We start from the raw sequence: 230686 nt of genomic DNA on the forward strand, positions 1-230686 counted from the left end.
GCGGCGCCAATGGCCAGCAATAACACGCTGGTCAACGCCAATCCGGTCGCCGCGACACCGCCGAGCACACCCTGACCGAGCAAGGCAATCGCCAGCGCCGCTACCGCGCAATAACCGAAAAACAGCAAGGGCCGATCGCCGTAAGCCAGCAATAATTTAACCGTCACCAGATCGGCGATAGCGATCGAGAAACGCTTGAGTCCAAAATTGGATCGGCCGTAACGGCGTTGATGCCACTGAGTAACCACTTCCTTAAAGCGGCAGCCGCGTTTCTGCGCCAGGATAGGCACCAAAAACCGGTGCCAATCGGAACGCAGCCGCAAATCGCTCAGCTTTTCGCGGCGAATCAACTTGATCCAGTTCATGTCGTGCAAGCGCACCCCAAACAAATACCAGTTGATCCAATTGTAAATTTTCGAAGCCAACAATTTGCCGTCGCCTCTGTCCTTCCGCCAGCCGACCACCACGTCGGTCTCGTCGTCCATCGCGCCGTACAGCACCGGGATGTCGTCTTCCGGCAAGGACTCCAGATCGGACGGCACCAGACACACGTAGCGGCCGGCGGTGTTGGGATAGGTATCGACAATCGTCGCGGTAATCCCCATCTTGTGCGGCCGGCTGACCAATTTGATCGGAACGTCGCCGGAGCGGCCGGCAAAGGCCGCCACCGCCGCGCCGGTACCGTCGGTGCTGCCGTCGTCGAAAAACACGATCTCGGCCGACACGCCCAGATTTTCGACAGCTTGCAACGCGCCGCTCAGAAAGCGTTCGACGTTACCGACCTCGTTATACGCCGAGGTGACAATGGATAATTCCGGAGCCGCCATGTCGCCGCCTTATGCCTGGAAAAAACGCTGTATCGTGGCCGCGACGTAATCGATCTGATCGCGGGTGATTTCCGGGAACATCGGCAACGACAAAATGTTGGCGGCGGCCTCCTCGGTACGCGGAAAATCGCCGGCCGAGTAGCCCAGGTAAGCCAGCGCCGGCTGCAAATGCAACGGCGTCGGATAATGCACGCCGCTGTCGATGCCGTTGGCTTTCAGAAAGGCGGACAATCCGTCCCTATCCTGGCAACGCACCACGTACAAGTGGTAAACCGGCTCGCAACCTTCCGCGACGGCCGGCAACGTTAACGGTAAACCGGCCAGCTTTTCTTGATAATGGGCGGCGGCGGCCTGCCGACTGGCGGTCCATTTCGGCAAATGCTTGAGTTTGACGTTGAGCAACGCTGCTTGCAAGGTATCCAAACGACTATTGCGGCCAACGATTTCATGCAAATATTTAGTCGAACGGCCGTGATCGCGCAGTTTGGCGATTCTGGCCGCCAATTCGGAATCGTTGGTGGTTACCGCGCCGGCATCGCCGTAGGCCCCCAAGTTTTTACCGGGATAGAACGAGAAACAACCGACATCGCCAATGCCGCCGACGGTCTGGCCGTTGATCGTCGCGCCGTGCGCCTGCGCCACGTCTTCTATAACCCGTAATCCGTGTTTTTTGGCAATCGCCAGAATTTCCGGCATCGGCGCCGGATGCCCATACAGATGCACCGGAATGATCGCCTTGGTCTTGGCGGTGATTTTGCTTTCCAACGCGGCCGGATCGATTTGATAAGTCAGCGGATCGATGTCGGCAAATACCGGGGTGGCACCGGACAAGGCGATCGCTTCGGCGGTCGCGATAAAGGTGTGCGGCGTCGTGATGACCTCGTCGCCTTGGCCTATGCCCAAGCCCATCAGGGCCAGTTCCAGCGCATCGGTACCGCTGCCGACGCCGATCGCGTAAGCGGTTTTGCAATAGCTGGCAAAACTTTGCTCGAATTCGGCGACTTCCTGACCGTTGATAAAGCGATTGTTCAAAATCACCCGATCCATCGCCAGACGGAATTCCTGTTTGTGGCGCTGATACTGGGCACCGAGATCGGCAAACGGCACGCGACGGGCGGGCGCATCGGTCGGCGCGGCTCCATCGGTTTTGTACGGACTTTGCGGCATCAACTCGTACTGGCATTTAACGCCCTCGACCTCGCCGATTTTCTTGGCCGGCACGCCGAACAAAATCGCGCCGTCCTCGGTCGATTTGGTGATCACACTGCCGGCCCCAACCAATACCCGTTCGCCGATTTCGAGATTCGGGCTGACCGTCACGGCCGCGCCCAAAATCGCGCCGCGGCGGATCACCGGTCCGTTCAGACATTCCTTGGCTTTGTCGCAAGTCGGATGCGGCACGTTAGTGGTGATGACTCTAGGCCCCAGCCAGACATCGTCCTCCAGCACGGTGTATTCGCACAAACCGGCTTGGGCCTGCAGACGCACGTTGTTGCCGATCTGGCAGTGGTGCTCGATGACGACGTTAACGCCGACCGAACAATGATCGCCGAGGTTGGTATTCTCGCGAATGAACACGTAATGACTGACATGGCAATGGCTACCCAGAGCAGCGCCGGCATAAATGATCGTGTTCGAACGAATATGGGTATCGTCGCCGATCACGGTCTCCAGTTCGCCGGGCTGATAGCCCTTGGGCGGATAACCGATGATGCAAAAATCCTCGATGACGACGTTCTTGCCGAGCTTGACGTTGGGGTGGACGATGGCAGTCGGCGCCACGCTGGCCGACGACTGCGAATTTTCTGAATTGGACATGAATTAAAAATCTCGTGGGTCGAAAAACTGAAGGGGTTACTTGCGCGGTTTACGAAGATCCTCGGCCGTGTCGCTCCGTCTGCGCATTTCCGCCCGGCCCAGTCGACTATGCGTCGGCTGAAAGCGCAACCAGACTTCGCGACTGGTCGCGGCGGACTCGTAAATCGCGCTGATCAAGCGCAACGACTTCAAGCCTTCGAGACCGTCCACCATCGCACCGCCGCCGTGATTGATCACGTGCACCACGTTGCGCAAATATTCCAAATGACCGAAGCCATAGACGTTGGGCGGATTCTGGTTGAACTCTTGCAACACCAGCTCGTCGTCGGGCGTCGGCTCTTCGAACAACCACGTCTTCATCTGGTTAACGGCGAAACCACCGATCTCGACAGTACCGTGTTCGCCAAGGATGTTGATCGACGCCTCCAAATCTTTCGGCCGGGCCGCCGTGGTGGCTTCGATGACGCCCAGCGCGCCGTTACGGAAGCGTAGCACCGCGACGCCGGTATCCTCGACTTCGATATCCACCAGACTACGCGCGGTGTATGCGAACACCGAATCGACGTCGCCGCAAAGCCAGGTCAGTAAATCCACGTGGTGACTGGCTTGATTGGAAAACACGCCGCCGTCCCACAACCAAGTGCCGCGCCAGCCGTCCTGATCGTAATAGGCCTGATTGCGCATCCAGCGCACTCGCGCGGTGGCCATCGCAATCTTGCCGAAACGCCCGGCCTTCATCGCTTGATGCAGCTTTTGCACCGGCACGTTGTATCGATTTTGCTTGACGACGAACAGTTTGACTTGGGCACGATCGCAAGCCTCGATCATTGCCTCGGCATCGTCCAACGTTAACGCCATCGGCTTTTCAACGACCACGTGCTTTTTGTATTCAACGACTTCCAACACGTGCTGAGCATGGCAACCGGTCGGCGTCAGCACGTTGATCACATCAATCTTGTCGCCCATCGCCGCCATCATTTCGTGCAGGTCGGTGAAGTGCGGCACGCCGTATTTGCTGCCGAACAATTCCGCCCGTTCCTCGGTGACGTCGCAAACCGCCACCAATCTAGCGCCTTCCACGGGTCCCGACAGTACCTCCGCATGCCGAGAGGCAATCCGACCGCAACCCAATAACGCAAAATTCAGTGTATTTTCCATTTTCTTCCCGAATAACTCATCCCCACAGAACATAAACGCGGAATCGCCGATTCCGCACCCTAAAACTTTAGATCAACCGTGCTTAAGCGCAAATGCCATCACGCTGTCGGCCAGACGGCCCGCCTCGGCATCGTCCGCGATCACCGACCAGTAGTAAAGGCAATAGGCGACTTCGCCATAATTGATTTCCTTGACCTTGCCGAAGAAACTTTCCTGGCCCAGGCCGGTACGCGTATTGCCTTCGGCCGACACTTCGCCGCTAGTCAGAATACGCGGTTTCAACCAAGCCATACCCAAGCGCACCGCGTCGAACAACTGCTGGCGCAAACGAGCATCGTCGGAATAGGACCAGGCAATTTGCAGATTCATCAATGTGACAGCCTGGTAGCTACTATCGTGACCGCCCTTTTCGACGAATACGCCATCGCCGCGTTGAGCCGCCACCACGTCGCGCAAAAATCCGTTACCGATCGCAACCAAACTAGGATCGTCCAACAATTTGCCGTTCAACTGAAATGCCAGCGCATCAAACACCAGTCGGTTGGCGGTGTGACCATCTTGGCGCAGCATTTCATCGGTATTTTGTCTAAGCCAAGCCATCGCCTGGCGGACCTTAGGCAACAAAGCTTCCAAGCGCGCTGTATAGGCCGGCTGGCTGTTATCCTCTTTAAGTATCCACAGCATTTGCCCGTAAGCTTGCAGAAAAAAAGTGTCGGCATTGATCGCCGTGCGCGGCGATGCACCCTGGCCATTATGAAAATATCCGCTCGGATCTTGCTTGCCGAACGCAAATTCCGCGGCCCGCGCCGCTTTTTCAAACAATTCGGGATTGGCTTCCACCAAAGCCAGCGCCAATACCCAGCCGGCATCGCGCTGAGCCGCGACATCGGAAAACTCGTCGATATTGCGCCCGGCCGCCCCGCTGGCATCGATACGGCGGGGATTGCCCTTATAGGCTAGAAGTTGGCGAAACGTGGCGTTCGACGCCAGCGTTCTGATGACGGCACGTTGCGCCTTGACGGGACTAGTGGATAACGGAGAGGTCGCTACCGGCGACTGGATTGCAGCGCTTGGCGCGCCTGCGTCGCTTTGGGTGGGCTTGGGTTGTTCGAGGGTTTGAAACGTCGCGTCCAGCTCGGAGAGAGCAGCGGCTAATCCGCGCAAATCGTTGTGTTGGCGAGCTTGCTCGATGGCTTGCACCTGAGCGTCGGTCACTCGCAAATCGAACCCCCGCCGTTTTAACCCTTCATAATGCTGCTTGAGTTCGTCATAGCGGTCGCGCAAAGCCCGCTTGTCCAACTCTTCGGCATGCCCGAGCGTTGCAATTCCAAGCAACGCCACAAGCGCCCAACGATACCAATGCATTTATCCATTCCTCCGGAAAAACTCCGGCGTCCAAGCAAAAAGCACAAGTATAAGTTAAAAATGTGACAATTCCGGTAAAACCAGTATTTTAACGAAATCTTAATAGAGCGACTCTTCTCGTCGAGAGCGGTTAATCTTCCGGCCCAAAGCACTGTGGGTAGTCGTGACAAACCTCGCAGGAGGGCGCCCGACAGACATACAATCCTTCGGCCTCGCAAAGCTGCTTATATAAAAACTTTTTCCACTTCATATCCTTGCTGTTGCGCGCCACCAATTCCGGAAAATTCCGCCGTAACATATCGGACAAGTCCTTGCGCGACCATAAGCCGAGATCTTGCCAAAGATGATCGCTGCCCAAGCAAGCCGAAACGATCAACGAGATCAAAATTTCCCGATCGTCGGCTTCGACGGCAAATTGCCGCAACAACACTTCCAAATCCTGTTTTTCCAGCATCCTACCGTAATCCAGCACGCTACCGGACACTGCCGTTTCCGCTAACGAATATCCGGAAAAATGCCGCGCCAGCAACTGCTTGAAATCGTCGGGCTCCAAGCCCATTCGGTCCGGCAACACGCCGTCTCCGACCGCCCAACTGGCGATAATTTGCGCCAGCCAGACGCGATTGGGCGTCGGGCTGGCACGGGCCAAAAGATCGTCGCGGATCGCCTGCCTGGACTGGTTTTTTGCCGCCAAATCGGCTTCCGCCGGCGACGCTAGGACGGGTATGCAACTCATCGACTTTCCTCCGGCCGGGGTTAACCGAGTTAGTATTCGACCCGGATGTCTTCGTCTCTGACTATCATCTGGCAGGCCAGACGCCACTCGCATGGCAAATCGTCGACGATCATTTTTTCCAACTCCTCGGCGGTTACCTTACCGACTTCTTTCAACACGGTTTTTTCCTTCTCGGTCAGCGGACCGCCCATGCGTTGATTTTTTTTGTCGATACTGGTTACCCGCACTAAACAAGTACCGCACTCTCCGTCTTCGCATTCGAAGTTAATCGGAATCTTGTTTTCCAAAGCCAGTTTCAGCACCGTCTGAGTGTGACTGCCGGCTACCGCGTAAACGGTTTTATCCCGATATTCGGGACTGGTAAAGGTCACTAAAGCCATGTCTGCCTCCTGTGAAGTGGGTTACACCGGTTTGACGGAGATTTGACCGCCCAACACTTGCGCCTGACAAGCCAGACGATTGTGTTTGCCGGCCATGTTTTCCCGCAGCACCTTATCTTCCAGCACCGATGGCTCGGTCAAATGATTCCAGCCCGAAGTCACCTTCATGATGCAGGTGCCGCAATCACCTTCTCGGCAGCCGTAGGTAATCCCAGACCCGACTTTTTCAGACACTTCGATGACTCGAGTGCCGGCCGGAACCGTGACAGTGACATTGATATCTTCGAACGTAATGGTCGCTTTGGCCATTGCTAAAACTCCTTAAGGTATTGAAAATAATCCCGAAAACCGCCTAATCTGACGAATCTTCGTTGTGGAGGCCCGATAAGGCCCCCCGATTTCCACCGCCTTTCGACGGTGGATCCACCGATGCGTCCTTGCATCGGCCCGGCCGAAACCCAGGGGCTCCGGCCGAATACTCGGTAAACCGCTTGTGCTGCTCAACAAGCGGGACAATCGGTGGCAAGACTCACACGGTCCTGTCCGCGCGGCGCGCGTCGATGTTGTTTCAGGCCAAATCGGCGAAATTCACGGTGCGGTTGGCTCGGGCGCCGGTCAACTCCTGCGCCAGTTCCAAGCCAAAGGCTTTGCATTCCAAAATTTCGTCGTCGGTTGGGATCAGTTTCACCCGCAGACCGGGAATCGGTACCCGCAATTTCAAGCCGCGCAGACGGTCCTCGACCAGACGCACGCCTTCGCCGGTCCAGCCGTAGGAGCCAAACACCCCGCCCAACTTGTTTTTTAGATTGACCACGGTCAGCGAGGACAACAAATCCCAAATCGGCTTGACCGCGTCGCCGTTGATCGTCGGCGTACCCAGCACCAAGCCGTCGGCTTCTTCGATCAAATCGACGAAAGGCGCCACTTCTCCGCCCTCCAGGTCGTACAGCGATACCCGCACGTCCTCGACCTGCATCGCGCCTTGGTAAATCGCTTCCGCCATGCGCCGGGTATTCCCATAGGAACTGATGTAGAAAATCAGCAGAGTCTTCTGATTGGGGCTGAGCTCGTTATGTAGGGCCGGGCTGGACAACTGCCGGTAGCGCTGGATGTAATGCTGCGGCCGGTCGCGCAAAATCGGGCCGTGCGTGGGAGCGATCAGCGTCAGCGGCAACGGCTCGATCAGCTCCAGCGCGCGTACCACGTATTCCTTGAACGGCCGCATGATGTGCGCGTAGTAATACTCGAACGAGAACCGAAAATCGCCGACGCAATCGTTGTACAAACGCTTGTCGCAAAAATGGCAACCGAATACGTCGCCGGAAAACAAGATAGCTTCCTCGGGCGCGTAGGTGCACTGAGTATCCGGCCAGTGCAGGTAAGGTGTGTGCAAAAACTCCAGACTACGGTCGCCGAGCGAGACCGAATCGCCGGTCAACACCGGCGTAAAGCTCAACTCGTTCTGTTTCAGCAACCCCTTCAACATCGATTGCGCTTTTTGCGAGATGAACAACTGCGCTTGCGGCGCCCGCCGCATCAATTCCGGCAGAGCGCCAGTGTGATCCGGTTCCAGATGATTCAGAACGATGACCTTGATTTCCGAATAATCGGCCACGCTTTCCAGTCGAGCGAAAAAATCGCCGGCAAAACCTTCCTTCACGGTATCGATGACCGCAACACCTTCGCTGCCGCGAATGATGTAGGCGTTGTAACTGGTACCGTTGGCCGTCTTCAGAATGATGTCGAAGGTACGCAGATTGGGATCGAAAGCGCCTATCCAATGCACCCGCTCCGACAACGACACCGCTACCGGAACGCCGTCATCGTTTTCCAGCTTTAGGGTGTTCATGGCTTGCACGCCTCGGCGTGGGTCTGCCTAGGACACGTCTCCAGATCCTTGCCGGACGGTATTTTCAAACCTAGCCAGCGATCGACCTGGGCTTCGTCGAAGCCGCAAACTCGAGTGCCGTCGACTTCCATCAGCGGCCGGCGGATCAGCAAAGGCTGCCCTACCATCAACGCGATCGCCTGTCCTTCATCCAAACTATCCGGATCGATCAAGCCTTGCTTGACGGCTGGCGCACTACGGTTAAACCATTCGGCAACCGGCATTTCGCCAAAAAACGCCCTCAACAGGTCGGGTTGTTTGGCCCATGGATGCTGCAACAAATCATGCACGACCAACACGTGGCCGGCCGCGTTAAGCAACTGCTTCTGCCGGGTGTTGTTCAAACAACCCGGTTTCTCGTAGAAATGGACGATGGCCATCGCCGTCAATGGGCTTGCAGTTCCGCCATCGCTTCCGCCATGCGCTCCGGCGGGATACCGGTCAGCGAACCGGGTGGGTTGATTGCGATGCCTTGCGCGTCGAGTATCGCGCCTTCGATCGGGCAAATGCTGGCGCACTGGGTATCTTTGTAATCGCCCTCGCACTCGGTGCATTTGCGCGGGTTGATTTTAAAATGCCCGGCCGATTCCGACATATAAATTGCCTTGCTGGGGCACAAAGGCTCGCAGGCGTAGCAGTTCACGCAGGTTTCAATAATTTTCAATGCCATGACGTCACCTCTTGGCGAATGTGTGCTGAATGGGCGGGTTACCCGCGTACGCAAGCCTTGCTTGCGTACGCGGCGTAAATCCGGTCCGTAGTTACGCGGTTGCGCGTTGGTCGTCTTTCACCTCGTCCAACTTGCCCGCGGCGGCCAATTCCTTGTACACCGCCATCACCGCATCCTCGATCGGCTCCATCGCGTGCTCGCCGTTAGGCACGATGCCGGCTTGCTCCAGCATGTCCCAAGGCTCGTAACCGATTTTCGAACACAGCACCACTTCGCAACCTTCCAGCGCCCGGATCGTGCGCTGCAATACGCTTTCGCCGTCGCCGCAAGTCTCGTCGCCGCTGCAATACAGATCGGTTTTGCGGTGGCTCATGAAACGCACCCCGTCAGGAGACGCTTCGTAGATCAAGAACTCTTTGGCATGGCCGAAGTGCTGGTTGATCACGCCTTGGCCGCTGGTGGCGATGGCCATCAATACCGGGCGGGTGTTCAGCTTGGGCTCGTCGGCATGGCTGGCGGCTTTTTCGGCTTTGGCGGCACGTTTGCTGTGCATTTCCTCGGCAATCGCTTCGTGGATGACCTTGCGTTTTTCCATCGCGGACTGGTAATCGATTTCCATCGCCTCGATTTTGTCCATCGTGAACTCGTCGCCGCGGTCTTCGCCCAACAGACCGACCGCGTCGGCCCGGCATTGCCGGCAGTGGCGCATCATGTTCATGTCGCCGGAGCAAGAATCCTGCAGGTCCATCAGTTCGTCTTGGGTCGGACCGCGTTGGCCCATCACGCCGTAGAAGGTGCCGTGCTCGGCTTCGGCGATCAGCGGCATCACGTTGTGCAGGAAAGCGCCCTTGGCTTTGACGATTTTGCTGACTTCAGCCAAATGCTTGTCGTTGACGCCGGGAATCATCACCGAGTTGACCTTGACCAGAATGCCTCTGGCGGTCAGCATTTCCAGGCCTTTTTGTTGCTGCTCGATCAAAATCTTCGCGCCTTTCACACCTTTGATCCGTTTGTTTTCCCAGAAAATCCACGGATAGATTTGCGCGCCGATTTCCGGATCCACGCAGTTGATCGTGATCGTGACGTGGTCGATATTGTGTTTGGACAATTCCTCGACCGATTCCGGCAAGGCCAGACCATTGGTCGAAACGCACAGCTTGATATCCGGCGCTTCGGCACTGAGGCGGCGGAAGGTTTCGAAAGTCCGTTCCGGATTGGCCAGCGGGTCGCCGGGGCCGGCGATGCCCAGCACGGTCATTTGCGGGATATTGGCCGCGACCGCCATGGTTTTCTTCACCGCCTGTTCCGGGGTCAGCAATTCCGAAACCACGCCGGGACGTGATTCGTTAGAGCAATCGTATTTGCGGTTGCAGTAATGGCACTGGATGTTACAGGCCGGCGCCACCGCCACGTGCATGCGGGCAAAGTAGTGGTGAGCGTCTTCCGAGTAACACGGATGGTTTTCCACCTTGGAGCGAATCTCGTCCGACAAATGCCCTAATTGGTCATCGGACGTACCGCAAGAGTGGGAAGAACAGCCGCCTGCGCTGGCTGCGGGAGTTTCGTTTAATACTGGCAATTCCATGATGAGTACCTCGCTTGGATGGGTTACGAAGTGAGGTAGCACAGGCTATGCCAGTTCTAAAATATCTATAAACCTATGACTTTAAATAACTTTTTTTCGACAATCCCGATTTGCCCTTGGAAAGGGTCGGCGCAATGTTTGCAACGACACAAACCCCGGAATCCATTTGTAAGAATTTTTACATTGATTTTCAAAGGGGATTTGTGGCTGGACCTTGATCGGTGTCCGCATAGCATTCGGCGATCTCCCGAATTTGGGCTTCTATCCGAAAAAACTCGGCCAGCATGTCCGGATCGAAATGACCGACATGCTGCTCGCGCATCGTCGCCAACGCCGATTCGTGGGACATCGGCGGTTTGTAGACGCGCCGGCTGATTAACGCGTCGTAAACATCGGCGATGGCCATCATCCGAGCCGGTATCGGAATGGCGTCGCCGGACAAGCCGTGGGGATAACCGGAACCGTCCCATTTTTCGTGATGACCGTAGGCGATCTGTTTGGCCGCGTCCAAAAAGCCGACCCGCATACCCAATTGTCGTTCGGCGCGTTCGATGGCCTCGCGACCGAGCGCCGGATGGGTTTTCATGATCTCGAACTCATCCGGGGTTAGCCGGCCGCGCTTCAGCAAAATCCGATCCGGAATGCCGACCTTGCCGATGTCGTGCAGCGGCGCCGATTTGCAAAAAATCGCCACATCGGCTTCGTTCAAGCGCCCGGCAAAACGCGGCTGGCTGAGCAGTGCCTCGGCCAGCGCCTTCACATAAAACTGGGTGCGCCGAATATGATTGCCGGTTTCCGGATCGCGGGTTTCCGCCAACGCGGTAACGACGTGTATCGTGGCATCCTGAATGGCCAGTACTTCCGCGATACGCCGCCGTATTTCGTTCTCCAGAAAGGCGTTTTGATCGCGCAGAAAATCGGCGGCCGCCTTCAGAGCCAAATGGTTCTTGACCCTGGCCAACACGATAGGCGGGCTGACCGGCTTGGCGATGTAATCGACCGCGCCCAGTTCCAAGCCGTATCGTTCGGCTTCTTGCTCGGTCTTCGCGGTAAGAAAGATCACCGGAATTTGGGCGGTGCGAACGTCGGCCTTCAACAGCCGGCACACTTCATATCCGTCCATTTCCGGCATCATTACGTCCAGCAAGATCAGGTCGGGCGGCCCGTCGCCGGCGGCGATCCTTAAACCGTGCGGACCGCTGCCCGCCACCTTGACCCGGTAATAAGGCTTTAACAAGCCACTGATCAACACCAGATTGTCCGGCGTATCGTCGACTACCAGCACGGTTGGGCGTATCAATCGTTCGTTGGATCGCATGGCGCTACTCCGTTTCCGCGTCGGTTTCGTTCAATAGTGCCAAGGCTTTGGCAAACTCGAAGTTGTCGACAGCTTTGCGCAGTTCGGCATACCGATGCGGAAACGCGCCGGCAAACAGCTGGGCATTTGCCGCCAGATAATCGCCGGACTCGGCATCGTCGTCGCCGAGCAGCGCCTTCAGCCGGTTTAACGCAGTCTGAAATTCGCCCGCGGCGGGCGGCGGCGGCGCCTCCACCGCCGCCTCTTCCGGCAACCAGGGTTGCAAACCCGCCGACAGCACCTGGAGTTGATCGCCGATAGCGGCCAACAGCGGAGCGAATGCGTCCAGCGCCTCGCCGCCGCGCAAACGGGATTCCAATTGCTCCGCCAGTTCCGCGACCGGCAATGCACCGATGTTGCCGGCCAAGCCTTTTAAGGTATGCGCCCGGCGCCGCGCGGTCTCGCGATCGCCGCCGGTCAAGGCCGCGCCGATCGCCTCGGCGGCGTCGGCCTGACCTTCGACGAATTTTTTCAGCATGGCCAAATAGAAGTCGGTTTCTCCCAACATGCGCCGCAAGCCGGCCGCGCTATCCAAGCCAGGCACGTTTTCCGGCACCGGCGAGCGCGCCGTCGGCTCAGGCGGCCTTCTCGGCGGCCGCACCAGCCAACGTTGTAACAAGGCCAGTAAATCGTCCGGCTCGATCGGTTTGGCAATGTGGTCGTTCATCCCCGCCGCCAGGCACTCGTCGCGGTCTTGCGACATCGCGTTGGCGGTCATCGCCAACACCGGCAAATCCACCAATTCCGGGATTTTGCGAATCTCGCGAGTGGCCTCGACGCCGTTCATGATCGGCATTTGCATGTCCATCAGCACCGCGTCGTAACTGTCGCCTTGCAATTTGGTCAGCGCTTCCGCGCCGTCGCCGGCCACATCCACCCGGTAGCCCCAGCTCTGCAACAACTCGCGGGCAATCTGCTGATTCATTTCGTTGTCTTCGACCAGCAACAGTCGCCCCGCGCAATCCGCAGTCGGCAACGGCATCGACTCAGAAACCAATTGCGGCGCGGGACCGCCAGCCAGCGCTCGAATCACGCTGTCGAACAGGGATGAAGCGTTGACCGGCTTGATCAGTACTTCGTCGATGCCGGCCACGCTCGCCCCCGCCAACACTTCCTGACGATCGTAGGCCGTCACCAGGATCAACTTGGGGCGCGGAGTCAGGCCCATGCCGAGAATGTTACCGGCTAACGCGATGCCGTCGGTCTTCGGCATCTGCCAATCCACGAAAATCAGTTCATACGGTCGGTCGACCTTGATCGCCTCGCGGATCGCGGCGACAGCGGTTTCCGCCGAATCGGCCTGATCCGCCGAAAATAACATGCCGGTCAGCAACGACACCAGCACCGAGCGGGCGTTTTCGTTGTCGTCCACGACCAGCAAACGCTTCCCGCGCAAATCCGGCCGGGCCAGCGGCTTGGATCGCTCCTTGCCCTTGCCCAACCACACCGTAAACCAGAATTCCGCGCCTCGGCCCGGCTCCGAGTCCACGCCGACTTCGCCGCCCATCAATTCGATCAGTTTTTTACAGATCGCCAATCCGAGGCCGGTACCGCCGTATTTGCGCGTCGTCGAACTATCGCCTTGCCGAAACGGTTGAAACAGCGCGTGAATTTGCTCACCTGATAGACCAATACCGGTATCCCGCACCGCGAAGCGCAGCTTGACTTCCCGCCCGCTATCCCGGTCCTTGCGTATCACGACGGAGACTTCGCCGTGTTCGGTAAATTTCACCGCATTGGAACCGAAATTGATCAACACCTGCCCCAAGCGTAGCGGATCGCCGATCAACACCATCGGCACATCTTCCGCCACGTCGCAGATCAGCTCCAAGCCTTTTTCGTCGGCCTTACCCCGCACCAGGCCGGTCACGGTGTCCAGCATCCTCTCCAGATCGAACTCGATATTTTCGACCGCTAATTTGCCGGCCTCGATCTTAGAGAAATCCAGGATGTCGTTGATGATGCCAAGCAAATGGTGGCTGGATGCCTGGATGCGCTGTAAGTAGTCGCGTTGTTGGCTGCTAAGTTCGGTTTTCAAGGCCAAATGACTCAAACCGATGATCGCATTCATCGGCGTGCGAATTTCGTGGCTCATATTCGCCAAGAAATCCGCCTTCATTTTGGCCCCGTCTTCAGCCAGCTCCTTGGCTTTGCGCAAGGCCTCCGCCGCTTCGCGTTCGATGCCGATGTCATCCACCAAAGCGACAACGCCGTTGGCGGGATCGACGCCGTCCAGCGCCCGCGCCGTCACCCGCGCCCAGAACAGACTGCCGTCGCGGCGCAGCAGTTGTTGCTCGCGCCTATAGCTGCCACCGTTCAGCATGTCTCGGTCGGCAGCCTCGCCGCCGATCCGGTCAGACTCGTCGTCGGCATACCACAAATGGGTCGAGCGGCCGTCCAATTCGCCCGGCGAGTAGCCGAAGATGCTTTCCAGTTGCCGATTGCAGCGCAAAACGATCTCGACGCGCAGCAGCGCAATGCCGGACGACGCCGAGTCGAAAATCGCCCGCTGTTCGGCGTTGGCAATTCGCAACGACTCTTCGATGTCGCGTTGCACTTGCAACTGCCGGGTCAACTGGCACTGTGCTTCGATGCGCTCGGTAATGTCGTAGAACCAGCCCAGCACGGCCTCTTCGTCCCGATACACGATCGGCATATAAGACGCCAACATCCACAAGGTGCGGCCATTGCGGGTACGGATTTCGACCTGCCTGTCCATCACGCACCGGCCTTCGGCCAATTCCGCCAAGATTTCCCGGTACTCCTCCGGGCGGGTGTAGTAGCGACCGGGATCGTCGCCGGTCGCGTCGACATTGTCGATAACCTCCCCGTAGCGCTGGTTGTAAAACACCACTTCCCGACCCTGTCGAGTCGCGATCCGCACTGCGATCGGGCTGAAATCCAGAATGTCCAGCAAGCGCTGCTGATTGGCGCGAATATCGGCTTCGTGCCGCTTACGCTCGGAAATATCGCTGAATAACACAAACCGGTACCACAAGCCGCCGCGTTCATCGATGACATCGTTGCCGTATGCCAGACAAGGCAATATTGAACCATCGGCGCGCCGCAAGCCGACCTCGCCCCGGTAACCGCCGCGTAGCACGTCGGCGTCGCCTGAAGCAATCCAATCCCGAAACGAACGACCCACGACCTCGGGGTCGGTGAGACCAAGCATGCTCAACATAGCCGGATTGGTGCCGGTGACGACCCCAGCCCGATCCAGCATCAACAAGCCCTGGCTGGTCGATGCCAAAATTGCCTGAATTCGACAGCGTTCCGAGGTAATTCGCCCGATCAGAAAAGTCACGGTCGCGCCGCCGACGATCAAGAGCGTGACAACGACCGCAACCCCAATCGCCATGCCGGCCGAGTCCACCGTCACAGCCGATTCCGCCAAGGTTTGCGCCGGCCGCCGGACAAAATTGGCCGCGGCCATCGCCACGTAATGCATACCGGAAATCGCGCCGCCCAGGCAGACTCCGCCTAGCAGGGACGGCAGCCAATTCGCGCGCGACCCCGCCCGGCGCTGCCGGCTCAGCCAGGGCTTTAACAACATCGCGGTAATCGCCAGCAACACGGCGACCAGCAACGAGGCCACGAACAAGCTACGGTCGTAGCGCAAGGCGCCATCCAATCGGACGGCCGCCATGCCGGTGAAGTGCATCACGCCGATCCCGGCCGCCAAAATCGCGCCGCCGAGGATTTTTCCCGTCGCCGAATCGCCGCTATCCGCCAACGTGCGCAACGCCGCCCCCGCCGCGACGATCCCAGGCACTAACGAAAGCAAGGTCAACCAGGGGTCGTAGCCGACCGGCACTTCCAAACGAAACGCCAACATCCCGATAAAGTGCATGGCCCAGACGCCACCACCCAACATCAACGCTCCGGCCAATAACCAAATTCGACGCCGACCGTGAGACTGGCGCGCCATGGTTTCCAATGCGCAAAACGACGCGAACACCGCGATCAGCACCGAACACGCGACCATCGCAAGATCTAAGTGCCCATGCATCAAGCCGTAAGATAAGTCGCTGGGTTCCAGGAAGAAATGTTCGAGCATCGCGTCTCCGGGCCAATGCCCTCCGCCGTTCAAAGTAGGCCGGCCGGCCACACCCCGTCAGTTTAGTCGATAACGCGCGGTTTCAGCGGATGGCTAGCGGTTCGCCCCCGCTTAAGACGGACCGAACAGATATCCCGACAACCAGCGGCCCAGCACCTCGCGAATATAAGCGCGTTCAAGCTCGGTCAAAACTCTGCCGCGCGGAATGCGATGCCATTTTTCCAGGCATGTTCGGCAACAACAGGCGGTGGCGTGCTGAGCGACGAAAACCGGGTGGCCCCGATACGGGGTTTGCTTGCCGTCGTTGACCGGTTCGGCGGCGGCCAGACGCTTGGCGACGAAATCGTCGGCATGCCGTAACACCGTGTCCAGGCCCTTGTCGCGCAGGTATTTCAAATCCTTGTCCGGCAAGCGAAATTGGGCGCGGAATCTGGCCCTCGACAAGGCCGCGAACAACTCGTCCAGGTCCCGCACGCAAAAACTAGCGCAGCACGCCGACGGCCGGCGTATAACTGTCCAGCACCTGCACATAGTTGGCGCGCTCGTAGGCACTTGGGTCTATGGCATGTTGTTGACTGACGCTACCCTTCATTTGCGCGACCGAGGTATATTCGTGCTCGCGTAGCCAGATCAGCAATTCGTCAAGCAAATCGGTCAGCCGGTCGGCACCGTGCTCCAGCAACACACTGCACAAATGCACGACGTCGGCGCCGGCCAGCAAGGCCTTGACCACATCCTCGCCGCGATGAAAGCCGCCCGTTACCGCCAGCGACAAATTGACTCGCCCGTACATTAACGCGGTCCAGCGTATCCGCAGCAAGGCTTCGGCCGGCGTGGACAATTCCAGTTTCGGCACGACTTGCAGTGTATCCAGATCGATATCCGACTGGTAAAACCGGTTGAACAGCGCAACGCCGTCCGCGCCGGCCGTCGCCAACCGCCGCACGAAATGCAGCGGCGAACTGAATTGCGGCGATAGCTTCAGCGTCAACGGAATGTCGATCTGGCTTTTCAGCTCCCGCAGTATATGCAGATAACGCTCCTCGACCGCTTCGCTGTCATCCTCGGCGTTGGCCGCCAGATGGTAGATATTCAGTTCCAGCGCGTCGGCCCCGGCCTGTTGCAACGCCACCCCGTATTCCAGCCAACCGCCCAGCGAAGTACCGTTCAGGCTGGCAATCACCGGGATGCTTAACTCGCCTTTCAACTTATGCAAGTGCTCGAGATAGCGCTCTTGATAGGTTTTGATCTGATCCGGCACCGGATGAAAGCTGTCGGCTTCGCCATATCCTAGGGCTTGGCCGTAGTAAAACCGTTCCATCTGCAATTGCTCGGCTTCGATTTTTTCCTCGAACAACGACGGCATCACGATGGCCGACGCGCCGGCATCCTGCAAGCGGCGGGCGCCGTCCAGATCCTTGGCCAGCGGCGATGCCGACGGCACCAGCGGGTGAGCCAACTTCAGGCCCAGATATTCAGTCGTCAAATCAACCATGTTGGCTCTCCGGGGCAATGTCGGCTTTGATCTGGGCCTTGGCGGCGGCCACACTGGCGGCCTGACTCCAATCCAGCGCCGCCAATTGTTGGTAATAGCGGTAGCGGTTTTTCACGTCCTGTTGTGCCTGTTGCAAGAAGGCTTCCGCATCGTCGGGATGGGTTTGCCAAAGCATGCTGAAGCGGGTTTCGCTCATCACGAAGTCGCGATACGGAATCGAAGGCTCGGCCGAATCCAGATGCATCGGATTCTTGCCTTGCTTGATCTTGGCCGGATCGAAGCGGAACAGCGGCCAATGCCCGCTCTTGACCGCCAGATTTTGCTGGCGGTGGTTGTTGGACATATCCACGCCGTGGGCGATACACGGCGCATAGGCGATGATGATGGACGGCCCGTCGTGGGCCTCGGCCTCCAGAAAAGCGCTGATGGTCTGGGTATCCTTGCCGGCGTAGGCCACATGAGCGACGTAGACGTTGCCGTAATCCATCGCCAACAGCGCCAGGTCTTTCTTCGCGGTAGCCTTGCCGCCGGCCGAAAACTTCGCGACCGCGCCAAGCGGCGTGGCCTTGGACGTCTGGCCGCCAGTGTTGGAATAGACTTCGGTATCCAGCACCAAAATATTGACGTCGCGCCCGCTGGCCAACACGTGATCCAAGCCGCCGTAACCGATGTCGTAGGCCCAGCCGTCGCCGCCGATGATCCACACGCTTTTTTTGCATAAATAGTCGGCCAGCGGCAGCAAGGCTCGGGCGGCCGGTTGGTTCAAGGACGGCAAATGCTGCTTCAATTCGCCGATGCGCTGGCGCTGCTCGTAGACACCGACTTCGTCGGACTGGTCGGCGTGCAGCAGTCCGTCCACCAATTCGCCGCCCAGCACTTCGCGCAGACTCAGCAACAACTCGGCGGCTTGTTCGGCCTGCTTGTCGATCGCCACCCGCATTCCCAGGCCGAACTCGGCGTTATCCTCGAACAGCGAGTTGCTCCAGGCCGGACCGCGGCCGTCTGCGTTTTTGGTCCAAGGCGTGGTCGGCAGATTGCCGCCGTAAATCGACGAACAACCGGTGGCATTGGCGACGATCATCCGATCGCCGAACAGTTGCGAGGCCAATTTGACATAAGGGGTTTCGCCGCAACCGACGCAAGCACCGGAAAATTCGAACAAGGGTTGCAGCACCATCGCTCCCTTGATCGTGCTGGTCTTGATCAAGCGCCGGTCGTATTCCGGCAGACCCAAAAAATAATCCCAGTTTTGGCTTTCCGGCTCGCGCAGCGGGGCCTGCGGCGCCATGTTCAGCGCCTTGCGGCTGGCGTTGGATTTGTCGCGTATCGGGCAAATATCCACGCACAAGCCGCAACCGGTGCAATCCTCAGGCGCCACTTGGTAGCTGATCGACAAGCCGGCCGGAAAGTCCTTGCCCAGCATCGCCGCATGCTTGAAGGTGGCCGGCGCGTCGGCCACCGCAGGGGTCGGAAAGATTTTGCTGCGGATTGCCGCGTGCGGGCAAACCATAGGGCACTTGCCGCACTGGGTACATAAATCGGTTTCCCAGACCGGGATCGCCAGCGCCAGATTGCGTTTTTCGTAGGCGGCGGTACCGGTCGGGAAGGTGCCGTCGGCCGGCATCGCGCTGACCGGCAACGCGTCACCGCGGCCGGCGATGATTTCGCCGGTGACCCGGCGCACGAAATCCGGCGCGTTGGCGGCGACCGGCGCCTGCAAGTCGAAGGTACTGTCGACCCGCCCCGGCAACATCACTTGGTGCAGGCCGGACAGGGTTTCGTCGATGGCCTTGAAGTTGAGTTCGACGATACGCTGACCTTTCTTGCCGTAGGTTTTTTCGACCGCATGCTTGACCGCCGCGATCGCCTGCTGTTGCGGCAAGACCCCGGAAATCGCAAAAAAGCAGGTTTGCATGATGGTATTGATGCGCTTGCCCATGCCGCATTGTTCGGCGACCGCATAGGCGTCGATCACATAAAAGCGGATGCGTTTTTCCAACATCTGCCGCTGCATCGTCGCCGGCAGGCTGTGCCAGATGCGATCGGCCGGCTCGGCGCTATTCAACAGAAACACCGCGTTGTCGGCGGCGTTAGCCAACATATCGTAACGTTCCAGGAAGATGGTTTGATGGCAACCGATGAAGCGAGCGTCGCCCCGGCCGATCAGATACGTCGAGCGAATTTGCTTGGGCCCGAAGCGCAAATGCGACACGGTGATCGCGCCGGATTTTTTCGAGTCGTACACGAAATAACCCTGGGCGTGCCAATCGGTTTCCTCGCCGATGATCTTGATCGTATTTTTGTTGGCGCTGACGGTGCCGTCGCTGCCCAGGCCGTAAAACATCGCCTGAAAGGTATCGGCATGGGCGTCGGTACGAAAATCGGCGTCCCAGTCCAAACTGGTATGGCCGACGTCGTCGAGTATGCCGATGGTAAATTGATGCTTGGGCCTTTCGCGCTTGAGTTCGTCGTAGACCGTCTTGACCATGCCCGGCGTGAATTCCTTGGAGGACAAGCCGTAACGACCGCCGACCACTCGCGGCAAAGCGGCGAATTTGCCGCTGGCGGCAAAATCCTGAACCAGCGCCGCCAGCACGTCTTTGTACAAGGGCTCGCCGTCGCTGCCCGGCTCCTTAGTCCGATCCAGCACCGCGATTCTGCGGCAACTGGCCGGTAAGGCTGCGATCAGCCTATCGGCGGCAAACGGCCGGTACAGGCGCACTTTCAGCAAGCCGACCTGTTCGCCTTGCCGGTTCAGAAAATCCAGGGTTTCCTCGGCCGCCTCGGCCCCGGAACCCAGCAGCACGATCACCCGCTCGGCTTGCGCCGAGCCGACGTAATCGAACAAGCGGTATTGGCGGCCAGTCAAACCGGCGAACCGATCCATCGCCCGCTGGGCGATCTCCGGTAGCGCCGCGTAAAACGGATTGACCGATTCGCGGCCTTGAAAATACACGTCGGGATTTTGCGCGGTGCCGCGCAGTACCGGCCGATCCGGCGTCAGCGCCCGGTTACGATGCGCGGCAACCCAGGCGTCGTCTATCATCGCCCGAATCACGTCGTCGCCGACTTCGACGATCTTCGCCACCTCGTGCGAAGTGCGGAAGCCGTCGAAGAAATGCATGAACGGAATTCGGCTTTCCAACGAGACCGCGTGAGCGATCAATGCCAAATCCTGGACTTCCTGGGGTGAGTTGGAGCACAGCATCGCGAAACCGGTCATCCGCGCCGACATCACGTCGCTATGGTCGCCGAAGATCGACAAGCCCTGGCAAGCCAACGAGCGGGCGGCGATGTGAAACACCGCCGGACTCAGTTCGCCGGCAATTTTGTACATGTTCGGCAGCATCAGCAACAGGCCTTGCGACGCGGTAAACGTCGTCGCCAGCGTACCGGCCTGCAAAGCGCCGTGTATCGCGCCGGCGGCGCCGGCCTCGCTCTGCATCTCGATGACGCGCGGCACCGTACCCCATAAATTGACCTGACCGCGCGCCGACCACTCGTCGGCCCATTCGCCCATCGCCGAGGACGGCGTAATCGGATATATGGCGATGACTTCGTTGAGTTTGTGGGCGATAGTCGCCGCGGCCTGATTTCCGTCTATCGTAAGCGTTCGAGGATTTTCCATGACACAACCTTGATGCTAAGGTGAATGGCGCCGCCCGGCGGCAGCCTCTGAATTCGCTGGCGTCCCTCTCCGATTCGCCGGCGGACTGGGTCGGGCGTAGCAAACTTTAGCGGCTGCGCGAGGCTCTCCGACCGGTAAAGTTTTCGACGCCGTGATTAACCCTACTAAGCATAGTCAAAAAATGCTTGCGCAAAATTTGGTCAATTTGATGACAGCCTAATGGCAACGGCGAATGGCGGCGATTGGCAACCGCTTAATCACAAACTTATCCACAGCTTTTGTGCATAACCGTACTTTAGGACAATAGCCTGAAAGTGGCGGCCATAAGGAATTCAATCGCGAATCGGTATCCGCCCCAATTTCTGCTCGATGCCGAGAACGGCACGGTTAAGTAGATAAAAATGCCGGTCCTCGACAAACTGCAAGCCCAACATGTAGAAAATCGGTCCCCAGAACGGGTTGACCAGCATGCCGCCGAGCACGCTTTTAGCGGTCCTCGACAGATTCCGTAACGGATTGAACGCCACCGCCAAGGTTTGCCTGGGGTGCTCGGCAAACACCTCGGCAATCGGCTGCAATTGACACAGTTCGCGTTGCTCCAGTCCGGCCGAGGACACCGCCAGTTTTTTAGCCATTTTGGCAAAATGCCATCGCGCAACCGTTGCCGACACCGCAAACACCAGGGCCATCAACGGTAACAGAATTTTCGGCGGTAGCAACGGCGCGAATATCGGCGCCAGCAGCACGAGACCATATCCCAACATCACCAGATCCTCGCCGCGTTCGACGTCGCGGTCCAGATGCTCGACTATACCGGCGACTCGATTGCCGGCCTGTAACGGATAACTGTCTGATTCAACCATGTCGCTCGCCTCCGCAATGAATTCGAGAGGATTCGATTTAATGCTTGTCGCGGGAAAAAGTCAATCTTCTGAAAGAGTAACGGCCGGCAACGGCCAACGCGCTTGCAACACCTCGGCCCGCCACTGGAAAATCCGCTGTAATCGCATTCCGATCAGGCAGTAATGCAACAATTCACCCATCCAGCCCCAGCGCATCGAGTAAAACACGATGTCCGCCACTTCTACTCCGCTTCGGCAAGGCGTCACGACTACTTCGTGGCTAAAGAAAGCGAAAGGACCGACGCGCTGCTGATAGACAAAACGTCGCGGCGGTTCGCAATAGCACACTTCGGACAACCAAGCCATCGGCCATCCGAAAACCGCGCGCATTCGGTATGCAATCAGTAAACCAGGATAAATTTCCTCGGGCACCGGCGAGGCAATATCGACGTGAAAAAAATCCGGGGTAATCGCGTTGAGATGCTGAGGCGACGAGAAAAAACGCCAAGCCTGTTCGGGAGCCACATTCAGATGCTGAGATCGGTGAAGGCGATGAATAACCATGACGTAGTGAGTTCTATATCCGGTTGGACTAAACGCCAATCTACCGCGAAAAAGGTCAAACGCCAGTATAAACCGGCGCAAGTATCGCTTTAACGGTCGCCGTCGCGGTCCGGATCGCGAATTTCGGCAATCAGATCGCCCAAATTCTCTTTTTGTCGCAAAATGAAATTTCTACTCTCCACGGCGGTGCGGCCACTGACGGTCAGTAATTCCTTGCGGTATTTGTGCGCGAAATAGCCGCTGGCAATGCCTGCCACGAACAAGCCCAGCGGGCGCCTGACAAAAGCTTTGGCGATACTCCGACTGGCATGGCTGATGCCGGAAATCACAATGCCCATCACCACACCTTTAACCAGTATTTCGCCGTTGGTCGGCGGCGCCATCCTCGCCGACTTAGGTTTACGGATTTTCTTTTGCGGCATTTCCGCGCCTGCTTCCAGTGGTTTTTTCTGTTTCATCCCGCGACTCCAGTACAAATTGATCGAAACCGTCCTAACGCCCCAACAGAAGGCATGCCTGAAAACGCAAATGCTGCTTGACCGACATATCGCTATTCTCTAATCTTCCGCGACTTTTGGCGGCCGGTCAAATTTCCTTAACCGGCGTTCGGTTCGGCTCGACCCGCGCTATCGTCGCGGCTCGAACTTTGCGCCCGCGGAAATAATCCGTCAATGAACAGTCCAAGCGAAATGCCGGCGGAAAACGCCGAACTTCCAGAATCCGAAACCGCCTTCCACCACGGAATACCGATGCCCATGCCCATGCCGCTTTCGCCTATCGCCACTATTCCCTTTCGCGCCGAACAATTGAACGGCTCCTGCCGCTGCGCTTCGTTAAACCGTAAGGCCTTGCGCAAATCACTAGCGGACTCGATGAACGGCGATGCACTGTACCGCATGCTGACCGAGGAGCGGCCGCATTTGTGCGCCGACGTACCGGTATTCGTCAGTCAATCGGATCTGGATCGGCAAGCGGAAATCATTGCCGCACTGGAACGGGTAATCGCATTACCGGCGTTTCGGGAACAGGTATTGAGCCGCGCGCCGCTGAGTGCCGCTCACCAAACCCAAGCTACCGGTGTATTTCTGGGTTACGACTTCCATCTAGGCACCGATGGCCCACGTTTGATCGAGATCAATAGCAACGCCGGCGGTGCGCTGATCAATGCCCTGCTGATCCGCGCCCAGGACACTTGCTGCGAAGTCGCCGACCATCGGCAACCGGGCCGCCCGCCCATAACTCCGCCCGCGCCGGAAGCGGCCTTCGTCGAGATGTTTCTCAGCGAGTGGCGCGCGGAACGCGGGATTCAAGCGCTGCGGACCATCGCCATCGTCGACGAGCAACCCGAACAACAATACTTGTATCCGGAGTTTTTGCTGTTCAAACAACTGTTCGAAGCGCACGGTTTGCAAGCCTGGATTCTCGACCCCAGTGCTCTGGAATATCGGGACGGCGGCGTCTGGCACCAGCAAACACGAATCGACCTGATCTACAACCGCTTGACCGATTTCGGCCTGGACGAACCCCAACATGCGGCATTACGCGCGACATACCTGGCCGGCGCCGCCGTGGTCACACCTCACCCGAGAAACCACGCCTTATACGCCGACAAGCGCAATCTGATCTTGCTGAGCGACGACGATTATTTACGAACCCTGGGCGTGGATAGTCAAACCCGGGCCGTATTGCGCGAAGGCGTCGCCAAAACCATAGCCGTCGCATCGGAAAACGCCGCTGCCTTGTGGGCGGAACGCAAACGGCTATTCTTCAAGCCCGCCCGCGGCTACGGTAGCAAAGCGGCATATCGGGGGGATAAACTGACCAAACGGGTGTTCGAGGACATTCTGCAAAACGATTACGTTGCCCAGTCGATCGTCCTACCCAGCGAACGCCGCCTGGACAGCGGCGATTTGAAACTGGATTTGCGCCACTACGTGTATCGGGGCGAAACTCAATTGGTCTGTGCCCGGCTCTATCAAGGCCAAACCACCAACTTCCGGACCCCCGGCGGCGGCTTCGCGCAAGTCGTGGCGATTGCCGAATGAGATCAAACCCGCTCCAGCAAATGCCGATATATCGCCAGTTCGGCCGCGCCGAAACAGCAAAAAATCACGTCGGCATCGTAATGCACTGCGTCGAAAAATTCGTTAACCGCCGCTACCGCTACTTCGGCGGCCGCTAGTATCGGAAAACCGTAAGCGCCGGTACTGATGCAGGGAAAGGCGATAGACGACAAAGCGTGCTCGCCGGCCAACGTCAACGAATTGTGGTAACACGCGGCCAGTAGTTCGGCTTCTCGATGCGAACCGCCTCGCCAGACCGGACCGACCGTATGAATGACGAATTTGGCCGGTAAGCCGAACCCTTCGGTAAGTTTCGCCTGCCCAACCTGACAGCCGTCCAAGCGGCGACAGGCGGCCAACAACGCCGGACCGGCGGCCCGGTGTACCGCACCGTCTACCCCTCCGCCACCCTGCAGCGAGGCGTTCGCGGCATTGACGACGGCATCCACCGCCAACGTGGTAATATCCGCTTGCACGGCCTGCATAGTCCGCATTAAAACTCCCGGCCGATTTGGGCCTGAAACGCAGTCCGCCTGAAAAGGCGGAGGATAATCTAATGGTAGGCAAAATTTTGACGATTGCCGGCGCCGGTCTGTTATTGCTCGGCTTGGCAATAAGCCATGCGCCTTGGCTGTTGAATTGGTTCGGCAAACTACCCGGCGATATTTCGATTCAAACCGAAAACAGTCGAGTCTTCATTCCGATCACGTCGATGCTGGTCGTCAGCCTGTTGCTGAGCTTGCTAAGCCATCTGATTTTGCGGAAATAACGTTACCCGTCTCTATGAAACACTTAGTCATCTACAACCACGGCATGGACAGTATTCCCTGGGGCGAGAAGGCCTTGGCACTGGCCGACGTCGCCGAGCGGCGCGGGTTTCGTTTCGAAAGCATCGATTATCGGCCCAATAACGATCCGGACTGGCGGGTTTCCCGACTGCTGGCCGAAAATTTGCCTACCTACGATAAGCTGGTCTTGGTCGGTTCGAGCATGGGTGCCTACGTCGCCACGGTCGCCGCCGAAACACTGAATCCGCACGGCTTGTTCCTGATCGCGCCCGCCTTCTATCTGCCGGGGTACGCCCGCGACCGTTTCGCACCGGGGACTACGAATATCGAAGTCTTTCACGGCTGGCGGGACGACGTGGTCCCGCCGGAACATGCCTGGCGATTTTGTCGGGAACACGGCGCCCGTTTGCATCTGTACGACGCCGATCATCGCTTGCTCAGCATTCTGCCGGCGATGGGCTTAGCTTTCGACCGTTTTCTCGCGGCCTTAAGCGTCGACTAATCCATAGCACATCGGAAACCGACCGGCTAGTAACGCCCGTTACCCAACCAAGCACCCGCCGCCGCGCCAACGCCGGCCGCCAACGGATCGCCGCCACCGAACTGATAACCCATCGCCCCGCCGACCACGCCACCCAATAGTCCTGTCGGTGAACGCTGTTCGTAACGGTAATAGACCGGCGGTGGCGGCGGTGCATAATAGCGAGGTACCGGTACGTACTCGACAACTCTAGGCGGCATGTAGATGATCCGCTCCCGAATTATCGGGCCGTGCCCATGGTGGTGGTGGCCGTGATGCCAACCGTGACCGTCGGCGCTAACCGCTGACGAAAATATCAAGCCAACAATCATGAATTTCAAAGTGTTCATCGCATAGCTCCTTTTCCTGGGTGCTTGGACCAGAGCATGCGCCGCGACACTTAATGTTGACTTAAAATCGAACCTCGGGCGACTAAACAGATAATAGAACTTACGCCATCTCGATTGCCGGGCCGGGCTGGGCAGCCACACGTCGAATGCCTTACTCCGCCAGCAAGGTAATCGCCAGTCGTTGTTAATCGTGCGCGTCACAGTTAGTTTGGACCACAAAACGTCCATTGCCGGCGTCCTTGAGTAGATGGTTGGTACGCGGCTTCCCCCTGACTAAACCGATCCTTCAATTCGCCGTCGGAACAGGCGACCTTATCGGCGACGCTGTAGTTTTCTCAACCGACATCCGCCGAACCAACCGCCGAGTCGGCTCTGATTTTGGCTAATTGCAAGCGCATCGCCAAGGCCGCCTCCAATCCCGGCTTGTTCGTCAACAAGTGATCGAGCATCAATTCAGCCGCTTCGTAAATACCCTGATCCAGATATAAACGCGCCAATTTCAACTGAGCGGCGCTATCGTCCGGAAACCTGCGAATGTAGGCATTGTAAGTGTCGATCGCCACCAGAATGTCGCCGTGTAAGCGCTGAATCTCGGCATACCAAGGCTGGTAAAGCGGATTCAACCGCGCCAGGCACTCCAACGCCAGATTGGCCTGATACACGTCATCGCATTCGACCGCGATCACGACGATGCGTGCCAGCGCTTCTTCCAACAACGAGTCCCCACCGTCGACAATCTGGCGATACGCATCCAGCGCCGCATCGTGATCGCGTGCCAACTCAGCCAAATAACCGGTTATCAGTGCTTGATACGGCGCGACATTTTCCGGTTCAGGGTGTTTTCGCAGACTATTTCGCAAGTCCGCCAATTCTTCGACTTTTTGGTGTTTGAATAGCATCCCCGCCCGTTGCCTCAGGTTTTGCAAGCTGCTTTGGCCTTTGGCTTGAACAAAATGCCGGGTTTCCCTATCGTGCAGTACCCGTAGATAGGCGCTATCCAATTCGGCCAGCTCGTGTTGCAGCGCCGCCGGGATTAATTCCGCCGCGAAACGCCGGCGCCATAAACGGACGCGACCGAAACTTCGATCCTTACGGGCTTGACCAATCAATACGCTAAAATCCGGATGCAAGGCCAGCTCCTGTTGCCTGGCCAATACTCTGTCGATCGAGGCTTCGATCAACTGCAGCAGCTTAGCCGCGCCGTCGCGATAGGCATCGTAAAATACGTTACCAAGCTGTTTTGCCTCTTCGGCGGTCCAATCCTGGTCGTTAAACGGTTTCGCCAGCTTGATAAAACGGCGTATGCCGAACTTCTTAACCAAGCGGCTGTAGTGGCGGTGTTCGCGTTTGAGCTTTTTCTCGATTTTATCGAGCTTCTGCTTGTCCTTGTACTCACCAATCACGCCGTGTTCGTTGTACATCGCGTCGTTGATACGTCGGGCGTCTTCCACCAGTTTGGCGATGGAGCGAATCTGAAATCGCGCTCTACGCAAATCCGTCAAGGCCTTGACGTAATACGCGGCTTCCTGGTCGGAACCCGCCAGGCGTGATTGAACAATGTCGGCTACATCAACCGCTGTTTGCGGCAAATCGAGTTCTGCAAGCGCTACATAGCCTATGCCGTCGACTTTGGCGGCGTGCTCGGACACGTTGACGATGTCGCAACCGGCGGCGGATAGATGACGGGCTTGCAACGCTAGCGAGTGTATCGCTTGGGCAAAGTCGCAACTGGTCGGCGCCATGCCGCCGGCGTTTGTCTGCACTTGCAGGGACGTCAAATTAAAGCGCGGCCCGGCCAGCGCTTCGTTGCTGCCTTTGGCATGGGTAAAGCCGTCGCGGGTAAAACATAAATCAACACCGGCCAGTACGATTCGCCGGAAGCCAAAACGATAAGCCACCTGCAGTGCTGTGTTCGTCACGGTCGGTCCAACGCTTTCCAGGTTGGGGCAATTCAGATCGCTGGTCCAAGGCACGCGATCGCCTAAGTACAAGGCCAGGCCTCGCCATTGATTTAACAGGGTAGGCACGGTGTGATGGGAACAGACGAAAACGGTACGCTCGTCGAATTCCAGCATTTCCTTGCTAATATCGAAGCTAAGTTCGGTCGGATCGACCGAAAAAATGAAGTCGGGAAATAGATCGGCTTGCAACAATTGTCGGGCGATCCTGGAAACGGCAAAAACGACCAAACGGTCGCGATGGGTCCTGACCCAAGGCAGCGCGCTATCCAAGGACGGGCCGCCGGCCAACAGAACCACAGTTTTACCGGCGAAGGCCCCCGCCAACAATTTGGCGGGCAATTTGTTGTCGGCAATGTTATGGATTTGCCGGGCAATGAATGCCTCCGCGCCTAATTCGACGCTGGTCTGCCAATGCAGTTGCGACAATAGTTCGGTAACATGCCAACTCAGCTCGGCATATTCCTCGATATAATCGTCCTGGGCGCAGATTGCATTGTATGACCGGACCGCATCGATATAGAAATAGTCGGTAATCTTAAAGCGACCGATAGCGTCCACCCAATCGCTCATCGCGATACAGGCCATACGCTCGTCCATATCCGTCAATAAACCGTTAGCGCCGAGCGCCGCTAGTACCGACTCCGGTTCGATAAACAGATAGCGGGTTCCGTTAGGTAGCGGCCTCGCTTGCAAATAACGAAGCAGTAAACCGGAATCGGTGCCGATTATGACGTTTAACGCGTCTTCTTCGAACAAAGCCTTGCCGAACTTCGTATCGAATAGCACCTCGGCGCTAACCTTATCGAAGCCGTGCCGATTCAGGTTGTAATAGTACCGCTCCCCGAAATCGTTAACGCACAATGGCCCCAAGCGTTGTTCTTCCGAACCCTGTTCGCACTGTGTCATGTTTGGAACCCCGGTTAGTCGGCATCTCGACCATTATCCCGTTTGCACGGCTAAACTCAAGCCGGCGTTATTGCAACAACTGCAACACGCCTTGCGTTACTTTGTTGGCCTGCGCCAGCATCGCGGTTCCAGCCTGTTGCAAGATTTGGCCGCGACTCAAGTTCGAAGTTTCCGAAGCAAAATCGGCATCCATAATCCGCGAACGCGCCGAACTTTGATTTTCAATAGACGATTGCAAGTTGGAGATCGTCGTCATAAACCGGTTCTGAATCGCACCCAAATTGGAACGGAACACGTCGACTTTTCGAATCGCGGTATCGATTGCGTTAATCGCCGACCGAACGTTGTTTGAGGTCGCGTCGGAACCGATCGACAATTTAGTGCCAAACAAGGCGCTTAAGCTATTAACGGTCGCCAAATCCGAGACTGTCACCGAAATTTGGTTGTCGGTCGCGGTGTTGGCACCGATCTGAAAATTGGCATTTTTTAACGAACCGTTCAAAATTTTCTTGCCGTTGAATTCGGTATTTTGAATGATACGCTTGACCTCGGCACCCAATTGCTTGAATTCCGTCTGCAATTTTTGTCGGTCTTCGGTACTCACCGCCGCCCGGTTGGCCGCTTGCACGGCAAGGTCGCGCATGCGCTGCAAAGTCTCTGTGATGGTTCCCATCCCCGCCTCAGCGGTTTGCGCCATCGAAATGCCGTCGTTGGCGTTGCGCATCGCGACCGTCATGCCGCGAATTTGCGACGTCATTCTATCGGCTATCGCCAAGCCGGCCGCATCGTCCTTGGCGCTGTTGACTCGCAAACCAGAGGACAGACGTTCCATCGACGTTTGCAAACTGTCGTTCGTCCTGCTTAAAAACTTTTGGCTGTTCAACGAAGCGATGTTCGTATTAATGACCATTGATGATGGCATGATCGTTCTCCCGGTTTATCCTGAATGAAGTAGGCATGTTTGCCGCCATCCAGAATCAATCACTTTCCATGCCAACAAATAAAATTACTTTATTTTCAATAAATTATAAAATTTTGCTTCGTGAAACATCGCCTATCTATCCGTAGCGGCAACGGGATTTTGCCGCTCCGCTTGCCGCCAACGCCGGCCGGCGACAATTTTTTGACGACACGCCGCCGTACAATTATCGGACGCGCCTAATAATCTTCCCTCGCCGCTAAAAGCAGACTGAGACAAGTCTCGACGGGATTTTGCCGAAGCTTTACTGCCGTAAAAGATTGGCCTCGCAAGTGGCCGGTGAACACTAAAACCGGCGACCTAACATTTCCGGCCTTGCCATTTGTACGACACGTTCAGATTGATAGCTATTTTCGAGATCCGAAGAATTCCGGAGGCGGGGATCAGCGAGGAAGCTGATTTGGCATTTCGATAGGATAAAGAATGAGTTTACTTCTACTTGGAGTTGACGCAAGAAAAGCTCAAGCAACACCCCCTTAGCACAGGATTGAACCAATCTCGCGGAAGCCGATCTTGGGCAGTTTTCTAAACTGGCGATTGAACTTAACCAGCGCGATAGGCGCGTAACGCACGCTTGCCTTTTTCGAAAGCCAATTGATTGGTCTTGGCTTGAGCTTGAAGTTGTTGGATCTGCGCCAGAAACGCGTTATCCAGTTCGGCCACGTTCCGCGCGAACTGCTTCGCCTGAGGTTTTTCCGATTCGGCTAGCGGCATCGTCGCTAACGCCTCCAGCCAAGCCTGCCTCTCGTTCAATAAAACCGACAAATTTTCCCAGTCCTCCTGGGTTATGTGGCCTTTTATGGCTGCGTTAAATTGCTCCAGACGCTCTTGCCAGGCCAGGAAATCAACGCGAGGACCGGTTGCCATCACGCAATCGCATCCCAAGCTTCCTTAATGTCGCGCATCAATGTCGCGACTTCGTTAAGCTTGTCTTCGCTGTTTTCGCGACTGGCTTCCAATAGCCGGATGTTCATATAGTCGTATAGTTGGCGCAGATTGGCCGCGATTTCGCCACCACGTTCCAAATCCACGGCTTCATTCAAGCCGCCAACGATGCCGATCGCCTTGGAGATGTAGATACTTTTGGCCTCCATGTCATGATGGGCTATCGCGCCCTTCGCGGAGTTGACTCTAGCCAAGAAACCCTCCATCAACATCTGAATCAAACGATGCGGAGAATCCTCTCCGAGACCGCTGGAAGTGTGCACATCGGCATATTGCCTAGCACCTCTCTTATGGGCATCTACATACATGGGAATCCCCCTTCCGGTTTATAAATTATTGATCCAACTTGTCAAAAATGAACCAGTCGAATTAAATTGCCCGACCAGCACATCCATCGCGGTAAATTGCTTTTGCAAGGATTTCTGAAAGTTATCCATCCTAACCTGCACGTCGGTCCGCCTATCTTCCAATGTGGTTAATTGCTTTTTCAACGAGCTTTGCTGAGTATCCAAGTTACCGCCGGACTGCAACAATCCCGTTAACGTCGAGTCCAGACGGGTGGCAACACCGTCGCTTGAAGAAAACACATCGCCGACCGAATCGAAATCGGCCGCCAAGGCGGTATCTAGCTGGGTACTGTCCAAGGACATCACGCCATCTTTATCGATTTTGACGCCAATTAACGCTAAGGAGTTGTAATTGCCTGTCGCCGACGAAACCACCGAGGTCGTATTTGTCCGCACTTGGCTGGTGACATAACGTAAGGTTGCATCGCCAATTAACGCGCCGTTACCGTCGCCGCTGCCATCGGTACTGCCGCCGTATTTGCCAAGGTCTTTGGTGGTGGTGTGCAGTTTGTTGTAAGCCGTAACGAAACTGTTGATAGACTTGGTAATCGCGGCCTTATCCACACCGATGTCTATGTTTACCGAAGTACCAGGCTCTTGGGACTGTAAATTGAGCGTCACTCCCGGTAAGACATCGGTGATAGTATTGCTGCTACGCGTTGCAGTCTGTCCGTCCACCTTAATAATCGCGTCTTGGGCAACCGATGGATTATCGAAATTCGTCGAAAACAACTGAGACAGCCCGGAAGTATCCGTATCGTTGCCGTCGCTATCGCTACCACTGACAGTAAACGCATTCGTCGTGCCGCTGTTTTTGGCTGTCAACACCAGTTTAGATACCGTGCCGGTTCCGGCGGCATTGTCGACATTAACGATGCTGGCGCTGACGAAACTATTGCCCGACGCGCTATTGATCGCATCACGCATTTTCTCCAGCGTATTGTTACTACTGTCCACGGTCAGGCTGAATGTCGAACCCGAAGTCGCGGTAAACGATAAAGTACCGGTACCGACCGTCGTAGTCGTAATATCGGAAAACTCGGCTTTGGCGATCGACTTTTGAGCCTTGGCCAGCTGGGTCACTTCCAGCGAATATGAACCGGCAACCGCCGAGGCTCCGGCGGTTGCCTTCAAAATAGATTCGTCGGAGGAGGAAGCGGTGTGGGTCTTAAAAACACTACCGTCTTTCAACGAAGCGAGCGCCGTCTGAAAGTCTGACAGTCCGCTCTTCAACGTACCCAAGCCGCTCAACCGGGCGTTGGCGGCGTCCTCCTGACGCTGAATCGCGTTGAAGGCCGGCTGGCCCTCAGCGGTTACCAATTGAGAGACCAGCGAATTAATGTCGATACCGCTACCGATACCTGTCGTGGAAACTATGCTCATGACACCCTCCTCAACGAACCGCCGCTATCCCACGCTAAGCCCGATCCTGAATAACCGAACCTTGATGCCCGTCTAACTCTTGCATTCGCCTGATAAACGCCAACATTTCCTCCGACGGAATTTGCCTTACCACATCGCCGGTTTCGCTATCGACAATCTTGACGACCAATTCTTGCGTTGAATCGTCCACTTTAAATTGCAGATTGCGGGTTACGGCCTGCAACAGCGAATTGCCTTGATCGGCCGCCTGCTTTACCGTATCCAATGTCACTTTAGCGTCGTTCTGCTTGTCCTCGTCCTGTTTCGAATTCAAAGAAGACGCCGTTGAATCGCTTTGCAACGCAGACACCGCCGAACTGGCTTGATTCGCCTCGGTTCTAGTGCTGGAAAACGACTTTTCATCCGTTTGCTTATCGGTTTTCACAACAGTCAAGGGGGCTAGCTTCAGCACATTTGAAATTTCACTATTCATGATGCTCACCCTATGTTGTCAGTGTTAAAGGAAAGATTGCGCCATGACGGCGCAATCTTCCTATCCAAACTACCGGAGCAAACTCAAGACGTTTTGCGTAGACTGATTCGCTTGCGCCAACATTGCGGTACCCGCTTGTTGCAGAATTTGCTGTCTACTCAAGTTCGATGTCTCTGTCGCGAAGTCCGCATCCAGGATCCGGGATCTTGCCGCGCTTTGATTCTCGATCGACGAGTTCAAGTTGGCAATTGTCGTTGTAAACCGGTTTTGAATCGCACCCAATGTAGATCTAAAAGTATCTATCTTTTTGATCGCGGTATCAATCGCTGTCATTGCCGATCTGACGTTTCCAGAGGTCGCCATCGACCCAATCGACAATTTGGTACCGAACAAGGCGCTCAAGCTGTTGACCGCGGTTAAATCGGAAATATTCACGGAAACCTGGTTATCCGTGGCGGTATTGGCACCCACTTGAAAGTTAGCGTTTTTCAACGAACCGTTCAAAATTTTCTTACCGTTGAATTCGGTATTCTGAATGATACGTTTCATCTCCAAACCCAATTGCTTGAATTCGGTTTGTAATTTCTCGCGGTCGGAAGAACCGACCGCCGCCCTGTTGGCCGCCTGTACGGACAAATCGCGCATCCGTTGCAAGGTATCGGTGAGAGCGCCCATGCCGGACTCGGCCGTTTGCGCCATCGAAATTCCGTCGTTCGCGTTACGCACCGCCACCGTCATACCCCGGATTTGCGATGTCATCTTGTCGCTAATCGCTAAACCGGCCGCGTCGTCTTTCGCGGAATTCACCCGCAAACCGGAAGATAAGCGCTCCATCGAAGTCTGCAAAGACATGTTGGTATTGCTCAAAAACCTTTGACTGTTCAACGAAGCTACGTTTGTGTTGATTACCATTGCCATGATGTTACCCTCCAAAATCCGAAAACTGAGCCGCCGCCGGAATTATTTGTTTTGGTTGATTTACGAAAAAAAGGTTTGTTTTCAAACTCGCTGGATGTATCGGCCCCGATTTGAAATCCTTTAACCCTCGTCATCAAAAATATTTGGCGAATTCGCCCTGCGCGCGCAGAAAATCGGCTTCCCGACCAATATCCAGCCAATAGTCGTTCACCGGAAACATAGACACCGTCTCGCCTAGCGCGATTTGCTGGTTAAACAGTGCCGGCATATCCAGGCTTTTCTGGCCGGCGATCCCTGCAATCAAACTGTGATCGAGCACATAGATTCCGGCGTTGGCCAAGCAGCTCTGCAACGGCTTTTCCTCGATACCGACGATCCGTTGCTGTTCCAACATCACGACGCCGTAAGGAATCTGATACTCGTACTGGCGGACGCACATCGTCGCGATCGCTTGCTGTTCGTTGTGGTAAGCCAACAATCGCGAAAAGTCGATCTGGGTCAAGATATCGCCATTCATGACGATCAATGGCACGTCCGGCAAGCTATCAGGCAGTAACCCGATCGCACCGGCCGTCCCCATCGGCTCGACCTCGTCGATATACCGAATGCTTATCCCCCAGCGATCGCCCTCTCCGAAGTAATCCTTGATCTGGTCGGCCCGGTAATGCACCGCGATAAAGAATTGGCGGAAACCTGATTTCACGAAATTTTCGATGATGGTTTCCAGAATCGGCTTTCCGCCGATTTCTAGTAATGGTTTCGGCCTATCGTCGGTATAAGGCCGCAGCCGTTTGCCGAATCCCCCCGCCATCAAAAACACCGGATTCGGAAAAGCCGGCTGCTTGTATAAAGCCTGCAGCGATTCCAAGCGCACCACTCGGCCACGCTCGTCCACCACCGGCAACTGATACAAATGATGCCCCTCCATCACCGCGATCAATTGGGTCTTACTGTCGGTCTCGCTGGCCACCTTAGGCCGCTTGTTCATCACTTCGCCGACCGGATGCTCCAGCGCCAGGCCCCGAATCAAGGCTCGGCGAATGTCGCCATCGGTAACCACCCCGACCAAGCGCCCGTCTTCATCCACTACCAACGCGATTTGCAGCGCGCCACGGTCGATCACCTCTATCGTGGTCCGTAACGTTGCTTCCGGACTTATCACTACCTGTTGCCAATGCTGTTTCATGATTCAATATCCTTGAGCTGCGATCGGGCCGGATAGACGATTTGCCGAACCGCAACGTCGCGCGTCACGACACTGCCGGCACCTATCACGCTACCCGCGCCCACGCGAATTCCTTGGATTACGACCGCGCCGGCACCGACATGTGTCCTATCGCCAATTTCGACACCTCCGCTTAACACCGCGCCCGGTGCGACATGCACATGGCGGCCGATTACGCAGTCGTGCTCGACGATGGCACCGCTGTTTACGATGGTGTTCTCAGCAATATGCGTGCCTGCCTGAATTATGGCGCCCGCCATGATTTGCACGCCAGCCGCCAATTCCACGCTCCCCGCCAAAAAACACGTCGGATCGACGACATGACCGAAGCGGTAACCGCGCTCGGCGAATGTCTCGAAAAGTCGAGACCGCGTGCCGGGGTCACGGGGCAGCGAGCCAAGCCCGTTTATCAGCGCAATGTCTTCTGAGCCGTAATCGGCAACGACCTCATCCCCGCCCAATACAGGTAGGTCGAGCCAACTATCACCTTGTCGCTTGGCCGGGTCGGCGACTCCCAGAATATCGACCTCCAGGCGCCGCAAAATGTCCAACAAAACCTTGGCGTGCCCCCCGCTACCGAGCAAAACCACCGGCAGCTTCATGAAATCAAATCGTCCATTTGATAAGCGCGCGGGCTGGTTTGTCCCAACAACCGCCAATATTCCATCGGGCTCAAGCCTGTGCCCGGCCGTTTGGCCGCCAAATTTTCGACGCTGAACGGCTCGCCAATCGCAATATCCGCGACCGCCACCAGACTTTTGCGTACCACATCGCGATTTTGCAACTCGATCGGTTGCGGGATTTTGCCTGCACCTCCCAAAGCCAACTCGACTGAGCGAATAGCCGCTACCATTTGCGTCAATTCCGCCGGTTCCAGCGAAACCCGATGATCCGGCCCCTGCAAGCCTCTATCCAACGTAAAATGTTTTTCGATCAACACCGCGCCGCGTGCCGCCGCGGCAATAGGCACCGCCAACCCCTCGGTATGATCGGAATATCCCACCCGCAAGCCGAACGCTTGCGCCAGCGTATCCATCGCCCGCAGTTGAACGTGTTCCAGCGGCGTCGGATACTCGCTGGTGCAATGCAGCAACGTGACTTTTTCTCGCAGTGCCGCCTGGCCGGCGTCGCAGCCGTAAGCTTGCCGAAACCGCGCCAAACTCGGCCGCTCCCAACCTAAGAAGCCGAAGGCCAACACCCCCAGCGCGGTCTCCACCTCACCCAAAGTCGCCATGCCGGTGGACAACACAAGCTCTTTTCCGGTCGCGGCGTGAGCCAGCAAAAACGGACCGTTAGTGATTTCACCGGAAGGTACTTTCAGTTGCCTAACGCCGATTTCGCCGGTCAAGAATGCCAAGCTGTCGAAATCGAACGCGGTCGATAAAAACTCGATACCGTGCTCGGCGCAGTAGTCGCGCAATCGCACGTGGAATTCGTATTTCAGCTCCAGTTTCCGCAGCATCGCCAGTTGGCTCTCGCCGGCATCGGTGGTTTCTCGCTGATAGGCCGCCTTGCCGGCCTTACCGGTCACCAGTTTGTCGGCTTTAAAGGTTTGAAATTTGACCGCATCGGCGCCCGCCGCCACCGCAGCGTCTATCAACGCGATTGCGGTGTCCAGGTCACCGTTATGATTCACGCCGGCTTCGGCGATGATATAGATACTCGTCATCCTGTCGTTCTCAAAAACTCAATCGAACACGTCGCCCCAATCCGGCGGCGGGTTGCCGACGGCGGACTTCTCTTTTTCGTCGGAAGGCTCGGTCTCTTGTCCGCTGTTGTCGTCCTGCGACTCTTCGCCGGCTACTTCGGCCGTCTCGGAACCCGGCATCGAACTGAGATAACTGTTCAGCAAGCGGCACAAACCGTCGTAAAAGCCGCTAACCGCTTGCTGTTGCATTTGCTGCTCGAAAAAACCGTGCAAAAACTGTTTTTCGGCCAAAATCAGACTTTCGGATAACTCCCGCGCCTTTTGCTCGTCCAGCCGGTATTTGCCGACGAGCATCTCAGCCATTTGATCGCTGCGCTGGCCCTGCCGGTCCTTAATATCGTCCAATAAATGCTCCAGCTCCGCCTGACTCTGTTTGCGCTTGCGCCAAGCGACCAGCATCAAGGCAACCAATGCGATCAACAGCACCAACAGCAGATTGACCAATACCACGACCAGCAGCGATTCGTCCATACTACTCCTCTGCCTCGCCAGCGACATTGATCCGGATGCTGTGTTCGGCTTCCGCGAACACTTGCAACATTTTCTTACTGCTGTTTTCCAATTCCAGCGCCGTCTGATTGCCGCTAAACACGCGGGTATATTCGGCGGAAATTTCGTCTATGGTTTTCATCGCGGTGTCCAGCTGTCGAACCAGTTGTTGGTTGATGCGCTCCATGGCCGCCAGCTTGTCGACCTGCCCAACGGCACCGCTTGTCGGCTCGGGGTGATCGACCAATAGATTCTGGTACGGCTCGGCCAATTCGTCGATTTTTCTCTCGATGTCGGCCAGTGTCGCCAAATCCCGCTGTAAAAACAGCCTAAATATTTGCTGGAACAGGGCCCTCTCGGCTTTGAGTACCGCCGTCAGCACCGATTCGACCGTTTCGACCGGCAAACCGCAGTCTTCGCCTAGAAATTGTTCCAACCGATGTTGTTTGACCAAACTTTGCTCGTCCATTTGATCGATAAAGCGGTCGACTTCCGCCATTTCCCGGCCACGCCGGTTCCGAGACAGGAAAAACAATACTGCCATTAACAATACCAATACGACTAGGGCTTCCGCCATCAGCACCACGACGACCGAGTCGAGCTGAATCATGCCAACCTCTCCAATAACGCTTGCTGTTTGCGAAATTGCGCTTGCTTAAAGGCCCGGTAACCGAAATAACCAGTTCCGGCGATCAGCAGGTTCAACCCCAGCACAATGCCGGCAACCTGCAACCAATTGGTCTCGCTCACGGGCTCTCCATGAGCGTCCTCGCTCTCTCGCGCGGCCGCATCGCCGTGCTCCGCATCGGCCGCGACATCCGGTTCGGCCGGATGTGTCTCGGAGGCGGTCGGCTCGGCGACAAACCAACTATCGTCTATCGTGACCGGCGGCACCAACGGTTCCAACGTGTTACCGTCCTTACCGCGGGCAGTAACACTAAAGCTGACTTGTGTCGTCCCGCCGATCGGAACATCGGCCAAAACCAAGTCCCAGCGCCCGTCGTGCGCGGTCAACGCTCTGGATTCGCCGGCTTGACCCGCTCGGCCGATGCTGACGTTGACGGACATCCCGGTCGTGTCCAGGAGAGCGGTATCGGGAACCAAGGTCAGCGTGACCCGACGCGCGGCAATATCGATCTGCTTTTCGACGGCAATCGGTGCCGCCACCACTTCAAACTCATGGACGATTTCACGCCGGAAAGTCTTGCCGTCGGCCACTACCCGTAACAGATGCTTACCGAGCCCCGGATTCAGCGCATTCCAACCAAAGTAGCCCGCTTCGCCAGTCGCCGCCATATTGGTCGGCGTCTGCTGGTCCACGGTAACCTGCAAGCTCAGCATCGCGAGAAAATCCGCCCTGTCAATCAATTGGCCGCCATCGGTAAAATGCGCTTTGACGGTCAAACCCTGCTTTTCGGTTAAGAAATTCGGCAATTCGCCCAGTTGCAATTTCAAGTCGGTCACGATCATGACCCGGTTATCCGGGTCCACCTCCGCTTCCAGGCGCCATTCACCGGCGCGCGGCTCTCTGACGGTTATCAGATCGTAATTGGCGCTCTCCAGCCAGGACACGTTGCCGGAGGCGCTTTGCTTGCCGAGCTTTACGCCATCCGGCGTCCACAACAAAGTCGGCGCCGCGCCGGGCTTCTTGAACACCAGCACCGAAAACTCCTTGATGCTGGCGTCCACCTCGAAGCGATTTCCCGCCAGCGGCAGACTGTCCTTGGGCGCGGCCTTTTGCGCCATCTTAACGAAAACCCGCTGTAACTGGTCGGCCGACTCGGCGACTTCGGCCCATCCGCCGGTCTCGCCCGCCAAGCGTTGCAACAACTCCTTATCGGCTTGAGCGGACAACGCGATGGTCTCGACCTTGACCCGCATTTGCTGCAAGCGCGGTATCCATTCGCTGAGGATACGCTCGCGCGAATCGGCACTCTCCATAATGTCCTTGGAAATATCGACGAAACCATCGGTCAGTAAAATCAGATGTTTATTTCCCGTTCCCGCAAACCCACCGTCCAAGACGCTTTTTATCGCGTCCTCGATATTGGTGTAGAGTCCGCGCGAGTGAATATTCGCGGTAGCCTTGCCGGCTTGCTGTTTCCAGGCGGGTGAAACCGCGTCGCTAGCGGAAAGGACCTCGGTTTTTTCAGCGAACAAACGTAAACCGGCCTTGGCATTATCCGGTAATAAGTTGACCAGCAAACGGCTGGCTTCAATGCGCAAATTATGCGGATCGTTTTGCTTCATACTGCCGGACACGTCGATCAGCACTTGAATCTCGTCGGTCGCCGGCACTTGCGCCTGGAGACATGCGCTCCAGGCGATCAACCAGCCGATCACCGCAAAAATTAACGCTTTGGCCATGAATCTATCCGCGAAAGAGGGCAATAGATTGCAAATATAGTTCAAGCCTCCCACGGGAAGACGACTTTTATTCGGCCGGCGCCGGTTACACTTTATAATGGCGACACTATTACACACAAAGGAGAGCTTATGTCTATCAAACGAATGGTCGATCTGGATCTGGCAGGCAAGCGCGTGTTGATCCGCCAGGATTTGAACGTGCCGGTGAAGGACGGCAAAGTCACCAGCGATTTGCGCATCCAAGCCAGCGTACCGACCGTGGAAAAGGCCTTGGCCGGAGGCGCGGCGGTCATTTTGATGTCGCATCTGGGCCGTCCCACCGAAGGCGAATACGACGAAGCTTCCAGCTTGAAACCGGTCGCCGAACGTTTTTCGCAATTGCTCGGCAAACCGGTGCGGTTGGTGAAAGATTGGCTGGATGGCGTGGATGTCGCGGCCGGCGAAGTCGTGCTGTGCGAGAACGTCCGCTTTAATAAAGGCGAGAAGAAAAACAATGCCGAGCTGGGCCAAAAGATGGCCAAATTGTGCGACATCTTCGTGATGGACGCCTTCGGCACCGCCCATCGCGCCGAAGCCTCCACCCACGCCGTCGCCGAATACGCGCCTGTCGCGTGTGCCGGCCCGTTGCTGGCGGCGGAGCTAGACGCGCTGGGCAAGGCGCTGGAAACCCCGGCTCATCCGCTGGTCGCCATCGTCGGCGGCTCCAAGGTGTCCACCAAGCTGACCGTGCTGGAATCCTTGTCCACCAAGGTCGATCAATTGATCGTCGGCGGCGGCATCGCCAATACCTTCATCGCGGCGGCTGGCTATAACGTCGGCAAATCGTTGTACGAAGCCGATTTAATCGCGGAAGCTCAAAAACTGATCGCGGCCGCCAAGCAACGCGGCGCCGACATCCCGGTACCGGTTGACGTGGTCTGCGCCAAGGAATTTTCGGAATCCGCCGCGGCAACGGTCAAAGCGGTTAGCGACGTGGCGGACGACGACCTGATTTTGGACATCGGGCCGGAAACCGCCCGGCAATATGCCGACATTCTGAAAACCGCCGGCACCATCGTTTGGAACGGCCCGGTCGGCGTGTTCGAAATCGATCAATTCGGCGAAGGCACCCAATCGCTGTCGCTGGCGATTGCCGAAAGCCCGGCGTTTTCGATTGCCGGCGGCGGCGACACCCTGGCAGCCATCGACAAATATGCGATCGCCGACAAAGTGTCTTATACATCGACCGGCGGCGGCGCTTTCCTGGAATTTCTGGAAGGCAAGGAATTGCCGGCCGTGGCGATTCTGAAAACCCGCGCCTAAGCGGAAATACAGCCCCCGGCGCGACGCAGTCCTCGCTCGCGCCGGGTTAACGGTTTAAAGCCCCGCCACCTTTTTTTCGTCGTCGTCCTGGAAATTGCGGTAGTTGATCGATATTTTTAGGCCGGCAAAGCGTCCGGACATTTTGACCAGTTCGGACGTGGCCTTATCGAATGTCAGCCGGACTTCGCTCAAAGCCCGATCTTCGTAACCTTCCTCGATCTCTCTGGCATCCAAGCGGAAGTGGTATTTGTAAATTTCCTGCTTGTCTTCATTCTCAACCTCGAGCGGCTCACCCAATTGTTTGACCACGACTGCCTTTTTCGGCAATTTGGCGGCGATTTTTTCCATCTGGTCGGCCTTGGCTTTCAATTGCTGCTTTTCCTCGTTGATCTCGGCACCGCCCAACGAACGGAACGACGCTTCCAAAAACTCCGGCGGCGCAATCTGTAAAAACAGATTGGAAAATGTCCAGTCGGTGATTTTGTCTTCTTTATTAAAGGCCAGATCCAGATAAAAACTGATTTCCGGATTGATCGGCTTGCCGTCCTTGTCGATCTTGCGAAACCAATAGCGCCATTTTTTGCCATCGCCGATTCTTTCCTCGCTGCTGGCGTGCAACTTGGCCAACGACACGAAATCTTGGCTTAGCAACCTCGGCTCCTTGAAATGCACGGTGAAATCGTCTTTAGACGTCACCGCGAAATAGCGGTCGAATTCGTCCATTTGCAGATAAGTCTGATAGGCGTGCAGCCAGTGCAGGCAGCCGGTCAACGTGGAGAGCAGGCCAAAGGCCAACACTAATCGAAAAATGCGGGTGACTTTTTTCATGCGCGTCCTCAATGTCTGGTCGGCGACGGCAGGCCGCTGTCGACCGCCGAATTGTTCAGTAAATGCTCGACATCGACTTTGTCGTAGCGGTATTGGGCTCCACAGAACTGGCAATCGACTTCGATGTCGTCGCGTTCGCGCAAAATAGCCTCCAACTCGGACCGTCCCAACGCCGATAAAGTGCCGGCAATTTTTTGCCGCGAGCAACTGCATTGAAATGCCACCGGCTCGGCTTCGTATAGCCTGACCTGTTCCTCGTGAAATAAGCGATGCAAGATGTCCTCGCAGTCCAGGCCCAGCAATTCGTCGGCGGTGACGGTGCCGGCCAGGATTTCCAAACGTTCCCAATCCGCTTTGTCGGCGGATTCCCCAGGCAAGGCTTGCAGAAGCAAGCCGGCGGCATGCGTGTTACTCGCAAACAACCACAAGCGGGTATCGAGCTGCTCCGACTGCCGAAAATAAGTCGTCAGTACCTCGGCCAAACTGTCTTCGGTGAACGCGACGATGCCTTGGTAGGGTTCGCCGCTGTCGGACTCCACGGTTAACACTAGTCGGCCGCCGTTGCCGACCATTTCCCGCAACGTTTCACCGTCCACCTCGGGTTGACTGCGCACCAGCCCGCGAATCCGCCGCTCGTTGCTGGATTGGGCGACCAGCGCGCGCAGATCGCCGCCACCCTGAACCTGCAAAATCATCGCGCCCTTAAACTTAATGGTCGCCGACAATAGCACCACCGCCGCCAGTGCCTGTCCAAACTGAGCGTCGACCGCGTCGTTCGGCAAAGACTGATGCTGCTTAGCATCTTGCAAGCTGTGTTGCAACCTGACCCATACGCCGCGCGCACCGGCTTCTTCAAATAGAAACCGCCTTAAACAATCTTGTTGTGTCATATCGTTCCGAAACCTATCCAAATCGAGACGGGATTATAATCCCCGCCATGCTTCGATTCGACCACGGGATGTCCACCATGTCTATTCTGTTTAAAAAATCCGCAATGCCCAGCCCTGAACAAGCCTTACCCGGCCGCCGCAATCCGATTGCCAGCGGCAGTAAGCATCACGTCAGCGGCAACGGCTACCACCCACCGTTTCCGGCATCCATGCAACAAGCCGTCTTTGGTCTGGGCTGTTTTTGGGGCGCCGAGCGAAAATTCTGGCAACAGGCCGGCGTGCATGTGACGGCGGTCGGCTATGCCGGCGGATTCACCCCCAACCCCACCTACCAGGAACTCTGTACCGGCATGACCGGTCACGCCGAAGTCGTTTTGGTGGTATTCGATCCGGCCCTACTCGATTACCGCCACTTGCTCCAGGTTTTCTGGGAATCGCATGACCCGACGCAAGGTATGCGCCAGGGCAACGACGTTGGCACCCAATATCGTTCGACCATTTACTGCTACACCGAACAGCAACTCGCCGAAGCGCTGGCCAGCCAACAACAATACCAACAACGCCTTAGCGCGGCCGGCCTCGGCTCGATCACGACGGAAATCGCCCCGGCACCGACCTTCTACTATGCCGAGGAAGAGCACCAGCAGTACTTGGCCAAAAACCCGGACGGTTATTGCGGTTTAGGGGGATGCGGAATTTCCTTCGCGGAACCGCTCGATGTACGAAAAAGCTAAGGCATTATCAGGCTTGATATTATTCCCGCCAACCGGGATTCCCAGAGTTTTTCCGGTTGACTTTTAGGAAAAAATCCTTCAATTTACGCGCTTGGCGTGGCTTAGCCTAGGCTGTGAGCGGCCGGTAGCGGGCGTTTCGGGCAGTCATCCAAACAGAGCTTTAAAACTAATATTAGTCTTAACAACACAAAATCGTACTCTGTGTACATCCGCAGATTACCAGGAGGAAACATATGAAGAAGCCTGTAACAAACTGGCTGCTTGCTTCGACTGTAGCTACTATTCTTGCTGCACCAACTGTCTCTACCGCTAACGACGACTTAGAAAAATTAACCCAAAACCCTGCCAACTGGGCTTCTTGGGGCGGCGACTACGCCGGCACTCGTTATAGCAAACTGTCGCAAATCAACGCTCAAAACGTTAAAAATCTGCAACCGGCTTGGTCTTTCTCCACCGGCGTTCTGCGCGGTCACGAAGGCGGTCCCCTGGTTGTTAACGGCGTTCTGTACATCCATACTCCGTTCCCTAACACCGTTTACGCGATCGACCAAAAAACCAAAGCGGTCATCTGGGAATTCACCCCAACCATGGATGCCGACGTGACCATCCCTGTCATGTGCTGCGATACCGTTAACCGCGGCTTGGCTTACGGCGACGGCAAAATCTTCCTGCAGCAATCGGACACCGTACTGACCGCGCTGGATGCTAAAACCGGCAAACGTATTTGGAGCGTGCAAAACGGCGATCCGAAACTGGGCATGACCAATACCAACGCCCCTATCGTTGTTAAAGACAAAGTTCTGACCGGTATTTCCGGCGGTGAATTCGGTGTTCGCGGCTTTCTGGCGGCCTACGACATCAAAACCGGCCAATTGGCGTGGAAAGGTTACAGCATGGGTCCTGACAAGGACACTCTGATCAAACCGGGCAAATCCACCACCTGGCAAGACGGCAAAGTCACCCCACTGGGACCTGAGTCCAGCTTGGCTACCTGGAAAGGCGACCAATGGAAAATCGGCGGCGGCACCACTTGGGGCTGGTACTCTTACGATCCTAAACTGAACTTGGTCTATTACGGTTCAGGCAACCCATCTACCTGGAACCCTGTACAACGTCCGGGCGACAACAAATGGTCGATGTCTTTGTGGGCGCGTGACGCCGACACCGGTGAAGTTAAATGGGTTTATCAAATGACCCCGCACGACGAATGGGACTACGACGGTATCAACGAAACCGTTCTGGTCGATCAAGAAGTCAAAGGCAAAATGCACAAAACCATCGTGCACTTCGACCGTAACGGCGTGGGATATACCCTGGACCGCGAAACCGGCGAATTGTTGGTTGCCGAAACCTTCGACAAATCCGTCAACTGGCTAACCCATGTCGACATGAAATCAGGCCGCCCACAAGTGGTACCTGAATTCTCTACCGAACATAACGGCGAAGACGTCAACACCGTGGGTACCTGCCCTGCTGCTCTGGGCGCGAAAAACCAACAACCGGTTTCTTACTCTCCACAAACCGGCCTGTTCTACATCTCAGGCAACCACTTGTGCATGGAGTACGAACCGTTCGAAGTTAGCTACACCGCCGGCCAACCTTACGTTGGCGCAACTCTGAACATGATGCCTGCTGGCGCTGACGTTCTGACCGGTAAAAAAGACGGCACCACCAACCTCGGCCAATTCACCGCATGGGATGCTAAAACCGGCAAAATCGCTTGGTCCAACAAAGAGCAATTCTCTGTTTGGTCAGGCTCTGTTGCTACCGCGGGCGGCGTCGTATTCTACGGCACCCTGGAAGGTTACCTGAAAGCGGTTGATGCCAAAACCGGTAAAGAATTGTACAAATTCAAAACCCCATCCGGCATCATCGGTAACGTTAATACCTGGGAATTCGAAGGCAAACAATACGTTGGCGTTCTGTCAGGTATCGGCGGCTGGGCAGGTATCGGTATCGCGGCCGGTCTGGACGACGGCTCGTCATCAACCAACTCGGAAGGTTTGGGCGCGGTGGGTGCGTACAGAAGCTTAGGCTCCTACACCAAATTGGGTGGTACACTCACTGTGTTCGCCCTGCCTAACTAAGATCTAACCTTAAGATCCGCGTTAAGCAAGCCTTGGCCGAGCAATCGGCCAAGGCTTTTTTGTGGCTTCATGAAAACGAAGGAAGAAGACTATGACTTACAATCGATGCGTAGCCGCGCTGGTACTGAGCTGCGCGGCCGTTACCGGCCAAGCCGACGAGAATAAATTTCGGGTTTGTGCCGACCCGCTGAATCCCCCTTATTCCACCAAGGAACTTAGCGGCTACGAAAATAAAATCGCGGCCCTGTTCGCCAAACAACTGGGTCAGGAACTGGAGTTCACCTGGTTTCCGGAACGGATGGGCTTTGTCCGCAACACCTTGAAAGCCGAAAACGACAACGGCCAGGGTTTTAAATGCGACGTGATCATGGGCGTGCCGGCGGGTTTCGATTTGACCGATACCACCAAACCCTATTTTCATTCGACTTATGTGTTGTTGATCGCCAAAGGCCGAGGCTGGGACGATATCCACGACCCGATGCAACTAACGCAACTGCCGTTGGAAAAGCAGGAAAAGCTGAAAATTGCGATGTTCGATCGTGGGCCCGGCACCGAATGGTTGCAACGCAACGGCTTGCTGGAATACGGCGTTCCTTATCAAAGCATGACCGGCGACGGCGAACACAATACGGCGATGCAAATTGAAGCCGATCTGAGCACCGGCAAGATCGATATGGTGATTTTGTGGGGACCGATGGCCGGCTACGTTCAATCGAAAAACCCGAAGAACCAGTATATCGCCATTCCGATGCAGTCCACGCCGGGCATGCGCTTCGATTTCTCAATCGCGATGGGCGTGCGACAAGGCGACAGCAAGCGCAAACAACTTTTGAACGACCTGATTGCCAAGAACTTCGATGAAATTCAGCAAATCATTGCCGGCTACCGGATTCCGTTATCGCCGATTCCCAGCACTCCCGCCAAGCAAGACGACGACTAATGCGGACCTCGGCCGAACAAGCGTATCAAGTGTTCGAAATGGCCGGCTTTGTCGCCGGTTAATTGCGACCAATCGAAACGCCAGCGCCAGTTACCCTCGGTGGTACCTGGCGTATTCATCCGGTCGGCGGAGCCAAGTTTCAAGATATCCTGCATCGGGATAATAGCCAAGTTGGCTACCGAGCCCAACGCGGCATGAATTAAGGCACTAGGCATCGGCAGACTGGACCAGCCCAAATAGTCGTATATGCGCTGCTTGTCGGTATCGTTAAGCGCGTCGAACCAGCCTTGGGTGGTGTCGTTGTCGTGCGTACCGGTGTACACCACGCAGTTACGCCGGTAATTGCAAGGCAAATAGGGATTGCGAGCGTCGTCGCCGAATGCGAACTGCAAAATTTTCATACCGGGCAAATTAAAATCGTCGCGCAAGGCTTCTACTTCGGGGGTGATGATACCCAAGTCCTCGGCGACCAAGGTTAAAGCCGGAAAATGCTGTTGAATCGCTGCCAACAGCTCGCCACCCGGCGCCGTCACCCAGCGACCGTTGACTGCGGTATCTTCGCTGGCCGGGATTTCCCAAGCCGCTTCCAAGCCCCGAAAATGATCGATCCGCAAAATATCGAACATTTCATACTGCGCTTCTATCCGATCCAGCCACCATTTGAAGCCGGTCTTTTTCAGGTAGACCCAGTTGTAATGCGGATTGCCCCAACGTTGCCCGAACTCGGAAAAATAATCCGGCGGCACGCCGGCCACGACATCCATTTCACCCAACGGGTTCAATTTGAAAGCTTCGCGGTTGGCCCAGACGTCGGCACTGTCGTAGGACACGAAAATCGGAATATCGCCGAACATCAACACGCCTTTACTGGAGGCATAAGCCTTTAGCTCGTCCCATTGCTTGAAAAACACATATTGCTCGAACTTGATGCCTTCGATGACCGCCTTCAACAACTGCCGGGACTCGCTCAAGGCATCCGGCTTACGTTGCTTAAGACCATCCGGCCATTCGTTCCAACTTTTGTGTCCGAACACGTTGCGTAGCGCTATGAACAGCGCAAAATCGTCCAGCCAACTCGACTTGTCCTGGCAAAACTGCTTGAAATCCTGCTGGGCCGATACATCCGCCAGCACTTGAAAGCCGTAAAACGCCTTAGTCACCAGACAGCTTTTGCTCAATTCACCATGACCGGAGCAATCGTTGCAGCGGTCCGCCAGTTGCAGCCAACCTCTATCCACCAACCAGTCAATACTGATCAAGGCCGGGTTTCCGGCATGAGCGGATAAACATTGATAAGGAGAACCGTCGCCATGCGGCATGCCTAACGGCAGGGTTTGCCAGATCGTGGCGCCGACATCGTGCAGAAAGTTGACGAAGTTGAACGCTTCCGATCCCAAGTCGCCGCACTCGCCATGCCCCGGTAACGAAGTGATATGCAGCAAAACACCCGCGCGACGTCTATCCAAGCCAACCCCCAAAAACCGTTTTTCGAATTCGTTCAAAGTTCATTACCGCGCCGCATTGCGCCGCCCATCGCCGGACTACCGCTGCCTTGAGTGAAGGATAAGGCTAAATAGCCGGGCGGTTCCTCGCCCAAGAGCCGATACAAATTGGTTAAATTCAATCGGTACTGCTTTTCGAAATCGCTGACCGCCTCGCCGGGATTGTAGTCACCGAACCACCAAAACCAATCGGACCCTTCGCACACCGCCAACTGTACTCGCGCCTTTTCCTGCTGTTGATCGGACAAGCGGCCATCCTGCACCGCGTTGTCGAACGCCTGCTTGACGTCCCCCAACATATCCCAGCCGCAGTTTTTATCGGCGTCGCCGATCCAGGTCGAGAACGTGCCGTAAACCCAACTGCCTGCAACCAGACGCGGCAATGGCTGTACTTGAGCTTCGGCACCTTGCAGGTATTCCGAAAACGTCGTCAACTCTATCCGTGGATGTTCGCCGAGCCGGCGATACAAAGCGCTCAAAAAATGATAGCCGTTATCCGGAAAATACTCCCAGGCATTTTCACCATCCATGATAATCGAAACCAACGGCGGCCGAGCCTCGTAATCCGCAATATTTTCCAGATGCTGAATCAGGTCGGCCACGGCATCGTCGGCATGCCATTTGGAATATTCGAAGCCAATCAGATCGGACAAACCGTCGTCCCGAAAAAAGCACACCGTGCTGGCCGACGCCAACCGGAACGCTTGATGCACGCTAGTTTTACCGGCCAGGTCGGAGGCCCGCAAGCTATTGTGCAAGACATTACCGCCGCTGGCGGCCCAGTGAAAACCGAACTCGCCGAGTATCGCCAGCGTACGCTCGCTGACGCCACCTTCGGATGGCCAACAACCGCGCGGTTCGAAACCGAAAAAGTGTCGAAAGGTGTTGATCCCCTTCCGCAAGTGCCAGCATACGCGCTCTTCACCGCCGGGGTAATTCGGCAATTTAGGCAAAGCCACTTCCGGCATCGCCTCTCGGGCGCTGGCGATATCCAACATCAACGGCATGATGGGATGCGCGTATGGCGTCACCGATAATTCGATACGGCCCTTACGGGCTAATGCCTTATAGCGATAAATCACTTTGGACAACAAGTCGCCGATCACCTCGACGATTTCTATCCGGTCGTGCAACGTGAACGCCGCGCCTTTTTCGATCAAACGTTTGATACGGTTGTCCGTCAACTTGACGGTTTCGCCCATCCAGATCAAGTGATACCAAACCAGGATATCGGAAACGAATTGGGCGTTGACATATTTGATGGCGTCCTGATGCCCGAGAATCCAATCGGCCATGTCGATCAATTTGCGGAAGGCCGGATAGCGGTCGATTTGGCGTTCGCGGTTAGCTTTTTTACAATCGCGCAGCAGCTTCAGACGTTTGTCCGGGTCGGCCGACGCCGTCGGCTCGACCAACGCGGCCAACAACGGATCCTTCATAGCGATCCGATCATGCAAATAGCCGGTCACCTGATTAGAATAATCTTCGATTTGCTCCAGCAAAATCGGCGCGAAATTGACAACCGCCTTAGCCGACGGAGCCGCCTCCAAATGGGCGACCATATCGACGTAATCCTTGATGACGTGCAGATAAGTCCACGGCAATTTGAATTCGCCGCTCTGCGTGTCGCGGTACTCCGGCTGGTGCATGTGCCAGCACAGCACCAGCTTGAGTTTTTTACCGGACATAATGCCGTCTTTGACCGAGCATCTCCGGCGTCACCAATACCACGCCGCCTTCGCTGACATAAAAGCGCTTTTCGTCGTCGGCGCGGTTCTCGCCGATCACGGTGCCTTCCGGCACTTGGCAGCCCTTCTCGATAATTGCCTTGTCGATCCGGCAATGCCGGCCGATGTTGACTTCCGGTAGCACCACCGAATCCTTGACGGTCGTATACGAGTTGACGCGCACCTGCGAAAACAACAGCGAATGACGCACCGTTGCCCCGGAAATCACGCAACCGCCGGACACCATCGAATCGATCGCCGCGCCCCGTCTATCGTCGTCGTCGAACACGAACTTGGCCGGCGGCGTTTGCGCCTGATAGGTCCAGATCGGCCAAGTGTTGTCGTACAGGTTCAAGTCCGGCTTGACGCCGATCAATTCCATATTGGCGGCCCAGTAGGCGTCTATGGTTCCGACGTCTCGCCAATAACTTTGCTGACCGCTTTGCAAATCCAGGAAGGGATAGGCATACACCCGATATTTATCGATGACGGCCGGAATAATGTCCTTACCGAAATCGCGGCTGGAGGCTTTGGTGTCGGCGTCCTTGATTAATTGCTCGAACAAAAAGCGGGCGTTGAAAATATAGATACCCATCGACGCCAATGCGGTATTGTCGCGACCCGGCATCGCCGGCGGGTTATCCGGTTTCTCGACAAAGGATTTCACCCGGCGCTCGTCGTCGACATGCATCACGCCGAAGGCCTTCGCATCTTCCAACGACACTTCGATGCAACCGATCGTCAAGTCGGCTTTGTTGGCGACGTGATCGGCCAGCATCACCGAATAATCCATTTTATAAATGTGGTCGCCGGCCAAGACCAACACGAACTCGGGATTTCGCGCCCGCAAAATATCAATGTTTTGATAGATGGCGTCGGCGGTTCCCTGGTACCAGGAATGTTCGTCATGGCGCTGCTGAGCGGGCATCAAATCGACGTACTCGCCGAATTCGCCGCGTAAAAAACCCCAGCCTTGTTGAATGTGCCGAATCAGCGAGTCGGCTTTGTATTGCGTCAAAATGCCAATCTTGCGGATATCCGAATTGATGCAATTGGACAGCGGAAAGTCGATGATCCGGAACTTGCCGCCGAACGGCACCGCCGGCTTCGCGCGCCAATCGGTCATGTCCTTAAGTCGCGATCCCCGGCCACCAGCCAAAATCAAGGCTATGGTGTTACGGGTCAAATCGTTGACCCGTCTTTCCTGTAGATTTGTATCGACGACTGACATGAGCATCCTCTAAGAAAAAATAAGCGACACCGATGGCCACCCGGGATGGGCATATCGGCGGATTTGTCGGCATGGCACTTGCCGCGTCCGAGCATTATCGTTACTCTTCGCGAAAAAGTAAAAGCCAAGCGATTTGTTACCGAGTAGTCTATCCTGCCTGGCATGGCTGTCCCTGCCAACCATCTAACAAAACTATAACCGAAGGCGTTGCATCATGAACAAGCCAAGCCCATCCCTGCCGCTCGATCCGGAAATCGTCAAAATCATCGAGGCCAGACATCACGACCCCTTTTCCGTGCTGGGTCGCCACGGCCAGGACCGCGATACCGTCGTCCGAGTGTTTCTACCCTACGCCGAAAGCGTGAGTCTGGCCGCCGACGGCGGCGATTTCGTAAGACTACCGGATACCGACGTATTCGAATACCGCCCCGGCACCGGCGACGTTCCGAAGCATTACCAATTGGCCTGGACCGACAAGGACGGCAACGACCACCTCCAATACGATCCCTATTGTTTCGGCCCGGTACTGCCTGAATTCGACCAACACTTGTTCGCGGAAGGCCGCCATTGGCACATCTATCAAAAACTCGGCGGTCACCGCCAAAGCGTGGCCGGGATAGACGGCGTGTCTTTCTCGGTCTGGGCGCCCAACGCGCAACGCGTCAGCGTCGTCGGCGACTTCAACCGCTGGGACGGCCGCTGCCATCCGATGCGCAGCTTGGGCGGCAGCGGGATCTGGGAAATCTTTATCTCCGGTTTAACCGTGGGCTGCTTGTACAAATTCGAAATCATCAATCGCAATTCCGGGGAATTGCTGGTTAAAACCGACCCCTACGGCCAGCAATTCGAATTCCGCCCGCAGACCGCCGCGATCGTGGTCGATGAAGATCGTTACGTCTGGCACGACGGCGAATGGATGGACCAGCGTGCCCAACATGACTGGCTGCACCAACCGATGTCGATCTATGAGGTGCATTTGGGCTCGTGGCGACGCGACCAGCGCGGCAATTTCCTGAACTATCGTGATTTGGCCGAGCAATTGGTCGATTACGTCAAAGCGTTGGGCTTTACCCATATCGAGTTACTGCCGATCACCGAACACCCTCTCGATGCGTCCTGGGGGTATCAAACCACCGGCTATTTCGCGCCCACCAGTCGCCACGGCACGCCGGACGACTTCCGCTATTTCATCGACCACTGCCACCAAAACGGCATAGGCGTAATCCTGGATTGGGTGCCGGCCCACTTTCCCAAGGACGCCTTCGCGCTGGCCCGCTTCGACGGCACGGCCCTGTATGAGCACGAGGACCCGCGCAAGGGCGAACACCGCGACTGGGGAACCTTGATCTACAACTACAGCCGCAACGAAGTGAAAAACTTCCTGCTGTCCAGCGCATTCTTCTGGCTGGAAGAATTTCACCTGGATGGCCTGCGCGTCGATGCGGTGGCCTCGATGCTGTATCTGGACTATTCGCGCGAAGCCAACGACTGGATTCCCAATATGTACGGCGGCAACGAGAACCTGGAAGCGATCGACTTCCTCCGCCACATGAATACCGTCACCCACGAGCAACACCCCGGCACCGTCGTGATGGCCGAGGAGTCCACGTCCTGGCCGCAAGTCACCCGGCCGACATGGACCGGCGGCTTGGGCTTCTCGATGAAATGGAACATGGGCTGGATGCACGACATCCTGTGCTACATGCAACAGCAACCCATCCACCGCGCCTACCACCACGACCAACTGACCTTCGGCTTGCTGTACGCGTTTACCGAAAACTTCATCCTGCCGTTTTCGCACGACGAAGTGGTACACGGCAAACAGTCGATGCTGAACAAAATGCCGGGCGACGAATGGCAGCGTTTCGCCAATCTGCGCCTGCTCTATACGATGATGTTCACCTATCCCGGCAAAAAACTGTTGTTCATGGGCAGCGAGTTCGGCCAAGGTACCGAATGGAGTTTCAATCGCACGCTGGACTGGTACGTACTGGACTACGCCCACCATGCCGGCCTGCAAACCCTGGTCAAGGACTTGAACCGCCTCTATACCAGCCATCCGGCCCTATACCGCTTCGATTTCGAGCACGCCGGCTTCGAATGGATAGACTGCCACGATTACCAGCAGTCCATTATCAGCTACCGGCGTAAATCTGCCCACGAAGAGCTGATCGTGATTCTGAACTTCACCCCGGTGCCGCGCGAACGTTACCGAATCGGCGTGCCGCAACCCGGTACCTACGTCGAAATCTTTAACTCGGATTCTCACTATTACGACGGCAGCAACACCGGTAACGGCAGCGTACTGTCCGAGCCGCAGCCCTGGATGGGGATGGAGCATTCGATCTCCGTCACTCTCCCGCCGTTAGCCGGCATCATATTAAAAATGTAAACCTGTTTAAGCGATGAAGAAAATTTTGTTCGCCACCAGCGAAACCCATCCACTGATCAAAACCGGCGGCCTGGCCGATGTCGCCGGCAGCCTGCCGCTGGCCCTCGGCGAGCTGGAGCAGGACGTGCGTATCATCATGCCCAACTACCAAGCGATCCGCAATTGCGAACCGGGCCGTTACCTGTGCACGGTCAAGGTCAACAATTGCGACGTCAATCTGCTGGAAACCTGGCTGCCGGGCAGCCAGATTCCGGTCTGGCTGGTTGATTACCCGCCGTTCTTTAAAGTACCGGGCAACCCTTACGTCGACGATAACGGCATGCCTTGGCCGAATATCGGCGACCGCTTCGCGCTGTTCTGCCGTATCGTCGCCGAAGTGGCAATGAACCGCGCCTACCTGGACTGGCAACCCGACATCGTGCATTGCAACGATTGGCAAACCGGTCTGGTGCCGGCTCTGCTATCGCTGGAACACCAACATCCGGCCAGCGTATTCACGATCCACAATATGGCCTATCAAGGCTTGTTTCCAGCCACCGCGTTTACGTTGCTGAACCTGCCCGGCCAGCTCTGGCACCCGGAGGGTCTGGAGTACCATGGGATGTTGTCGTTCATCAAGGGCGGCTTGGCCTACGCGGAGCGCATCACTACCGTCAGCCCAACCTATGCCCAGGAAATCCAAACGCCGGAATTCGGTTACGGTCTGGAGGGTCTGTTGGCGCATAAGCAATCGCAATTGAGCGGTATTCTAAACGGCATCGATACCGAAGTCTGGAATCCGGCGATCGATCCGCACATCGCCCAGACCTACGGCATGAAGACCCTGAACGACAAAGCCGCCAACAAAATCGCATTGCAGCAACAAATGAACTTGCCCGTCGACGCCGAACTCCCGGTATTCGGTTTGATCGGCCGGCTGGTCGAACAAAAAGGCATCGATCTGATTCTGGCCGGCTTGCCGGAATTGTTGGAACTACCGGCCCAATTCGTTTTCCTGGGCAGCGGCGACAAGAGCAACGAATACCGCCTGATGGAATTCGCCCGCCTGTATCCGGAAAAAGTCGCGGTGACGATAGGCTACAACGAGCCGCTAGCCCACCAGATCGAAGCGGGCGCCGACATTTTCCTGATGCCGTCGCGCTTCGAGCCTTGCGGCTTAAACCAAATGTACAGTCAACGCTATGGCACGATCCCTATCGTCCGCAAAACCGGCGGCTTGGCCGATACCGTCGTCGACACATTGCCGGAAAGCATCGCCAACGGCACCGCGACCGGTTTCGTGTTTAACGACACGTCGGCGGCGACACTGACCGAAGCGATCAAACGTTGCCTAGTGATGTTCCGACACAAGAAAGATTGGCGGCAGTTGCAGCGCAACGCGATGAGCCGGGATTTTTCTTGGCAAAGTAGCGCCCAACGCTATCTTGCGCTGTACGATGAAATTTAGCGGGCCGACGCTTGCAATCAGCCTTTGGGCCGCGGCCGTTTTGGCCGACGATACGGTGATGGAAATCATCGAGCTTGGCAACCGGCCGGCGGCGGAGATCCAAGCCCTGCTCCAACCGTTACTAAACGGTGACGACCGCATCGTCGCCGATGGCGCCAAATTGATCGTCAAAACCGCTCCGGCCAAGCTTGCGGAGATCCGCGCCCTGGTCAAGCAATTGGACGGCCCGGTCCGCAATTTGACGATCAGCGTCTTGCAAACCACCAGCCAGACAGCCGGGCAATTGAACGCCGAAGCGGCCGCGACACTGCACCCCGAGCGCGTCGAACTGCGCGGCTTGGCCGGGAATACCGAGGATTTGCGCGGCCAACGCCAACAACAGCAGGTGCGCGCCACCGAGGGACAAACCGCCTTTATCAAGACCGGCGAAATCAAACCGGTCCGTAACGTCACAGTATACGGCTCCAATTACGGAGGCGCGGTGCTGAGCAGCACCCAAATGCTGGAAGCCAGCAGCGGCTTTGCGGTGGTCCCGCGCTTGGCCGGCGACGACCAAGTGACGCTGGCGATATCGCCTTGGTCCAACCAATTTCAAAACGGCGAAATAGCCACTCAAGCCGTTCAAACCACCCTCCGCGCCAAACTGGGCGAATGGATTGAAATCGCCGGCAATGCCGATCAAACCCAATCGTCCGGCGCAGGCATGACGGGTTTCAACCAAAGCACCGAAACCCAGGCGACGCGTATCCTGATACGTGTCGACATTGCCAAATAACACCGGCAAATCTCGGCCGGCCTTACTCGCTAGCACAAAAACCGATTAATACAAGTTTTTCGAGCGATTCGCCAACAATTTACCTTTCTTTCCAACCGCCTTTGGGTATCATGGGCAACCATGAAATCCATCGTCTCTCTCCTAAGCTCCCACCAACGCTTCGCCAGGATGGTTTCGATCACGGCACTGTGGCTGTGCTCCGTTTCGCTGGTAAGCGCAAAACCCTCGTTAAAGGTTTTGGCCTGGCCGGGTTACGCCGACCCGGAGTTCGTCGCCGAATTCGCCAAACGCTACGACGCCGATGTGGAAGTCACCTACGTCGAATCGGACGACGACTTATGGTACAAGCTCAATCACGAGCATCACGACGTATTCGCGGTCAACACCGCCGAATTGCAACGTTACATCGCCGCCGGCATCAGCGTGCCGCTGGATGCGGCCAAGATTGCCAATCGCGCGCGCCAACTGCCGCGTTTTCGCGACCTCGCTACTTTTCCCGGCCTAATACACGCCGGCCGCGCCTATGCGATACCCTACACCTACGCCGAAATGGGGCTAATCTACGACCGCCGTAAAGTGACCTCCCCGCCTCGCTCGATGTCGGCACTTTGGGACCCGGCCTACCGCCAGCGGGTGCTGGCTTTCAATACCAGCAACCACAATTTTACGCTGGTCGGATTACTCAGCGGCGCGGCCCACCCTTTCAGCCTCGGCGACGCCGAGTTGAACGCCGCGGCCCGGCGACTGGCCGAACTGCGCCGCAATGTACTGACCTTTTACACGTCGGCAGAGGAAGCCGGCGAACTGTACGCTAAGCACGATATCGCGCTGATTTTCGGCAACTATGGCAATCAACAAATTCAGGAGCTAAGGCGGCGCGGCGCGGACGTCGGTTACGTCATCCCCGACGAAGGCGCGCTGGCGTGGTTGGATTGCTGGGCGCTTACCCGAAACGCCGGCAATACCGGGCTGGCCGAACGCTGGATAGACTTCATGCTGGAACCGCAAGTCGGCGCGCACTTGACCGAGCAACACGGTCTGGCCAACACCACCAGCCAGCCGGCCGATCTGGCGCCAGATGCCAAATTGATCTGGCTGGAGCCGATCGGCAATCCCGAGCGTCAAAAAACCCTGTGGGACCGGATTATTTCCGGCGATGCGCCGGAGGCCTTCTGATGCGTCTGAGCATAGGCCTAAAACTGGCATTCTGGCTGGGTCTGTTCGGCACGTTGTCGTCGGGCCTGACCGGCTATTACGTCTACCAGCGCAGTCGCGCGCTGCTGATCGATTCGGCCAAGGAAAAACTGCTGACCGCGACGCGAGACTCGGCGCAACGCTTCGACGCCGCGCTCAAGGCGACCGTTGCCGATGTCGATTTCCTGGCCGGCTTGGCGCTAAACCGCGCAATACTGGAAGCCGAGCCGGCCACCAAACCTACGATGGATAAAGACAGGCTCGCCGAGATATTTAGCGGCTTGCTGGTCTCCCACCCCGAGTACAGCCAAATCCGCCTGATCGATAGCCGCCATTTTGGCCTGGAAACGGTGCGGGCAGATCGCGACCAATCCGGCGTTAAAGTGATCGAAGCACCCCACTTGCAGGAAAAAAACCATTTCCCCTACGTCTTCGAAACCGCGGCCTTGCCGGCCGGTCAGGTTTACATTTCGGAGATCAACTTAAACCAGGAGCTTGGGACCCATCTGGGCTACGGCCAACCGACCATCCGCGTCGCCACCCCGGTCAAGTCCGCCGCCGGGACAACCTTGGGCGTGCTGGTCATTAACGTCGATCTCGCCGACCTATTCAAGCGGCTGCGCGACAGTTACAGCGGCGACAGCTACCCATTGCTGGTCAATCGACGCGGTGATTACCTGATCCATCCCGATCCCGCGAAAGCCTTTGGTTTCGAACGCGGCCGGCCGGTCAGAATCCAAAACGACATTCCGGACACCGCGCCGCTGCTGAACGGTTCCAGCCGGATCGCGGTACTCAGCGATACCGCCGATAGCGCGTTGGGCGTACCCTATCTGGCCGCTTTCGCCCGCCAGGATTACGGCGCGGCCAGCGAAGGCCGTTTCGTGGTACTCGGCTTATACACCCCGCTGGACGTGGTCTCGATCGGCAGCAAGACTCTGAGCCTCCAAGTCATCCGCATCGCCTTGTCCCTAAGCTTATTGGTCAGTTTGGTTTCACTGCTGCTTGCCAAGATGCTAGCCAAACCGCTGCAGGCGATGACCAAAGCCATTGGACAATTTCAGCTGGGCTTGCCACTCGCCGATATCCCCGTCGACCGCAACGACGAGATCGGCCATTTAGCCCGCCTGTTTCGGGCGCTGGCGGAACAGCTCAACGGTCAAATCGCCGAGATACATGCCTCCGAAGCCAAACTGCACGCGATCCTGAACAACGCGCCGGTCGGGATTTGGTTGGTGGACACCAACGGTCGCTACGCCTTCGTCAACCAGACCTTCTGCCAAGCGCTAGGCATTCCGGAAAGCCGGTTTTTGCACACCTCCGCGCTGGACGAACTGCTGGGCACCGACATGGCTGCCCGCTTCGAAGCAGCCGACCAACGCTGTCTTACCGGCGGCCTGGCACCGCACCTAAGTCAGGAACAACTCACGTTCGTGGACGGCGAGAGCCACAGTCTGGAAATCAGCCGCACCAAACTATTGGGCCTGAAGGGCGAGGTCTTGGGCATTATCGGGATCGCGACCGACATCAGCGACCGCAAACACGCCGCCGATCGCGAACGCGCTCACAACCGGGTGTTGGAACGCCTGGCCAAAAGCCTGCCGCTTGCCGACATTTTGGAAGCGGTCGTCGAGGGCATCGAAACCCAAAATCCGGCGCTATTGTGCTCCATTTTGTTGCTGGACGCAGAAGGCAGCCATTTGCTGGTCGGCGCGGCCCCGCATCTACCGGAATTTTACAATTGCGCGCTACACGGCCTGCGCATAGGCTTCGGCGTCGGCTCTTGCGGCACAGCGGCGGTGACCGGCGACCGAGTCATTATCGAAGACATTCAAAGCCATCCTTATTGGACGCCGTATCGGGAGTTGGCGGCCAAGGCCGGCTTGGCTTCTTGCTGGTCGGAGCCGGTACGCGATGCCGGCGGCAAGTTGCTCGGCACACTGACCATTTATCAGCGCCAGCCGGCGCTACCCACGCCGCGCGACTTGCAAATGACCGAACAGGCCGCCAATCTGACCGGAATCGCGATAGAACATTGCCGTGCCAACGAAGAATTACGGCTGGCTTCGCTGGTCTACCAAAACAGCAGCGAAGCGATGGCCGTCACCGACGCGCTCGGCTCTATCCTGGCCATCAACCCGGCATTTTCGGCGATCACCGGCTATACCCCGGCGGAAGTCATCGGTCAGAATTACAATATTCTGAACTCCGACCGCCAGGACTACCATTTTTATCAAACCATGTGGCATGCGATTAACGCCAGCGGCCACTGGAAGGGCGAAATCTGGAATCGCCGCAAGAACGGCGAAGTGTTCGTGCAATGGTTGACGGTCAACACGATTTTTAACGAAGACGGCAGTCCGCATCGGCGCGTGGCCTTGTTTTCCGACATCACCGAAAAAAAGCAAACCGAAGAGCTAATCTGGACTCAGGCCAATTTCGACCCGTTGACCGGACTGCCCAACCGCCGGATGTTTCACGACCGGCTGGATCAGGAACTGAAGAAGGCGCATCGCACCGGCCGCGCGCTGGCGCTGATTTTTCTGGATCTGGACCGCTTCAAGGAAATCAACGACACGCTCGGCCACGATATGGGCGATTTGTTGCTTAAGGATGCCGCGCAACGCTTGCTGCGTTGCGTGCGCGAATCCGATACTGTGGCGCGACTGGGCGGCGACGAATTCACGATTATCCTGGGCGAACTCGACGATACGGAACATGTCGAGCGCATCGTCGTCAATTTGCTGCAAAAACTGGCCGAACCGTTTCAGCTGAAAGCCAAGGTGGCCTATCTGTCGGCGAGTATCGGCATCACGCTGTTCCCGAAAGACGGCGACAAAATCCACGTACTGATCAAAAACGCCGACCAGGCCATGTATGCCGCCAAGCACCAAGGCCGCAATCGCTATTGTTATTTCACGCTCTCAATGCAGGAAGCGGCGCAAATCCGAATGGAAATCGCCGGCGATTTACGCGGCGCGCTCGGCGCCGATCAATTCCAACTGTATTATCAACCGATAGTCGATCTTGCCACCGGCGTCGTGTACAAGGCCGAAGCCCTGTTACGCTGGCGGCACCCGCTACGCGGCTGGGTGAGTCCGGCGGAGTTCGTGCCGATCGCCGAGGACATCGGCATTATCAACGAAATCGGCAATTGGGTGTTCAAGCAGGCCGCCGAGCGCGCCAAACTGTGGCGGCAACGGTTTCACGCCGATTTCCAAATCAGCATTAACAAATCGCCGGTCCAATTTCATGATACCAACCAAACTCAGCGCGATTGGCCTGAACACTTACGGCAACTGGGCTTGCCTGGGGCCGGCATCATCGTCGAAATCACCGAGGGGCTGCTGCTGGATGCCAGTAACGACGTCAAGGAGCAATTGCTAAGCTTTCGGGACAACGGTATCCAAGTGGCGCTGGACGATTTCGGCACCGGCTACTCGTCGCTGGCCTATCTGAAAAAATTCGACATCGATTATCTGAAAATCGACCGCTCCTTCGTCAGCAACCTGGGGCCGGAATCGAGCGACCGCGTGCTTTGCGAGGCGATTATCGCAATGGCCCATAAACTGGGGATGAAAGTGATCGCCGAAGGGATAGAAACCGAAGAGCAACACCGGATACTCGTGGAATCCGGCTGCGACTTCGGTCAGGGCTTTCTGTTCTCGCAGGCGCTGCCGGCCGAGGCGTTCGAAGCCCGCTTGGCCGGCGGCCAGGCCGAGTTTACTTCAATTTCAGTTTGATCAAATGCACGCGGCGGTTGTCGGCGCGCAAGACTTCGAAACAAAAGTCGTCGATTTCGACTTTTTCGCCCTTCTTCGGAAAATGCTCAAGGCGCTGGACGATCAAGCCACCGATGGTGTCGCATTCGTCGTCTTCCAGAACCGCCGAGAAGTAGTCGTTGAATTCCTCAATAGGCGTCAACGCGTTGAGTATGAACTCTTTCTCGCTACGCTGGGAAATGTACTCCTCGGATTCGTCATCGTCGTGTTCGTCCTCGATCTTACCGACGATTTGCTCCAGGACATCCTCAATGGTCACCAAGCCGGCGGCGTTGCCGTACTCGTCGACGACGATGGCCATATGATTGCGCTCGGTACGAAACTCTTTCAGCAAGACGTTCAAGCGCTTGCTCTCCGGAACGACGTTGGCCGGCCGCATCACGTTTTCGACTTTCAAGTTCTTGTCGCGCAAAACGCAGCCAAGCAAATCCTTGGCAAGCAGAATGCCGACCACCTTGCTGCGGTCTTCTTCGATGACCGGGAAACGGGAATGGGCGAATTCGACAACCAACGGAAAGATGGTTTCCAATTCCGCGTCCCTAGGAACCACCACCATCTGCGAGCGGGGGATCATGATGTCGCGGACCCGCATCTCGGCGACATGCATCACGCCTTCCATCATGGCCAGCGCGTCGGAGTCTAGCAAGTGCTTTTCCTGCGACTCACGGAGAATTTCCAGCAGATCTTCCTGATCTTGCGGCTCCCCACTCAGAAAATGGCCGATACGTTCGATCAGGCTTTTCTGGTGGGGCTGACTACTCGGGGGGTTACCATCGCTCATCGTTCGTGTTCCTCCATATAAGGATTGGCAATATCCAATTTTTCCAAAATTTCAATCTCCAGGGATTCCATTTGCTCGGCCTCCAACTCGTCGACGTGATCATACCCTAACAAATGCAATACGCCGTGTACAGTGATGTGCGCCCAATGATGCTCAACCGACTTGCCTTGCTCCGCGGCCTCGCGGGCTATCAGCGGCGCGCAAACCACCAAATCGCCCAGCAAATCCATTTCCACGCCGGGCGGCGCTTCGAACGGAAAACTCAGGATATTCGTCGGACCCGCCTTTTGCCGATATTGGCCGTTCAATTCGGCGCTTTCGGTTTCATCAACCAAACGGATCACTATTTCGCTGTCGGCCTCGCGCCCGGCCAATACCGCATCGACCCAAACCTGAAACCTCGCCGGCTCGGGATGCTCGGCTTCGGTCGCGACCTGCAACTCGATCAGATTCATCAGCCGACCTTACCTTGTTCTTGCTCGTAACGGTCGTAAGCCGCCACGATGCGCTGGACCAACGGATGGCGCACCACGTCGCGCACACCGAAGAAGGTAAAACTGATACCTTCGACATCTTTCAGGACTTTCAACACGTGTTTCAATCCGGACATTTTCTCGTTCGGCAAATCAATCTGAGTCACGTCGCCGGTGATCACCGCCGTCGACCCGAATCCAACCCGGGTCAGAAACATCTTGATCTGCTCGACCGTGGTATTTTGCGCCTCGTCCAGAATGATGAACGAGTCGTTCAGCGTTCGTCCGCGCATGAAAGCCAGTGGCGCGACTTCGATGACGTTTTTCTCCAATAACTTTTCGACCCGCTCGAAACCCAACATGTCGTAGAGCGCATCGTAAAGCGGCCGCAAGTAGGGATCGACCTTTTGCGCCATGTCGCCGGGTAGAAAGCCGAGTTTCTCGCCGGCCTCGACCGCCGGACGAACCAACACGATACGCCTTACCCGCTCGGTCTGCAGCGCCTCGACCGCGCAAGCCACCGCCAGATAGGTCTTGCCGGTACCGGCAGGACCGACGCCGAAGTTGATGTCAAAGCTGAGAATCTTGCGCAGATAATCCTGTTGGTTATGTCCCCGGCCTTTGATGACGCCGCGTTTGGTGCGAATCGCCACCGGTTCGAGCTGCGATGCCGGCAAGGCCTTCAACAATTGGTCGATACTGGCGTCCTGCAGACTTAGATGCACTTGTTCGGGGGTAATTTCTTCGCGCTCGGTCAATTCGAACAGCTTCAGCATGACCGCGCAAGCCGCCTTGACCGCCACATCGACACCGGTCACCCGAAAGAAATTGCCGCGATTGGCGATCTCGACCTGCAGACGTTGCTCGATTTGACGAATATGACTATCGAGTTGACCGCAAAAATTAGAGAGGCGCTGGGCATCCGCCGGCAGCAGCGTCAGTTCTTCGGAAAAATGAGAGCTGTTCAACACTAGGCAATCTGTTGGATTTTTTCGACGCTGGACTCGGCCAATCGGCCGCGCAGGGAATTGGGTAAGGCTTCGGTAATCAACACATCGACGAATTGACCGATCAGCCTTGGGTGAGCGGCGAAATTGACCACCCGGTTGTTTTCGGTCCGGCCGGTCAAATGCAGCGGATTTTTCTTGGAGACACCTTCCACCAACACACTCTGCACCGACCCCACCATGCTTTCGGAAAACGCCATGAACATGTCGTTCAAGCGTTCCTTCAGCCGTTGCAAGCGCGCCTCCTTGACCTCCATACCGACATCGTCGGCAAAGCCGGCCGCCGGCGTGCCCGGCCGCGCGCTGAAGATGAAACTATAAGAAAAATCGAATCCGACCTCATCGATCAAGGCCATCGTGTCTTCGAAATCCTGCTCGGTTTCGCCGGGAAACCCGACAATGAAATCGGACGATAAACTGATGCTGGGGCGGGCCGCCTTGATCTTGCGGATGATGTCCAGATAATCCTCGCGACGGTGTCCGCGCTTCATTTCGGCTAGTATTCGATTGCTACCGCTTTGCACCGGCAAATGCAGGTGATTGACCAGTTGCGGAATCTCGGCGAAAGCCTCGATGATGTCGTCGGTGAATTCCAACGGATGCGACGTGGTAAAGCGAATTCGCTCGATACCGTCTACCGCGGCCACGTAATGCAGCAGCAACGCAAAGCTGGCGATGTCGCCGTCTTCGGTTTCGCCGCGATAGGCGTTGACGTTTTGACCTAGCAGATTGACTTCGCGCACGCCCTGCCCAGCCAGCGCTTCGATTTCGGCGATCACGTCGCTGAGCGGGCGACTGACTTCCTCGCCGCGCGTATACGGCACCACGCAATAGGTGCAGTACTTGCTGCACCCCTCCATCACCGATACAAAGGCTTTCGGGCCTTCCGCCCTGGGTTCGGGCAAGTTGTCGAATTTCTCGATTTCCGGAAATGAAATATCGACGACGTGCCTGTCGCCGCTCCGGGCTTTGTTCAGCAATTCCGGCAGCCTATGCAGGGTTTGCGGTCCGAACACGATGTCAACGTAGGGCGCGCGCTTTTGCAATGCCGCGCCTTCCTGGCTGGCCACGCAACCGCCGACGCCGATAATCACGTCCGGACGTTTGTCCTTGATTTTTTTCCAGCGCCCAACCGCCGAAAACACTTTTTCCTGGGCTTTTTCGCGTATCGAACAAGTGTTCAATAACAACACGTCCGCCTGCTCGGGTATTTCGGTCAGTTCCATACCGTGCGAGGCCATCAGTACGTCCCGCATCTTGTCGGAATCGTACTCGTTCATTTGACAACCGTTAGTTTGTATATACAGTTTTTGCGCCATGCTCGATGAGATACTCCAGCCTTTCTCACTAACAAAAAACCCCAGTCTCTCGACAGGGGCTAGATTGGCGCGGATTATAAACCCAATTTTCGGCAAATGCTTGTTTTATACGGCAATCCCCACCGGCAAGGCTTCAAACCAGTCCAGAAAACGCTTGACATCGTCGCCCTTGAACATGCGCCCGTGCTGGGGCGCCAGGATCTGAATATCTAATTTGCGGACGCGCTCGATCCAGACCCGCTTGGCTTGATTGGACGGCATCCAGCGTTGATGGAAATAGCGCATTTTTTCAACATGAGTATCGAAATGCTCGACGAATACCGGCGTATCGCCCTCCTCCAGCGCCGCGCCGACGTCGCCGGACATCAGAATCTTCGCGACTGGATCGTAAATATGAAAGTTGGCCGACGAGTGTAGATAATGGGCCGGCACTATTTGCAATTGCACGCCACCCAGATCGATAGTCCCACCCTGATCGGGAATGGCGACGTACTCGATCGCGTCGCAACCGAAATGCCTCAAAAAACCCTCCCAAAGTAGCGGCGCGTGCAGTCGAGCGTGCGGTAAGGCCCGATCCCACAAGCCCAACGACGAAATGATGTCGGGATCTTGGTGCGAGGCGAACAATTCGGTGATTTCCTCGACGGGCGCGTGATGAACGGCTGCCGCCAGCATCGGCGCGAACAATTCGATCCCACCCGGCTCCATCAATAGACAACGGCTGGCGGTGCGCACCATGTACTGATTGGTATCAATGATGGTGGCCGGTTTGGTGTTGTCGCGGCCAAACATCAGCCACTGATGAGCGCCTTCGTAGATTTTCGTGATTTTCATAGCTGGCCTTGGTTGCCCTGAGCGTATCCGGCGCTGATCGCGACCAACGCTCCCCGGCACTTGCTAACTTTTTCGTTGATGATTTGCGCGGCACGATCGACACTCTCGGCGACGGCTTGCAAGCTTTGCAGGTATTCGCCGGCTTGCGACGCTTCGATGCGCGAGTTGGCGGCGATCACTCTGGCGGCTCTGGCGGGATAGAGGATGCCGCTTAACTGGTTTAATAAATCATCGACGTGAATCGAAAATTCGCCGTGACAGGCCTCCGCTTGCTGTCGAGCCGTTTCCCGTACCCGTAGCAACGAATCGGCGTGACGAGCACCTGCCGCGGCCGCGACCGCCAAATCAAAGTGCCGATTGGCCTCCCGCATTCGCTGCTCGGCAACCGTCAAACGGTATAAGTTCAGAGTATCGGCATTGATCCGGTTGACCACCGCCATCGTGTCCTTAGCCAACTCGTTGATGAAATCGGTGATCGGTTTGAAGCCCTTGGCCTTTTCGCCGGCCCGAAACGCAATCGCCTTGGCATTCGCCGCTGCCAACGAAATCTCCTTGGCGACCTGTAATACCGCGTTCAATTCGGCGGCAATCGAAGCAACCGCGACGAATTGTGAACTAGTTGAACTCCGCATGATGACGCCCCAAGTCCTTGATCCGATCAAGGCAAAGCATAGCCGAGGATCGCCGAAGCGCCATCTAACCGCGAACGTAACGGGTGGGATCGGCCACGCCGGCCGCCGCGAATCCGGCCGCCCGCAACCGGCAAGCATCGCACACGCCGCAAGCCCGGCCTTCAACATCGGCGGCATAGCAAGAGACCGTGTCGGCGTAATCAACGCCCAACGCCGAACCTTGCCGAATAATGTCGGCCTTGCTCATCGCCATCAAGGGCGTGTGTATCCGGATTTGCTGGCCTTCGACGCCGGCTTTGGTCGCCAAATTCGCCATGGTCTGAAAGGCTTGGATAAATTCCGGACGGCAATCCGGATAACCGGAGTAATCGACGGCGTTGACGCCGATGAATACGTCGCAGGCGTGCAAAACTTCGGCCCAGCCCAGCGCGTAAGCCAAGAAGATCGTATTCCGAGCTGGCACATAGGTGACGGGTATGCCGGTTTGCGGCGAGGTCGGCACGGCGATCGCGCTGTCGGTCAGCGCCGATCCGCCCATCGCATTCAAACCGAGATTGAAAATCTTATGGTCGGCGACTCGATACCGTTCGGCGATGCGCCGCGCGGCCGCCAATTCGGCATTGTGGCGTTGACCGTAATCAAAACTCAACGCGTGGCAAGCATAGCCCTGCCGAGTAGCCAACGCCAGAACCGTAATCGAGTCCAATCCGCCCGATAACAACACAATGGCGGCTTTGCCCGCCGAATCATTTTCCTCTCGCGTCATCCCAAAGAAATTTATGCAGTTGAATTTGAAAGCGTACCGGCAACTGGTCGGCTAGAATCCGATCAGCCAACTCGCTTGGAGCCATCTGCCCCATCACCGGCGAAAACAGCACTTGGCAGCGTTCGGCCAAACGATGTTCGTTTACTTGTTGCTTAGACCATTGATAGTCGGCCGAGTCGGCAATGACGAATTTGATTTGATCGCGCGGCGTCAGGCAATCGAGGTTCTCGTAGCGGTTGCGCGCCATTTCGCCGGAGGCCGGCGTTTTCAAGTCCATGACCTTGACGATTCGAGCATCGACACCCGAAACATCCAGTGCACCACTGGTTTCCAAGGAAACCTGATAGCCCGAGTCGGCCAACGCACTCAGTAAACTCAAGCAATCGGGCTGCGCCAGCGGCTCGCCGCCGGTCACGGTGACGTAACGGGTCGAATATTCGCGAACCCTTTGCAAAATCGCCGAAATCGGCATTTTCTCGCCGCCGCTGAACGCGTAAGCGGTATCGCAATAAGCGCACCGTAGCGGACAGCCGGTCAGGCGGATAAACACGGTCGGCCAACCGACGCTATCCGCCTCGCCCTGCAGCGAATAAAAGATTTCGGTAATGCGTAACGACGGTTCCGCTAGCTCGTCGGTCATTGCGGCATTTGCGCCAGCTTCTTAGCGGCCAGATGTGCGGCGGTGGTTCCGGGGTAGCTGGTCGTAACCCGGGTCAGATAGTCCTTGGCTTTCGCGGCGTTTTGCAGGTCGAACTCGATGTAACCGAGCTTCAGCAACGCGTCCGGCACCTTGGAGCTATTCGGATACTGACTGACCACTTTGTTGAACGCCGCCTTGGCGGCATCGAATTCGCGGTTGATCTTGTAAGCTTCCGCCAACCAGTACTGCGCGTTGTCGGAAAGTTCGCCGGCCGGATTGGCCGCCAACAGTTCCTGAAACATCTTGATGGCCTGGCTGTTATGGCCGTTCCGCAAAGTTTCGTAGGCTTGCTGATAGCGCTCCTGCTCGCTGCCGCTCGTGGCGGGAGTTGAACTGGCGCTCGCGGCCCCACTGATTGCAGGCTTGACTTCGACGGGCGGGACAGTCGCGGCAACCGGTGCCGGGGCGGCCTGACCCGCTGGCGTCGATACCGGCGATCCGGCAACCGAAGGCGGTGTAGCGCCGGTCTGCGCCGGCGGAACCGCGGATGCCGCCGCCGTACTCGCCGCCCCGGTTTGCGCCGCCGCTGCAGCCGGCGCGCCACCCGCTTGCCCGGCCGCCTGCAACGCCTGCATTCTGTCGTCCAGATCCGAATACATATTGCTTTGCTTGCGCTGCAAGTCGGCGATCGTTTGCGATTGCTCCTCGACCATGCCGCGCAGTTGTTGCACTTCCGATTGCAATTGTTCCAGCCGGCTCAACACTTCGAAGATTGCGTTGTCGGTCGGAGCCTGCACGGCATAGCCGCCCTGCTGCCCGACATCGCCGCCGTTCGCCGGAGCGGCTTGAGCCTGGGCGCCCAGGCCCAAGCCGATACTTGCAATCAGAAGCGCCCGCCGGCTCATTGATAGCCTACTTCAACGCGACGATTTTGTTGCCATGCGGATTCGTCGTGACCGGAAACCGCCGGTTTCTCTTCTCCGTAGCTGACAACTTCCAACTGGCCGGAACCGACCCCTTGGCTACGCATCATCCGTTCGACCGATTTGGCGCGTTGTTCGCCCAATGCGATGTTGTATTCGCTGGAACCGCGTTCGTCGGCATGACCGGCCAAAATTACGTGCTGGTTCGGGTGGGAGGCCAGATAACGAGCGTGAGCGGCGACCACCGGCACATAGTCTTGTTTGACTTGCGCGCTATCCAGTTCGAAATAGATCACTTGCTTGGACAACGGGTTGTTCGGATCGCTGAACTCCGGACCCAGATTCGAACCGGAGTTGAAGCCGTTCCCGGAGCCGAATTGGCTGCCGGACATCGAGCCATCGTTGTAGCCGCTGGTCGACGCGTCGCTACCTTGAGTCGCGTCGCCCAAACCGTTCTCGCTTTCGTCGGTCGAGCTACATCCGCTTGCCAAGACGGCGATCATCGCCAAAGCCAGAGTTTTTTTGCTAAGTGTCATGCTGTTCTCCAAATAAAAAATCAAAGTCGATTAGTGATAGTTTGCAGGCTATCGCTCGGGCGATCAAGGTGCCCAGGCCGGCTCGCGAACCCCGCCGTTCTCGAAGGCCAATTTCTGCTGCATCGCACCATCGGTGGATACGACGGACAGCGCCGACTTGCCGCCGCGCGTCGCCGCGAACAAGACCATGCTGCCGTTGGGCGCGAAGCTCGGCGACTCGTCCAAGCGGCCTTCGGTCAGCACGTTGACGGTCCGAGAGGCCATATCCATCACCGCGATCCGGTAATCGCCGCCGCTACCGGTCACCATCGCCAAACTGCGACCATCGGCCGAGAAGCGGCCGCGAGCGTTGTAATCACCCTGGAAGGTCAGGCGACTGGCTTTACCGCCGGACGCCGGCATGATGTAAAGCTGCGGTTTACCGCCTTGGTCGGACGTGAACACGATCGAACTACCATCCGGCGACCAAGTCGGTTCGGTATCGATCGACAATCCCGAGGTCATCCGGGTCAAACTCCGGCCGGACAGATTCAGCACGTAGATGTCGGGACTACCGTCCTTGGACAGCGTAATCGCCAAGCGGCTGCCGTCGGGTGAAAACGCCGGCGCGCCGTTGATACCCGGATAGGACGACACGCTCTCGCGCTGACCGGTAGCCAAAGTTTGTATAAAAATTTCCGAGCGCTTGGTGTGGAACGATACGTAAGCGATCTTGCTGCCGTCCGGCGACCAGGCCGGCGCCATGATCGGCTCCGGCGACTCGGCGATCGTGCGCGGATTGTAGCCGTCGGCGTCGGCCACTTGCAGCATGTATTGCTTGCCGTTGCCGCGCGCCACGCTGGTCACGTACGCGATTCGAGTATTGAACGCGCCCTTGCGCCCGGTCAACTTCTCGTAGATCAAGTCGCTGATATGGTGGGCGGCGCGGCGCAATTCGTTGGCGCCGGCGGTTAGCCGGTAACCCATCAACAATTGGCCGTTATGGACATTAAACAAATGGAACTGAATGTTAAAGCTGCCGCCGTTGCCGACGACCTGACCGATGACGACGTAGTCCTGGCCTAATACCTGCCAATCCTTGAAATTGACGCGTTCTGGCTCGGTCGGCTTGGTCAACATATCGTCTTCGGACAGCGTTTTGAAAAAACCGCTGCCGCCCAAGTCGGCGCTAACCACATCCGACAACTTTACATTGCCAACGGCGCCTTGCTGACCGAACGGCACGATGGCGATGGGCACCGCGGTTTGCGAGCCCTTGGTGATTTCTATTGTCAAACCGGCGGCCTGAGCGACGGAAAGTATCGAAGCCAACAGGCCGACGACTAATATTCGGGGGATTAACATCATTTTCTAGGGTTCCGTTACGGGTTATTCCGGCTTAAACACAAAGGTAAATACTCTAAATTCCTGATTGAACAGATTCCTGTCCTGCGGGACCGGCAATGGCGACGCTTTTCTAACGGCGTTTTCGGCTGAACGATCGAAAATCGGATCGCCGCTGCTGCTAACGACCACCGCATCCATGACATCGCCGCTAGCCAGCAATTTTACCTGAATTGTACATTTCAAGCCCTGCGTCGCGCTGATTGGCCGAGTCCAAGCGCCCTCGACCTTACGGGCGATCGCGTCCTTGGCGGCCGAGCTGGCTTGCTTATCCGACTCGGCTTTCGCGGCCGCCGCGGCAGCGGCTTCAGCCGCCTTGCGTTCCTGTTCGGCTTTTTCGGCGGCGGCAATCGCGGCTTGGCGCTCTTGTTCGGCCTTGGCCTTGGCTGCAGCCTCGGCGGCCAAGCGCTCTTTTTCAGCCTTTTCCGCTTTTTCGGCCGCCAACTTGGCCTGACGGTCTTTTTCGGCTTTGGCTTTAGCCTCGGCTTCCGCCGCCAAGCGCTCCTTCTCGGCTTTTTCGGCGGCGAGCTTTGCTTGGCGGTCTTTTTCGGCTTTCTCGGCAGCCAGTTGTTTTTCCCTTTCAACTTTGGCCCGCGCTTCGGCTTCGGCGGCTTGCTTGGCTTTTTCCGCGTTCAGCGCGGCCTGCCGGTCTTTCTCAACCTTGGCCCTTTCCGCCGCCAGTTGTTGCTCTCGTTCGGCCTTGGCTTTGGCTTCCGCCTGTTTTAACTGTTCCTGCCGCTTCGCTTCCTCGGCTTTTTGTTCCTGTAGCTTTTTTTGCTGCTCCAGTACTTTTTGCTCCTGCAGCTTCTTCTCTTGCTCCAGTTTCTTGCTTTCGGCTTCTTGTTGTTGCTTGAGCTTGGCCTCTTCCGCCAGTTTTTGTTCCTTGAGCTTGGCTTCGCGCTCCGCTTCCTGCTGCTTCTGCTTTTCCAGCTGTTTGAGTTTTTCGACTTCCCGTTGCTTTTCCAGCGCCGCTTGCTTTTCCAAGGCCGCTTGCTTTTCCGCGATTTCCCGTTGCTTCTCCAGTTCGGCCTGTTTCTGCTTCTCGGCGGCTTCCTTGGCTTTTTTCTCTTCCAGAGTTCGCCGTTCCTTGGCCTCCTCTAGCTTTTTTTCCTCTTCCTTGCGCTTGACTGCCAGTTGTTCCTGCCGCTTTTGCTCTTCCAAAGCCTCTTGCTTTCGGCGCTCCGCCGCTTCTTGAATTTTCTGTTCTTCCAGCACTCGCTGTTTTTTGGCTTGCTGTAAGGCCTGTTCTTCGGCTTTCCGGGCATTTTCCAGTTGTTGTTGGTGCTCGACCTCGGCTTGATGCTTATTGGCTTCGTTTTGTTTCAAGCGCTCGGCTTCGGCATCGATTTCGGCGCCGTCTAGGATCGTGGCTTCGATAACTTCAGCCGGCGGCGCGGTCCGAGCGGTATCGCTGTCGGTCAGGAAGCTGATACTGAACAGCAACACGATCAATATATGTAAAGCGACCGCCAGGACAAACGAGGGTTTGAAATTTCTCATGCGCTATCGTTATTTACTCTCGGGCGGGGGCGAGGTCATCAAACCAACCTTGGGGGCGCCGGTCTTTTTCAATTCCACCATCACTTTAACGATACTGCCGTAATCCACTTCGTGGTCGCCGCGCACGTAAAGCTGGGCTTTCGGATTGTTTTTGAACACGGCGGCAACCCGAGTCTTGACGGTATCGACATCGACCGGCGTATCGGCCTCTTCGTCGCCATTGCCGATATCGACGTAAAGACTGCCATCCTTCTTGATCGACACGATGACCGGGACTTGATCCTGTAGATCGACCGACTCGGCTTCCGCTTGTGGCAGCTCGACATCGACGCCGGTCTGGACCAGCGGCGCGGTAATCATGAAGATCATCAACAAAACGAAGGTGACGTCGATGTAAGGCACGACGTTGATTTCGGCCATGACGCCGCGTTTTTTCCGCGATCTGCGATTGCTGCCACCGACGTTCATTTGCTGTGCGCCTGTCTTTGCAAAAGGACCACGAATTCGTCAACGAACAACTCGTAGCGACCGGCCAAGCGATCCAATCGAGTCGAGAAACGGTTGTAGGCGATCACCGCCGGAATCGCCGCGAACAAGCCGATCGCCGTGGCAATCAAAGCCTCGGAAATACCCGGTGCGACGTTGGATAAAGTGGCATTCTTGATTTCGCCCAGTGCCCGAAACGAGTTCATGATGCCCCAAACCGTGCCGAACAGACCGATATACGGACTGGTCGAACCGACGGTAGCCAGAAACGGCAAGGTCTCATCCAGCCGATCCAGTTCGCGCGAAAGTTCGATGCGCATCGCCCGTTGCGCGCTTTCCACTTGTACCGACGGCTCGACGTCGCCTTTCTGGCGCATCCGCGCGAATTCGCGATAGCCCGCCAAAAAGATTTTTTCGATGCCTTCCGGCTCGAAACGGTCGCTGGACATTTTTTTATACAGTTCGGCCAGACCGACTCCGGACCAGAATTCGTCCTCGAAATCGTCGGTAATCTCGATCGCCTGCTTCAACTCCTTGCGTTTGGAGAAGATGAAAGTCCATGAAGCAACCGACGCCGACAGCAAAATGAACATGACGAACTGAACGACAAAACTGGCTTCTTTAACCAGCGTCAGGATGGATAAATCGGTATTCATCAGTTTAGGGTTTCCAAAATGGCAAGGGGAATCGGTTTAGGTTTCATCGTTTGCGCGTCGAGACAGGCAATGCGAATCTCGCCGCTGGCTAATTGGTCTTGGCCGCGCATCAGGGTTTGAGCAAAGGTCAGATTGGTTTTTTGATGCTCGACGACCGAGGCGGTGGCCTGCAGCAAATCGTTAAAGCGAGCCGGTTTCAGGTAATCGACCCTCACCGAACGGACCACGAAAATCAGATTTTGTTCGCGTAACAGTTGGTCTTGCTCGAAGCCGCGATCGCGCAACATTTCGGTGCGGGCGCGCTCGAAAAACTTCAGGTAATTGGCGTAAAACACGACGCCCCCGGCATCGGTATCCTCGTAGTAGACGCGGACCGGCCAACTGAATGCGCTATTTGACAAGGTCATAAACTAAAGATGTCGTCGCTGCCCGGTTCTTGGTTGGGCGCCGGCAAACCGAAGTGACTGTAAGCTTTATGCGTGACTACCCGCCCTCGGGGCGTCCGCATGATAAATCCCTGCTGTAACAAATAAGGTTCCAATACATCTTCGACGGTGCCGCGCTCCTCGCTGATGGCCGCCGCCAAGGTATCCAACCCGACCGGCCCGCCCTGAAAGTGTTCAATCATCGCTAAAAGCAATTTACGATCCAACATGTCGAAACCGTGTTGGTCGATTTTCAACATCGCCAAGGCCCGCTGGGCAATATCCCGATTGACGACCCCGTTTCCCATTACCTCGGCAAAATCGCGTACCCGTCTCAAGAGACGATTGGCGATTCTGGGCGTACCGCGCGAGCGGCACGCGATCTCGTCGGCACCCCCGCTGTCCATGCCGATGCCCAGCATTGCCGCGGAACGCGTCACGATACTGGCCAGTTCCTCGATGCTGTAAAACTCCAGGCGTTGCACGATCCCGAAACGGTCTCTGAGCGGCGAAGTCAGCAATCCGGCCCGCGTTGTCGCGCCGATCAGCGTGAACGGCGGCAAGTCCAGCTTTATCGACCGGGCGGCCGGACCTTCGCCTATTATAATATCAATTTGGTAGTCTTCCATAGCCGGATACAGCACCTCTTCGACCGCCGGACTCAAGCGATGGATCTCGTCTATGAACAATACGTCGTGCGCTTGCAGATTGGTCAGCAAGGCCGCCAAATCGCCGGCTTTGTCGAGCACCGGCCCGGATGTCTGCCGAATGCTGACATTCATTTCGGCGGCGACGATATTCGCCAGCGTGGTTTTTCCCAAACCCGGCGGCCCGAAAATCAGTACATGATCCAAAGCCTCGGCACGACTAACCGCCGCCTGGATGAAAATCTCCATTTGTTGGCGCAATTCGGTTTGCCCAACGTAATCCTTCAATCGGCGCGGTCGGATGGCCCGATCTTGACGCTCTTCGTCGCCGCTGCCGCTGGCGCTGATCAGCCGGTCGCTCTCTATCATTTAACGGCTCCGCGCAAGGCCTGGCGAATGATGTCCTCGCAGCTTTTATCGTCTTCGGCCACCGCTCGGACCATTTTTTCGGCTTCCGACGACTTATAGCCGAGCGCGCAGAGAGCGCTGACGGCCTCTTGCCTAGCTCCGGCCGGCATGCGTGCCGCCGCTTGCTGGGTCGTCCGCGACGCGGGCTCACCGATGTCCGGTAGCCGGCCGCGCATTTCGATAATCAGTCGCTCCGCCGTTTTCTGGCCGACGCCTGGCAAACGCACCAAACTCTTGGCGTCGTTATCGTCGACACAACGGTAGAACTCGTCGATGCTTTGGCCAGACAATATCGTCAATGCCAATTTAGGCCCTACGCCGTTGACTTTAATCAGGGTTTTGAACAGCAAACGCTCGTTTTCGGTCGCGAAGCCGAACAGAATATGCGCGTCCTCGCGCACCACTAGGTGGGTATGTAAACGCACCTCCTCGCCCAAAGCCGGCAAATCGTAAAACGTGGTCATCGGCGCCTCGACTTCGTAGCCGACGCCTTGCACGTCCAAAACCAATTGCGGCGGCGCCTTGTGGATTAATTTACCGCGCAGAAATCCGATCATGCGCCGGCCCTCGCCAAACGCAAAGCGGTTTCTCGATAATGGCTGTGGCACAACGCTATCGCCAACGCGTCGCTGGCGTCGATTTGCATCTCGCCTTGGATTCCCAGCAGTATTTTGACCATGTGCTGAACCTGAGTCTTGTCGGCATTGCCCTTGCCGACCAGAGCTTGTTTGACTTGGCGGGCGGCGTATTCGTGTACCGGCAAATCCAGGTTCATCGCCGCGCAAATTGCCGCTCCGCGCGCTTGCCCAAGCTTCAAGGCCGAATCGGCGTTCTTATGCATGAAAACTTGTTCGATGCCCATCTGCTGTGGCTGATAAAGCGCGACGATTTCACTGACTCCGTCGAAAATCTGCTTCAACCGGCTCGGAAAGTCGTTGGGAAGCACGCGGATGCAGCCACTGGCAATATAGCGAACACCGCGCGGTGTGGTCTCTATCACACCGTAACCGGTGATCCGGGAGCCGGGATCTATGCCGAGTATCCTGATCAATAGCGGGCCAGGGAACGGGTTAAAAAGAACTTAATCATTGCCGAGCGACATCATGATGTCGTCGCTGATATCGGCATTGGTATAAACGTCTTGTACGTCGTCCAGATCTTCAAGACGATCGATTAATTTAAGCATTTTCTCGGCCGCTTCACTGTCCAGATCGGTTTTGACATCGGCGTGCATGGTCACTTCGGAATTTTCCGCCACCAAGCCCACCGCCGCCAACGCTTCCTTGACGTTCAAGTAATCGTCGGGCGCGGTAAAGACGTCTATCGAACCATCGTCGTTGGTTACAACGTCTTCCGCGCCGGCTTCCATCGCGGCTTCCATCACCGCATCCTCGTCGACCTCGCTCGAAAAACCGATGATCCCCACTTTGCGGAACATATAAGCCACGGAGCCGTCGGTACCCAGATTGCCGCCGTGTTTGGAGAAGGCATGCCGCACATCGGCGACGGTACGGTTGCGGTTGTCGGTCAGACAGTTAACCATTACCGCCGTGCCGCCCGGACCGTAGCCTTCGTAGCGCACTTCTTCGTAAACCACGCCATCCAAAGCACCGGTGGCTTTTTTGATCGTATTGTCGATGGTGTCGCGCTTCATGTTGGCGCCCAAGGCCTTGTCGATCGCGGTACGCAAGCTAGGATTATTGGCCGGATCGCCACCACCGGAGCTTTTGGCCGCGACGGTGATTTCCCGAATGAGCTTGGTAAAAATCTTACCGCGCTTGGCGTCTTGAGCGCCTTTGCGGTGTTTGATGTTTGCCCACTTACTGTGCCCAGCCATGCTATCCCTCTGAAACCTATAAAAAACCGAGAATTCTACCACCCTAGCGCCCGCTAATCGACCCTAGCCTTACAGCAAATAAGGCAAAACGGCCATCAGCGACGGTTCGATAACATAACAATCCGCCTCGGCCTCGACCATAGGGCGCCGCACGACCCCGCCGAAACCCACCATATAAGCGCCGGCCTGTTTTGCTTCCAGATCGGTTTTTCCGTCACCGACCATCGCCAGCGCGGCGTGGCGCATTCGTAGCCTGCGACAAATTCTGGCTTTCCCGCCGCTAACCGCCAGCGGCGAATGCACCGCAAATCCGAGATACTGACCGACAGCGTCGAATTCGACGTCAACCGCATGTACATTGGCCTCGGGTATCCCCAAGTAGTCCGCCAACGGCAAAATCGCTTGGCGCAAACCGCCGCTGATGATGTGTATTTCCTTGCCATGCGCCAACAGCGAATCCACGGTTTCCTTGACGCCGTCGACGATTTCATCGAGATACAATTGTGCCAACCAAGCAATCGCCGCCCTGTCCGGCCGAATTAATTCCAAGCGCTTGGCATACACCTCTTCCAGGGGTAACTCGCCATTCATCGCCGCGTCGGTTAGCGCCGCCACTTGCTCGAACAAGCCGTTGCGCCTAGCCAACTCGTCGATTCCCTCGACTCTGCTCAAAGTACTATCGCAGTCGAAACAGATAACATCAAACTTCATAACACGATTTGCCTTGCCGTTTGTACCGCGGGCACGTCGCAAACGGCCTGCAGCAATTGTGGATTTAACGGATTGGATACGCTGATCGCCATCATCGCCGATTGCTGGCGATCGGCATTGCTGACCTGCATCCGAGTGATATTGATGCCGGCCCCGCCCAATATCGAGCTAATAGCGGCAATCACCCCCGGCCGGTCGTGATGACGAGTAATCAGCAGCACGCCTTCCGGGACCACTTCAATTTCGAAATGATTCATACTGACCAACCGCGGATGCTGATCTCCAAGCAATGTTCCCGCCAAAATCACTGAATGATCACCGCAATGACCGGTAATCCGAATCAACGATTGGTATCCTTCCGATAATTCACTTTGAGACTCGAGCAAAACAATGCCTTGCCGCTTGGCGATCCGTTCGACATTGACCCGGTTCACCGGTGACGACAATTGCCCGGCCAACAAGCCGATCAGTGCTTCGGCGGAAATCGGCCGAACCTTGGCATACGCGGCCTTACCAAACAACGCCACTTCCAAGCGCTCGATCGGCTGATCGAGCAACTCGGCCAGCACCTTCCCGAGTATATTAGCCAAGCGCATAAAGGGTTGAGCCAAATTCAACTCCTCACTGGACACTCTGTCCAGATTCAGCGCATTGATGGCTTCGCCGGTTTGTAAATATTGGGTCACTTGCCTAGCGATTTCAACACTGACCGCTGTTTGCGCTTCCTTAGTCGAGGCCCCGAGATGCGGGGTAAAAACGACGTTATCCAATTCAAACAAAGGATGTTGTTGCGGCGGTTCTTGCTCGAAAACATCCAACGCCGCGCCCGCCAATCTTCCGGAATGCAACGCTTGAAACAGCGCCTGTTCATCGACTAGCCCGCCCCGCGCGCAATTGATCAAACGCGCACTTTTTTTCATCGCCGCAAATTGATCGGGCCCGAGCACATGGCGCGTTTTTTCTAGCAAGGGACAATGCAGGGTCAAGTAGTCGGCTTGCCGAACCAAACTATCGAAATCCATCATCTCGACGCCGTACTTGCTGAAAATTTCAGGCGCCACGAACGGATCGTGGGCAATGACCCGCATCCCTAATCCATGCCCCCGTAGTGCGACTATGCGTCCTATCGTGCCAAAACCGAGAATGGCAAGCGTCTTATGTGCGATCTCGCTCCCCATTAACTTAGACCTTTCCCATTTCCCGGCACGCACCGATTGATTGGCGGCCGGCAAATTCCGACTGAGCGAAAGCATGTGCGCAATGGCAAGCTCCGCGGTTGTCGTGGCGTTGGCATCGGGGGTATTCATAACGATAATGCCGCGCTCGGTCGCGGCATTGAGGTCGACGTTATCGACGCCGATACCGGCGCGACCGATAATTTTTAAATTTTTCGCGGCGGCAAGTACTTTAGCGCTGACCTGGGTCTCGCTACGAATCAGTAGCGCATCGTAATCCGCAATCAATTCACAAAGCTCGTCCTCGGTCAATCCGGTTTGAATTCGAAGCTGCAAACCCGGTTGAGCCGTCAGAAAGTTAATACCTTCTTCGGCCAATCTGTCCGAAACCAAGACTTTTTTCATCGTTCCCACCGCAATGCCAAGCATAACGGGCATTCTAGCAGCTTTGCTATAATCGCCGGACCGCCCCGATTGAAAAAACCCATGACACTGAAGACCGCGCTGTTCGCTTTGCTGCTATTTGGCGGTGCCGCCGGAATTTTCCAGCTCGTCGACCAAACACCGCTCGCGCCCGACCACACTTTTACCTCGCTAAACGGCGAGCAAATTTCGTTGCGGCAATTGCGTGGCTCACCGGTATTGGTCACGTTTTGGGCGACGGACTGCGCCAGCTGCCTTTCTGAAATCCCCACCTTGATCAATTGGCATCATCGATTTGCCAACCGTGGCTTGAAAATTATCGCGGTAGCGATGTATTACGATCCCCCGAATCGGGTATTAGAACTAACGAGAGAGCGAAAGCTACCCTACGACGTTGTGTTGGATGTCGACGGCAGCGGCGCTGCTGATTTCGGTAACGTAAACTTAACCCCGACGACATTCCTAATCGACAGCACGGGGAAATTAATTCTGCATCAAGTTGGAATGGGTGACTTAGTCGAGTTGGAAGCTCGCATTTCAACGTTGTGAGTAAGCGCCCTTTAAACCACGCGATTGACTTTTCGGACAAAGCGATAGCGACATCGGCAGTCTCGCCGGTACCCGACGATTAATGGCCGGGATAATCGCCTATTGCGCTCCGTCATAGGTATCCACCTCGTTATCAGTGAACACTATCTCCGCTTGTTTCGATCTGCGGATATAGACGCGGTTAATAAACCGCTTACTTTAAAACCTACGAGTCAGCCGATAAACCGTTTATCTGCGGAGCAGCTCGCTTCCCCAGCCTTCGCAAACTAGGGTCGTGAAGGCTGAGGTAAGGGCGCGATTTTTCCTGAAATAGGCGACGGGATTAAATTACCCGTCCAATATTCGCCGAAATTACAGCTGGATTTGTCCTCGGCGGAAGACACTCCGCTGGGTGCCGAAGGCTACGTAATGGTCATTGCTTAGCAGGAGAAGACTCGGTTAAAGCCGATCGATCGGGGAAACCCTAGACCGGCTGTTATTGCCGAGAAGTCAGATCGCTTGGCCTTGTTTTTCGATGGTCACGACAATCGATTTTTGTTGGCCGCTCGGACTGGTTTGAGTAATGACGACTTGCAGCGGCAATTGCGCGGCACCAGCGTTGTCGGTACTAAAACTTAAAGAGTGGCTATTGAAATTCAGCCAAGCCGGTAGCGGTTCGCCGTTACCCATTTTGGCTGTAACGGTGCCTTCGCCGGCCGTTGTAGACAATGCGCCGGCGGGCAGCGCAAAGCTGAACCCGCTCGAGTAATCGCTCACCTCGACATGGGCGACGATCTGCACCTGACTTCCCGCTACCAGGGATTGAGACGCCAATAAATGCACAGTATTGCTTAACTGAGTCGGCGCTTCACCGCCCGTCGCCATGCCGCTTGCGGCGTTCCCGCCGCTATTGATCCCCGAGTCGGCGATACTGAATTGCACGCTGCGGTTGCTGTCGGTACCTCGCAGCGCGGACATGGCCAAGCCGGTAGTCCGTCCGCCGCCGCCGCCACTGCCGGTATTGTTACTATTCGAACTTCCGCCGTTATCCGGTACCACGGTGCCAGCGTTAACGGTCTCGGTCGGCGCTGGGGTATTGACCGTAGGCGGTTGCAGAATGGTGACCATTGGGTTGCCGCCGGCTAATGTGTAATTGCTGGCCAAGCCGCCATTACCACCGTCGGCCAAGGCCAAAGTCCCGAGATCGACCGGTTTATCGATACCCGCGCGATTATCCGACATTAAACCCGCGCCGCTCAGCAACAGGGTTTCGTTACCGACCAAGGTGCCTAAATTGAAAACGTCGGAATTCACCACGTTGCTGCCGTCGAACACTCTCGAACCGGTTAAATGGATGACGTAGGGCAGAACGGTGCTGGTGGTGTTGTCGCTATAACTGATTGAGTAATTGTTGCCTCCGTTGCCGTCAGAAACACTAATTCCGCTAACCGTCACGGTGCTGCTGCCGTTGGCGTTTTTATCGGTAAACGTGTACACGCCGCCGGATAAACTATCCGAGCCGAAGAGCTGACTACCGCTGCCGGCTTTGACGATCGGTGTTCCCGAGGCGGACGTGGTGCCGTCATATGTTTTGATGACGTCGCTGGTGGTCAAAACCAAATTGGCTTGGCTAATGTCGGCGCTAAGATCGCCGCCGATCAAGGTATAGTTGCTGGCCAGGCCGCCGTTGCTTCCGTCGGCCAACGCCAAGGAGCCCAAACTTACGGTTTTACCGGTACCAACGTTTTTATCACCTAAGGCGCCCGCCCCCGTGAGGATTAAAGTCTCGCCACCGACCAGACTTCCGGTGTGCAAATCCCCGGCGGCGACAGCTGTGGTACCGTCATAACTCCGGCCTCCACTCAGGCTCACGACAAACGGGTTGATCGTGCTGGTGGTGTTATTCAGGTAGGACACCGAGTAATTATCGCCGGAATTGCCATCGTTCACGGTGACGGCGGCAACCGTGACGGTTTTGGTGCCGATACCGACATTTTTATCGGTGAAGGCAAACGAGCCGCCGATCAGGCTGTCGCTACCGTAGAGTGTGCCGCTCGAGACGATCGCGGTGCCGATTGCCGACGTATTGCCATCGTAGGTTTTACTGACGTTTTCGGTGCCGACGGTCAAATTTGCCGCGGAGATGGTGGCGTTATGGGTGCCGCCCGCCAGGGTATAGTTGCTGGCCAAACCGCCGTTACTGCCGTCGGCCAGCGCCAGACTGCCCAGCGTCAAGGACTTACCGACCCCTACGTTTTTATCCGCCACCGTGCCGGTACCGGTTAGACTCAAGGTTTCGCTTCCGACCAGAGTGCTCATGGCAAAAATATTGGCCGCCGCGTTGGTACTGCCGTCGTAGCTGCGATTGCCTGTCAAACTGACTGCGTAGGCCGTCACATCGGCGCTACGCGTACCGCCGACCAACGTGTAATTGCTAGCCAAACCGCCGTTGTCGCCGTCGCCCAAGGCCAAGGAGCCAAGCGCGACCGTTTTACCGGTGCCGACATTTTGGTCCGCGACGCTTCCGGCGCCGGTCAGAGTCAATGTTTCACCGCCAACCAGAGTAGAGGTCGTCAAACTGGCTGCATTGATGACTGTGGTGCCGTCGTAGGTACGGCTACCGGTCAGATCGACCGTGTAGGCCCCGATGTCGGCAGTATGGGTGCCGCCGCTCAACGTGTAGTTGCTGGCCAAGCCGCCGTTCGTGCCGTCGGCCAGCGCCAAAGTGCCCAGCGTCACCGCTTTGCCGGTGCCGACGTTTTTGCTGGCAATGGTGCCGGTGCCGCTCAGGTTCAGGGTTTCGCTACCGACCAAACTCCCCGCCGAGAAGATGCCGGCCGCCACGTTGGTGCTGCCGTTATAGGTCCGGCTGCCGGTCAGGCTGACAACGAAGGGCGTGATGGTGCTGGTGGTGTTATTGGCATAGCTCACCGAATAGTTGGCGCCGCTGTTGCCGTCGCTGACAGTCACCCCGCTCACGGTCACCGTCTTGTTGCCTGCGCCGACGTTTTTGTCGCTAAAGGCAAAGGTGCCGCCGCTGAGGCTGTCGCTGCCGTACAGCGAGCCGCTCGTGATGGTTGCGGTGCCGGCCGCCGTGGTGCCGCCGTCGTAGGCCTTGCTGACGTCGCTGGTGCTGACGGTCAAGCTGGCCGCTGAAATATCTGCGGTATGGGTGCCGCCGCTCAACGTGTAGTTGCTGGCCAATCCGCCGTTCGTGCCGTCGGCCAGCGCCAAAGTCCCCAGCGTTACGGTTTTGCCGGTGCCGACGTTTTTGCTGGCAATGGTGCCGGTGCCGCTCAGGTTCAGGGTTTCGCTACCGACCAAACTCCCCGCCGAGAAGACGCCGGCCGCCACGTTGGTGCTGCCATTATAGGTCCGGCTGCCGGTCAGGCTGACGACGAAGGGCGTGATGGTGCTGGTGGTGTTATTGGCATAGCTCACCGAATAGTTGGCGCCGCTGTTGCCGTCGCTGACGGTCACCCCGCTAACAGTCACCGTCTTGTTGCCGCTGCCGACGTTTTTGTCGCTAAAGGCAAAGGTGCCGCCGCCGAGGCTGTCGCTGCCGTACAACGAGCCGCTCGTGATGGTTGCGGTGCCGGCCGCCGTGGTGCCGCCGTCGTAGGCCTTGCTGACGTCGCTGGTGCTGACGGTCAAGCTGGCCGCTGAAATATCTGCGGTATGGGTGCCGCCGCTCAGCGTGTAGTTGCTGGCCAAGCCGCCGTTCGTGCCGTCGGCCAGCGCCAAAGTGCCCAGCGTCACCGCTTTGCCGGTGCCGACGTTTTTGCTGGCAATGGTGCCGGTGCCGCTCAGGTTCAGGGTTTCGCTACCGACCAAACTCCCCGCCGAGAAGACGCCGGCCGCCACGTTGGTGCTGCCATTATAGGTCCGGCTGCCGGTCAGGCTGACGACGAAGGGCGTGATGGTGCTGGTGGTGTTATTGGCATAGCTCACCGAATAGTTGGCGCCGCTGTTGCCGTCGCTGACGGTCACCCCGCTAACAGTCACCGTCTTGTTGCCGCTGCCGACGTTTTTGTCGCTAAAGGCAAAGGTGCCGCCGCCGAGGCTGTCGCTGCCGTACAACGAGCCGCTCGTGATGGTTGCGGTGCCGGCCGCCGTGGTGCCGCCGTCGTAGGCCTTGCTGACGTCGCTGGTGCTGACGGTCAAGCTGGCCGCTGAAATATCCGCGGTATGGGTGCCGCCGCTCAATGTGTAGTTGCTGGCCAAGCCGCCGTTCGTGCCGTCGGCCAGCGCCAAAGTCCCCAGCGTCACCGCTTTGCCGGTGCCGACGTTTTTGCTGGCAATGGTGCCGGTGCCGCTCAGGCTCAGGGTTTCGCTACCGACCAAACTCCCCGCCGAGAAGATGCCGGCCGCCACGTTGGCGCTGCCGTTATAGGTCCGGTTGCCGGTCAGGCTGACGACGAAGGGCGTGATGGTGCTGGTGGTGTTATTGGCATAGCTCACTGAATAGTTGGCGCCGCTGTTGCCGTCGCTGACGGTCACCCCGCTCACAGTCACCGTCTTGTTGCCGCTGCCGACGTTTTTGTCGCTAAAGGCAAAGGTGCCGCCGCTGAGGCTGTCGCTGCCGTACAGCGAGCCGCTCGTGATGGTTGCGGTGCCGGCCGCCGTGGTGCCGCCGTCGTAGGCCTTGCTGACGTCGCTGGTGCTGACGGTCAAGCTGGCGGCTGAAATATCCGCGGTATGGGTGCCGCCGCTCAATGTGTAGTTGCTGGCCAAGCCGCCGTTCGTGCCGTCGGCCAGCGCCAAAGTCCCCAGCGTCACCGCTTTGCCGGTGCCGACGTTTTTGCTGGCAATGGTGCCGGTGCCGCTCAGGTTCAGGGTTTCGCTACCGACCAAACTCCCCGCCGAGAAGATGCCGGCCGCCACGTTGGCGCTGCCGTTATAGGTCCGGTTGCCGGTCAGGCTGACGACGAAGGGCGTGATGGTGCCGGTGGTGTTATTGGCATAGCTCACCGAATAGTTCGCGCCGCTGTTGCCGTCGCTGACGGTCACCCCGCTCACGGTCACCGTCTTGTTGCCAGCACCGACGTTTTTGTCGCTAAAGGCAAAGGTGCCGCCGCTGAGGCTGTCGCTGCCGTACAGCGAGCCGCTCATGATGGTTGCGGTGCCGGCCGCCGTGGTGCCGCCGTCGTAGGCCTTGCTGACGTCGCTGGTGCTGACGGTCAAGCTGGCGGCTGAAATATCCGCGGTATGGGTGCCGCCGCTCAGCGTGTAGTTGCTGGCCAATCCGCCGTTCGTGCCGTCGGCCAGCGCCAAAGTCCCCAGCGTCACCGCTTTGCCGGTGCCGACGTTTTTGCTGGCAATGGTGCCGGTGCCGCTCAGGCTCAGGGTTTCGCTACCGACCAAACTCCCCGCCGAGAAGATGCCGGCCGCCACGTTGGCGCTGCCGTTATAGGTCCGGTTGCCGGTCAGGCTGACAACGAAGGGCGTGATGGTGCTGGTGGTGTTATTGGCATAGCTCACTGAATAGTTGGCGCCGCTGTTGCCGTCGCTGACGGTCACCCCGCTCACGGTCACCGTCTTGTTGCCTGCGCCGACGTTTTTGTCGCTAAAGGCAAAGGTGCCGCCGCTGAGGCTGTCGCTGCCGTACAGCGAGCCGCTCGTGATGGTTGCGGTGCCGGCCGCCGTGGTGCCGCCGTCGTAGGCCTTGCTGACGTCGCCGGTGCTGACGGTCAAGCTGGCCGCTGAAATATCCGCGGTATGGGTGCCGCCGCTCAGCGTGTAGTTGCTGGCCAATCCGCCGTTCGTGCCGTCGGCCAGCGCCAAAGTCCCCAGCGTCACCGCTTTGCCGGTGCCGACGTTTTTGCTGGCAATGGTGCCGGTGCCACTCAGGTTCAGGGTTTCGCTACCAACCAAACTCCCCGCCGAGAAGATGCCGGCCGCCACGTTGGTGCTGCCGTTATAGGTCCGGCTGCCGGTCAGGCTGACAACGAAGGGTGTGATCGTTAAGGTGCCGTCGACATAGCTGAAATCGTAGTTGCTCGCGGTATAGCCGCTCGCGGTGATGGCGTAGCTACCCGCGTTGGTGGCACCTTGCGAGGTTCCGCCGTAACTGACGCTGCCGCCCAATACACTTGAGGTTTCGCTGTTGACTAAGCCGGTGATATTGACGCCGTGACCACCACTATAGCCCGAGCCGTTGTAAGCGCGGCTGTCGTTACTGGCGGTCACGGTTAGCGTTTTTTTGTTGACCGTCAAGGTTCCGCTGGCGCCGCCGGTGCCTATCGTCGTCGAATAACCGGCCCCACCACTGATCGCGGCTGAACCGACCGCGCCATTGACGGTATAGCTGCCGACCGCGCGGCCGGTGCCGGCCGTGCCGCCGACGATACTAAAACTGGGCGAGCCGCTTAAACCCGCGACGGTGCTCGAGTCCGTCACGCCGTCGTCGTTGACGTAGCCCGAAAAGGCGCTGCTAGCGCTAGGGTCGGCGTCGCCGTAGGTTTTGCTGATGTTGCCGACGTCGACGCTCAGGCTAGGCTGGTAGTCATAAATCAGGTGATTACCCGCGACGATCGTTCCCGGCGCATTGCCGTCGTAAGTTCTGTTGTATAGCCTGGGGAGCGCCGAACCGGCCGCCCCGGTCAGGCCTCCCTCGGTGGAGCCTGACGGGCTGTGCATGTACACCAACCAACGACCGTTGGCGGCGGATAGTACGTTGCTACCGACACTATTGAGGAACTCGCCGCCGCTGGCGGCCGCCAAAACCAGCGCATCCCCGCTACCGCTGGCGGTCAGGCTCGCGCCGCTGTTCAAAACGATATTCTTGCTGCCGCTCGCGCCGCCGGTGCCGCGATGGACGATACTGATCGTATCGGCGAGGATTTGTCCCGCCAACGTGATGTTGCCGCTGTCATCCTCGGTGTTGCCGGCACCGTCGCGTAGTTCCATCGTTACCGAGCCGGCGCCGGCGTCGATCGTGACGCCGTTGGCAACCTCGATGACGGCATTCCCGGCCGCGCGATCGGCGTCGATGACGCCGTTGGCGGCCAAATCGTTGGCGTGCAGCACTAAATTGCCGCCGTCGGTGCTGATGTCGGCATTGACGTAAATGCTGCGTCCCGCCTCCAAAGTCAGGGTCGCTGACGAACTGAAAAGCCCGGCGACATTGAGGGCGCTGTTAACGGTGATGTCGTTGCTGGCTTGTAGCGTGACGTTGGTGCCCCACCCGAGCAGATTGGTCAACACGCCCGGCGCTATGGTCATGTCCTTGCCGATTGCCATGCCGTAGGTGATGCGACTCGGATCGGTGGCGCCCGAGGTGACCCGGCCGGTATGCTCGTTGGCAAAGCTGACCACGAAGGTATCGCCGTGATCGTAGGCAAAGCCGGGCAGCAAGCTGAAATAGTTGGTGCCGGCATATTGATAATAGTCGACCCAGGGTCCGCCGGTATCGAAGCTGATGCCGCTATTGGCGGTGGTGCCGACAACGCTGTTCGCGACCGATACCTCGCCGAAGATGCCGTAAAAGGCGTCACCGTAGGTCACCGAACCCGCGTTCGCCAGCCCTCCATTACGCCAATCGGTATCGATGACCAGATAGTCGTAATAGTAGGTATTGTAGTTCACCGTTAATCGGACTTGGTTCAGGCCGACATCCTGATTGCTGTAGCTGCCGATCAAGCTATTGCCGGCAGACACCGCGCCGGCCCCGCCGATACTGGCCCGCGCCCAAGACAACGCGCCGGCGTCCGCGGCCGAACCGTTGTGCCAATGCCGGCTACCCACCAGATACGAGACGCCCAGATCAATGACGCCGTCACTGCCGACTTGGTCGCCGGCATGACTGCCTACTAAGCTATTACCGATCCCGACCACAGCACCTTGGCTGCTCTCGCCGTAAGCGAAGCCGGTTTTTTCGGCGACCCAGGTCACGGCACCGGCATCCGCATTCGCGCCGCTGTGCCAATGCGGACTTAAGACCAAGTAGTTATAGGTGTAGACACTGTTGACAGGATCGTAACCGTTGGTCAATACCGTGACGCCGCCGCTGCCGATTTGGTCACCCGCCGTGGCTCCGATCAAGCTGTTGCCGGCGCTGACGGCGCCAAGCAAACCCGTCAAACGGCTTCCCCAGGTCACCGCGCCCAATTGGCTGTCGGTGCCGTTTCCCCAATTAGGGCTGATGACGACGTAGCCTAGTCGCGTCGTGTTGTTATATTCCGCCGGGAGGGCAACGACACCGCCGCTACCAACACGATCGTTGGCGTGCGTGCCAACCAAACTGTTAGCCGCGCTGGCGTTACCTGTCAGCGGGGAAGCGGCGCCTGCCGTGGTTGTGACACTGCCCCAAGTAACCGCGCCGGCGTCGGCGGTAGCGCCGTTATCCCAATACGGGCTAGCGATCGCATAGTAATCCAGATGATATTGCTTTTGACCGTTGGCGTTGGCCGGTCCGGTTGTCCAGTCGTAAGGCAACAGCGTGATGCCGCCGCTGCCGATTTGATCGCCCGCGGTGCCGCCGATCAAGCTGTTTGCCGAGCTGATACTCCCGGTTATGCCGTTCGCGGCGGCGGTTTTGGTGACGGCTCCGACGTTCGCGGTGCCGCCGTCACTCCAATTCGGACTGGCGATCAAATAATACGCGGTGCGGGTGCCGGACCAGGAGCTCCCGTTGTAGGTCAGCGTCGTGTATTGGCCGGCCTTGACACCTCCACTGCCGACTTGGTCGCCGGCGGTATCGCCGACCAAGCTGTTGCCGGAACCGACAGTGCCTTGAATGCCGCTAGCTTCGGCGCCCATCGTGACCGCCCCGCGATCGGCGTTCCAGTGCGGACTGATCACGCTGTAGTAGTAGGTATAGGACCAGCTATCCGCGGTATCGACACCGTTATAAGTTGCCACGACGCCGCCACTACCGACCCGATCGTTGGCGTGACTACCAATCAAGCTGTTACTACTACTGATCGCGCCACTGACGCCGCTGCCGGAACTACCCCAAGAGGCAGCGCCGGCGTCGGCATTACCGCCGTTATCCCAGGTGGGCGTTAGGACCACGTAATCGGCCACGCCCACATCGACGATATTATTGACGTCGCTGCCTACGCCATCGTTGGCGGTGCTGCCGACTAGGCTGTTTCCCGCGCCGACCGCGCCGCTGACACCGCTGGACTTGCTGCCCCAGGTAATCGCGCCGGTGTCGGTCGCTCCACCGTTATCCCAATCCGGGCTCAACACTAAGTAATAACCGCTTTTCAGCAAAATACCGCCGCCGCCGACATGATCGTTGGCGGTCGAGCCGACCAGACTGTTAGCCGAACCTAGAGTTCCGGTCTTGGTGGCGGTAGCATCCCAGAAGGTAACCGCGCCAGCGCTGCTGTTCCACAGCGGGCTAAGGACCACATAGCCGGGGTCTTGTCCAAGGTCGGTGACGCCGCCACTGCCGACCTGGTCGCCAGCGTGACTGCCGACCAAACTATTGCCGCTGCCGATGACGCCGGACACGCCGCCGTTGTTAGTAGTAGTTTCGGTCGGAATATTGGTTAAGGTGTTGCCGAGGTAGTTCGTTGTGGTGATGGTGCCGTAGGTGATATTGCGACCGTCGCCCCAGGTAATCGCACCTGCATCGGCGGTCGATCCTCCGTTGTTGAAGTGCGGGCTTAGAATCAGATAATAAGGGTGCGTCGAGGTGTATCCTGTATCCTGATTACGGCTCGTGTAGTGGCTGAGGACTTGGATGCCGCCGCTACCGACCAAATCGCCTGCGGTCGCGCCAACCAAGCTATTAGCCGAAGAAACGGCGAAACCGGCAGTCGCGCCGCCGGACGCGTAACCGGTCGCGCCGTCGAGCCAAGTGACCGAACCTTTGTCGCCGTTCCAGTGCGGACTGGCGACCACGTAAGCGGCGTCGGTACGGTAAGTATTCACGTGGCCATGCGGCGGGGTGTCGCTAGGTTGACTGTTGTAGTTGGTGCTGCTGGTGTAATAAAGCACTTTGATGTCGCCGCTACCGATCTGGTCGTTGGCATTGCCCCCGACCAGACTGTTCGACGAAGAAACGGTACCTGTCAATGCGGCGGAACCGCTAGCCCAAGTGACCGCGCCGGCATCGGCGCTGGCACCGTTTTGCCAATGCGGACTGGCGATCGCGAAAAAATTTCGGTAATACTCGGTGGCGGTAATCAACGCGCCGCTACTGTTGTAATCGTGAAACTCGGTGACAAATTGCGTGACCCCGCTACTGCCGATTTGGTCCCCAGCGGCACCACCTACCAGACTGTTGGAAGATGAAATGACACCGGATATTCCGCTCAAAGCGCTACCCATCGTCACGGCGCCGGTATTGGCATTCCATTGCGGATTGAGTACCAGATATTTTAAATAGCCGTTTTCGTTGTTCCAGGCGTGGCTGGCGGTGCCGTAGTAGTTGTCGATCAACACAATGCTGCCGCTGCCCACCGCGTCGCTCGCCGAACTGCCGACCAAACTGTTGGACGACGTCACCGTTCCGCTCAGCCCCGTGGTTCCGCTGGACCAAGTCACCGCCCCCTTGCCGCCGTCCCAATGCGGACTGGAAATCAAAAAGTTGCCCTGCGAATTGAACGAGACGTTGACGTTAGTGTTGGTATTTTGGCTAACAAGCAGGGTGATACCGCCGCTGCCCAAGCGATCGTCGGCGTGGCTGCCGGTCAACGTCGCCAACAACGCGCCGGACCAACCGTTATATAAATAGACCGCGCCGGCATCCTGACCGCCGAAGTCGTCGTAGGGGTTGGTGACCACCACGTTCGTGCTCCACAGCACCGAGGTCCCGGTACCGAAACCGGAGGTAACGCCCAGTGTATTGGTGGGGTTGGGGTCTTCGAATTCGAATTGCGGGTATTTGCCGCTGTTATCTATCGTGATGTTGCGCGGGTCCAGCAACAGATTGCCGTTGCGGCCCTTGGGCGCGGCCGTCGCCACGCTACCGCCGAAGATCAGCGTATCGTGCGAAGACACCTCAACGGTACCGCCGTCGCCACCGTTCTGACCGCCCTTGGCGGATATATTGCCGTAAAAATCGGTATTCTGGTCCGACCAAACCACGATGTCGCCGCCGTCGCCTTTTGCGGTAGCATCGGCTTGCAACTGGGTAAAGGGGTTGATCCGGACCAACGTTGCGTTGCGAACCGCCGCGTCCTTGCCATGAAAACCGCCGCCGATACTGATTTTGCCGCCGCCCTTGGCGCCGTTGGCGGTGAGCGTCGCGGCAGCCAAAGTGACGTCTTTGCCGCCGGTGACGGTGATCTTGCCACCCTGTCCGGAAACGCCACTGGCATCCAGGGTGGCGGAGCTGAATACGCCACCCTGGCCGCCCGCGGTCACCGCGATGTCGCCGCCATTTTTGGTTCCCTTAGTCGACAGTTTCGCGGACGCGGTCTGGATGACTCGACTGTCGGCGGCAATCGTGATTCGGCCGCCGTGGGAGACGGTACCCTCGGCGCTAAGCGTTCCGGTTTGCAGCACCCGATCGCCTGTCAGGCGAATGTCGCCGCCGCTATTACCGTCGGCGCGGACCGTGCCGGTGTCGACAACCAACTGGCCATGCTCGACGACATTGCCGCCATGAGTATTCTCGGCGGCGGACACGTCCAGTGTACCGCTGTTACTGACTTCGTCGCCGATCAGTTCTATCGAACCGCCGCGATTGACTAGGGATTTGGCCTCGACCACGCCGCTGTTGTTAATCGCTGCGCCGCGCAATTGGTCGGCGGCGCTGGCGGTCATAATGACCCGACCGCCATCGGCGCGGATCAGCTGCTTATTCTCGATCAGCGTATTGACGGTGGCGGGATCGACCTGAACATTGACCAGTTTACCTTCGTCCAATTCCAGTGTTACGCCATCGCCGCCGGCCAACGCTACCGTGCCCAAACGGGCCTGGACCAGACCTTCGTTGCTGACGCTAGGGGCCAGCAAGGCCACGTATCCGCCGTCCTTGACACGGATTTCGCCCTGGTTGACAACGCCGGTATCGCCGCCGTCGCGCTTGAAATGGTAATTTCCGGCACGAAAATCGGCATCGCTGATGTTCATCGTCGACGCGGCCATCGCACCAACGTCGACTTGGGCGCCCTTGGCAAACAGCACGCCGTTAGGGTTCACCAGAAACACTTGGCCGTTGGCGGTCAATTGACCGGCAATGACCGACGCTTCGCCGGACGTCACCCGATTCAGCGCAATCGAGTGGGCGTTAGGTTGTTGATAATCCACGTGGGCATTGGCACCGATGTTGTAGCTCTGCCAGTTGATGATGGCTTTCTGACTGCCTTGTACGACATCCATCCGAGCGCCGTTTTGCTGGATTTTCACCTGTCCCGACGCCACTTGCCCTCCGCTCGGCAACGCGTTGCCGGCCAGTTCGGCCAAGGCGGGCTGCCAAGCGCCGGCCAAGGCGATCTGTATCGCCAGCACCAGCGGATGACGGTTGAAGTGCGGCGTGCGGCATTGGCTGGCATGTCTAGTCATGAGACTGTCCTCTCGAATCAGTGCGGTTTTTCGGTGCTTGCGGCGGCTTTGCGTTCCAACAGGCGGGCAAAATTGCTCAACGACGCCAAGTGCAGATAGATCAATCCCAGCGCTCCGGTTTGGAACAGGCTGTCCAACGCATCCCGGCTGATTTTTTGGAAGCGCGCCTCATCCACTATCCAAAGACCGGACAACGAGTAACGCTCGCCGCTCGGTGATACCGCATCGGCGCGACGCTCGGTTAAGAGGTCCAATTCGTGCAAGGTGGCGGCGAATTGCGCAGTCCGTTGCGATTCGGCGTGGAACTCCCGCAAAAAGGCGATGATTTGTTGCAGGTAAGCCGACGGTTCGCCGTCGACCAACAAAGGCTCGCCGGCCGTTTCGTTAAAACGTGGGCTAGTGTCGTCAAAACAAACGATCAATTGCTTGTCTTCGGCTTGCTCGGCGGGTACGAACGGGTATCGGCGGACGAAGGCGGGTATGTAATGACCTGCCCAGCGACCGGCACCATTGACGAACAGGTTTTCGCCATCGTTCAAGCCCAGCACCGCGACCGGGACAAAGTGCCCGTCGCCGGCTTTGGCGAAGGCGATCGGGTATTCCTTGCCGGCTTCGCCGAATTCCGGACCAATCAGCGGTACCGAGTTACTAACTCGCGCATATCCTACGTCGTCGGACGGCACGATATGCAACCGACCGTGAGCGGCGGGGTTCAGGCTGACGATGCGTTTATAAAATAGCAATTGGTTGTCCACGGTGGTATCGCAGGTTGAGTTGGTGGAAAAACGGAGCCCGAAGACGCTTAAAACGCTTTGCTCAGGCTGACCCAAAAATGAGGCGTTTTGTAAGTTCCGTCCGAGTCGTTGCCGTCCGTAGAGCGCGCTGGGTTGGCGCCTATGCGTTGAGCAACGCTGCCGCGGATGACGAAATTGCCGGGGACCGTCCAGTTGATACCGACACCGCCGCCGCTGAGCGTGTAGTGATTGGGAACGCCTTCGGTGGCATTCGGCCAAAGATCGTTATGCAACGTGATGCCGCCGTGGTCGATGAAACCGACCAACTCGACATGTTCGTAAACTTCGTAGCGCAATTCGAAATTCATCAGATAGCCCTCATCGCCGAGGGCTTCGTTGACCGGATAGGCTCTGATGCCGAAGGGACCGCCGAGGCTGAATTTTTCGGAGGAATCCAGGTTTTTGGTAGCCAACTGTCCGCTGAAACCGGCGTACAAGCGTAATTTGTCGGTCAGACCTTGCAGGCGGGATGCATTAAGCGAGAATTTTTGATAGGCGCCGCCGGCTCGAGCCGTGGCCCGATTTTGGGCTTGATCGACTGGACTGCCCGACAAATCCAGATTGCCGGCCACCATGGTCGCGCCGAACAAGGTCACCGCACCGCCGAGCCAATCGTCTTGATGGTCGCCGCTCAGGCCGACGTAACCGCTTTGCACTTCTTTGTCGCTGACCACGCTAGCAAGGCTGGTATTGTAGTAGTGGCGATCGTCGAAACCGCTGGCAACGTACAGATTCGTACTCACCCCGCGCAGGAGCGGATAGGTCGCGAAAGTGCCACCGGTCCAGGCCGAGCCTTGAGCGTCCAACGACTGAAAGGGTTCGCCCAAGGTATAGTCCAACGCGGACGCCGCCAAACCAACCCGTAGCCCGGAGTAACCCACCGGCAACGAATAAGCGACCCGCCCGTAAACGTTGCCGCTGCCGCCCTGAACGCGCAACGTCGCCAAGTCGCCCAAACGCAAGGGGTTATTGAGGTTCAGAGACCCACCGAATTGGTTCATGCCGACCGAACGCACGCCGGTATTGCTGTAATCCACGGAGCCGCTGATTAGGTTGCTGGGGTCGATTTTCAACAGCAGGTCGGATTCACCCGCTCTCGCGCCGGCTTTCAGGGTAGACGATACCGTGCCGCCGGTCAGGTCGTTCAACAGCAAAATACCGCGCTGCATATCGGCCAGCCGCAAGGCTTCTCCCGCCGGCTGAGCCGCCAACATCGTTTGTCGGGGAATGTCGTTTCGGTAAGTGTTAGCCGAGTCGTCGACTTCGACCTTGCCCAGGGTGGCTTCGCGGATCAGGATTTCGACGATACCGTCGCGAATTTGCTGAGCTGGCAATAGCGCGCGGGCGAAAAAACCACGTTGCTGGTAATACGCCGCGATATCGCGAGTGATTTTGCGCAGTTCAAGCAAGTTCAAGTCCTTGCCGATATAGTCTTTTAGAAACGACTGCAGATCGGCCTCGCTAATCAACACGGCGCCGCTGATCTTCCAACCCTTTACTTGAATGCGGATGTCGCTTTCACCGGCAGGCGCCGGTTGTTCCGATATTTCGAACGGGACTTGCGAGTTGCCCGGCAAAATCGATTCGGGTTTGATATTTCGCAAAATCGAGCCGGCCTCGGGAACCACCTCGACCGCGTGACCGACCGCTAAGTAACTGATTAATGAAGCTAAGGCGCCGGCACGAAGCGGAACGCGGCTGACGTTGCGATTTCGATGGTTCGGTTGCATACGATTCCACTTAACTGAAATGAATGAGAGTTGTGGCCTGCCCGTATTCTTATGGCAGCGAAGTCGGTTGCGACTATCGCCTATAAACTCATTTTACCCGTTACGAATTAGAGTGCCGCTTTCCGGTCGACGTTGTGTTTCGATCACATCAGCACAACCGCTCAACTCATGGGCCTAAAAGCATGCCCAGAGTAGACCACAAGAACTAGATGGAAATAATATAGTCGATTCAAAACTAACTGGCGGCAAAAAAAAGCCAAACTTTAATACGCCCGCGTCACAGTTCTGGCATTTTCCGAGCAAGGACGCTCCAGCGACAGTCGGTTTTTGTCAAATTTGTAGGGTACTTTGCATTGCATGCCCTTTAAACCACGCGATTGACTTTTCGGACAAAGCGGTAGCAGTTTATTCGGATAGCGGCCCGCCTTGCATCGCCCCTTCTTCGCTCCGTACCACCACCGATCAGGACGCCACTTCGCAGCATCAGGCCGATCAGGCGCAGTATGCGTTTGTCGGTGATCCGTTATCCCATGCGAGCAATCGACCGGTCACGATAGATTCGATCAAAGAATTTCGATAAATCAATATCCACCACGTACGGCTTGCCGCTATTGATGATGCTTTGCGCCGCTTGATGTGGAATCCGTCCCGGACGGAAGCAAACTGTGCGGCGAAAATTGCGGTTCAAATAGCGGCTCCAGCAGCAGCTTCAATATAGCCTTATCGAATGGCGTTAAACTGGAATTGCAAGAGATTAGCTTGACCGATCTATCCCCTTTATTGAATGTATTGAACGGTCTGGCCGCCTTGCTGTGTTCCCTTCGAGCCGGGATTAAAGATCTACTTGCACCGCGAACCGGTCAATGGCCGTAAGGCCATCAATGGTTTGGCATTGCTGGTCGAGCAGGCATTAGGCTTGAATCCGTTTGAACCGGCGATCTATGTGTTCAGCAATCGGCGGCGGGATCGGATCAAACTGTTGCATCGTCTGTATGCGGCCAAGTCCGAGGCCAGAGCGAATCTGGCTCAGCGCGATCTGTTTCTGAACGAAGCCGAAGCTCTGGCACCCAACGCTGCACCGGTGGCCGAGGAAACCACACCTGAAGCTGTCGAAGGGCAGGCCATAGTCGCAAGAAACGCGGCCGCAAACCGCTCGATCCCCTCCTGCCTCGCGAGATTGCGCGCCATGAACTAGCGGAAGCCGAGCGCATCTGCGCCCATGACGGCACACGCCTGGTGGAAATCGACGCTAACATCAGTGAGCAACTCGATATCGTGCCGCAGCAAATCCACATTATTCAATATCAGCGCATCAAATATGCCTGTCCGTGCTGCGACAACAGCATCCGGATCACGCCGCCACCGGCGCGCATCATCCCCAAAGGCTTACTCACCGAACCCGTGCTGGCTTGGGTGGTGAGGGCGGTGTTGTCTACTGACTTCGGTGCCGCCATTGACAGCACCGGTGCAAAGGCCGATCGTATGGCTGGGCTACTGGGCTGGGCTGGGCTGGGCTGGGCTGGGCTGGGCTGGGCTGGGCTGGGCTGGGCTGGGCTGGGCTGACATTTTCACAGTGCCGGTTAATCCATTTGTGCATCAGATTGGCATTGATGCCGTGTTCCAGTGCCATCAAGGCTGCCGAAACACCCGGCTGCAGATAGGCTTCACCGAGCTCCCGTTTTACTTCCGGATCATAGCGACAACGGCCATGACTCCGATGTCCCACCATTAGCGGTCGCGATAATCGTCTCTTGTTCTCCATCGTAGGTGTCCACCTTGTTATCCCCCTGCGTCAGAATAGTTGTCGCCTCAAATTTTTAGCCCCCTTTAAATTTGAGATAAAAAATGAATCCCTCCAAGAAGCAGTATTCTGCTGAGTTCAAAGAGCAAGCCTTGGCGAAAGTCTACAGTCGTGGCAAGCGGACGATTCAAACCATTGCCGACGAATCAAACCTCAGCATACATACCTTAAAAAACTGGATGAAAAGCACAACAACCACCGATACGCCTAACGCCAACCCGGCCAAGCGTCCCCATGATTGGCGTCCCGAAGAGCGCTTGCTGGCACTGCATGAAAGCCTTGGCTTGAGCGGCGAGGCGCTGAATGCCTGGTGTCGGCAACGCGGGCTCTTTGCGCATCAACTCGCCGTTATAAGTGGACGCTATCTTCAGCGCTTTTAATCAGGAGTGATAGACGTGGCTAAAAGGGCTATTACGATTTATTATGCGCAAAAAAAGCCCGCCTATTAGATTAATAAGCGGGCTTTTGGTATAGGCGCTTGGCGATGACCTACTTTCACATGGCAACCTGCCACACTATCATCGGCGCTAAGCGGTTTCACTTCCGAGTTCGGGATGGGATCGGGTGGTTCACGCTTGCTATGTTCACCAAGCAAACTGGTTAAGTCGGTTGTTGACCAACTGTCATGCAACAGGTCGGTTAAGCCGTTTGGCTTAGCCTTCAGGCATTATTTAATCTAACCACAGCTTGTGCGGACATTCGCGCTTACGTGGTTTTGCCTTTGACCTGCTTTTCATGGAAATCTGTATCGAGTTCGTTCTCTTGCGTTGTTTTCAGCGATTGTCTTAGACAACCCAAACGCATTGGGTGTTATATGGTCAAGCCTCACGGGCAATTAGTACACGTTAGCTACGCCCATTACTGGACTTCCACACCGTGCCTATCAACGTTGTCGTCTCCAACGGCCCTTCAGGGGACTTAAAGTCCCAGTGAGATCTCATCTTGGGAGGGGCTTCCCGCTTAGATGCTTTCAGCGGTTATCCTGTCCGAACGTGGCTACCCAGCAATGCCCTTGGCAGGACAACTGGAACACCAGAGGTTCGTCCACTTCGGTCCTCTCGTACTAGAAGCAGCTTCCCTCAAATCTCAAACGCCCACGGCAGATAGGGACCGAACTGTCTCACGACGTTCTGAACCCAGCTCGCGTACCACTTTAAATGGCGAACAGCCATACCCTTGGGACCTGCTTCAGCCCCAGGATGTGATGAGCCGACATCGAGGTGCCAAACACCGCCGTCGATATGAACTCTTGGGCGGTATCAGCCTGTTATCCCCGGCGTACCTTTTATCCGTTGAGCGATGGCCCTTCCATACAGAACCACCGGATCACTAAGACCTACTTTCGTACCTGCTCGACTTGTCCGTCTCGCAGTCAAGCACCCTTATGCCTTTGCACTCATTGCCTGATTTCCGACCAGGCTGAGGGTACCTTCGTGCTCCTCCGTTACTCTTTGGGAGGAGACCGCCCCAGTCAAACTACCCACCAGACACTGTCCCTAATCCAGATAATGGATCGAGGTTAGAACTCCAAACATACCAGGGTGGTATTTCAAGGTTGGCTCCACAAGAACTGGCGTTCCTGCTTCAAAGCCTCCCACCTATCCTACACAAGTAGGTTCAAAGTCCAGTGTCAAGCTATAGTAAAGGTGCACGGGGTCTTTCCGTCTAGCCGCGGGTACACTGCATCTTCACAGCGATTTCAATTTCACTGAGTCCCAGGTGGAGACAGTGTGGCCATCGTTACGCCATTCGTGCAGGTCGGAACTTACCCGACAAGGAATTTCGCTACCTTAGGACCGTTATAGTTACGGCCGCCGTTTACTGGGGCTTCGATCAAGAGCTTCGCTTACGCTAACCCCATCAATTAACCTTCCAGCACCGGGCAGGCGTCACACCCTATACGTCCACTTTCGTGTTTGCAGAGTGCTATGTTTTTGCTAAACAGTCGCAGCCACCGATTTTTTGCAACCGCCTTACGCTCCATCCGCGAGGGACTTCACTTATCAACGGCATACCTTCTCCCGAAGTTACGGTATCATTTTGCCTAGTTCCTTCACCTGGGTTCTCTCAAGCGCCTTAGAATTTTCATCCCACCCACCTGTGTCGGTTTAGGGTACGGCCACTTGTAACCTGAAGCTTAGAGGTTTTTCCTGGAAGCAGGGCATCTATCACTTCGCGTTTCTTTCGAGACACTCGTCATCACGCCTCAGCATATAGCATCCCGGATTTGCCTAAGATGCCTGCCTACACGCTTAAACGGCCACTTCCAACCGACCGCTGATATAGCCTTCTCCGTCACCCCATCGCAGTTACAACTGGTACAGGAATATTAACCTGTTTTCCATCGACTACGCCTTTCGGCCTCGCCTTAGGTGCCGACTAACCCTGCGTCGATTAACGTTGCGCAGGAAACCTTGGGTTTACGGCGAGGGGGTTTTTCACCCCCTTTATCGTTACTTATGTCAGCATTCGCACTTCCGATACCTCCAGCCGACTTCTCAATCGACCTTCGCAGGCGTACGGAACGCTCCTCTACCACTCACGCAAAGCGTGAATCCGTAGCTTCGGTACATAGCTTAGCCCCGGTAAATCTTCCGCGCAGACCGACTCGACCAGTGAGCTATTACGCTTTCTTTAAAGGATGGCTGCTTCTAAGCCAACCTCCTGGCTGTCTGTGCCTTTCCACATCGTTTCCCACTGAGCTATGATTTGGGGACCTTAGCTGACGGTCTGGGCTGTTTCCCTTTTCACGACGGACCTTATCACCCGCCGTGTGTCTCCCGTGCTGACACTTGCTGGTATTCGGAGTTTGCATCGGGTTGGTAAGTCGGGATGACCCCCTAGCCGAAACAGTGCTCTACCCCCAGCAGTGATACACGAGGCGCTACCTAAATAGCTTTCGAGGAGAACCAGCTATCTCCGAGCTTGATTAGCCTTTCACTCCGATCCACAACTCATCCCCTACCTTTTCAACGGGAGTGGGTTCGGTCCTCCAGTGTGTGTTACCACACCTTCAACCTGGTCATGGATAGATCGCCCGGTTTCGGGTCTACACCTTGCGACTCAACGCCCTATTAAGACTCGGTTTCCCTACGCCTCCCCTATTCGGTTAAGCTTGCCACAAAATGTAAGTCGCTGACCCATTATACAAAAGGTACGCAGTCACCCCACGAAGGGGCTCCCACTGCTTGTACGCATACGGTTTCAGGTTCTATTTCACTCCGCTCTCCGCGGTTCTTTTCGCCTTTCCCTCACGGTACTGGTTCACTATCGGTCAGTAAGGAGTATTTAGCCTTGGAGGATGGTCCCCCCATATTCAGTCAACGTTTCACGTGCGCCGACCTACTCGATTTCACTAAAAAAAGGTTTTCGTGTACGGGGCTATCACCCTGTATCGCCGGACTTTCCAGACCGTTCCACTAACCTTATCCTAGCTTAAGGGCTAGTCCCCGTTCGCTCGCCACTACTTAGGGAATCTCGGTTGATTTCTTTTCCTCCGGGTACTTAGATGTTTCAGTTCTCCGGGTTCGCTTCAGTGAGCTATGTATTCACTCAAAGATGACGAGGTTATCCTCGCCGGGTTTCCCCATTCAGACATCGCCGGATCACAGGTTGTTTGCCACCTCCCCGACGCTTTTCGCAGGCTACCACGTCTTTCATCGCCTCTTACTGCCTAGGCATCCACCGTATGCGCTTATTCACTTGACCATATAACCCGAATACGTCTGTATTAAGGTTTTTAGTCGCTGACATGTTCGCTGATGTTGCTTGAGAACGTTTTACGGAGGTTTTGGGCCGCTTTCTTTCGAAAGCCGCTGGCTACCGCCCGCAACTCGTTTTTAAGTATTGATCGTTAGCCGATCAAGACTTAGGTTACAGATTTCCATATTGTTAAAGAGCGTATTGATACGAATATCAATGCTATCGAGCCTTGGGTTATTAACCGAAAAGCTGTATAGCGTTGATGTTGATATCTTGGCTTAAGATCGACGTCACGTGATGGTGGAGCCAGGGAGGATCGAACTCCCGACCTCCTGCGTGCAAGGCAGGCGCTCTCCCAGCTGAGCTATGGCCCCGAATAGATTCAGACTTTCGCCTTTTCGTTAGTTGGTGGGTCTGGGAGGATTTGAACCTCCGACCTCACCCTTATCAGGGGTGCGCTCTAACCAACTGAGCTACAGACCCAGGTGCGTCTTTCAATCGAAATAATTTGTTGTGAGTACGTGTGACAGTGTTCTGTCTTTGTAAGGAGGTGATCCAGCCCCAGGTTCCCCTAGGGCTACCTTGTTACGACTTCACCCCAGTCATGAATCACAAAGTGGTAAGCGCCCTCCCGAAGGTTAAACTACCTACTTCTTTTGCAACCCACTCCCATGGTGTGACGGGCGGTGTGTACAAGGCCCGGGAACGTATTCACCGCGGCATTCTGATCCGCGATTACTAGCGATTCCGACTTCATGCAGTCGAGTTGCAGACTGCAATCCGGACTAGGATCGGCTTTTTGGGATTTGCTGGCTCTCGCGAGTTTGCTGCCCTCTGTACCGACCATTGTAGCACGTGTGTAGCCCTACCCATAAGGGCCATGATGACTTGACGTCGTCCCCACCTTCCTCCGGTTTATCACCGGCAGTCTCCCTAGAGTTCCCGACTTGACTCGCTGGCAACTAAGGATAAGGGTTGCGCTCGTTACGGGACTTAACCCAACATTTCACAACACGAGCTGACGACAGCCATGCAGCACCTGTCTCTCGGTTCCCGAAGGCACCAAGTCATCTCTGACAAGTTCCGAGGATGTCAAGGGTAGGTAAGGTTCTTCGCGTTGCATCGAATTAAACCACATGCTCCACCGCTTGTGCGGGCCCCCGTCAATTCATTTGAGTTTTAGCCTTGCGGCCGTACTCCCCAGGCGGTCAACTTAATACGTTAGCTCCACTACTAAGTTCTTTAAGAACCCAACAGTTAGTTGACATCGTTTACGGCGTGGACTACCAGGGTATCTAATCCTGTTTGCTACCCACGCTTTCGTACCTCAGCGTCAGTTTGAGTCCAGAGAGCCGCCTTCGCCACTGGTGTTCCTTCAGATCTCTACGCATTTCACCGCTACACCTGAAATTCCACTCTCCTCTACTCAACTCTAGTCTTCCAGTATCAAATGCAGTTCCCAGGTTAAGCCCAGGGCTTTCACATCTGACTTAAAAAACCGCCTACGCACGCTTTACGCCCAGTAATTCCGATTAACGCTTGCACCCTCCGTATTACCGCGGCTGCTGGCACGGAGTTAGCCGGTGCTTCTTGTATAGGTAATGTCAGTCTATCGGGTATTAACCGATAGGTATTCCTTCCTATTGAAAGTGCTTTACAACCCTCAGGCCTTCTTCACACACGCGGTATTGCTGGATCAGGCTTTCGCCCATTGTCCAATATTCCCCACTGCTGCCTCCCGTAGGAGTCTGGGCCGTGTCTCAGTCCCAGTGTGGCTGATCATCCTCTCAGACCAGCTACGGATCGTCGCCTTGGTAGGCCTTTACCCCACCAACTAGCTAATCCGACATAGGCTCATCTATTAGCGCCAGGCCCGAAGGTCCCCGGCTTTCATCCGTAGATCGTATGCGGTATTAGCGTGAGTTTCCCCACGTTATCCCCCACTAATAGGCAGATTCCTATGCATTACTCACCCGTCCGCCACTCATCCGGGTGCAAGCACCCTTCAGCGTTCGACTTGCATGTGTTAAGCATACCGCCAGCGTTCAATCTGAGCCATGATCAAACTCTTCAGTTTAATAATGCTTGATACTAAATAAGATTAGTATCCAATCTTGGCCCGACTACAGAACGTCGTTTCTTGCGAATTGACGTGGATTCTCTGCGCCGATAATTTCTAACAGAAACGTATCGCCACACATACCCACACAAATTATTTCGATTCATCTTGTTAAAGAGCCAGAGCATCTCGCCCTGTTGAGCCGACATATTCTACAGAACTTTCAGAAAGTGTCAACACTTTATTTTCGAAGCCAGAAACCAACAACTTCCGAAAAACCAGCCACCACAACACTACCGCAAGCCCGACAAATCCTGCCGCTCTTCGCTACCAACTCAGTCAGTAACGAAGAGCCGCTCATTATAGCGGTTTTCTAATTCGCGTCAAGCGTTATTTCGACGCGAGCAAATTTACGCTTACCAACTTGGTAGACATGGTTGGTGTCGACCGGGATAACGGCTTTAACGTCTTCTATTTTTTCTCCATCGATTTTCACGGCGCCTTGCTTGATCAGACGCATCGCTTCCGAAGTGCTATCGACCAACCCGGCGTTTTTCAACAAATTGGCAACTGGAATCCCAGCCGCATCGACCTTCAACCCCACGGACTGGATATCATCAGGCAGCGCGCCGCGTTGAAACCGGGCTTCGAAAGCTTCCAATGCGGAGACCGCCGCCGCCGCCCCATGAAACCTTTCGACGATTTCCTGGGCCAGCGCGACTTTGTGATTACGCGGATTCTCACCGACTGCGCAGGCTTGCCGTCGTGATTCGATTTCCGCCATCGGTCGAAAACTCAATAGCTTGAAATAACGCCACATCAAATCGTCGGAAATCGACATCAACTTACCAAACATATCGTCCGACGTATCCGCTATACCGATATAGTTATTGAGCGATTTGGACATTTTCTGAACGCCGTCCAAGCCCTCCAAAATAGGCATTGTCAACACTACCTGCGGCTTTTGACCATATATTTCCTGTAACTGGCGCCCTACCAACAGGTTAAATTTTTGGTCAGTTCCTCCCAGCTCGACATCCGCCTTCATGACGACTGAATCGTAACCTTGAATCAACGGGTAGAGAAATTCATGGATAGCAATCGCTTGACCACTTTTGTAGCGCTTACTGAAGTCGTCCCGCTCCAGCATTCGAGCTACGGTATGCTTGGCCGCCAACTGGATCAACTCGGCGCTGGTCATCGCACCCATCCAGGAAGAGTTGAACTTGATTTCGGTTTTTTCGGGATCGAGAATTTTGAAAACTTGGGCTTGGTAAGTCTTGGCGTTCTCCACCACTTCTTCCCGACTTAACGGCTTCCGCGTAACGTTCTTGCCGGTAGGATCGCCGATCATCGCGGTAAAGTCGCCGATCAAGAATTGCACCTTATGCCCGATATCCTGGAACTGTTTGAGCTTGTTGATCAGTACGGTGTGACCAAGATGTAAATCCGGTGCGGTGGGGTCGAATCCAGCCTTGATCGTCAACGGCCGACCCTCTTCCAATTTTTTCAGCAAATCCGCTTCCAGCAAAATTTCGTCAGCGCCGTAACGCAGTTGAGCCAAAGTTTCCTGCAACAATTTCCCCTCCCGGTAACCTTAAAGTTTGGGGGCGCATTATATGATGCAATTGTACGTGAGGATAAAAAATGCCCGTTTATGGCAGTTAACGACGAAATTGCCTACAATGAGACGCTCGACAAACAATGAAAAGTGATTACTGTGCAGAACAGAATACTCAAGTCGGCGCTACTCGGCGTCTACACCGTTGTTGCCGCCGGCGCAAGTTACGGACTAATACCGCATAGAACCTTCGAAGATAAAAGGACGCTTGAACAAGAAGCCCTGATCTCCGCAAAAATCAATCAGTATACGAATTACGTCGAGCCGGCTCCCGAGCAACCTTTGGACGTCACGGAAGAACTTGAACATACCGTTCGATCCGGCGAAAGCTTGTCGTCTATTTTCTCCGACTTGAACTTAAGCCGCGAAGACCTGCATAAAATCGTCCATGCCAACGCCACAGGCAAACAATTCGCCGATGTTGCCCCCGGTAACGACGTGGTGGCCACCCTAAACGCCGATGGCGAACTGGAACGACTCACCTATGCAAAAACCCCCTTCGAAACGCTGATTGCGACTCGACACGACGACGAGTTCGATGTCGAACTGCTCAGCAAAAAAGTCGATTACCAACTCGCCAGCGCCAAGGCGACTATCCACGCATCATTATTTGAAGACGGCACCCGCGCCGGGCTGCCTGAGAAACTGATTTTAAAACTGGCCGACATTTTCGCCTGGGATATCGATTTCGCGCTGAACTTACGGGAGGGCGATCAATTTACCGTGGTTTACGAAAAACTCTTCGTCGACGGCAAGGAATTCGACAGCGGCGACATTCTCTCGGTCGAATTCGTCAACCAGGGCAAGGTCTATACGGCGGTACGCTTCGAGGACAACCAAGGCAACACCGGTTACTACACCCCCGAAGGCAACAGTCTGCGTAAAGCCTTCCTGCAAACGCCGATGGATTTCGCCAAAATCAGCTCGCACTTCGATTTGCACCGCAAACATCCCATCCTGAACACGATACGCGCCCACAAGGGCGTCGATTATTCGGCGGCGACCGGCACGCCGATCAAAAGCACCGGGGACGGCAAAATCATTTTCAAAGGCGGCAAGAACGGCTACGGCAATGTGGTGGAAATCGAACACGGCCAAAAATATTCAACGCTATACGCCCATCTGTCCGGCTTTAAGTCCGGTTTAAAAACCGGCGGTTCCGTGAAACAGGGCGAAGTTATCGGCTATGTCGGCAGTACCGGTTTAGCGACCGGCCCACATTTGCACTACGAATTCAGGATCAACGGTGAACACGTCAATCCTCTAACCGTCAAACTACCTCATTCCCTTCCCATGGACGCTACGGTACTCGCCAAATTCAAGGCGCAAACCCAACCCTTGCTTGCCCAACTCAAACAAGCGAAAGGCGAAGCTCAGTTCGCCCAAAATTAAGCCCATGCCCGATCTATATATCGGCTTGATCTCCGGAACCAGCGTCGACGGCATCGACGCCGCGCTGGTCGATTTCAGCGACGGCGCCATCCGTCTGATCGCGTTTCACTATCACCCCTTCGGCGAAGAACTCCGCAACGCCATTTACCGGATTAGCCAGCCCAATCAGCCGGTATACTTAAAAGAATACGGCGAACTGGACTGCAGACTCGGCATATTATTTGGGGACGCGGCAACCGCCTTGCTGGCGAAAGCCAACATAGACGCCAGTAGCGTCAACGCAATCGGCAGCCACGGCCAGACGATTTACCATGCGCCGGAACCGCCTTTCCCATTTACACTGCAAATCGGTGATCCCAATGTGATCGCGGAATGCACCGGCATCACAACCGTAGCCGATTTACGCCGCCGCGACATCGCCGCCGGCGGTCAGGGCGCACCGTTAGTACCGGCATTTCATAGCGCGGTGTTTGGCGACTCGACGCAAACGCGAGTAATCGTTAATATCGGCGGCATCGCCAACATCACAGTTTTAAACGATCAGCCGGTAATCGGTTTCGACACCGGCCCCGGCAACGGCCTGATGGACTGGTGGTGTCAGCGACACCGCCAACAAGCCTACGACGCCGGTGGCGCGTGGGCCGCGGCAGGCAAGGTTCACGTCGGTTTACTCGCCACCTTGCTAGATGATCGATATTTCCGCTTGCCGCCCCCGAAAAGTACAGGGAAGGAATACTTCTCTAGCGCTTGGCTGACCGAAAAACTCCAACCATTCGGCGACTTACCGCCACAAGACGTGCAAGCCACGCTCTGTCAATTCACCGCCGACTCGATTGCCGCCGCGATCGCCTCATGGGCAGCCGAAACCGGACAAGTGCTGGTCTGCGGCGGCGGAGCGCACAACCACCACTTGCTAGTCTTGTTGGAAAAATCGTTGAAGATTCCGGTCGAATCGACCGCGAGATTCGGCATCGACCCGAATTGTGTCGAAGCGATGGCTTTCGCTTGGCTGGCGAAACGAACCTTACAAAACCAAGCAGGGAATTTAACCAGCGTTACCGGCGCGAAAACGCCGGTAACGCTGGGCGGAATTTATCCGGGCAATAAACGTTAAGCGGAAAACGACGATCCGCAACCGCAAGTGGTCGTAGCGTTGGGGTTCCGAATGACGAATTGCGCGCCGGATAAATCTTCCTTGTAATCGATCTCGGCACCTTGCAAGTACTGAATGCTCATCGAGTCGATCAACACAGTGACGCCGTCCTTCTCGATTTGAGTATCGTCTTCGTTGATGTCCTCGTCAAACGTGAAGCCGTATTGAAACCCCGAACAACCGCCACCGGAGATATAAACCCGCAACTTGAGGTTATCGTTACCCTCTTCCTGGATTAGGCCGGCAACCTTCCGCGCGGCATTATCGGTAAACACAATCGCATCAGCCATAATTTAGACTCTTCAGTGACTACAAAATAGGTAACGGATTATGGCTATACCCAGTAATTTAGTCAAGATTACCCAATATCGCACCGCTAGCCGTTGCGCCCCTAACCTCCGGATAACTAGAGCACTATGATCATCACCTTGCTTAGACACGCCGACGCCGAGCCGCAACGTATCGGCATCGCCGACGCCGACCGCCATCTGACCGAAAAGGGCGAGAAACAAGCCAAACGCCTGGCTAGATTCTGTCTCCGCAACCGCCTATTGCCCGGCAGACTTTACGCCAGCCCGCTGGCGAGGGCCCAACAAACCGCCAAACTGCTGCAGGCGAATCTGACCGGCTGTCCTATGCCGCATACAGCGCCATGGCTAGCAGGCGACAACGACACTCACACCTTGCTTCGAGAGCTGACCATTCTCGCCGAAGATACCGACGACGTGTGGCTGGTCGGACATGAGCCGAATTACTCCGACGTTGTAGGCCAATTGCTAAGCACCTCACCCGCAAGCGTAATCGTCAAAAAAGCCTCGCTAATACGTTTGGAGATCACGTTCGCCGAACCGGCCACCGCCACGCTATTGTGGAGCATTCCGTGTTCCTTGATGCACTGACGCAAAATGACCAACAAAGCCGGACTAGTCCGAGGTCCGAGACGGCCCGAAGTTTACGGCCGACAACCGCAAACAGCTTGGCGCCCCGAATCCAGAAGTCACCTTCACTTCATGGAAAGCGGCAATAATCGGTGCGGGAATTAGCCGAACACTTTTGCAAAACAGGATACTTTGCCATGCCTAAACCGAATCGCGGCTTCGTTCAACAACTATTCACGTTATATGCCCGTGAAATCGGCGGTTTTATCCGACGGCGGATCGGTGACGAGCAAGACGTCGATGATATCGTCCAAGAGACATTCGCCCGCTTGGCAAAATATCCGGCCTGGGAACAGGTGCAAAACCCGCGCGGCTTTTTGTACCGGACGGCCGCGAACATCTCGGTGGATTACTATCGCCGCCGCCAATTGCGCAGCGATCTGACCGAAGCGGACACCGACCCCGATGGCGTGAACGACACTATGCTCGCCCCTCACCGCCACTGGGAAACAACCCAATTGCTGGAACGATTGGAACTCTGGTTACAGGAATTACCGGAACTGCAGCGCCACGCCTTCGTGCTGCACAGTATCGAAGGCTGTTCCTACGCCGAGACGGCCGCCCGCCTAGGCTTGTCGCCAAGTTGCGCCGAACGTTACGCCAAAGCGGCCATGTTGCATGTGAGCTTACGCATGAGCGACACCGATGGCTGTTGACCCCATCCCGGAAAACGTAAGGCGGCAAGCCATCGATTGGCTATTTCGGCTGCATTCCGACGCCCACGGGGCGGACGAGCGTCAAGCACTGGCCGACTGGCTGGCCGAGAGTCCCGAACACCAAAGAGCTTTCACAGTGGTCCAAAGCCAATGGCAATCGTTAAGACATCTGCGGCACTTACCGTTTCCGTCCAAAGACGCCGCGTTGCGCTTTCGCCCCCCATCACGCCGGCATTGCTGGCGCCTGTCAACCGCGGCGATGGCGCTGTTTGCTTGCGGAGTCGCAACCTTCCACCCATCGGGTTGGCTAGGCTTTACCGCCAGCTACCACACCGCCAAGGGCGAAAGAAAAACAATCGTGCTTGCGGATGACAGTCGGATCGAATTGAACACCGACAGCGAACTGTCCGTGCATTTCAATCGTTGGCGCCGCCAAGTGTATCTGACGCGTGGCGAGGCATTTTTTAAAGTGGCACACGCCGCCGACCGACCTTTCGACGTGCGTGTCGGCAATTTACATGTGCTGGATGTAGGCACGGAATTTGACGTTTACAATCAGAGCGATCGCGTGCAAATCGCGGTGTTGGAAGGACGCGTCGAGATATTGGGACAAGAGCCCCTGACGCTAGCGGCCGATCAGGCGGTTGAGCTCACCCCGGACGGTACGCTGCTTGAGAAGTCCGGCACGGCTCATGGGGCTTCCATCGACTGGCGAAGCGGACAGTTTAAATTCCGCAATCGTCGGCTAGATCAGGTTTTGCATGAAATCAGCCGCTACCACGATGTACAGTTCAATATCCTGTCCCCGGAACTCGCCGAGTTAACAGTCAGCGGCGTTTTTAACACCGACAATTTGGCCGGGCTATTGGATGCGCTCGGTACGGTACTGCCGGTCCAGGTCCAACGCATTTCGCCGCGACAAATTCTGATTCAGAGAAAAAGCTAGTCCGCCGTTTGCGATTCCCCCACGCTTGATGATTTTTCCGCGCTGATGCGTCTAGTCAATGAACCTAATTCATCGAGAGATCATCATGGCTGAAATTACAAAATGGGCTGGACTGGCAATGTTATTGGCAATCGCCCCGGCGCGCGCCGAACCGGGCAAACAGCTCTTCGACATCGCCGCTCAGCCGCTGGCGGCCGGGTTGGAGCAATTCGCCGCGCAAAGCGGCGCGCAAATGCTCTATTCGGAACCAGCAATGGCGGGCAAGTACAGTCACGCCATCAAGGGTAACTTCACGATCGGCGACGCGGCTCAACTTTTGTTACAAGGCTCGGGATTGAACGCCAGCGTTTCCAAAACCGGCACCGTCACGGTGGCCGCGTCTACGACCGAAGCCCAATCCACGACGACCTTGCCGGCCTTGAATGTGGTGGGCAAGGCCGACTACGACGCCACGGCTCCTTACAACCAAGACTACGCACTGCCGAACGCCACTGCCGGCACCAAGCTAGACACGCCGATCATGGAAACCCCGCTGAACGTGCAAGTGGTATCCAAGCAGGTGTTGAAGGATCAGCAGGTGACCACGCTAGCCCAGGCTATTAAAAATGTGAGCGGCGTGACTGCCAGTGCGACACCCACTGATAATACGACTGCGGAGACCATCACTTTACGCGGATTTAGTTCGAACACCTATTTCCGCAATGGCTTTCGTCTGCAACAGGGCTCCGGACTTCGTGAAATGGCGAATGTGGAAAACGTCGAGATTTTGAAAGGCTCGGCGGCGATATTGTATGGTTTAGTCGAGCCCGGAGGCATGGTGAACGTGGTTACCAAACAACCCTTGGCAACCCCTTATTACGCTATACAACAGCAGTTTGGTTCTTATGATTTGTTCCGCAGCACGATTGATGCGACGGGGCCGATTAGCAAAGATCACGGCCTATTGTATCGCTTGAATATGTCCTACGAGGATAGCGGGTCCTTTCGTGACTTCGTCAAGAACCAAAAAGCCTATATTGCGCCGGTGTTTAAATGGGAGATCAGCCCCAGGACCCAAATCAGTCTGGAACTGGAATACAGCCACGACGACTTGGGCGTCGATTATCAAATGAACCCGGTCTATAACGGCCAATTGCTGCGAATTCCGCGTAGCCGGAATTACGGCGAACTCTCCACCGGTAAATACCAGCATTATTTCGGTGGCTTAAACTGGTCGCATAAATTCAACGACGATTGGTCGATCAAGCAACAAATTGCCGTTAGTCAGCAAAAAGACAATCAACCGGGCGTATTTCCCTTTACGCCTGCACTGGCGGATGACCAAATCAGTATCCCGCGCTTTCTGCTGGCGCCGATTTACGAGAACAATAGCTATTCTACGGCGTTGGATTTGACCGGGCATTTTTCAACGGCGGGCGTAAAACATACCTTGCTGATCGGTGGCGATTACTACCGGACTGACCGTCACGTTGACCAAAATCAATCGGGAAATTTTTCGCTGATTGACATCTTCAATCCCCAGCATTGCGGCAACCGCTGTGGTCTTTCGTTTGGCCCGACAGCTCATGTTACCTACCGGCAAAACACCGATCAATACGGCCTGTATCTGCAAGATCAGATGCAATTGCCATACAATCTGCACTTCACCGGCGGATTTCGCTATCAATATATCCACCAGCAAGGTGTCACTCAGAGCTTTGGTTCATCGCCCGTCGATGATCCTACGTTGCAAGCCGATGCGTTGACCCCGCGCGTCGGTTTGTTGTGGCAAGCGCGAGACTGGCTAAGCATTTACAGCAATTACACCGAAAGTTTTGGTGCCAATATCGGCAAGGTCTATCCCAACCAGCCAGTACCACCTTCGAGTGCGGAGCAATGGGAAGTGGGGGCGAAAACCGAGTTTTTTAGGGGCCGCTTACGCGCCACCCTGGCTTACTATGACCTAACCAAAACCAATGTGGCTACCGATGACAATCTGCGGCCCAATCAAGGTTTCTCCGTGGTGGCTGGCGCGGTGCGCAGCCGCGGCCCCGAGTTGGATATTCAAGGCGAAATCCTGCCGGGCTGGAACGTGATAGCGACTTATGCCAATACCGATGTGGTGACCACCAAAACCTTCAATGCCTACCCCGCCCAGGGTGATCGTTATTACGGCGTGCCAAGAAATACCGCCAGCTTTTGGAATACCTACGAATTCAAAAACGGTGAATGGCAAGGATTGAAAGTCGGTGGCGGCATCACCTTGCGCGACAATCAGGCGACTAACGACCCATCGGGTGCCAATATGGAAGTGCCTGGCTACGAAACCGTGGATTTGATGGCCGCCTACAGCCGCAACATCGGCAAATCCAAAATCTGCGTGCAATTCAACGTCAACAATCTCCTGGACAAATATTACTACACCTACATTCAACCTTATCGGATACCATCCAGCGTGGGTTACGACACCAGTTACGTCGCGTTCGGCACACCTCGAACTTTTATGGGGTCCATCAAAATCGAATATTGAACTCATTGGGCCACGGGCGGCTAACCGGGCATTACGGATGCGCGTCATTCGCCGGACCATGGCGCGACGATAATTTGCGGTGTACCATGCGCGAGAATTCACGCATTCACTCGACGCAATCACCCCAACGCATGAACGACTTGGCAAGGCACAGGGTTCAGTGCCTAATCGAAACCCACCAGAAGGATTTGCAGGCCATGTTGCGGCGACGCCTGGATTGTCCGCAGGACGCCGCCGATGTGGCCCAGGAAGCCTATCGGCGCCTGCTGAAGATCATCCCCGCTCAAGACATTCAAAGCCCCAAGGCCCTGCTGTTTCATATCGCCGGCCAATTAGCCGTCAACGTGCTGAACCGCCGGGCTTGGCACGACGCCAAACACGATGGCGACGCGGCGCTCGAAGAGCAAACCAGCCGGGACCACAATCCCGAACAACAATTAAGCCTGTCGCAAACTCAAGCCGTGATCCGCGCCGCGATCGACTCGATGCCGCCGCGCCGGCGTGAAGCCTTCGTTCTGCATCGCTTTCACAATCTCACCTACCCGCAAATCGCCGACACCCTCGGTATTTCGGTGGCGATGGTGGAAAAGCACGTCAGCGCCGGCCTGCTGACTTGCCGGCAGCACCTGCACGATGCCGGCTTGCTGGAGCCGTGACATGAATCGCCACCCCCTTTTAGCGACACGCGACGGCTCGACGGCGACCGGCGATGTCTGACCATCCCAACACGCCATCGCCGGCCGAAGCCGCCAGCGCTTGGTTTGCCCGGCTGCGTTCGCCGGACTGCGGCGCGGCGGACCGGCTCGAATTCGAGCGCTGGCTGGCCGCCGACCCGCGCCACCGCCACGAATATCAAACGTTGGAGTCGCTGTGGCAAGCGATGAGTCCGTTGCAGTCAGTCTATGCCGGTCCGTTAAGCGGTAAACCAACTCGCCGCGCGATCGCCAAGCGTTTTTATCCTGTCGGTATCGCCGCCGCGCTGCTGTTGGCGGTTGGCCTGCTGTGGCGGAACCCGTATTTCGGCGAACACTATCAACACTACCATACCGACATCGGCGAACGGCTCGGCGTGACCTTGGCCGACGGCAGTTTGCTGGAATTGAACACCGCGACCGACGTCACGGTTCGATACGACAAAGACCGGCGCGAGTTGGCACTCGAACGCGGCGAACTGTTCGCGCAAGTCGCCCACCAACCCTGGCGACCTTTCGTGGTCAAGGCCGCCGGCGGCGAAACCCGCGACATCGGCACCCAATTCGCGGTCTATCGCGGTCCGGCATCCACCACGGTCAGCGTGTTCGAAGGCGAAGTGGAAGTCCGCTCCGGCGCGGATGCCCAAGCTCTCGCCACCACCTCGCTGCGCGGCGGCGAGCAACTGGCCTACAACGCGTCCGGCCGTCAATCCGCGCCGATCGCCATCGACATCGAAGCCCGCCAAGCCTGGCGGCGCGGCGAAATCATCTGGCGCGACCAAAGCTTGGCCCAGGTCACCGCTGAAATCGAGCGCTACCATCCGGTCCGCATCCAACTGGCCTCGCCCGGACTGGCAAGCCAACGCATCAGCGGCGTGTTCAAGGCCGACGACCTGAACGGCATCGTCTCCGCCATCGCCGCATTGCTGGACGCCGAGGCGCGCCGGCCATCGCCGGACGTCGTGGTATTTGCCGAAAACCGGCAACGCTTGTAACCGCTTAACGCAAAGCGCAATTTTGCCTTTCGGCGAAATTCAATTTTCGCGATCGCAATTTCAGAGGCGGACGTCGAATCGGCAGTGGTGTTCGCGCTGCTTTATTTAAAGCAGAGTTGGATGGCAAAATAATGGCATGGCCTGGTTTCAGCGAAGGTTGGATAATGCGGTTTATCAGCGATAAGAAGGGCCGTTCGTCACCGACGAACATCCGGCGTTTTCAGACCTCGTGAATCCACTTTGGATATAATTGTCACGACAACGTCTGGCGGCTATACTGCTCTCCTCTGTGTATAGGAGGCATTATGGCTATTCAATCGACTCGCACCACCAAACTTGACCTGCGATTATCGCCCGAAGCCAAGCAGACCTTGAGCGCGGCAGCCCAGGCAGCCCATTGCTCGGTCAGTCAGTTTGTATTGGCGAGTGCCTTGGCACGCGCCGCCGAAACGCTTACCGAGCGACAACGCTTTGAACTCAATGCCGAGCAATGGGAAAAATTTATGTCCGCGCTCGATGCGCCGCCACAACTTGTACCCCAGATTCAACGCTTGTTTCGCGAGCCGAGCCCCTTTGATCTGCCGACGACCGAATGACGGGGTTTCGGATTGAGAAGCTACGGCGCGATCATCCCGTTGATCGCTTTACCTGTGGGCACGAGGAGCTTGACCGCTTTCTGATTCGCCATGCCCTCGGCAACCAGCAAGCCAACGCTTCGCAAACATATGTCGGTCTACATGACCAGGACGTCATTGGCTTCTACAGCCTGGTTGTGGGCGAAGTCGCTTTTAACGATGCGCCGGAGCGCTTGACCAAAGGCTTAGCCCGTCACCCTGTGCCGGTCATGTTGTTAGCGCGGCTGGCCGTGAGCACCGCCTGGCAAGGCCGCAAGATTGGTTCAGGCCTGTTAAAAGACGCGATGCTACGCACGTTGCAGGCTGCCGACATTGGCGGTATTCGTGCTTTTGCGGTTCACGCCAAGGACGCCCCCGCAAAACGGTTCTACGAGCGGTTTGGTTTTGCCCCATCACCGACAGATTCATTGCACCTCTACCGTCTCATCAAGGATTTGCGCCGTTCTCTCGAACAGTAACAACGCATTCCGATTAAAACCGCCCGTCGTTCCGATCGCAAAGCCGCCACGGGTTACAATTCAAACCCCGCCAGATTTTGAATGTCTGTGATCGGCCAATCAGAGACACTCAAGTATTTCAGTGCATGGCGGCTGTATTACAGAAAGCTGTCGTTCAACAAGCCAGGCTTGGCGGCGGAGGCCCCGAGACGCGTCGAATGCACTGCGATGGCCAGTCGACGTTCGCTGCCGCGAATGGTTAGGCGTCATACTCGCCATAATAAATGACTCTCTCAACAATCTGCTCAATGGTTAACTCTTGGTGTGGCTGACTCAATCGCATCCCCTCAACAACCTCAAGCGCGACGAAAACCTCTAAAAAATACTCCATGCCTGGCGCTCTCTCTGCCGCGACCTCACGCACCGGACGACTAAGTTCGCTCTCGGAAAGCTCAAGCACGACGGCTCCTGACTCTGGTCGAAACTCGCCACCAATTCGCTCGGCAAAAATCATGGCCATCTCTGGCCAGTCACTCAATCTAGCTATTGCTTCGCGGAGATGCATTTGTCGCCTAAGAGAGTCCATATAGTAACGCTAGCCGTGGGCCGAAGGCGCGTCCCTGCGACCGGAGAGAGCCAACTTGAACGTAAGGTTAGAAGTTTTTATGTAGTTCATTGTCTTTTGCGAATTGACTCATGCGCTTACCAAGTTTGTCAGGGTCTGCCCAAAATGCTCGATCAAGAACATCCAGTTCTTTATCTCGTTTGACTTGAGCTTCACTATCCGTAGCACGCAGAATACTACGCCGTTCGCAGGTATCGGAAGGAACCTCAGCGTCTCCAAAAAACATTTTCTTCGCTTCCGTCAGGAGGGCGAGACTTTTTGATGCACCTATTGCCATTAACCCCTCAACGGCAAACCTAAAGTAATCAGCCGAACTGTTGTGAAAGTATTGATCAAAGCCGCCGTTGTATACCTCGCCGCTCACCAAGTTTGTTGCGAAGTAAAGTTGGTTCCCATGAGATAAACCTGAAAAACCAGTTTCTGTGTTATGGACTTGATCGACAAGCCATTGCCAGTGTTTGTGTTCAGAACTTTCTCGGAATCTCTTGTCTTGCTCGTACCTGATTTTCGATGCATCAATACTTTTCCGATATCCACCTTTGCAGGGCATACAAAGGCCGCCGTTCTTTTCTGCGGTAGAAAGAAGAATGGGCGCTCCGCAGGCTGGGCAAGGAACACGGTCTGACATAGTGTGGACTTCTAACTAGTAATTAGACGATTTATGTATATCATCGGCGACTACAAATAATGGCCGGTAATGATCAATTAGCCGCCATTGGATCAAACTAAGCGATGGACCGCAATGGGTCGATCTCGCTCATTGCGCCGACGCCTTTGCTCCGTCGGAGCGCCAACGCTATCCACCAAAACTTCGACGAACCTTACCGGCACCGTAACTTGTCGATCGCGGCGCTTGGCAAGGAGAGCGTCGGCGCGACGGACCCGGAGCTACATTGTTGCCGAGACGGAAGATTGCCCGCCGATCTGGCGGGTTCTTGCTCGATCCTTCGCGGTTCGGGCGAATCGAAGCTGTCCAGGGTCTTTATCACTCGACGAGTTGCCATTACAACACCGAACAATCCATTGCGGACACGGACCGATGTTCGATAAACACCCACCATCCTCCGTTGAACATCGAGCGACGCCTGATCAACAGGCAAGCTTCTGATGCAAACACCGAGGGCAGCGTGTTTAACACCGGCGCCCCGCAACTCGACACCGGACATCCTCCGATGAACAGGCGACGATCTCGACTAAACACCGAGCCGCCGCTGATTGACAGGCAGCCGTCTCTGCCGAACAGCGACGCGTGTCCGATCAACAGCGGCGGTTGGCCGCTAATCGGCAACGCTTGCGTGGTAAACAAGCGGCGCTGGCTGTTCATATTAAAAGGCTGCGTGTTCAGCGTGAAGGTCTGCCTGTTCGGCAAGCAAGCCTGGATGTTTCTGTGGCGATACCGCGTGTTGAGGTAAGAACGCTGCCGGTATCAACGGCAACCTAGCCTGTCGCGACGACACCGCTGCCGGTCGAACGCGGACACCTGACTGTTCAAACCGCACCGCAACGGGTTTCGACGGGAACGATGCGATTTTTCGGCGGCACCGGCAATGAAGGTCATGCGAGCCCGGAATTATTTCCCCATCAAGACGGTGTCGTAAAAGTCGAAACAGAACCCTCGCGGGAGAGAGGCTTTTATGACACCCTCATCAAGCGGGTGTAAATGCGGCTGGCCCGGCTGCCGCTGGTTTTCGGCTTGCCGAAAACTCAAACCCAAAGTCCCGAATTTTTGCATCGATTGCTTCAGTGAATTAGCCAGCCCGCGTAGCTCCGATTCGCGGCAGCGTAATCGGAGGAATTGTTGGCTTCGAGATGTGCGATTGCGCAAGCTAATCGCACCTAAATTTTGAGTAAGTATTCAACGCGAAGTAAAAACGCCTTCTCCCAACGGAGCAGGGGAATGAACACCTCAACATCAGCTACGCCGCTCGCTGAGCGGAGTCGAAGCGAAATCGCTGGCTTCGGCTCCGCTCAGCCAACGCCTTATTTCTACTCCGGTTAGCCAAACCGTTACAATTTTGAATGACAGCGTATTGCCTTATCCCCGTCTCCGCAAATTTCATCTCATGTGATTGCAAAGGGTCGTCGGCATCCGATGCAATTTTTTTCACGCTTATAGGTAGGGTACACAGCCTCTTCGTTTGGCTTAGTGCGCATAGGGATCGAAAACAGTGTCCCGGTCTACAAGGAGAGCGTCCATGCCGAACCACCACCGCTTATCAAACCATCAGCCATCCGCTCGCGGCAAGTCCAAAATAATTCGCTGGGCGCTGGCGGCGGCGCTGGCCGGCTTGCAGTTGGCTAGCGCCCAGGCGGTGGAAGCCGATGTGGATTTGCACATGCCGGCGCAACCCTTGGCGGCGGCCTTGGAAGCTTATTCGCGCGCTACCGGCCTGCAACTGATCTTCCGCCCGGAAAGCGTGGCCGGCCTGAGCAGCCCGGCCATCGACGGCCGCTATAGCCGAGCGGACGCCCTCCGGCATTTGCTGACAGGCACCGCCTTGAACGTGCAAACGGTTGACGACCATACCTTGGCAATCAAGCCTAGCCAGCAAAATCCGGACAATATCGAGAAGCCCGACGCGGCGGCCACCTTGCCGGCCGTCAAGGTGGTCGGCCAAGCCGCCTACGATACCACCGATCCCTACAATCCGGATTACGCACTGCCGAACGCCAGTTCCGGCACCAAAACCGATACGCCGATCATGGAAACGCCACTGAACGTGCAGGTGATTTCCAAGCAAGTCTTGAAGGACCAGCAAGTGATACGCCTCGATCAGGCCTTGAAGAACATCAGCGGCGTCAGCGTCGCCAACGGCAACAACAATTCAGCCGGCCCCAGCAACGCCGAGCAATACACGCTGCGCGGCTTCGCGACCAGCACCTTATTCCGCAACGGTTTTCGGATGGATGCGGGCAGCACCTGGTACGGCAACGGTCAACAAATGGCCAACGTGGAAAGCGTGGAAGTCCTGAAAGGGCCGGCCGCAATTCTGTTCGGCAGGGTCGAGCCCGGCGGGATGATCAACGTCATCACCAAAAAACCCAGAGCCACGCCCTACTACGCGATCAACCAGCAGTTCGGCTCCTACGATTTGTTTCGCACCAGTGTCGATGCGACCGGCGCGATCAACCCCGACGCGAGTTTGCTGTACCGGGTCAATGCCTCGTTTCAAAGCAATCATTCCTACCGCGATCTGGTCGAAAGCGACGATAAATTCATCGCGCCGGTCATCCAGTGGCAAATCGGCGCCAAAACCCAAGCGACCCTGGAAATGGAGTATCAGCATAAGCGGGCCAGCGAGGATTTCATGATTTTGCCGACCGACGGCAACAACCGGTTTATCGACTTACCCCACCAGCGCAACCTCGGCGAAAAAAACCTGGCCACGACCGACGGCTACTTCGCCGGCTTCAACTGGACGCATCAGTTCAACGAAGATTGGAGCATCAAGCATCAAGTCAACTTCCGGCGCCGCGAGGTGCGGCAAGGCCCCAGCACCTTGCCGATTTTCTTGGCGGGCAACACCTTGAGCCGGGTGGTTTACGGAATCAATCCGGAAACCAACGACACCTTGGCCAATATTCTGGACCTGACCGGCCATTTCACGACCGGTGCGTTGAAACACACCTTGCTGGTTGGCGGCGACCACTACGCCACCGATTATTTTCAGGACCTGACCTTCGGCGGCATCGGTTTCACGCTGTCCGATATCGACATCAACCGGCCCGCCCACCCCGGTCCGGGCTTGGTATTAGACCCCAGCTTGCGCCAGCTTTTCGCCCAAAAAACCGACAATTTCGGTGCCTATCTTCAGGACCAAATCGAGCTTCCGCACAACATTCACCTGCTGGGCGGATTTCGCTACCAATATGTGCATTCGAAAATATTTCGCGGCGGCGCGGACGGCGTACTACTGCCGGACGCATTCGGCCTGCCGCAAACCGACGACGATGTGACCCCTCGCGTCGCGGTACTGTGGCAACCCGCCGCATCGCTCAGCGTCTACGGCAATTACGTCGAGAATTTCGGCGCCAATACCGGGCGATTTTCGTTTGTGGAAGGCGCAGCCTTCGGCAAGGCCTTGGCGCCGGAAACCGCCCAACAATGGGAGTTGGGCGCCAAATCCGAGCTGTTCGACGGCCGGCTGCTCCTGTCCTTGGCCTATTACGATTTGACCAAACAAAACGTCGCCACACTGGACGTCGCCCGCGGCGCGGCTTGCGGCAACAATTTTTGTTATTTGTCGGTCGGCGAAGTCAATAGCAGCGGACCGGAGCTGGACATACAAGGCGAAATTCTGCCCGGCTGGAACGCGATCCTGACCTACGCCCACCAAGACGTGCGCGTTACCAAAAGCTCGGACACCTCCGGCCAGATCAAAGTCGGCAACCGCTTGCAGTTTGTGCCGGAAAATACCGCCAGCGCCTGGACTACCTACGAAATCCAACAAGGGCCGGCCAAGGGCTTGAAATTCGGCGGCGGCGTAAGCTTGCGCGATTACGTCGTGAATGCCAATAACCAAACCCGCTCGGTCGGCAATACCTTGGTCGGCCTGATGACCGGCTACAGTTTCAAAGTCGGCAAATCGAAAGTGACGGCGCAACTGAACGTCGACAACTTGCTGGACCAACGCTATTTCACCGACGCATCGCCGGTGACAGACTCCGGTTACGGCTATGTCAGTTTCAGCAACCCGCGCAGTTTCATCGGCTCGCTCAACGTCGAGTATTGACGGCCCTCGTTGCCGATTCTCCCTGCCGTGTTGGCGGGTTTTCCGTTCGGCCGTGCCGGGAGAACGCTGCCGAGGATTAACGGAGCTTTCGAGGCGAAGTTTCTTTATCGAGCATGAAAAGTCGTAGCGCAAATTACGGACACACGCGTATTGGAAGGGCTTTCGATCGCGGCTGAAGCCGCTGCCGGGCCCATCTGTTCCTGCTTCGAGACAATGACCGTTAGGTCGCTAGATGCGATAAATCGCAAATTTCTGTCTGGATTTAACGCCGAGATTCGTCTTATGGATTAAACGACCTTTAACAAACTTTATATGACGCGACACTTCTGGGTTTTGGTACACCGTTACGCCGGCTTGTACATGGCGTTCTTTTTGACCGTGGCCGGGCTGACCGGTTGCGTGCTGGCCTTTTTCCACGAATTGGACGACTGGCTGAATTCCGACCTGCATCTAGTGGAAGTCCGCGACCAGGCGATGCTGGACGAGTTTGTACTGCGCGACCAAGCCTTGGCGCTGGAACCGCATGCGTACATCAACCAACTGATGTTAAGCCGGGAATCCAACCGGGTTTTCGAAGCGGGGTTGACGCCGCGCACCGATCCGGCGACCGGCAAACCCTACGAGCTGGCTTATCAAAACCTGCGGCTGGACCCTTATACCGGCGAGTTGCTCGGTTACGGTAAGGACGAAGGCTTGTGGCCGCTGACCCGCCGCAACATCCTCCGGGTGATCTACAGCTTGCACTATTCGTTAGCCTTGGACGAAGTCGGGGTCTGGTTGTTCGGCATCGCCGCGCTGATCTGGACCGTCGATTGCTTCGTCGCGTTTTACCTGACCTTTCCGGTGCGGCGTAAATCCCCTCACCCGAACCCTCTCCCTGAAGGAGAGGGAACAACTTCGCGCGGCTTTTGGTCGCGTTGGGCGATTGCGTGGAAAATCAAATGGCCGGCCTCGGCCTTTCGGTTGAATTTCGACTTGCACCGGGCCGGCGGTTTGTGGACCTGGCTGATGCTGTTCGTGTTCGCCTGGTCGTCGGTCGGCTTCAATTTGAGCGAAACCGTCTACCAACCGGTGATGGCCGCGCTGTTCGATATGCCGGACTTACGGCAATTTCCGGTCCCGAATCTGCCGGAACCGCGCCCGGAACCGCGCATAGCCTGGCGTGAGGCCCACACGATCGGCCGGCGTTTGATGGACGAACAAGCCCAAGCGGCGCACGTGCGGGTGTTGGCGGAAGAAACGCTGGCCTATCAACCGGAGAAGGGCATGTATTTGTACGTGGTAAAAAGCGACCGCGACATCAGCCCTGACCACGCCGGCACCGCGATCTGGTTCGACGGCGACAGCGGCCGGTTTGGCGGTCTACTGTTACCGACCGGCGAAAACCTCGGCTTGACCCTGAGCATGTGGTTGTTTGCGTTGCACATGGCAAAAGTCTGGGGACTGCCGTTCCAAATCTTCGTTTGCGCAATGGGCTTGGTGGTCGCGATGCTATCGGTCACCGGCGTCTATATCTGGCTGAAAAAGCGGAGCGCTCTGCGGTCGTCCAAAGCCAGACAAGCCAACATCGCCGGGCGTGTCGATGCTTAAGTGTTTCGCCGTCTCCATCGAAGAAACTACCGAGCGAATGCAGCCAGGGAGTTTAGAGCTTAAGCACGCGATGCCCTTCGAATACAGTCAATACCGATATGCCGTCGTCTTCGACGCGATAGACGATTCGATAGTGCTCGACAAACACTTCTCGAATATCGGCTTGGCCCAGCTCCGGCACAATCCGGCCAATCAATGCCGAGTGAGCGGCATCTCGGGCACGCTTTCGGAGTTTGTCCACCCACTGCTTGGCGTTTTGGGGATTGTTACGCGCGATATACCAGTAGATCTCGGCCAGATCGTCCGTGGATCGATCGCTCCAGCGCAACTTCACAAGTTGGCAATTTTATGTTCCAGAACTTCCGCCAGTTGCTCGTCCTCTATGACCCGTCCCGCCTGAATGTCATCCAAACCTTGCCTCACGGCGGAGACAAATCGGGCTTGGCTATTAAGCCGGTCGAATTCGCTAGGCGACAGTACCACGGCGGCCGGCTTGCCGTTCTGGGTAATGACGATGGAACGGTTACTGGAATTAATGCTTTTAATCAACGCGGAAGCCTGCGTCTTGAACTGCCCCAGCGGCAATATATCTTCGGAAACTTGTATGGTTGACATAACGATAAACGCTCGAAACGGATCGAAATTAAGCGTCGAATATAGGTTTTATATCTCCCGGAAGCAAGGCCTTTCGCGGCAGTCTTTTTTTCATTGCCGAGGTGCCACGTTCCGATGATAGAAGCCCGAGAACTGACCAAACACTATGGCGCGATCCGAGCCCTGGACGCGTTGAATCTGCAAGTCGCCCCCGGCGAAATTTTCTGTTTGCTCGGCGCCAACGGTGCCGGCAAAACCACGACGATTCATCTGTTTCTGGACTTTATCAAGCCCAGCACCGGCGTGGCCAGGATAGCCGGCCTGGACGTCAACCAAAACCCCGATCGGGTTCGGCAACGGGTCGCCTATTTGCCGGAGAACGTCGCGCTGTATCCCAGGCTCTCGGGCCTGGAAAATTTGGACTATTTCAGCCGCTTGTCGGGCCATCGCTATGACAAAACCCGCTTACGCGACTTTCTGTGCCGGGCCGGCTTGCCGGACGAAGCCGTCGACCGTCCGGTCGCCGCTTACTCGAAAGGCATGCGCCAGAAAGTCGGCATTGCAATGGCTTTCGCCAAGGAAGCCCAGGTTTTATTGTTGGACGAACCGACCTCGGGCCTGGACCCGCAAGCCGCCTACGAGTTTTCCAACTTGCTGGTCAAACTGGCGAACGCCGGCGTGGCCATCTTGATGGCGACCCACGACTTGTTTCGCGTCAAGGAAACCGGTCACCGGGCCGGTATCATGAAGGCCGGTCAACTGCTGACGGTACTTAAAACCGCCGACACCAACGCCGCCGAACTGGAGCGGATTTACCTGGACTATATGCGGGCCGGTTTGCGCGCCACGGAGCCGGCCTGATGATTGCCGCCATCGCCGAAAAAGAGTTCACCGAATGCCGTCGCGACGGCCGTTTCAAGCTAGCGGCTGCGTTGATACTGGCATTATTCATCGCTGCCAGTTGGTTTGGTTGGCGCAACTACCTGGATTTGCTAAATCAAGCCGACATCGCCGCCGAGCACGACTATCGGCGTTTCGGCCAACAAGACCCCAAACACCCGCACGACGCCGCCCATTACGGGGTGTACGCCTTCAAAACGCCGCGGCCGCTGACCATTGTCGATGGCGGGATCGAGCCGTACGTCGGCGCCTCGATACTGAATGGTGCCCACATCCAAGGCGAAGTGGAATATCCGCCGGCCCAGGACATGAGCGCGCTGCAGCGCTTCGGCGACTTGAACCCGGCCAATGCCGCCCAAACCCTGCTGCCGCTGTTGGTGATACTGCTCGGTTTTTCGGCGTTCGCCGGCGAACGCGAGCAAGGCACCTTGCGACAATTGCTGAGCCTCGGACTGCGGCCTTCGTTGCTGCTGTGGGGCAAGGCGGCCGGCATCGCGCGGGCGCTATTGCCAATACTGTTGCCGCTTGCCGGATTCGGTATCGCCACTGCCGGCTATCTAGCGCCGGCCGAATCGCGCGGCGACGAACTGGCCCGCGCCGGTTTACTGGTGGTGTTGTACGGACTGTATCTGACTCTGCTGTTGTTTCTGACACTCGGCGTGTCCGCCTGTTGCCGCTCGGCGCGCACCGCGCTGGCAGTGCTATTGGTGTTCTGGGGCGTCACGGTGTTCGCGCTTCCCCGCATGTTGCTGGATGTCGGCGGCTACGTTTATCCGATCCCGTCCACTCATCGGTTTTGGGTCAATTTCATGACCGATCTGAGCCAATCCTGGGAAAGCGCCGAACAGACCTTGCAAAAGCAGTTGCTCGCCGAGTACCGGGTCGAGCGCGTTGAGGAGCTGCCCTTCGATTACACGGGCCGGAGTATGCAAGTCGGCGAGGAAGCGGCCTGGGCGGTGTGCGAACGTGACGACCGCCAACGCTACGATATTTACGCCCGGCAAAACCGCTTGCTGGAATGGGGCACGCTGATCGCGCCGAGCGCCGGCGTCTCGCTGCTATCGATGGCCCTGGCCGGCAACGATCCGGCGCAGCATCAAGCTTTTACCCGGCAAGTCGAACACTATCGTCGCCACTTGAACCGCCTCCTCAACGATTACGTCTCCCGCCATCAAACTCGGAACGCCAACGGTTGGGACAGCACGTTAATCAAAGCCGACGCGAGCTTCTTCCAACGCGTTCCGGCGTTTCGTTATCGGCCGCCCGATTGGCGGGAAGCACTAAGCCCCTATCCCAGAGCCATCGCTTTATTACTAATTTGGACGGCCGCGGCGGTAACGTTTGCCCGCTACGCGGTTTCCCGGCTATCGGGGGCCTCGGTATGAAAAGCTTGAGCTTATGCCGCATCGAGTGCCGGCAACTGCGTCACGACCGGGTATTTTGGGCGACTAGCTTGCTGTGCGCGGCGGCCTTACTGTTCGGTTTCAACAACGGCAGGCAATGGCAAACCGGCCAGGATGCCTTGATCGCCGAATACGCCCAACAGAGCCGCCAAGATTTCGAGGAATTGTTGAACATGGCCAAGGAGCTGCGCGCTAAAAACCAGCCGCCGGCCAAAACCGTCGCGGAGCGGGAACGCGATCCGCGCTACGCGCTGACCCTGGGCGGCATGGCGCAACATATCTGCCGGCAAAACGGTGACTTGGCGGCGCTGACCGTCGGCCAAACCGATCTGTACAACGCCTGTATTCTGGTCAACGCGTGGGAAGTCGGCGGCGCTTACGACGAGCGTTTGCATCGCACGCTGGAAAACCCGTTGCGCTTGCTGTTCGGCCGCTTCGATGCCACGTTTGCGATCCTTACGCTATTGCCGATCGCGATTTTGCTGCTGACTTACAACCAATTGTCCGCCGAACGCGAGCTAGGCACGCTGGCCCTGCTCGGCTGCCAACCGGTTCCGCCGCGACGCGTCATGGCCGCCCGCTTCGCTGTCAGATCCGCATGCTTCGTCGTGTTGACGCTGCTCCCGTTGAGTCTGGCGCTGTGGCTGGCAGCACCGCCCGCCGACGCGCCAAGCTTTGTCGCGGCTTGGGGCGGTTGGTTGCTGGTCAGTACGGCGTATCTACTTTTTTGGTTTGCCTGCGCCTTTTGGGTCAATTCGCGCGGTCAGAGCAGCGCCGAGAACGGTTTGCTATTGGCGGGACTGTGGCTGTCCTTGGTGGTGGTGTTGCCGGGCTGCCTGAATCTAGGTTTGAAACAGTGGTATCCGCTACCCTCGCGGATGGCCTTCATCGACGCCAGCCGCGAAGCCACTATTGAAGTCGGCAAGCGTAAGAGCGCATTGCTGGGCAAATACTTGATCGATCATCCCGAGCGAGTGCCGCCATCCTCAAGTGTCAATGCCGACGACTTCATCCAGACCCGCGTCGCGTTGGACGAGGAAACCCAGCGGGTAATGGCACCCGGCCGGGCCGAGTTCGCGGCCCAGCAAGGCCATCAACGCGAACTGGTCGAACGACTAGGCTTTTTGTCGCCGGCCATCGTCTATCAGCACACGGTTCAGCAACTGACGGGGCAGGGCCAGGACTACCAGCAGGCCTTTCTGGAAGCGGTCGCCGACTATCACCAACGACTGCGGGCTTTTTATTTTCCGAAATTTGTTCGGGACGAGCCGGAATTTAACGATTACCAGGCCATTCCGCAATTCCGGCACCCGGCGCCGGCCGATGCGTTTCGACGCTCCAATCTGCCGCTGGCTTGCCTCGGTGTGAGCTTGCCTAGCTTGCTGTTGGTCGTTGCCGGCTGGCGGAACATGCGCCGAATCCGTTTTAAAGTCGATGCATGATGGGCATGACCGTTTTCCCGACTCCCAGCCAACCACCCCGCCGCGCGGCGCACGCTAAGGCAACGGCCCGCGCATCCAGGTTTACATTGGAAAAGCCGATTGCCGCCTGGTTGGCGGCGGCGTGGTTAACCCTATCGGCTGCCGCATGGGCGGACGATCCGGTTGCCGTGCGGGTCGCGCCGCTCGCCCAAGTCGCCATTTACCCCGAATCCGCCGCGCCGGCGCTGGTCGTCAGTTTGAATCACTCGCCGATCGCGGCAGAAATCGACGCCTCGGTCGTCGAGCTGCCGGTCAGGGTCGGCGACGCGGTCAAGCCCGGCACGGCCCTGGCGCAACTGGCCTGCCGAGACTTCGAATTGGAACGCGCGCGTTTGCAGGGCGAGCGGTTAGCCGCCCAAGCCAAGCTGGAACTGTCGCAATGGCAGCTCAAGCAAGCGGAAACCCTGGCCCAACAACAAACCCTGCCCGACGAGCAAGTCCAGGAAAAACGCGCGCAATTGGCGGTCTTGCGCGGCGACCTGGCCGCGAATAGCGCCCGTCTGGAAACCACCGACCAACAAATCAAGCACTGCACCGTGCGTGCGCCGTTTGCCGGGGTGGTGACCGAACGTTTGATCGCCATCGGCCAATTCGCCGCCCGCGGCACGCCGTTGGTACGCCTGCTAGACACCGGCCGGCCGGAAGTGTCGGCGCAAATCCCCGATCAGGAAACCCAGGCCTTGCGGCAGGCCAGCGACTTGAGTTTTGAACACAACGGCAACCGCTACCCGCTAAAGTTGCGCAGCGTTTTACCGGCCATCCGCACCGAAACCGGCACGCACGACACCCGGCTGGATTTCGCCGCCGCCACGGCCGAAGCCGGCAGTGCCGGCCGCGTGCTATGGCGGGATAAACGAATGCACGTCCCGGCCGAATTCGTCGTCAAGCGCGGCGAACAATTGGGCGTGTTTTTGAACCGGCAGAGTACTGCGCAGTTTCACGCCTTGCCGACCGCGCAAAGCGGCCGGCCGGCGGCCATCGCGTTACCGGGCGACAGCCAGCTCGTCGTCACCGGTCAATTTGCGCTGCGAGACGGCGCCGCGATCACGGTCGAAGCCGCTCCCACGGTCCGGGGCGGCCCTTGAGCATGTGGCTGCATTCGCTGTACCGCAACCACGTCCTCGCCAATCTCAGCTATTTGATGGTGCTGATTCTGGGGGGCTTGGCCTATCCGCAACTCCCCAAGGAAAAAGCGCCGGATACGCCGGTTCACGCCGCCAGCATCGCCGTGGCGCTGCCCGGCGCCGGCGCCGAGGACGTCGAGCGCTTGATCGTCGACCCGATCGAACGCACGCTGCGCGGCAAAATCCGCGACATCAAGCACGTCAGCAGCAATGCCCAAACCGGTATCGCAACGATCACGGTTAGCTTCGAGGAACTCGATAAACCGGTCTACGAACGCCGGATGATGGAGCTGCGGCGCGAATTGCAGACCTTGGCGCAGTCGGAATTGCCGAAGTCGGCGGCAGCGCCGGACATTTTCGAAGGCAATCTGGGCTCGGACTGGTTCAAGATTTTGGTGTACGGCCCCGGCGAAGACGAAAACTTTCGCCGCCAGGCCCGCCAAGTCAAACTCGATTTGCAGCGCATGCCCGGCGTGGCGACGGTGGAAACCAAGGGCCTGGAAGATCCGGAGCTGCAGGTGGTGTTTCATCCGGAACGCCTGGCCGGCCTGGGCATCAGCCCCACCGCCCTGGCCGATACGGTCGGCGCGTACTTCCGAGACATCGCCGCCGGCATCGTCAAGGTTGACGAACGCGAGTGGCTGCTGCGCCTGACCGGCACCGAGGACGCGGCAAGCCGGCTGGCGCAACTGCCGGTCTTGGGCGCCAAGGGCGAAGTGAAGTTGGGCGATTTGGCCGACATTAGCCGTACCAGCAAGGCGGTGAAGCTCGGCGCGCGGTTTCGCGGCCAACCGGCGGTGGCGGTGATGCCGATCAAGCAAGCCGGCGCCAACACGCTGACCTTGATCGATCAACTAAAGGCCTACATCGACGCCCGCAACCGGGTTAGCGCGCATACCGGCGTGCAACTGTTTTTACTGATAGACCAGTCCGATCAAATCAGGAGCGCCATCGCCACGATGGAGGAGCACGCCTGGTCCGGCATGTTGCTGGTGTTGGCGGTGACCTGGCTGCTGTTGGGTACCCGCTTGTCGCTGCTGACCACGTTGGCGGTGCCGTTCTCATTGGCCGGGGTCTTCATCGCACTGCAGATTACTCACCAATCGCTCAATCTCAGTGTGTTGCTGGGGGTCATCATCGTGCTGGGGATGCTGGTCGACGATGCGGTGGTGGTGATCGAGGCGGTCGGCCAACAGTTGCGGCGGGGTTTGCCGCCCTTGTCCGCGACGGTGGCGGCCTTGCGCGAAGTCTGGCTGCCGGTCGCCACCTCCTCGCTAACCACGATCGCCACTTTTGTGCCGCTGATGTTGATGAGCGGCTATCTGGGCATTTTGATGGGCGTGGTGCCGCAAGTAGTCTGCCTGGCCTTGCTGATCAGCATCGTCCAGGCCTTGTGGATTTTGCCGGCCCATGCTGCCGCTACCGTCAAGTCCGAAGCGCCAAATGCCGGCAAAGCCGCGACACATTGGCGAGAACGGATGCGTTTAAGCCTGCAACGCCGCTACGGCCATGCCTTGGTTTACGTGTTACGCCGCCCCATTCAGGCCTTGCTGGTGTTGCTGGCCTTCTTCGCGCTGGCCGGCTCGGCCGTGGCGTTTTCCTGGGTAAGATTTAATTGGTTGCCAACGCCACCCGATTACGGCTTTGTCGTCACGCTGGAAATGGCCAGCGGCACGCCGTCGGCGAAGACCCTGGCCACCTTGGAGGAAATCGAACGACGCATCATCCCGTTATTCGAGCCGGGAGAATTGCGGGCCAGCGCGGCCGAAAGCGGCGCTATCGCCAAGGAAGGCCAATATTTGTACGGCCACCAATACGGCGATTTGTGGTTCAGCTTGAACCATGGCAGTCGCGATGCCGCCAGCTTGATACCCTCGGTGAAACCCCTGCTGACGAATCTCGACGGAGCCGTCGAGGCTTGGGTCGAGGGCGAAGGCTCGGCATTGGGCGGCGGCGTCGGCAAGGCGATTAACCTCAACATCCAAGGCGGCGCCGGCGCCCAACTGGATGCTGCGGTCGCCGAATTGAAAAGCGTGCTCGCCGCGACGCCCGGCGTCAGCCAAATCCGGTTGGACCGGATCGCCGGACTCAGCGAATTGAAATTAAGGCTGGATAGCGCGGCGATTCAACGGGCCAGCCTAAGCCCGGACACCGTCTCCCGCACCCTGCAATTGCTGGCGGACGGCGAGAGCGTCGCCAGCTATACCGAGCAAGGCGAGCCGGTCGGCGTGCGGGTGCGCGCCTATCAAAACGACATACGCGACATCGGCGAGCTACTGCGTTACACGGTGGCCCGCGCCGACGGCTCGACCGTGCCGCTCGGCCAATTGGTCAGTGCCGAGCCGCGTATCGGCCCCGCCAGCATCAATCATATCGATTACCAACAGATGCTGACCCTGCAGGCCGATCTCGATAAAAGCCAAATGGATACGCTGGCCGCCAACCGCGAGATTCAGCGCCGTTGGGAATGGGTCAAGGATCGTTATCCGGACGTCAAGGTGAGCTTCGGCGGCGAAATGGAAACCGTGGAAGAAGGCCTAAAACAGCTCTGGCAGTTGTTGGCGCTGGGTTTGGGACTGATCTTCATCATCGTCGGCGCGCAATTTCAAAGCTACGGCTTGCCGCTGCTGGTGTTGCTGAAAATCCCGATGGCCTTCGCCGGCGTCATCCTGGGGCTGATGCTGTCCGGGGAAGCGGTCAGTTTGTACACCTTTTACGGCGCCGTGGCTCTAGCCGGCATCGCCGTCAACTCGGCGATCCTGATGTTCTCGGCGGCCCACGATCGCTTGCAATCCGGCATGGGCGTGGTACATGCCAGCATCTGGGCGGCGCGGCGGCGATTACTGCCGATTCTAATTACCTCGTTGACCACCACGGTCGGTCTGTTGCCGCTGGCGCTGAGCGCCGACCAGTCCGCGACCGCCTGGCGGCCGGTGGCGACCGCGATCGTCTGGGGAGTGGGCTTTTCGACGCTGTTTACCTTATTCCTGATGCCTTTGCTGTACCGCTTGGGGATGGCGTGGGCCTTGCGGGGTAAAACGCATGGCGCTTAACCGCGCGGCGCGGCCGGCGGCCGCCCCAAGCCCATCCGGCCAGCGCCATGCCAGGCCGGCTCCGCGCCGGGCTTGCTCGATCGGCTGGCTGCTGGCCGCCGCGCTAGCCGCTGTTCCGGCAAGCGCGCAAAATTTGCTGGCGGTGTATCGCGACGCTCTGCAAGACAATCCCAGTCTGGAAAAAGCCCGCGAAGGCGTGGAAGCCGTCGTCGAAAGCCAATCCCAGGCGCAAGCCGCGCTGTTTCTTCCGGAGGCCAGCTTTAGCGCCAACGTTGCGCGCGACTACCAAAATATTCGTTACGGCGGCGCGGCCGCGATCGGCTTGGGCAGTCGTAGCGAATTCATGACCGGCGCCTACAGCTTATCGATCAGCCAACCCTTGCTGCATATCGACCGCTGGGTCGCGCTGGAGCAGGCCGACAATCGGGTCGCCCAAGCCGAGGCCGACAGCAGCGCCGCCGAAATCGCGCTGATGCTGACGGTTTGCGAACGCTATTTCGACGTGCTGGCCGCCGAGGAAAACCTGAAGTTTGCCCAGGCCCAACATCAATCGCTGCAGCGTAAGCTCACCGAAGCCGAACAACGGCGGGCAGTCGGCTTTCTGGCGTTGACCGATGTCCAGGAAGCCCGTGCCGGCTACGACCGGGCCGTGGCCGACGCCATCGCCGCCGATCACCAACTGCGCGACGCCCGCGAGGGCCTGCGGGAAACGGCCGGCCAGCAATATCCACAATTGGACGCGCTCAGTACCGACATGCCGTTATTGGCCCCGGAACCGGCCGACGAGCAGCGCTGGGTGGAGTTGGCGCTCACCCAAAACTACGGTTTGCTAGCGCAACAAAAAGCTGTTCAGGTCGCCCACGATGAAATTCAGCGACAGCGCACCGGCCACCTGCCGACGCTGGATGCCAGCGGCAGCCACGGTTTTGCCACGTCCGGCGGCCGTTTCGGGTCGGCGGATGTCGAGGACGATATCATCGGCCTGAATCTGAACCTGCCGCTGTACCAGGGCGGCCGCACCGAATCCCGGACTCGCGAAGCCGAACATCGCTATCGTCAGGCGCTGGCCGATCTGGCCCAACAAAAGCGCGCGGTGCGGCGCGGCGCCAGCAATGCCTATCTGGGCGTGGTGGCCGGCATCAGCCGAGTCAAGGCATTGCAGCAAGCACTCAAATCCGCCGAAACCGGTCTCGCCGCCACCCAGGCCGGTTTCAACGCCGGCCGGCGTACCGCATTGGACGTCATCGTCGCCGAACGCGAATTGCTCGGCGCTCAACGCGACTACGCCCGCGCCCGTTACGACTACTTACTCGACAGTCTGCGCCTGAAACAGGCGGTGGGTAGTTTGTCGCCGGCCGATCTGGAACAAGTGAACCGCTGGCTGATACCGACTAAAACAAATGAGCGCGAGGATGTAGGCACGCCGCGGCCTTAGCATGTGTCGCGGGAAAAAAGGCTAGGGCCAAACCTTGGTTACGTTTTCAGGACGACTGACGGGGAATCAAGGGTTGATGGCGCTGAAAGGCAGCGGTCGCATAGGCGAGACACCGGTGTCGGAACGACATCGATCGCGGCTAAAGCCGCTCCTACACCAGTAATTTTTGATTTTCCGGGCTACCCGTTTGCCGATCGCCAGGTTAGGGGCATTGGTTGCTCCCGAAGTGCGGAGTGTTCCGCATCAGCCGTTTACGGCCGCTCTATTCAGCGGATTCGCTGGGTCGGCGATCTCCGCGTCGGTCAGATAGCAACCGGGATCCTCGGCCCAGCAATCGCCGGTCAATTGCTGGGCGCGGACGCGGGTGTTGCCGTTGCAGATGGCTTGGTAGTCACAGGTACCGCAACGGCCTTGTAGCGGCCGAGGCGAGGCTTTCAATCCGGCCATCAGCGGATCGGACAGATCTTGCCAGATCTCGGAAAACGGCCGCTGCCGGACGTTGCCGAGCCCGTAGTGCCACCAAAAGGTATCCGGATGGACATTACCTAAGTTGTCGATATTAGCCACGTTGACGCCGGAAGCGTTGCCGCCCCATTGCCGCAGTTTGGCCTGGATATGGCCGGCGCGCTCCGGGAAGCGGCGTGCGACCCAATGCAGAAAATACACCGCGTCGGCATCGTTGTTGCCGGTAACCACTTCGCGGTGCAGGCCTTGCGCCTCCCAGCTCAGCGACTTTTCGAACAGCGCATCCATGACGCGCCGCGTCAATTGAAACTCGGCGTCGTCCTTGCGATTTTTGTTACCGCGCCCGCCGTAGTTCAGATGCGACAGATAAAATTTGTCGATGTCTTCGTCATCCATTAATTGCAGCAGGGCTTCGAAATCGTGGGCATTGTCCTGGGTTAACGTAAACCGAATACCGGCCTTGATGCCGTGCTCACGGCACAGGCGAATGCCGGCCAACGAAGCGTCGAACGAGCCTTGCTTCCGGCGAAATTTATCGTGGGCCTCGCGCATGCCGTCCAGACTGACGCCGATATATTGGTAGTCGATCGCGGCAATCAGGGCAATGTTGGACTGGTCGATCAAGGTCCCGTTGCTGGACAAGGCGACGTAAAAGCCCATGTCGCGGGCCCGCCGCGAAATCGCGAAAATATCCGGGTGCAGCAGCGGCTCGCCGCCGGACAGGATCAATACCGGCACCTTGAACGCCTTCAAGTCGTCCATCACCGTGTAGATTTCCGGCGTGGATAACTCGCCGGGGAAATCGATGTCGGCCGACGTGGTGTAACAATGCTTGCAGGTCAGATTGCAGCGGCGGATCAGATTCCAGATCACCACCGGACCCGGCGGCTTGCGCGCAGGTGCTAATGGCGTCGGCGCCAACACTTCACGCATGAATTGACTCAGTCTGAACATGGTTTAGCCGCCAATCCGCAAACCGGTTTTTTTCAAAATTTTGGTGCTGTACAACACCTCGTGGGCGCGGGCATGTTCGCCCAGGCGTTCGGCGATCATCGCCACCTGCCGCTCGGCATCCTGCTCGGTTTTCGCGTGCACCATCGCGAACAGGTTATAAGGCCAATCCGGCAAATGCCGGGGGCGCCGATAACAATGGCTGACAAACGGCAGCTTCGCCACCTGCTGTCCAAGCGCATCGACTAGACGATCCTCGACATCCCACACCGTCATGCCGTTATAGCGGTAGCCCAGCTTGTAGTGATTGGGCACCGCCGCGATACGCCGAATCACGCCGGTCTGTTGCATTTCGGCCAGGCACAACATCACGGTGCGCGCGGACAATCCTAGTTGTTCGGCAACGGCTTGGTAAGGCTCGGCCACTAATGGCAAGCCGGATTGGGTAGCCTGGATGATTTGGCGATCGATAGGATCGAGCGAGCTAGGACGGGGCATGGTCATTTGCGGATCAGATAACCGATCAAGCCACCGGTGGCCGCGGAAAGAATCGACATCGCCCATTTCTTTTCCTCGGCACTGGCTGAAGCGGACAGCAACGTGGAGTAGCACAAGGTAGCAATCGTGATCACAAAGCCCAACGCCACCACGAACAGGGCCAAATCCTTGAATAATCTTACCCGCCGCTCGCCGTCGGTTTCTTCCCGATTGACCGAAACGCTGAAAGTATGGTTGGGCGGCGGCTGGTTAAGATCGATATGGTTCATAAACCAATGATTTCGGTTTCCAATTTTTGGGTGGTCGGCTCAACCAAGCCCAGCTTCAACCCACGCCGGCGACCATCCTGCGCGGCCAGATACAAGGTCATGGCCTTGCGCATGATCTCGCTTTTGTTGGTCTCATTTTCCTGGGCCACGCGATCCAGCTCGCGGTTGAGATCGTCCGACAACACGACATTAAAACGTACGGACATGGCAGACTCCTATTTAATAAATGATGTGTATTTTATACACTCATTCCACACACCAAACAACGTTACCCATGACTCGGATATTCGTATTTCGAGACTCGGCCACGCTAAGCCTCCAACTGCAAACCCACGAAATATTCGTTGATCTTCGGCATGTTGTAGACGACAAGACCGGTGCGGCGCTCGATTTCGGCGATCACGTCCGCCACTTGCTCGGGTTGTTCGGTGGCCAGCACGAACCACATGTTCAAGACATGGTTGCGGGCGTAATTGTGGGCGACTTCCGGGAAGGCGTTAACGATGTCGGCGACTTCGTCGAAACGCGCTTCCGGCACTTTCAGCGCCGCCAAGCTTAACGCGCCACCCATTTGCTCGGCGTGATACATCGGTCCGAACCGCGATAACACGCCGTCGGCCAACAAGGCTTGCAAACGGCTCAGTAAATCCGCTTCCGCGATGCCCAATTCGTCCGCGATCCGCCGGTACGGCGACGCGCAAATCGGAAAACCTTGCTGCAAACGGTTGACGATGGCTTTGTCGGTGGCGTCCATATTCAAGCCAATTGCAGGTCGAAGTTCAACGTGGCCGCGGCCGCTTCGGCTCGGCCCTCGCCAGCCAAAACCGGGCTTTCCCGATAAGCAGCGTGGCGGGCGTACAAGGCTCCGCGTTGCTTGAAGCACTGTCGGCTAAACAACACTTCGAAGGTGTACTCGTACAAGCCGCAGGCATCGCGCAACGCCGCCCACTGCGCCAACACCACGTCGCGGCTCTTGCCGTGAATCATGCAATACAGGTTATACGGCCAGACCTCGCCTTGCCGCGGCCGTTGATAGCAAAGATTGACGCAGGCCTGCCGGCTGACCAAGCCGCCAATCTCGGCAACCCGCTGGTCGGGCACGTTCATCACGATCATTGCATTGGCGCGATAGCCCAACTGCCGGTGTTTGACGACGACGCCCCAGCGCTTGATCAGACCCTGCTGTTTCAGCCTGGCCAAGCGGCTGAGCACTTCGTTTTCGCTCAAGCCCAAGCGCTCGGCAATCAACGCATACGGCCGGGCGGCAATCGGCAGACCGGCCTGTACGGCGGCAATCAAACGGTAATCGACGGCATCAATCATGCAAATTCAACTCGAAGCCCAGGTTGATGAAGTAATCGGCCAGCATCGGCAGCACCATGGCCGGATAGCCGGCTTGCGCTTCGATAGCGGCAATCACCGCGTTAAGATGGTTTTCGTCATCGGCGATCAGCACAAACCACAGATTGAAGCGATTCTCGCGCTCGTAGTTGTGATTGACCTCCGGATACGCACTGACCAATGCGGCGACGCGGGCCAGATCGGCGCCCGGAACAGCCATCGCCACCAACGCACTGCTGCCGATACTGTTTGGTGCGATCACCGGGCCGATACGGCTGATCATTTGCTGCCCGGCCAACTGTTCGAAGGCCTGCAACACTTGGTCCTCGCTGACGCCAAGCTGCGCGGCGATGTCGCGATAGGGTGTCGGGCTCAACGGAAAATCCTGTTGGTAATCGTTGAGCAGACGTTGCTGCAAGGGGGTCAACATGCGCTACCAGCCTATCCGATTCGCGCGGTCCGAGAAGAAAATGCCGCTGGGCTTTTGCGCCGGCAGACGGGCGGTTTCGGCGAAGGTTTCGGTGTCGTAGACCATCACCCGGTCCTCGTCGCGCACCGCCAGCCACACCGCTTCGCCGCGCGGGCTGAATTCCATGTGCAACACCGCCTTGCCCGGTTGCAGGGTTTTGACGATATTGAAATCCTTGACGTCGATGACTTGCACGGTCTGATTATCCGGAAAGGCAAAATTCACCCAAATCTGCCGGCCGTCGGGCCGGCCGCTGACGAACACCGGCTGGCCGGCCACCGGAATCCGCTTGACCAATTCCCAGTCCTTTTTATCAATAACCAAGACTTCATGCGCACCGATTGCCGGCACAAACAACCAATCGCCAGCCATGGTCCAGCCTTCCAGATGCGGCATTTTATAAACCGGCAATTGCTCGTCGTCCTTGCCGTAGTCTTCGAGGATATGCTCGACGCCCTTATCCGGCTGCCACAAGTCCAGCAAGGCCAAGCCTTTTTCGCCGAACAGGCCGGCGGCATAGAAATGGCCGTCCGGGCTCAACAAGGCGTCGTAAGGCGCTTTGCCGATGTCTTTGAATTTTTTGACTATCGGTTGACGCGGATTCTTGGCGTCGATCAGCCAAATTTCATTCGCTTCGAACAAACTGCAGACGAAACGTTGTCCGGGCGCATCGACCAGACCGACCACCTTGGACAACTTACCGTCGTCGCCGTAGACGGCCGGAATATCGGCCAGCGGCTCCAGCGTGTCGGCATCGAATAATTTCACGCCGCCCGGCGTGTAATTGGATGCGGCGATGACCTTGCCGTCCTGCGAAATCGCGCCGCCTATGCTGTTGCCGGCTTGCACGATGCGCTTGGCTATCTGGTCTTGCAGCAAATCCAGCTTGGTCAATCCACCGTCGCGACCGAACACGTAGGCGTAACGCTGGTCGCGCGAAAACACCACCGACGCGTGCGACAAATCGCCCAGGCCTTCGATGCGGCTCAGCATTGCCGGCTTGCTGGTGTTGACGATTTGCACCGTACCGGCCTCGCGCTCGATGACTACACCCAGATCGCCGGTGGCGCGCAAATCGGCGCTAGCGGACAGGGTGTAAAAAGCGAAAGCGCCAGCCAAAGCAATGAGTCGTTTCATGAAAAACCGTAAAAATTATTCGGCAAATACTTCCTGCAAATCGATCGTACAATCCGGAAATAGATGTGGTGTAGCACTGTCCTCCCCGGAGAACATGTTCAACAACCGGTATTGATCCTGCTCCTCGTCGAGCACGAATTGATGCACCGCTTGCTCGAACGGGTAAACGATCCAGTATTCCTTGACCCCACTTTCCCGGTACAGCTCGAATTTGGTCTGGATTTCCTTCTTGGAATTGCCTTTCGACAAAATCTCGATGATCCAGTCCGGCGCGCCGAGACAGCCGCGCGGGTCGAGTTTTTCGACATCGCAAATCACACACAAGTCGGGTTGAACGACGGTGTAAATGTCCTGGTTGGCGACTACCGATTTACGGCGATCGTATAGACGTACGTCGAACGGGGCGGCAAATGCCCGGCAAGGTTTCTTCCGAAAATACTCGAAAAGCAAACCATTCAACTGCCAGGAAACTCGTTGATGATCCAGACTCGGCGCCGGACTCATCAGGCTGATCTTGCCTTTAATCAGCTCTATGGTTTCGTTCAGGCTCCAGCTCAGGTAATCGGCATAGGAATAATGACCGTTCGGGTCCAGTTGCGAGAGTTCGGTAATCGTGGTCATGGCTGTTCTTCTGAAATCGAAAAGCAAGGTCCGATTGTAAATGGCGAGGTCTTATTGATAAACCCTGCCGCCATGCTTCAACCATCCAGCTGCGTGCCGCCCACCCGGATCGCGATGGGTCCAGTGCAAGGTGCCGCCTTTATCGCTCCACTCGTATTCGCCGGCAAAAGCCAGCTTGTCGCCAACCTTGAGGCCTTCGATTTTCGGCGCCAGGTCAATGTTATGCGCCACCAACAGGGTTTGTCCGGACTCCAGGCGAATGATGAAACGCTGATGACGGCTGCCTCGATTGTCGTCGGCCAGCAGCTTGATCACCATGCCTTCGCCTTCGATTTGCAGGTCGCTACGCTGTTGGCGGTAAGCCTGTTCGATTTGCGCGTTGTCCGCCCAAGCCAAGGGATGGACGGCGAGAAATAGCGCGCAGCCCAGAATCAGCGCATTGCGTGTCATGGCAGCCAACCTTGCCTCAATCGCGCGATCAACCAACGGCTTTCATTGATGCTCAAAAACGGCTGCCAAGGCGGCATAGCCGTACCGGCTCGACCTTTCTGGATCGCATCCAGCAATAATTCGTCGCTCTTGCCGGCCAATGCGTCCGGCATCAACGACGGTCCCAAGCCGCCTTTCGGCGGCAGGCCGTGGCAGGAACCGCAGTCGTGCTTGAGCATGTTTAACAATTCCTGCTGGCGAGCCGGATTGGGTTGGTCCGCCTGCGCGGCAACGCCGACGCCCCAAGCCAGACAGCAAGCCGCCGCACGCGCTATCAAGGCTTGACGCTACCGTAATACGCGGCGATGTCGTTGATCTCGCTATCGGTCAACGAGCCGGCGATCGCATTCATGATGTCCGATTTCCGGGTTTTGTCGCGGTATTGCTTAATCGCGGTTTTCAAATACTCGGGATCGCGGCCGCCTAGCGGCGGAAACGGTGCATCGGCGCTCGGCATCCGAATGCCGTGGCATTGCGCGCAAACCGCGCCGGCCTTGTTTTGGCCGACGTACAAACTGGTGGCCTGTCCGGGACCGGCCGCGATTAAGCCACCGAGCAGGATCAAGGAAATTTTCGCTCTCATTTGCCTTGCTCCATTTCGTCCGGCGACAAGCCGCGGGTCATGTATTTGACCCGGCCTCTGGAGAAAATGCCGGCCGGGCTTTCCATCGGAATGCTCGCGACTTTTTGCAGGCTGTTGGAGTCGTAAACCACGACTTCGTCGCCGTTATAACCGGCGCTGATGTAGAGGAATTTGCCGTCGGCACTGTATTCCGGGAAGTAGGCGTGACCGCCGACATCCAGGGTTTTGACGACTTCCAGCGACTTTTTGTCGATCAACTGCACGGTGCGGGCGCGTCTGTCCTTGCTGATGATGTCCACCGCCACGTAAGGCGCGTTGGCGTGCGCCGCCGGCGATTCGGTGCCGCCGGAAACCGGTACTTGCTTCACGACTTCCATTTTGTCCAAGTCCCAAACGCTGACCACCATCTTGTCGCAATCGCCGAAGTTGGTGCCGAAGCCCAAGGTACGGCCATCGACCTTGACCGCCGAGCCGCCGCCGACGTGCGGCACGCAACCGGCTTCGAGTTTTTTAATCAATTTGCGTTCTTCCAAATCGATCGCGGCGACGATACTGTCGTCATAGGACGCGACCATCAATTTCTTGCCGCCGTGGGTCAGGAAGGCATCGTGCAAGTGACGGCCGACGTTTTCGATGCGGGTCACCGGAAAACCGTCTTTCTTGTAGTCGACCACCCAAACCTGGCCGGCGTTTTCCAACGCAATCGCAAAGATATCGGCATAGGGAGTGCCGATGATCATGCCGGAGTCGGAAGATACGTGTTTGCCGTCGGGATCGGTGCCTTCCAGTTCGAAGGTTTTCAGCGGCTCTAGCGTGTCGGCGTCCAGGATCACGGCGTTATGCGGCACGAAGGAGCCGGCCATGATGTATTTGCCGTCGCGCGAGACGCCCATGCCGGGCCCGTTCCAACCGGTTTTGATGCTGCGCACCGCTTTCATTGAATACAGATCGACCTTGAAAATCTCGGCGGTATCGGTTTTCACGTAAGCCCAACGCGGATTGGCCGGGTTGAAATCGATGATGTGCGCGGCGGTACCGGTTGGTACTTCACCGACTTTTTGATGGGTCGCACTATTGATGAAGATGGCTTTGGAGCCTTCGCCGCGGCCGTATTTACCGCGCGCCGCGACGCCGATCAGGTTTTCGAATTTATCGTCGATTTGAAAGGTCGGCTTGGCCGGCAAGGTGCTTTCGTCCTTGACGTAGACTCTCAGCGAATTCTTCATGTCGTCGATGGTCCAGGCCGGATTCGCTTGCTTCGGCGTGGCTTGCAAATATTTGATGACACCGCGAATTTCGTCGTCACTGAGTTTGCCGTAGAACGGCGGCATCAAGGTATCGAAACTGCCGGCCATCACGATGGTGCGCAATGCGGTCGGACTGCGGCCCTTCAGCGTGGTAGCGTTGATCGCCGGAGCCAAGTAACCGCCCAAATCGGAGCCGTGGCAGCTGGCGCAGTTATCTTGAAAAATCTGGTGCATGTCGTCCGATTTTGCGTTCGCCAAACCGGATGACAACAGCGCGCCGACGGCGCCCGCCAATAGGGATAGGTTCAGTTGTCTTTTTCTAGTTGTTTTCATTGAAATTCCTGGTCATCCGCTGGTGAAAAAAAGAGTCAACGCGCGGCATTAAACCATAAAAGGTCAGGCCGGACAGCCTTGGGACCCGCATGGTAAAATAAGCGCTTGTTGACTCCAGGCCGAATGTTATACATTAATGTTTCGATTCGCTATCAATTTAACGCTCGATGCACGCTCTTGTCAACCTTCCGCATCCAAACCGAAAGCAACGTATGCAACAGACTGATATTTATGAACTTATCGAGTGCATGACCACGCTGATCCGTTCCGAGGAACGGAAGAAATGCACGGAGTTGGGCTTGCAACCGGTCCATTTTCAAGTTTTAAACTACCTGTCTCGCTGCAACAAATACAGCGACACCCCTGCGGCGGTCGCCAATTATCTGGGAATGACACGCGGCACCGTATCGCAATCGCTGATTATCCTCGAGAAGAAAGGCTATATCGGCAAGACTCAAGACACCCGCGACAAGCGAGTCGTGCATCTGCAATTGCTGGCCGACGGCGCGGACGTGCTGAAACAAGCCAGACCCTCCGACTTGTTTCAAAGCGCCACCCAAATCCTGATCGCCAGCGACGCCCCGCCGTCCGACGCCAACGTATTTCAGCAAGCGCTGACCGCGCTGCAGAAAGCCAACCAGTCGCAATCGTTCGGCGTCTGTAAAACCTGCCGCAATTTCAGCGAGAAAGACGGCGACTATTTCTGCCTGCTGACCCAGGAAAAACTCAGTAGCGCCGATAGCGAACAAATCTGCCAGGAACATGCGCCGCGCTAACCTTGGTGGCCGCAAACGGCGTTCCGCATGACTCCGGCAGTCCGCATCGCGCTGACGCCGGGCGAACCGGCCGGCATCGGTCCGGATTTGTGCGTGCGGCTCGCGCAGTCCGCCCATCCCTGCCAATTGGTAGCCGTCGCCGATCCCGAACTGTTACGACAACGCGCCGATACACTCGGTCAGCCGCTGACAATAGACTTGTTCGACCACCAAGCGGCTATCGAACCCAGCCAACCCGGCCGCCTCACCGTCTTGCCGGTCGCAATGAAAGCCCCGGCCGACTGCGGCCGACTCGATCGGTCCAACAGCGCTTATGTGCTGGAAACGATACGATTGGCAACGCTGGGCTGCCTGGACGGCCGGTTCGCGGCAATGGTCACCGCGCCGGTGCATAAGGGCATCATCAACGATGCCGGCATCGCGTTTAGCGGCCATACCGAATTCATCGCCGACATCACCGGCGGCACCCCTGTGATGATGCTGGCGACCCCCGGATTGCGCGTGGCGCTGGCCACCACACATTTGCCGCTGGCGCAGGTCAGCGCGGCAATCACGCCGTCAAGCTTGACCGAGGTTATCCGCTTGCTGGACCGCGACTTGCGCCAACGTTTCGGTATCGCCCAACCTAAAATTCTGGTCTGCGGCCTGAATCCGCATGCCGGGGAAGGCGGTCATCTGGGTCGAGAAGAGATCGAGACCATCGAACCGACCCTCGCCTCGCTACGCGCCGCCGGTTTGAACCTGGTCGGCCCGCTGCCGGCCGACACGCTGTTCACCCCCAAATACCTGGACGATGCCGACGCGGTGTTGGCGATGTACCACGATCAAGGCCTGCCGGTGCTGAAATTCAAAGGCTTTGGTCAGGCCGTCAACATCACGCTGGGATTGCCCATCGTCCGGACCTCGGTCGATCACGGCACCGCGCTGGAACTGGCCGGCACCGGGCTGGCCAATCTTGGCAGCCTACAATTCGCGTTGCAGACCGCTCTACAAATGACAGCTAACAAGCAGCCGGTCTAAATCTGCGTCTAGGGGGCTTTTTCACAAAGTTCCGGCAAATTTGCTTCCTAAAAAGAAATAAGCCATGTCAAGTTTCACCCATTGTTAATTAATTGCTCAAGCCCTATTGTGTCAGCGTGTTAGATTTTTAGGAGATCGACATGAGTAATTTACAACGCGACATTTTGACGGGCTTGATTTTCGTCACCGGTCTCGTCGGCTTTTTCTCCGGCGAATACATTATTTCCTCGGCGCTGTTCGCGGCCAGCACCTACGCCAGCAATCTCGGTGGGGACGATAGAAAAAACCACTCTAAGTAAACGCGACCGTGGTTCTGGCTTGGTGGCGACTGGATCAAAGCGGCGTCAACCCTGCACGTCAGCATCGGCACTGGAGTGCGATTAAGACGCCGGCGAGTAGCATTCCGTGCCCATGGAACGGCAAACGCGGCTGGCATGGACTGTCGATCGGAACGGCGATGCACTAAAATGCCGGCGCGGGTAGGTGCCCGCGCAGTCTTTAATTCGAAATGACCGACAGTAAACTCTATCTGAACGTGCCTTACGCGCAAAAGGATGCCGCCAAGGCGCTGGGCGCGCGCTGGGATGCCGCCGCCAAAAAATGGTACGTGCCGGCCGGCAAGGATCCCGCCACCTTCGCGCAGTGGACCAGCGCCGAGCTTGGCGCCTCCCCAGCCAAACCGGCTAAATCATCGCTGCCCAAGTCTTCGAGCGGCAACGCTACCGTCACGCTGCCGACAATAGCCGATTTCGTTCCCTACGACGGCGACGAACCGCCCTGGAATCCATGACCGAACTGGCCGCCCTGTGGGCGGGCATTCCGATTCAACACGGCTGGGCTTATTTGGCGGGCGGGATCGGCGTAATCGTGGAATGGCGGGCCTATCTGACCCAAAACGGGTTGAGATTCCGACGCTGGTCCGCCGCCGGGGCGCTGTTGTGGGCCTTGCAGTACGTTTTGCTGGCCGCCTGGACCGCCGCGCTGACCATGGCCTGTACCGCGTTGCGGACAGCACTGTCCGCCAAATGGGACCAAGCGCCGCACAAGCACTGGGCGGCAATCGGCTTCGTCGCATTATTCATCGGGTTGACCGCAATGTCCTGGCAAGGCGAAGTCTCGTTGCTGCCGGCGTTCGCCGTCGTCAACACCACGCTGGCCTTGTTTTATCTGGACAACCGGCGCATGCGCATCGGACTTTTGGCATCCAGTCTGGCCTGGATTGGTAACGACTGGTATTGGCAAGCCTGGCCAGCGCTAATCGCGGAAAGCGTGGCGATGTTGATCAACCTACGCACCCTGAGCCGGCTACCGGTACATCGTTGATCGCGAAAAGGGCTATTTCTACCTTGTCAGATTCTCGGTAGTGCCCGTCATTTCGGCGGGGATTGCCGAAATCCAGACTCCACGGACGGATCGAAGCTTGCCATCCATGGCACTGGATGCCCGCTTCCCGGCGGGCATGACGGCGTTGCTCAAATCTGACAAAGTAGAACTATCGCCTGAAACGCAAAAAACCCCAGCCGCGGCTTTCGCCAACGGCTGGGGTTTTGATGGGAGCAGCGGAACCAGCCGCCACGCCGGCCGAACTTAGGCGTAAGTCGGTTGAAACGCCTGCTCCGGATTGGCCACCGGGCAATTGTTGACGCTGTCCCAATACGGCGACAGTTTCCGCAAAGTTGCGACAATGTTAGGCATTACCTTCAACACTTCTTCCACATCGCTCATCGTGTTGTAGCGCGAGAACGAAAAGCGGATCGTGCCGTGAGCGGCGGTGTAAGGAATATCCATCGCCCGCATCACGTGAGAAGGCTCCAGCGAGCCCGAAGTACAGGCCGAACCGCTCGAAGCCGCGATGCCCGCCTTGTTCAGCAACATCAAAATCGCCTCGCCCTCGATGTATTCGAACGCGATGTCGGTGGTGTTCGGCAAACGGTTTTCCAGGTCGCCGGTCGCGAAACAATGCGGAACCGCCTCGACGATGCCTTTTTCCAAGCGGTCGCGCATCGCCTTGACCTGAACGTTTTCGAACTCCATGTGCTGCATCGCCAACTCGCAAGCCACGCCGAGACCGACAATCGATGCGGTGTTCTCGGTACCGGCCCGCCGACCGCGCTCCTGATGACCGCCGCGCAACAACGGACGGAAACGGGTGCCCCGGCGCAAATACAACACGCCGATACCTTTAGGCGCATGCAGCTTGTGGCCGGACAGGCTGAGCATGTCGATTTTGGTGTCCTGCAACATCATCGGAATCTTGCCGACCGCCTGCACCGCGTCGGTGTGAAACATCACACCGGCCGCGTTAGCCATTTCGGCCATTTTTTCGACAGGGAAAATCGTGCCGGTTTCGTTGTTGGCCCACATCACCGACACGATCGCGACTTGGTCGGACAACAGCTTTTGGTAGGCATCCAGATTCAGTCGGCCGCATTTGTCCACCGGCAAGCGGTGTACCGTGTAGCCTTCTTTTTCCAGATTTTCGACCAGATTCAAAATCGCCGGGTGCTCGACCGTGGTGGTAATGATTTCCTTACGATTCGGCTGGCACTTGATCGCCGACAGAATCGCGGTGGAATCCGACTCGGTACCGCACGAGGTAAAGATAATCTCGGAATCGTGCTCGGCGCCCAACAGTTCCTGAACCTGGCTACGGGCTTTTTTAATGCCCCGCGCCACGCCGTCGGCGAAGCGGTGAATCGACGACGGGTTACCGAATTGTTCGGTGAAATACGGGATCATCGCATCGACGACCACGCTATCCACCTTGGTGGTTGCGTTGTTATCCAGATATATATCAGGCATGACCCGCCTCCTGGATGCTCACCAGTTTAGGCATTTGCGAAGCCGGCACGACTTTAATGAATTCGCCCATGACTTCCATCAGCCTTTGCTGAATACCGGCGATGGTCATCGCCGACATTTGGCAACCGTTGCAAGCGCCGGTCATGTTGACGTAAGCGGTTTTGTCGACCACTTCCACCAACTCGACGTCGCCGCCGTCGGCCATCAATTGCGGACGGAAGGACATGATCACTTCCTCGATTTTCTTGATGCGTTGCAAATTGGTCATCGGACCTTTTTCGGCGACCACCGGTGCCGGTTTAGCGATTGGCGCGGCGTTCGGATCGAAGGTCTCGCCGCGTTCCTTCAGGACTTTTTCCAGAATCGCTTCGATGTCTTCGTGGCAAGCCGCGCAACCGCCGCCGGCTTTGGTGTAGTTGGTCACGTCCTCGACGGTACGCAATTTGTTGGCCCACACCATCTCTTCGATCATCACCGCATCGATAGCAAAGCATTTGCAGACCAGCGCGCCTTCTTCGTGATCGTCTTTCCACTCTTCGCCGCGATAGTTGGCGACCGCCGCTTGCAGGGCTTCGCGACCCATCACCGAGCAGTGCATTTTTTCCGGCGGCAGGCCGTCCAGCTCGGCGGCGATATCTTGGTTGGTCACTTTCAACGCTTCGTCCAGCGTCAAACCCTTGATGATTTCGGTCAACACCGAAGAAGAGGCAATCGCCGAACCGCAACCGAAGGTTTGGAAACCGGCATCTTCGATGACCTCGGTATCTTCATTGACTTTCAAGGTCAAACGCAACGCGTCGCCGCAACTGATCGAACCGACTTCGCCAATCGCGTTGGCATCGGCAACCGCGCCGGCGTTTTTCGGGTTGAAAAAATGATCTTTAACTTTATCTGAATAATCCCACATGACTTTAACCTCGCAAACTTAAGAACAGGATTTAGGAGCACCGCCGTTGTCGCCGGTAGTGAACGACGAACCGCAGGCGCAGCTCTTCACTGCGTTGGGATTGGTAAACTTGAACCCGGAGCCTTCCAGGCTATCGACGAAATCGATCGACATGCCGTCCAGTTTTGGAAAGCTGAGTGGATCGACAAACACTTTGACTTCGCCGCAATCGATAATACTGTCATCGGGATTTTCCTTGGCTTCCAATCGCAAGCCGTAAGACAAACCGGAACAACCGCCATCGGTAACTTCGATGCGCAGTCCGCCGGTCGGCTTGTCGGAACTGCTGATAAAACGACCCACGGCCTTAATTGCGCTTTCTGTTAATGTAATCATGTTCTTGAGTCTCCTGAGAACGGTTTGGCATTGATCTTGTAACTCGTTAATGCAACCAGCATGCCATGCCCGCCAATTTCGGCAAAAAGGCTGATTTTGCTGGATAGCAGGCCGCCGAAAACCTCGATTCCGCGAGCCGTTTCGCAACAATGCCGGCCTATTTGTCGGCTTTGCTACAAACAAGATTGGAGAAAAAAATGAACGTAGAAGATTTGGATTTGGGCGACGTGGTTTATGCGGCTCATAGCATCATAGACGACGGCAGCATGCCGGAAGGCGAGGAAGGCGCGGTCCTGGCCGAAGCCGGCGCTCGCGGCGTGATCGTCATGAAGGGCCACGTCGAGGAAGACCCGTCGCTGACCGTTTTTCTGGTGCGCTTCGAGGACCAGGAAATGAATTTGGGCCGCCCGATAGGCTGCTGGAGCGAAGACTTGGTCGTGCCGGAATCGGAGGCCGAAGCGGTCACCCATCACTGAACCGCAACCATTCCATATCGTACCGGCGAATGAAATACATCGGCGTAGCAGCGGCTCCGGCCGCGATTGACGGCGTTCCGACACCGGATTGGCGATTCCGCGCCGCATGACTTTCATCGCCACTCGTTAACCGAACCAAGCCCTTACCGCCCCATGCCCAACGCCACCGCCGTCATTGCGTACCACAACCGCACCAAACACCAACTCAACGCCTACGCCAAAGGCCCGGAGTCGCTGGACTGGGACGACCAGCCCAGCCCGTTTCGGCGTTTTGCCGATTGCGATATCGTCAAACTACCGTTACCCGGCGCTGAGTTGGCGTGCCGCTTTGCTGAGTTGGACCGCCCCGAAGCCATAGCCCCTCGGCCCGTCTCACTGGAAAATGTCGGACTATTGATGGAACTGGCCTTCGGCTTATCGGCCTGGAAACAATTCGGTCCGGACCGCTGGTCGTTGCGTTGCAATCCGTCCAGCGGCAACCTGCACCCGACCGAAGCCTATCTGGTCAGCACCGACCACAAGCTGCTTAGCCCCGGCGTCTACCACTACGTCAGCCACGACCACGCGCTGGAACGGCGGGCGGCGTTTAGCGCGGACGGTTGCGAGCCGGCGCTGTACCTGGGCTTGTCGTCCATCCATTGGCGGGAAGCCTGGAAATACGGCGAACGCGCCTTCCGCTACTGCCAGCACGACATCGGCCATGCGCTAGCGGCGCTGAGCTACGCGGCCGCCGGGCTGGGCTGGCGCGTGGAATTGCTGAGCGAGGCCGGCGACGCCGACATCGCCGCTTGGCTGGGCCTGGATCGGGCCGACGACTTCGTCGCCAACGAGCGCGAAGCGGCCGACCTGTTTTGTCGCATTCACACCGACGCGCCAAGCACGGCCGATTTCGATCCGGCCGCTTTGTCGGGTTGCCTGCAAACGGCGGAATGGTTCGGCAAAACCGGTCGGCTGAGCGGCCGGCATTTTTACCGCTGGCCGGTGGTCGACGAAGTCGCCGAACACGCGTTGAAACCGCCGACGCCGCCCGAGCGGCAAACTTGGCCGGCCGCCGACCTGCCCGCGCCCAGCCGTGACGATTCGGCCAGCCGGCTGATTCGGGGCCGCCGCAGCGCCCAACACTTTAACGGCAAATCGGCGCCGCTGCCGCTCGCCGATTTTTACCGCATCCTCGCCGCACTGCTGCCCGGCGCCAAACCGCCGTTCACGGCCTGGAACTGGCCGGCGCAAGTGCAATTGTTCTTCTTCGTACATCGGGTGGACGGCCTGGAACCCGGACTGTACTGTCTGCCGCGCGCCGGCGAACTCGACGCGCTGAAACAAGTCTGCTCCGCCGACTACGTTTGGCAGCGCGTCGAAGCGCCGTTCGAGTTTTACTTGCTGACCGCCGGCAACGTCCGCCAAGCCGCGAAAACCCTATCCTGCCACCAACCGATTGCCAGCGACAGCGCCTTCAGCCTGGGGATGTTGGCCCGCTTCGCCGCCAACGTCAACACCGAAGCCTGGCGCTACCGGCGGCTGTTTTGGGAATGCGGCCTGCTCGGCCAGATTTTATATCTGGAAGCCGAAGCCGCCGGCGTGCGCGGCACCGGCATCGGCTGCTTCTTCGACGACGCCGTGCACGGCGTCTTGGGCTTGCAAAACGACGTTTGGCAAAGCCTCTACCACTTCACCGTCGGCGAACCGCTGGACGACAACCGCCTGCAAACCTTTCCGGCGTATGCGCATTTGAGTGATCCGGGGGCGCCTTAGAACCAAAACCTAACGATTGGCGCGGTTCGCCTACCGGATTGAGCGCCGGCAAAATCGCGGCGTCGTTTGATGGAACCGTCCCAATCGAACACCGACAAAGTCGCGGCAATTACACCGTAATTGCCCACGTTTGGCTTAACGCTATTTAAAGTCCACCCAACCACAAACCCTTTTGCGGTAGGACAAATCGTGACGAACCTTTATCGCCGAGGCACGCGGGTCAACCCACTATTCTGGCGGCGGAGGGCGACGCGCATAGCACACCCAATATCCTGCAATTTCCGGGAATCGAGGCCGCACCATTCGGGCGACACACTACGCCGACGACAGAACCCGCGACGCTGCCCAGCCACAGGTAATATCCTTGGAATGTCTGCGGCTCGGCCTGACGCAACCAGTTCGGTAGGCTGAATTTACCTTGACTGATCTTACCCCTAGTATCTCAAAACAGGTAGCAACAGCGTGAGACATGTCCCGCGTCCGAGCGCGCTATCGATCTTAAATTCACCCCCTAAATATTCCGCACGCCGATTCTGGTTGCGTAATCCACGCCCCAATGGGACGGTATTTAAATCGAATCCACAGCCATTGTCTTCAATATGAATTTCGACATGATCTTCCGAAGCGCGGGTGGCCAATCGAACGTGATCGGCGCGAGCATGCTTAAGCACATTGGCTAACGCTTCTTGCACCAACCGCAGTACATGCAGCGCATCGGGCGGTTCCAGCCAGGGCAGTTCCGGTAAATCATGGATGTCCCAGTCCAACGTGAGGCCGGCATCTGTCAGGCGCGGCCCCAAGCGATAACGGACCGTCGCTAGCAAAGTAACCAGATCATGCTCCATCGGCTCCAGTGAATCGATCACCAAGCGCAGGTCATCCACACAGCCACGCAAGGCTTCAATGACGGATGATTGCGGCAGATTGTCACGTTCAATAGCGCAGAGGGTAGCCAGTAACGTCGAGCCTAAGCCATCGTGCATATCATACATCAAACGTTGCCGCTCCAACAACAAGGCGTTTTCACGCTCGACAGCCACCAATTGCTTCTGTTGTTGGGTCAATGCTTCGTTAAGATCCCTGGCAAGATGGCGCTCGGTCATGGTGGTGTGGATAGCCGCTTGCACCCGCAAACCATATAAAAGAACCAAGCTTATTACGACCAGGAAATAGCTGGAATAGATCAACTCGCTGCGGAAGGCTAGCGCCGAGGTGTTTAGCAACATAACCGGAAGCACTGCGCAAATCAGCATCTTTCGTGTGCAGGGCGAATTGACCACACAAAACACCAGCATCAAATTGAAAAGACTGACGTAAGCAAATACCGTCGGTATTGGAGGAGACAACAGCCAAGGCAGCGAACCCCAGACTACGCCGCTAACCGTGATCGAAAACAACAGCCACGGCATATAGCGAGGAATCGCCTTAACTAAGGATTCCTCGGTTTCCATCTTCCAAGACACAAACGATTGCGCTAAATAGTTGCCAAAGGCCGCCACACACCAAACCAATTTTAGATGCGGTGGCCAATACTCGCCCCAGACATACAGCACGGCCATGGTCAGCAGCGATACCGCCAGTAAAGACATGCGCCAGTGCGCCAAAAATAAGGCGACTGCATCGACACGGGTTCGTTCTCTAAGGCTTTCCTCTAAACCGACCGCATTCGATTCAATCACGCAACAGCCCCAACTTGCGGGCTTCATAAATCGCTTCGCTCTTGCTGTGGACCTGTAATTTCAGATAGATGCGTTTGACGTAAGTGCCGACTGTGTTGCCGGACAACTGCATCAAGCCGGCAATCTCTTCGTAGCTATAGCCCTTGCTGCTCATTTCCAATACTGTGCGCTCCTGAGCCGACAAGCGCTGCGCCTCCAAGGATTCACCATTGTTGTTCTGAAAGCGTTTGATCAACAACTGGCGGGCTATCGCCGGACTAATCGGGCTGCCGCCCTGATACAAGGCCCGAATCTGTTCGACAATATCCAAGCTACTCGCACCTTTCAGCAAATAGCCCGTGGCACCGGCCTCGATACATTGCAGCACATGGCGTTCATCGCCAAACACGGTGATCACCATCACATCGCAGCGTGGCAAAAACTGCCGGGCCCAGCGGATCAATTCGATGCCGCTACCGCTGGGCAGGCCAATATCAACCAACAGCACGTCGGGTTTAGTCTGCTCCAGCAGGCGACGTCCCTCCGACAAATCGTCGGCAACGCCCGCCAAACGCAAATCGGCGGCACTAGCAATGGCATCAGCAAACGTCGCGCGGAATTGCGGGTCGTCTTCGACGATAAGAACAGAATGACTCATGGTTTGAGTCTATCACCCAACAGCATCCCAGGTGATCGTTTCCCAGGTAAAACATTACGATTTGTCCCGTCTTCACGGGACAGGACTGGCTAGACAAAGAGGCTTGTAAGCAGAAGAATGTGTTCGTGTTCACAACGCAAAGGTTTTTCGTTGTGTGTATTGCAGAGAACCTCGTGATCTCGCGCCGGTAAGGCGAAAATCAGCGGGTCTTAAATTACCCATAAACCCCAGTTCGCCGATTGCGTTCAGCTGGGATATTTTTGTAAAAAACGCCCAAGGGGGCAATATGCAAAGCAAAGCCATACTCTTCAATTCAATGCTGCTCGCCGCGCTGAGCTGCTCCGCTATATCCGCGGCTCATGCCGGTTATGCTGCAATAGGTTTTGAGGCTTCAGCTGAAAATTATATCTATGAAGGTCCCACTCACACCTATATCACTAACAGTGTTCAGACGCCTGGCAATTGGGGCGATGTAGCCAATGGTTACTATGATACCGGTGACGTGGTGGGTGAAAGAGGCAACCACGCGGGGGTCAGTGGCTCCATCTACACGAATGTCGTGCCGACAATATCGCTGCAAGGCTATGCGGTTTCGGCTGCTAACGGACCTCATCATTGGGACTATGAGGAAAGATTAACCGCTAGCTTCTCGGGCTCAGGCACAATCGAGTATCTTGTCAACGTCACTGGTCCAGGTGGCTATGTTCCTTTTTTTGTCTCAGGTACGACATACGGCCATAAGACCAGTGGTGTTGGCTTTGGCGGAGAGATTAAGAGTTATCTCGACTTGCAAGATGTTAAGGCAAATGGGGTTTTCGATTCACAGGCCGATGCGGCGACTTCTACTTATACCCACTATCACGCATCAACCGGAGATTATAACTACCATGCCAATTTCGGGAATGAGTTTGGCAAAAACAATGACGATAGCTTCTCGACTTCGTTTGTTTACGAGATTTATGTCCAGGCGAATACGACTTTCAAGTCGTTGATGACGGCCAGCGTCCAAGGGTTTGCCGGAGAAGGTGAGGGTCAAGCGTCGGTTTATATGGATCCCTACTTCTACATCGACCCGGTCTGGCTGCAAGCCCATCCTGGGTACAGCTTGCAAACTGAAGCGGGATTCGGCAATTCAGCCGCATTACCCGTACCCGGTGCAATCTGGCTGTTCGGTTCCGGCTTGCTTGGGTTAATCAGTTTGAAGCGTCGGCAAAACATCAGTTGAAGTTGTTCTTTTCAGCGCTGAAGGTTATCCGTCTGACCATACTTGCCAGGCTGATAATCACAGTTCAGCTTTTTAAATTCCCATTTTGTTGCATTCGCCTTCGGCAATTGCCGCATTGCCTTCTATATCGCTGAGCCTTTTAAGAGACATATCGACCATGAAATTATCCCTAATTCTAGCGACGCTTGCGCTTACCACCGCAACGGCGGGCAGCTATGCCAGTTCCGTAACAGTAACGGCGAACTTTACCCAATTCACGATGGGCGGCTTCGCCAGTGCAGCCGCGACCTTCAACAATCAACTGTCGGTCAATGGCACACCGATTGATGTTTGCGGAGGCGATCCCACGTGTGCGAGTGCTATTAATAACCCCTCGAGCATAACCGTCGCCCTATCGGGAAATTCAGTCAGCTTCGGATACGACCCAAACCGGTTTCCGACAGCGCGCATGAATGAGTTTTCCTTCAGCGGTAGCCCGATGGAGGTGGCTGGCCTTGGTCCTGAAAACTCCTTCAAACTGGGCAGCATAACTTACACCAATGGCATGTTCTATTCATTGGCATTTCTAGACTTTACCCTGACCACCCATTCCAATGACGCTGCCTTGGACAATCACATGTTCAATGGTCGTATCCGCCTAGATACCAATCAATCTCTTACTTTTCCCGCCGATCCAATGGTGGAGGCCGATTACTTTACCGTGGGTCAACCAGGGGGAGGTACGTTTACCACCATGGGTAGCGTACGGGTATACGATTACGGCTACTGCCCCGACGGTATCGGGCCAAATTGCAATACGGGTTCCGTTGACTTAATCGGACACATCAATTCGCTTGACCTGGACAAGTTTGCCAATCCGGCCGGCGGCGCTTTTTTAAATGCCAGTACCACCTCGACGCTGACACCGGTGCCGATACCGCCGGCCGGAATACTCCTTGGCTCCAGCTTATTTGGCCTGTCGAGAATCAGAAAAAGCCGTACTCGGATTTAGTCCTGATTTCATAAACGACGGATTCTTTGGAATCGGAAGCCCCCCAGCTGAAGCGAATACGACTACCACTCGAAGAACTTTCACTCTTCGACGCAGACACGCTTTCATGATCGTTAGGCGATTGATTACGCCTCCCATTGCCGGCCCCGCATGTCGGCCGCCGTCGTAATTTCAATAGTGTAAAGCCCGCACCATCAAACCCGCTCGTCCAACCCACCCGGCAACGGCATGCCGTCGATGCGCTTCAGTTTGGTCAGTACCGATTCCAGAAAATCGGTATTGGTGCCTCGGCTTTTGTCGAAGGCGATGGCGCCTTCGATTTGGCCGAGATAATCGATCTTGACGTCAGCCTGGGCTTGGGGATCGGCGTTTGCGAACAGGTTGCCGTGCATCATCGGCGCGATGTCCAGCAAGCCGTCCACGCCGGCCTTGATCAGCGAGTTGATTTCGTTCAGCGACACGTTGCGTAGATCGACCGTACGCGTTGCGTTCGCAGCGACCGGCGTTGCGCCCGCTTCGCGGCTGGTTACGTTGGCCGGCCGGCTGTTGCCGGCTTGGGCGGTATAGGCGGCAAGGGTTTGCCCGATCGTGGCAATGTTCATAGTGAGCTCCGGTTAATGGACTTGCGGATCGTCCGGTCTGACGCGAATGTTGGCCGGACGGCAGCCGGCGCTTGGAAATCCGTCAGCCAATTGCATGCCACTTTCCCGGAGCAAGCTGCCCAACAACGGCAATTCCGCGCGGCACCAAGCCGCGAACCGGGAATAGCGGAGATCATGCCGTCAGCGCCAGCCCGGCAATATCCGTCGCCGTCGTCATCGCACTTCACCTTTGGGTTTATCCCCCTCACCCTGCCCTCTCCCGCGAGGAGGGTTCTGTTTCGACTTTTACGACGGCCTCCACCGGGGCTTTTACGACACGCTCCGTGGGCGAGGGAGCGGACGCGCCGAAATTTGAAATGCGAAAGGCTATTCGGCGTCTACCGCATCGGCCGCCGGCAGCCAGCGGCTCAACAAGGCGTACAGCGCCTCGGGATCGACCGGTTTATGCAACACGACATAACCTTCCAGGTCGGCTTGATGCAGCGCCGGGGAGTCGAATTCGCCGCTGATCATCGCCCCGACAGCGGCTGGGCAACGTTCCAGCAAGGCTTGCAGCAGTTCGAAACCGCTTTCGCCGGAGCGCAAGCGCTGGTCGCAAAAAATCACCCGCGGTTCGAAGCCGCCGGCCAGCGCGGCGAAGGCCTCGCCGCCGGACCCGACGCAGACGGTTTCCACGCCCCACGCCGCCAACATGGCTTGCCAGGCGCCGCGTACTTGCGGCTCGTCGTCCAACACCAGGCAGCGTCCGTTCAAGGCCCCGCCCCGCCCGGCCGGCGAAAAATCGCGGTCGCGGGTCGCCGCGCGCCGTTCGACGATGTCGGCGCTCGGCAATTGCAACCAAAACCGCGAGCCCTTGCCTTCCCGCGAACTCAAGCCTTGACTGGCCCCCATCAGATCGGCGCACCTTGCTACCACCGCCAACCCCAGGCCGTGGCCGGCGTTGTCGATGCGCCAAGCGTGCTCGGGCCGGAAGAACGGCGAAAAGATGCGTTGGCGGTCGTCCTCGGCAATGCCCACGCCGGTATCCCACACTTCCACTCGCCAGCCGCCGCCGCGTCGGCGCGCCGCCAGCAACACGCCGCCGTGTTGGGTGTAGCGCAGCGCGTTCTGCATCAGATTAATCATGGATTGGCGTAACAAAGTCGAGTCGGCCCGCACCAGCGCGTTACCGGCACCGACGCGCACCCGCAATTGGATGTCGCGGGCATGGGCTTCCTCGCGAAACAAGGTGGCAACGTCGTTCATCATCGGTTCCAGCGCCACGGTTTGCAGATTGACGGGCTGGGCGCCCAGTTCGATGCGCGACAGGTCCAGTAGCGAATTGAACATCTGCGTCACCGATTGCACGCTCTGCTTGAGGTCTTGCAAGGCCGGACTGAGCAGCAAATCCCGGTTGCGACGAGAGATGGATTCGATCAAGAACCCCATCGCATGTACCGGCTGGCGCAGATCGTGGCTGGCGGTGGTCAAAAACTGGTTTTTGGCCCGTAGCGCTTCCTCGGCCTGCTCCATGGCCAGACGGTAACTTTCCGCGAGTCTGGCGCTATCTTCCTCCAGTTTGATCTGTTGCAAGAAAAAGCCGTGGGCAATCGACGAATGGCGGTGTATCGACAATACGTAGCTGAGGCATAAGGGTAGCGTCAACGGCCAGTGCTCGGGAAAGGTCCACGGCGTCAGCAGCGTACAAACGCCCCAACTGGCGGCGAAGAAGCGTTTGAAGGCGCTGAATACCGGCGATTGATGGGTAGCGTTGGCCGCCATCACCGCCGCCAAGCTCATGTACAGCGTCAACGCGAATTCGAACGGCACCCGGCCGGCGACGACCAACACCAATGCGGTCAACCCGAAGCCGTGCAGCAGCGCCGTCCTCAGGACTACCGGCAACCATTCGGCCACCGCGAGCGCCGGATCGAGTTGCGCGCGATCGCGCAGATATTGGCGATGCAGCCGCCGAACCGCGACCACGGCAATCGAGTAGGATGCGGTCCACATCAACAAACCCCAGGGGTTCCGGTCCAGTTGGTATTTCCAGTAAGCGAAGGGCAAACCGACGAAAGGAATAATGGTAATGCTGTAGACCAAGCGGTTTAAGGTCATATCCAACAAGCGCGCCTGACCGTCGGGGCTGATGTCTGCAAAACGTAAAGGGTCGGCGGCAGTTGAATCAGAGAGTGCCGACTTCATTACGAACCTTCCAGTTTTCTGCCGCGCAGCATGGTAATCACCTCGATCCGATTGCGGGCACCCAGCCGTTCCAGAATACCGGTGACGTGCTCTTTGACGGTTTGTTCGGACAAAGACAGGTTCAAGGCGATGCGTTTGTTGGGCAAGCCCTTCAACATCATCGCCAGTACCTGGCCTTGACGGGCGGTCAGACCCAGCTCGGCGGCGGTGACCGGCAGCTCCTTGAGCGGCTGATTGATACCGGTCGCGGCAAATGGACCGGTGTGAAACCAAGTGTCGCCCCGCAGCAACGCGGCCACGGCGCGGCCGAAAATATCCGGCGCTTCCTGCTTGTGCAGAAAACCGTCGGCACCGGCTTCGCGCACCTTGCCCGACACGGCCGAATTGTCGTCCGCGCTGATGGCCAGCAAACGCGTCGCTGGGCATTGCCGTTTCATTTGCACGAGTAAGGGTAGCGACGCACCTTCCGGCAGCCAAAAATCCACCACGGCCAACGACGGCGGCTGGGCGGTATCGAGAACTTCCCAAAACTCGGCGATGCTGGACACCGGCCGCGCCTGGCCGAAGCCGCAATGCGATAGCAAAAAATCGGCGATGCCGCTCGCCAACAGCGGGTGGTCGTCGATAACCAACGCGCTTGCCGAATTTGTCACATTCAATTCTCCCCAATGGTCGACAGTCTCGTTCGGCATTCTCCGCCGAGCAAGGCTGTCGCTAAAACATGCAAAATGATTACATCTTAACAATAGCCGGCGTGTCCCAACACCCTACTCCGGTAGGGTTCCGCCGCCACGCCGCGCTTCCGATAATGTCGCCCACTCATGTAGCCAATAGCCTGGTTTTCGGGTATTCGCATCCGTTCAAAAACGGCTGTTTGGCGGAAGTTTTTTGGCCTTGCTGATTTATAAAACAATTAATTAGAGCAGCTAATGCCGAAGGTACGACAAGTTACGAATTTTATAAGACATTCGATGCCGTATGCATCACTAAGGCCTATCGATTAAAAGGAGGCGCGGTGAAACCTTGCTTTCTATCGTTATCGGTTGTTGTTTTAACGATTAGTTGGATGTGCTTTAGGTTTTCACGCCAATGACAAGGCTAATTCATGAAAAATGTTATGACAACAATTGCCGCGTCCATGCTCTGTTCATGTGGTTTTATGACGCCGGCCAAGCAATATGCGGGCGACAGTCTGGGACCAGACGAGATTGCGGTAATCCAAAGTGTTGTGGGCTCCCCGTTTGCCGATGCTTATCATACGACCATCATCGGCTATTCGAAGATTGAACCCATCGGCTCCGGCGAACGGAAGGAATTTGGCTGGCCGGGTTTTACGGACTACCCCAGCGAAATTCATCTCCTGCCTGGAGAGTATGAAATTCAAGTCTATTGCTTTAAAGGGTTTTCGAGTCGTAGACCCAAGAAAACGCTGGTCCTACAAGCAGGTCGAATCTACCGGCTCAAATGCGATGTCCGAAACGATCAGGCACTCGTCACTGTGAGCTTGCAAGTCAACTAACCCGCTAGGGTGGTCGGTGGTCACGCAACATTTAACGCAATCTACGATTCTTGCTCAGTCGAAACCCATTTTCCGAGACCAACGCGCTGTTCCGCTTGACGTTACAAGACCGACGATAGCCGGCTCCGATGGTTGAAACAGCGCGGCGCAGGTTTGCCTCATGCCTGATCGTGTCTCTGTTGATACATCTTGGGCTAGCGTCGGCGTTGACCGATATATTTCGACCGAGGAAACCGGCGGACCGGTTGCCGGATCGCTTGGCAGTGCTACCAGTGGAATTCAAAATCCTACATTTAGCGGAAAATGGCAGGGACAATCAGTCGCCGCCAAGCTTGCCTGCTAAGATGGCGGGAGGCAGATCAAGGGCGCAACCAAAGCCGACGCCGATTTTCACAGATCATGTCGGCTCCTCGCCACGACAAGCGATTAACGTCACATCGCAGACTGATAAGTCTGCGAATCCCGCACATCCGGAGCCTCCCAAACTCGACCTATCCAAGGTATTGAACGACGTGCGTCAAGTCGCCCGAGAATCGGCGGAGCATAATGGAGAACAGAAATTCGATCGCCGCAAATTGGCAGTTAACCCGGAAAATCTTCACGCTCCGGATAGCGGGCCTAAGGACGTAATAGAGACTTATACGCTTCCCAATGGTTACCAGCGCCGATGCGCCGTCACTGCGGACGGCAAAAAGCAATGTATGAGTAAAGAAGCGGATGACGACGGCATTTGGAACGCTAAGATTTATGTACCGGACTCGCTGCCGTCCGACGGCAAATCCGTCGAGTTTGCTCGACGTCTACAGCAGGCTGTCGGAAAACATTAGCGCTGTCGCTCGGCTTGATGAAAACTGATGACTTAGGGTCGCATCGTAATTTCGATTCGGCCGATGTAGGCTTCGGCCAATTGCACGGCGCTCGCTAACGCGAGCCAGCCGAACAACACGCCTTCGGCAACGCGTTGGATCAGTCCCCTGTAGTCCGCCAGACAGGGGATGGCAAGCGACACCAGAACCGTCAGTACCAGTGCGCCGGAAATCTTCAAAGGGATTGCGATGCGGGAGCCCGGAATGCGCCCAAACAGCAGCAAAGCCAAACCGCCTCCCAGGTATTCAAGCGCACCGAATAGGTTATGAATTTGCTGGCGCCAGGAGCCGATCAGCGGGGAGCCGGGATCGCACGGGAATAGCGCGCAGAATACATAAGCTGTTCCCACCCAGGAAAATGCCAGTAATCCTTCGCGTAGACTGGGGTACTGCTCGAGCATGCGGTACTGGCAGACCAGTGCTAGCCATTGCATCAAGCCCACCGGCAGGAAAAGTCCGTAATTGATTTGGTCCGCCAATGGCGTTCCGAACGCAGCCAATTCGCTGACTGTCTGGCGCGCGGCGTCGTAGTTGGGTAGCGTTTGGGCATAGTGCCAGTTTCCCCAAGCCAACAGGCCCGAGGATGCCAGTCCCAACCAGCCGGCATGGCTACTAAGTGGCAGTTTCATTTGTCTGGGCTACCCCTGTCGGCAGATCGGATGGCAATAGCCGGCTTAGCAGAGCATACGAAGCCACCGGGTCCAACCGTTTGTGCAACACCAGATAACCCTGCTGCTCGGCTTGGGCCAGGGTCGGCGAATCGAACTCGCCGCCGATCATGGCCCCGACGGCGCCCCGCCCGACCCAAACCGTGGCCGGCATTGTCTATCCGCCAGGCCGATTCGGGGCGGAAGAATGGCGAATAGAAGCGTTGCCGGTCGTCTTCTCCGACTCCGACTCCGCTGTCGGGCATTACTTCAGCATTTGCCGGCAGCTCGTAGTAATGCATTACAGTTTGCATTGTTGGTTTTTCCGATGTCGCTCGATCCGCGCGTAAAATCCGTACACATGGCGTCCGCCCCGCTTGCCATCCCCCACGTCGCGAATTTACCGAGCCCCGACGGCTCCAAAATTTCGCATTTAAAGGTGGCCCCATCGTTCGTTTTAACGGTGTACTGCATACCGTTATAACCAGTGGGCGCTTCCGTTGCCTGTGAATTAGTGATCGTGAAGTTGCCAATTTCACGGCCGATCGCCATTGATATTTTGCTCTCGGCTTTGTTGCCTCCTTGGGCGGGAGCGTTATTTGCCGTGGTTGCGCAGCCGGAAAGTACCGACAACAGCGTTACCGTCAGAAGTTTTTCTACCATTTTTGCTCTCCAACGCTCCGAGTTACAAAAAACGCAAGGCATCGGAGCGTGAAGATATGCCTAACGTCGAGTTGCGGTATCAAGCCGTCAAACTAAGCATCCGGTGGGTTATTGCCACATGAGTCGATTGCCGGCACTGGCTGATTTTCTGCAGTTGGCGGGACTCATTCAGACCGGTTCAAAACATGCAAAATAATTACATCTTAACAAACCGCCTGGTTGGCATGACACCCTACTCCGGTAGGGTTCCCAGCCTGTATCTGTCTTCCGATAATGCGCCCAGCCTTAGAGCCGTTAGTCCGGTTACCGAGTATCGGCATCTATTCGAGAACAACCTTTTGGAGAAAACGATGAAACGTATAATTTTACGCGCGGCCTTGTCTGCGCTCGGCACGCTGGCTGTCGGCAGCGCGCAAGCCCAGTTGTTCGACCGGGGCGGCGGCCTGATCTACGACAGCGAGCAAAACGTCACTTGGCTGGCGGACGCCAACTACGCCAAAACCAGCGGCTACGACGCCGAAGGCAAAATGAGCTGGCAAAACGCCGTGGCCTGGGTAGACGGCTTGACCTTCTTCGACGATGTGCGCGGCGCGAGTTACGACGATTGGCGCCTGCCGACCTTCAACGACCTGGGCGTGCCCGGTTGCGACTATGGATACAGCGGTAGCGATTGCGGATTCAACGTCTCCACGGCCAGCTCGGAACTCGCGCATCTGTTCTACGGCGATTTCGCTAACAAAGGCGCCCTCGATTCGCATGGCGGACCGCAGTCCGGCTACGGCCTCGTCGACGATCCGGCCACGGCCGACGACGAAAGCCTGTTCAGCCATCTGCAATCCTTTGGCTATTGGCTAGGCACCAGTTACGGCGGCGACGCCAGTAAAGCCTGGTATCTGAGCACCGCGACCGGCATGCAAAATTACATCAGCAAAGGCACCAATTATTACGTCTGGGCAGTCCGTGACGGCGACGTCGCCGCGCCGGTGCCATTGCCGGGCGCGGTCTGGCTGTTCGGTAGTGCGCTGATCGGCTTGATATACGCGAAACGTCGCGGCGTATAACTTGATTTTTAATCCGGCGGGCGGCTTTTGTAGGCCGCTTGTTACTTTCGAGGAAATCTTATGAAATTGAAACAAATGGCTGGGGTTTGGGTTATGGCCTTATTAAGCGTATCGCAGGCTTATGCCTCGCAAACCGTGCTCACCTTTGAAAACTTGAACGATTGGGATTTGGTTGACGGTTACGGCGGCATTTCCGGATGGCAAGCCGGCGGAAGCTTGCGAGATTATTCCATTTACCCGTCCCATCAGCCGGACATGGGGGATCATTATTTCGCGGTTTCTTACGGCGGCGCGGAGCTGAGTTTCGACTCGGCGCCGGTGGTATTCGAGGGCGTGCATTATAATTTTGTCGGCTTCGACAGTCATGTCAGCTACGACCTGTATTACCAAAACCAACTGGTTTATAGCGCACCGCTGGTTCCGGAAAATCAGCCGCCGGAAGTTTATTGGTTGGCATCTGGCTACGCTGGGCTAATCGATAAAATCTATTTTCACGGGACGTCGGACGGCGTCGTCGTCGACAACCTGACCTACTCGACCACGGCCCCGGTACCGCTACCCGGCGCGGCTTGGCTGTTCGCAAGCGCCTTGGCCGGCGTCGCGGTCCGCCAGCCGCGTCGGCAAACGCGGTGGAAATAAAATGCGTGCGGTCAAACCCGCGGCCTAGGCAGTCATTCCACCGGTCCCGCGCGATAAAGCCGTGCGCCGCCGGTTAGCTCTGAGTTAGACTCCGCATCTATCTCTAATTGCCGCGGCCGCCGCTGATGAAACTCCTTAAACTACTACTCGCGATAACCGTCGGCGCCGGTGCCTACAATCACTGGCTGCAGCACCGGCAAGATAGTCCCCCTGGGAGTTCCGAAACGCTCGCAAACGTATCCAGCGCGTTTGTGGAGTTACCCGCGATCAGCGGTCAGAGTCCGTCCTCGGTTATTGTGGTCGCGGCCGAACACTGCCCGCATGCGGATGCGCGGCGCGCCGATCGACTCGCGGAGGACTTGTCTCGAAATGGCGTGCCGGTGGTCCGAACGCACTCGGTAAACTTTGACATACCCAACGGCGGACAGGCCGATCTGGACAAAATCGACCAAGTGATGACCGGTCCGCTCCCAGTCGTCTTTGTCCACGGCCGAGCGAAGGCAAACCCAACGCTAGACGAGGTACTTTCAGAATTCAGAAGCTCGGAACAGTGACTGCCTCGGCATTAGAAAGATTCGACATCAAGCCAGCCGTCAACTATTTCTTGCGGCCAAATAATCAAGGTGAAATTCTCGCTTAATCGCGATCGGTGACCGCGTATTCAATGGGCATGTCTGCCTGTTCAGCGGAGAAGCTTGGCTGTTTACATGGCGATGCCGAGTGTTGGTATAAGAACGCCGCGCATGCAAACGGCAACGTTGCCTATCTCTATTAGACCGCCGCCGGTCTAACACTGACGCTCGACTGTTAAAACGACAACACTGCCTGTTCCAACAGCCCCTACCGCGACGTATTGCGGCGATGGCGAAAAAGTTCCCTAATAAGCACAAAATTTATGTGATTTTAATCATAAATTAATTTTAAGTTAATTATTAAATGCTAATGTTCAGCCGGGAACTTTTCCGGTTCCGCCGTTCGTCACGACTCGCGTTGCGATCTTAGAATCCAAGCCAGAAGACAGGAAGCCACTCGCGAGTACTCGATCACCGATTATTTGGACGTAATAGGTTGAATACCATGAGAAAAACCGGTTTTCTGATTCTGCTGACCAGCCTTTTGGGCTTGGTCAGCCACCAAAGCCAGGCCGCCAACGCGGTTTTGTTGGGCTGGAACAATCTTGGCATGCACTGCATGGATTCGCGCTACGCCGAATTCGCCATCCTGCCGCCTTACAACACCATCGAAGCGCAATTGATCGTCGGCGGCAAATTGATGAAGGCCAGCACAGTACCGAACGCCGCCGATTACACGCTGAGTTATCAAGCCATCGTCGATCCGATCAGCGGCGTGATGAACAGCACCTCCAGCGGCAAGAGCGATTGGGAAACCTACGCGCCCACGCTGTTTCCGGTTTTGAAAACGTTCAATCCGGCCTACACCGCCGATATGGGCTTGGCGGGCTGCAACATGCCGGGGATCGATAGTCCTTACGTGCTGAACACCGCGCAACCGATGAGCTTTCAACCGGCCAACTCGCCGGAAAATACCTACCAGGCCGAAGGCGTGCCGATCACGCCCACCGACGATCAGGGCAACAAAAACACCTATCCGTTGATGCGTTTGGTCGCCAGGGATTCCAGCAATGCCGTGGTCGCCCAGACCGACATCGTGTTGCCGGTCTCCGACGAAATGAGTTGTAAAACTTGCCATGCGGCCAATACCAACGACAAGGCCAAACCAACCGGCGGTTGGATCAGCGATGCCAACCTGGAGCGCGAATACCGCCTGAACATACTCAAACTGCACGACGACACCGAATTCGCCGAGCACGCCGCCTTGTACAACGAAGCGCTTGCCGCCAAAGGCCTGGACCCGGCCGGCTTGTACGCCGCCGCGACCACCGACCAGGACCCGGCGATGCCGGGCGTACAAGTCAAACCGATGCTGTGCGCGGCTTGCCACTCTTCCGAAGCGCTGGGCGCCCCCAGCTTCAGCGGCAACAACGGCACCGTGCCGGCGCTGACCCAATCGGTGCACGCCACCCATGCCACCGTCACCTCGCCAGGCAGTTCGCTGACCTTGGATAGCTCCGACAATCGCGCGGCCTGCTACGACTGCCATCCGGGTTCCAAAACCCGCTGCTTGCGCGGCGCGATGGGTAGCGCGGTCGCGGCCGACGGCAGCATGGAAATGCAATGCCAAAGCTGCCACGGCAACATGAGCAAGGTCGGCGACAGCCATCGCACCGGCTGGCTCGAAGAGCCCACTTGCCAAAGCTGCCATACCGGCACCGCCACCAACAACAACGGCAAAATCCGTTACAGCTCGGTGTTCAACAATCCGCTGACCTACGACAGCCAACGGGTCGCGGTCAATCAAACCTTCGCCACAAACGCCGACACGCCGGCCGCCGGATTGTCGTTGTACCGTTTTTCCAAAGGCCACGGCGGTCTGCAATGCTCGGCTTGCCACGGCTCGACCCACGCCGAATTCCCGTCGTCGCACCAAAACGACAATATCCGCAACGAGCAACTGCAAGGCCATGCCGGCGTAACGGTGGAATGCAAAACCTGCCACACCGCCGGCGTTCCGAACACCACTAACGGCGGTCCGCACGGTCTGCACCCGATCGACCAATCTTGGGTGGGCCGGCACGGCGACGCGGTCGAGCGCTCCGGTACCGCCGGCTGTAAAGGCTGCCACGGCAGCGACCTGCACGGCACCGAGTTGTCGCGCGTTCAGGGCGACCGCTCGTTCAACGTCGAAGATTTAGGCACAGTCAAATTCTATCGGGGCGGCACGGTCGGCTGTTATTCCTGCCACCGAGGTCCGAACAGCGAAAGCATGAACACGGCGGCCTATCCAATCACCGCCGACGTTTCGGCCAGCACCGCCGCCGGCACACCGGTCAATTTGACCTTGCCGGTCACCGGCACTGGCGTGACGATGCGCATCCTGAAGCAGCCGCAACACGGCACGGTCGGCTTGAACAATGCGGTCGCCACCTACTTCCCGGAAGAAGGCTTCAGCGGCACCGATAGCTTCTTGTTCGCCGGCTACGACGGCGCCAAAAACACCGTGACCAGCACCGGCAACAAGGGCGCGGTTCCGGCCACGGCGACCATTACCGTCAATGCCGCGTGTTCTTATAGTCTACAACCCGGCAGCCAAGCCGCCGCCAATAGCGCCGGCAGCTTTAGCGCCACGCTGACCACCGGGGCGAATTGCGCCTGGCAATTGCAAAGCGACGCGGCTTGGCTATACGTGACGTCACCGACCAGCGGCAGCGGTCCGGCGACGATTCAGTACAACGTCGCGGTCAACCCGGCGCTCAACACCCGTATCGGCAACCTGACGGTATTGGGCGGCAGCAATCAAAACGTCGCCCAGTTAGCGGTTACTCAAGCGGCCGGCACCGATGGCGACGGCGACGGCGTGGTCGATGCGGTGGACAACTGCACCGCGCTCGCCAACGCCACGCAACTGGATAGCAACGGCGATCACTTCGGCAACCTCTGCGATGCCGATTTGAACAACGATTGCAAAACCAACTCGCTGGACTTGGGCTTGTTCAAAAGCGTTTACGGTAACGCCGCCGGCAATGCCGACCTGAAGGCCGCGGCCGACATGAACGGCGACGGCAACGTTAACTCGCTGGATCTGGGCTTGTTCAAACGCATCTACGGCAAAGCGCCGGGACCTTCCGCGCAAGCGACTTGCCCGTAAGCACGCCAGACTGAAAATCAACTTTAAATGGGAGTTAAATCCATGAAAATAAAAACCTTGCCCGCCGCATTCACCCTGCTGGGCGCACTCTGTTTCGGCGAAGGCCAGGCCGCGTTAGCCAACCACGTGTTCTTCGATCCAAGCAGCCTGGATGTCAATCTGGGGGATACCTTCAGCTTGGTGTTGAAAGGCGAAGCCTTTAGCGGCGGGCTAGACGGCGGTTCGGTGGATTTGAGCTTCGACAGTGCCATCCTGCAAGCCGATTCGGTGGTGGTGAATGCCACGTTGTGGAGCTTCATCAATCAACCCGGCACGATCGACAACAACGCCGGGAAGATCGAGTTTACCGATTTCAGCCAATTCGGCGCCAATTTGAGCAGCGGCTCGTTCGACATCGCCACCTTCACCTTTGTGGCGATCGGTAGCGGCTCGAGCGCGATTAATCTGTCGGTGAACAATCAAGACCCCTTCGGCTCGGCCGGCAACGTCATCACCCCGGATTTCAGCAACGCGCTGATTAACGTCAGCGGAATTTCCAACGTACCGCTGCCCGCTTCGGCATGGTTGATGTTCAGCGCGATGGCGGGCTTTATGACGCTCAAGCGCCAACGAAAATAAGCGAACGCAAGCCCCCAATAAAGCCGGCGGACCGAGCTTCCAGCCACAGCATCCCGAACCACGCGAAGCGATTTCGGGATGTGATGAAGCCACGTTTTAAAATGTTTGAATCATCTGTACATGCCCTTCGCGGAGGTAGTCGCCCACGGATACCTCGCAGGGCTATAACCGCCTGTTCCTTTTTCCGAGTATGGACATTTGATCGAACTTAGTTCGCACGGGGTTTAATGCTCAACCAACTCCCGTTCTATTTGCTCAATGCTCGGCAAACTGGTTTGCAATTCGGCTGGCAAAGCTTCAACTAATTGATACTCCGCCACGCCGATCGGCTTGTTGGTATCGCGCAAAGCGTATTCGGCCACGACCCGGTTTTTGGTCTTACACAACAGTAAACCGATGGTTGGGCCGTCGTGCTCTGATTTAAGTTGCGCATCTACCGCCGTCAGGTAAAAACTCAATTGCCCGGTGTGTTCCGGTTTGAAGGCACCGGTCTTGAGTTCCACCACCACATAACAACGTAATTTCAGGTGATAAAACAGCAGGTCGATGAAGAAATCGTCACCGCCTACTTCCAGATGGTATTGCCGGCCGACAAAGGCAAAACCGGCGCCAAGTTCGATCAGAAAACGGGTGATGTGCTGAACCAGCGCGTTTTCGATCTCCCGCTCGTCGGCTTCCTGGCCGATGCCGAGGAAATCGAATAAATAGGGATCTTTCAAGGATTCACGGGCCAAATCCGAATGGGGCTTTGGCAAATTGGCTTCGAAATTGGTGACCGCTTTACCTTCTCGATCCAGTAAGCGGGTTTCGATGTGGATGTTTAACACATTGCGCGACCAAGCGTATTCGATAGCCCGCTCGGCGTAGCGCTTACGGTTTTCGGCGTCTTTTAGCTTGCTGAGTAACACCAAGTTGTGTCCCCAGGGCAATTGTCCAACAAGCTGTTGGACAATTTCGGCATCAGGCCAAGCTTCCGCGAAGGCGCGCATATACATCAAATTGGCGCGCGAAAAGCCTTTCATATCCGGAAACGAGGTGCGCAAATCGTGCGATAGCCGTTCGATTACCTTGGCTCCCCAACCTTGTTGGGCTTGCCGCTCCAGTATGTCGCGGCCGATTTGCCAATACAGCAGAATCAATTCACGGTTGACGGATAATGCCGCGCGTTGCTGCGCGGAATGAATGCGGGTTTTGAGTTCGGTCAGCCAGTCGGCGTAGCCGGTGGGGGTGTCAATAAGCGTGACGGGGTTGTGATTGTCGCTCATGACACCAATCCTAATTCAGTTTGCCAAGCCGCCAGCCTCGATTTCTCAAGCATCGCAGAACAAAGGACACTGTGGACCTCAAAATGGGGCTCGTTCTGTAATAGGTCATCTTGCACGTTTTGTAAATGTGCCAGGACTTCAGCCTGCGTATGCCTTGCCTGACTATTATTTATTCTGCGTCTTTCACGTTTCAACAGTACTTCTTGTTGCCTTGAATATTCAGCCTTGAACTCACGGGTCCATCGTTCGCTAAGATTAAACAATTTGTCTAAATTATTGACTTTCACCATTTCGCTTGGGCTTGTTGCTGTGGCCGTAATTGAGTGCGTCTGCAAATCGTAGACCAAGCGAATACTATCGTTCGGATGGCAGAAATAGGGGTGAAACCAGTCAGTAAAAGTGCCGTCACTATGTACTGGTTTAGGTCCTTTATTGCTTGTCGAGTTACAGTCACCGCAACTGGGTAATAAATTGTCGGCACAAACGCTCAATAGAGGATAAGCGCTCTCGGCAATCCAATGATCAACTTCCGGCGTTTGCCCCAACGGCCCGCCGCATACCACACAAACTTCTCTAGCGTTTGGGTCCGGCTTTAATCGATGCGCATTCCGAAAGGCATCCACAAATTGAGCATAGTTCACCCCTCCAGTGGCTACTGGTGTGCCATCTGCAAGGTAAGGCAATCCGCTACGGAAAGCTTTTTTGTAGAATGCCAGCATTAATTCTTTGAATGCTTCCCAAGCCCTATCGGGAATAGCCGGACGCGTTATCGGCCATATCGGAGGAGGCAGTTGTTGAAACTGGCTGGCAAGATTGCTGACTGAAATTATCCAGTTGCTTAGTTGCTGCTTATCCGTCACCGGCATGTCCGCAATCGTTTGTGCTCGTTCCAGCAGTGTTTTACCAGCATCGATTTTTTGCAGAAAATCCCACAACCAGTTCGCTTCAATTTGCGAAGGCACATGAGGAGAAGTCAAATTATTCACGTTAATGTCTCCTGCGCCGATAGCTGGATCACACAACCAGTGCGTCAGCTTTACCTGTAAGTTCCGGCAAGCATTTAGAGCGCCGCAACACAAAGGCTGGTTAATCGGCTTAAGCATCTCCGGCTCCCTTCCATTTGTTAAGCAACGTGCGCAACTCGCTACGGTAAAAACCCGAGCCCATCCTGGCAATCAATTGTTCCAGTTGCTGAATATCAGCCGCAGTGCCGGTAGCTTTGCGCAATCTGTCTTCAATAAACTCTTGCGCTCGTTTGCCTATACTGTCATCGGCTTCGAAGACCGTCATCATCAAAGCGCTTGGATCGGTCGCAAACGTTTGTTCCGTTACTGTCCGTATGACTGAACCGTCATCGGACTTTTCCACCATGATAATTTCATCGTTGAACACGTCGCTTAGAACTATGGAGGAATGGGTCGAGATTAGGACATCATTGGCGGTTCGGCCTATCGAGGTGTCGATAATATCTACGACTTCCCGTTTCCATTTATCGTTAAAATGCGTCTCGGGCTCGTCCAATAACAACAAAGAATCGTGTTGGCCTTCCAGCAAATGAAACAAGGCCATCCGGCCCAAAACCATTTGCTCGCCGTCGGACAGTTCCTCGTAACGTAATACGCCGACATCGTTTTCAACGGCGTCACGATCCGCCGATTCATCCGGCTTGGGGGAGCGGCGCAAGCGTAATTCGACATCGTCGAACAAGCCGGCCTGATATAAATCCACGAATTTGGTAAATAACTCAAAAGCGGTGGATTCGTGGCCGCCTAACAATGCCCAAAGCGCTTCGCCTTGGGTGCCGCTGATTTGCAGATTATCGTTGATTGATAGAGTTTCACTATAACTGCTGAAACCGCCTTTCAGATCGAAGTACAGCGTTCTTTTAGCTTCGGTCGGAGTCGGATGCGGCTCGGTAATCACCTCGCCGGCACACATCAGCCAATCGTGGGCAATCTCCAGCTTACGATTAAGCCGCCAAACTTCGGGTTGTATGTGACAACGGAAAGCCACCGAAACCAAATGATGCCAACCGCCACGTTGCAGCATTTCTTGTAATGGCGAACGATATTCGCCATCCCGGCCATCGATCCCGGCCAGCAAGCCATTAAGCACAGGCAAGTTAGGATTATCATCGGTATCGACAAACGCTTGAGGCAAGGCAACGACCAATAAAGCACACTTCAATAATGCCGGCGTCAACAGAATCGGCCGGCGGAATAGATCGCTTGTTGGCGAGATGTCGCCGAGACCACTATCGATTGCACTGGTCGGTCCAGTCAGATTTTGGCTAGCCAGCTCCAAAGCCGTATTCCAACCCGGCGGCCGTTCCATGTCGTTCGGTTCGTCATTCAAACTGAAGGATTCTTCGCTATCTTGGCCGACTGAACTTCGGTTCCAAATCGCTTGCCAGGGCGCTATCGCGCCGGTGGTATAGGCCAAAACGGCATTAGGCAGAGCCATCGTTGGCGGCGTAGTGGCAACGGTCGGCCATGAACCGGGGTCGATTAACGGCCGCATTTCCAAACCCGATGGCGTACCTATATCGCTAAGCTGCTGAATAGCCGTCTCGAAGGTTTCGACCGAGCCTTGATCGGAGAAAGCCGCTCGTTCAGCCACCCACAAACTCGATGCCGTGCGCTTGCCCGGACAATGCAGCAACAACGTGCGGTGATTGGCCGAGCCTTTTTGGCCCAATTCGTAAACCAAGCTAACCGGAAACGGCGGCACCCGCTGTTCGGACAAAGCCAGAAACACCTCGGCCAAGGCCCGCAGCAAATTGGATTTGCCGCTGCCGTTGACGCCAACTACAAAACGAATCGCGCACTCGCGTTGTAGCGGCGAACCGCTGGCGAATAACACCTTGATGTCCTTGATCGGCGGGTAGTCTTGCAGATGCAGATAACGCAATTTCATGAAAGCCGCCTCATTCCGCTGAATCGCCGAACGCTGGCCCATCGCCGTTTAGCGCGTTTTTCAACATTGCCGCGTCGCGCAAGCGGCTGTTTTCGTCGTCGCGGAGCGGGCGGAAGGCAGTTAAATATTCGATTTGCAGTGTCGCCGCATTCTGGCGCCGCACGCTGACTTTGGCGATCAAGCCCAAGGCCGCCAGTTGTTCCAGGGTGCGGCGGATGCGGTTGGGCGAGGCGTTGAAATGCTCGATCGGCCAAATGGTTTGCGGGTTGGTGCAGAAGTCGTTAAACGCCTCGGGATCGTCGACGATGACCAGGTTGCGCCATTCGTCGCGCAGCATAGTCCAGATGGCGTGTTGAAATTCACTGAGTTCGTTAATCAGCCAATGCCGAGCAGGTCGCCCATGGTCGATTTGCTTTAGGCGTTGAGGCGAAGCGGAGTCACGGGTTTTTGCCCGGACTGATTTTGATGTTACCGGTTGGGTTTGGTTATTGAGTTCGTCTGCCTTGAATGGCTTGGTAGATTTTTTATGCAGCAACTCATCCCTTTCCGCTACGGCTGCGGCGATTTCCTTGCTATTTATTTCTCGCCAGCCAGCGGTCAATTCACCGGAAAATGCAGCAATTTTAAGTTCATTGAGCAATTCATTATGTTTTTCCAATTGCTCAGTCGTTGCTTGACTCAGTAAACGGACCTGTTTAACAAAATCGGCGAACTCAAGTTGCAGCGATTCGGGCGGATTGGGGATTCGCAACGTTCTTAGCGTTTCCAGGTTGATATTCATCTGCGCAGCTTTCGGCGCCTTATGTTCGAAATATTCTTGATAAAACCGGATGCAATACAACACGTATTCGCTTGAGATACCCTCAAACGGCGTAAAGCCAACAACACTGTCCGGGAAACAAGCATCGAAGTCCAAAATCGCTGCTTTGGCAATATTGGCAGCAATAGTGATGCACAACGTGCCTTTTGGCCAAAGCTTGCTTTGAGCTAAACCAGCCTCTGAATAAGTCGATTTATGAGTCGTGATCCAGTCACCTGCATTGGCGACTTCGCCGGTTTGAATAAAAGGATATGGGCCACCAAATAAATGGTTGGCATCTCTCGGGCGATGTTTGGAGATACCACGATCTAAACTTCCAAACTGATCTAATGTAAAGCAATCAAAACCTTTCGGATTTTCAGCTGGGTGACCAAACAGCTCTGTAAAGCGTTGTTTTGCTAAATGGTTGATTATCTCTTGAGCCTCATCCCTGAAGCAGCTAACGGCATTCGCCTGTTTTAATATTTCGACAATACGTTTTTGCTCCACTAGCGTAGGAAGTGGGAGCTTTAGACGTGCAAGAAAATCTGGAGGCACTCTTTGCAGCCCTCCCGTACCTACGAACGACGAAGCCGCATATTTCCTAAATAACGGCTGGCGGATAAAGTGAAACAGATACTCTGGTAACACCCCATCAATCGGACGTAATACATGAAACTCAGTAGAGCCAAAGCCAATTGCATTCAGCAATGGTCCAACAATTGCCGCTTTGCCGTTCTCCATACAAGGCGTGACCTTAGCAAAAAGAACATCACCTTCCTTGAAACTGGTGTAGCCCTTGGCAACTTCACTGTAATTCCGAATCTCCGGCCTTGCAATTACCCCCGCGACTTCATCCACAGCCGACATAGGAATAAAAGTTATCTCAATGTCTTTGTGCGGGCGTTCATTTGGTGCGAGTTTAGGATTCAGCAAGCAGACATCATTCAAACGGGCTTCAACCCATGAGTCAGCTAAGCTCATTCCTGCCCCTCAACCATCGCCAGCAACTTGTCCAAACCGCCAATAATCTTCTGCTCGGCTTTACGGAGCTCGCTAATCAAATCGACGACGCTCTTATCGCTCGTGAGCTGGCTGAAATCGAAGGGTTTGTATTTCCCAGCCGACAGGTTCCAGTCGCGAGCTTCGATGCAATCCGGATCTAGCAAATCGTCTTTCAAATTGCCTTTGTCGTCGTACAGCCCTTGGTCCAGCATGGCTCGGATATATTCCGGCCTGACCAAGCCGTTGGCATCGTGCGAACCTAGCAGTTTACCGTCCGCCGATTGCCAGTCGTCGTTTGTCAGCCATTGCCGTACCGGAATCACCCAATGCTTGGCGGTGGCTATAGTCGTCTGTTGATCGACGGCAAGACTGCGTAGCACCACGTCAAAGCCGTCCAGCTTGGCAACTTCGCGTGCTAGAGTTTCAATCTCTAACTTTAAATTATTAACCGCTTGAAATTGGACAAAACTAGTGCTGCTAATAATTCCCGAGCCCAAAGTTTCAAATTCTGACTCTGCAGAACTCAATGCGTTTTTGACCCAATCTTTCCATAGGGATAAGACCGTGGAATCCTCGCTCTCGAAAAAAAAATGCGCATCGGCAGCTGCGCGGCGGAATTCCTGCAGTGAGCTTTTGATAGCTTTTTGCCAGTCATCAAATTCCTTTTGCGAAAACTCAAAACTTTCAACTCCAATTAGGTTTGATTGCGTAAATCTGCGATTCAGTTGTAAAGCTGAACCCAAATAGCTTTTGGCCAACGTCAGCAAAGCTGCCTGTACCTGGGATTTAATTTGTTCCTCGGCGGCTTTGGGATCGCTGGGCATTTCCGCAAACAATTCGTGTATGCCCCAAACCTGGCCGTCCCACATGCCGCTATCGGATTGGTTGGCAAAGGCATGACCGGCCGCCGTCAGTTGGTCGGCGCTATCGCGGAGCTGGGCTTGCCGCCAGCGTTCTTTGTGGAATGTCGGTTGCCAATAGGTTTTTTCGAGTCGCTCCGCACCGGCGCGGCCTTCGTTCAGCCAGGCTTTAAACTTGACCAACGCGTCCCACAGATCGTTAGCTTGACCGGGACGAGCGTTGCGTTTGGCATCCAGCGTAAAACCGTCGTTTTCGATTTCGTAAAACCAGACATATTCGCTGCGCGGTGCTTGTCCGGTCAGGGTTTGCTTGTCGTCGCGGCGGGTTTCCTTGCGGAAGATCAGGATCGAGGTTTTGACGCCGGTATAGGGTTGAAACACGCCGCCGGGCAGGGAAATAACGCCCTCAACCACATGCTCGGTCAGCAGTTCGCGGCGCAGGCGTTTGTGGGCGTCGGTATTACCGAATAGCACGCCTTCGGGAATGATCGCCGCGCAACGGCCGCCGATTTCCAGCAAATCCAGCATCAGCCACAAAAACAGCAATTCGCTTTTGTTGGTGATGGCGTCGTCTTTTTTCTTGCCGCCGCCACCGATGCGCGGAAACAACACGCTGTCTTTTTCCAGGTCGGCGGTATCGACGGTGCCGGTGAACGGCGGATTGGCGAGCACGAAGCGGTAGCTTTCCGGCGTCAGCAATTCGGCCAGTTTGGCTTTGCCTTCGCGCTTGCTCAAAGAGTCGCCTTGCACCAGTTGCGGATCGGCGATGTCGTGCAGGATCAGGTTCATCCAGCCGATGCGGGTCATGGTGCGGTCGTTATCCAAGCCGACGAAATTGGCGCCGTTATGGATTTCGGCATATTCGCGCGTGGTGGTGCCGGCGCCGTCCAAACGGTGCGGCGTGCCGTCCCATTCCAAGCGGATATTGTCGGGTATCGTGAATTTGCGCATCAGGTATTGCTGGGCGCTGAACAGGAAACCGCCGGTTCCCGCCGCCGGGTCGATGATTTTGTCGCCGGGTTCGGGATCGAGCAGTTCCACCATGAAGCGGATCAAGTGCCTCGGGGTACGGAACTGGCCATTTTTGCCGGCAGTCGCCATTTCGCTGAGCAGGTATTCGAAGGTGTCGCCCATGATGTCCTGGGCGGCGGAGCCGTCACCGGCGCGGGCAAACAGTTGGTCGATTTTATCGATGGCGTCGCCGAGTACCTGGCCTTTGTTGGGGTCGAGCTGGAAATAGGCATCCGCCATGCGTTTGTCCAAACCGCCCAGCTCGGAATCGGTTTCCTGATCGGTCAAACGGCTATCTATGGTTCTCAGCCAGGGAAACACCACCTCGGCGAGATGGCGCGGATTGGTTTTTTCCGACTGGCGGATGTAGCTCCAGCGGCAGGTTTCCGGATTCATGCCCTCAGGATCGCTATCCCGGCGCTGATAGATGGACGGCAGATTACGTTCGACGCGCTTGCGGTCGATGTCTTCCAAACGTTTTAAAAACAATAGATAGGTGATCTGTTCGACGGCGACCAAGGGATTGGTCAGGCCGGCCGCCCAAAAGCGGTTCCAAAGTTCATCGACTTTTTTCTTGATATGCGGGGCTAGCATTAACGGTTTATTCCTGGTGGGTTAAGCCGCATCGTCAACCCATTGGTTGGCGAAAGCGACGAGTTCTTCGATGTCTTGCGGCGGAAACAGGGCTTCCACCCGGCCGACGCGGGATAACGGCGGTTCGCTCAATGCGGATCGGCTGATCCGGCCGTGGCGTAATACGGCGGCTTTGACCGCGCGCAAATAGTTAAGCTGGTTGGCGCGTAAGTAGCCGTGCTGGGCAATATAGGCGTCGAAAGCTTGATTGATGCGCTGTTCCCGGTCCGGCAAGCGGGCATCTTCGCACAGAATGTGGCGCAGGAAATCCGGCAACGCGGCGCTTTGGTTTTCAAAGGCTTTGCGCAGGGTGTCTTCGGTGACGAATAGATCGGCTTGATTCAGGGTGGCGGCGATGCTGTCGAGTTCGTCGTCGCTGAGGTTTTCGCCGCTTTTTAGTTTGTCCAAAGCCGGGAGTTCGTCAGCCAGACGTTTGACCCAGGCTTCGACTTGCTCGCGGTAGCTTTCGGCGAAGGCACCTTCGCCGCTGGGGCCGTAAATGATCCAGCTGCGTTGGCTGATGGCATCCGGCAGGTTGATTTCCACGGTGTTTTTGGGCGCGGCCGTGCGGTAACGCATCAATGGTGCGAAAGTCGCTTGCAAACTATCCAGGCGCGCCAAATCCAAATGATCCCAAAAGCCGGCGGTCGCAGCCCAAGCCCGTTGTTCCTGCACTTTGCGGACTTCCGGAATATTGTCGGCCAAGCTGGCAATGGCTTCTTGAATACGCTGCTTTACAGTGAGCTGTTCGGCTTCATCCGATTTTAACCAGGCCACGGTTAGCCGCTCGCACCAACCGCGAAATTGCAGTTCGTCGAGCCCGGATAGCGGTGCCAAGCGCAGCAGTGGAGCGATGGTTTTGCTCAGATGCTCGATGGCTGTATGAACGGGTTGCGGCCACTGCGCGAGTAGTTGGTCCAATTCGTCCCAATGCGGCCGCACGTTGATGCTTTGCCGGGGTAATGCAGCCAGCATGGCTTGCAGTTCATCAATGGCAGACTGGGTATCGAACTGTTGGGCGTGCAAGGTACTCCATTTTTCCAAACGCAGGCGGAATAAACGTACCGGCAACGGTTCGCTGGGATGGTCCAATTCACCGTCCGGCTTGAGTTTGAAATAGGCGAAATTTTTCCAATGGTCGATGATCAGAAAGTCTTTTTTAGCCTGGCCGGTGGCTTTGTCGATGTAGAGCCGGGTACCGCGTCCGATCATCTGCCAAAATTTGACCCGGCTGAATACCGGTTTGGCGAACACCAGATTTTGGATGGCCGGCACGTCGACGCCGGTATCGAGCATGTCCACCGAGATGGCAACACGTGGCATGGTTTTGTATTTGAAATCGTCCAGCGTGGCATCGGCGCGTTCCATGTGGCTGTCGATGATCTCCGCCATACCCTGGCGTTGTAGCTCCGGATAGAGGCGGTTGAAGCTCTCGTACAGGCGTTTGGCGTGGGCATGGCTGACGGCGAAGACGATGGTTTTATGCGGCAAGCCGCGCGCATCTTTTCGGCATTTGTCCATGAATTCGCGGACGATGGCGTCGTTGGTGCCTTGGTTGATGACGCCTTTTTCAATGTCGCTGCCGTCGAAGTTGAGTTCGTCGAGCTCAACGCCTTGGTCGCGGGCCATTTGTTGCAGCGGCTCGGGCAGCGCATCGCCCTGAATACCCTGGAGCTGAAAATTGGTCTGCGCATCCAATACCCGGTAATTGACCAGATTTTTATCGGCAACCGCTTGTTCGTAGCTGTAGTAATAGGACGGCAGGCCGTCACCGCAGTCGAACAGTTCGAAGGTGTTGTGGTCGATGTAATCGGTCGGCGTGGCGGTCAGCCCCAGCTGGATAGCATCAAAATGATCGAAAATGGCCTTATAGCGTTGATAGATGGATCGATGGCTTTCGTCGGCGACGATAAGATCGTAACAACCCACCGACAGGCGATGGTAAACCTGCATCATGCTGGGATAAGTGGCGAATTGAATACGCGCGCCGGATGTCGCACCGCCTTCAATTCGGCTCAAACTTTCGTTGGGCAGATGGGTTTTGAATTCGGACATGGCCTGACGGACCAATTCTCGACGATCCGCCAGAAACAGCACTTTTTGCACACGCTTGGCCCGTAGCAGGGTATCGACCAAGGCAATGGTGGAGCGGGTTTTACCGGTACCGGTTGCCATCACCAACAAAAATTTACGTTTGGCGGCATCGATGCCTTCGGTCACTCGGCGGATCGCTTCGTTTTGATAATCGCGGCCGGCAATCTCGGCATTGATAGTCACTTCACTCACCGGCAGCGCGTATTGCTTTTGGTGCCTTAGACGTTCCAGATCATCGCGGGTGTAAAAGCCGGCGATCTTACGTGGCGGGTAGCGGTCTCGATCCCAAAACTGGATTTCCTTACCGTTGGTCAAGAACACAAACGGATCAACACCAGTTTTGGCTTTAATGGCTTCGGCATAGTCCGCCGCTTGACGTTTCCCGGCCAGTTCGTCACGTGATGAGCGCTTGGCTTCGACAACTGCTAACGGCTTACCGTCGGAGCCAAGCAAGACGTAATCGGCGAATTGGTCTTTGCCATAGGGCTGGTCTGGCGTGGCGACTTGCATTAAGAATTCTTCAACCAGCATTTTTCGCTGCTTGGACCAACCGGCAAGGGCGAGCTGGGTATCAATCAAGTCGTTTCGCGTTGCTCTCTCGCTAGGCATCCGAATTACCAAATATATTCCAAATATACGATACAGCTTGGCTTTATAGCCGAATAACACTCGATAGGTAATGACATTTTCCCTTCGCAGAGCCAATACTATCTACAAAAAGAACGAAGCAAAGCCTCCCAGATCGTAACCGATCGACCGCGAAGTTTGCAAAAGCAGTAACAGGGGGCGAACCCCAAAATATCCAAGCCTTCCGGCTAGCGTGCGGTAACCACTAACAAAACCCCAATCGGCTCGGATAACACTCCGCGCTTCTCCATCGCAGGGTCAATGCTTCATGCCGGACACGCAGGCATCGCCGCTAAACAGCCGGCATTCCAACGCGAACAGCGAGCGATGCTTGGTTAACAGGCAAGCGTCTGATTCGAAAACCGGCCAACCAGTGTTTAACACACGCGTTCCGCGAATAATCACCGGGCGCCCGCCGATGAACACGCGGCGATTTTATGCGAACACCGAGATGTCGCCGATGGACAGTCGGCCGTTTCCGTCGAACAGCGGCGCGTGTCCGATGAACAGCGGCCCGCGCGTCTTGATCGGCGACGCTTGCGTGGTGAACATGAAAGCTTGCGTGTTAAACCATCGACGTTGCTTGTGCATCAGGCATGACTGCGTGTTCAACAGGCAGGTCTGCCTGTTCGGCGGAGAAGCGTGGGTGTTTAGATGGCAACGCCGACGGTTCGGATAAGAACCTTGCACATGCAAACGACGGCGTTGCCTGTCGCGAGCAGATCGTTGCGGTTCAAACACGGCCGCGCGACTGTTCAAACGGCAACGTCCCCCGTTTTTTTATCCCGTCGTCTGTTTACCGGTATGTTGTTGGGCTTGTGCCTGACTGAGTTTAAATTTCCGGCAAGGCCCACGTGATCGGCGCGACAAGGCTGCGCTATTCGGTTTGAGTCAGCCGCCGCTGCTTTTCGGCTTGCCGAAAGCTCAAACCCAAAATGCCGGATTTTTGCATCGATTGCTTCAACGAATACGCCAACGCCGAGGCCAGCCCCCTGGCGTAATACGACAGCGTTTCGACGTAGACCGGCAAAGCGTCTTCGATTTTTTCGGCCTGTTGCAGTGCCTGTTCCAGTTGCCGGCGGCGTTCGGCTATTGTTTGCAGGAAGGCTCGGTCGTTGGCGCAATCGGCGGACAGTTCCAGGGTCCAGGTCAAATCGGCTTGCAGCTCGCAGGCGCCAATGAAGCGGCCGGATCGATCCGGCGGCCATTGCGCCGGCGCGATCAACGACAGCCGATATTCGCCGTCTTTCAGATACAGCCAATAGGTTTGCTTGGCGGTCGGTTTGAAACGAATGTGGCTGTTTAACACGAACAACGAGGTAAACAAGTCGCTGCTGATTTGCCGCAGGCTTTTGGCCGGGGCGACCAATTGGTTCCGGGCCTGCTGCAAGCTGTCCAGCACGGCGACGCTCCCCTTCCCCTGCGGATTGGCCGGTTTCGCGATCGAGCGGGTCATTCGAGTTTTCCTTTGGCTGGTCAAAAATCCAAGTCGATGCCGGTTGGTTTGGCGTGGGAGGCATTGTATCGATTCGGCGTTTGGATGGGAGACGTTCCCTTCGACTCCGCTCAGGGACCGGGTGGTTCTACTCTTGGCTCCGCCAAGGAACCTTGTGGCTCGATTTTGGGACCGGGTCGCTCCGCTCGGGGGCAATGTCGTTAAGTTAAGGATTGACCGTTCGTCCTGAGCCTGTCGAAGGGCGAATAGTTAAGCCGTTCATGGCCCGATGGTTCGACAAGCTCTCGGCAACTGCTCCTGCGTTGCTCTACTTCTCGCATCCATGCAGTCAACCACGTACGGCTTAACTTAACAGCATTGTCAGGGATCGGACGGCGCCTGTTACTCTGAAAGTCGTTGGACAAAGTGCGGACATAACGGCGACGGAACGCTCTCAATCGCGACTGAAGCCGCTCCCACGCCCATCTTTTTTCATTATCCGGGGTGACAAATTGTGTCATGAGCGTTAGGAAACGGTCACATAACAACCAATTCCGCGCGGCTTAAAACAGGCCCGTTCCCTGAGCGGAGTCGAAGGGAGCGGAGCCGAAGGGGCGGACCGATTGGCTTGGTCGGAAAACCTCGCCACCTCATTCATCGACGGCCCCTCAATGCCAGCCCTGCCGCCACGTGTCCGTATCCAGCAAAGCCCGCCACGGCAGCCGTTGCCTGCGCCGGCTATGCACGGCTTCCAATTCAATGAATTCCAATGGCGCCGCCGGGTCGTCCGGCCACAGCACTTCGCTGACGATGAAGTGTTTTTCTTTACGCCGAGGCGCCACGGCGGTCCATTTGCTGAGCAGCAGTTTGCGCGGATTGAGTCTGGGCGATTTGCTTGCGGTCATGGTTGGTCACACGAGTGGTTCGTCTTGTCAGCTTACCAGCCGGTCGCCAAATGGCGAGCTAGCTGGCAACCGGGCACGGGGGCCTCGCGCGCCTGGTTGGGGGGTAGGCATCAGTTCCCCGGTTGCAAGGTCACTTCGACTTCGCGCGTCCGGCCGTTGTTGACCAGCCGCACTTTGACGACGTCGCCGACTTGCCGATCGTCCAAACGGGCGAACAATTTGGACAGGGAATCGACGTCCTTGCCGTCGATCGCGACGATGACGTCGCCGGGCACGACTCCGTCCGGCGTGACTTCTATACCCTGCAAACCGGCTTTAGCGGCCGCCGAGCCGGGTTGCACCCGTAACACCGCGACGCCGGCGATACCGGTCAATTCGGCCAGGCGCTCGTTCATTTGCTGGTCGATCTCGATACCCAGCGCCGGACGAATGTATTTGCCCTGTTTGATCAATTCCGGCACTACCCGCATCACGGTATCGACCGGCACCGCGAAACCGATGCCGGCCGAGGCGCCGCTGGGGCTGTAGATGGCGGTATTGATGCCGATCAGCCGGCCGGCCGAATCCAGCAGCGGACCGCCGGAGTTGCCGGGATTGATCGCCGCATCGGTCTGGATCAAGTGCTCGACCGCCGGGCCGTCTTGGCCGCCGAGGGAGCGGTCCAGCGCCGAGACGATGCCGCTGGTCAAGGTCCAGTCCAAACCGAACGGGTTGCCGATCGCGAACACTTTTTGCCCGACCTTGAGGTCGTTGCTGGTGCCGACCGGTACCGGCGGCGGCCGTTTGAAGCCGACACCGATTTTCAACACCGCGATGTCGTGCACCTGGCTGGCGCCAACCAGCGCCGCTTTATAGTCGCGGCCGTCGGCCAGTTTGACCGTGGCTTCGTTGGCGCCGGCGATCACGTGGAAATTGGTGACCACGTGGCCGGCCTCGTCCCAGATAAAACCGGAACCGGAGCCCTTGGGCACCGAGAATACGTTGCGGGTCCAGGCGTCGCGCACCAGCGAAGCGGTGGTGATGTAAACCACCGAGTCGCGGGATTTTTCGAATAGTTCTATCGTGCTTTTTTCGTCGGCGGCCAAATCGCCGCGCGCCGCGACGGTTCTGACCGGCGCCGGCTCGGTCGGTGTTTCCGGCCGCCAATGCCACAGCAGGATCAACCCGGCCGCCACCGCGCCAACGGCGATCAGGCGTTTGATGAATACATCGGCTGAATGGGGATTGGGAGAATGTTGCATGGTGACCTCCGGCTTGGGGAGGCTCCCGCGACGGACCGCGGGAACCTCAATCTACGCTTTGCACGCTGGGCGACTGACTAGAATCTCGCCAGCAAGCGGCGCTACATCCACAGCATGGTGAGCGATGGCATAAATTTCAAGCGGAAGCTTCATTTTGATTGGCGAAACTGAGCCGGCCAACGCTCACAAACCACGACGGCCTCATCCAAATCGGCCAACCGCTGTACTGCTCCAAAGCTAGCCGATGGCGAAATCGGCCCCGCCGGTTTGGGATCACGCCGCCGGCGGGGTTTTAGCGCTTAGTAGAACAACACCGACGCGGTGCAGTTGAGGTCGATGTACTTCGAAGCATTCACAACGCCAACAGGGGGTTCGGTGGTGAATGGTGTCTGTACGTGGGTCAAAATCAGCTTGCTCGCGAAGCGGTAAGGCGCATTGCCGAGATTGATTTGCGGAATGACCAACGAAGCGTGATCCACGCTGACATCCGGGATAAAGCCCAAAGTTACCTCCCACAGGTCGCCAATTAAGGTCGATTCCACGGAAATATCGGTATCCTGGTAAGAATAACTCTTCTTACCCAGCTCCAGATTGAGCACGGTGGTCGCCGGCAGGATGCCGACTTCCGATTTACTGCCGACACTGAGGCTTAGGCTGGCCCCGCGACCAACGCATTCGTAATAATTCGGTTGTTGCGCGGCGTCAGCGGCACTCAGCCCCGCGCCTAACAGCACGGCCGTCATAAATGAGGTACGTAATAGTTTCATGATAACTCCTGTTTGTCTTGGAAATGCTCGGACAATCGATTGATCGAATCCGACTACGCTGACCAGCCGCTCTAGCAACATTCATCAGCGGGTACACAATAACCGCAAATCCGTGTCCCGGAAACCCTCCCTAAGTAGGGTATTTGCGCGTTAGGCCCATTGAGTCGTCAAGTAAAAACTCGATAGGGCCGCGCCCGCCAAAGCTCTAACGACCAAACGACGGTTTTCGCGCCGGAAGAAGCCTCTGCTGAATCGTTACAAGTCTCTTAGAGAGGTTTCGGCCGGAACCGAGGCCTTTCCAACTTAAGGTATCTCCGTACGTTATCGAAACACTTTCCAAGGACTCAAGCCCCATTGCAGAGCCGCTAAATTAAGCCGCCGAACCAAACCGGCGCGGCGTCCGGCTGCCAGGCGCTGTAACCGTGCATAATGCCCGCGAAACGTGTCGACGCCAAAAACTCGCTCAACCAGCGCCGCAACGCCGGATAAGCGGCGGCCTCGAACCAGGCATGGTCGACCGCCGCGAATTGGCGGACGAACGGCGCAATCGCGGCGTCGGCCAAACCGAACCGGTCGCCGCGCAAGTAGGCCGAGCCCCTTAGACGATCGTCCAATGCCGTCAAAAACGCCTCGCCGTGTCGGCGATAATCGGTCTGGCTGTGTTCGGGATAGCGATCGGCATACTTATAGCGGTCCAGCCAGTGCTTGAACTCGCCGTCGTTGCGCGCGATCAAGGCGCGCGCCGAGTCGGTGCCGGCCAGCCAACCTTCGGGATCGGACCGCCGCAAGGCCCAGAACATGATGTCCAGGCTTTCGTCGACGACCTCGCCGGTTTCGGTCAGCAGCACCGGCACTGTGGCCTTAGGCGAAATCGCCAACAATGCCGCCGGTTTTTGACGCAATTGGACTTCGCGCAGCTCGACAACGACGCCGGCGGCCGCCAGTGCCAATCGAGCCCGCATCGCGTAAGGACAACGGCGGAAGCTATACAGGATAGGGAAAGCGGACATCGACATAGCTAAACCGTATCGGAAAAACGCGGGGGTTTTATCACAGGCGCCGGATCGGGAGCGGATTTTTATCCTCGCTAAAAACATCGGTGTCGGCGCCGCGTGCCGGAGCGACTTGGATTTAAGCGGATCGCCAACGCCTAGCACTGCTTGCAAAGACCGGCAAAGCCTAAAAATAGCCCTGGCCTTTCTACCCGTCGCTGAACGCTTGAGTCTTTTATGACCGTACCGCTGCCGCAACCGGTCCTACTCAGCGCAGAGGATTACCGGCGGCTTCGCGAACAACCTCGCGGGACACTCCTCCGGCGCTTAATGTCCGACCTGAAACTGAAAGTCGAACCGGCCGCCGCCAGCTCGAAGGACGCTTACCTGCCAGGTATTGGCTGGCTGGCGGCCAGCACCGCCCCGGCGGGTTCGCCGCCACCCAAAACTTGCGGCTGGCCGGCGGTAGAAGTAGCGGCAGTGACCGTGACAGGGTCGTGCCCTCCGAAAATCCAGGCGAACATCGCGTGGATGGCCGCGCCGCCGACGATCAAGTGCGCGAGCACAACCACCAGCAAGCCGGCTTTTATCGGATGTTTCATGTTGATGCTCCTATCGGCCCCGGATTTCGAATTGCCCGAAGCGCTACAAAGTGCGAAATCTAACAAACCTCGTGATTTTTCGATATGCGTTGAATTGCCGCACCGCCGAGCCGCCAACGCGAGACCGTCGCGACAACGCTTGGCGGCCGTGGGCGCGAGACATCCTCGGTCCGGTTCCAAGACAGCGCTGTCTCGTGCGGACCGCGAGTATTGAGGCAAGAACCGATCAATCCGGCCCGCCGCTACAACCCGTATTTGCGCCGCTTGCGCCAGAAGGTGGCTCGGCTCATGCCGGCGTAGCGGGCGGCTTGCTCCAAGTTGCCGCCACCCTGAGCCAAAGCTTCGCGGATCAACCCGGCTTCGTCGCCGCTACGCGCCCCGGTCTGACCTGCAAGCGGGAGCTTGGCCGCCGTGCCGAACGGTTCGCGGAACTCCGGCGGCAATTCTTCCAAGCGCATTTCGCTGCCCCGCCCCACAGCAAAGGCGTATTCGACCACGTTCTGCAATTCCCGGACGTTGCCGGGCCAAGGGTAATCCAACAGCAAGCGCATTGCTTCCGGCGCGATCGCATCGATCCGGCGCCGACCTTGCAAGTTGTGGCGTTCGATCAAATGCCATAGCAACAGACCAATATCCTGGCGGCGATCGCGTAACGGCGGCAGATAAATCGGCACCACCCGCAAGCGGTACATCAAATCTTCGCGAAAGCGGCCGGCCTTGACTTCCTCCCGTAGCGAGCGGTGGGTGGCGGCAATGATGCGCACGTCCACGCTGACCGCCGCGTCGCCGCCAACCGGAATGAAATTGCGCTCCTGCAACACCCTTAGTAGCTTGGCTTGCAATTCGAGCGGCAATTCCGCGACTTCGTCCAAAAACAGCGTGCCGCCGTTGGCGCGCTGGAACAGGCCGATGTGATGCCGCACCGCGCCGGTAAACGCGCCCTTGACGTGGCCGAACAGTTCGCTCTCCAGCAAGCTGGGCGTCAGCGCCGCGCAGTTAATCGCCAAAAACGGCTGGAAATGGCGAGGGCTTTCCAAATGCAGCGCGTGAGCAACGATTTCCTTGCCGGTTCCCGATTCGCCGCGTATCAGTACCGTCACTTCGGTTTCGGCAACGTTGCGGATGATGGCGATCGCTTCCCGCATCAAGGGATCGCGGGTCAGGATGCCGTGGAAACTGTCGTGGTCGCCGGCACTGGCCGGCTGGGCTTCGGTTTGCGGTCGAACGATTTCCAGCGCCCCGACGAACACCCCGTTGCCGTCGAAAAACGCCCGCGCGGTTCGATAACACGGCAGCGTGACGCCGTTGGGCAAGTGGACGTTCAATCCCTGCGACTTGATGATGCGCAGTTCCGCCAAATTGCAAGGGTCGCCTTCGCCGTCGCAATGCAACACCGTGTGACAGGGTTGGCCCAGCGCGGTTTCGGCGCCGATGCCGAACAGCTTTTCGGCGCTCTTGCTCCAGAACAGTATCTGGCTGTCGGCATCGACGATGAATACCGCACCGCTGTCGGCCAGATCGCTGAGCGCCTCGACCAGCGGCTCGGCGCCGGCCCGGTAAAGCCAAGTTTTAAACAATGCGGATGAAAACGACATAGGCCTTTCGAGCGGTTGTTTCAAAAATGTTTCAAGCGTATCAGTATTGTTTCAATGTTTCATCATGAAACAACCGTTTCCGCCTTGCTCCCTACCGACAGCCTGTGAAATCAATTACTTAGCCTATGAAAATTCAGTGCAAGCTATTGGCACGGCTCTTGATTACGTATTGACAACGTCTACCCGATTCAACCAACCTGGAGAACGACGATGCTTTTCCGCCAACTCTTCGAACCCGAAACTTCCACCTATACCTATTTGCTCGGTTGCGAACGTACCCGCCGCGCCTGTCTGATCGACCCGGTCGCCTCGGAAGTGCCGGCCTACATCGACTTGCTCGCCAGTCTGAACCTGAAACTGGTGTACACGATGGAAACCCACGTCCACGCCGACCACATTACCGGCGCCGGCCGCTTGCGGGAAGCCTTGGGCAGCAAAAGCGTCGTGCATCGCGACGCCGGCGCGATGTGCGCCGATTTGCTGGTCACCCACGGCGTGCCGCTGCAAATCGGCGACCTGGACTTCGAAGTCCGCCATACGCCGGGCCATACCGCCGGCTGCGTATCCTACGTGATGAGCGACCGGGTGTTCACCGGCGATGCGTTGTTGATCGGCGGCAGCGGCCGGAGCGACTTTCAACAAGGCAACGCCGGCCAACTCTACGACAGCATCACCGGCCAACTATTCACGTTGCCCCCGGACACGCTGGTGTATCCGGGGCATGACTACCAAGGCAACACCGTCTCGACCATCAAGCAGGAGATGGCCAAAAACCCGCGCATCGGCCAAGGCCGTAGCCGCGAGGAATTCATCGCGATCATGGCGGAACTGAAACTGGCCTATCCGCGCTTCATCGACCAAGCTTTACCGGCCAACCAATCCTGCGGCATGACCGAAGCCGGAGCCTAAGCCATGATCACGGCCTTCGCGTTGGCGATTGCGATCGGGTTGCTGCTGGGCCTGTTGGGCGGCGGCGGTTCGATTCTGACCGTGCCGGTATTGGTTTACTTGCTGCACGTCGCGCCGAAAACCGCCATCGCCACCTCGTTCGTCGTGGTCGGCATCTCCAGTCTGATGGCCTTGATTCCGCACGCCCAGCGCGGCCATGTTTGCTGGAAGAGCGCGCTGGCCTTCGGTACCGCCGGCATGCTGGGCGCCTTCGGCGGCGGCCGGCTGGCCGGCCAATTCTCCGGCGACCTGCTGATGGCCTTGTTCGGGCTGGTGACATTGGTAACGGCCTTGGCGATGATCGCCAACAAGCGGCCGCCTCGGCCCGACGAAGTCGTTTCAGGCGGTCTGTGCCCGCTAAATACGCCCTACCCGCGCCTGTTGTTCGACGGCTTGCTGGTCGGCGGCCTGACCGGTTTGGTCGGTGTCGGCGGCGGCTTTTTGATCGTGCCCGCGCTGGTGTTGCTGGTGGATTTGCCGATGACCGCGGCCATCGGCACCTCGCTGCTGATCATCGTCATCAACGCGGTAGCCGGCTTGGCCGGTTACAGCAATCATGCCGAGCTGGATTTGACGTTGACCTTGACCTTTACCGGCGGCGCGGTGGTCGGCAGTTTGCTTGGCGGTTGGTTGTCCAACTACTTAAGTCCGGCGGCCTTGCGGCGCGGTTTCGGCTGGTTCGTACTGCTGGTGGCCGGGTACGTTCTGTCCAACGCCGTGACCGCCGAACTGTGGAGCGAATTGCAGGACTTGATAGCCGATCGCGCGCATGTCAACCGCTTGTTGGCCGGCATCGCCATTTTGCTGACCTTGTTGCTGATTGGCGGACGAATTCATCGCCGGCCGCCCGGCGCGCCGGCTAAACGGCCACTGACGCATTAATCGCGAAGCGCGGAGACGCTAAGCGCTCGACCGCGAACGCCACGGCGTTTCGCGCCGACCCAGGGACGGCCGCCGTGCCGGAATCGCCGGGCGGATAATAACGATAACCGAGGTTCGAGGGGGGGAATATGTCTCAAACGTTCAGCCGTGCGCGTCGGCATTTTTTCGCGCAAGCAGGTGCGGGTCTGATGGCTTGGGCAGCGATGCCCGGCTTGGCGCGGGCGATGGAAGGCATGGGCGACATGCCGAAAACGCCGCCGCGTCAGGCTTCGGCCAACTTTCACCCGGACGTCGAACTCGACTTGATCTGCCAGCAAGCGACTCAAACGATATTGCCCGGCCAGCCGACGCGGGTATTAAAGTACACGGGAAAACTGCTGAGGGGCCCCGCCGGCACGTTGACCGAATTGCCGGATTCTTATCTGGGGCCGCTGTTGCGTTTCGAAACCGGCCAAAAAATTCGCATCAATCTGCGCAACCGGCTGCATGGCCCCACCATCACCCATTGGCACGGCCTGCACGTGCCGGCCGAGATGGACGGCCATCCGCTCTACGAGATTGCCGCCGGCGAGACCTACGTTTACGAATTCGAGATGCGCAACCGGGCGGGCATGAACCTGTATCATCCGCACACCCACAATTTGACCGGCAAGCATGTCTACCAAGGCTTGGCCGGCGCCATTCTGGTGAATGACTCCGAAGAACGCCGTCTGGGACTGCCGGACGGCGAATACGAAATTCCGATCGTGATCCAAGACCGCCGCTTCGACGGGCAAAACCAACTGGTATACGCCAGCCACATGCACGACCGAATGATGGGATTCTACGGCGACCGAATTCTGGTCAACGGTTGCCCCGATTTTCAGCTCGACGCCGACGCTCGGGCTTACCGTTTCCGCGTCCTCAACGGCTCAACGGCGCGCATCTACAAACTGGCTTGGGACGACGCTAGCCCCGTCACCGTCATCGGTTGCGACGGTGGTTTGCTGGAAACCCCGATCGACAAACCTTACGTGATGCTGGCACCCGGCGAACGTATCGACGTCTGGGCGGATTTCAGCGGGCGTAAAGTCGGAACGCGGTTAACGATGCGCAGCCGTTCTTTTTCCGGCGTATTGCCCGGAATGGGCGAGCGAATGATGGGCGGCATGCACGGCTCGGCGCTGCCGGTTGGCGGCGATTACCCGATTTTTCAAGTGCGGATAGCACGACCGGCCGGCGACAGTCCGGCATTACCTCACAAATTGTCTACTATTAAACGCTATCGGCCGACCGATACCGCCAATCCGCGACAACCCGTCCCGATCGGTATCTCGGAGGGCCCGATGCGCATGGTGCTGAACGATAGGCCTTACGCGTTCAACGACATCCAGCCCGGCGAACGCATCCAGGTCGACACTTTGCAAACCCTGGAAATTTTTCATACGCACGGCGGAATGGGTCGCGGCGGGATGATGGGCATGGGGCGGCACGGCATGGGCGGCAATATGGGCATGATGATGGCGATGGCCCACCCCATCCATTTGCACGGTCAGCAATTCCAGATTCTCGAGCGCGACACGGCCGGCGTAAGCGCGGATTACGCATCGGTCAAGGACGGCTTTATCGATAGCGGCTGGAAAGACACCGTGTTGGTCATGCCGGGCGAACGGATAAAAATGATCAAACCGTTCCAGGATTTCAAGGGCTTGTTCATGTATCACTGCCACAACCTGGAACACGAAGACATGGGGATGATGCGCGACTTCCTGGTGGAATAGCGCTTCGCCCAAGATAGCGGAGGATCGAATCATGTCGGTGGAAACAGTACAACTCGACATTGGCGGCATGCATTGCGGCGGTTGCGAAGCGGCCATCGCGGATATTTTGCAAGCCCTGCCCGGCGTTCAGGTCGATGCGGTCAGCTATGCGGAGCACCAAGCCAAATTTAGCTACGACAACCGCTTGATCGATCTAAACCGCGTGCAAGCCGCGTTGGCGGCGCGCGGCTACCAAGCCAATCCGCGGCCGGCCGCCCGAGCCGGTCGCGTTTGGAGCGTGTTGGCGTTTGTGCTGCTCTTGATCGGCGTCGGCGGCGTGACGTTTTGGGGCAAAAGTCTGATGCCGGACGTGATGCGGCAAATCGGACCGCACATGGACCGCGGTCTGTTGTTGGGTCTGGGCTTTTTGACCGGCTTTCACTGTATCGGCATGTGCGGCGGCTTCGTGGTCGGCTACACCGACCCGACAAGCGGTAAATTTCGGCAAGCACTGTCTCACTTGGTGTACGGCTTGAGTAAAACCGCTTCCTATGCCGTGATCGGCGCCGGATTCGGCTTGCTGGGCGCCTTGATCGCGATTACGCCGACGATGCGCGCCGTTGCCGCGTTGGCGGCCAGTCTGTTCTTGGTGCTGTACGGGCTGAAAATGCTGAATGTCTTCGGTTGGTTGCGGCATTTTGGTTTACGCGGACCGGCCGGGTTGAACCGGCAAGTCCGCGAGGGGCTACGCCGGCGGCCGCGCAGCCCGTTGGCGACCGGCCTGTTGACGGGATTGTTGCTGGGCTGCGGACCGTTGCAAGCCATGTACGTGATGGCGGCAGGTAGCGGCGATCCGCTGCAAGGCGCGACGATTTTGAGCTTGTTCGGTCTCGGCACCCTGCCGCCCTTGTTGGGCTTCGGCCTGTTCGCCACGCTGTTGCCGGCCGGCGTGATGCGGCAATTGCTGAAAGTGTCGGCGCTGTTGCTGATCACGATGGGGGTGATGATGGGCATGCGCGGCATGAAAATGTTGAAAGCGGCTCCGGCCGACCCGGCGGCGGCCATGCACGGCCAAATGCACTGAGGAAAGCCGCATGCAACCGCAACGTTTCGACCTTTGGTACGAACGCAACAAGGTCAGGGCCGACCAAATCGGCAACCTGCTGATCGAAGCCTTCCATTACCTGGCCCTGTTCGTGATTGGCGCCAGCATCGTCTGGTCGGCGGTCGTGGCCTATGGCGGCATGATGATGCAGGGCCACGCCACGATAGGCGACATCTTGCTGTTGTTTATTTATCTGGAACTGGGCGCGATGGTCGGCATTTATTTTAAAACCAATCTGATGCCGGTACGTTGCTTGATTTACATCGCGATCACCGCGCTTGCCCGACTGCTAATCGGCGATATTCAAGCCCACCACCAGGCGGGACCCGGCATTTTGATGATTGCCGGCGCCATCCTGATGCTGGCGATCGCCACCCGGATCATCCGCAAACCCACCGACGACAACTAAGCACACGGACCCACGGAGTCAAACTCATGCAAAACGTCAAACCCATACCGCCCGACTTGCCCCGCGCCGGATTACTGCGTTGGGAGATTGGCTTCGCCCTGCTGATTAAGTTGCTGTTCTTGATCGGCCTTTGGTTTTTACTGTTCCGCTGGCTCGACCGTCCGGCCGGGCCGCCGGACATCGCCGCCCGACTGGCCCTACCCGCCGCGACGCCGGCAACGCTTTCCACCACAACCGTAAAGGAGTCCAACCATGTTCGGTGACGATATAGTCATGCTGTCCCGCATGCAGTTCGGTCTAACCGCGCTGTACCATTTTTTATTCGTGCCGCTAACGCTGGGCATGACCTTTATTCTCGGCATCATGGAATCGGTGTACGTGATGACCGGCAAGGAAGTTTATAAAGACATGACCCGCTATTGGGGCAAGCTGTTCGGCATCAACTTCGCGATGGGGGTGACGACCGGTCTGACGCTGGAGTTTCAATTCGGCACCAACTGGTCGTATTACTCGCACTATGTCGGCGACATCTTCGGACCGCTGCTGGCTAGCGAAGGCTGGATGGCGTTCTTTCTGGAATCGACCTTCGTCGGCCTGTTCTTCTTTGGCTGGGATAAACTGTCCAAGGTGCAACATTTGAGCGTGACTTGGCTGCTGGCGATCGGAACCAACGTGTCGGCACTGTGGATTTTGATTGCCAACGGCTGGATGCAATTTCCGGTCGGCGCCGAATTCAACTACGAAACGCTGCGCATGGAAATGACCAGCTTCGCCGACGTGTTCTTCAACCCGGTCGCCCAAGTCAAGTTCGTGCATACCGTCGCGGCCGGCTACGTGACCGCCTCGATGTTCGTGCTAGGCATCAGCTCCTGGTATTTGCTGAACAAGCGCGACATCGGCTTTGCCAGACGCTCGTTTTCGATCGCCTCGGCCTTCGGCTTGGCGTCCATCCTGTCGGTGATCGTACTCGGCGACGAGAGCGGTTATACCTCGGGCGAAACCCAAAAAATCAAGCTGGCGGCCATCGAAGCCGAATGGGACACCCACCCCGCCCCGGCCAGCTTTACCGTATTCGGTTTCCCGGATCAGGAAAACCAACATACCGACTATGCGATCAAGATACCGTTCGTACTGGGCTTGATCGCCACCCGCTCGATCGACGAGGACGTCAAGGGGCTGAAAGACTTGCGCGGCGAAAGTGCCGAGCGCATCAAGAGCGGCATGATCGCCTACGCCGAATTGCAGAAACTGCGGGGCGGCGACCTGAGCGCCAAAACGGCATTCGACGCACATAAGGCAGACCTCGGTTACGGCCTGCTGTTGAAAAAGTACACCGAAAAGGTCGCGGACGCCACGCCGGCGATGATAGAAAAGGCCGCCGACGATACCATCCCCCGCGTCGCGCCGCTGTTCTGGACCTTCCGGATCATGGTCGCCTGCGGCTTTACGATGCTGTTCATCTTCGCGATGGCGTTCTATTACTGTGCAACCCGCGTCGCCGATCAAAAACGCTGGCTGATGCGGATGGCGGTTTGGTGCATACCGCTGCCGTGGATCGCCGCGGAAACCGGCTGGTTTGTCGCCGAAGTCGGCCGCCAACCCTGGACCATTTCCGGCGTGTTGCCTACCCATCTGAGCGTGTCCAACCTGGAAGCCGGCCAGCTCTGGTTCAGCTTGGCCGGTTTCGCGCTGTTCTATACGGTACTGCTGATTATCGAGATGTACCTAATGCTGAAGTATGTCCGGCTCGGGCCTAGCAGTCTGCACACCGGCCGGTACTGTTTAGAGCGCGGCGCGGCCGTGGCCGGTGCCCACTGAGTGAGCCATCGTCGATAAATAGGAGAATCGAATGAAGCATATCCATCCATCTCTGCTAGCCCTGGCGATCGTCGTCTCGGCCGGCACCAGCCAGGCACAACCGCCGGCCAGTCCGGCCCGTTTGGACCAGGTCGCAGAACGCGGCGGCCACGTCATGCCGTTCGCGTTGGACAAAACCCTGCATGTGTTCGAAAAGACCGAACACGGCGGTCTGCAGCAAGTGATTGCCAAGGACGCCAACGACGCCGAGCAAATCAGTCTGATTCGTCAACATTTGGCCGACATCAGCGCCGGCTTCCGCAACGGCGACTTTTCCAGACAGCGGCGAATACACGGCGACGACATGCCGGGCCTGGCGGAATTAGCGGCCGCGGCAGGCGCGGTGCGATTCGATTACCGCGAGTTGCCCAATGGCGCCGAAATCGAATATTCGGCGGAGCAGCCGGCCCTGGTCGACGCGATCCACCGCTTTTTCGGCGCTCAGCTCAGCGATCACGCCCGCCACGCCGTCGGCGGACAAGCCATGAAATGCGAGCATGACGGACACGCCGGCGATGCCGGTCGCATGCGCGACACGCGCCACGGCCATCGCGGCCGCAACGCGCAATCTACACACCCACAGGAGTAAGTCATGTTCGATTACGAAACCATACGAGTCATCTGGTGGCTGTTCATCGGCGTCGTCGGCATCGCCTTCGCGCTGACCGAAGGCTTCGATTTCGGCGTCAGCACGCTGTTACCCTTTATCGGCCGCAACGACATCGAGCGCCGCGTCATCATCAACACGGTCGGCGCCACCTGGGAAGGCAATCAGGTTTGGCTGATTCTGCTGGGCGGAGCGGTGTTCGCGATCTGGCCGGCGGTCTACGCCACGCTGTTCTCCGGCCTTTACGCGGCCATGTTGCTGGTGTTGTTCTCGTTGTTTTTCCGGCCGGCCGGCTTCGACTACCGCAGCAAGATCGAAGACCCAACCTGGCGTAACACTTGGGATTGGTGTTTGTTCCTGGGTGGCACCTTGCCGCCGGTCTTGCTGGGCGTACTGGTCGGCAATCTGATCCTGGGGCTGCCGTTCCATCTGGACCAAGACCTGCGCACCTTTTACGACGGCACCTTCCTGGGCCTGCTGAGCCCGTTCGCGCTACTGTGCGGCGTTACCGGCTTGTTGTTGACCACCTTCCACGGCGCGCTGTTCTTGAAATGGCGTAGCGAGGGCACGATACATCATCGTTCGATACTCGCGGTCGAACTGCTCGGACCACTGCTGCTGACCGCGCTGCTGGCGGCGACGCTGTGGGTGTTCTTCGGCCTGGAGCGCCCGGAAATCACGCAAATGGCGGCCGGCGACGCGCCGTCCAACCCCTTGCGCAAAACCGTGGTGGCGGCCGGGGCCGGCTGGTTCCAACACTTCATGGCCTACCCTTGGATGTGGCTGGCGCCGGTGGCCGGTTTCATCGGTCTATTCGCCGCTTGGCTATTGGGCAAGGGCGAATCGCGTGGCGCGGCATTCTGGTTCAGTAGCTTGGGTATCGCCGGCATCGCGCTGACGGTCGGCTTCGGCCTATTTCCGTTCTTGCTGATTTCGTCCACCGATCCGGGCTCCAGTTTGACGCTATGGGACGCCAGTTCCAGTCACACCACCTTGTTGTGGGCGTTCTGGATCACCGTGGTATTCCTGCCGATCGTATTGCTGTACACCCGATTCGTTTACAAAGTGATCTGGGGCAGCGTGACCGAGGAAACCGTCCTGAACGACAGCCATACTCTTTACTAATTCGGAGACACACTATGTGGTACTTTGCCTGGATACTCGGCGTCGGCTTCGCCGCCGCTTTTGCGATCATCAACGCGATGTGGCTGGAATCGGTCTGCGATATCGACCGCCACGGCGTGGACGAATCCTGCGATCATCTACGCCAACGCAACGACTGACGGCAGACCCGGCCGCGCCCGCGCGGCCGGGTTTCTTATGTTTGGGAGATCGGCAACACGACTCGAAACGTCGATCCCCGCCCGAGTTCGCTACTGACTTCCAGCCGTCCGCCGTGTTTTTTGATGATGTTTTGCGATACCGACAGCCCCAAGCCCGTCCCCTTTCCGACCGGCTTGGTGGTAAAGAACGGCTCGAACAGACGGTTGAGATGTTCGGGAGCTATGCCTTCGCCGGTATCTGCGATCTCCACCCACGCTTCGGCGCCGGCCGTACCGGTGCGAATCGCGATCTCGCCCGTGGTCTTGATGGCTTGGCCGGCGTTGATCAGCAGATTCATGAATACTTGGTTCAGCTGTGACGGCAGACAATGGACGGGCGGCACTTCGCCGTATTGTTTGCTGACGGTGCAATGGTATTTCAGCTCGTTCCAAATGATGTTGAGCGTCGAATCCAGACCCTTATGCAAATCGGCCGTTTCCCACAGGTTTTCGTCCGCGTGGGAGAAGTCCTTCAAATCCTGGATGATGCGCCTAACCCGCGCCAAACCTTCCCGCGATTCGGCGATCAACTCGGGTATGTCGTTGCGTAGAAAAGCCAAATTCTTGGCCTGTTTTAGCGCGCGAGCCCGCGCCAATGCGTCGCTATCGGTTTGACCGCCCGCCACCGCCGCGTCGCAGGCGTCGAGCACGGCAAACAGATCGGCGATATAGTCGTTTAACGCATTCAGATTGGACGTGACGAAGCCGATCGGGTTATTGATTTCGTGAGCCACGCCGGCCGCCAATTGACCGATCGCCGCCATTTTTTCCGATTGCAGCAATTGCAGATGCACGTGTTGATTTTCCTGTTGCCGGCGTTGTACTTCGGCCTCCAGAAACGCGTTTTGATTTTGCAACCAATCCCGGGATTTCTTCAGTTCCAGATGAGTGCGCACCCTGGCCAACAAGATCGACAAATGACAGGGTTTATTGATGTAATCCACCGCGCCCAATTGCAGGCCGCGTTCTTCGTCGCTGCCCGAGGTGAGCGCCGTGACGAAGATCACCGGTATCGCGGCGGTGGCCGGATCGGCCTTCAAGCGTTCGATGACTTGATAGCCGTCCATGTCCGGCATCATCACGTCGAGCAGAATCAAGTCCGGACATCCGCCGGCCCGTATCAGTTGCAAGGCCCGTTCGCCCGAATTGGCCACCAGCACGTCGTAATACGGTGCCAGCGCCTGTCCGAATACCGTCAGATTGGTCGGATCGTCGTCGACCAACAGGACAGTCGCGTTAGAATCGGTATCGGAAGTTGCAATGTCCATCGGATCGCTTACAGTTATGAGGGGTATGAGCTAAAGGCTGAGGCTCCTCGGCCGACAACCCTGTTTGATAAATCATTCTCCGGGTATTATCCGGCCTTCAAATCCAGAGAACCAATGTTAATACATCCATGGCTATATTAACCTGGAGCAATCAGCTCAATGTCGGCATTCCTTCCGTCGATGCCCAACACCGGCGGTTGGTGGAAATCCTCAACCGGCTGGACGAGGCGGTCGCGGTCGGCGACGAGCCTCGCGCTATCTTGGATCTGGTCGCGGCATTGATCGATTACACCGATTACCATTTCAAGCACGAAGAAGAGCTGATGCGGGCCGGCAATTACGCCGCCGCCGACTTCGAGCTGCATTGCCAGCAACACCGAGACTTCGTCGCTACCGTAGTGGCCGAGCAACAAAAAGCCATCGCCGAACCCGATCGGGTGTCCAATGCGTTGTTGGAATTTCTGGTCGGCTGGCTATCGTCGCACATTCTCTACGCCGACAAGAAGATGGCTCAGGCCATCAACGACACGCATCCGGACAATCCGGAAGCGCTGAAGCAACAGCAGACCGACATCATGCAAAGCAACTTATATTCGGCGTTACGAGAGAGCGAAACTCGCTTTCGAGCGCTAGCCGACCTGTTGCCGGCGCTGATCTGGATCACCAATGCCCAGCACGTTCCGATTTTCTGCAATCGCTATTGGCTGGAGACCTTGGGCTTGGCGAAAACCGAACTGAACCTGGAAAATTGGATGCAATTGATCGACGCGCAAGACCGGGCCAGGGTCAGACAAAGCTATTTGCAGGCGGCGGTGGATTTACAGGCGGTACAGCTCGAATACCGGCTGCTGCCCGCCGGCAAGCCGCCAATTTGGGTGCTGGAAACCGCGGTTCCCAGACTACGCGGCAACGGCCGGTTTGCCGGCCTGATGGGCTGCGGCATGGACATCAGCGTGCAAAAACAAGCCGAAACGGCGTTGGAAGGATTAGTCGAACAACGCACTCAGGAATTGCGGATCGCCAACGAAACGCTGCTGATCGAGAAAAACCAGGAAAGCTTGCTGAACCAACAACTCAAGGAAGCGCAAAACCACCTGCTGCAATCGGAAAAAATGGCGTCGATAGGCCAACTGGCAGCCGGCGTGGCCCATGAAATCAACAATCCGCTCGGCTATATTTACTCGAATCTGAACACGCTCCGCCAATATCTGCAAGACCTGTTGAAACTGAGCGAAGCCGGCGAACGCTTGGCGGGCCAATTGCCGGCCGATCACGCCGAAGCTCAAACCTTTCGTAACCTGCAAAAATCGCTGGACCTTGCCTTTATCAAAAGCGATCTGCCGGATCTGGTAAACGAGGCAATGGAAGGTGCGGTGCGCGCCAAAAAAATCGTTCAGGACCTGCGCGATTTCTCGCGGATCGATACCCAGGAGCTGGCGCCGTTCGATTTGGAAGCCGGCTTGAACGCCACGCTGAACATTATCAACAACGAGCTAAAATATAAGGCCGAAGTCGTCAAGGAATACGCCGGACTCAAACCCTTCGCCTGCGTCGGCGCCCAACTGAACCAAGTATTCATGAATCTATTGGTCAACGCCGCGCAAGCTATCGACGACTTCGGCAAAATCACGATACGGACCGGTTACCAAGACAACGATTGGCTGTGGGTAGAGATCGAGGACAGCGGCCGCGGCATTCCGGCCGACATCCGCAATAAAATCTTCGATCCGTTTTTCACGACCAAACCGGTCGGCAAGGGAACGGGCTTGGGGCTGTCGCTCTCTTACAAAATCGTTCAGGATCACCGAGGCCGCATCGAACTGGAATCGACGCCCGGACAGGGCAGCCGGTTTCGGGTGTGCCTACCCATCCGCTAATCCGCCGCAGGCAAGGTAACGACCATGACCGACCCGACCGCCACCGAATCCGCCGCCGCGCCGATCAATCTGCTGTTCGTCGACGATGAAGCCAACATTCTGAAGGCCCTGCGACGGCTGTTTCGCGGCGGCGATTATCGGGTGGAAACCGCCGAAAGCGGCGCCGAAGCACTGGAAATTTTGGCCCATCAACCTATCGACTTGATCATTTCGGACATGCGCATGCCGCAAATGGACGGCGCCGAATTCCTGACCCGCGTCGCCGAGCGCTGGCCGGACACGGTCCGTATTCTATTAACCGGCTACGCCGATCTGGAATCGACCGTGGCGGCGGTCAACAAGGGACGGATTTATTGCTATTGCAGCAAGCCATGGGAAGACAACGAACTGAAAATTCTGGTCAACAACGCCGTCGAGCAAAAGCGTCTGCGCGACGAACGCCAGCGTCTGTTCGGGATCATCAACCGCCAAAACGAGGAGCTTAAGGAACTCAACGTCCATCTCGAGGAAAAAGTCGAGCATCGTACCGAACAGCTGCGGCTGTCGTTGCAAAAGCTGGATCAAGCTCACAATGCCTTGAAGCGGCAGTATGTGGATTCGGTAAAAGTCTTCGCCAAAATCGTCGAAATGCGACCCGGCATCAAGAGCGGCCATTCGTTGTTCATCGCCGAAAACGCCCGCAATGTCGCACAGCGGCTGGGCTTGAGCGCCGACGAAGCGCGCGACGTACTCTATGCGGGCCTGTTGGCGCAGATCGGCAAAATGAGCCTGCCGGACGAATTGCTGCGGCAACCGCTGCACCTGATGTCCAGCCACGACAAGAAGCGCTATTTGCAAAACGGCCGGGAAGGTTTCAATCTGCTGCAAGGCATCGACGCCCTGCAAAATGCCGCCAATATCATCCACCACCAATACGAACATTTCGATGGTTCCGGCGAACCCAACTCGCTGCACGGTTCGGAAATTCCGCTGGGCTCCCGCATCCTGGCGGTGGTCCGCGACTATATCTGCTTTCTGGACGGTTTCATCACCGGCTCGGCGATGACGGTAGACCAGGCCAAAAGCCGCTTGCTGTTGCGCAAACACAGCGATTACGATCCGGATGTCGTCGAGTCCTTCTTGCGATTGTTGTCGGAAACCAGTGTTGAAGACACGCGCCCGGTCATCGAAATTTCCTGGACCCAATTGCAAGCCGGCATGGAAGCCGCCGAAATCATCTGCAACGACGTGCTATACCTAAAGAACACGATCCTGACCGCCGCTCAGGTGGATAGTATCCTGGACATGCGCAAGCGCAGCAAAAACCTGGTGCTGCGCATCCGGGTCTAGCGGGCAACGCCGCTCATTTCACGCCGTAACGTTTGAACAAATAACGCAGGTCTTCCAGGCCGTCCTCGATGGACCAGGTCACCGATTGCGATAGCAGATCGAGCACGATGATCGCATTGACGGTGGCGTCCTGACTGCTCGCCGCCTTGAAGCGCCGCGTCAGGGCTCGATTGACGATCTGCAACTGTTCGTAAATGTCGCTCAGTCTGTCCAGCTCCAACCTCGCCTCGCGGCCGTCCTTGTGCAAGAAATATTGCGCGAGCAAAAACATCGACGTCGTCCGGTAAACCGTTTCCTCGGCACTGGCCAGCGGCAAATGAAAATGCGCCATCGGTTTCAGAAATTCAGTATGCGGACAAGGACTGGTTGCCATGATCAAACCGAGGATGGAACTCAACGCGCGCTGCAACGTGGTATCGCCGCTGACGCTACGCTCGGTGGTGACGACTTCCACCTTGACATTGGTATAGGAAACCAAGGTCCCGCTCCACTCGATCAACGAAATCAAATTGATCGCCACTGGGCAAAACGGCGAACGCTCGACCGACAACGGGCAGTTTTCGCACTGCTGATAATCCAGCTTGCTCCAGAACGGCGGGGCCTCCGGCGGCGGCGCGACCAACGTTTCCGAACCCGCGTCGATCTCCAGCAGCAAATCCCGAGAACTGCCGTCCTCGAAGGTCAAGGTATATCGAAAAAAGTTGTTTTGCTTGTACACGTCCGCGAAAACCCTAACTATGATTATGTTATTGACGCAACGAGCCAACGACCCGCCTCCCTACGCCGATGAACGCCCAACCCGCCCGCATCCTGATCGTCGACGACGAACCCAACATCCTAAAAGCCCTGAACCGGCTGCTGCGCCCCTACCAGGTCGTATCCGCCGACAGCGGCGAGCAGGCGCTGGTGCTCGCCGGCAAGCAACCGTTCGATCTGGTGATCAGCGATTACCGGATGCCAGGCATGGATGGTATCAGTTTTTTAATGAAATTCATGGTTCTACAGCCGGACGCCGTTAGACTGATCCTGACCGGTTACGCCGACTTGGAAGCCACGCAACAGGCTATTAACGAGATTGGGGTATTCCGATTCTTGAACAAACCCTGGAACAACCACGAAATCGTCAACGCCGTCGAAAAAGGTCTCGAATTGAAACGGGTGTTGTTGGAAAACCGGCGACTGGCCGATCAGGTCCGCGACCAACAAACCCGCCTCGACCAGCAAGAGGCGATTCTACGCGCCCTGGAAGCCGAAGAACCCGGCATCACCAAGGTCAACTGGGGGCCCGACGGTTCGATTATTCTCGATCCCGCCGACCTGGACGACAACGAGCCGCTCAACGACTGGAAACGCTGAGCTTGGCCGCGCCAAGATTTCGCGTTCATTCCTGGTCCGAGGCCAAACCATTCCCCAAATCCAGCCACTGGGGATTCGGCTGCCAATTGGCGATCCAATCGGCCAATCGCGCGGCCGGAATCGGTCTGGCAATACAAAAGCCCTGCGCCTGTTCGCAACGCAGTTTCAACAATTGTAAACCCTGCTCGACGCTCTCCACGCCCTCGGCCACCACCTGGCGGCGAAAGCTGCCGGACAGGTTGATGATGCCTTCGACGATCGCCAAGTCTTCGGGATCGCGCAAGATATCGCGGATAAAGGATTGATCGATCTTCAGCACTTCGGCCGGCAAGGCTTTCAAATAGGTCAACGACGAGTAACCGGTACCGAAATCGTCGAGCGCGAACGTGACGCCCATCTTCTGGCATTCGCGCATGACCTGGTAAACCCGGCCGATGTCGGCGAGCGCGGCGGTCTCCAGAATCTCCAATTCCAGACAAGAGGCCGGCAAGTCGGGGTGGTCGTTCAGATGCGCCGCCAAGCGCCTAGTGAAATCCTCGCGCAGCAAATGCCGCGGCGCGATATTGATCCCGATCTTGATCGTCAAGCCGTTTCGCCGCCATTCTTCCAGATGATCCAGCACGCTGCGCAAAACCCAATCGCCAATCTCGACGATCAAATCGCTGTTTTCGGCGACCGGTAAAAACTCTTGAGGCAATAACAGCCCGCGTTGCGGATGGCGCCAACGGATTAAGGCCTCGGCGCCGAGCACCTTGCCGGTGCGCATATTGACCTTGGGCTGAAAAAATAACTCGAACTCTTGGTTACGCAAGGCTCGTTCGACGTCGGCCAACGCCCTGCCTCGCTCGTGTGCGGCTTTATCCGACGCCGGATCGAACAAATTGTGACGATTCTTGCCGGCGTGTTTCGCGCCGTACATAGCTTGATCGGCATGCCGCAGCAAGGTATCGGCATCGGCGTCGTCATCCGGAAACAAGGTAAAACCGATGCTGGCCGACACCCGTAAGGCCAGATTGTCGATCAAAAACGGCCTGGCCACCGCGGCCAAAACCCGCTGCAAAATCGATTCGCATTCGTCGCGATCGGGCAAGTCCAGCAACAGCAAGACAAACTCGTCGCCGCCGATCCGCGCCACGGTGTCGCCCGCCCGCAAGCATTCGGTTATGCGCCGGGCAATCGCAATCAACAGCTGATCGCCCAATTCGTGACCGTAACTGTCGTTGATCGGCTTGAAACCGTCCAGGTCCAAATAGCAAACCGCCATCTGCCGTCCCGAACGCCGGGTCTGGGCAATCCCCTGAGTCAGCCTGTCGACCAGCAGCAAGCGATTGGGAATCCCGGTCAACGGATCGAAATGAGCGATTTGCTCCAGATCGTGCTCGTGGTTTTTCAACTGAGTGATGTCGGCAAACAGACCGATGAAGTGGTGAATCGCGCCGTTCTGATCGCGCACCACCGAAATCGAACTGAGTACCGCGTAATGCCGGCCGCTCTTGTGCCGATTCCACAGCTCGCCATGCCAATAGTTTTGCTCCAACAACGTGTGCCACATCGTCTGGTAAAACTCGGCCGGCTGGCGGCCGGATTTCAGGACCCGCGGATTCAGTCCCAACACCTCGTCGCGCTGATAACCGGTGATTCGGGTAAACGACGCATTCACATCGATAATCAGATTGTCGGCATCGCTAATCACGATGCCGTCATGGGTGTGGGCGAACACGCTGGCCGCCAAGCGCTGCTCGGCCTCCCGCGCCAGCAGCGCCATCCGCAAGCGCTCCCGTTCCAGCAAATTATGAATCCGTAATCTGGCGACATTGATGTCGATGGGCTTGGTCAAATAGTCGGTGGCCCCCAAGGCCAGCCCGGCCATTTCGGTATTTTTCTCGTTGAGAGCCGTCACGAAAATGATGGGTATGTCCTTCAAGCCGGCATCCGCCTTAAAGCGCCGGCAGGTCTCGAAACCGTCCATGTCGGGCATCATAATGTCCAGCAATACCAAATCGGGTGGGTCGTCCTGAGCCAGCGCCAGACCTTTCGCGCCGGACGTGGCGATTTGAACCGAATATTCGTCCTGCAACGCCATGCCCAACAAGGCCAAATTGGCTGGCGTATCGTCGATCGCGAGGATTTTTAGTTGACGTTCGCTCATAGCGGACCGCTCCCGGTCGAGGTTTCGGCGCGCAAAGCCCGTAACCGGACCAGCGCCCGGTCGAAACTCATGTCGTTGATCGCTTGCCCCACCGCCAGAAACCGGTTTTGCAGCGGACTGCCTTGCAGCAACTGTTGTAAGGCCTGGTATTTGCCGACCGCGTTGAACAGATTTTTTTCCAATAGCCCATCCAGCTCATCCAACATAACCGCGATCCGCTCCGAGTCCAGTTGCACGGCGGATTCAGGCACGGTTGCCGCCGCTTCGACAGTGTGCCATCCGGGCAAAAACCGGGCGAGTTGGCCCTTCAAGGCGCTCAGCTCCAAGGGCTTGACCAATACGGCATCCATCCCGGCATCCAGACAACGCTGCCGATCTTCGGCAAAGGCATGACCGGTCAGCGCCACGACCGGCACGCGCCGGCCGCCTTCCCCAGCTTCCCGTTGCCGCAGACACCGGGTTGCTTCGTAGCCGTCCATGTCCGGCATGCGGCAATCCATCAACACCAGATCGACGGCCTGTTCGGCCAGCACCGCGAGCGCGCGCCGGCCATCCTCGGCACTGATCAGCCTGACCCGCTGGTCGGACAACATCGCTTCGACGACCGCCCGATTGGTTTTATCGTCGTCGACGATCAAGATATTCGGTATCCGCCCATCGGTCGGCGCGACGAGTTGCCGGCGAGGTTCGCCGACCGACGGCATTGGATCGGCTGCCGGCTCGACCTCCGTCGGCTCGCCGCGCACCCGAAACCAAAACCGGGCGCCCGAGCCCGCCGCGCTGTCGACGCCGGCGCATCCGTGCATCAGTTCGGCGAAACGCCGTACGATGGATAGGCCCAAGCCGGTGCCGCCGAATCGGCGGGCGGCACCGGTATCGATCTGGGTGAACGGCTTGAACAGCAGTGCTTGTTGCTCCGCCGGGATACCGATGCCGGTATCGCTGACCGAAAACTCCAATTCGGTAGCGCCGGTTTCGCCGACCCATTCCCGACCTTCGATCCGAATTTCGCCGCGCTCGGTAAATTTGATCGCGTTACTCAGCAAATTCGACAGCATTTGCCGCAAGCGCACCGGATCGAGCAAATAATGCCGGTCGGGCTCCGCCAGCCAATCGGCGTGTAGCGACAAACCTTTTTGGCGGGCGCTCTCGGCATAAAGCTGACGCGTTTCTTCGATGATCACGGCCGGCGCGACGGCGACTTGCACCAATTCCAGCTTGCTGGCCTCGATTTTGGAAAGATCGAGGATATCGTTCAACAAGGCCAACAGGGTTTGCCCGGAGGTCAGTATGGTTTGGGCGTACTCGCGATGCTTCTCCGGATTGCCGCCCGGAAGGCTCAATAATTGGGCCATGCCCAGAATACCGTTCAGCGGCGTGCGGATTTCGTGCGACATCGTCGCCAGAAAGTTACTTTTGGCCCGGTTGGCGGTTTCGGCGACACGCGTCTTGATTTCGTTATTCAAGATCAAGGCCATATGCGAAAGAAAGGGTTGTAGATAGTCGCGCATTTGTGCCGAACCCAATAAATCGGTCATTTTGACGACGCCGATCAATTCCTTGCCGACCAGTAACGGCATCACCCAAGTGCAGGCCACCGGCACCTCGGTACCGCGCAACAAAGTGTGCCGGGCGTCGCTGGCGGATTCGATAAAGCGCTGGCTGCTAAAGGCTTCGGCGACCAGCGGGTCTCCGATCTCGGTCAACACGCAACGCTCGCCGAACAAATTGGCGTAATGGAGTTTGCCTTCGTCGAGATAGTAAATTTCCACATTGCTGCCGCCCAAGGTGCCGCAAAGCGCCGCCATCCAGCTTTCCAGCAAACTCTCGACGCCGGCGACGGTATTCAGCAATTCGACCATGTGCAACACCAAGTATAAATTGGCTTTTTCTTCGGATAACTTGCGGACCCGCGCCTCCAGGTGCTCGATGCGCTGTTGCAGATGGCGAGGATCGGCCGCCGCTGTCATGATTCCTCGGCCAAACGGCGTTGAATGGCATCGGCCAATACTCCTTCCAGATGTTCCAGGCCAACGTCCCGCCATAGCAACGGCAAATCGACGAAACGGGCGGCCGCCTCGGCGGCCGACGTGAAGTCGCCGTTGCAAGGCGTGCGCAAGGCCAGAATATATTTGTGGCTGCTATGAAAGATTTCCCGGACTACGTCCAGTTTGGTGCCGAAGCAGGCGGTAATCATCGGCTCCCAGGTCAACGCCCAATCTTCGACCAGAAAATACGCGCCCTTCTCCAGTTCTTGCATGAACGCCTCGTAGCCGAGCAGCATGACGATGCAATTTTGGCCGTGGGTCCGGCAGGTGTGGTGCTCATCCAGGAAATGTTCCATCAAGGGATGGCAACCGCCGTAAAACACCACGGTTTTTTCGCCGGCCTGTTCGCGCTCGGTCAAGGCCTGATTCAATTCGTCCGAAAGCCGATTGAGATAGTTGTGCAACGCGGAATCCAAAAAATAGGTGTGCACGTTCCAGCGGTTCTTTTCGATCAGCAGATCCACTTCCTTGCGTAGGATGCCGCAGCCGACCATGGTCAGCGGCGGGTCTTGCTTGAGTTCGAAGCTTTTCATTCCAGCCTCCCGTATTCGAAAGCGGCATCGACCATCGCGCGGATGTTGGCTTCCGGCACCGCCAACGGCATCACACCGTTGCCGAACAGAAAATGGCCGCCGGGTTTGCCGATGTCGAGAATGCGCTTGACCTCGGCGCGGGTCTGTTCGGGCGACCAATGAATCATTTTAATGTCGTCGATGACGCCGCAAGTCAACCCGCGCGCGCCGATCAGCCGCTTGGCTTCCGCCAGATCGGCCAACGGACTGATATAGTGAGTGCGGATGTCCAACTCGTCGAACACCCAATCGATGACGTCGTTAAACGGCGCCATGCCGCAGTAATAGACCACGTTTTCCACACCGTCGGCCAGATCACTGCGCATCCAGGGCAGCACCAGGTTTTCGATCTGCTTGCGGCTAACGAAGGCCGGCGAGCCGAACGGCGTCGAATACACCAATACATCGGCCCCGGCGGCACGGAGAGCGGCGATTTCCTGGCGGAAGAATGCCGAGCACTTACTCAGCAATTCATCGCGCAGATCGAAGGGGCCCAGCAAAAACAACTCCAGCCACTTGTCCATCCCCATCAAGATGGCCGGCAAGGTGGTCGAGGCGGTGATGTACGCGCAAATCGGATGAGTGCCGCCCACTTCGGCGCGCAAAATCCGCAAGCAATCCGCCATGGACTGCCAGGCCGGTAACAAGGTGATGTCGGCCGGCACCTCGAATTTAGCGATGTCGTCCAAATTCTTAATCACGAAATCGGCGACATTGGGCACGCCGTCGTCGGCGAACAATATTTCCCGGCAACCCAACAACTCGGCTTCCTTGCCAACGTAATGCAAACTCCACACGTTGTCGTGGCCGTACAATTTCAACAGCCGCAATTGCGCCTCGGCCACCGCCGCGCCGTCGGCGAAATAATCCTTGGCCCGCATGCCCAGCAGACCCGCGCCGTGGTCTAACAGATTACAGAACACCGGGATACGCGGCGCCGGTTCGCCGGCGATCGCGGCGGCGAGAATTTGCGACGGGGTCATGGCTTCACCTCCCGAATCAAATCGACGATGACCTTCGCGGCGGTCACCCCGTCGGGCGCCCAGGCATCGGCGCCGACCTTGATGTACAACGCCGGGTCGAAGCGGTAAGGCGCTCCGCCCACCGCCAATTTAATCCGGCCTTCCAAGCCGCGTTCCTTCAGCAAGGCCCGCACCCGCGTGCTGCCTTTCTCGCCGGTCGCGGTGTGGACCATCATCGCGGAAATCGCAATCACCTGCGCGTCTTCCTCGACCGCGGTATCGACGAATTTTTCGGCGCTGACGTTAGTGCCCAAATCGACGACATCGACCATCAGCGACTTCAAGCAACCGCTGACGATGCGTTTGCCCAAGGAATGCAGATCGCCGTAAGCCGCGCCGATGACGACCCGGCCTATCATTTCCGGCGGTTTCCGGAATTTTTCCAGCATGCGCTCGGTCACGTCGGCGGCGATCTGCGCGGTCATGAAATGCTGAGCCAGATTGGCGTCCGGATCTTTTTCGATGATTTCCATCATCTGTTCGACGGCCGGAATCACCAGTTTGAAGACCACGTCCTCGGCACTGAGTCCTTGTTCCAACGCTTGATTGACGACAGCGAAAGCCCCTTGTTTGTCGGTTTCGAAAACCGCCTCGTTGTAAGACTTGATGTAGGACTCCAAATCCATGATCGCTCCTAATTGGGCATCGGGCATAAACGCAGATGGTCGATAAAACGCGCTTCGTAAGCCGGGGAGTCGCCCAGATTGACGACACCGGCCCGCGCCAAAATGGCCTGCAGCCGCGACTCGCCCCGAGTATCCAGCAGCAATTGCTCGCATCCGGCCAATCCGGCATTCGCCATAATTTTAGTGCGTTCCGCCGACAATGCCGGCAACAAACCGACCCGGACCGCGTGACGCAAATCCAGATGCCGGCCGAAGCTGCCGCAAATCCACAGCGCGGCCAGATCGGCGAGCTCCAATCCGGCATCGGCCAGCAGTTGCGCCATCGCGGCGGCGGCCGATGCCTTGGCGCGCTGAAAGGCGTCGATATCGCCAGGGAAAATCGCAGTGCGCGGCACGGCCGGATCGAGGCGAAAGCCTTCGACCGGCGGCGCTTCGGCAAACCGCCCGGAGGGCTTGAGCAACCCGGCGTCCAACAACAATGCGATCGCGTCGATAAAACCGCTGGCGCAGAAACCGCGCGCCGGCCGGTCGCCCAGAGTATGCCATTGCCAGCCTTGTTCATCCTTGGCCACGCGAGCGATCGCGCCGGGCTCCGCCGACACGCCGTTACGCAAACCGACGCCTTCGAAGGCCGGCCCGCCCGGCACCGACGTGACGGTCAAGCGGTCACCGTCCCACAAGGCAATTTCGGTATTGGTCCCGAAGTCGGCCAACATCATCGGCTCGGCCTGCTCGATGATGCCGGTGGCCAGCACGTCTGCCAACAAATCCGAACCGATAAAGCCGGCCAGCGGCTGCACGATACGAATATCCGCCGCCGGCGTGCGCCAGTCGCGACGCCAGACATCAAGATCGTTCGGCTGGCAGGCAATCGGACGCTGCCAGTTTTCCGGTCGATACAGGTTATCGCCGTCGCCGCCGCAAATTAGCGTCAGCATCGCGGTGTTGCCGACGATGACCGCTTTCCCGAGTTGGGCCAGAATCGGCGTGATTTCGCCCAAGTCCCGGCTCAGAATATCGCGGATACCGTCCATCACCGCGTCTCGGGCCAGCCGGCCTATCGGCCGATCCGCGCCGTCGCGGCTTTCCGCATCCAGCCGGGTCAACACGTCCGCGCCGACGGCGATTTGCGGATTGACGCCGATGCGGGTGCCGATGCGCCGGCCGGATTGGCGGTCCCAAAACGACAAGCGGATATGGGTGGTCCCCAAATCGACCGCGACACCGTAAATACCGCCGCTAAGCTCGGGATCGCCCGGCCAGCGGTCGCCCCCGTCTTCGTCCAGCGCCAGCCAAACCGATGCCGGCGCCGGGTTGTCCAGATACAGTTCGCCCGGTCCGCGCGGCCACAACTGGCAGGCCAAGCGCACACCGGCTTCCCGTTCCTCGGGGGGAATTTTTTGATATTCAGCCAGCGTCGGCGGATTGAACTCGCCGCTCACGATCCGTATCAAGCACGCACCGCAGGTTCCCAAGCCGCCGCAAGCCGCGCGCACTCTCAAACCGGTGGCGTCCAGCGCTTTTCGCACCGAAATATCGCCGGTCAACGCTAACGTCAGTCGCTGGTCGGCGCTGGCGATCGTCACAGGCCAAACCGGCGGGGTTTCCATGGATTGATCCGCCAAAACCGCTCTCCAGTAAATTGCCATCCCTGAAAAAGCCTTCCACCAGCCGGCCGGGGACTCTCTCGGCCAGGCCTCAACCACTAACCCGAAAGTCCTGTGTTTGACCGAGACCTTGAACTGCCGCCGATCGGCTAACCAATCTACTATAGTCCGAAAACCGGCCGCCGACCGCCGAAACGCTCGCCCCCACCCACCAGCGGACGACTCGTTCTCCGGAAAATATGTGGATTGCGTGGCGCCGATTCGTTTGATCCAATAGGACACCTGAAACTTGACCGGCATGGCCGATCGGGCCGGCCAACGCTAAACCAGTCGCGGCGCATTTTGGGCAATCCAGCAAGAGCGCGACTTGGCCTATACCGCTCGGCTCGCTCGCCGCTGCGGCCCCTCCGGAAACGAACCGCCGTCCCTACGGAATTTGAACACTGTTGCCCCACATGGCCTTATCGATAGACGACATTAGCGGGATCTACTTCTGCGCGCGACCGCAACTCCAGCAATTTCTGGTTCGGCGCGTGCAGTGCCCGGACACCGCCGCCGAGCTGCTGCAAGAAGTGTATTTGCGCCTGCCGCACCTGAAACCGCCGCCGCAAACCGAAGGCGAGGTCCGTGCCTGGCTGTATCGAGTGGCCGGCAATCTGTCGATAGACCACATCCGCGCCCAAAGCCGCCACGCCGAGTTATTGGAACGGTTTTGCGGCGACGCCGGCGAAGAAGACGTGACGGCCGCGCCGGACCACGTCGCGATGTTCTGCGAGGAAATTCAACGGGTCCAGGCGCTATTGGCGCAACTACCGCCGCGTTGCGCGCAAATCCTGCGGCTGAATCGGCTGGAAGGCTTGACCTACGCCGAAGTCGGCGCCCACCTGGGTATTTCCCGCAGTCTGGTCGAGAAAGAGATGGTGAAAATCCTGGACCATTTGCGCGCGGGGCTGGACGACGAGGACGAGGCGTGATGAATCGGCCGCCAAAATATGTGCCGCAACGTTGGTTGGTTCGTTATTGGGGTATCCACTTCGCTCAAGGTAAGGCCTATGTCTAGCTCAGATACCCACCACCCAAACCGCGAGACCATCGAACAAGAAGCGGTGGTTTGGCTGGCTCGGCAACTGTCCGGCGAAATGACCGACCAAGAACTGGCCGAGTATCGAATATGGCTGGCCCGCGACCCGCTGCACGCCGCCGCCGACCGTAAAATGCAACGCCTGGCGCGCCTGCTGCCGCAAGCTATTGGCGCCGTGGACGCCCAGCCAAGCGCCACCGCCATCGCGCCGTGCTCGCGCACACCGGACACCAAAATGCCGCAGCGTCGGCGGATGTTCCGGCGGGCGCGATCTCTCGGCGGCGGGCTGGCCGTCGCGGCCACTCTGGTTTGGGCGGTGTGCGGCGGCTATTGCGCCAATTGGCTGTTCCATCCTTGGGCCGACTATCGAACGCTGGTGGGCGAACAGCGCACCGTTCAATTGAGCGACGGCAGCACCGTCCATCTGAACACCGATACGGCGCTAGACGTCAACATGAGCGCCGGCGAGCGCCGCGTCCAGCTACTGCGAGGCGAAGCGGAATTCGAGGTCGCGCACGGCAGCCAACGCCCCTTCCGCGTAACCAGCGGCCAAGCCACGACCGAAGCGCTCGGCACGCGTTTTGTGGTGCGTTACGCCAACGCGGCGGGCGATGTTACCTTGCTGGAAGGCAAAGTACGCACCACCCGAACCAATCATCAAGGCCAACTATTGGGCAATGTCATCCTTGAGCCGGGGGAGCATATCGCGTTCAACGAAGATCAACTCGGCGCGGTGCAAACCACCGACTTGTCGATAGCAGATGCTTGGCGCAGAGGCCGGATAGTGATGAATTTTGTCCCGTTGCAAGATGTCGTCGACGAAATTAACCGCTACCGTCCCGGCCATGTGTTTTTACTGAATTCCGAACTGGCGCAACGCAAAATCCATGTCGCCATGGACATCAAACGTATCGATGATTGGCTGAATGCACTGGGTAACACGCTACCGGTTCAAGTACTGCATGCCGGGCATATTGTGGTGTTGCAAGGGCGACAGATTACAACTGACGATCATGAAACAGCTGCATCGCCCCGGTAAACGAAAGTCAGTGGCACAGGAACGGCTTTAGCCGCTATTGACGGCGTTCCGACACCGGATTGAGTGACGGCGTCCGGTGACTTTCATAGTAAGCCAAATAAGACTGGCTGCAGAAATCCCGCCCATCATGCAATTTCCAGTTCATCGGCAACGTCGGCGAACGCTTGTCGTAGCTTCCTTAAACCGCATCTCACACCACCTGTAGACCCAAGAATTGTTGAAAAGCTTGAAAATCCTTATCTGAATGCAACAACGGCATCTGGTTTTCGATACAGTAAGTTGCAATGATGGTATCGATGGTTTTTCGAATGGTAATGCCTTGTTTACGCAGATGTCTGAAATTATCGGCGGCTTTTAAACTCATTGCCGTTCCTAACAGGGCATGTACCGGCAAGGCACACAGTAATTTTTTTGCCGCTTGATAATCCTCATCTTGCCGAAACCCTTGCAACACTTCCGCCAGAATCAAATCGCCAGTGCAGACAGGCTGCACACCCAGCAAACCATCCAGCTTTAGGGTTGCCAGCGTTTCTGTGCCGTTGAAATAATCGATCCAGACGCTGGAATCGACCAAAATCATCGGTCAGCGCGCATTTGTTCTAAATCGCCTTCCCATTTTAATTGACCTTTGAAGGCTTTGATGGCTTCTTGCTGCTTTAACATCAGCAAGGTTTTTAAACCCAGCTCAACGGCCTCGCGTTTGGTTTTTAAGCCCGTCAGGCTTAAAACATCGGCCATCAATGTTTCATCGATCATGATATTGGTACGCATCGCAATCTCCATGTGTATGACTTTTGAAAACAATACACCAAAACAAGAATATGTAGCCAATTAAATGCAAGACAATGGCTGTATTTTTCTCAGCCACTCTATCCGGCAGTGCCGCGACAATTTGCCACAGCAGAATTTTTGAGTCTTTGCATGGGCAGGGGCGTTATCTAAACGGACATTACAAAAACAAGGAACCCTACCGATGAAAAACGCCAAAACCCTTTCCAAACGCCCAGCGGCATTGACGCCGCAAATAGCCTTTAAATCAGGCAAAATCCCTTTGTACCTTGGCCTGGCGGCATTGATCGCACCGACGATGTTGCTAGCGACCGAGGTTGGCAATAGCGCCACCGGCAGTCGCGCAAGTACCGCCACCCACAGCTTCAATATCGCCAAACAACCGCTGTACGCCGCGCTAAACGCGTTGGCCGAACAAGGCGGCGTGCAATTTGTGTTTACAGAGGAAATGGTTGAAGGCTTGGTTTCTCCCGGTGTTAGCGGCGACATGTCGTTGGATCAGGCTCTGACCCAGGCGTTGCAAGGCACCGGGCTCCGATACCGGATCAGCGGCGGCACCGTCACCCTGGAGGCCAAACCGGCCGCCGCCGCGAGCAGCCAACTCAGTCCATCGACGATGCCGGCAGTGACGGTGCTCGGACAGACGACTTACGACTCGACCGATCCGTACAACCCCGCCTACAGCCTGCCTAACGCATCCACAGCCACCAAAACCGATACGCCGATCATGGAAACGCTGTTTTCGGTTCAGGTGGTTCCTAAACAGGTTTTAGAGGATATCCAAGCTGTTAGGTCAACCGACGCACTCGATTATGTCAGCGGAGTTTTCAAGGCAAGCGGCTCTGGCGACTATCTAGATTGGACGACACGACGTGGATTTAGCAATTATCCGGTAGGAGATTACCGGGACGGTATGCCATTGCCTCTCGGAGACTTTATTGTGGGCGGGCGGGATCTGGCGAATACAGAGAAAGTTGAAGTGCTAAAAGGTCCGGCGTCTCTACTTTATGGGATGGCTGTTCCGGGCGGTGTCGTGAATTACGTAATAAAAAAACCGTTGGCCACACCCTATTACTCGTTGCAACAACAATTTGGCTCCTACGATTTTTACCGAACTACCTTGGATGCTACCGGGCCGATCACTAATGACAAATCGTTACTGTACCGTTTCAACTTAGCTTATAAGAGTGCGAATTCATTTCGCGATATGGTGAATAGCGAACGGGTGTTTGTTGCGCCGACCATTACCTGGAATATAAGTCCAAAAACTCAAGTAAATTTCGAAATGGAGTACGACACTGGACACGTGGTATTCGATCGCGGCATTCCTGCCATTGGTCGCCACCCAGCGGAATTGCCTCGTAGCCGATTTCTCGGGGAAGCGAATCCTCCAACCGAGTATGAAACCATCATTCTTGGAATGAACTGGACGCATGCATTAAACGACAACTGGACTTTTAGCCACCGGTTCAACGCGGTATATGCCGGCGTTGACCAAGTGGCAACCTTTCCATCGTTGGTTGACTCCAACACGGTCAATCGATTTGGCGCCCACTCAGCCAACTCGCCAGAAGATCAGGCTCTCTATTTTAATAGTATCAATCTGACCGGACGCTTCGATACATGGGGTTTCAAACACACGTTGCTACTTGGAGGCGATTATTACCGAAAAAGCCTAGATAACTTTAGGGCGAGCTTTTTTGGTTCAGATGTCAACATTTACGATCCAGCTTACCTTGGCCCTAGTATCGCGCAAGCTAACCCTTCTCTTAAGCTTGACTCCAAGAATGACTGGTTTGGCTTGTACCTGCAGGATCAAATCAAACTCCCTCTTAACATCAGCATGTTGGCTGGATTTAGATACGATAGTGCAGAGAGCAGCGTGACGATAAATAACGGCAATCCAACCATAAATCCTCGTCAGGACAGCCTTACTCCTCGTGGCGGCATCGTTTGGCAGGCAATTCCAGAATTGAGTTTGTACGGAAGTTACTCGGAAAATTTCACAGGCATTAATAGCTCTGGATTTGGTGGATCAGTATTACCACCGGAAACGGCACAGCAATGGGAATTGGGTGCCAAAGCCGAACTTTTTGACAAAAGGCTGCTTACAACTCTGGCGTGGTTCGACTTGACGAAACAAAATGTCGGGGTTTTTAACGGACTTTTAGGGGTTAACGAAGCCATCGGCGAGGCGCGTAGTGCCGGTCTGGAGGCGGATGCAAAAGGTGAAATCCTGTCCGGTTGGAATATGATCGCTTCCTATGCATATACACCAGATGCCTATGTCACGAAGGGAAATGTCGACGAAATCGATCAGCGCCTACGTGGGGTGCCTAAGCATGGCGGTAGTCTGTATACAACTTACGAATTCCAGGCCGGGACGCTACAAGGTCTAAAGCTCGGCGGCGGGGTGATCATCCGCGGCTCACAACACACTGACCCAAATGCCAATACCGCAGTGTTACCCGGCTATACGACACTAAACTTGTTGGCCGCTTACGCTTGGCAAGTTGGGGAAAGCAAATTGACGACGCAAATCAACGTCAATAACTTGCTGGATAAAGAATACTTCCCGGCTTCATTCGGTCGAAATGGTATCGAAGTCGGCTCGCCGAGGGCATTCATGGGTTCGGTCAGAATTGAGTATTGATTTACCTTAGTGTCTCTAATACGCGACGGTGAAACATCTACAGTGTTCGATCTAGAGTGAGGACCGCAAGTTGGGGTGAGGCACGAACCCCAACATTAACGGCCTTTGAAAGTTCGGTAACGTTGATGTTTCGTTGCTGATGGCTTACGGGTTGGGTTTGGCGCATCGTGTTGGGTTCGTGCCTCACCCCAACGCACCGCACCCAAACCGCCTGAATTCGCGAAGCATGCGGCGTTCTCCCCCTGATCCCCATGCCGAATTGATTCCTCGAAAAGAGCGCCTTTACGGGCCGTCGCCTATCCCAACCCAATCAATCCAGGTGCGCGACATCGGCTGAATGAGTTATGCTGAATTAACCGTCGCCGGAATGTCGGATTTAAGCCTTCGGGTGCTAACTACCGCGCAAACATTGCCGGCACCGGATCATCGAAATCGAATTGACCGCAACCCTTGCCTATGACGATTAATCACCTGCTGGACAAACTGTTTCGCCGCCACCGCGAGGAATTGCTGGCGTTTGCCGAGCGCAAAACTCGGTAAGTTGGGGTAAGGTAACGAATCCCAACATTTTGACCGGTTTGGCCTTTGTTGGTTGCCGATGGCTTTATTGGTCGAAATGACTCGCTTTCATATATGGCTGGCGGCTCAAAGGTTGTCGTGTTGGGGTTCGTGCATCACCCCAAATATGGGCTCCTCCCCAATTGCAAGGCAAGATTGCCCAAAATAATGTTTCCGACTTAATGACACCTCTAGTTGGGGAGAGGAGTCCATGTCATCAACTTACGCGCTGAATGCCTTGCCCAGCCATACTTGCTCGCGTTAACCGCAAGCCGGTAGCGGCTAGAAGCTAAGGCTTTTCGCCTCACAGCCTTGGCTTTTAGCGGCTCGCGCAAGCATAAAAGCCTTAAGCGAGAGCGGATTTGCCCAATTCGCAAACCGGTACAGCTTCGAAACCGCGCCTATTTGCCAAGAGATTGTGGCTTTTAGCTGCGACCGTCAGGCGCTTCAGCTCGCGCTTAACCCAAACAGCTTCAAGCTCCGGGCATTTTGGTGCTGGTTTAAGGCTGAACAGGTTCAACCGCAAGGCTATTTGCGTTGCGCGATCGGCAAAAAGCCTTACCAGACCGGCTTTTTGCCGTAAGCATCCCGCTCGCAGGCTAGCGGCAGAGCCGTTTTAATCGATGGCCTCGTCCAGTCTGAAAATAGATGACATTCGGAGAAGCGGGGATCAGCGAATGAATAACTTGGTACGCGTAACGTAGCTTATTGCTGCGACTGGATATGTTTGCGTTGGGAAATGGTATGCAATGCATACCTTTGACTGAATTTTTATAAATGCGCTGTGTAATTCATTCTGTCATGAAGTACCCGTACAATGTGAATTTTGGTTGCTGTAATACGGTAAAAAACCAAATGGCGATTGATGTGAAATTGCCTATATCCTTCACGTATGTAATCACAGGCAATACCCAATTCCGGATTTTTAGCGATTAAAACGAATGAAGCATTTAATTCATCAAAATAGCAATCCGCCTGCTCCTCTCCCCAGTTATTAAATGAGTATAGCCAAATACATTTTAGGTCCTGTTTCGCGAGGACCTGAAGATGGATTTTTCGCATTTCAGGTTAAACCGGCTTCTTTTTTTGCTTCCAGTTTAATTGTTTCCATATGTAATTCGCCAGCATCGCCACTCTCTTCGCCTTCAATTAGGGCTGTGCGTAAAGATTGCAGTTTTGAGTTAGCTTCTCGCTCTTCAAGCAAACGTAAGGAATCGCACATAATTTCACTTACGCTTGCATAACGTCCACTCTCTAGCAACGACTCAATCAGGCTATTCCAGTGCTCGCCGAGGCTAACAGTTTGGGTTCGTGCTTGCGCCATGTTGTTCTCCTAGCCGGTTTACGAAAGGCTATTGTAAGATATAGCCTTACACTTCGGAAAGCCTTAATTTCCGGTATGTATTAGCGCACGCACCAGCCAATTGAGCCTTTACTACTGACGGGAATATACAGCTGTGTAAATCATCTACTAATGAGGTGTGTTCAATGAAACAAATGAGTTATTAATTTTTTTATTTTACTATTACACTTCGACTCTGTTTTTGCTGTTGGAACATCTGAAAATGGCTGTTTTGAGCGACAAGGCCGTAAGGTGCAAAATTGTAGGGCAATGGGATGGAGGTGCCAGCGTCCCAACTCCATGAAAAGCGAAAGCGTCCAAGCGTTGTGCTCCCAAGCCGGAGCTTGGGAACCAGGATAAATCGCGCCACAAACCCCGATGCGCCGCTCGGCAAACCCCGACAATATTATCTGGCTAGGTAATAAATAGCCATTTCGTAAAATCGGAATATTGTCGCCTTCGGAGTGTAATCTTTAGAATACTTCTTAGTTTAAGCCATCATCCGTTAATACAGCTTTGGAGGATTCCCTTTATTTTCGACAACGCTAGCAACATAACCCGTCCATTTTTTGAATATTTGTTTCCATTCGTCAGTGAGAAGATAATCCTTCGCCGGCAAATCCAAATTAAACTCAGGCATGTAGGACCCCAATATGCCTTTTTCTAGAATTCCGTCGGCAAAAACCCCATGTTCTCTAAGAATTAAAACCGGCAAACCTATCTGAAAAGCCATCGCCGGTTCGATATGTGAATACGGGCTGGTTAACCAAGTCTCACCCAATGATTTTTCCGCCTCCGACCCAGGTTTAAATACACCTGTCAAGATTTTACTACGCCGAAAAGCAATGGTGATGATGCCATTCGACTCCATCATAATTCTACGAATCGCTCTCAGCGGGGACTCCATATCGTAGTCGGTAACGCCCAACGTTCTCGGTTCCAATTCGTTGTTGTGCAAATAGTTTACTAGCCTCTCAATGAAATCTTGTTGTGCTTGATTAAAAGGATTTGGATAACTTAGAAATATAGGCGTTTTCATTGTTTTTAATATAAGAGTGAGGCGAATAATGGTTTCCGTATTAGCGGCTTAAAAACCACATATTGATCCTGAGGTTTTATTCGAACTCATTATGCCGCTATTTATAACTCGCAGACAGATCAATTGAACCGACATGCGCAAAACCCTGGCGCTCCCCCGGTTTCTATCGAGGCTTCCCCTAGGGCCGCAAGGCGGATAAGCGAAGCGTCATCCGCCGATAAAACCGTCGATTACCCGAGACTGCCCCGCCCTGTTTGACAGGGTTGTAATAGACGTACGCCTTAGTCGGCATCATCGCGAGCGAGCCCCGGCCGATATTGTCGCCAGTCCGCCGGCCGTGGTCTAATGAAAAAGGACTTCCACTCAATCGGACGATGTATCGCTTCTCACCGGATTTTGCCAACGACCTGATTCAGCGTCACCGCGACGAGTTGCTGGGATTTCTGGCGCCTCGGATTCGTTGTCCGGAGACCGCGGCCGACATCTTGCAGGATGCTTTTTTTCGTTTGACGCAGTTCGAATCGGAAAGCCAGATCGCCAATCCGCGAGCTTTTTTGTACAAAGTGGTCGGCAATTTGGCGATCGATCATTTGCGTAAACATCAGCGCGAGGCGGAGCGGCACGCCGCCGAGGAAGAACTGGCGGAACACGCCGACGCGACGCCCGACCTGGAACGCCAAGTCTACAGCCGGCAGAAACTACTGCATTTGCAGCAAGCGGTCTCCGAATTGCCCCCCAAATGCCGGGAGGTGTTTGTGCTGCATAAGTTTCACCATTATCCCTACTCGCAAATCATGCGCGAATTGAACATTGCAGAAAGTACGGTGTTGAAACATATCAACAAAGCGCTGGAACATTGCCGCCGACGCATGCGCGAACTGGAACTGTCCGAGCGGGAGCGTCACGATGCGTAACGCCGCTGACCGCTCGGCTTGCCCGATTATTTCCCGGCGGATGTCGCCGGTGGCCGGCCGATGAACAAAGCCGCGTCCGAAACCTTTTCCGCGCGTGCCGAACGCGAGGCGATGGCCTGGCAAGCCACTCTAAGCTCCGATTTGCTGAGCAACCAGCAACGCCGAGCATTCGAAACTTGGCTGGCCGCCAGCGAGCAGCACCGGGCCGCGTGGCGCGACGTCAACGCGTTCTGGCTCGGACTGGACACAGTGAGCGCCGCCGACCTGGGGCTGGCCGCGCCACCGGCGCCGGCAGCCACCCAAGAACGGTCGCGCGCGACCGCGCTGCGGCGCGGGCCGCCAGTCCGCCGCCATCGCGCGAGTCTGGCGCTGGCGGCATCGCTATTGTTGGCGGTGGCGGCGATCCAATTACACGCATCCGGCTATTGGGCCGATTACCGATCGCCGGTCGGCGGCCAGCGCCAAATTCAGTTGGCCGACGGCTCCAACGTGATGTTGAACACCGGCAGCGCGCTGTCGGTCGATTTTTCGGCTAAACAACGCCGGGTCAGCCTGCATCGCGGCGAAGCGTTTTTTCAGGTTGCCGCCGATCCCGCGCGACCGTTCGTGGTCGACGCCGGCGCCGGTACGGTGCAGGCGCTGGGTACCGCTTTCGATGTCCTGCGCGACGACGACCGGGTGAGAGTCACCGTGGTCGAGCACGCGGCCAAAGTCAGCAACGCGGACGGCAAGACCTTGGAACGATTGAACGAAGCCGAGCAAATTCAATTCGACAGCCGCGTTTTAGGTCGCGCCGAGACCGTCAACCCGTCACGCATCGCCACCTGGCGCCAGCAGCGGATCGTGTTTCAGGAACAACCGCTGGCGACGGTGGTCGCCGAGCTGGAGCGCTATCGGCCCGGCAAAATCCTGATTACCGATTCGGCCATCGAGAACCTACCGATCACCGGCGTATTCGGGATCGGCGATACCGATCTGGCCCTGCAAGCCATCGAACAAAGCCTGCCGGTACGCGTCCGCACCGTGGGTTCCCACCTGGTTTTGCTGTCCGCCCGTTAGTCCGCCGCGACTCGCGAAAAAAAGTTTACCCGGCGAGTAGATACTCCCCCGCCGTCGTTTCGTCTTATCTCCAAGTTCGCCGCACGGCAGCGCGCGGCGGGCGTTTCCAATTCGGATAATCAGGAGATCAGATGAAACATGCTCGTAAGGACTCAAACATCGGCAACCCGTGTCGCGTCGAACTTTCGCCGTTGCTTGCGGCAATCGCGGCACTGTGCGGCAGTTTGTTAGTGGCCGTGCCGGCTGTCGGCACGGCCGCCCCGGACAGCGGCATCAGCCAACAGACGATGAATTTCGATATTGGCGCCGGCTCATTGTCCGATGCGCTGCTACGATTTTCCGAAATCAGCGGCCAGCGCGTCCTGTTCGGTGCCGAACTGGTACGCGGTCTTGGTAGCGATGGCTTGAATGGCCGGTACACGCCATCCGCCGCACTGCAACGCTTGCTCAGCGGTAGCGGCCTCAATGCCCGACAAACCGACAGCGGCAGCATCACGCTGGAAAAAGCCGCCGAAAAACCGCTGCCGTCCGGCGCCGCGACGATGCCGGCGGTGACGGTGCTCGGACAGGCGACTTACGACTCGACCGACCCTTACAACCCCGCCTACAGCCTGCCTAACGCATCCACGGCCACCAAAACCGACACGCCTATCATGCACACGCCGATGTCGGTCAAGGTAGTCCCGCAGCAAGTGTTGAAGGATCAACAAGTGGTCACGCTGGATCAAGCGTTGAGGAACGTCAGCGGCGTCGTCAGCGGCGACGGCAACGATCGCGAGTTTTACGTACGCGGCTTTAGCTCCACTTCCTCCAGCGGCTCCAACGGCGGCGGCGGCTCCACCTACTATCGGGACGGTTTTCCATTTATCAACGGCTGGCATCATACGGTCGATTTAGCCAATATCGACCGCGTCGAAGTATTAAAAGGTCCAGGCTCGATACTGTTCGGTCGCTCCGAACCCGGCGGCATCATCAACTTCGTCACCAAGCAGCCGTTGGATACCCCGTACCACAGCGTCCGTCAACAATTCGGTTCTTACGGCCATTTTCGCACCGATATTGACGCCACCGGTCCGTTAAGCACTCACAAGGATCTGGCTTATCGGGTCAATTTCGCCTACCAGGCTAACGACTCGATAACGGAATGGGGCGGCGGCGAACGGATCTTTGCCGCACCGATGTTGCGCTGGCGCATCTCGGACAAAACCACTTCGACGTTTAAATTGGAATACAGCGATATCAAAACCAATGCGGACAATCCGGTTCCATACAACTTGCTGGGAAAAGTGCCTAGAAGCCGCAATTTTAACGATCCCTGGGCTTACAGCGAAGATCAGTATGTGATGTTCTCGGCGAATACCGAACACGTTTTCAACGAGAACTGGACCCTCCGCCACCGCTTTAACGCCAGTTTCGCGGAAGTCACTTCGCGCAATGTCGCCGCGGCCGGTTCAGCCGACGCCAGCGGCAATTTTGGCCGCTGGGGATTCGAACAAAATTTCGATGGCGGAGACTACTACAACAATTACTTCAACTCGCTGGAGTTGACCGGCAAGTTCGAAACCGGCTTCGCCAAACACACGTTGCTGATCGGTAGCGATTATTTGAAGACCGACGCCAGAGCCACCATGGGACCGGTGTTTGCGTGGATGCCGGGATTCGAGAGCAGTAATGCCTACCAGCCCATCCACCGTTACCAAATGCCGGGCATGACGGTGTCCAACTTTCCGCCGCAAAGAACGGCCTTCAACACCTTCGAATACGACAACCCCTGGTTCGGCTTTTACGCTCAAGACCAAGTGGAACTGCCCTACCACGTGCATCTGCTGGGCGGTCTACGCTACGACAATGCCGACACCGACACTTACGCCGACTACGGCGCGATCCCGCAATTTTTCCCCAGCGTTCAGACTCCGTTCGTCGAAAAACAAAGCAACGACCGCGTATCGCCGCGCGGCGGCGTGCTTTGGCAGCCAATACCGGAGTTGTCGCTGTTCGGTAGTTACACCGAAAACTTTGGCGCACCCAACGGCCTGAACGCACAAGGCCGAGTGTTAGCGCCGCAAACCGCCGCGCAATGGGAAGCCGGGGTGAAAACCGAGTTATTCGACGGCCGCTTGATCACTACCCTGACCTATTTCGATTTGAAGAAGTACAACTTGTCTTTCCAAGATTTTCCGCCCGGTTCGCCGTCGCAATTGATAGGGAAAGCGGAAAGTCGCGGTTTGGAACTGGACATCAGCGGCGAGATTCTGCCGGGCTGGAAGATCATGGCGGCCTATGCTTATATGCCGTTCGCGCAAACGGTGGAAGATCCGATCCATACTCAATATGTCGGCAAACGCTTGCACAACGCCCCGGAAAACAGCGGCAATCTTTGGACGACCTACGAATTCCAAAATGTCGGCTTGCGGGGCTTGAAGCTCGGCGCGGGCGTACAAGCGGTTGGTCAGCGGTTTCTCGGATATGACGAAACCCAGAAAACGCCGGGGTACGCCACGCTCAATCTGATGGCCAGCCAGGCCTGGAAGGTCGGACAAACGCGGGTGACAGCGCAGATCAACGCGGACAATTTGTTGGATAAAACCTATCTGCAAGGTCTCAATACTTACGGCGTGGGCACCTATGGCGCGCCTAGAACGTTTATGGGCTCCGTGCGGATCGAATATTAGGCAACTCGGCTTACATGGAGCAATCGGCGCGGTCGGGCTTGCCCGTCCGCGCCGACTTGCACGCCAATCCCGCACAGCGTCTTCCAATCTAAATCAACCCTCTGCCGGCTCAGCCACTTTAAGCCGTCACGCCCCGGACCATTTGGTCTCCTCAAACTGAACCGCAACCGATCGAATTCACCAAGAGGTGATATCCCCATTCGCCGCATCACCCTCGATACGCAGCGAGGCGCCTTCCTGACACAGGCACAACCACCAATCCAAACCAGATGCGCTTCGACGGCCGAATGCGTTATGCTGAATTAACCGTCGCCGGAATGTCGGATTTAAGCCTTCGGGTGCTAACCACTTAAAAAACGTTGCCGACCCCGGATCATCGAAATCGAATTGACCGCGAACCCTTGCCTATGACGATCAATCACCTGCTGGACAAACTGTTTCGCCGCCACCGCGAGGAATTGCTGGCGTTCGCCGAGCGCAAAGGGAATTACGACAATGCCGAAGACTTGGTGCAGGATGCTTTTTTGCGCTTGCTGCAACATGCCGATTTGCCGGCGGTGAACAACCCTCGCGCCTATTTGTTCAAGATCACGTCGAATCTCAGCGCCGATCAATTCCGCCGGCCGTCGCTGGAATTGATCGACCACGAAAACGCTGAGTACGACAATTATGCGTGTCCGCTACCGTTACCGGAAACGGTGGCCGAAAGCCAGCAAAGCTACCAATTCAGTCTACAAGCGCTGCAGGATTTACCGGAAATTGTCCGAACCTGCTTTTTACTGCACCGCATCGACGGCATTCCCCAGGCCGATATCGCCAAGGCCTTCAATCTGCCGCGCCGCACCGTCGAACGTTACTGCGCCAAGGCCTTGGCGCATTGCTGCGCCCGCTTGGATCAGCCGCGAGAATGACTGGCGGCTGGTTTTACAAGTCGCCACCGTAGTCCTCAGTCGCGTTTCACCGCCGCCATGATCAAACCAACCGATCCCAATATTGCCGAACAAGCCAGCCACTGGGTGTTAAAACGCCTGGACGGCGCCGGTTCAAGCACGGAACAGCGCGCTTTCCAGGCTTGGCTGGACGCCGATCCCCGTCATCTTCCGGCTTATCGCCATGCCGCCGCCGTTTGGCGGAACTTCGCGCCATCCGAAGGCCAGCCCGCCGATGTGAACTTGACGAACGCCCGCGCCCAATTTCGCGAAGCGCAATACCAAATCCGGCGCGCGCGAAACCGGCGTTTGCGCGGCCTGGCGTTGGCGGCGTTGCTGGTCGCCACGCCACCACTAACCTGGAACTGGCTGAATTCGGCCGAATACCGCACCGGCAAGGGTCAACGCCTATCGGTCGCGTTAGCCGACGGTTCGCGGGTCGAATTGAATACCGATAGCCGTCTACGAGTGAATTATGCTTGGCAGACTCGGCAAGTCACCCTGGAGCGCGGCGAGGCTGTATTCGACGTCAAACACGATCCGGCCAAGCCCTTCGAAGTGCTCGCTCCCTCGGGCCGCATTCGCGATATCGGCACCCGTTTTAACGTCTACCAAGGCCGCGACGGCACCACCGTCAGCGTGATGGAAGGCGAAGTCGAAGTCGCCACCGTCAGCAGCACGCTGAACGAGCGCCTACCGGCCGGCAGCCAAATTCATTTCGACGCGCGCGGCAGTTTGGGCGCGCGAACCTCATTCGATGCCGACGCGGTGATGGCCTGGCAAAAGAATTTACTGGTGTTTCGCAATGCGCCGCTGACCGAGGTCTTGGAGCAATTGAGCCGCTACCACGCGGTGGACTTGCAACTCGCCGATCCGGCCTTGCGCGACCTGAAGGTCAGCGGCGATTTTCCCAGCACCGATTTGACCGGAGCCTTGAAGGTTATCGCGGCGGCCTTGCCGATCAAGATCCGGCAAGCAGCGTCCGGCGTGATCGTGTTGGATCGCTAGGCGGTTTTCTCGCGCGAGCGATAGGCAGAACCGACAACTTGACGCGCCCCGCCGGCGGCATCCTTATCCGCACACCTTCCGATCGTTAAGCCAGCCGGCAGATTCCGTTCGCGTTCGCGCGGGAAACCGTCTAGCCGTTCCCTGAGCGGAGTCGTTGGGCGGCTCCCTGAGTAGAGTCGAAGGGCCGCACCCTGAGCGGAGTCGAAGGGCCGCACCCTGAGCGGAGTCGAAGGGCCGCACCCTGAGCGGAGTCGAAGGGCCGCACCCTGAGCGGAGTCGAAGGGCCGCACCCTGAGCGGAGTCGAAGGGCCGCACCCTGAGCGGAGTCGAAGGGCCGCACCCTGAGCGGAGTCGAAGGGCATACAACCTTAAATTGCCCAAACATTCCGGACAGCCCGCGTTCTTATCGACCGCGAGATTTTTTTTCGAAAAGTGGCGGTTGTCGGCGGCAAATCCCCTCTTAACGGATAGTGAAGCAAAAATAACCAAAGGAGGGATTATGCACTCACTATCCAAAGCCCTGATGATCTGCGCGTTGGCCGGAAGCGCGTGGGCAGCGTCCGCGCAAGAGAAAAGTTTTAGCTTCGATATTCCCGCGCAACCGCTGGCAGCGGCGCTGGAAAGCCTGCGGAGCCGGACCGGCATACACGTGTTCTATGCCGAGGACGCGGTAAAAGGTAAAACCAGTGCCGCGTTGTCGGGCGACTTGACGGTTCAGCAAGCGGTGAGCAGACTATTGGCGGGTAGCGGTCTGACTCACACCTTCACGTCGAGCGACACGGTCGCGATCAAGCGCATCGACACCGGCAGCGATGCCAATACCACGATGCCGGCGATCACGGTGGTCGGTAATACCGAATACGATACCAACGACCCTTACAACACCGCCTACCAAACCCGCAGCGCGACGACCGCGACCAAAACCGATACGCCGGTGATGGAATTGCCGATGTCGGTGAAAGTGGTGCCGAAATCGGTGATCAACGACCAGCAAATCACCCGCCTGGACGACGCGCTGAAAAACGTCAGCGGTGTGTTTGCCAGCCCCGGCAACGGCGGCACCACCGACTCGTTTATCGTACGCGGCTTCGTCGATTTCAACCCGTATTACAACGGCGTGCGGCTGGAGACCGGCTGGACTCAGGGCGGTCTGCGCGATGCCGCCGGCTTGGAACGGGTGGAAGTCTTGAAAGGCCCGGCCTCGATACTATACGGCCGTATCGAGCCGGGCGGCATGGTCAACATGGTGCCGAAAACGCCGTTGGCGACACCCTATTATTCGTTGCAACAGCAATTTGGCTCCTACCGCTTTTACCGTACCACGATAGACGCCACCGGACCGGTGAACGCCGACAAATCGGTGCAGTATCGCGCCAACCTGGCCTACGAAAACAAAGGCTCGTTTCGCGACTTTATCGAAGGCGAGCGGGTTTACTTCGCGCCGACCGTGCATTGGGACATCAGCGACCGCACCCAGGCGACTTTCTATGTCGATTATTTGCACAACGACACCGCGCCGGACGTCGGCGGCCCGCCACGTATCGGCAATCGCCCGGCCGATCTGCCGCGCAATCGCAATTTAAGCGAACCCAATATCCGCGCGGTCAGCGACGACATTCTGTTCGGCGTGGACTGGAGCCATGCCTTCAACAACCAATGGACCTTCCGCCACCGCTTCTTCGCCGATTTCACCGAAGATAATGAAAATCTGCCCGGCGCGCCGGCCGGGTTGGCGGACGACAACCGCACGCTGCACCGGACGAACTTCGGCAACCGCGACAATTTGGGCAGTACTTACAACACCAACGTCGATCTGACCGGCAAGTTCAAGACCGGTATGTTGGCGCACACGTTCATGATCGGCGGCGATTATTTTACGTTCGAAAATACCTTCGCTTGGCCGTCGCCGCAAGCAGTACCGGACATCGACATCTATAACCCGGTCTATTCGGGCAATCTCGGCTTGCTTTCGCGGCTGGACGCGGTCGGCAATTTGGGCTTCGAATGGTTCGGCCTGTATTTGCAGGACCAGATCAAGCTACCGTACGACGTACATTTACTGCTAGGGATGCGCTACGACAATGCCAACTCGTGGCAAGACTTCGGCGCTTTCGGCAGCGGCATCAAGGACACCAATCACGAGGATAAAGTCACGCCGCGGGTCGGCTTGCTCTGGCAGCCCATCCCGTCGCTCAGCGTCTACGGCAACTACGTGCAAGGCTTCGGCGCGCCGAACATTGGGGTTTATGCCAGCGGTGGAGCCAAAATCAAACCGCAAACCTCGGAGCAATGGGAGGCCGGCTTCAAGAAGGAATGGCTGGACGGCAAACTCAATCTGACCGCCGCCTATTTCGAAATCACCAAACAAAACATCGCCACGCCGATCGCCAATTCCCTTTTTTTCGAAGCGGTCGGCAAGGCTCGCAATCGCGGCTACGAATTGGATTTGACCGGCGAAGTACTGCCGGGCTGGAAGGTGATCGGGGTTTATTCCTACATAGACTCGGAAATCGTCAGCAACGGCGGTACCGACGAAGGTCATCGCCTCGCGAACGTGCCCGCGCATGGCGGCAGTCTGTGGAATACCTATACCTTGCAAGATGGCGCGTTGAAAGGGCTGAAGTTCGGCGCCGGCGTCGTCGCCCGCTCGCAGCGACAAGGCTCGAACGAAAACAACTTCCAGCTGCCGGGTTACGCGATCTTCAATGCGCTGATCGGCTACGAAACCCACATCGGCAAAACCAAGCTGACCACCCAAATCAACGCGGACAATCTGCTGGACAAGGAATATTTCGAAACCGGCCGGGCCGACCGCAACTTTTGGGGCACGCCACGCACCTTCATGGGCTCGGTGCGCGTGGAGTATTGATAGTCCTTTCAAATACGGACGTTTTCGAGCGGCCTAGCCGCTCGATCGCAACGCCACCATCGGTTCCGATTCAAACCCTACCAGATTTTGAATGCTTGGGATCGGCCAAAACCAGACTGATGAGTTGAATTATTGAATGGCAGGTTTTGCTTTAAAAATATACTGAGAAAGAAAATATTTTTCTAGAAAAATTCAAAACGCACAATATTAGACGAGCCTTATTTCAATTGAAGAACTTACCCTTCTATTAATGTTGAATAACATGGTGCTTGTTGCTTATCAGAGATAAAGCTATTATGATTTCATCATTATAAGTCGTTTGTTTATTTCGTTATTGTCACGTTTTAGGTCTTCAACAGATTTTGAAATAAGAAATAGCTTCTCACTGATATCATCAGCCTTTTTTAAGAGAGAGAGCTGATGGTTATTCGTGCCTTTTAATTGGTCTTTATCTTTGGCTAGACGACCTAAACTTATATCTATTTTACTTAGTTTTAATACAACCTCTTGCACAAGCTCTTTATATTCTTCAGCATTTTTTATAGTTGCCAATCTTTTATTTTGGTGGTCGTTAATTAAATCCAATTCAAATTGATCTAAACGACCTTGCTCAAGTCGATTTACATATTGAAGCATCTCATCCCTGGAACACTGAGACATCCGCTGAAACTTGTTTAAATCTGATCTACAGTCTTGATAAACGAATTCCAGCCCTCTAATGGAATTATTATCCACCTTTTCATTTATAAAATTATAATATGTTAATGCCCCTGCTGAAACGCCTCCAACTACCCCACCGATAGCAATAAACAATCCTGCATGATTATGCGTTGCAAATGCAATTACACCACCCAAAACGGCTCCTGCAATTACACCGGCAACAACATTGGGAAACATGCTTTCATAAAGACAATCCATTTGATCTTGACTAGAAATCATTAAACATTCTTTTGTTGTTTTGGTAGCGCACCCAGATAATACAACAACTGAATTAAGAATAAATATCCGTCGCGACTTATTGATACTTGGATCGATATTTGCCTCGCATCTTGAATGCGATAAACCAACGCTTGTTTTAATATTCATGATCAAGCTCTCGCTGAACCTTATCCGAATTCTCAATCAAACTCTTTCGCCAAATCTCGCATGATGACGCATCAGATCGCTGATATATGAACAAAAGACTATCTTTAATATATTTAAAATAAATGGTTTGATCATTAATGGTTTTTTTTAACTTTTCATTTTCTTTTTCTAGAGTCTCAATTTTTTTATCTAGGTCTTCAAATCTTGGATAATAAATTGCTGTTATTGTTGCAATGGTACCAATTAAGGATGCCATTAAAGTAGCAGCAGCCCCCCACATAGCCGGTGATGCATAAAAAGGTACGTTATTTTTCAATCCAGGCATATCCCAAATACCTCATCATTTTTTAATATTTACTGGTACGCAATTATAAGCCACAATTACTTCTTCTTCTCTAACTTGTATAAACTGTCCATTTATACTAAGTGGCACTGCAATATTATTTCCACATCTAAATGAAAACCCAACATATACAGCATTTTTACTATCCCTTGAAATGCAATAGTCTTGAGCAGCTTGATCGGCTCGATACACCTCAGCAACTGCGTCGTCTTTGAACCAAAAATCTATCGAATTGTCTGTCCTATCTATTACACTTATGACTGGATGTACAGAATTGGTAAAGGAAAAATGATGCATAATCTCGTCTTTAACCAACGTTTCATCAGGCTTCCCCATTAGATTTCTTACCGGATCAAATAATTTCCCCAAACTTTCTTTTAACGCTTTGTCGACTCCATATCCAATATTCTCATTGCAATTAGACGTGCCTTTTTCTATTTTAGCGCCATTCAATCCACCAAAACTGAATCTTGTTAATCCTGAGCTTGGTTGCTTCTTTAAACCTGAACAGGAAATAAGGACCAAAATAAATGCAATTAAAAAAAATCTTGTGGGCATGGCTTTGTGGCTCCCTGATGATTTTTAGCTATCTATGTTTCTCTAATAAATGTAATTAGGGCCATGGCTGGGTGAAGCGGCAGCTATACCCGGCTTTAATGGCTTCTAGCTGGGTTCATTATCATTCAACCCACCCTACTTCCACAAACTCAGCTTCAGCCTATGATCCATTGGCGGTCATTTGGAAGTGAAACCGATTGTCTCTTTTGGGTCGATTGCGCTAATTCATCACTTCCAAAAGCTGTCATTCAACACTGGCGTAATCATATTGGAATCGATGGCCTGGTTTGTATCGGAACGGGTGGCGGTTTTCAATTATTTAGCTTATTCGGACGGAAACCCATACTCCCGCGTTTCCGGTTGACAGCCCCTGCCACTGCAATGATAGTCGGGAGCGGCTTTGATTTGTCTGGGCTATACCGCGACGCCTTCACCACTAGGCTTACGTATCCGCCAGGATGTTTTGTAATTTCTCGCTAATTAACCGATCCAATTCCTGCTCGGATAAGTTTTCCACCGCCGTCCGGCCGGTATCGGCGTTAACGTCCTCGACTGGGCTCAGTAGCGGTTTTGCGTGGCGCTCCAACAAATACGCGCAGACATCGGCCACATTGGCGTAGTCAAACAATAACGTCGTCGGCAAATCGCAACCTAGGCGACGCTGCAAATTTACCCTCAACTCGACGATGGTGATCGAATCAAGCCCCATGTCGAAAAAACCTTGATAACTATCGATGGTTTTAGCTTCGTCCAGATACAGCACTTGCTTGATCGCTTGCTCGAGTTGGGTTTTGGCCAATTGGTAAGCTTCGTCCCGGCTTAACTCGGCTATTTGTTGCTCGAAATTAAGCACTGCTGGACTATCCGCGATAGCGTCGGCCTCTTCTACCAGCCCGCCGGTCACCTGCCATAAAGGTTTAGTCGCCGCCTCGGCCAAGGCCTTGCCAAATAACGGCCAATCGACGTCCATCAACACTTGCTGGCTCGCGCCGGCATTCAAGGCTTTCGCCAATAAACTCACAGCGAACGGCGCTGGCATCGCCACGACGCCGCTAGCTTGCATACGCTGTTGATCGACCCGGTCCAAGCCGGCGGCCATGCCGACATCGGCCCAAGCACCCCAGTTGACGGTTAATGCCGGCAAACCCAAGCGATTGCGGTATTGCGCTAAACCGTCCATCGCGGCATTGGCGGCGGCATAAGCCGCTTGCCCTCTGGAACCCAGCACCGAAGCCGCCGACGAACACAGCACGAAAAAATCCAATGCCGCATCTTTGGTGGCTTGATGCAACAACCAAGCCCCCGTCACCTTAGCCGACCCTACCGCCTTAAAATCGTCCGCTTGCAGATTTTCCAACAGGCCGTCTTTTAAGATGCCGGCCGCATGTATGACGCCTTTCAAGCGTCCGCCCTGTTGCTGAATATGCGCCATTAACGCGGCGACTGCCTCGCCATCGGCGATGTCGGCTTGAACGCAGCGCACATCGCCGCCTTGCCGCCGTAAATCTTCAATCTTCTGCTGCGCCTCGCCCGCAGCCGGACGGCGGGCAATCAGCCATACCCGGCCGGCCTTGTTCGCCACCAACCAGCCGGCAATAGCCAAACCCAAGCCGCCCAAGCCACCGGTAATCAGGTAATCGCCGCGCGGATCGATGACGACAGCGGCGGCGGGTAAGGCGCTCGGTGTCAATCTGGCCGCATAGCAACCTTCCGGCCGAATCGCAATTTGTTCGCCGCGAGGTGCTATCGCCATGATCGCCATCAACTTAGTCAACTGCTCCGGGCTGCTGTCGGCCAAATCCAGCAAACCGCCGAACAGTGCCGGTTGTTCCAAGCCGATCACCCGGCCGAGCCCCCACGCGGCGGCGCTTACCCAGCCGGTTGCCGCGTCGCCGTCAGCGGCGACCTGGGCGTTTTCGGTTAACCACCAAATCGGTAGCGGTTTATCCGCTTGTTTCAAGGCCCGGTAACAAGCAATAAACCGAGTCATCACCGCGCCGAGGGCTTCCGGCCCGCCATCGGCCAAATCGCAGGCTTGAAAATTCATCACCGCCAGTTCCGTCGAGGATGTCGAGGTAATATCGTCCAAACAACGTTGCCAGTCCTGCTCGCTATCGAAACACAGGCGATAATGTTGCGCGCTTATTTTTTGATATTCGCGGCTCGACTCAAGCAAGACCATCGGCATCTTGGCGCCCGAACCGGCATCAAACAGCGTTTTGGCTCGCCCTTGCCGGTCGGCAATCAACAACCAGGTTTTGGCGGCCCCGGCTGGCGGCAATTCGTAGCGCCGCCAGCTAATTTGATAAGCGCATTGCGCCTGCCGATCTTGCGAAATCGCCTGCTGATGCAATGCGGTCAGATTGTGCAGAATTTGCAGGGTTAATTTTCGTTCGTCCTCGTTCGGGGTTTTATCCTGCCATAAGGCGGCCAACAAACTTTCGGTTTGGCCTTCGGCCAAGGCCTGTAAAACGATAGACGCCGGCTGAGCCTCGGTAATCGCTTGTTTAGCCGTTGGCGCAGCCAGCCAATAAAACTGGCGTTGCCAGGGATAGTTCGGCAATTTGATTTTTTCGCCGCCGGTGACGGCCCGCCAATCGGGCGTCAAACCCGTTTGATATAACCGAGCCAACGCCCGGTAAGTTTCCGCCCGGCTATCGCCTTTACCGGTTTGGCCGTGCAGACAGATTTTTTCCGCGGCGGCCTCGATCTGCTTGACTAAGCCAAATAAGACCGGCTTCGGTCCTATTTCCAGGAAAATATCCGCCCCTTGCGCGACGAGCTGCTGCACGGCCGGATAAAACTGTACCGTTTGGCGGATATGCTTAACCCAATAATCCGCGCCGGCGATGTCCTCGCCGACGACTTGGCCTGTCAAGGTCGAGACCAGGGTCTTATCCGGCGCACGAAATGCAATGGTCTCGGCAATCTCGGCAAAAACCGGTAAAGCCGCTTGCATGGCCGGCGAATGAAATCCGTGGGCGACATTCAACGGGGTAACGGAAAGCCCAGCCTGCTCTAACGCGACGCTAATTTCTTGCAAAGCTTCCTTCAAGCCTGAAATCACCAGACTCTTGGCGGTATTCACCACCGCGATGCCGGCGCTATCGACGAACGGCGCAAGCCAGGGCTGAACGGTTTTTTCGTCGGCGGCAACGGCGATCATCGCGCCAGGTACGGCATGCTCGTTGATACTGCTGCTACGCGCGGCAATCAATTTCAAGGCATCGGACAACGCAAACACCCCGGCATGGCAAGCCGCCGCGTATTCGCCGATGCTATGCCCCAACACGAAATCGGCCTTGATCCCCCAACTTTGCCACAAGGCCAGCATCGCATACTGAAACACGAAAATCGCCGGTTGAGCATGGGTTCTCAACCGTTGTTCGTCTGCTTCGTCGCACAACAAGGCCTTGACCGAATAACCAACCCGAGGCGCCAGAATGGCGTCGCATTGGTCCACCGCCGCCCGGAATACCGCTTCACTGCGGTATAAATCCAAGCCCATGCGCGGATATTGACTACCTTGTCCGGTAAATAAAAAGGCCAGTTTCGGCTTTTTCCATTCCGAGCACGGTCTGACGTCGTTCAACAAGCCCGGATCGCGCAATTGTTGGATCAGCTCCTCGCCACCGCTCGCAAATAGCGCTTTGCGGAAGGAAAAATGGCTGCGGCAGGTATTGGCGGTAAAGCAAAAATTCTGAACTTGGCCGGCGGGCAATGCCTGTAAAGCGTCGGCATAGCGACTGGCGACCGCTGGCAAAGCCGCTTGGGTTTTTGCGGACAACGTCAACAGATTCAATCCGGTCGGCGTTTGGCAGCTCCTGGTTTTCGGTGGCGGCGTTTGCAAAATGGCATGCGCGTTGGTACCGCTCATGCCGAATGAACTGACGGCCACCAAACCCGGTTCAGCCTTATCCGGCCAAGCGGTCAACTGGGTCGGCACTTTCAGATTGAACGTTTCCCAGGGAATATGCGGGTTGGGCTCGGAAAAGCCCAAACTGGCCGGAATCTCGCGATGTTTTAACATCAAAGCGGCTTTAATCATGCTGGCAATACCGGCCGCCGCTTCCAGATGACCGATATTGGTTTTCACCGAACCGATATACAAAGGATTATCCGGCGCCCGGTCTTGGCAATAGACCGTGCCCAAGGCTTCCGCTTCGATCGGATCGCCCAATACCGTGCCGGTCCCGTGGGCTTCGACGTAAACCACTTGTTCGGCGTTAATTTTGGCTTGCGCCAAGACTTGCCGTATCAGTTTTTGTTGCGCCAACCCGTTAGGCACCGTCAAGCCGCTACCGGGGCCGTCGTGATTCACGCCGCTGGCTCTGATCACTGCGATGATGTCGTCGCCGTCGGCCTCGGCATCGGACAGCCGCTTTAATACCAGGGCGCCGCAGCCTTCCCCTCGACCATAACCGTCGGCCGAAGCATCGAAGGCTTTGCTATGCCCGTCTTCGGCCAGTGCCCCGACCCTGGATAGAAACATCGCCACGTTGGGGGTCAGCATCAATTGCACGCCGGCCGCCACCGCCACCCTGGACTCGGCCTTGCGCAAACTTTGGCAGGCCAAATGCACCGCTACCAAGGCCGACGAACATGCGGTATCGATAGCAAGACATGGGCCTTGCCATCCCATCACATAAGAAATCCGACCGGCGGCGAAACAAAATCCGTTGCCGCTACCGTCGTAGGTATTGATGCGCGAATAATCGTCGGAATAGAGCTGCAACAGGCCATAGTCGTTTTGGCCTATGCCCAGAAACAAACCGGTATCGCTATCGCGTAGCGAATCGGGAACGATGTTGGCATGCTCCAATGCCTGCCAACAAACCTCGAGCAGCAAGCGTTGTTGCGGGTCCATGCTTTTGGCTTCGCGCGGCGAAATACCGAAAAACTCGGGATCGAAATCCCCCGGCCGCTCGATAAACCCGGCTTTGCGGGTATACATTTTCCCCGGCACGCCGCGCTCGGCGCTGTACAGGCTAGCCATATCCCAACGGTCGCCAGGCACGTCGACGATGCCGTGTTCGCCGCGGCTCAATAACTGCCAGAACGCTTCCGGCGTATCAATGCCGCCCGGTAAGCGGCAACCGATGCCGACGATCGCAATCGGCTCGTTCGCCTTGGCTTCCTGGTCGAGCAAACGCTGTTTCATTTTTGCCAATGCCAGCGAAGCGCGTTTTAATTGATCTTCATTCTCCGACACGTCTCTCCCCGTACTTTGTCTGCCGACATGATTCAGAAGTGTTCCAAAAACCGGTCTATATCGGCTAATTGTTCGTCCAAGGATAATATCGGCTCCTCGCTGTTTATCGCGTTTTTTGCGTCGGCAACAGGCTCGGCGCTCGGCTCTTCCTGCTTGGGCCTAGTATCCACCAGCAAGCTCAACAGATAATCCGCCAACGCCGACAAGGTCGGATATTTAAAGGTCAAGGTCGCATCCAACGGCGGTTCGAACTCGCGTTGCAAGCGGTTGCGCAGTTCCATCGCCGTCAACGAATCCATGCCCAGCTCGAAAAATCCGC

General features: G+C 56.7%; 197 protein-coding genes, 2 tRNA genes, 3 rRNA genes and 1 pseudogene (2 of these 203 only partly in view). 71 read left to right on the forward strand and 132 right to left on the reverse strand.

The window, feature by feature from the left end; translation table 11 throughout:
- From ACQE3E_RS18620 to ACQE3E_RS18710, 19 genes are all read right to left on the reverse strand, one after another.
- Positions 1-827: the 5' portion of a glycosyltransferase family 2 protein gene (locus ACQE3E_RS18620; RefSeq protein WP_064030665.1), read on the reverse strand. 34 nt of this gene lie to the left of the window's left edge; the window shows 827 of its 861 coding nt (coding positions 1-827); it begins with the start codon at positions 825-827; its stop codon lies beyond the left edge, outside the window.
- A gap of 9 nt (positions 828-836) precedes the next feature.
- Positions 837-2645 (reverse strand): aminotransferase class I/II-fold pyridoxal phosphate-dependent enzyme, encoded by a 1809-nt coding sequence (locus ACQE3E_RS18625; RefSeq protein ID WP_313730751.1) that lies wholly within the window; start codon positions 2643-2645, stop codon positions 837-839.
- A 36-nt stretch (positions 2646-2681) separates the two neighbouring features.
- Complete coding sequence (locus tag ACQE3E_RS18630) at positions 2682-3803, reverse strand: Gfo/Idh/MocA family protein (RefSeq protein ID WP_064030666.1); 1122 nt, start codon at positions 3801-3803, stop codon at positions 2682-2684.
- Between the two features lie 72 nt (positions 3804-3875).
- A complete protein-coding gene (locus tag ACQE3E_RS18635; RefSeq protein ID WP_064030667.1) occupies positions 3876-5168 on the reverse strand; it encodes a hypothetical protein in 1293 nt (430 codons plus the stop codon).
- Between the two features lie 130 nt (positions 5169-5298).
- Positions 5299-5904, reverse strand: coding sequence for a nitrogen fixation protein NifQ (locus tag ACQE3E_RS18640; RefSeq protein WP_071160530.1), 606 nt, complete (start codon positions 5902-5904; stop codon positions 5299-5301).
- A 29-nt stretch (positions 5905-5933) separates the two neighbouring features.
- Positions 5934-6284 carry a 2Fe-2S iron-sulfur cluster-binding protein gene (locus tag ACQE3E_RS18645; RefSeq protein ID WP_064030669.1) on the reverse strand — a complete coding sequence of 117 codons (351 nt, stop codon included), beginning with the start codon at positions 6282-6284 and terminating at the stop codon, positions 5934-5936.
- Between the two features lie 21 nt (positions 6285-6305).
- A complete protein-coding gene (locus tag ACQE3E_RS18650) occupies positions 6306-6593 on the reverse strand; it encodes a 2Fe-2S iron-sulfur cluster-binding protein (RefSeq protein ID WP_064030670.1) in 288 nt (95 codons plus the stop codon).
- Positions 6594-6852: 259 nt separating this feature from the next.
- Entirely contained in the window at positions 6853-8133 is a 1281-nt protein-coding gene (locus tag ACQE3E_RS18655; RefSeq protein ID WP_064030735.1) for an FprA family A-type flavoprotein, read from the reverse strand.
- Positions 8130-8552: an ArsC/Spx/MgsR family protein gene (locus ACQE3E_RS18660; RefSeq protein ID WP_427500941.1), complete on the reverse strand. Its 423-nt coding sequence runs from the start codon at positions 8550-8552 to the stop codon at positions 8130-8132. The genes ACQE3E_RS18655 and ACQE3E_RS18660 overlap by 4 nt, the downstream gene beginning before the upstream one ends.
- Positions 8553-8557: 5 nt before the next feature.
- Positions 8558-8842: a 4Fe-4S dicluster domain-containing protein gene (locus tag ACQE3E_RS18665; RefSeq protein ID WP_064030672.1), complete on the reverse strand. Its 285-nt coding sequence runs from the start codon at positions 8840-8842 to the stop codon at positions 8558-8560.
- A 91-nt stretch (positions 8843-8933) separates the two neighbouring features.
- Positions 8934-10427, reverse strand: a complete 1494-nt coding sequence (gene nifB / locus ACQE3E_RS18670) for a nitrogenase cofactor biosynthesis protein NifB (RefSeq protein ID WP_064030673.1) — start codon at positions 10425-10427, stop codon at positions 8934-8936.
- A 190-nt stretch (positions 10428-10617) separates the two neighbouring features.
- Positions 10618-11745: a response regulator gene (locus tag ACQE3E_RS18675; RefSeq protein ID WP_313730745.1), complete on the reverse strand. Its 1128-nt coding sequence runs from the start codon at positions 11743-11745 to the stop codon at positions 10618-10620.
- 4 nt (positions 11746-11749) lie between these two features.
- Positions 11750-15844 (reverse strand): response regulator, encoded by a 4095-nt coding sequence (locus ACQE3E_RS18680; RefSeq protein ID WP_313730744.1) that lies wholly within the window; start codon positions 15842-15844, stop codon positions 11750-11752.
- A gap of 111 nt (positions 15845-15955) precedes the next feature.
- Positions 15956-16318 carry a DUF4186 domain-containing protein gene (locus tag ACQE3E_RS18685; RefSeq protein WP_168032641.1) on the reverse strand — a complete coding sequence of 121 codons (363 nt, stop codon included), beginning with the start codon at positions 16316-16318 and terminating at the stop codon, positions 15956-15958.
- A gap of 7 nt (positions 16319-16325) precedes the next feature.
- Positions 16326-17339, reverse strand: a complete 1014-nt coding sequence (locus ACQE3E_RS18690; protein WP_064030677.1) for a dihydroorotate dehydrogenase-like protein — start codon at positions 17337-17339, stop codon at positions 16326-16328.
- On the reverse strand, positions 17332-20967 hold the full coding sequence (gene nifJ, locus ACQE3E_RS18695; protein ID WP_427500942.1) for a pyruvate:ferredoxin (flavodoxin) oxidoreductase: 3636 nt from the start codon (positions 20965-20967) through the stop codon (positions 17332-17334). The genes ACQE3E_RS18690 and nifJ overlap by 8 nt, the downstream gene beginning before the upstream one ends.
- 332 nt (positions 20968-21299) lie before the next feature.
- Complete coding sequence (locus ACQE3E_RS18700; RefSeq protein ID WP_064030679.1) at positions 21300-21830, reverse strand: hypothetical protein; 531 nt, start codon at positions 21828-21830, stop codon at positions 21300-21302.
- Positions 21831-21890: 60 nt separating this feature from the next.
- Entirely contained in the window at positions 21891-22334 is a 444-nt protein-coding gene (locus tag ACQE3E_RS18705; protein ID WP_313730741.1) for an SRPBCC family protein, read from the reverse strand.
- Between the two features lie 128 nt (positions 22335-22462).
- The gene (locus tag ACQE3E_RS18710) at positions 22463-22831 is read right to left on the reverse strand and encodes a hypothetical protein (RefSeq protein WP_082885634.1); all 369 of its coding nucleotides are present in this window, start codon (positions 22829-22831) and stop codon (positions 22463-22465) included.
- 213 nt (positions 22832-23044) lie between these two features.
- Here ACQE3E_RS18710 and ACQE3E_RS18715 point away from each other — a divergent pair, with 213 nt between their 5' ends.
- The gene (locus ACQE3E_RS18715) at positions 23045-24418 is read left to right on the forward strand and encodes a hypothetical protein (RefSeq protein ID WP_313730739.1); all 1374 of its coding nucleotides are present in this window, start codon (positions 23045-23047) and stop codon (positions 24416-24418) included.
- Between the two features lie 2 nt (positions 24419-24420).
- Here ACQE3E_RS18715 and ACQE3E_RS18720 read toward each other — a convergent pair whose 3' ends face one another.
- A complete protein-coding gene (locus ACQE3E_RS18720; RefSeq protein ID WP_313730738.1) occupies positions 24421-24930 on the reverse strand; it encodes an O-acetyl-ADP-ribose deacetylase in 510 nt (169 codons plus the stop codon).
- Positions 24931-24992: 62 nt separating this feature from the next.
- Here ACQE3E_RS18720 and ACQE3E_RS18725 point away from each other — a divergent pair, with 62 nt between their 5' ends.
- Together ACQE3E_RS18725 and ACQE3E_RS18730 are read left to right on the forward strand one after the other, a co-directional pair.
- Entirely contained in the window at positions 24993-25205 is a 213-nt protein-coding gene (locus ACQE3E_RS18725; protein ID WP_064030738.1) for a DUF2905 family protein, read from the forward strand.
- 14 nt (positions 25206-25219) lie between these two features.
- The gene (locus ACQE3E_RS18730) at positions 25220-25726 is read left to right on the forward strand and encodes an alpha/beta hydrolase (RefSeq protein ID WP_313730737.1); all 507 of its coding nucleotides are present in this window, start codon (positions 25220-25222) and stop codon (positions 25724-25726) included.
- 26 nt (positions 25727-25752) lie between these two features.
- On the opposite strand, the gene ACQE3E_RS18735 is transcribed toward ACQE3E_RS18730, so the two are convergent.
- The 14 genes from ACQE3E_RS18735 to ACQE3E_RS18800 form a co-directional block, all read right to left on the reverse strand.
- A complete protein-coding gene (locus ACQE3E_RS18735) occupies positions 25753-26094 on the reverse strand; it encodes a hypothetical protein (RefSeq protein WP_064030683.1) in 342 nt (113 codons plus the stop codon).
- 335 nt (positions 26095-26429) lie between these two features.
- Complete coding sequence (locus ACQE3E_RS18740; RefSeq protein ID WP_313730736.1) at positions 26430-28961, reverse strand: 6-hydroxymethylpterin diphosphokinase MptE-like protein; 2532 nt, start codon at positions 28959-28961, stop codon at positions 26430-26432.
- A 67-nt stretch (positions 28962-29028) separates the two neighbouring features.
- Complete coding sequence (locus ACQE3E_RS18745) at positions 29029-29883, reverse strand: flagellin (RefSeq protein WP_064030685.1); 855 nt, start codon at positions 29881-29883, stop codon at positions 29029-29031.
- A 600-nt stretch (positions 29884-30483) separates the two neighbouring features.
- Positions 30484-30807, reverse strand: coding sequence for a flagellar protein FliT (gene fliT / locus ACQE3E_RS18750; RefSeq protein ID WP_168032653.1), 324 nt, complete (start codon positions 30805-30807; stop codon positions 30484-30486).
- On the reverse strand, positions 30807-31193 hold the full coding sequence (gene fliS / locus ACQE3E_RS18755) for a flagellar export chaperone FliS (RefSeq protein WP_064030687.1): 387 nt from the start codon (positions 31191-31193) through the stop codon (positions 30807-30809). Before fliS ends, fliT begins: the two co-directional genes overlap by 1 nt.
- 18 nt (positions 31194-31211) lie before the next feature.
- Positions 31212-32615: a flagellar filament capping protein FliD gene (gene fliD / locus ACQE3E_RS18760; protein ID WP_071160542.1), complete on the reverse strand. Its 1404-nt coding sequence runs from the start codon at positions 32613-32615 to the stop codon at positions 31212-31214.
- Between the two features lie 34 nt (positions 32616-32649).
- Positions 32650-33087: a flagellar protein FlaG gene (locus ACQE3E_RS18765; RefSeq protein WP_064030689.1), complete on the reverse strand. Its 438-nt coding sequence runs from the start codon at positions 33085-33087 to the stop codon at positions 32650-32652.
- Positions 33088-33156: 69 nt separating this feature from the next.
- Positions 33157-34005, reverse strand: coding sequence for a flagellin (locus ACQE3E_RS18770; RefSeq protein WP_064030690.1), 849 nt, complete (start codon positions 34003-34005; stop codon positions 33157-33159).
- A gap of 133 nt (positions 34006-34138) precedes the next feature.
- A complete protein-coding gene (locus ACQE3E_RS18775; RefSeq protein WP_313730734.1) occupies positions 34139-35191 on the reverse strand; it encodes a nucleotidyltransferase family protein in 1053 nt (350 codons plus the stop codon).
- Positions 35188-35832 carry an acetyltransferase gene (locus ACQE3E_RS18780; protein ID WP_313730733.1) on the reverse strand — a complete coding sequence of 215 codons (645 nt, stop codon included), beginning with the start codon at positions 35830-35832 and terminating at the stop codon, positions 35188-35190. The genes ACQE3E_RS18775 and ACQE3E_RS18780 overlap by 4 nt, the downstream gene beginning before the upstream one ends.
- The gene (gene neuB, locus ACQE3E_RS18785) at positions 35829-36899 is read right to left on the reverse strand and encodes an N-acetylneuraminate synthase (protein WP_313730732.1); all 1071 of its coding nucleotides are present in this window, start codon (positions 36897-36899) and stop codon (positions 35829-35831) included. The genes ACQE3E_RS18780 and neuB overlap by 4 nt, the downstream gene beginning before the upstream one ends.
- Before the next feature lie 18 nt (positions 36900-36917).
- Positions 36918-37409 (reverse strand): hypothetical protein, encoded by a 492-nt coding sequence (locus ACQE3E_RS18790; protein ID WP_313730731.1) that lies wholly within the window; start codon positions 37407-37409, stop codon positions 36918-36920.
- Position 37410: 1 nt separating this feature from the next.
- Positions 37411-38037, reverse strand: coding sequence for a hypothetical protein (locus ACQE3E_RS18795; RefSeq protein ID WP_313730729.1), 627 nt, complete (start codon positions 38035-38037; stop codon positions 37411-37413).
- A complete protein-coding gene (locus tag ACQE3E_RS18800; RefSeq protein ID WP_313730728.1) occupies positions 38034-39794 on the reverse strand; it encodes a VWA domain-containing protein in 1761 nt (586 codons plus the stop codon). The genes ACQE3E_RS18795 and ACQE3E_RS18800 overlap by 4 nt, the downstream gene beginning before the upstream one ends.
- Before the next feature lie 129 nt (positions 39795-39923).
- Here ACQE3E_RS18800 and ACQE3E_RS18805 point away from each other — a divergent pair, with 129 nt between their 5' ends.
- The gene (locus ACQE3E_RS18805) at positions 39924-41096 is read left to right on the forward strand and encodes a phosphoglycerate kinase (protein WP_071160548.1); all 1173 of its coding nucleotides are present in this window, start codon (positions 39924-39926) and stop codon (positions 41094-41096) included.
- Between the two features lie 54 nt (positions 41097-41150).
- On the opposite strand, the gene ACQE3E_RS18810 is transcribed toward ACQE3E_RS18805, so the two are convergent.
- Both ACQE3E_RS18810 and hslO read right to left on the reverse strand, forming a co-directional pair.
- Positions 41151-41924: a hypothetical protein gene (locus ACQE3E_RS18810; protein ID WP_313730726.1), complete on the reverse strand. Its 774-nt coding sequence runs from the start codon at positions 41922-41924 to the stop codon at positions 41151-41153.
- Positions 41925-41932: 8 nt separating this feature from the next.
- The gene (hslO, locus tag ACQE3E_RS18815) at positions 41933-42814 is read right to left on the reverse strand and encodes an Hsp33 family molecular chaperone HslO (RefSeq protein ID WP_313730725.1); all 882 of its coding nucleotides are present in this window, start codon (positions 42812-42814) and stop codon (positions 41933-41935) included.
- 77 nt (positions 42815-42891) lie between these two features.
- Between hslO and msrA the strand changes: the two genes are divergently transcribed.
- The 3 genes from msrA to ACQE3E_RS18830 all read left to right on the forward strand — a co-directional run bounded on the left by msrA (position 42892) and on the right by ACQE3E_RS18830 (position 46575).
- Positions 42892-43548 carry a peptide-methionine (S)-S-oxide reductase MsrA gene (msrA, locus tag ACQE3E_RS18820; RefSeq protein ID WP_313730724.1) on the forward strand — a complete coding sequence of 219 codons (657 nt, stop codon included), beginning with the start codon at positions 42892-42894 and terminating at the stop codon, positions 43546-43548.
- A 233-nt stretch (positions 43549-43781) separates the two neighbouring features.
- Entirely contained in the window at positions 43782-45635 is a 1854-nt protein-coding gene (locus ACQE3E_RS18825; RefSeq protein WP_064030701.1) for a methanol/ethanol family PQQ-dependent dehydrogenase, read from the forward strand.
- Between the two features lie 91 nt (positions 45636-45726).
- Complete coding sequence (locus tag ACQE3E_RS18830; RefSeq protein ID WP_281021302.1) at positions 45727-46575, forward strand: quinoprotein dehydrogenase-associated putative ABC transporter substrate-binding protein; 849 nt, start codon at positions 45727-45729, stop codon at positions 46573-46575.
- On the opposite strand, the gene malQ is transcribed toward ACQE3E_RS18830, so the two are convergent.
- Genes malQ through glgC form a run of 3 tightly spaced genes read right to left on the reverse strand, consistent with a single transcriptional unit; the run spans position 46572 to position 51035 of the window.
- A complete protein-coding gene (gene malQ, locus ACQE3E_RS18835; RefSeq protein ID WP_426992553.1) occupies positions 46572-48077 on the reverse strand; it encodes a 4-alpha-glucanotransferase in 1506 nt (501 codons plus the stop codon). The genes ACQE3E_RS18830 and malQ overlap by 4 nt on opposite strands.
- On the reverse strand, positions 48074-49765 hold the full coding sequence (locus ACQE3E_RS18840; RefSeq protein ID WP_168032675.1) for a glycoside hydrolase family 57 protein: 1692 nt from the start codon (positions 49763-49765) through the stop codon (positions 48074-48076). The genes malQ and ACQE3E_RS18840 overlap by 4 nt, the downstream gene beginning before the upstream one ends.
- Complete coding sequence (glgC, locus tag ACQE3E_RS18845) at positions 49755-51035, reverse strand: glucose-1-phosphate adenylyltransferase (RefSeq protein WP_064030704.1); 1281 nt, start codon at positions 51033-51035, stop codon at positions 49755-49757. Before glgC ends, ACQE3E_RS18840 begins: the two co-directional genes overlap by 11 nt.
- Positions 51036-51249: 214 nt before the next feature.
- Between glgC and glgB the strand changes: the two genes are divergently transcribed.
- From glgB to ACQE3E_RS18870, 5 genes are all read left to right on the forward strand, one after another.
- Positions 51250-53427 carry a 1,4-alpha-glucan branching protein GlgB gene (gene glgB / locus ACQE3E_RS18850; protein ID WP_427500943.1) on the forward strand — a complete coding sequence of 726 codons (2178 nt, stop codon included), beginning with the start codon at positions 51250-51252 and terminating at the stop codon, positions 53425-53427.
- Between the two features lie 13 nt (positions 53428-53440).
- Positions 53441-54874 (forward strand): glycogen synthase GlgA, encoded by a 1434-nt coding sequence (glgA, locus tag ACQE3E_RS18855; RefSeq protein ID WP_064030706.1) that lies wholly within the window; start codon positions 53441-53443, stop codon positions 54872-54874.
- 58 nt (positions 54875-54932) lie between these two features.
- Positions 54933-55649: a type II and III secretion system protein gene (locus ACQE3E_RS18860; protein WP_313730719.1), complete on the forward strand. Its 717-nt coding sequence runs from the start codon at positions 54933-54935 to the stop codon at positions 55647-55649.
- A 120-nt stretch (positions 55650-55769) separates the two neighbouring features.
- Entirely contained in the window at positions 55770-56825 is a 1056-nt protein-coding gene (locus ACQE3E_RS18865; protein ID WP_313730718.1) for an extracellular solute-binding protein, read from the forward strand.
- Positions 56825-60586 (forward strand): bifunctional diguanylate cyclase/phosphodiesterase, encoded by a 3762-nt coding sequence (locus ACQE3E_RS18870; RefSeq protein ID WP_313730717.1) that lies wholly within the window; start codon positions 56825-56827, stop codon positions 60584-60586. Before ACQE3E_RS18865 ends, ACQE3E_RS18870 begins: the two co-directional genes overlap by 1 nt.
- Here ACQE3E_RS18870 and ACQE3E_RS18875 read toward each other — a convergent pair.
- The 21 genes from ACQE3E_RS18875 to serA form a co-directional block, all read right to left on the reverse strand.
- The gene (locus ACQE3E_RS18875; RefSeq protein ID WP_071160556.1) at positions 60567-61406 is read right to left on the reverse strand and encodes an HlyC/CorC family transporter; all 840 of its coding nucleotides are present in this window, start codon (positions 61404-61406) and stop codon (positions 60567-60569) included. The genes ACQE3E_RS18870 and ACQE3E_RS18875 overlap by 20 nt on opposite strands.
- Complete coding sequence (gene ybeY, locus ACQE3E_RS18880) at positions 61403-61861, reverse strand: rRNA maturation RNase YbeY (protein ID WP_313730716.1); 459 nt, start codon at positions 61859-61861, stop codon at positions 61403-61405. Before ybeY ends, ACQE3E_RS18875 begins: the two co-directional genes overlap by 4 nt.
- Complete coding sequence (locus ACQE3E_RS18885) at positions 61861-62850, reverse strand: PhoH family protein (protein WP_313730714.1); 990 nt, start codon at positions 62848-62850, stop codon at positions 61861-61863. Before ACQE3E_RS18885 ends, ybeY begins: the two co-directional genes overlap by 1 nt.
- The gene (gene miaB, locus ACQE3E_RS18890) at positions 62850-64205 is read right to left on the reverse strand and encodes a tRNA (N6-isopentenyl adenosine(37)-C2)-methylthiotransferase MiaB (protein ID WP_313730713.1); all 1356 of its coding nucleotides are present in this window, start codon (positions 64203-64205) and stop codon (positions 62850-62852) included. The genes ACQE3E_RS18885 and miaB overlap by 1 nt, the downstream gene beginning before the upstream one ends.
- Positions 64206-64310: 105 nt before the next feature.
- Entirely contained in the window at positions 64311-65039 is a 729-nt protein-coding gene (locus ACQE3E_RS18895) for an MBL fold metallo-hydrolase (protein WP_313730712.1), read from the reverse strand.
- A complete protein-coding gene (locus ACQE3E_RS18900) occupies positions 65036-65671 on the reverse strand; it encodes a hypothetical protein (RefSeq protein WP_064030715.1) in 636 nt (211 codons plus the stop codon). The genes ACQE3E_RS18895 and ACQE3E_RS18900 overlap by 4 nt, the downstream gene beginning before the upstream one ends.
- 64 nt (positions 65672-65735) lie before the next feature.
- Positions 65736-66437 (reverse strand): 7-cyano-7-deazaguanine synthase QueC, encoded by a 702-nt coding sequence (gene queC / locus ACQE3E_RS18905; RefSeq protein ID WP_313730711.1) that lies wholly within the window; start codon positions 66435-66437, stop codon positions 65736-65738.
- The gene (queE, locus tag ACQE3E_RS18910; RefSeq protein ID WP_313730710.1) at positions 66418-67077 is read right to left on the reverse strand and encodes a 7-carboxy-7-deazaguanine synthase QueE; all 660 of its coding nucleotides are present in this window, start codon (positions 67075-67077) and stop codon (positions 66418-66420) included. The genes queC and queE overlap by 20 nt, the downstream gene beginning before the upstream one ends.
- Positions 67074-67982 carry a tol-pal system protein YbgF gene (gene ybgF, locus ACQE3E_RS18915; RefSeq protein WP_313730709.1) on the reverse strand — a complete coding sequence of 303 codons (909 nt, stop codon included), beginning with the start codon at positions 67980-67982 and terminating at the stop codon, positions 67074-67076. The genes queE and ybgF overlap by 4 nt, the downstream gene beginning before the upstream one ends.
- Positions 67979-68536: a peptidoglycan-associated lipoprotein Pal gene (gene pal, locus ACQE3E_RS18920; protein WP_064030719.1), complete on the reverse strand. Its 558-nt coding sequence runs from the start codon at positions 68534-68536 to the stop codon at positions 67979-67981. Before pal ends, ybgF begins: the two co-directional genes overlap by 4 nt.
- A 63-nt stretch (positions 68537-68599) precedes the next feature.
- Positions 68600-69883 (reverse strand): Tol-Pal system beta propeller repeat protein TolB, encoded by a 1284-nt coding sequence (gene tolB, locus ACQE3E_RS18925; RefSeq protein WP_064030720.1) that lies wholly within the window; start codon positions 69881-69883, stop codon positions 68600-68602.
- Positions 69884-69904: 21 nt separating this feature from the next.
- Positions 69905-71419, reverse strand: coding sequence for a cell envelope integrity protein TolA (tolA, locus tag ACQE3E_RS18930; RefSeq protein WP_313730708.1), 1515 nt, complete (start codon positions 71417-71419; stop codon positions 69905-69907).
- A gap of 9 nt (positions 71420-71428) precedes the next feature.
- Positions 71429-71839 (reverse strand): protein TolR, encoded by a 411-nt coding sequence (tolR, locus tag ACQE3E_RS18935; protein WP_231883721.1) that lies wholly within the window; start codon positions 71837-71839, stop codon positions 71429-71431.
- Positions 71840-71883: 44 nt separating this feature from the next.
- Positions 71884-72561, reverse strand: coding sequence for a protein TolQ (gene tolQ / locus ACQE3E_RS18940; RefSeq protein WP_064030723.1), 678 nt, complete (start codon positions 72559-72561; stop codon positions 71884-71886).
- Positions 72561-72968 carry a tol-pal system-associated acyl-CoA thioesterase gene (gene ybgC, locus ACQE3E_RS18945; protein WP_064030724.1) on the reverse strand — a complete coding sequence of 136 codons (408 nt, stop codon included), beginning with the start codon at positions 72966-72968 and terminating at the stop codon, positions 72561-72563. The genes tolQ and ybgC overlap by 1 nt, the downstream gene beginning before the upstream one ends.
- Entirely contained in the window at positions 72965-74002 is a 1038-nt protein-coding gene (gene ruvB, locus ACQE3E_RS18950) for a Holliday junction branch migration DNA helicase RuvB (RefSeq protein WP_064030725.1), read from the reverse strand. Before ruvB ends, ybgC begins: the two co-directional genes overlap by 4 nt.
- Positions 73999-74598, reverse strand: a complete 600-nt coding sequence (ruvA, locus tag ACQE3E_RS18955) for a Holliday junction branch migration protein RuvA (protein ID WP_064030726.1) — start codon at positions 74596-74598, stop codon at positions 73999-74001. The genes ruvB and ruvA overlap by 4 nt, the downstream gene beginning before the upstream one ends.
- The gene (ruvC, locus tag ACQE3E_RS18960; RefSeq protein ID WP_064030727.1) at positions 74595-75092 is read right to left on the reverse strand and encodes a crossover junction endodeoxyribonuclease RuvC; all 498 of its coding nucleotides are present in this window, start codon (positions 75090-75092) and stop codon (positions 74595-74597) included. Before ruvC ends, ruvA begins: the two co-directional genes overlap by 4 nt.
- A 30-nt stretch (positions 75093-75122) precedes the next feature.
- Complete coding sequence (locus ACQE3E_RS18965; protein WP_064030728.1) at positions 75123-75878, reverse strand: YebC/PmpR family DNA-binding transcriptional regulator; 756 nt, start codon at positions 75876-75878, stop codon at positions 75123-75125.
- 69 nt (positions 75879-75947) lie between these two features.
- A complete protein-coding gene (locus tag ACQE3E_RS18970) occupies positions 75948-76589 on the reverse strand; it encodes an HAD-IB family phosphatase (RefSeq protein ID WP_313730705.1) in 642 nt (213 codons plus the stop codon).
- Positions 76586-78169 (reverse strand): phosphoglycerate dehydrogenase, encoded by a 1584-nt coding sequence (serA, locus tag ACQE3E_RS18975; RefSeq protein ID WP_064030740.1) that lies wholly within the window; start codon positions 78167-78169, stop codon positions 76586-76588. The genes ACQE3E_RS18970 and serA overlap by 4 nt, the downstream gene beginning before the upstream one ends.
- A gap of 69 nt (positions 78170-78238) precedes the next feature.
- Here serA and ACQE3E_RS18980 point away from each other — a divergent pair, with 69 nt between their 5' ends.
- Positions 78239-78736 carry a TlpA disulfide reductase family protein gene (locus ACQE3E_RS18980; protein ID WP_313730704.1) on the forward strand — a complete coding sequence of 166 codons (498 nt, stop codon included), beginning with the start codon at positions 78239-78241 and terminating at the stop codon, positions 78734-78736.
- Positions 78737-79225: 489 nt separating this feature from the next.
- Here ACQE3E_RS18980 and ACQE3E_RS18985 read toward each other — a convergent pair whose 3' ends face one another.
- The 4 genes from ACQE3E_RS18985 to ACQE3E_RS19000 all read right to left on the reverse strand — a co-directional run bounded on the left by ACQE3E_RS18985 (position 79226) and on the right by ACQE3E_RS19000 (position 94392).
- Positions 79226-91180, reverse strand: a complete 11955-nt coding sequence (locus ACQE3E_RS18985; protein WP_427500944.1) for a YDG domain-containing protein — start codon at positions 91178-91180, stop codon at positions 79226-79228.
- A 17-nt stretch (positions 91181-91197) separates the two neighbouring features.
- Positions 91198-91935 carry a SapC family protein gene (locus ACQE3E_RS18990; RefSeq protein ID WP_175463715.1) on the reverse strand — a complete coding sequence of 246 codons (738 nt, stop codon included), beginning with the start codon at positions 91933-91935 and terminating at the stop codon, positions 91198-91200.
- A gap of 47 nt (positions 91936-91982) precedes the next feature.
- Positions 91983-93704 (reverse strand): ShlB/FhaC/HecB family hemolysin secretion/activation protein, encoded by a 1722-nt coding sequence (locus ACQE3E_RS18995; protein WP_313730702.1) that lies wholly within the window; start codon positions 93702-93704, stop codon positions 91983-91985.
- A gap of 523 nt (positions 93705-94227) precedes the next feature.
- Positions 94228-94392, reverse strand: a complete 165-nt coding sequence (locus tag ACQE3E_RS19000; protein WP_231883575.1) for a hypothetical protein — start codon at positions 94390-94392, stop codon at positions 94228-94230.
- Between the two features lie 291 nt (positions 94393-94683).
- Between ACQE3E_RS19000 and ACQE3E_RS19005 the strand changes: the two are divergent.
- Positions 94684-95129 (forward strand): annotated as a pseudogene (locus tag ACQE3E_RS19005) (IS66 family transposase zinc-finger binding domain-containing protein); the annotation flags it as partial.
- A 7-nt stretch (positions 95130-95136) separates the two neighbouring features.
- On the opposite strand, the gene ACQE3E_RS19010 reads toward ACQE3E_RS19005, so the two are convergent.
- Positions 95137-95466 (reverse strand): transposase, encoded by a 330-nt coding sequence (locus tag ACQE3E_RS19010; protein ID WP_427500945.1) that lies wholly within the window; start codon positions 95464-95466, stop codon positions 95137-95139.
- Positions 95467-95549: 83 nt separating this feature from the next.
- Here ACQE3E_RS19010 and ACQE3E_RS19015 point away from each other — a divergent pair, with 83 nt between their 5' ends.
- On the forward strand, positions 95550-95885 hold the full coding sequence (locus ACQE3E_RS19015) for a transposase (protein WP_313730699.1): 336 nt from the start codon (positions 95550-95552) through the stop codon (positions 95883-95885).
- Positions 95886-95981: 96 nt separating this feature from the next.
- Here ACQE3E_RS19015 and rrf read toward each other — a convergent pair.
- The 6 genes from rrf to tyrS form a co-directional block, all read right to left on the reverse strand.
- A 5S ribosomal RNA gene (rrf, locus tag ACQE3E_RS19020) occupies positions 95982-96097 on the reverse strand.
- A gap of 222 nt (positions 96098-96319) precedes the next feature.
- Positions 96320-99213, reverse strand: a 23S ribosomal RNA gene (locus tag ACQE3E_RS19025).
- Positions 99214-99505: 292 nt separating this feature from the next.
- Positions 99506-99581, reverse strand: a tRNA-Ala gene (locus tag ACQE3E_RS19030).
- A gap of 32 nt (positions 99582-99613) precedes the next feature.
- A tRNA-Ile gene (locus ACQE3E_RS19035) sits at positions 99614-99690 on the reverse strand.
- 60 nt (positions 99691-99750) lie between these two features.
- Positions 99751-101284 (reverse strand): 16S ribosomal RNA (locus tag ACQE3E_RS19040).
- Together the 16S, 23S and 5S rRNA genes with 2 tRNA genes alongside form the textbook arrangement of a ribosomal RNA operon.
- Positions 101285-101639: 355 nt before the next feature.
- The gene (gene tyrS / locus ACQE3E_RS19045) at positions 101640-102842 is read right to left on the reverse strand and encodes a tyrosine--tRNA ligase (protein ID WP_313730697.1); all 1203 of its coding nucleotides are present in this window, start codon (positions 102840-102842) and stop codon (positions 101640-101642) included.
- Between the two features lie 144 nt (positions 102843-102986).
- Between tyrS and ACQE3E_RS19050 the strand changes: the two genes are divergently transcribed.
- Both ACQE3E_RS19050 and ACQE3E_RS19055 read left to right on the forward strand, forming a co-directional pair.
- The gene (locus tag ACQE3E_RS19050; protein ID WP_313730695.1) at positions 102987-104279 is read left to right on the forward strand and encodes a peptidoglycan DD-metalloendopeptidase family protein; all 1293 of its coding nucleotides are present in this window, start codon (positions 102987-102989) and stop codon (positions 104277-104279) included.
- 4 nt (positions 104280-104283) lie between these two features.
- On the forward strand, positions 104284-105393 hold the full coding sequence (locus tag ACQE3E_RS19055; protein ID WP_313730693.1) for an anhydro-N-acetylmuramic acid kinase: 1110 nt from the start codon (positions 104284-104286) through the stop codon (positions 105391-105393).
- On the opposite strand, the gene erpA is transcribed toward ACQE3E_RS19055, so the two are convergent.
- A complete protein-coding gene (erpA, locus tag ACQE3E_RS19060) occupies positions 105390-105722 on the reverse strand; it encodes an iron-sulfur cluster insertion protein ErpA (protein WP_313730691.1) in 333 nt (110 codons plus the stop codon). The genes ACQE3E_RS19055 and erpA overlap by 4 nt on opposite strands.
- A gap of 126 nt (positions 105723-105848) precedes the next feature.
- Here erpA and sixA point away from each other — a divergent pair, with 126 nt between their 5' ends.
- The 8 genes from sixA to ACQE3E_RS19100 all read left to right on the forward strand — a co-directional run bounded on the left by sixA (position 105849) and on the right by ACQE3E_RS19100 (position 113261).
- Positions 105849-106331 (forward strand): phosphohistidine phosphatase SixA, encoded by a 483-nt coding sequence (gene sixA / locus ACQE3E_RS19065; RefSeq protein ID WP_064030569.1) that lies wholly within the window; start codon positions 105849-105851, stop codon positions 106329-106331.
- A gap of 176 nt (positions 106332-106507) precedes the next feature.
- Entirely contained in the window at positions 106508-107026 is a 519-nt protein-coding gene (locus ACQE3E_RS19070; protein ID WP_313730690.1) for an RNA polymerase sigma factor, read from the forward strand.
- Complete coding sequence (locus tag ACQE3E_RS19075) at positions 107016-107972, forward strand: FecR family protein (RefSeq protein WP_313730689.1); 957 nt, start codon at positions 107016-107018, stop codon at positions 107970-107972. The genes ACQE3E_RS19070 and ACQE3E_RS19075 overlap by 11 nt, the downstream gene beginning before the upstream one ends.
- Positions 107973-108057: 85 nt before the next feature.
- Entirely contained in the window at positions 108058-110481 is a 2424-nt protein-coding gene (locus ACQE3E_RS19080) for a TonB-dependent siderophore receptor (RefSeq protein ID WP_313730688.1), read from the forward strand.
- Positions 110482-110612: 131 nt separating this feature from the next.
- Positions 110613-111137, forward strand: coding sequence for an RNA polymerase sigma factor (locus ACQE3E_RS19085; protein WP_427500946.1), 525 nt, complete (start codon positions 110613-110615; stop codon positions 111135-111137).
- Positions 111138-111190: 53 nt separating this feature from the next.
- Positions 111191-112168 carry a FecR family protein gene (locus ACQE3E_RS19090; RefSeq protein ID WP_313730686.1) on the forward strand — a complete coding sequence of 326 codons (978 nt, stop codon included), beginning with the start codon at positions 111191-111193 and terminating at the stop codon, positions 112166-112168.
- 305 nt (positions 112169-112473) lie between these two features.
- Positions 112474-112764, forward strand: coding sequence for a DUF1778 domain-containing protein (locus tag ACQE3E_RS19095; RefSeq protein WP_313730685.1), 291 nt, complete (start codon positions 112474-112476; stop codon positions 112762-112764).
- Entirely contained in the window at positions 112761-113261 is a 501-nt protein-coding gene (locus ACQE3E_RS19100; protein WP_313730684.1) for a GNAT family N-acetyltransferase, read from the forward strand. The genes ACQE3E_RS19095 and ACQE3E_RS19100 overlap by 4 nt, the downstream gene beginning before the upstream one ends.
- A gap of 238 nt (positions 113262-113499) precedes the next feature.
- Here the strand turns inward: ACQE3E_RS19100 and ACQE3E_RS19105 are convergent, their stop codons facing one another.
- A complete protein-coding gene (locus ACQE3E_RS19105; RefSeq protein WP_313730683.1) occupies positions 113500-113754 on the reverse strand; it encodes a hypothetical protein in 255 nt (84 codons plus the stop codon).
- Between the two features lie 139 nt (positions 113755-113893).
- Positions 113894-114493: a DMP19 family protein gene (locus ACQE3E_RS19110; RefSeq protein WP_313730682.1), complete on the reverse strand. Its 600-nt coding sequence runs from the start codon at positions 114491-114493 to the stop codon at positions 113894-113896.
- A gap of 544 nt (positions 114494-115037) precedes the next feature.
- On the opposite strand from ACQE3E_RS19110, the gene ACQE3E_RS19115 reads away from it, so the two are divergent.
- The 3 genes from ACQE3E_RS19115 to ACQE3E_RS19125 all read left to right on the forward strand — a co-directional run bounded on the left by ACQE3E_RS19115 (position 115038) and on the right by ACQE3E_RS19125 (position 120188).
- Positions 115038-115277 carry a hypothetical protein gene (locus ACQE3E_RS19115; RefSeq protein ID WP_313730681.1) on the forward strand — a complete coding sequence of 80 codons (240 nt, stop codon included), beginning with the start codon at positions 115038-115040 and terminating at the stop codon, positions 115275-115277.
- Positions 115278-116060: 783 nt separating this feature from the next.
- On the forward strand, positions 116061-118598 hold the full coding sequence (locus ACQE3E_RS19120; RefSeq protein ID WP_313730680.1) for a TonB-dependent siderophore receptor: 2538 nt from the start codon (positions 116061-116063) through the stop codon (positions 118596-118598).
- Positions 118599-118910: 312 nt separating this feature from the next.
- On the forward strand, positions 118911-120188 hold the full coding sequence (locus tag ACQE3E_RS19125; RefSeq protein WP_427500947.1) for a PepSY-associated TM helix domain-containing protein: 1278 nt from the start codon (positions 118911-118913) through the stop codon (positions 120186-120188).
- A gap of 52 nt (positions 120189-120240) precedes the next feature.
- Here ACQE3E_RS19125 and ACQE3E_RS19130 read toward each other — a convergent pair whose 3' ends face one another.
- Both ACQE3E_RS19130 and ACQE3E_RS19135 read right to left on the reverse strand, forming a co-directional pair.
- Complete coding sequence (locus ACQE3E_RS19130) at positions 120241-120522, reverse strand: type II toxin-antitoxin system RelE/ParE family toxin (RefSeq protein ID WP_071156007.1); 282 nt, start codon at positions 120520-120522, stop codon at positions 120241-120243.
- Positions 120519-120803 carry a type II toxin-antitoxin system Phd/YefM family antitoxin gene (locus ACQE3E_RS19135; protein WP_313730678.1) on the reverse strand — a complete coding sequence of 95 codons (285 nt, stop codon included), beginning with the start codon at positions 120801-120803 and terminating at the stop codon, positions 120519-120521. The genes ACQE3E_RS19130 and ACQE3E_RS19135 overlap by 4 nt, the downstream gene beginning before the upstream one ends.
- A 114-nt stretch (positions 120804-120917) precedes the next feature.
- On the opposite strand from ACQE3E_RS19135, the gene ACQE3E_RS19140 reads away from it, so the two are divergent.
- From ACQE3E_RS19140 to ACQE3E_RS19165, 6 genes are all read left to right on the forward strand, one after another.
- On the forward strand, positions 120918-121643 hold the full coding sequence (locus tag ACQE3E_RS19140; RefSeq protein WP_313730677.1) for an ABC transporter ATP-binding protein: 726 nt from the start codon (positions 120918-120920) through the stop codon (positions 121641-121643).
- Positions 121643-123067, forward strand: a complete 1425-nt coding sequence (locus ACQE3E_RS19145; RefSeq protein WP_313730676.1) for a DUF3526 domain-containing protein — start codon at positions 121643-121645, stop codon at positions 123065-123067. The genes ACQE3E_RS19140 and ACQE3E_RS19145 overlap by 1 nt, the downstream gene beginning before the upstream one ends.
- On the forward strand, positions 123064-124527 hold the full coding sequence (locus tag ACQE3E_RS19150; protein ID WP_313730675.1) for a DUF3526 domain-containing protein: 1464 nt from the start codon (positions 123064-123066) through the stop codon (positions 124525-124527). The genes ACQE3E_RS19145 and ACQE3E_RS19150 overlap by 4 nt, the downstream gene beginning before the upstream one ends.
- An 86-nt stretch (positions 124528-124613) precedes the next feature.
- Complete coding sequence (locus tag ACQE3E_RS19155; RefSeq protein WP_313730674.1) at positions 124614-125651, forward strand: efflux RND transporter periplasmic adaptor subunit; 1038 nt, start codon at positions 124614-124616, stop codon at positions 125649-125651.
- Positions 125652-125653: 2 nt separating this feature from the next.
- A complete protein-coding gene (locus ACQE3E_RS19160; protein WP_313731064.1) occupies positions 125654-128743 on the forward strand; it encodes an efflux RND transporter permease subunit in 3090 nt (1029 codons plus the stop codon).
- On the forward strand, positions 128733-130178 hold the full coding sequence (locus tag ACQE3E_RS19165; RefSeq protein ID WP_313730673.1) for a TolC family outer membrane protein: 1446 nt from the start codon (positions 128733-128735) through the stop codon (positions 130176-130178). The genes ACQE3E_RS19160 and ACQE3E_RS19165 overlap by 11 nt, the downstream gene beginning before the upstream one ends.
- A gap of 243 nt (positions 130179-130421) precedes the next feature.
- Here the strand turns inward: ACQE3E_RS19165 and nirJ are convergent, their stop codons facing one another.
- The 13 genes from nirJ to ACQE3E_RS19230 all read right to left on the reverse strand — a co-directional run bounded on the left by nirJ (position 130422) and on the right by ACQE3E_RS19230 (position 138581).
- Positions 130422-131597, reverse strand: coding sequence for a heme d1 biosynthesis radical SAM protein NirJ (gene nirJ / locus ACQE3E_RS19170; RefSeq protein ID WP_313730672.1), 1176 nt, complete (start codon positions 131595-131597; stop codon positions 130422-130424).
- Between the two features lie 3 nt (positions 131598-131600).
- A complete protein-coding gene (locus ACQE3E_RS19175) occupies positions 131601-132092 on the reverse strand; it encodes an AsnC family transcriptional regulator (RefSeq protein ID WP_313730671.1) in 492 nt (163 codons plus the stop codon).
- 2 nt (positions 132093-132094) lie between these two features.
- Positions 132095-132361: a hypothetical protein gene (locus ACQE3E_RS19180; RefSeq protein WP_071156025.1), complete on the reverse strand. Its 267-nt coding sequence runs from the start codon at positions 132359-132361 to the stop codon at positions 132095-132097.
- Positions 132358-132567 carry a ribbon-helix-helix protein, CopG family gene (locus ACQE3E_RS19185; RefSeq protein WP_064031144.1) on the reverse strand — a complete coding sequence of 70 codons (210 nt, stop codon included), beginning with the start codon at positions 132565-132567 and terminating at the stop codon, positions 132358-132360. Before ACQE3E_RS19185 ends, ACQE3E_RS19180 begins: the two co-directional genes overlap by 4 nt.
- Positions 132568-132671: 104 nt before the next feature.
- Positions 132672-133115 carry an Lrp/AsnC family transcriptional regulator gene (locus ACQE3E_RS19190; protein WP_313730670.1) on the reverse strand — a complete coding sequence of 148 codons (444 nt, stop codon included), beginning with the start codon at positions 133113-133115 and terminating at the stop codon, positions 132672-132674.
- Positions 133116-133117: 2 nt separating this feature from the next.
- Positions 133118-133684 carry an AsnC family transcriptional regulator gene (locus ACQE3E_RS19195; RefSeq protein WP_313730669.1) on the reverse strand — a complete coding sequence of 189 codons (567 nt, stop codon included), beginning with the start codon at positions 133682-133684 and terminating at the stop codon, positions 133118-133120.
- The gene (locus ACQE3E_RS19200; RefSeq protein ID WP_281021342.1) at positions 133677-134132 is read right to left on the reverse strand and encodes an Lrp/AsnC family transcriptional regulator; all 456 of its coding nucleotides are present in this window, start codon (positions 134130-134132) and stop codon (positions 133677-133679) included. The genes ACQE3E_RS19195 and ACQE3E_RS19200 overlap by 8 nt, the downstream gene beginning before the upstream one ends.
- Positions 134133-134135: 3 nt before the next feature.
- Positions 134136-135308, reverse strand: a complete 1173-nt coding sequence (locus ACQE3E_RS19205; RefSeq protein WP_427500948.1) for a cytochrome D1 domain-containing protein — start codon at positions 135306-135308, stop codon at positions 134136-134138.
- A 15-nt stretch (positions 135309-135323) separates the two neighbouring features.
- Entirely contained in the window at positions 135324-135929 is a 606-nt protein-coding gene (locus ACQE3E_RS19210; protein ID WP_313730666.1) for a Uma2 family endonuclease, read from the reverse strand.
- Between the two features lie 51 nt (positions 135930-135980).
- Entirely contained in the window at positions 135981-136379 is a 399-nt protein-coding gene (locus ACQE3E_RS19215) for a DUF3465 domain-containing protein (RefSeq protein WP_281021345.1), read from the reverse strand.
- Positions 136376-136696 carry a c-type cytochrome gene (locus ACQE3E_RS19220; RefSeq protein ID WP_281021346.1) on the reverse strand — a complete coding sequence of 107 codons (321 nt, stop codon included), beginning with the start codon at positions 136694-136696 and terminating at the stop codon, positions 136376-136378. Before ACQE3E_RS19220 ends, ACQE3E_RS19215 begins: the two co-directional genes overlap by 4 nt.
- Positions 136693-137001 (reverse strand): c-type cytochrome, encoded by a 309-nt coding sequence (locus ACQE3E_RS19225; RefSeq protein WP_064031137.1) that lies wholly within the window; start codon positions 136999-137001, stop codon positions 136693-136695. The genes ACQE3E_RS19220 and ACQE3E_RS19225 overlap by 4 nt, the downstream gene beginning before the upstream one ends.
- The gene (locus ACQE3E_RS19230) at positions 136998-138581 is read right to left on the reverse strand and encodes a cytochrome D1 domain-containing protein (RefSeq protein ID WP_427500949.1); all 1584 of its coding nucleotides are present in this window, start codon (positions 138579-138581) and stop codon (positions 136998-137000) included. The genes ACQE3E_RS19225 and ACQE3E_RS19230 overlap by 4 nt, the downstream gene beginning before the upstream one ends.
- A 212-nt stretch (positions 138582-138793) precedes the next feature.
- On the opposite strand from ACQE3E_RS19230, the gene ACQE3E_RS19235 reads away from it, so the two are divergent.
- From ACQE3E_RS19235 to ACQE3E_RS19255, 5 genes are all read left to right on the forward strand, one after another.
- Positions 138794-139357: a MarR family winged helix-turn-helix transcriptional regulator gene (locus tag ACQE3E_RS19235; RefSeq protein WP_064031135.1), complete on the forward strand. Its 564-nt coding sequence runs from the start codon at positions 138794-138796 to the stop codon at positions 139355-139357.
- Between the two features lie 27 nt (positions 139358-139384).
- Positions 139385-140377, forward strand: coding sequence for a 4-hydroxythreonine-4-phosphate dehydrogenase PdxA (gene pdxA / locus ACQE3E_RS19240; protein WP_313730662.1), 993 nt, complete (start codon positions 139385-139387; stop codon positions 140375-140377).
- 140 nt (positions 140378-140517) lie between these two features.
- On the forward strand, positions 140518-140676 hold the full coding sequence (locus ACQE3E_RS19245) for a hypothetical protein (protein ID WP_168033175.1): 159 nt from the start codon (positions 140518-140520) through the stop codon (positions 140674-140676).
- Positions 140677-140885: 209 nt separating this feature from the next.
- Positions 140886-141167: a DUF5710 domain-containing protein gene (locus tag ACQE3E_RS19250; RefSeq protein WP_313730661.1), complete on the forward strand. Its 282-nt coding sequence runs from the start codon at positions 140886-140888 to the stop codon at positions 141165-141167.
- Positions 141164-141700, forward strand: a complete 537-nt coding sequence (locus ACQE3E_RS19255; protein WP_168033179.1) for a YgjV family protein — start codon at positions 141164-141166, stop codon at positions 141698-141700. Before ACQE3E_RS19250 ends, ACQE3E_RS19255 begins: the two co-directional genes overlap by 4 nt.
- A 264-nt stretch (positions 141701-141964) precedes the next feature.
- Here the strand turns inward: ACQE3E_RS19255 and nifS are convergent, their stop codons facing one another.
- The 3 genes from nifS to ACQE3E_RS19270 are packed head-to-tail and all read right to left on the reverse strand — an operon-like array spanning position 141965 to position 144461.
- Positions 141965-143179 (reverse strand): cysteine desulfurase NifS, encoded by a 1215-nt coding sequence (gene nifS, locus ACQE3E_RS19260; RefSeq protein ID WP_064031131.1) that lies wholly within the window; start codon positions 143177-143179, stop codon positions 141965-141967.
- On the reverse strand, positions 143172-144086 hold the full coding sequence (gene nifU, locus ACQE3E_RS19265; protein WP_064031130.1) for a Fe-S cluster assembly protein NifU: 915 nt from the start codon (positions 144084-144086) through the stop codon (positions 143172-143174). Before nifU ends, nifS begins: the two co-directional genes overlap by 8 nt.
- Positions 144087-144104: 18 nt before the next feature.
- Complete coding sequence (locus ACQE3E_RS19270) at positions 144105-144461, reverse strand: HesB/IscA family protein (RefSeq protein WP_064031129.1); 357 nt, start codon at positions 144459-144461, stop codon at positions 144105-144107.
- A gap of 197 nt (positions 144462-144658) precedes the next feature.
- Here ACQE3E_RS19270 and ACQE3E_RS19275 point away from each other — a divergent pair, with 197 nt between their 5' ends.
- Positions 144659-144937 (forward strand): nitrogen fixation protein NifZ, encoded by a 279-nt coding sequence (locus ACQE3E_RS19275; RefSeq protein ID WP_064031155.1) that lies wholly within the window; start codon positions 144659-144661, stop codon positions 144935-144937.
- Positions 144938-145090: 153 nt separating this feature from the next.
- The gene (locus ACQE3E_RS19280) at positions 145091-146689 is read left to right on the forward strand and encodes a SagB/ThcOx family dehydrogenase (RefSeq protein WP_313730659.1); all 1599 of its coding nucleotides are present in this window, start codon (positions 145091-145093) and stop codon (positions 146687-146689) included.
- Between the two features lie 434 nt (positions 146690-147123).
- On the opposite strand, the gene ACQE3E_RS19285 is transcribed toward ACQE3E_RS19280, so the two are convergent.
- Positions 147124-148368 (reverse strand): sensor histidine kinase, encoded by a 1245-nt coding sequence (locus ACQE3E_RS19285; protein WP_427500950.1) that lies wholly within the window; start codon positions 148366-148368, stop codon positions 147124-147126.
- On the reverse strand, positions 148361-149005 hold the full coding sequence (locus ACQE3E_RS19290; RefSeq protein WP_313730657.1) for a response regulator transcription factor: 645 nt from the start codon (positions 149003-149005) through the stop codon (positions 148361-148363). Before ACQE3E_RS19290 ends, ACQE3E_RS19285 begins: the two co-directional genes overlap by 8 nt.
- Before the next feature lie 286 nt (positions 149006-149291).
- On the opposite strand from ACQE3E_RS19290, the gene ACQE3E_RS19295 reads away from it, so the two are divergent.
- Both ACQE3E_RS19295 and ACQE3E_RS19300 read left to right on the forward strand, forming a co-directional pair.
- Positions 149292-150230 carry a hypothetical protein gene (locus ACQE3E_RS19295; RefSeq protein ID WP_313730656.1) on the forward strand — a complete coding sequence of 313 codons (939 nt, stop codon included), beginning with the start codon at positions 149292-149294 and terminating at the stop codon, positions 150228-150230.
- 157 nt (positions 150231-150387) lie between these two features.
- The gene (locus ACQE3E_RS19300) at positions 150388-151221 is read left to right on the forward strand and encodes a hypothetical protein (RefSeq protein ID WP_313730655.1); all 834 of its coding nucleotides are present in this window, start codon (positions 150388-150390) and stop codon (positions 151219-151221) included.
- A 194-nt stretch (positions 151222-151415) separates the two neighbouring features.
- Here ACQE3E_RS19300 and ACQE3E_RS19305 read toward each other — a convergent pair whose 3' ends face one another.
- The 3 genes from ACQE3E_RS19305 to ACQE3E_RS19315 all read right to left on the reverse strand — a co-directional run bounded on the left by ACQE3E_RS19305 (position 151416) and on the right by ACQE3E_RS19315 (position 154660).
- Entirely contained in the window at positions 151416-151823 is a 408-nt protein-coding gene (locus ACQE3E_RS19305; RefSeq protein ID WP_313730654.1) for a hypothetical protein, read from the reverse strand.
- 366 nt (positions 151824-152189) lie between these two features.
- Positions 152190-154007 carry an ATP-binding response regulator gene (locus ACQE3E_RS19310; protein WP_426992465.1) on the reverse strand — a complete coding sequence of 606 codons (1818 nt, stop codon included), beginning with the start codon at positions 154005-154007 and terminating at the stop codon, positions 152190-152192.
- Positions 154007-154660: a LuxR C-terminal-related transcriptional regulator gene (locus ACQE3E_RS19315; protein ID WP_071156053.1), complete on the reverse strand. Its 654-nt coding sequence runs from the start codon at positions 154658-154660 to the stop codon at positions 154007-154009. Before ACQE3E_RS19315 ends, ACQE3E_RS19310 begins: the two co-directional genes overlap by 1 nt.
- Before the next feature lie 452 nt (positions 154661-155112).
- Here ACQE3E_RS19315 and ACQE3E_RS19320 point away from each other — a divergent pair, with 452 nt between their 5' ends.
- Together ACQE3E_RS19320 and ACQE3E_RS19325 are read left to right on the forward strand one after the other, a co-directional pair.
- Entirely contained in the window at positions 155113-155526 is a 414-nt protein-coding gene (locus ACQE3E_RS19320) for a hypothetical protein (protein WP_427500951.1), read from the forward strand.
- Between the two features lie 272 nt (positions 155527-155798).
- Positions 155799-156353: a hypothetical protein gene (locus ACQE3E_RS19325; RefSeq protein ID WP_427500952.1), complete on the forward strand. Its 555-nt coding sequence runs from the start codon at positions 155799-155801 to the stop codon at positions 156351-156353.
- A 32-nt stretch (positions 156354-156385) separates the two neighbouring features.
- Here ACQE3E_RS19325 and ACQE3E_RS19330 read toward each other — a convergent pair whose 3' ends face one another.
- The 3 genes from ACQE3E_RS19330 to ACQE3E_RS19340 all read right to left on the reverse strand — a co-directional run bounded on the left by ACQE3E_RS19330 (position 156386) and on the right by ACQE3E_RS19340 (position 157702).
- A complete protein-coding gene (locus tag ACQE3E_RS19330) occupies positions 156386-157021 on the reverse strand; it encodes a DUF998 domain-containing protein (protein WP_064031120.1) in 636 nt (211 codons plus the stop codon).
- Entirely contained in the window at positions 157005-157214 is a 210-nt protein-coding gene (locus ACQE3E_RS19335; protein WP_427500953.1) for a hypothetical protein, read from the reverse strand. The genes ACQE3E_RS19330 and ACQE3E_RS19335 overlap by 17 nt, the downstream gene beginning before the upstream one ends.
- Positions 157215-157309: 95 nt before the next feature.
- Positions 157310-157702 (reverse strand): hypothetical protein, encoded by a 393-nt coding sequence (locus tag ACQE3E_RS19340; protein ID WP_064031118.1) that lies wholly within the window; start codon positions 157700-157702, stop codon positions 157310-157312.
- Between the two features lie 350 nt (positions 157703-158052).
- Here ACQE3E_RS19340 and ACQE3E_RS19345 point away from each other — a divergent pair, with 350 nt between their 5' ends.
- The 4 genes from ACQE3E_RS19345 (at position 158053) to ACQE3E_RS19360 (ending at position 163746) form a co-directional block, all read left to right on the forward strand.
- A complete protein-coding gene (locus ACQE3E_RS19345; protein WP_071156061.1) occupies positions 158053-158763 on the forward strand; it encodes a DUF1566 domain-containing protein in 711 nt (236 codons plus the stop codon).
- A gap of 60 nt (positions 158764-158823) precedes the next feature.
- Entirely contained in the window at positions 158824-159402 is a 579-nt protein-coding gene (locus tag ACQE3E_RS19350) for a hypothetical protein (protein WP_427500954.1), read from the forward strand.
- 1077 nt (positions 159403-160479) lie between these two features.
- Complete coding sequence (locus ACQE3E_RS19355; RefSeq protein ID WP_427500955.1) at positions 160480-163128, forward strand: dockerin type I domain-containing protein; 2649 nt, start codon at positions 160480-160482, stop codon at positions 163126-163128.
- Positions 163129-163170: 42 nt separating this feature from the next.
- Positions 163171-163746: a hypothetical protein gene (locus tag ACQE3E_RS19360; protein WP_426992452.1), complete on the forward strand. Its 576-nt coding sequence runs from the start codon at positions 163171-163173 to the stop codon at positions 163744-163746.
- A 224-nt stretch (positions 163747-163970) separates the two neighbouring features.
- Here ACQE3E_RS19360 and ACQE3E_RS19365 read toward each other — a convergent pair whose 3' ends face one another.
- The 14 genes from ACQE3E_RS19365 to ACQE3E_RS19430 all read right to left on the reverse strand — a co-directional run bounded on the left by ACQE3E_RS19365 (position 163971) and on the right by ACQE3E_RS19430 (position 182493).
- Positions 163971-165011: a PDDEXK nuclease domain-containing protein gene (locus ACQE3E_RS19365; RefSeq protein WP_427500956.1), complete on the reverse strand. Its 1041-nt coding sequence runs from the start codon at positions 165009-165011 to the stop codon at positions 163971-163973.
- Positions 165008-166114, reverse strand: coding sequence for a hypothetical protein (locus tag ACQE3E_RS19370; protein ID WP_427500957.1), 1107 nt, complete (start codon positions 166112-166114; stop codon positions 165008-165010). Before ACQE3E_RS19370 ends, ACQE3E_RS19365 begins: the two co-directional genes overlap by 4 nt.
- Positions 166107-167927, reverse strand: a complete 1821-nt coding sequence (locus ACQE3E_RS19375; RefSeq protein WP_427500958.1) for an AAA family ATPase — start codon at positions 167925-167927, stop codon at positions 166107-166109. Before ACQE3E_RS19375 ends, ACQE3E_RS19370 begins: the two co-directional genes overlap by 8 nt.
- Before the next feature lie 10 nt (positions 167928-167937).
- Positions 167938-169710 (reverse strand): restriction endonuclease subunit S, encoded by a 1773-nt coding sequence (locus ACQE3E_RS19380; protein ID WP_427500959.1) that lies wholly within the window; start codon positions 169708-169710, stop codon positions 167938-167940.
- Positions 169707-172196, reverse strand: coding sequence for a type I restriction-modification system subunit M (locus ACQE3E_RS19385; RefSeq protein WP_427500960.1), 2490 nt, complete (start codon positions 172194-172196; stop codon positions 169707-169709). The genes ACQE3E_RS19380 and ACQE3E_RS19385 overlap by 4 nt, the downstream gene beginning before the upstream one ends.
- Before the next feature lie 21 nt (positions 172197-172217).
- Positions 172218-174860: a DEAD/DEAH box helicase family protein gene (locus ACQE3E_RS19390; RefSeq protein ID WP_427500961.1), complete on the reverse strand. Its 2643-nt coding sequence runs from the start codon at positions 174858-174860 to the stop codon at positions 172218-172220.
- Between the two features lie 354 nt (positions 174861-175214).
- Positions 175215-175340, reverse strand: a complete 126-nt coding sequence (locus tag ACQE3E_RS19395) for a hypothetical protein (RefSeq protein ID WP_427500962.1) — start codon at positions 175338-175340, stop codon at positions 175215-175217.
- A 493-nt stretch (positions 175341-175833) separates the two neighbouring features.
- Entirely contained in the window at positions 175834-176412 is a 579-nt protein-coding gene (locus ACQE3E_RS19400) for a DUF2452 domain-containing protein (protein ID WP_427500963.1), read from the reverse strand.
- Positions 176413-177059: 647 nt separating this feature from the next.
- Positions 177060-177296 (reverse strand): TIGR02450 family Trp-rich protein, encoded by a 237-nt coding sequence (locus tag ACQE3E_RS19405; protein WP_426992443.1) that lies wholly within the window; start codon positions 177294-177296, stop codon positions 177060-177062.
- Positions 177297-177406: 110 nt separating this feature from the next.
- Complete coding sequence (locus ACQE3E_RS19410; RefSeq protein WP_427500964.1) at positions 177407-178537, reverse strand: S1C family serine protease; 1131 nt, start codon at positions 178535-178537, stop codon at positions 177407-177409.
- A gap of 299 nt (positions 178538-178836) precedes the next feature.
- Positions 178837-179304, reverse strand: coding sequence for a hypothetical protein (locus tag ACQE3E_RS19415; protein WP_157197715.1), 468 nt, complete (start codon positions 179302-179304; stop codon positions 178837-178839).
- A gap of 365 nt (positions 179305-179669) precedes the next feature.
- Positions 179670-180314 carry a glutathione S-transferase gene (locus ACQE3E_RS19420; protein WP_427500965.1) on the reverse strand — a complete coding sequence of 215 codons (645 nt, stop codon included), beginning with the start codon at positions 180312-180314 and terminating at the stop codon, positions 179670-179672.
- Positions 180315-180679: 365 nt separating this feature from the next.
- Positions 180680-180898 (reverse strand): hypothetical protein, encoded by a 219-nt coding sequence (locus tag ACQE3E_RS19425; protein ID WP_427500966.1) that lies wholly within the window; start codon positions 180896-180898, stop codon positions 180680-180682.
- A gap of 242 nt (positions 180899-181140) precedes the next feature.
- On the reverse strand, positions 181141-182493 hold the full coding sequence (locus ACQE3E_RS19430) for a sigma-54 interaction domain-containing protein (protein WP_313730630.1): 1353 nt from the start codon (positions 182491-182493) through the stop codon (positions 181141-181143).
- A gap of 210 nt (positions 182494-182703) precedes the next feature.
- Here ACQE3E_RS19430 and ACQE3E_RS19435 point away from each other — a divergent pair, with 210 nt between their 5' ends.
- The 10 genes from ACQE3E_RS19435 (at position 182704) to cydX (ending at position 191323) form a co-directional block, all read left to right on the forward strand.
- On the forward strand, positions 182704-183402 hold the full coding sequence (locus tag ACQE3E_RS19435) for an MBL fold metallo-hydrolase (protein ID WP_427500967.1): 699 nt from the start codon (positions 182704-182706) through the stop codon (positions 183400-183402).
- A 3-nt stretch (positions 183403-183405) separates the two neighbouring features.
- A complete protein-coding gene (locus ACQE3E_RS19440) occupies positions 183406-184323 on the forward strand; it encodes a sulfite exporter TauE/SafE family protein (protein WP_427500968.1) in 918 nt (305 codons plus the stop codon).
- Positions 184324-184451: 128 nt separating this feature from the next.
- The gene (locus ACQE3E_RS19445; protein WP_313730628.1) at positions 184452-186083 is read left to right on the forward strand and encodes a multicopper oxidase family protein; all 1632 of its coding nucleotides are present in this window, start codon (positions 184452-184454) and stop codon (positions 186081-186083) included.
- Between the two features lie 31 nt (positions 186084-186114).
- Positions 186115-187146: a sulfite exporter TauE/SafE family protein gene (locus tag ACQE3E_RS19450; RefSeq protein ID WP_427500969.1), complete on the forward strand. Its 1032-nt coding sequence runs from the start codon at positions 186115-186117 to the stop codon at positions 187144-187146.
- 10 nt (positions 187147-187156) lie between these two features.
- Positions 187157-187576 (forward strand): phosphate-starvation-inducible protein PsiE, encoded by a 420-nt coding sequence (locus tag ACQE3E_RS19455; RefSeq protein ID WP_064024711.1) that lies wholly within the window; start codon positions 187157-187159, stop codon positions 187574-187576.
- A gap of 26 nt (positions 187577-187602) precedes the next feature.
- Positions 187603-187839 (forward strand): hypothetical protein, encoded by a 237-nt coding sequence (locus tag ACQE3E_RS19460; RefSeq protein WP_071156100.1) that lies wholly within the window; start codon positions 187603-187605, stop codon positions 187837-187839.
- The gene (locus ACQE3E_RS19465; protein ID WP_064024715.1) at positions 187829-189394 is read left to right on the forward strand and encodes a cytochrome ubiquinol oxidase subunit I; all 1566 of its coding nucleotides are present in this window, start codon (positions 187829-187831) and stop codon (positions 189392-189394) included. Before ACQE3E_RS19460 ends, ACQE3E_RS19465 begins: the two co-directional genes overlap by 11 nt.
- A 31-nt stretch (positions 189395-189425) precedes the next feature.
- Positions 189426-190022, forward strand: coding sequence for an aspartate carbamoyltransferase (locus ACQE3E_RS19470; RefSeq protein ID WP_427500970.1), 597 nt, complete (start codon positions 189426-189428; stop codon positions 190020-190022).
- 3 nt (positions 190023-190025) lie between these two features.
- Positions 190026-191165: a cytochrome d ubiquinol oxidase subunit II gene (cydB, locus tag ACQE3E_RS19475; protein ID WP_426992424.1), complete on the forward strand. Its 1140-nt coding sequence runs from the start codon at positions 190026-190028 to the stop codon at positions 191163-191165.
- A 14-nt stretch (positions 191166-191179) separates the two neighbouring features.
- On the forward strand, positions 191180-191323 hold the full coding sequence (gene cydX, locus ACQE3E_RS19480; protein WP_064024721.1) for a cytochrome bd-I oxidase subunit CydX: 144 nt from the start codon (positions 191180-191182) through the stop codon (positions 191321-191323).
- 35 nt (positions 191324-191358) lie between these two features.
- Here the strand turns inward: cydX and ACQE3E_RS19485 are convergent, their stop codons facing one another.
- Positions 191359-192630 (reverse strand): ATP-binding protein, encoded by a 1272-nt coding sequence (locus tag ACQE3E_RS19485; protein WP_071156108.1) that lies wholly within the window; start codon positions 192628-192630, stop codon positions 191359-191361.
- Positions 192631-192758: 128 nt separating this feature from the next.
- Here ACQE3E_RS19485 and ACQE3E_RS19490 point away from each other — a divergent pair, with 128 nt between their 5' ends.
- Together ACQE3E_RS19490 and ACQE3E_RS19495 are read left to right on the forward strand one after the other, a co-directional pair.
- Positions 192759-194507 carry a bacteriohemerythrin gene (locus tag ACQE3E_RS19490; RefSeq protein ID WP_427500971.1) on the forward strand — a complete coding sequence of 583 codons (1749 nt, stop codon included), beginning with the start codon at positions 192759-192761 and terminating at the stop codon, positions 194505-194507.
- 24 nt (positions 194508-194531) lie between these two features.
- Positions 194532-195836 carry an HD domain-containing phosphohydrolase gene (locus tag ACQE3E_RS19495; RefSeq protein ID WP_313730619.1) on the forward strand — a complete coding sequence of 435 codons (1305 nt, stop codon included), beginning with the start codon at positions 194532-194534 and terminating at the stop codon, positions 195834-195836.
- A 13-nt stretch (positions 195837-195849) separates the two neighbouring features.
- Here ACQE3E_RS19495 and ACQE3E_RS19500 read toward each other — a convergent pair whose 3' ends face one another.
- On the reverse strand, positions 195850-196554 hold the full coding sequence (locus tag ACQE3E_RS19500; RefSeq protein ID WP_168033226.1) for a DUF6901 family protein: 705 nt from the start codon (positions 196552-196554) through the stop codon (positions 195850-195852).
- 68 nt (positions 196555-196622) lie between these two features.
- Between ACQE3E_RS19500 and ACQE3E_RS19505 the strand changes: the two genes are divergently transcribed.
- The gene (locus ACQE3E_RS19505) at positions 196623-197192 is read left to right on the forward strand and encodes a response regulator (protein ID WP_071156114.1); all 570 of its coding nucleotides are present in this window, start codon (positions 196623-196625) and stop codon (positions 197190-197192) included.
- Between the two features lie 25 nt (positions 197193-197217).
- Here ACQE3E_RS19505 and ACQE3E_RS19510 read toward each other — a convergent pair whose 3' ends face one another.
- The 6 genes from ACQE3E_RS19510 to ACQE3E_RS19535 are packed head-to-tail and all read right to left on the reverse strand — an operon-like array spanning position 197218 to position 205234.
- Positions 197218-199341: an EAL domain-containing response regulator gene (locus ACQE3E_RS19510; protein WP_071156116.1), complete on the reverse strand. Its 2124-nt coding sequence runs from the start codon at positions 199339-199341 to the stop codon at positions 197218-197220.
- Entirely contained in the window at positions 199338-201311 is a 1974-nt protein-coding gene (locus ACQE3E_RS19515; RefSeq protein WP_427500972.1) for an ATP-binding protein, read from the reverse strand. Before ACQE3E_RS19515 ends, ACQE3E_RS19510 begins: the two co-directional genes overlap by 4 nt.
- The gene (locus ACQE3E_RS19520) at positions 201308-201922 is read right to left on the reverse strand and encodes a DUF1638 domain-containing protein (RefSeq protein WP_064030369.1); all 615 of its coding nucleotides are present in this window, start codon (positions 201920-201922) and stop codon (positions 201308-201310) included. Before ACQE3E_RS19520 ends, ACQE3E_RS19515 begins: the two co-directional genes overlap by 4 nt.
- Positions 201919-202944 carry a uroporphyrinogen decarboxylase family protein gene (locus ACQE3E_RS19525; protein ID WP_313730616.1) on the reverse strand — a complete coding sequence of 342 codons (1026 nt, stop codon included), beginning with the start codon at positions 202942-202944 and terminating at the stop codon, positions 201919-201921. The genes ACQE3E_RS19520 and ACQE3E_RS19525 overlap by 4 nt, the downstream gene beginning before the upstream one ends.
- The gene (locus tag ACQE3E_RS19530) at positions 202941-203609 is read right to left on the reverse strand and encodes a cobalamin B12-binding domain-containing protein (RefSeq protein WP_071156139.1); all 669 of its coding nucleotides are present in this window, start codon (positions 203607-203609) and stop codon (positions 202941-202943) included. Before ACQE3E_RS19530 ends, ACQE3E_RS19525 begins: the two co-directional genes overlap by 4 nt.
- Positions 203610-203617: 8 nt before the next feature.
- Positions 203618-205234: an ASKHA domain-containing protein gene (locus ACQE3E_RS19535; protein ID WP_313730615.1), complete on the reverse strand. Its 1617-nt coding sequence runs from the start codon at positions 205232-205234 to the stop codon at positions 203618-203620.
- A 437-nt stretch (positions 205235-205671) separates the two neighbouring features.
- Here ACQE3E_RS19535 and ACQE3E_RS19540 point away from each other — a divergent pair, with 437 nt between their 5' ends.
- Positions 205672-206190, forward strand: coding sequence for an RNA polymerase sigma factor (locus ACQE3E_RS19540; protein ID WP_071156121.1), 519 nt, complete (start codon positions 205672-205674; stop codon positions 206188-206190).
- Positions 206191-206268: 78 nt separating this feature from the next.
- Positions 206269-207336, forward strand: coding sequence for a FecR family protein (locus tag ACQE3E_RS19545; RefSeq protein ID WP_427500973.1), 1068 nt, complete (start codon positions 206269-206271; stop codon positions 207334-207336).
- 190 nt (positions 207337-207526) lie between these two features.
- On the opposite strand, the gene vapC is transcribed toward ACQE3E_RS19545, so the two are convergent.
- Together vapC and ACQE3E_RS19555 are read right to left on the reverse strand one after the other, a co-directional pair.
- Positions 207527-207916, reverse strand: coding sequence for a type II toxin-antitoxin system VapC family toxin (gene vapC, locus ACQE3E_RS19550; protein WP_064025561.1), 390 nt, complete (start codon positions 207914-207916; stop codon positions 207527-207529).
- Complete coding sequence (locus ACQE3E_RS19555; protein WP_064025563.1) at positions 207913-208107, reverse strand: type II toxin-antitoxin system VapB family antitoxin; 195 nt, start codon at positions 208105-208107, stop codon at positions 207913-207915. The genes vapC and ACQE3E_RS19555 overlap by 4 nt, the downstream gene beginning before the upstream one ends.
- A 202-nt stretch (positions 208108-208309) precedes the next feature.
- On the opposite strand from ACQE3E_RS19555, the gene ACQE3E_RS19560 reads away from it, so the two are divergent.
- Positions 208310-210778, forward strand: a complete 2469-nt coding sequence (locus ACQE3E_RS19560; protein WP_427500974.1) for a TonB-dependent siderophore receptor — start codon at positions 208310-208312, stop codon at positions 210776-210778.
- Positions 210779-212107: 1329 nt separating this feature from the next.
- On the opposite strand, the gene ACQE3E_RS19565 is transcribed toward ACQE3E_RS19560, so the two are convergent.
- The 3 genes from ACQE3E_RS19565 to ACQE3E_RS19575 form a co-directional block, all read right to left on the reverse strand.
- On the reverse strand, positions 212108-212398 hold the full coding sequence (locus ACQE3E_RS19565; protein WP_313730611.1) for a type II toxin-antitoxin system RelE/ParE family toxin: 291 nt from the start codon (positions 212396-212398) through the stop codon (positions 212108-212110).
- Position 212399: 1 nt separating this feature from the next.
- Positions 212400-212660, reverse strand: a complete 261-nt coding sequence (locus tag ACQE3E_RS19570; protein WP_313730610.1) for a type II toxin-antitoxin system ParD family antitoxin — start codon at positions 212658-212660, stop codon at positions 212400-212402.
- 523 nt (positions 212661-213183) lie between these two features.
- On the reverse strand, positions 213184-213717 hold the full coding sequence (locus ACQE3E_RS19575; protein ID WP_071156130.1) for a hypothetical protein: 534 nt from the start codon (positions 213715-213717) through the stop codon (positions 213184-213186).
- A 374-nt stretch (positions 213718-214091) separates the two neighbouring features.
- Between ACQE3E_RS19575 and ACQE3E_RS19580 the strand changes: the two genes are divergently transcribed.
- From ACQE3E_RS19580 to ACQE3E_RS19605, 6 genes are all read left to right on the forward strand, one after another.
- Positions 214092-214631, forward strand: a complete 540-nt coding sequence (locus ACQE3E_RS19580) for an RNA polymerase sigma factor (protein WP_064028023.1) — start codon at positions 214092-214094, stop codon at positions 214629-214631.
- 60 nt (positions 214632-214691) lie between these two features.
- Positions 214692-215690: a FecR family protein gene (locus ACQE3E_RS19585; protein ID WP_427500975.1), complete on the forward strand. Its 999-nt coding sequence runs from the start codon at positions 214692-214694 to the stop codon at positions 215688-215690.
- A gap of 131 nt (positions 215691-215821) precedes the next feature.
- Positions 215822-218362, forward strand: a complete 2541-nt coding sequence (locus ACQE3E_RS19590; protein WP_427500976.1) for a TonB-dependent siderophore receptor — start codon at positions 215822-215824, stop codon at positions 218360-218362.
- A 407-nt stretch (positions 218363-218769) separates the two neighbouring features.
- Positions 218770-219273 carry an RNA polymerase sigma factor gene (locus ACQE3E_RS19595; protein ID WP_064028031.1) on the forward strand — a complete coding sequence of 168 codons (504 nt, stop codon included), beginning with the start codon at positions 218770-218772 and terminating at the stop codon, positions 219271-219273.
- A 57-nt stretch (positions 219274-219330) separates the two neighbouring features.
- Positions 219331-220299 (forward strand): FecR family protein, encoded by a 969-nt coding sequence (locus tag ACQE3E_RS19600; protein ID WP_313730605.1) that lies wholly within the window; start codon positions 219331-219333, stop codon positions 220297-220299.
- Positions 220300-220798: 499 nt separating this feature from the next.
- On the forward strand, positions 220799-223168 hold the full coding sequence (locus tag ACQE3E_RS19605) for a TonB-dependent siderophore receptor (RefSeq protein ID WP_313730604.1): 2370 nt from the start codon (positions 220799-220801) through the stop codon (positions 223166-223168).
- Between the two features lie 294 nt (positions 223169-223462).
- On the opposite strand, the gene ACQE3E_RS19610 is transcribed toward ACQE3E_RS19605, so the two are convergent.
- The 5 genes from ACQE3E_RS19610 to ACQE3E_RS19630 all read right to left on the reverse strand — a co-directional run.
- Positions 223463-224254 (reverse strand): hypothetical protein, encoded by a 792-nt coding sequence (locus ACQE3E_RS19610; RefSeq protein ID WP_313730603.1) that lies wholly within the window; start codon positions 224252-224254, stop codon positions 223463-223465.
- The gene (locus ACQE3E_RS19615) at positions 224244-224579 is read right to left on the reverse strand and encodes a hypothetical protein (protein ID WP_313730602.1); all 336 of its coding nucleotides are present in this window, start codon (positions 224577-224579) and stop codon (positions 224244-224246) included. Before ACQE3E_RS19615 ends, ACQE3E_RS19610 begins: the two co-directional genes overlap by 11 nt.
- A 15-nt stretch (positions 224580-224594) precedes the next feature.
- Positions 224595-225155, reverse strand: a complete 561-nt coding sequence (locus ACQE3E_RS19620) for a hypothetical protein (RefSeq protein WP_313730601.1) — start codon at positions 225153-225155, stop codon at positions 224595-224597.
- Between the two features lie 442 nt (positions 225156-225597).
- Positions 225598-230367 carry a type I polyketide synthase gene (locus ACQE3E_RS19625; protein ID WP_313730600.1) on the reverse strand — a complete coding sequence of 1590 codons (4770 nt, stop codon included), beginning with the start codon at positions 230365-230367 and terminating at the stop codon, positions 225598-225600.
- Between the two features lie 32 nt (positions 230368-230399).
- A protein-coding gene (locus ACQE3E_RS19630; protein WP_427500977.1) for a type I polyketide synthase crosses the window boundary here: on the reverse strand, positions 230400-230686 show its end. It continues 6277 nt past the right edge of the window; 287 of the gene's 6564 nt are visible here — the last part of the coding sequence; its start codon lies beyond the right edge, outside the window — the gene reads right to left on this strand; the stop codon is at positions 230400-230402.

Origin of the sequence: Methylomonas sp. MED-D, from assembly GCF_050276835.1 — a bacterium.
Classification (GTDB): Bacteria; Pseudomonadota; Gammaproteobacteria; order Methylococcales; family Methylomonadaceae; genus Methylomonas; species Methylomonas koyamae_A.

Excerpts from the sequence above, each read along its gene's own strand:
- ACQE3E_RS18625 (WP_313730751.1), bottom strand. The coding sequence starts at position 2,645 with ATGTCCAATTCAGAAAATTCGCAGTCGTCGGCCAGCGTGGCGCCGACT.
- ACQE3E_RS18630 (WP_064030666.1), bottom strand. The coding sequence starts at position 3,803 with ATGGAAAATACACTGAATTTTGCGTTATTGGGTTGCGGTCGGATTGCC.
- ACQE3E_RS18635 (WP_064030667.1), bottom strand. The coding sequence starts at position 5,168 with ATGCATTGGTATCGTTGGGCGCTTGTGGCGTTGCTTGGAATTGCAACG.
- ACQE3E_RS18640 (WP_071160530.1), bottom strand. The coding sequence starts at position 5,904 with ATGAGTTGCATACCCGTCCTAGCGTCGCCGGCGGAAGCCGATTTGGCG.
- ACQE3E_RS18645 (WP_064030669.1), bottom strand. The coding sequence starts at position 6,284 with ATGGCTTTAGTGACCTTTACCAGTCCCGAATATCGGGATAAAACCGTT.
- ACQE3E_RS18650 (WP_064030670.1), bottom strand. The coding sequence starts at position 6,593 with ATGGCCAAAGCGACCATTACGTTCGAAGATATCAATGTCACTGTCACG.
- ACQE3E_RS18655 (WP_064030735.1), bottom strand. The coding sequence starts at position 8,133 with ATGAACACCCTAAAGCTGGAAAACGATGACGGCGTTCCGGTAGCGGTG.
- ACQE3E_RS18660 (WP_427500941.1), bottom strand. The coding sequence starts at position 8,552 with ATGGCCATCGTCCATTTCTACGAGAAACCGGGTTGTTTGAACAACACC.
- ACQE3E_RS18665 (WP_064030672.1), bottom strand. The coding sequence starts at position 8,842 with ATGGCATTGAAAATTATTGAAACCTGCGTGAACTGCTACGCCTGCGAG.
- nifB (WP_064030673.1), bottom strand. The coding sequence starts at position 10,427 with ATGGAATTGCCAGTATTAAACGAAACTCCCGCAGCCAGCGCAGGCGGC.
- ACQE3E_RS18675 (WP_313730745.1), bottom strand. The coding sequence starts at position 11,745 with ATGCGATCCAACGAACGATTGATACGCCCAACCGTGCTGGTAGTCGAC.
- ACQE3E_RS18680 (WP_313730744.1), bottom strand. The coding sequence starts at position 15,844 with ATGCTCGAACATTTCTTCCTGGAACCCAGCGACTTATCTTACGGCTTG.
- ACQE3E_RS18690 (WP_064030677.1), bottom strand. The coding sequence starts at position 17,339 with ATGGTTGATTTGACGACTGAATATCTGGGCCTGAAGTTGGCTCACCCG.
- nifJ (WP_427500942.1), bottom strand. The coding sequence starts at position 20,967 with ATGGAAAATCCTCGAACGCTTACGATAGACGGAAATCAGGCCGCGGCG.
- ACQE3E_RS18700 (WP_064030679.1), bottom strand. The coding sequence starts at position 21,830 with ATGGTTGAATCAGACAGTTATCCGTTACAGGCCGGCAATCGAGTCGCC.
- ACQE3E_RS18710 (WP_082885634.1), bottom strand. The coding sequence starts at position 22,831 with ATGAAACAGAAAAAACCACTGGAAGCAGGCGCGGAAATGCCGCAAAAG.
- ACQE3E_RS18715 (WP_313730739.1), top strand. The coding sequence starts at position 23,045 with ATGAACAGTCCAAGCGAAATGCCGGCGGAAAACGCCGAACTTCCAGAA.
- ACQE3E_RS18720 (WP_313730738.1), bottom strand. The coding sequence starts at position 24,930 with ATGCGGACTATGCAGGCCGTGCAAGCGGATATTACCACGTTGGCGGTG.
- ACQE3E_RS18725 (WP_064030738.1), top strand. The coding sequence starts at position 24,993 with ATGGTAGGCAAAATTTTGACGATTGCCGGCGCCGGTCTGTTATTGCTC.
- ACQE3E_RS18730 (WP_313730737.1), top strand. The coding sequence starts at position 25,220 with ATGAAACACTTAGTCATCTACAACCACGGCATGGACAGTATTCCCTGG.
- ACQE3E_RS18735 (WP_064030683.1), bottom strand. The coding sequence starts at position 26,094 with ATGAACACTTTGAAATTCATGATTGTTGGCTTGATATTTTCGTCAGCG.
- ACQE3E_RS18740 (WP_313730736.1), bottom strand. The coding sequence starts at position 28,961 with ATGACACAGTGCGAACAGGGTTCGGAAGAACAACGCTTGGGGCCATTG.
- ACQE3E_RS18745 (WP_064030685.1), bottom strand. The coding sequence starts at position 29,883 with ATGCCATCATCAATGGTCATTAATACGAACATCGCTTCGTTGAACAGC.
- fliT (WP_168032653.1), bottom strand. The coding sequence starts at position 30,807 with ATGGCAACCGGTCCTCGCGTTGATTTCCTGGCCTGGCAAGAGCGTCTG.
- fliS (WP_064030687.1), bottom strand. The coding sequence starts at position 31,193 with ATGTATGTAGATGCCCATAAGAGAGGTGCTAGGCAATATGCCGATGTG.
- fliD (WP_071160542.1), bottom strand. The coding sequence starts at position 32,615 with ATGAGCATAGTTTCCACGACAGGTATCGGTAGCGGTATCGACATTAAT.
- ACQE3E_RS18765 (WP_064030689.1), bottom strand. The coding sequence starts at position 33,087 with ATGAATAGTGAAATTTCAAATGTGCTGAAGCTAGCCCCCTTGACTGTT.
- ACQE3E_RS18770 (WP_064030690.1), bottom strand. The coding sequence starts at position 34,005 with ATGGCAATGGTAATCAACACAAACGTAGCTTCGTTGAACAGTCAAAGG.
- ACQE3E_RS18775 (WP_313730734.1), bottom strand. The coding sequence starts at position 35,191 with ATGAAACAGCATTGGCAACAGGTAGTGATAAGTCCGGAAGCAACGTTA.
- ACQE3E_RS18780 (WP_313730733.1), bottom strand. The coding sequence starts at position 35,832 with ATGAAGCTGCCGGTGGTTTTGCTCGGTAGCGGGGGGCACGCCAAGGTT.
- neuB (WP_313730732.1), bottom strand. The coding sequence starts at position 36,899 with ATGACGAGTATCTATATCATCGCCGAAGCCGGCGTGAATCATAACGGT.
- ACQE3E_RS18790 (WP_313730731.1), bottom strand. The coding sequence starts at position 37,409 with ATGGACGAATCGCTGCTGGTCGTGGTATTGGTCAATCTGCTGTTGGTG.
- ACQE3E_RS18795 (WP_313730729.1), bottom strand. The coding sequence starts at position 38,037 with ATGATTCAGCTCGACTCGGTCGTCGTGGTGCTGATGGCGGAAGCCCTA.
- ACQE3E_RS18800 (WP_313730728.1), bottom strand. The coding sequence starts at position 39,794 with ATGGCCAAAGCGTTAATTTTTGCGGTGATCGGCTGGTTGATCGCCTGG.
- ACQE3E_RS18805 (WP_071160548.1), top strand. The coding sequence starts at position 39,924 with ATGTCTATCAAACGAATGGTCGATCTGGATCTGGCAGGCAAGCGCGTG.
- ACQE3E_RS18810 (WP_313730726.1), bottom strand. The coding sequence starts at position 41,924 with ATGAAAAAAGTCACCCGCATTTTTCGATTAGTGTTGGCCTTTGGCCTG.
- hslO (WP_313730725.1), bottom strand. The coding sequence starts at position 42,814 with ATGACACAACAAGATTGTTTAAGGCGGTTTCTATTTGAAGAAGCCGGT.
- msrA (WP_313730724.1), top strand. The coding sequence starts at position 42,892 with ATGTCTATTCTGTTTAAAAAATCCGCAATGCCCAGCCCTGAACAAGCC.
- ACQE3E_RS18825 (WP_064030701.1), top strand. The coding sequence starts at position 43,782 with ATGAAGAAGCCTGTAACAAACTGGCTGCTTGCTTCGACTGTAGCTACT.
- ACQE3E_RS18830 (WP_281021302.1), top strand. The coding sequence starts at position 45,727 with ATGACTTACAATCGATGCGTAGCCGCGCTGGTACTGAGCTGCGCGGCC.
- ACQE3E_RS18840 (WP_168032675.1), bottom strand. The coding sequence starts at position 49,765 with ATGTCCGGTAAAAAACTCAAGCTGGTGCTGTGCTGGCACATGCACCAG.
- glgC (WP_064030704.1), bottom strand. The coding sequence starts at position 51,035 with ATGTCAGTCGTCGATACAAATCTACAGGAAAGACGGGTCAACGATTTG.
- glgB (WP_427500943.1), top strand. The coding sequence starts at position 51,250 with ATGAACAAGCCAAGCCCATCCCTGCCGCTCGATCCGGAAATCGTCAAA.
- glgA (WP_064030706.1), top strand. The coding sequence starts at position 53,441 with ATGAAGAAAATTTTGTTCGCCACCAGCGAAACCCATCCACTGATCAAA.
- ACQE3E_RS18860 (WP_313730719.1), top strand. The coding sequence starts at position 54,933 with ATGGAAATCATCGAGCTTGGCAACCGGCCGGCGGCGGAGATCCAAGCC.
- ACQE3E_RS18865 (WP_313730718.1), top strand. The coding sequence starts at position 55,770 with ATGAAATCCATCGTCTCTCTCCTAAGCTCCCACCAACGCTTCGCCAGG.
- ACQE3E_RS18870 (WP_313730717.1), top strand. The coding sequence starts at position 56,825 with ATGCGTCTGAGCATAGGCCTAAAACTGGCATTCTGGCTGGGTCTGTTC.
- ACQE3E_RS18875 (WP_071160556.1), bottom strand. The coding sequence starts at position 61,406 with ATGAGCGATGGTAACCCCCCGAGTAGTCAGCCCCACCAGAAAAGCCTG.
- ybeY (WP_313730716.1), bottom strand. The coding sequence starts at position 61,861 with ATGAATCTGATCGAGTTGCAGGTCGCGACCGAAGCCGAGCATCCCGAG.
- miaB (WP_313730713.1), bottom strand. The coding sequence starts at position 64,205 with ATGGCGCAAAAACTGTATATACAAACTAACGGTTGTCAAATGAACGAG.
- ACQE3E_RS18895 (WP_313730712.1), bottom strand. The coding sequence starts at position 65,039 with ATGAAAATCACGAAAATCTACGAAGGCGCTCATCAGTGGCTGATGTTT.
- ACQE3E_RS18900 (WP_064030715.1), bottom strand. The coding sequence starts at position 65,671 with ATGCGGAGTTCAACTAGTTCACAATTCGTCGCGGTTGCTTCGATTGCC.
- queC (WP_313730711.1), bottom strand. The coding sequence starts at position 66,437 with ATGACGCGAGAGGAAAATGATTCGGCGGGCAAAGCCGCCATTGTGTTG.
- queE (WP_313730710.1), bottom strand. The coding sequence starts at position 67,077 with ATGACCGACGAGCTAGCGGAACCGTCGTTACGCATTACCGAAATCTTT.
- ybgF (WP_313730709.1), bottom strand. The coding sequence starts at position 67,982 with ATGAGCCGGCGGGCGCTTCTGATTGCAAGTATCGGCTTGGGCCTGGGC.
- pal (WP_064030719.1), bottom strand. The coding sequence starts at position 68,536 with ATGACACTTAGCAAAAAAACTCTGGCTTTGGCGATGATCGCCGTCTTG.
- tolB (WP_064030720.1), bottom strand. The coding sequence starts at position 69,883 with ATGATGTTAATCCCCCGAATATTAGTCGTCGGCCTGTTGGCTTCGATA.
- tolA (WP_313730708.1), bottom strand. The coding sequence starts at position 71,419 with ATGAGAAATTTCAAACCCTCGTTTGTCCTGGCGGTCGCTTTACATATA.
- tolR (WP_231883721.1), bottom strand. The coding sequence starts at position 71,839 with ATGGCCGAAATCAACGTCGTGCCTTACATCGACGTCACCTTCGTTTTG.
- tolQ (WP_064030723.1), bottom strand. The coding sequence starts at position 72,561 with ATGAATACCGATTTATCCATCCTGACGCTGGTTAAAGAAGCCAGTTTT.
- ybgC (WP_064030724.1), bottom strand. The coding sequence starts at position 72,968 with ATGACCTTGTCAAATAGCGCATTCAGTTGGCCGGTCCGCGTCTACTAC.
- ruvB (WP_064030725.1), bottom strand. The coding sequence starts at position 74,002 with ATGATAGAGAGCGACCGGCTGATCAGCGCCAGCGGCAGCGGCGACGAA.
- ruvA (WP_064030726.1), bottom strand. The coding sequence starts at position 74,598 with ATGATCGGATTTCTGCGCGGTAAATTAATCCACAAGGCGCCGCCGCAA.
- ACQE3E_RS18965 (WP_064030728.1), bottom strand. The coding sequence starts at position 75,878 with ATGGCTGGGCACAGTAAGTGGGCAAACATCAAACACCGCAAAGGCGCT.
- ACQE3E_RS18970 (WP_313730705.1), bottom strand. The coding sequence starts at position 76,589 with ATGAAGTTTGATGTTATCTGTTTCGACTGCGATAGTACTTTGAGCAGA.
- serA (WP_064030740.1), bottom strand. The coding sequence starts at position 78,169 with ATGAAAAAAGTCTTGGTTTCGGACAGATTGGCCGAAGAAGGTATTAAC.
- ACQE3E_RS18985 (WP_427500944.1), bottom strand. The coding sequence starts at position 91,180 with ATGACTAGACATGCCAGCCAATGCCGCACGCCGCACTTCAACCGTCAT.
- ACQE3E_RS18995 (WP_313730702.1), bottom strand. The coding sequence starts at position 93,704 with ATGCAACCGAACCATCGAAATCGCAACGTCAGCCGCGTTCCGCTTCGT.
- ACQE3E_RS19010 (WP_427500945.1), bottom strand. The coding sequence starts at position 95,466 with ATGGAGAACAAGAGACGATTATCGCGACCGCTAATGGTGGGACATCGG.
- ACQE3E_RS19015 (WP_313730699.1), top strand. The coding sequence starts at position 95,550 with ATGAATCCCTCCAAGAAGCAGTATTCTGCTGAGTTCAAAGAGCAAGCC.
- ACQE3E_RS19055 (WP_313730693.1), top strand. The coding sequence starts at position 104,284 with ATGCCCGATCTATATATCGGCTTGATCTCCGGAACCAGCGTCGACGGC.
- erpA (WP_313730691.1), bottom strand. The coding sequence starts at position 105,722 with ATGGCTGATGCGATTGTGTTTACCGATAATGCCGCGCGGAAGGTTGCC.
- sixA (WP_064030569.1), top strand. The coding sequence starts at position 105,849 with ATGATCATCACCTTGCTTAGACACGCCGACGCCGAGCCGCAACGTATC.
- ACQE3E_RS19070 (WP_313730690.1), top strand. The coding sequence starts at position 106,508 with ATGCCTAAACCGAATCGCGGCTTCGTTCAACAACTATTCACGTTATAT.
- ACQE3E_RS19075 (WP_313730689.1), top strand. The coding sequence starts at position 107,016 with ATGGCTGTTGACCCCATCCCGGAAAACGTAAGGCGGCAAGCCATCGAT.
- ACQE3E_RS19080 (WP_313730688.1), top strand. The coding sequence starts at position 108,058 with ATGGCTGAAATTACAAAATGGGCTGGACTGGCAATGTTATTGGCAATC.
- ACQE3E_RS19085 (WP_427500946.1), top strand. The coding sequence starts at position 110,613 with ATGAACGACTTGGCAAGGCACAGGGTTCAGTGCCTAATCGAAACCCAC.
- ACQE3E_RS19090 (WP_313730686.1), top strand. The coding sequence starts at position 111,191 with ATGTCTGACCATCCCAACACGCCATCGCCGGCCGAAGCCGCCAGCGCT.
- ACQE3E_RS19095 (WP_313730685.1), top strand. The coding sequence starts at position 112,474 with ATGGCTATTCAATCGACTCGCACCACCAAACTTGACCTGCGATTATCG.
- ACQE3E_RS19100 (WP_313730684.1), top strand. The coding sequence starts at position 112,761 with ATGACGGGGTTTCGGATTGAGAAGCTACGGCGCGATCATCCCGTTGAT.
- ACQE3E_RS19105 (WP_313730683.1), bottom strand. The coding sequence starts at position 113,754 with ATGATTTTTGCCGAGCGAATTGGTGGCGAGTTTCGACCAGAGTCAGGA.
- ACQE3E_RS19110 (WP_313730682.1), bottom strand. The coding sequence starts at position 114,493 with ATGTCAGACCGTGTTCCTTGCCCAGCCTGCGGAGCGCCCATTCTTCTT.
- ACQE3E_RS19115 (WP_313730681.1), top strand. The coding sequence starts at position 115,038 with ATGAACAGGCGACGATCTCGACTAAACACCGAGCCGCCGCTGATTGAC.
- ACQE3E_RS19120 (WP_313730680.1), top strand. The coding sequence starts at position 116,061 with ATGCCGAACCACCACCGCTTATCAAACCATCAGCCATCCGCTCGCGGC.
- ACQE3E_RS19125 (WP_427500947.1), top strand. The coding sequence starts at position 118,911 with ATGACGCGACACTTCTGGGTTTTGGTACACCGTTACGCCGGCTTGTAC.
- ACQE3E_RS19135 (WP_313730678.1), bottom strand. The coding sequence starts at position 120,803 with ATGTCAACCATACAAGTTTCCGAAGATATATTGCCGCTGGGGCAGTTC.
- ACQE3E_RS19140 (WP_313730677.1), top strand. The coding sequence starts at position 120,918 with ATGATAGAAGCCCGAGAACTGACCAAACACTATGGCGCGATCCGAGCC.
- ACQE3E_RS19145 (WP_313730676.1), top strand. The coding sequence starts at position 121,643 with ATGATTGCCGCCATCGCCGAAAAAGAGTTCACCGAATGCCGTCGCGAC.
- ACQE3E_RS19150 (WP_313730675.1), top strand. The coding sequence starts at position 123,064 with ATGAAAAGCTTGAGCTTATGCCGCATCGAGTGCCGGCAACTGCGTCAC.
- ACQE3E_RS19160 (WP_313731064.1), top strand. The coding sequence starts at position 125,654 with ATGTGGCTGCATTCGCTGTACCGCAACCACGTCCTCGCCAATCTCAGC.
- ACQE3E_RS19165 (WP_313730673.1), top strand. The coding sequence starts at position 128,733 with ATGGCGCTTAACCGCGCGGCGCGGCCGGCGGCCGCCCCAAGCCCATCC.
- nirJ (WP_313730672.1), bottom strand. The coding sequence starts at position 131,597 with ATGTTCAGACTGAGTCAATTCATGCGTGAAGTGTTGGCGCCGACGCCA.
- ACQE3E_RS19175 (WP_313730671.1), bottom strand. The coding sequence starts at position 132,092 with ATGCCCCGTCCTAGCTCGCTCGATCCTATCGATCGCCAAATCATCCAG.
- ACQE3E_RS19180 (WP_071156025.1), bottom strand. The coding sequence starts at position 132,361 with ATGAACCATATCGATCTTAACCAGCCGCCGCCCAACCATACTTTCAGC.
- ACQE3E_RS19185 (WP_064031144.1), bottom strand. The coding sequence starts at position 132,567 with ATGTCCGTACGTTTTAATGTCGTGTTGTCGGACGATCTCAACCGCGAG.
- ACQE3E_RS19190 (WP_313730670.1), bottom strand. The coding sequence starts at position 133,115 with ATGGACGCCACCGACAAAGCCATCGTCAACCGTTTGCAGCAAGGTTTT.
- ACQE3E_RS19195 (WP_313730669.1), bottom strand. The coding sequence starts at position 133,684 with ATGATTGATGCCGTCGATTACCGTTTGATTGCCGCCGTACAGGCCGGT.
- ACQE3E_RS19200 (WP_281021342.1), bottom strand. The coding sequence starts at position 134,132 with ATGTTGACCCCCTTGCAGCAACGTCTGCTCAACGATTACCAACAGGAT.
- ACQE3E_RS19205 (WP_427500948.1), bottom strand. The coding sequence starts at position 135,308 with ATGAAACGACTCATTGCTTTGGCTGGCGCTTTCGCTTTTTACACCCTG.
- ACQE3E_RS19210 (WP_313730666.1), bottom strand. The coding sequence starts at position 135,929 with ATGACCACGATTACCGAACTCTCGCAACTGGACCCGAACGGTCATTAT.
- ACQE3E_RS19215 (WP_281021345.1), bottom strand. The coding sequence starts at position 136,379 with ATGACACGCAATGCGCTGATTCTGGGCTGCGCGCTATTTCTCGCCGTC.
- ACQE3E_RS19225 (WP_064031137.1), bottom strand. The coding sequence starts at position 137,001 with ATGAGAGCGAAAATTTCCTTGATCCTGCTCGGTGGCTTAATCGCGGCC.
- ACQE3E_RS19230 (WP_427500949.1), bottom strand. The coding sequence starts at position 138,581 with ATGAAAACAACTAGAAAAAGACAACTGAACCTATCCCTATTGGCGGGC.
- ACQE3E_RS19235 (WP_064031135.1), top strand. The coding sequence starts at position 138,794 with ATGCAACAGACTGATATTTATGAACTTATCGAGTGCATGACCACGCTG.
- pdxA (WP_313730662.1), top strand. The coding sequence starts at position 139,385 with ATGACTCCGGCAGTCCGCATCGCGCTGACGCCGGGCGAACCGGCCGGC.
- ACQE3E_RS19245 (WP_168033175.1), top strand. The coding sequence starts at position 140,518 with ATGAGTAATTTACAACGCGACATTTTGACGGGCTTGATTTTCGTCACC.
- ACQE3E_RS19250 (WP_313730661.1), top strand. The coding sequence starts at position 140,886 with ATGACCGACAGTAAACTCTATCTGAACGTGCCTTACGCGCAAAAGGAT.
- ACQE3E_RS19255 (WP_168033179.1), top strand. The coding sequence starts at position 141,164 with ATGACCGAACTGGCCGCCCTGTGGGCGGGCATTCCGATTCAACACGGC.
- nifS (WP_064031131.1), bottom strand. The coding sequence starts at position 143,179 with ATGCCTGATATATATCTGGATAACAACGCAACCACCAAGGTGGATAGC.
- nifU (WP_064031130.1), bottom strand. The coding sequence starts at position 144,086 with ATGTGGGATTATTCAGATAAAGTTAAAGATCATTTTTTCAACCCGAAA.
- ACQE3E_RS19270 (WP_064031129.1), bottom strand. The coding sequence starts at position 144,461 with ATGATTACATTAACAGAAAGCGCAATTAAGGCCGTGGGTCGTTTTATC.
- ACQE3E_RS19275 (WP_064031155.1), top strand. The coding sequence starts at position 144,659 with ATGAACGTAGAAGATTTGGATTTGGGCGACGTGGTTTATGCGGCTCAT.
- ACQE3E_RS19280 (WP_313730659.1), top strand. The coding sequence starts at position 145,091 with ATGCCCAACGCCACCGCCGTCATTGCGTACCACAACCGCACCAAACAC.
- ACQE3E_RS19290 (WP_313730657.1), bottom strand. The coding sequence starts at position 149,005 with ATGAGTCATTCTGTTCTTATCGTCGAAGACGACCCGCAATTCCGCGCG.
- ACQE3E_RS19295 (WP_313730656.1), top strand. The coding sequence starts at position 149,292 with ATGCAAAGCAAAGCCATACTCTTCAATTCAATGCTGCTCGCCGCGCTG.
- ACQE3E_RS19300 (WP_313730655.1), top strand. The coding sequence starts at position 150,388 with ATGAAATTATCCCTAATTCTAGCGACGCTTGCGCTTACCACCGCAACG.
- ACQE3E_RS19305 (WP_313730654.1), bottom strand. The coding sequence starts at position 151,823 with ATGAACATTGCCACGATCGGGCAAACCCTTGCCGCCTATACCGCCCAA.
- ACQE3E_RS19310 (WP_426992465.1), bottom strand. The coding sequence starts at position 154,007 with ATGAAGTCGGCACTCTCTGATTCAACTGCCGCCGACCCTTTACGTTTT.
- ACQE3E_RS19320 (WP_427500951.1), top strand. The coding sequence starts at position 155,113 with ATGAAAAATGTTATGACAACAATTGCCGCGTCCATGCTCTGTTCATGT.
- ACQE3E_RS19330 (WP_064031120.1), bottom strand. The coding sequence starts at position 157,021 with ATGAAACTGCCACTTAGTAGCCATGCCGGCTGGTTGGGACTGGCATCC.
- ACQE3E_RS19335 (WP_427500953.1), bottom strand. The coding sequence starts at position 157,214 with ATGCCGGCCACGGTTTGGGTCGGGCGGGGCGCCGTCGGGGCCATGATC.
- ACQE3E_RS19340 (WP_064031118.1), bottom strand. The coding sequence starts at position 157,702 with ATGGTAGAAAAACTTCTGACGGTAACGCTGTTGTCGGTACTTTCCGGC.
- ACQE3E_RS19345 (WP_071156061.1), top strand. The coding sequence starts at position 158,053 with ATGAAACGTATAATTTTACGCGCGGCCTTGTCTGCGCTCGGCACGCTG.
- ACQE3E_RS19350 (WP_427500954.1), top strand. The coding sequence starts at position 158,824 with ATGAAATTGAAACAAATGGCTGGGGTTTGGGTTATGGCCTTATTAAGC.
- ACQE3E_RS19355 (WP_427500955.1), top strand. The coding sequence starts at position 160,480 with ATGAGAAAAACCGGTTTTCTGATTCTGCTGACCAGCCTTTTGGGCTTG.
- ACQE3E_RS19360 (WP_426992452.1), top strand. The coding sequence starts at position 163,171 with ATGAAAATAAAAACCTTGCCCGCCGCATTCACCCTGCTGGGCGCACTC.
- ACQE3E_RS19365 (WP_427500956.1), bottom strand. The coding sequence starts at position 165,011 with ATGAGCGACAATCACAACCCCGTCACGCTTATTGACACCCCCACCGGC.
- ACQE3E_RS19370 (WP_427500957.1), bottom strand. The coding sequence starts at position 166,114 with ATGCTTAAGCCGATTAACCAGCCTTTGTGTTGCGGCGCTCTAAATGCT.
- ACQE3E_RS19375 (WP_427500958.1), bottom strand. The coding sequence starts at position 167,927 with ATGAAATTGCGTTATCTGCATCTGCAAGACTACCCGCCGATCAAGGAC.
- ACQE3E_RS19380 (WP_427500959.1), bottom strand. The coding sequence starts at position 169,710 with ATGAGCTTAGCTGACTCATGGGTTGAAGCCCGTTTGAATGATGTCTGC.
- ACQE3E_RS19385 (WP_427500960.1), bottom strand. The coding sequence starts at position 172,196 with ATGCTAGCCCCGCATATCAAGAAAAAAGTCGATGAACTTTGGAACCGC.
- ACQE3E_RS19390 (WP_427500961.1), bottom strand. The coding sequence starts at position 174,860 with ATGCTGGTTGAAGAATTCTTAATGCAAGTCGCCACGCCAGACCAGCCC.
- ACQE3E_RS19400 (WP_427500963.1), bottom strand. The coding sequence starts at position 176,412 with ATGACCCGCTCGATCGCGAAACCGGCCAATCCGCAGGGGAAGGGGAGC.
- ACQE3E_RS19405 (WP_426992443.1), bottom strand. The coding sequence starts at position 177,296 with ATGACCGCAAGCAAATCGCCCAGACTCAATCCGCGCAAACTGCTGCTC.
- ACQE3E_RS19410 (WP_427500964.1), bottom strand. The coding sequence starts at position 178,537 with ATGCAACATTCTCCCAATCCCCATTCAGCCGATGTATTCATCAAACGC.
- ACQE3E_RS19415 (WP_157197715.1), bottom strand. The coding sequence starts at position 179,304 with ATGAAACTATTACGTACCTCATTTATGACGGCCGTGCTGTTAGGCGCG.
- ACQE3E_RS19420 (WP_427500965.1), bottom strand. The coding sequence starts at position 180,314 with ATGTCCGCTTTCCCTATCCTGTATAGCTTCCGCCGTTGTCCTTACGCG.
- ACQE3E_RS19425 (WP_427500966.1), bottom strand. The coding sequence starts at position 180,898 with ATGAAACATCCGATAAAAGCCGGCTTGCTGGTGGTTGTGCTCGCGCAC.
- ACQE3E_RS19430 (WP_313730630.1), bottom strand. The coding sequence starts at position 182,493 with ATGTCGTTTTCATCCGCATTGTTTAAAACTTGGCTTTACCGGGCCGGC.
- ACQE3E_RS19435 (WP_427500967.1), top strand. The coding sequence starts at position 182,704 with ATGCTTTTCCGCCAACTCTTCGAACCCGAAACTTCCACCTATACCTAT.
- ACQE3E_RS19440 (WP_427500968.1), top strand. The coding sequence starts at position 183,406 with ATGATCACGGCCTTCGCGTTGGCGATTGCGATCGGGTTGCTGCTGGGC.
- ACQE3E_RS19445 (WP_313730628.1), top strand. The coding sequence starts at position 184,452 with ATGTCTCAAACGTTCAGCCGTGCGCGTCGGCATTTTTTCGCGCAAGCA.
- ACQE3E_RS19450 (WP_427500969.1), top strand. The coding sequence starts at position 186,115 with ATGTCGGTGGAAACAGTACAACTCGACATTGGCGGCATGCATTGCGGC.
- ACQE3E_RS19455 (WP_064024711.1), top strand. The coding sequence starts at position 187,157 with ATGCAACCGCAACGTTTCGACCTTTGGTACGAACGCAACAAGGTCAGG.
- ACQE3E_RS19460 (WP_071156100.1), top strand. The coding sequence starts at position 187,603 with ATGCAAAACGTCAAACCCATACCGCCCGACTTGCCCCGCGCCGGATTA.
- ACQE3E_RS19465 (WP_064024715.1), top strand. The coding sequence starts at position 187,829 with ATGTTCGGTGACGATATAGTCATGCTGTCCCGCATGCAGTTCGGTCTA.
- ACQE3E_RS19470 (WP_427500970.1), top strand. The coding sequence starts at position 189,426 with ATGAAGCATATCCATCCATCTCTGCTAGCCCTGGCGATCGTCGTCTCG.
- cydB (WP_426992424.1), top strand. The coding sequence starts at position 190,026 with ATGTTCGATTACGAAACCATACGAGTCATCTGGTGGCTGTTCATCGGC.
- cydX (WP_064024721.1), top strand. The coding sequence starts at position 191,180 with ATGTGGTACTTTGCCTGGATACTCGGCGTCGGCTTCGCCGCCGCTTTT.
- ACQE3E_RS19485 (WP_071156108.1), bottom strand. The coding sequence starts at position 192,630 with ATGGACATTGCAACTTCCGATACCGATTCTAACGCGACTGTCCTGTTG.
- ACQE3E_RS19490 (WP_427500971.1), top strand. The coding sequence starts at position 192,759 with ATGGCTATATTAACCTGGAGCAATCAGCTCAATGTCGGCATTCCTTCC.
- ACQE3E_RS19495 (WP_313730619.1), top strand. The coding sequence starts at position 194,532 with ATGACCGACCCGACCGCCACCGAATCCGCCGCCGCGCCGATCAATCTG.
- ACQE3E_RS19505 (WP_071156114.1), top strand. The coding sequence starts at position 196,623 with ATGAACGCCCAACCCGCCCGCATCCTGATCGTCGACGACGAACCCAAC.
- ACQE3E_RS19510 (WP_071156116.1), bottom strand. The coding sequence starts at position 199,341 with ATGAGCGAACGTCAACTAAAAATCCTCGCGATCGACGATACGCCAGCC.
- ACQE3E_RS19515 (WP_427500972.1), bottom strand. The coding sequence starts at position 201,311 with ATGACAGCGGCGGCCGATCCTCGCCATCTGCAACAGCGCATCGAGCAC.
- ACQE3E_RS19520 (WP_064030369.1), bottom strand. The coding sequence starts at position 201,922 with ATGAAAAGCTTCGAACTCAAGCAAGACCCGCCGCTGACCATGGTCGGC.
- ACQE3E_RS19525 (WP_313730616.1), bottom strand. The coding sequence starts at position 202,944 with ATGACCCCGTCGCAAATTCTCGCCGCCGCGATCGCCGGCGAACCGGCG.
- ACQE3E_RS19530 (WP_071156139.1), bottom strand. The coding sequence starts at position 203,609 with ATGGATTTGGAGTCCTACATCAAGTCTTACAACGAGGCGGTTTTCGAA.
- ACQE3E_RS19540 (WP_071156121.1), top strand. The coding sequence starts at position 205,672 with ATGGCCTTATCGATAGACGACATTAGCGGGATCTACTTCTGCGCGCGA.
- ACQE3E_RS19545 (WP_427500973.1), top strand. The coding sequence starts at position 206,269 with ATGTCTAGCTCAGATACCCACCACCCAAACCGCGAGACCATCGAACAA.
- vapC (WP_064025561.1), bottom strand. The coding sequence starts at position 207,916 with ATGATTTTGGTCGATTCCAGCGTCTGGATCGATTATTTCAACGGCACA.
- ACQE3E_RS19555 (WP_064025563.1), bottom strand. The coding sequence starts at position 208,107 with ATGCGTACCAATATCATGATCGATGAAACATTGATGGCCGATGTTTTA.
- ACQE3E_RS19560 (WP_427500974.1), top strand. The coding sequence starts at position 208,310 with ATGAAAAACGCCAAAACCCTTTCCAAACGCCCAGCGGCATTGACGCCG.
- ACQE3E_RS19565 (WP_313730611.1), bottom strand. The coding sequence starts at position 212,398 with ATGCGAAAAATCCATCTTCAGGTCCTCGCGAAACAGGACCTAAAATGT.
- ACQE3E_RS19570 (WP_313730610.1), bottom strand. The coding sequence starts at position 212,660 with ATGGCGCAAGCACGAACCCAAACTGTTAGCCTCGGCGAGCACTGGAAT.
- ACQE3E_RS19575 (WP_071156130.1), bottom strand. The coding sequence starts at position 213,717 with ATGAAAACGCCTATATTTCTAAGTTATCCAAATCCTTTTAATCAAGCA.
- ACQE3E_RS19580 (WP_064028023.1), top strand. The coding sequence starts at position 214,092 with ATGTATCGCTTCTCACCGGATTTTGCCAACGACCTGATTCAGCGTCAC.
- ACQE3E_RS19585 (WP_427500975.1), top strand. The coding sequence starts at position 214,692 with ATGAACAAAGCCGCGTCCGAAACCTTTTCCGCGCGTGCCGAACGCGAG.
- ACQE3E_RS19590 (WP_427500976.1), top strand. The coding sequence starts at position 215,822 with ATGAAACATGCTCGTAAGGACTCAAACATCGGCAACCCGTGTCGCGTC.
- ACQE3E_RS19595 (WP_064028031.1), top strand. The coding sequence starts at position 218,770 with ATGACGATCAATCACCTGCTGGACAAACTGTTTCGCCGCCACCGCGAG.
- ACQE3E_RS19600 (WP_313730605.1), top strand. The coding sequence starts at position 219,331 with ATGATCAAACCAACCGATCCCAATATTGCCGAACAAGCCAGCCACTGG.
- ACQE3E_RS19605 (WP_313730604.1), top strand. The coding sequence starts at position 220,799 with ATGCACTCACTATCCAAAGCCCTGATGATCTGCGCGTTGGCCGGAAGC.
- ACQE3E_RS19610 (WP_313730603.1), bottom strand. The coding sequence starts at position 224,254 with ATGAATATTAAAACAAGCGTTGGTTTATCGCATTCAAGATGCGAGGCA.
- ACQE3E_RS19615 (WP_313730602.1), bottom strand. The coding sequence starts at position 224,579 with ATGCCTGGATTGAAAAATAACGTACCTTTTTATGCATCACCGGCTATG.
- ACQE3E_RS19620 (WP_313730601.1), bottom strand. The coding sequence starts at position 225,155 with ATGCCCACAAGATTTTTTTTAATTGCATTTATTTTGGTCCTTATTTCC.